The organism is Flavimobilis marinus (genome assembly GCF_900113055.1).
GTDB lineage: Bacteria > Actinomycetota > Actinomycetes > Actinomycetales > Cellulomonadaceae > Flavimobilis > Flavimobilis marinus.
In genome coordinates, this window is record NZ_FONZ01000002.1 from 1 (window position 1) to 226,073 (window position 226,073).

The 226,073-nt window shown below is 72.2% G+C and carries 216 protein-coding genes, 3 tRNA genes, 1 rRNA gene and 1 riboswitch (1 of these 221 running past the window's edge); of the genes, 132 read left to right on the plus strand and 88 right to left on the minus strand.

The genetic code is table 11. From position 1 onward, the window contains the following. Window positions 1-50: 50 nt before the first annotated feature. The 14 genes from rrf (at window position 51) to BMZ30_RS05045 (ending at window position 15,134) form a co-directional block, all read left to right on the plus strand. Window positions 51-167, plus strand: a 5S ribosomal RNA gene (gene rrf, locus BMZ30_RS04985). 1,200 nt (window positions 168-1,367) lie between these two features. Beyond that, window positions 1,368-2,156, plus strand: coding sequence for a tetratricopeptide repeat protein (locus BMZ30_RS04990; protein WP_093375817.1), 789 nt, complete (start codon window positions 1,368-1,370; stop codon window positions 2,154-2,156). After that, window positions 2,153-3,178, plus strand: a complete 1,026-nt coding sequence (locus BMZ30_RS04995) for an HAD-IIA family hydrolase (protein WP_093375820.1) — start codon at window positions 2,153-2,155, stop codon at window positions 3,176-3,178. Before BMZ30_RS04990 ends, BMZ30_RS04995 begins: the two co-directional genes overlap by 4 nt. Window positions 3,179-3,211: 33 nt before the next feature. Beyond that, entirely contained in the window at window positions 3,212-3,358 is a 147-nt protein-coding gene (locus tag BMZ30_RS13675) for a hypothetical protein (RefSeq protein WP_177191286.1), read from the plus strand. Between the two features lie 45 nt (window positions 3,359-3,403). Further along, window positions 3,404-4,243: a TlyA family RNA methyltransferase gene (locus tag BMZ30_RS05000; RefSeq protein ID WP_229828624.1), complete on the plus strand. Its 840-nt coding sequence runs from the start codon at window positions 3,404-3,406 to the stop codon at window positions 4,241-4,243. Then, entirely contained in the window at window positions 4,240-5,175 is a 936-nt protein-coding gene (locus tag BMZ30_RS05005; RefSeq protein ID WP_093375824.1) for an NAD kinase, read from the plus strand. The genes BMZ30_RS05000 and BMZ30_RS05005 overlap by 4 nt, the downstream gene beginning before the upstream one ends. Next, window positions 5,175-6,908, plus strand: a complete 1,734-nt coding sequence (gene recN, locus BMZ30_RS05010) for a DNA repair protein RecN (RefSeq protein WP_093375826.1) — start codon at window positions 5,175-5,177, stop codon at window positions 6,906-6,908. Before BMZ30_RS05005 ends, recN begins: the two co-directional genes overlap by 1 nt. Window positions 6,909-6,974: 66 nt before the next feature. Continuing rightward, window positions 6,975-8,168, plus strand: coding sequence for a putative cytokinetic ring protein SteA (gene steA, locus BMZ30_RS05015; protein ID WP_093375828.1), 1,194 nt, complete (start codon window positions 6,975-6,977; stop codon window positions 8,166-8,168). A gap of 42 nt (window positions 8,169-8,210) precedes the next feature. Beyond that, the gene (locus BMZ30_RS05020) at window positions 8,211-9,293 is read left to right on the plus strand and encodes a copper transporter (RefSeq protein ID WP_093375830.1); all 1,083 of its coding nucleotides are present in this window, start codon (window positions 8,211-8,213) and stop codon (window positions 9,291-9,293) included. Beyond that, a complete protein-coding gene (locus BMZ30_RS05025) occupies window positions 9,290-10,099 on the plus strand; it encodes a hypothetical protein (protein ID WP_093375832.1) in 810 nt (269 codons plus the stop codon). The genes BMZ30_RS05020 and BMZ30_RS05025 overlap by 4 nt, the downstream gene beginning before the upstream one ends. Window positions 10,100-10,140: 41 nt before the next feature. Continuing rightward, window positions 10,141-11,763, plus strand: coding sequence for a murein biosynthesis integral membrane protein MurJ (gene murJ, locus BMZ30_RS05030; protein ID WP_093377257.1), 1,623 nt, complete (start codon window positions 10,141-10,143; stop codon window positions 11,761-11,763). Continuing rightward, window positions 11,760-12,821 (plus strand): glycosyltransferase family 4 protein, encoded by a 1,062-nt coding sequence (locus BMZ30_RS05035; RefSeq protein WP_093377259.1) that lies wholly within the window; start codon window positions 11,760-11,762, stop codon window positions 12,819-12,821. Before murJ ends, BMZ30_RS05035 begins: the two co-directional genes overlap by 4 nt. A gap of 35 nt (window positions 12,822-12,856) precedes the next feature. Then, window positions 12,857-14,515 carry a CTP synthase gene (locus BMZ30_RS05040; RefSeq protein WP_093375834.1) on the plus strand — a complete coding sequence of 553 codons (1,659 nt, stop codon included), beginning with the start codon at window positions 12,857-12,859 and terminating at the stop codon, window positions 14,513-14,515. Next, window positions 14,502-15,134 carry an NUDIX domain-containing protein gene (locus BMZ30_RS05045; RefSeq protein ID WP_093377262.1) on the plus strand — a complete coding sequence of 211 codons (633 nt, stop codon included), beginning with the start codon at window positions 14,502-14,504 and terminating at the stop codon, window positions 15,132-15,134. The genes BMZ30_RS05040 and BMZ30_RS05045 overlap by 14 nt, the downstream gene beginning before the upstream one ends. 7 nt (window positions 15,135-15,141) lie before the next feature. On the opposite strand, the gene BMZ30_RS05050 is transcribed toward BMZ30_RS05045, so the two are convergent. From BMZ30_RS05050 to BMZ30_RS05060, 3 genes are all read right to left on the minus strand, one after another. Further along, entirely contained in the window at window positions 15,142-16,122 is a 981-nt protein-coding gene (locus BMZ30_RS05050; protein WP_093375836.1) for a COX15/CtaA family protein, read from the minus strand. Between the two features lie 63 nt (window positions 16,123-16,185). Further along, window positions 16,186-16,944, minus strand: coding sequence for an ABC transporter permease (locus BMZ30_RS05055; protein ID WP_093375838.1), 759 nt, complete (start codon window positions 16,942-16,944; stop codon window positions 16,186-16,188). Then, the gene (locus tag BMZ30_RS05060; RefSeq protein ID WP_093375840.1) at window positions 16,941-17,876 is read right to left on the minus strand and encodes an ABC transporter ATP-binding protein; all 936 of its coding nucleotides are present in this window, start codon (window positions 17,874-17,876) and stop codon (window positions 16,941-16,943) included. The genes BMZ30_RS05055 and BMZ30_RS05060 overlap by 4 nt, the downstream gene beginning before the upstream one ends. 183 nt (window positions 17,877-18,059) lie before the next feature. On the opposite strand from BMZ30_RS05060, the gene BMZ30_RS05065 reads away from it, so the two are divergent. The 8 genes from BMZ30_RS05065 to BMZ30_RS05100 all read left to right on the plus strand — a co-directional run bounded on the left by BMZ30_RS05065 (window position 18,060) and on the right by BMZ30_RS05100 (window position 24,749). After that, entirely contained in the window at window positions 18,060-18,779 is a 720-nt protein-coding gene (locus tag BMZ30_RS05065; RefSeq protein ID WP_093375842.1) for a helix-turn-helix transcriptional regulator, read from the plus strand. Continuing rightward, the gene (gene sufB, locus BMZ30_RS05070) at window positions 18,776-20,221 is read left to right on the plus strand and encodes a Fe-S cluster assembly protein SufB (protein WP_093375844.1); all 1,446 of its coding nucleotides are present in this window, start codon (window positions 18,776-18,778) and stop codon (window positions 20,219-20,221) included. Before BMZ30_RS05065 ends, sufB begins: the two co-directional genes overlap by 4 nt. Next, window positions 20,221-21,435 (plus strand): Fe-S cluster assembly protein SufD, encoded by a 1,215-nt coding sequence (sufD, locus tag BMZ30_RS05075; RefSeq protein ID WP_093375846.1) that lies wholly within the window; start codon window positions 20,221-20,223, stop codon window positions 21,433-21,435. Before sufB ends, sufD begins: the two co-directional genes overlap by 1 nt. Then, window positions 21,432-21,767, plus strand: coding sequence for a non-heme iron oxygenase ferredoxin subunit (locus BMZ30_RS05080; RefSeq protein WP_093375848.1), 336 nt, complete (start codon window positions 21,432-21,434; stop codon window positions 21,765-21,767). Before sufD ends, BMZ30_RS05080 begins: the two co-directional genes overlap by 4 nt. A 17-nt stretch (window positions 21,768-21,784) precedes the next feature. Next, complete coding sequence (sufC, locus tag BMZ30_RS05085) at window positions 21,785-22,543, plus strand: Fe-S cluster assembly ATPase SufC (RefSeq protein ID WP_093375850.1); 759 nt, start codon at window positions 21,785-21,787, stop codon at window positions 22,541-22,543. A gap of 105 nt (window positions 22,544-22,648) precedes the next feature. Beyond that, entirely contained in the window at window positions 22,649-23,914 is a 1,266-nt protein-coding gene (locus BMZ30_RS05090; protein WP_093375852.1) for a SufS family cysteine desulfurase, read from the plus strand. Window positions 23,915-23,925: 11 nt separating this feature from the next. Further along, the gene (sufU, locus tag BMZ30_RS05095) at window positions 23,926-24,426 is read left to right on the plus strand and encodes a Fe-S cluster assembly sulfur transfer protein SufU (RefSeq protein WP_093375854.1); all 501 of its coding nucleotides are present in this window, start codon (window positions 23,926-23,928) and stop codon (window positions 24,424-24,426) included. After that, complete coding sequence (locus BMZ30_RS05100; RefSeq protein ID WP_093375856.1) at window positions 24,423-24,749, plus strand: metal-sulfur cluster assembly factor; 327 nt, start codon at window positions 24,423-24,425, stop codon at window positions 24,747-24,749. Before sufU ends, BMZ30_RS05100 begins: the two co-directional genes overlap by 4 nt. A 96-nt stretch (window positions 24,750-24,845) precedes the next feature. Here the strand turns inward: BMZ30_RS05100 and ypfJ are convergent, their stop codons facing one another. The 4 genes from ypfJ to BMZ30_RS05120 all read right to left on the minus strand — a co-directional run bounded on the left by ypfJ (window position 24,846) and on the right by BMZ30_RS05120 (window position 27,687). Beyond that, window positions 24,846-25,733, minus strand: coding sequence for a KPN_02809 family neutral zinc metallopeptidase (gene ypfJ, locus BMZ30_RS05105; RefSeq protein WP_093375858.1), 888 nt, complete (start codon window positions 25,731-25,733; stop codon window positions 24,846-24,848). 34 nt (window positions 25,734-25,767) lie between these two features. Further along, window positions 25,768-26,349, minus strand: coding sequence for a CbiQ family ECF transporter T component (locus BMZ30_RS05110; protein ID WP_093375860.1), 582 nt, complete (start codon window positions 26,347-26,349; stop codon window positions 25,768-25,770). A gap of 67 nt (window positions 26,350-26,416) precedes the next feature. Further along, window positions 26,417-27,106 (minus strand): energy-coupling factor ABC transporter ATP-binding protein, encoded by a 690-nt coding sequence (locus BMZ30_RS05115; protein WP_093375862.1) that lies wholly within the window; start codon window positions 27,104-27,106, stop codon window positions 26,417-26,419. Next, entirely contained in the window at window positions 27,103-27,687 is a 585-nt protein-coding gene (locus tag BMZ30_RS05120) for a biotin transporter BioY (protein WP_093375864.1), read from the minus strand. Before BMZ30_RS05120 ends, BMZ30_RS05115 begins: the two co-directional genes overlap by 4 nt. A 113-nt stretch (window positions 27,688-27,800) precedes the next feature. On the opposite strand from BMZ30_RS05120, the gene BMZ30_RS05125 reads away from it, so the two are divergent. Beyond that, window positions 27,801-29,399: an ABC-F family ATP-binding cassette domain-containing protein gene (locus BMZ30_RS05125; RefSeq protein ID WP_093375866.1), complete on the plus strand. Its 1,599-nt coding sequence runs from the start codon at window positions 27,801-27,803 to the stop codon at window positions 29,397-29,399. A 51-nt stretch (window positions 29,400-29,450) separates the two neighbouring features. Here the strand turns inward: BMZ30_RS05125 and BMZ30_RS05130 are convergent, their stop codons facing one another. The 3 genes from BMZ30_RS05130 to BMZ30_RS05140 are packed head-to-tail and all read right to left on the minus strand — an operon-like array spanning window position 29,451 to window position 30,963. Beyond that, complete coding sequence (locus BMZ30_RS05130; RefSeq protein WP_229828619.1) at window positions 29,451-30,413, minus strand: SURF1 family cytochrome oxidase biogenesis protein; 963 nt, start codon at window positions 30,411-30,413, stop codon at window positions 29,451-29,453. Beyond that, window positions 30,410-30,616, minus strand: coding sequence for a hypothetical protein (locus BMZ30_RS05135; protein WP_093377267.1), 207 nt, complete (start codon window positions 30,614-30,616; stop codon window positions 30,410-30,412). The genes BMZ30_RS05130 and BMZ30_RS05135 overlap by 4 nt, the downstream gene beginning before the upstream one ends. A 41-nt stretch (window positions 30,617-30,657) precedes the next feature. After that, entirely contained in the window at window positions 30,658-30,963 is a 306-nt protein-coding gene (locus BMZ30_RS05140) for a DUF3099 domain-containing protein (RefSeq protein WP_229828615.1), read from the minus strand. A gap of 176 nt (window positions 30,964-31,139) precedes the next feature. Between BMZ30_RS05140 and fabG the strand changes: the two genes are divergently transcribed. The 4 genes from fabG to BMZ30_RS05160 are packed head-to-tail and all read left to right on the plus strand — an operon-like array spanning window position 31,140 to window position 33,621. Further along, the gene (fabG, locus tag BMZ30_RS05145) at window positions 31,140-31,847 is read left to right on the plus strand and encodes a 3-oxoacyl-ACP reductase FabG (RefSeq protein WP_093375870.1); all 708 of its coding nucleotides are present in this window, start codon (window positions 31,140-31,142) and stop codon (window positions 31,845-31,847) included. 58 nt (window positions 31,848-31,905) lie between these two features. Then, entirely contained in the window at window positions 31,906-32,673 is a 768-nt protein-coding gene (gene fabI / locus BMZ30_RS05150; RefSeq protein WP_093375872.1) for an enoyl-ACP reductase FabI, read from the plus strand. 3 nt (window positions 32,674-32,676) lie between these two features. After that, window positions 32,677-33,192 (plus strand): SixA phosphatase family protein, encoded by a 516-nt coding sequence (locus tag BMZ30_RS05155; protein ID WP_093375874.1) that lies wholly within the window; start codon window positions 32,677-32,679, stop codon window positions 33,190-33,192. Window positions 33,193-33,219: 27 nt separating this feature from the next. After that, window positions 33,220-33,621 (plus strand): hypothetical protein, encoded by a 402-nt coding sequence (locus tag BMZ30_RS05160; RefSeq protein ID WP_143073131.1) that lies wholly within the window; start codon window positions 33,220-33,222, stop codon window positions 33,619-33,621. Between the two features lie 5 nt (window positions 33,622-33,626). Here BMZ30_RS05160 and BMZ30_RS05165 read toward each other — a convergent pair whose 3' ends face one another. From BMZ30_RS05165 to glgC, 4 genes are all read right to left on the minus strand, one after another. Further along, a complete protein-coding gene (locus BMZ30_RS05165) occupies window positions 33,627-35,291 on the minus strand; it encodes an ABC-F family ATP-binding cassette domain-containing protein (protein WP_093375878.1) in 1,665 nt (554 codons plus the stop codon). Between the two features lie 319 nt (window positions 35,292-35,610). Continuing rightward, window positions 35,611-38,277 (minus strand): AAA family ATPase, encoded by a 2,667-nt coding sequence (locus tag BMZ30_RS05170; RefSeq protein WP_093375880.1) that lies wholly within the window; start codon window positions 38,275-38,277, stop codon window positions 35,611-35,613. 120 nt (window positions 38,278-38,397) lie between these two features. Beyond that, window positions 38,398-39,054, minus strand: a complete 657-nt coding sequence (serB, locus tag BMZ30_RS05175) for a phosphoserine phosphatase SerB (RefSeq protein ID WP_093375882.1) — start codon at window positions 39,052-39,054, stop codon at window positions 38,398-38,400. A gap of 67 nt (window positions 39,055-39,121) precedes the next feature. Next, window positions 39,122-40,369, minus strand: a complete 1,248-nt coding sequence (gene glgC, locus BMZ30_RS05180) for a glucose-1-phosphate adenylyltransferase (RefSeq protein ID WP_093375884.1) — start codon at window positions 40,367-40,369, stop codon at window positions 39,122-39,124. A 60-nt stretch (window positions 40,370-40,429) separates the two neighbouring features. Between glgC and glgA the strand changes: the two genes are divergently transcribed. Then, window positions 40,430-41,653 carry a glycogen synthase gene (gene glgA, locus BMZ30_RS05185; RefSeq protein ID WP_093375886.1) on the plus strand — a complete coding sequence of 408 codons (1,224 nt, stop codon included), beginning with the start codon at window positions 40,430-40,432 and terminating at the stop codon, window positions 41,651-41,653. Here glgA and BMZ30_RS05190 read toward each other — a convergent pair. Then, on the minus strand, window positions 41,632-42,408 hold the full coding sequence (locus BMZ30_RS05190; RefSeq protein ID WP_143073132.1) for a hypothetical protein: 777 nt from the start codon (window positions 42,406-42,408) through the stop codon (window positions 41,632-41,634). The genes glgA and BMZ30_RS05190 overlap by 22 nt on opposite strands. Before the next feature lie 83 nt (window positions 42,409-42,491). On the opposite strand from BMZ30_RS05190, the gene BMZ30_RS05195 reads away from it, so the two are divergent. From BMZ30_RS05195 to BMZ30_RS05240, 10 genes are all read left to right on the plus strand, one after another. Then, window positions 42,492-43,277: an ABC transporter ATP-binding protein gene (locus BMZ30_RS05195; RefSeq protein ID WP_093375890.1), complete on the plus strand. Its 786-nt coding sequence runs from the start codon at window positions 42,492-42,494 to the stop codon at window positions 43,275-43,277. 130 nt (window positions 43,278-43,407) lie between these two features. Beyond that, complete coding sequence (locus tag BMZ30_RS05200) at window positions 43,408-43,854, plus strand: NfeD family protein (protein WP_342341515.1); 447 nt, start codon at window positions 43,408-43,410, stop codon at window positions 43,852-43,854. 55 nt (window positions 43,855-43,909) lie between these two features. Beyond that, a complete protein-coding gene (locus tag BMZ30_RS05205; RefSeq protein WP_093375892.1) occupies window positions 43,910-45,100 on the plus strand; it encodes an SPFH domain-containing protein in 1,191 nt (396 codons plus the stop codon). Between the two features lie 111 nt (window positions 45,101-45,211). Then, the gene (locus BMZ30_RS05210) at window positions 45,212-46,438 is read left to right on the plus strand and encodes an MFS transporter (RefSeq protein ID WP_229828608.1); all 1,227 of its coding nucleotides are present in this window, start codon (window positions 45,212-45,214) and stop codon (window positions 46,436-46,438) included. Further along, window positions 46,435-47,259: a TrmH family RNA methyltransferase gene (locus BMZ30_RS05215; protein WP_093375894.1), complete on the plus strand. Its 825-nt coding sequence runs from the start codon at window positions 46,435-46,437 to the stop codon at window positions 47,257-47,259. Before BMZ30_RS05210 ends, BMZ30_RS05215 begins: the two co-directional genes overlap by 4 nt. Before the next feature lie 13 nt (window positions 47,260-47,272). Continuing rightward, entirely contained in the window at window positions 47,273-47,662 is a 390-nt protein-coding gene (locus BMZ30_RS05220) for a YccF domain-containing protein (protein WP_093377276.1), read from the plus strand. Between the two features lie 90 nt (window positions 47,663-47,752). Continuing rightward, complete coding sequence (locus BMZ30_RS05225) at window positions 47,753-48,172, plus strand: hypothetical protein (protein WP_093375895.1); 420 nt, start codon at window positions 47,753-47,755, stop codon at window positions 48,170-48,172. A gap of 117 nt (window positions 48,173-48,289) precedes the next feature. Continuing rightward, window positions 48,290-50,128 carry a BCCT family transporter gene (locus BMZ30_RS05230; RefSeq protein WP_093375897.1) on the plus strand — a complete coding sequence of 613 codons (1,839 nt, stop codon included), beginning with the start codon at window positions 48,290-48,292 and terminating at the stop codon, window positions 50,126-50,128. A 226-nt stretch (window positions 50,129-50,354) separates the two neighbouring features. Beyond that, a complete protein-coding gene (locus tag BMZ30_RS05235) occupies window positions 50,355-50,840 on the plus strand; it encodes a hypothetical protein (RefSeq protein ID WP_093375899.1) in 486 nt (161 codons plus the stop codon). 59 nt (window positions 50,841-50,899) lie between these two features. Further along, window positions 50,900-51,313, plus strand: a complete 414-nt coding sequence (locus tag BMZ30_RS05240; protein WP_093375901.1) for a VOC family protein — start codon at window positions 50,900-50,902, stop codon at window positions 51,311-51,313. 9 nt (window positions 51,314-51,322) lie between these two features. On the opposite strand, the gene BMZ30_RS05245 is transcribed toward BMZ30_RS05240, so the two are convergent. Further along, the gene (locus BMZ30_RS05245) at window positions 51,323-52,918 is read right to left on the minus strand and encodes an ABC-F family ATP-binding cassette domain-containing protein (protein WP_093375903.1); all 1,596 of its coding nucleotides are present in this window, start codon (window positions 52,916-52,918) and stop codon (window positions 51,323-51,325) included. Between the two features lie 181 nt (window positions 52,919-53,099). On the opposite strand from BMZ30_RS05245, the gene BMZ30_RS05250 reads away from it, so the two are divergent. Genes BMZ30_RS05250 through BMZ30_RS05260 form a run of 3 tightly spaced genes read left to right on the plus strand, consistent with a single transcriptional unit; the run spans window position 53,100 to window position 54,590 of the window. After that, the gene (locus BMZ30_RS05250; protein ID WP_093375905.1) at window positions 53,100-53,777 is read left to right on the plus strand and encodes a hypothetical protein; all 678 of its coding nucleotides are present in this window, start codon (window positions 53,100-53,102) and stop codon (window positions 53,775-53,777) included. Between the two features lie 48 nt (window positions 53,778-53,825). Next, on the plus strand, window positions 53,826-54,245 hold the full coding sequence (locus BMZ30_RS05255; RefSeq protein WP_093375907.1) for a hypothetical protein: 420 nt from the start codon (window positions 53,826-53,828) through the stop codon (window positions 54,243-54,245). A gap of 30 nt (window positions 54,246-54,275) precedes the next feature. Beyond that, the gene (locus BMZ30_RS05260; RefSeq protein WP_093375909.1) at window positions 54,276-54,590 is read left to right on the plus strand and encodes a hypothetical protein; all 315 of its coding nucleotides are present in this window, start codon (window positions 54,276-54,278) and stop codon (window positions 54,588-54,590) included. A gap of 6 nt (window positions 54,591-54,596) precedes the next feature. Here BMZ30_RS05260 and BMZ30_RS05265 read toward each other — a convergent pair whose 3' ends face one another. The 5 genes from BMZ30_RS05265 to BMZ30_RS05285 are packed head-to-tail and all read right to left on the minus strand — an operon-like array spanning window position 54,597 to window position 58,404. Further along, entirely contained in the window at window positions 54,597-55,319 is a 723-nt protein-coding gene (locus BMZ30_RS05265; protein WP_093377279.1) for a class I SAM-dependent methyltransferase, read from the minus strand. Between the two features lie 43 nt (window positions 55,320-55,362). Then, entirely contained in the window at window positions 55,363-55,809 is a 447-nt protein-coding gene (locus BMZ30_RS05270) for an SRPBCC family protein (RefSeq protein WP_093375911.1), read from the minus strand. Further along, entirely contained in the window at window positions 55,806-56,336 is a 531-nt protein-coding gene (locus BMZ30_RS05275) for a YbhB/YbcL family Raf kinase inhibitor-like protein (RefSeq protein ID WP_093375913.1), read from the minus strand. The genes BMZ30_RS05270 and BMZ30_RS05275 overlap by 4 nt, the downstream gene beginning before the upstream one ends. 8 nt (window positions 56,337-56,344) lie before the next feature. Then, window positions 56,345-58,051, minus strand: a complete 1,707-nt coding sequence (locus BMZ30_RS05280) for a SulP family inorganic anion transporter (protein ID WP_093375915.1) — start codon at window positions 58,049-58,051, stop codon at window positions 56,345-56,347. Then, window positions 58,048-58,404, minus strand: coding sequence for an ArsR/SmtB family transcription factor (locus tag BMZ30_RS05285; protein WP_093375917.1), 357 nt, complete (start codon window positions 58,402-58,404; stop codon window positions 58,048-58,050). The genes BMZ30_RS05280 and BMZ30_RS05285 overlap by 4 nt, the downstream gene beginning before the upstream one ends. A gap of 76 nt (window positions 58,405-58,480) precedes the next feature. Here BMZ30_RS05285 and BMZ30_RS05290 point away from each other — a divergent pair, with 76 nt between their 5' ends. Beyond that, window positions 58,481-58,879 carry a DoxX family protein gene (locus tag BMZ30_RS05290; RefSeq protein ID WP_093375919.1) on the plus strand — a complete coding sequence of 133 codons (399 nt, stop codon included), beginning with the start codon at window positions 58,481-58,483 and terminating at the stop codon, window positions 58,877-58,879. 3 nt (window positions 58,880-58,882) lie between these two features. Here BMZ30_RS05290 and BMZ30_RS05295 read toward each other — a convergent pair whose 3' ends face one another. Further along, window positions 58,883-59,299, minus strand: a complete 417-nt coding sequence (locus BMZ30_RS05295; RefSeq protein WP_093375921.1) for an ester cyclase — start codon at window positions 59,297-59,299, stop codon at window positions 58,883-58,885. A gap of 134 nt (window positions 59,300-59,433) precedes the next feature. Here BMZ30_RS05295 and BMZ30_RS05300 point away from each other — a divergent pair, with 134 nt between their 5' ends. The 6 genes from BMZ30_RS05300 (at window position 59,434) to BMZ30_RS05325 (ending at window position 67,505) form a co-directional block, all read left to right on the plus strand. Then, a complete protein-coding gene (locus tag BMZ30_RS05300; protein ID WP_177191287.1) occupies window positions 59,434-60,384 on the plus strand; it encodes a hypothetical protein in 951 nt (316 codons plus the stop codon). A 5-nt stretch (window positions 60,385-60,389) separates the two neighbouring features. Next, complete coding sequence (locus BMZ30_RS05305) at window positions 60,390-61,949, plus strand: DNA polymerase Y family protein (RefSeq protein ID WP_093375923.1); 1,560 nt, start codon at window positions 60,390-60,392, stop codon at window positions 61,947-61,949. Next, window positions 61,942-65,247: an error-prone DNA polymerase gene (locus BMZ30_RS05310; RefSeq protein WP_093375925.1), complete on the plus strand. Its 3,306-nt coding sequence runs from the start codon at window positions 61,942-61,944 to the stop codon at window positions 65,245-65,247. The genes BMZ30_RS05305 and BMZ30_RS05310 overlap by 8 nt, the downstream gene beginning before the upstream one ends. 26 nt (window positions 65,248-65,273) lie before the next feature. Continuing rightward, the gene (locus tag BMZ30_RS05315; RefSeq protein WP_093375927.1) at window positions 65,274-66,200 is read left to right on the plus strand and encodes a dihydrodipicolinate synthase family protein; all 927 of its coding nucleotides are present in this window, start codon (window positions 65,274-65,276) and stop codon (window positions 66,198-66,200) included. Window positions 66,201-66,241: 41 nt separating this feature from the next. Further along, window positions 66,242-67,282 (plus strand): hypothetical protein, encoded by a 1,041-nt coding sequence (locus tag BMZ30_RS05320; protein ID WP_093375929.1) that lies wholly within the window; start codon window positions 66,242-66,244, stop codon window positions 67,280-67,282. 138 nt (window positions 67,283-67,420) lie between these two features. Further along, a tRNA-Leu gene (locus BMZ30_RS05325) sits at window positions 67,421-67,505 on the plus strand. 103 nt (window positions 67,506-67,608) lie between these two features. On the opposite strand, the gene BMZ30_RS05330 is transcribed toward BMZ30_RS05325, so the two are convergent. After that, window positions 67,609-68,247: a hypothetical protein gene (locus BMZ30_RS05330; RefSeq protein ID WP_093375931.1), complete on the minus strand. Its 639-nt coding sequence runs from the start codon at window positions 68,245-68,247 to the stop codon at window positions 67,609-67,611. 502 nt (window positions 68,248-68,749) lie between these two features. Here BMZ30_RS05330 and BMZ30_RS05335 point away from each other — a divergent pair. From BMZ30_RS05335 to BMZ30_RS05345, 3 genes are all read left to right on the plus strand, one after another. Then, window positions 68,750-69,979, plus strand: coding sequence for an RtcB family protein (locus BMZ30_RS05335; protein ID WP_093375934.1), 1,230 nt, complete (start codon window positions 68,750-68,752; stop codon window positions 69,977-69,979). 276 nt (window positions 69,980-70,255) lie between these two features. Then, window positions 70,256-71,113 (plus strand): hypothetical protein, encoded by an 858-nt coding sequence (locus BMZ30_RS05340; protein ID WP_093375936.1) that lies wholly within the window; start codon window positions 70,256-70,258, stop codon window positions 71,111-71,113. 45 nt (window positions 71,114-71,158) lie between these two features. Then, window positions 71,159-72,061: a DUF1963 domain-containing protein gene (locus BMZ30_RS05345; protein WP_093375938.1), complete on the plus strand. Its 903-nt coding sequence runs from the start codon at window positions 71,159-71,161 to the stop codon at window positions 72,059-72,061. Between the two features lie 12 nt (window positions 72,062-72,073). On the opposite strand, the gene BMZ30_RS05350 is transcribed toward BMZ30_RS05345, so the two are convergent. After that, on the minus strand, window positions 72,074-72,832 hold the full coding sequence (locus tag BMZ30_RS05350; protein WP_093375940.1) for a hypothetical protein: 759 nt from the start codon (window positions 72,830-72,832) through the stop codon (window positions 72,074-72,076). Window positions 72,833-72,834: 2 nt separating this feature from the next. Beyond that, a complete protein-coding gene (locus BMZ30_RS05355; RefSeq protein WP_093375942.1) occupies window positions 72,835-73,629 on the minus strand; it encodes a fructosamine kinase family protein in 795 nt (264 codons plus the stop codon). A gap of 121 nt (window positions 73,630-73,750) precedes the next feature. Between BMZ30_RS05355 and ald the strand changes: the two genes are divergently transcribed. From ald to BMZ30_RS05375, 4 genes are all read left to right on the plus strand, one after another. Beyond that, a complete protein-coding gene (gene ald / locus BMZ30_RS05360; RefSeq protein ID WP_093375944.1) occupies window positions 73,751-74,860 on the plus strand; it encodes an alanine dehydrogenase in 1,110 nt (369 codons plus the stop codon). A 96-nt stretch (window positions 74,861-74,956) separates the two neighbouring features. Then, window positions 74,957-76,711: a SpoIIE family protein phosphatase gene (locus BMZ30_RS05365; RefSeq protein ID WP_177191288.1), complete on the plus strand. Its 1,755-nt coding sequence runs from the start codon at window positions 74,957-74,959 to the stop codon at window positions 76,709-76,711. 23 nt (window positions 76,712-76,734) lie between these two features. Further along, entirely contained in the window at window positions 76,735-78,822 is a 2,088-nt protein-coding gene (locus tag BMZ30_RS05370) for a M3 family metallopeptidase (protein ID WP_093377282.1), read from the plus strand. After that, window positions 78,819-80,150 (plus strand): M20/M25/M40 family metallo-hydrolase, encoded by a 1,332-nt coding sequence (locus BMZ30_RS05375; RefSeq protein WP_093375948.1) that lies wholly within the window; start codon window positions 78,819-78,821, stop codon window positions 80,148-80,150. The genes BMZ30_RS05370 and BMZ30_RS05375 overlap by 4 nt, the downstream gene beginning before the upstream one ends. A gap of 145 nt (window positions 80,151-80,295) precedes the next feature. Here the strand turns inward: BMZ30_RS05375 and BMZ30_RS05380 are convergent, their stop codons facing one another. Continuing rightward, window positions 80,296-80,508 (minus strand): DUF5703 family protein, encoded by a 213-nt coding sequence (locus BMZ30_RS05380; protein ID WP_093375950.1) that lies wholly within the window; start codon window positions 80,506-80,508, stop codon window positions 80,296-80,298. A gap of 100 nt (window positions 80,509-80,608) precedes the next feature. Here BMZ30_RS05380 and BMZ30_RS05385 point away from each other — a divergent pair, with 100 nt between their 5' ends. Beyond that, the gene (locus tag BMZ30_RS05385) at window positions 80,609-80,950 is read left to right on the plus strand and encodes a primosomal protein (RefSeq protein WP_093375952.1); all 342 of its coding nucleotides are present in this window, start codon (window positions 80,609-80,611) and stop codon (window positions 80,948-80,950) included. 21 nt (window positions 80,951-80,971) lie between these two features. On the opposite strand, the gene BMZ30_RS05390 is transcribed toward BMZ30_RS05385, so the two are convergent. Further along, window positions 80,972-81,937, minus strand: a complete 966-nt coding sequence (locus BMZ30_RS05390) for an aldo/keto reductase (RefSeq protein WP_093375954.1) — start codon at window positions 81,935-81,937, stop codon at window positions 80,972-80,974. Window positions 81,938-82,007: 70 nt separating this feature from the next. Between BMZ30_RS05390 and BMZ30_RS05395 the strand changes: the two genes are divergently transcribed. After that, on the plus strand, window positions 82,008-82,877 hold the full coding sequence (locus BMZ30_RS05395) for an undecaprenyl-diphosphate phosphatase (protein WP_093375956.1): 870 nt from the start codon (window positions 82,008-82,010) through the stop codon (window positions 82,875-82,877). Window positions 82,878-82,923: 46 nt separating this feature from the next. After that, window positions 82,924-84,198 carry a cysteine--1-D-myo-inosityl 2-amino-2-deoxy-alpha-D-glucopyranoside ligase gene (gene mshC, locus BMZ30_RS05400; protein WP_093375958.1) on the plus strand — a complete coding sequence of 425 codons (1,275 nt, stop codon included), beginning with the start codon at window positions 82,924-82,926 and terminating at the stop codon, window positions 84,196-84,198. Between the two features lie 15 nt (window positions 84,199-84,213). Here the strand turns inward: mshC and BMZ30_RS05405 are convergent, their stop codons facing one another. Both BMZ30_RS05405 and BMZ30_RS05410 read right to left on the minus strand, forming a co-directional pair. Further along, window positions 84,214-85,149: an LLM class F420-dependent oxidoreductase gene (locus BMZ30_RS05405; protein ID WP_093375960.1), complete on the minus strand. Its 936-nt coding sequence runs from the start codon at window positions 85,147-85,149 to the stop codon at window positions 84,214-84,216. A gap of 59 nt (window positions 85,150-85,208) precedes the next feature. After that, window positions 85,209-86,063 carry a PAC2 family protein gene (locus tag BMZ30_RS05410; protein WP_093375962.1) on the minus strand — a complete coding sequence of 285 codons (855 nt, stop codon included), beginning with the start codon at window positions 86,061-86,063 and terminating at the stop codon, window positions 85,209-85,211. A 104-nt stretch (window positions 86,064-86,167) separates the two neighbouring features. On the opposite strand from BMZ30_RS05410, the gene BMZ30_RS05415 reads away from it, so the two are divergent. Further along, window positions 86,168-86,899 carry an HAD family hydrolase gene (locus BMZ30_RS05415; protein ID WP_229828603.1) on the plus strand — a complete coding sequence of 244 codons (732 nt, stop codon included), beginning with the start codon at window positions 86,168-86,170 and terminating at the stop codon, window positions 86,897-86,899. Window positions 86,900-86,930: 31 nt separating this feature from the next. Here BMZ30_RS05415 and BMZ30_RS05420 read toward each other — a convergent pair whose 3' ends face one another. Continuing rightward, window positions 86,931-87,836 carry a RecB family exonuclease gene (locus BMZ30_RS05420; protein WP_093375966.1) on the minus strand — a complete coding sequence of 302 codons (906 nt, stop codon included), beginning with the start codon at window positions 87,834-87,836 and terminating at the stop codon, window positions 86,931-86,933. A gap of 53 nt (window positions 87,837-87,889) precedes the next feature. Between BMZ30_RS05420 and BMZ30_RS05425 the strand changes: the two genes are divergently transcribed. The 10 genes from BMZ30_RS05425 (at window position 87,890) to hisF (ending at window position 98,265) form a co-directional block, all read left to right on the plus strand. Beyond that, complete coding sequence (locus BMZ30_RS05425; RefSeq protein WP_143073133.1) at window positions 87,890-89,035, plus strand: site-2 protease family protein; 1,146 nt, start codon at window positions 87,890-87,892, stop codon at window positions 89,033-89,035. 11 nt (window positions 89,036-89,046) lie between these two features. Further along, window positions 89,047-90,087, plus strand: a complete 1,041-nt coding sequence (locus tag BMZ30_RS05430; protein WP_229828600.1) for a tRNA (adenine-N1)-methyltransferase — start codon at window positions 89,047-89,049, stop codon at window positions 90,085-90,087. 50 nt (window positions 90,088-90,137) lie between these two features. After that, entirely contained in the window at window positions 90,138-91,751 is a 1,614-nt protein-coding gene (gene arc, locus BMZ30_RS05435; protein ID WP_093375969.1) for a proteasome ATPase, read from the plus strand. Then, entirely contained in the window at window positions 91,748-93,337 is a 1,590-nt protein-coding gene (gene dop, locus BMZ30_RS05440; protein WP_268248165.1) for a depupylase/deamidase Dop, read from the plus strand. The genes arc and dop overlap by 4 nt, the downstream gene beginning before the upstream one ends. Before the next feature lie 113 nt (window positions 93,338-93,450). Beyond that, window positions 93,451-93,642 carry a ubiquitin-like protein Pup gene (locus BMZ30_RS05445; protein ID WP_093377289.1) on the plus strand — a complete coding sequence of 64 codons (192 nt, stop codon included), beginning with the start codon at window positions 93,451-93,453 and terminating at the stop codon, window positions 93,640-93,642. Window positions 93,643-93,649: 7 nt separating this feature from the next. Further along, window positions 93,650-94,483, plus strand: coding sequence for a proteasome subunit beta (gene prcB / locus BMZ30_RS05450; protein WP_093375971.1), 834 nt, complete (start codon window positions 93,650-93,652; stop codon window positions 94,481-94,483). After that, the gene (prcA, locus tag BMZ30_RS05455; protein WP_093375973.1) at window positions 94,480-95,163 is read left to right on the plus strand and encodes a proteasome subunit alpha; all 684 of its coding nucleotides are present in this window, start codon (window positions 94,480-94,482) and stop codon (window positions 95,161-95,163) included. Before prcB ends, prcA begins: the two co-directional genes overlap by 4 nt. Further along, the gene (pafA, locus tag BMZ30_RS05460; protein ID WP_093375975.1) at window positions 95,160-96,527 is read left to right on the plus strand and encodes a Pup--protein ligase; all 1,368 of its coding nucleotides are present in this window, start codon (window positions 95,160-95,162) and stop codon (window positions 96,525-96,527) included. Before prcA ends, pafA begins: the two co-directional genes overlap by 4 nt. Window positions 96,528-96,538: 11 nt before the next feature. Next, window positions 96,539-97,498 (plus strand): FKBP-type peptidyl-prolyl cis-trans isomerase, encoded by a 960-nt coding sequence (locus BMZ30_RS05465; protein ID WP_177191289.1) that lies wholly within the window; start codon window positions 96,539-96,541, stop codon window positions 97,496-97,498. After that, entirely contained in the window at window positions 97,495-98,265 is a 771-nt protein-coding gene (gene hisF, locus BMZ30_RS05470) for an imidazole glycerol phosphate synthase subunit HisF (protein WP_093375979.1), read from the plus strand. The genes BMZ30_RS05465 and hisF overlap by 4 nt, the downstream gene beginning before the upstream one ends. Before the next feature lie 17 nt (window positions 98,266-98,282). Here the strand turns inward: hisF and BMZ30_RS05475 are convergent, their stop codons facing one another. Beyond that, a complete protein-coding gene (locus BMZ30_RS05475) occupies window positions 98,283-98,900 on the minus strand; it encodes a TIGR03085 family metal-binding protein (protein WP_093375981.1) in 618 nt (205 codons plus the stop codon). Window positions 98,901-98,933: 33 nt separating this feature from the next. Here BMZ30_RS05475 and BMZ30_RS05480 point away from each other — a divergent pair, with 33 nt between their 5' ends. From BMZ30_RS05480 to pyk, 15 genes are all read left to right on the plus strand, one after another. After that, the gene (locus BMZ30_RS05480) at window positions 98,934-100,781 is read left to right on the plus strand and encodes an ABC transporter ATP-binding protein (RefSeq protein WP_093375983.1); all 1,848 of its coding nucleotides are present in this window, start codon (window positions 98,934-98,936) and stop codon (window positions 100,779-100,781) included. Further along, the gene (locus BMZ30_RS05485) at window positions 100,778-102,610 is read left to right on the plus strand and encodes an ABC transporter ATP-binding protein (RefSeq protein WP_093375985.1); all 1,833 of its coding nucleotides are present in this window, start codon (window positions 100,778-100,780) and stop codon (window positions 102,608-102,610) included. The genes BMZ30_RS05480 and BMZ30_RS05485 overlap by 4 nt, the downstream gene beginning before the upstream one ends. A gap of 44 nt (window positions 102,611-102,654) precedes the next feature. Next, window positions 102,655-103,023 carry a phosphoribosyl-AMP cyclohydrolase gene (gene hisI, locus BMZ30_RS05490; RefSeq protein ID WP_093375987.1) on the plus strand — a complete coding sequence of 123 codons (369 nt, stop codon included), beginning with the start codon at window positions 102,655-102,657 and terminating at the stop codon, window positions 103,021-103,023. Between the two features lie 91 nt (window positions 103,024-103,114). Beyond that, window positions 103,115-104,701, plus strand: a complete 1,587-nt coding sequence (locus BMZ30_RS05495) for an anthranilate synthase component I (RefSeq protein ID WP_093375991.1) — start codon at window positions 103,115-103,117, stop codon at window positions 104,699-104,701. Between the two features lie 8 nt (window positions 104,702-104,709). Next, the gene (locus BMZ30_RS05500; RefSeq protein ID WP_093375993.1) at window positions 104,710-105,279 is read left to right on the plus strand and encodes a Trp biosynthesis-associated membrane protein; all 570 of its coding nucleotides are present in this window, start codon (window positions 104,710-104,712) and stop codon (window positions 105,277-105,279) included. A gap of 93 nt (window positions 105,280-105,372) precedes the next feature. After that, complete coding sequence (locus BMZ30_RS05505) at window positions 105,373-105,642, plus strand: HGxxPAAW family protein (RefSeq protein ID WP_093375995.1); 270 nt, start codon at window positions 105,373-105,375, stop codon at window positions 105,640-105,642. Continuing rightward, window positions 105,639-106,265 (plus strand): DUF4190 domain-containing protein, encoded by a 627-nt coding sequence (locus BMZ30_RS05510; protein WP_093375997.1) that lies wholly within the window; start codon window positions 105,639-105,641, stop codon window positions 106,263-106,265. The genes BMZ30_RS05505 and BMZ30_RS05510 overlap by 4 nt, the downstream gene beginning before the upstream one ends. Then, the gene (locus tag BMZ30_RS05515; RefSeq protein ID WP_229828595.1) at window positions 106,262-106,678 is read left to right on the plus strand and encodes a DUF2752 domain-containing protein; all 417 of its coding nucleotides are present in this window, start codon (window positions 106,262-106,264) and stop codon (window positions 106,676-106,678) included. The genes BMZ30_RS05510 and BMZ30_RS05515 overlap by 4 nt, the downstream gene beginning before the upstream one ends. 102 nt (window positions 106,679-106,780) lie before the next feature. After that, a complete protein-coding gene (gene trpC, locus BMZ30_RS05520) occupies window positions 106,781-107,608 on the plus strand; it encodes an indole-3-glycerol phosphate synthase TrpC (RefSeq protein ID WP_093375999.1) in 828 nt (275 codons plus the stop codon). An 86-nt stretch (window positions 107,609-107,694) separates the two neighbouring features. Beyond that, a complete protein-coding gene (gene trpB / locus BMZ30_RS05525) occupies window positions 107,695-108,939 on the plus strand; it encodes a tryptophan synthase subunit beta (protein ID WP_093376001.1) in 1,245 nt (414 codons plus the stop codon). Then, window positions 108,936-109,754 carry a tryptophan synthase subunit alpha gene (trpA, locus tag BMZ30_RS05530; RefSeq protein ID WP_093376003.1) on the plus strand — a complete coding sequence of 273 codons (819 nt, stop codon included), beginning with the start codon at window positions 108,936-108,938 and terminating at the stop codon, window positions 109,752-109,754. Before trpB ends, trpA begins: the two co-directional genes overlap by 4 nt. After that, on the plus strand, window positions 109,754-110,692 hold the full coding sequence (lgt, locus tag BMZ30_RS05535; RefSeq protein WP_093377293.1) for a prolipoprotein diacylglyceryl transferase: 939 nt from the start codon (window positions 109,754-109,756) through the stop codon (window positions 110,690-110,692). The genes trpA and lgt overlap by 1 nt, the downstream gene beginning before the upstream one ends. 118 nt (window positions 110,693-110,810) lie before the next feature. Continuing rightward, complete coding sequence (gene gltB, locus BMZ30_RS05540) at window positions 110,811-115,385, plus strand: glutamate synthase large subunit (protein ID WP_219810195.1); 4,575 nt, start codon at window positions 110,811-110,813, stop codon at window positions 115,383-115,385. Continuing rightward, window positions 115,378-116,856: a glutamate synthase subunit beta gene (locus BMZ30_RS05545; RefSeq protein WP_093376006.1), complete on the plus strand. Its 1,479-nt coding sequence runs from the start codon at window positions 115,378-115,380 to the stop codon at window positions 116,854-116,856. Before gltB ends, BMZ30_RS05545 begins: the two co-directional genes overlap by 8 nt. 114 nt (window positions 116,857-116,970) lie before the next feature. Continuing rightward, window positions 116,971-118,404 carry a pyruvate kinase gene (gene pyk / locus BMZ30_RS05550; RefSeq protein ID WP_093376008.1) on the plus strand — a complete coding sequence of 478 codons (1,434 nt, stop codon included), beginning with the start codon at window positions 116,971-116,973 and terminating at the stop codon, window positions 118,402-118,404. A 50-nt stretch (window positions 118,405-118,454) separates the two neighbouring features. Here the strand turns inward: pyk and BMZ30_RS05555 are convergent, their stop codons facing one another. Together BMZ30_RS05555 and BMZ30_RS05560 are read right to left on the minus strand one after the other, a co-directional pair. Continuing rightward, window positions 118,455-118,997 (minus strand): DUF6328 family protein, encoded by a 543-nt coding sequence (locus BMZ30_RS05555; RefSeq protein WP_093376010.1) that lies wholly within the window; start codon window positions 118,995-118,997, stop codon window positions 118,455-118,457. After that, window positions 118,994-120,082, minus strand: coding sequence for an FUSC family protein (locus BMZ30_RS05560; protein ID WP_143073135.1), 1,089 nt, complete (start codon window positions 120,080-120,082; stop codon window positions 118,994-118,996). Before BMZ30_RS05560 ends, BMZ30_RS05555 begins: the two co-directional genes overlap by 4 nt. Before the next feature lie 136 nt (window positions 120,083-120,218). Here BMZ30_RS05560 and BMZ30_RS05565 point away from each other — a divergent pair, with 136 nt between their 5' ends. From BMZ30_RS05565 to BMZ30_RS05575, 3 genes are all read left to right on the plus strand, one after another. Further along, a complete protein-coding gene (locus tag BMZ30_RS05565) occupies window positions 120,219-120,923 on the plus strand; it encodes a DUF2975 domain-containing protein (RefSeq protein WP_093376014.1) in 705 nt (234 codons plus the stop codon). Then, window positions 120,920-121,171 carry a helix-turn-helix domain-containing protein gene (locus tag BMZ30_RS05570; protein WP_093376016.1) on the plus strand — a complete coding sequence of 84 codons (252 nt, stop codon included), beginning with the start codon at window positions 120,920-120,922 and terminating at the stop codon, window positions 121,169-121,171. Before BMZ30_RS05565 ends, BMZ30_RS05570 begins: the two co-directional genes overlap by 4 nt. Window positions 121,172-121,317: 146 nt before the next feature. Beyond that, a complete protein-coding gene (locus BMZ30_RS05575) occupies window positions 121,318-121,581 on the plus strand; it encodes a PucR family transcriptional regulator (protein ID WP_093376018.1) in 264 nt (87 codons plus the stop codon). A gap of 56 nt (window positions 121,582-121,637) precedes the next feature. On the opposite strand, the gene BMZ30_RS05580 is transcribed toward BMZ30_RS05575, so the two are convergent. Continuing rightward, window positions 121,638-121,711: transfer RNA gene (locus BMZ30_RS05580), tRNA-Leu, on the minus strand. 110 nt (window positions 121,712-121,821) lie between these two features. On the opposite strand from BMZ30_RS05580, the gene BMZ30_RS05585 reads away from it, so the two are divergent. Together BMZ30_RS05585 and BMZ30_RS05590 are read left to right on the plus strand one after the other, a co-directional pair. After that, a complete protein-coding gene (locus tag BMZ30_RS05585) occupies window positions 121,822-122,508 on the plus strand; it encodes an ANTAR domain-containing response regulator (protein ID WP_093376020.1) in 687 nt (228 codons plus the stop codon). 169 nt (window positions 122,509-122,677) lie between these two features. Further along, entirely contained in the window at window positions 122,678-123,355 is a 678-nt protein-coding gene (locus tag BMZ30_RS05590) for a GNAT family N-acetyltransferase (RefSeq protein WP_093376022.1), read from the plus strand. Window positions 123,356-123,368: 13 nt separating this feature from the next. Here the strand turns inward: BMZ30_RS05590 and BMZ30_RS05595 are convergent, their stop codons facing one another. Beyond that, window positions 123,369-123,815: a hotdog fold thioesterase gene (locus BMZ30_RS05595; protein ID WP_093376025.1), complete on the minus strand. Its 447-nt coding sequence runs from the start codon at window positions 123,813-123,815 to the stop codon at window positions 123,369-123,371. Here BMZ30_RS05595 and polA point away from each other — a divergent pair. After that, window positions 123,814-126,522, plus strand: coding sequence for a DNA polymerase I (gene polA, locus BMZ30_RS05600; protein ID WP_093376027.1), 2,709 nt, complete (start codon window positions 123,814-123,816; stop codon window positions 126,520-126,522). The genes BMZ30_RS05595 and polA overlap by 2 nt on opposite strands. 10 nt (window positions 126,523-126,532) lie before the next feature. On the opposite strand, the gene BMZ30_RS05605 is transcribed toward polA, so the two are convergent. Further along, window positions 126,533-127,318, minus strand: a complete 786-nt coding sequence (locus BMZ30_RS05605) for a class I SAM-dependent methyltransferase (protein ID WP_093376029.1) — start codon at window positions 127,316-127,318, stop codon at window positions 126,533-126,535. Window positions 127,319-127,482: 164 nt separating this feature from the next. Between BMZ30_RS05605 and BMZ30_RS05610 the strand changes: the two genes are divergently transcribed. Together BMZ30_RS05610 and rpsA are read left to right on the plus strand one after the other, a co-directional pair. Further along, window positions 127,483-128,508, plus strand: a complete 1,026-nt coding sequence (locus BMZ30_RS05610; RefSeq protein WP_093376031.1) for a 6-phosphofructokinase — start codon at window positions 127,483-127,485, stop codon at window positions 128,506-128,508. 152 nt (window positions 128,509-128,660) lie between these two features. Next, window positions 128,661-130,157 (plus strand): 30S ribosomal protein S1, encoded by a 1,497-nt coding sequence (gene rpsA, locus BMZ30_RS05615; RefSeq protein ID WP_093376033.1) that lies wholly within the window; start codon window positions 128,661-128,663, stop codon window positions 130,155-130,157. Window positions 130,158-130,457: 300 nt separating this feature from the next. Here the strand turns inward: rpsA and BMZ30_RS05620 are convergent, their stop codons facing one another. Then, complete coding sequence (locus tag BMZ30_RS05620) at window positions 130,458-132,344, minus strand: ABC transporter ATP-binding protein (RefSeq protein ID WP_373296858.1); 1,887 nt, start codon at window positions 132,342-132,344, stop codon at window positions 130,458-130,460. A gap of 113 nt (window positions 132,345-132,457) precedes the next feature. Here BMZ30_RS05620 and coaE point away from each other — a divergent pair, with 113 nt between their 5' ends. The 4 genes from coaE to BMZ30_RS05640 all read left to right on the plus strand — a co-directional run bounded on the left by coaE (window position 132,458) and on the right by BMZ30_RS05640 (window position 137,183). Then, a complete protein-coding gene (coaE, locus tag BMZ30_RS05625) occupies window positions 132,458-133,075 on the plus strand; it encodes a dephospho-CoA kinase (protein ID WP_093376037.1) in 618 nt (205 codons plus the stop codon). Continuing rightward, a complete protein-coding gene (gene pcp, locus BMZ30_RS05630; RefSeq protein ID WP_093376039.1) occupies window positions 133,072-133,692 on the plus strand; it encodes a pyroglutamyl-peptidase I in 621 nt (206 codons plus the stop codon). Before coaE ends, pcp begins: the two co-directional genes overlap by 4 nt. Window positions 133,693-133,738: 46 nt before the next feature. Beyond that, the gene (gene uvrB / locus BMZ30_RS05635; protein WP_093376041.1) at window positions 133,739-135,820 is read left to right on the plus strand and encodes an excinuclease ABC subunit UvrB; all 2,082 of its coding nucleotides are present in this window, start codon (window positions 133,739-133,741) and stop codon (window positions 135,818-135,820) included. Between the two features lie 319 nt (window positions 135,821-136,139). After that, window positions 136,140-137,183 (plus strand): TerC family protein, encoded by a 1,044-nt coding sequence (locus BMZ30_RS05640; protein WP_093376043.1) that lies wholly within the window; start codon window positions 136,140-136,142, stop codon window positions 137,181-137,183. A gap of 10 nt (window positions 137,184-137,193) precedes the next feature. On the opposite strand, the gene BMZ30_RS05645 is transcribed toward BMZ30_RS05640, so the two are convergent. The 4 genes from BMZ30_RS05645 to BMZ30_RS05660 are packed head-to-tail and all read right to left on the minus strand — an operon-like array spanning window position 137,194 to window position 140,990. Then, a complete protein-coding gene (locus tag BMZ30_RS05645; protein WP_219810196.1) occupies window positions 137,194-138,171 on the minus strand; it encodes a bile acid:sodium symporter family protein in 978 nt (325 codons plus the stop codon). A gap of 16 nt (window positions 138,172-138,187) precedes the next feature. Then, on the minus strand, window positions 138,188-138,478 hold the full coding sequence (locus tag BMZ30_RS05650; RefSeq protein WP_308430767.1) for a YciI family protein: 291 nt from the start codon (window positions 138,476-138,478) through the stop codon (window positions 138,188-138,190). Window positions 138,479-138,495: 17 nt separating this feature from the next. Beyond that, entirely contained in the window at window positions 138,496-139,182 is a 687-nt protein-coding gene (locus tag BMZ30_RS05655) for an MBL fold metallo-hydrolase (protein WP_229828593.1), read from the minus strand. Continuing rightward, a complete protein-coding gene (locus tag BMZ30_RS05660) occupies window positions 139,179-140,990 on the minus strand; it encodes a glycoside hydrolase family 15 protein (protein ID WP_093376047.1) in 1,812 nt (603 codons plus the stop codon). The genes BMZ30_RS05655 and BMZ30_RS05660 overlap by 4 nt, the downstream gene beginning before the upstream one ends. Window positions 140,991-141,131: 141 nt before the next feature. Here BMZ30_RS05660 and uvrA point away from each other — a divergent pair, with 141 nt between their 5' ends. After that, window positions 141,132-144,071, plus strand: a complete 2,940-nt coding sequence (gene uvrA / locus BMZ30_RS05665; RefSeq protein WP_093376049.1) for an excinuclease ABC subunit UvrA — start codon at window positions 141,132-141,134, stop codon at window positions 144,069-144,071. A gap of 52 nt (window positions 144,072-144,123) precedes the next feature. On the opposite strand, the gene BMZ30_RS05670 is transcribed toward uvrA, so the two are convergent. After that, entirely contained in the window at window positions 144,124-144,627 is a 504-nt protein-coding gene (locus BMZ30_RS05670; RefSeq protein WP_093376051.1) for an OsmC family protein, read from the minus strand. Between the two features lie 73 nt (window positions 144,628-144,700). On the opposite strand from BMZ30_RS05670, the gene uvrC reads away from it, so the two are divergent. From uvrC to BMZ30_RS05715, 9 genes are all read left to right on the plus strand, one after another. Beyond that, window positions 144,701-146,737, plus strand: coding sequence for an excinuclease ABC subunit UvrC (gene uvrC, locus BMZ30_RS05675; protein WP_093376053.1), 2,037 nt, complete (start codon window positions 144,701-144,703; stop codon window positions 146,735-146,737). Then, window positions 146,734-147,714: an RNase adapter RapZ gene (rapZ, locus tag BMZ30_RS05680; protein WP_093376055.1), complete on the plus strand. Its 981-nt coding sequence runs from the start codon at window positions 146,734-146,736 to the stop codon at window positions 147,712-147,714. The genes uvrC and rapZ overlap by 4 nt, the downstream gene beginning before the upstream one ends. Next, window positions 147,695-148,684 (plus strand): gluconeogenesis factor YvcK family protein, encoded by a 990-nt coding sequence (locus BMZ30_RS05685; protein WP_093376057.1) that lies wholly within the window; start codon window positions 147,695-147,697, stop codon window positions 148,682-148,684. The genes rapZ and BMZ30_RS05685 overlap by 20 nt, the downstream gene beginning before the upstream one ends. Before the next feature lie 16 nt (window positions 148,685-148,700). Continuing rightward, entirely contained in the window at window positions 148,701-149,681 is a 981-nt protein-coding gene (gene whiA / locus BMZ30_RS05690) for a DNA-binding protein WhiA (RefSeq protein WP_093376059.1), read from the plus strand. Window positions 149,682-149,912: 231 nt separating this feature from the next. Beyond that, the gene (gap, locus tag BMZ30_RS05695) at window positions 149,913-150,917 is read left to right on the plus strand and encodes a type I glyceraldehyde-3-phosphate dehydrogenase (RefSeq protein ID WP_093376061.1); all 1,005 of its coding nucleotides are present in this window, start codon (window positions 149,913-149,915) and stop codon (window positions 150,915-150,917) included. Window positions 150,918-151,058: 141 nt separating this feature from the next. Further along, on the plus strand, window positions 151,059-152,255 hold the full coding sequence (locus tag BMZ30_RS05700; RefSeq protein WP_093376063.1) for a phosphoglycerate kinase: 1,197 nt from the start codon (window positions 151,059-151,061) through the stop codon (window positions 152,253-152,255). 43 nt (window positions 152,256-152,298) lie between these two features. Continuing rightward, window positions 152,299-153,093, plus strand: coding sequence for a triose-phosphate isomerase (gene tpiA / locus BMZ30_RS05705; protein ID WP_093376065.1), 795 nt, complete (start codon window positions 152,299-152,301; stop codon window positions 153,091-153,093). A gap of 145 nt (window positions 153,094-153,238) precedes the next feature. Then, complete coding sequence (gene secG / locus BMZ30_RS05710; protein ID WP_093376067.1) at window positions 153,239-153,481, plus strand: preprotein translocase subunit SecG; 243 nt, start codon at window positions 153,239-153,241, stop codon at window positions 153,479-153,481. A 35-nt stretch (window positions 153,482-153,516) separates the two neighbouring features. Continuing rightward, window positions 153,517-153,867 carry an RNA polymerase-binding protein RbpA gene (locus BMZ30_RS05715; RefSeq protein WP_093376069.1) on the plus strand — a complete coding sequence of 117 codons (351 nt, stop codon included), beginning with the start codon at window positions 153,517-153,519 and terminating at the stop codon, window positions 153,865-153,867. Between the two features lie 31 nt (window positions 153,868-153,898). Here the strand turns inward: BMZ30_RS05715 and pgl are convergent, their stop codons facing one another. The 4 genes from pgl to tkt form a co-directional block, all read right to left on the minus strand. After that, entirely contained in the window at window positions 153,899-154,633 is a 735-nt protein-coding gene (gene pgl, locus BMZ30_RS05720; RefSeq protein ID WP_093376071.1) for a 6-phosphogluconolactonase, read from the minus strand. Continuing rightward, complete coding sequence (locus tag BMZ30_RS05725; protein ID WP_093376073.1) at window positions 154,630-155,550, minus strand: glucose-6-phosphate dehydrogenase assembly protein OpcA; 921 nt, start codon at window positions 155,548-155,550, stop codon at window positions 154,630-154,632. Before BMZ30_RS05725 ends, pgl begins: the two co-directional genes overlap by 4 nt. 16 nt (window positions 155,551-155,566) lie before the next feature. After that, window positions 155,567-157,045 (minus strand): glucose-6-phosphate dehydrogenase, encoded by a 1,479-nt coding sequence (gene zwf, locus BMZ30_RS05730; protein ID WP_373296857.1) that lies wholly within the window; start codon window positions 157,043-157,045, stop codon window positions 155,567-155,569. 133 nt (window positions 157,046-157,178) lie between these two features. Further along, complete coding sequence (gene tkt / locus BMZ30_RS05735) at window positions 157,179-159,341, minus strand: transketolase (protein ID WP_229828584.1); 2,163 nt, start codon at window positions 159,339-159,341, stop codon at window positions 157,179-157,181. A 424-nt stretch (window positions 159,342-159,765) separates the two neighbouring features. On the opposite strand from tkt, the gene BMZ30_RS05740 reads away from it, so the two are divergent. From BMZ30_RS05740 to der, 9 genes are all read left to right on the plus strand, one after another. Next, entirely contained in the window at window positions 159,766-160,698 is a 933-nt protein-coding gene (locus BMZ30_RS05740) for a heme o synthase (RefSeq protein ID WP_229828583.1), read from the plus strand. Window positions 160,699-160,723: 25 nt separating this feature from the next. Next, window positions 160,724-161,662, plus strand: a complete 939-nt coding sequence (locus BMZ30_RS05745; RefSeq protein WP_308430766.1) for a site-specific tyrosine recombinase XerD — start codon at window positions 160,724-160,726, stop codon at window positions 161,660-161,662. 25 nt (window positions 161,663-161,687) lie between these two features. Continuing rightward, window positions 161,688-162,560 (plus strand): ParA family protein, encoded by an 873-nt coding sequence (locus tag BMZ30_RS05750; protein WP_093376079.1) that lies wholly within the window; start codon window positions 161,688-161,690, stop codon window positions 162,558-162,560. Continuing rightward, window positions 162,544-163,389, plus strand: coding sequence for a segregation and condensation protein A (locus BMZ30_RS05755; protein ID WP_229828580.1), 846 nt, complete (start codon window positions 162,544-162,546; stop codon window positions 163,387-163,389). The genes BMZ30_RS05750 and BMZ30_RS05755 overlap by 17 nt, the downstream gene beginning before the upstream one ends. Next, window positions 163,386-164,045, plus strand: a complete 660-nt coding sequence (gene scpB, locus BMZ30_RS05760) for an SMC-Scp complex subunit ScpB (protein WP_093376083.1) — start codon at window positions 163,386-163,388, stop codon at window positions 164,043-164,045. The genes BMZ30_RS05755 and scpB overlap by 4 nt, the downstream gene beginning before the upstream one ends. Beyond that, window positions 164,042-165,001: a pseudouridine synthase gene (locus tag BMZ30_RS05765; protein WP_093376084.1), complete on the plus strand. Its 960-nt coding sequence runs from the start codon at window positions 164,042-164,044 to the stop codon at window positions 164,999-165,001. The genes scpB and BMZ30_RS05765 overlap by 4 nt, the downstream gene beginning before the upstream one ends. 72 nt (window positions 165,002-165,073) lie before the next feature. Further along, a complete protein-coding gene (gene cmk / locus BMZ30_RS05770) occupies window positions 165,074-165,808 on the plus strand; it encodes a (d)CMP kinase (protein ID WP_093376086.1) in 735 nt (244 codons plus the stop codon). Continuing rightward, on the plus strand, window positions 165,795-166,472 hold the full coding sequence (locus BMZ30_RS05775) for a lysophospholipid acyltransferase family protein (protein WP_093376087.1): 678 nt from the start codon (window positions 165,795-165,797) through the stop codon (window positions 166,470-166,472). Before cmk ends, BMZ30_RS05775 begins: the two co-directional genes overlap by 14 nt. Window positions 166,473-166,502: 30 nt before the next feature. Beyond that, window positions 166,503-168,023 (plus strand): ribosome biogenesis GTPase Der, encoded by a 1,521-nt coding sequence (gene der, locus BMZ30_RS05780; RefSeq protein WP_093376089.1) that lies wholly within the window; start codon window positions 166,503-166,505, stop codon window positions 168,021-168,023. Between the two features lie 72 nt (window positions 168,024-168,095). Here der and BMZ30_RS05785 read toward each other — a convergent pair whose 3' ends face one another. The 4 genes from BMZ30_RS05785 to BMZ30_RS05800 form a co-directional block, all read right to left on the minus strand. After that, the gene (locus BMZ30_RS05785) at window positions 168,096-168,713 is read right to left on the minus strand and encodes a DUF3618 domain-containing protein (protein ID WP_093376091.1); all 618 of its coding nucleotides are present in this window, start codon (window positions 168,711-168,713) and stop codon (window positions 168,096-168,098) included. Window positions 168,714-168,716: 3 nt separating this feature from the next. Further along, a complete protein-coding gene (locus tag BMZ30_RS05790) occupies window positions 168,717-169,136 on the minus strand; it encodes a phage holin family protein (protein ID WP_093376093.1) in 420 nt (139 codons plus the stop codon). Continuing rightward, a complete protein-coding gene (locus BMZ30_RS05795; protein WP_093376095.1) occupies window positions 169,133-170,050 on the minus strand; it encodes a hypothetical protein in 918 nt (305 codons plus the stop codon). Before BMZ30_RS05795 ends, BMZ30_RS05790 begins: the two co-directional genes overlap by 4 nt. 149 nt (window positions 170,051-170,199) lie before the next feature. Then, window positions 170,200-170,952, minus strand: coding sequence for a MerR family transcriptional regulator (locus BMZ30_RS05800; protein WP_093376097.1), 753 nt, complete (start codon window positions 170,950-170,952; stop codon window positions 170,200-170,202). Window positions 170,953-171,154: 202 nt separating this feature from the next. On the opposite strand from BMZ30_RS05800, the gene BMZ30_RS05805 reads away from it, so the two are divergent. Beyond that, a tRNA-Pro gene (locus BMZ30_RS05805) sits at window positions 171,155-171,228 on the plus strand. 4 nt (window positions 171,229-171,232) lie between these two features. On the opposite strand, the gene BMZ30_RS13485 is transcribed toward BMZ30_RS05805, so the two are convergent. The 12 genes from BMZ30_RS13485 to BMZ30_RS05865 form a co-directional block, all read right to left on the minus strand. Continuing rightward, on the minus strand, window positions 171,233-172,045 hold the full coding sequence (locus tag BMZ30_RS13485; RefSeq protein ID WP_143073136.1) for a hypothetical protein: 813 nt from the start codon (window positions 172,043-172,045) through the stop codon (window positions 171,233-171,235). Window positions 172,046-172,296: 251 nt separating this feature from the next. Continuing rightward, the gene (locus tag BMZ30_RS05815; RefSeq protein ID WP_093376101.1) at window positions 172,297-174,117 is read right to left on the minus strand and encodes an FtsX-like permease family protein; all 1,821 of its coding nucleotides are present in this window, start codon (window positions 174,115-174,117) and stop codon (window positions 172,297-172,299) included. Continuing rightward, window positions 174,117-174,863 carry an ABC transporter ATP-binding protein gene (locus tag BMZ30_RS05820; RefSeq protein ID WP_093376103.1) on the minus strand — a complete coding sequence of 249 codons (747 nt, stop codon included), beginning with the start codon at window positions 174,861-174,863 and terminating at the stop codon, window positions 174,117-174,119. Before BMZ30_RS05820 ends, BMZ30_RS05815 begins: the two co-directional genes overlap by 1 nt. Window positions 174,864-174,928: 65 nt before the next feature. Next, window positions 174,929-175,669 carry an ABC transporter ATP-binding protein gene (locus BMZ30_RS05825; protein WP_229828576.1) on the minus strand — a complete coding sequence of 247 codons (741 nt, stop codon included), beginning with the start codon at window positions 175,667-175,669 and terminating at the stop codon, window positions 174,929-174,931. Continuing rightward, a complete protein-coding gene (locus BMZ30_RS05830; RefSeq protein ID WP_143073137.1) occupies window positions 175,666-176,637 on the minus strand; it encodes an NrtA/SsuA/CpmA family ABC transporter substrate-binding protein in 972 nt (323 codons plus the stop codon). The genes BMZ30_RS05825 and BMZ30_RS05830 overlap by 4 nt, the downstream gene beginning before the upstream one ends. 2 nt (window positions 176,638-176,639) lie before the next feature. Beyond that, entirely contained in the window at window positions 176,640-177,422 is a 783-nt protein-coding gene (locus BMZ30_RS05835) for an ABC transporter permease (RefSeq protein WP_093376107.1), read from the minus strand. Then, entirely contained in the window at window positions 177,410-178,126 is a 717-nt protein-coding gene (gene tenA / locus BMZ30_RS05840; RefSeq protein WP_093376109.1) for a thiaminase II, read from the minus strand. Before tenA ends, BMZ30_RS05835 begins: the two co-directional genes overlap by 13 nt. Window positions 178,127-178,191: 65 nt before the next feature. Beyond that, the gene (gene thiD, locus BMZ30_RS05845) at window positions 178,192-179,016 is read right to left on the minus strand and encodes a bifunctional hydroxymethylpyrimidine kinase/phosphomethylpyrimidine kinase (RefSeq protein ID WP_093377310.1); all 825 of its coding nucleotides are present in this window, start codon (window positions 179,014-179,016) and stop codon (window positions 178,192-178,194) included. Continuing rightward, window positions 179,013-179,624: a thiamine phosphate synthase gene (gene thiE, locus BMZ30_RS05850; RefSeq protein ID WP_229828574.1), complete on the minus strand. Its 612-nt coding sequence runs from the start codon at window positions 179,622-179,624 to the stop codon at window positions 179,013-179,015. Before thiE ends, thiD begins: the two co-directional genes overlap by 4 nt. 53 nt (window positions 179,625-179,677) lie before the next feature. Further along, a complete protein-coding gene (gene thiM, locus BMZ30_RS05855; protein WP_093376113.1) occupies window positions 179,678-180,553 on the minus strand; it encodes a hydroxyethylthiazole kinase in 876 nt (291 codons plus the stop codon). Next, window positions 180,546-180,644: riboswitch (TPP riboswitch) on the minus strand. It overlaps the preceding gene by 8 nt. Before the next feature lie 68 nt (window positions 180,645-180,712). After that, entirely contained in the window at window positions 180,713-181,006 is a 294-nt protein-coding gene (locus tag BMZ30_RS05860) for a DUF4287 domain-containing protein (protein ID WP_093376115.1), read from the minus strand. Window positions 181,007-181,101: 95 nt separating this feature from the next. Beyond that, window positions 181,102-182,286 (minus strand): AI-2E family transporter, encoded by a 1,185-nt coding sequence (locus tag BMZ30_RS05865; RefSeq protein ID WP_229828572.1) that lies wholly within the window; start codon window positions 182,284-182,286, stop codon window positions 181,102-181,104. 83 nt (window positions 182,287-182,369) lie between these two features. Between BMZ30_RS05865 and hrpB the strand changes: the two genes are divergently transcribed. Further along, the gene (gene hrpB, locus BMZ30_RS05870) at window positions 182,370-184,874 is read left to right on the plus strand and encodes an ATP-dependent helicase HrpB (RefSeq protein ID WP_093376119.1); all 2,505 of its coding nucleotides are present in this window, start codon (window positions 182,370-182,372) and stop codon (window positions 184,872-184,874) included. A 38-nt stretch (window positions 184,875-184,912) separates the two neighbouring features. Then, window positions 184,913-185,290, plus strand: a complete 378-nt coding sequence (locus tag BMZ30_RS05875; protein ID WP_093376121.1) for a YchJ family protein — start codon at window positions 184,913-184,915, stop codon at window positions 185,288-185,290. Between the two features lie 60 nt (window positions 185,291-185,350). Here BMZ30_RS05875 and BMZ30_RS05880 read toward each other — a convergent pair whose 3' ends face one another. After that, window positions 185,351-186,709: an urease accessory protein UreH domain-containing protein gene (locus tag BMZ30_RS05880; RefSeq protein ID WP_093376123.1), complete on the minus strand. Its 1,359-nt coding sequence runs from the start codon at window positions 186,707-186,709 to the stop codon at window positions 185,351-185,353. Between the two features lie 133 nt (window positions 186,710-186,842). Here BMZ30_RS05880 and BMZ30_RS05885 point away from each other — a divergent pair, with 133 nt between their 5' ends. Together BMZ30_RS05885 and BMZ30_RS05890 are read left to right on the plus strand one after the other, a co-directional pair. After that, the gene (locus BMZ30_RS05885) at window positions 186,843-187,487 is read left to right on the plus strand and encodes a uridine kinase family protein (protein WP_093376125.1); all 645 of its coding nucleotides are present in this window, start codon (window positions 186,843-186,845) and stop codon (window positions 187,485-187,487) included. Between the two features lie 134 nt (window positions 187,488-187,621). Next, window positions 187,622-188,611, plus strand: coding sequence for an LLM class flavin-dependent oxidoreductase (locus BMZ30_RS05890; protein ID WP_093376127.1), 990 nt, complete (start codon window positions 187,622-187,624; stop codon window positions 188,609-188,611). Here BMZ30_RS05890 and nhaA read toward each other — a convergent pair. The 3 genes from nhaA to BMZ30_RS05905 form a co-directional block, all read right to left on the minus strand. Continuing rightward, window positions 188,601-189,968, minus strand: a complete 1,368-nt coding sequence (gene nhaA / locus BMZ30_RS05895) for a Na+/H+ antiporter NhaA (RefSeq protein WP_229828568.1) — start codon at window positions 189,966-189,968, stop codon at window positions 188,601-188,603. The two genes, BMZ30_RS05890 and nhaA, sit on opposite strands and share 11 nt — an antisense overlap. 284 nt (window positions 189,969-190,252) lie before the next feature. Further along, window positions 190,253-190,516 (minus strand): metal-sensitive transcriptional regulator, encoded by a 264-nt coding sequence (locus BMZ30_RS05900; protein ID WP_093376129.1) that lies wholly within the window; start codon window positions 190,514-190,516, stop codon window positions 190,253-190,255. Between the two features lie 43 nt (window positions 190,517-190,559). Further along, complete coding sequence (locus tag BMZ30_RS05905; RefSeq protein ID WP_093376131.1) at window positions 190,560-192,221, minus strand: FAD-dependent oxidoreductase; 1,662 nt, start codon at window positions 192,219-192,221, stop codon at window positions 190,560-190,562. 172 nt (window positions 192,222-192,393) lie between these two features. Between BMZ30_RS05905 and BMZ30_RS05910 the strand changes: the two genes are divergently transcribed. Then, the gene (locus tag BMZ30_RS05910; RefSeq protein ID WP_177191292.1) at window positions 192,394-193,974 is read left to right on the plus strand and encodes a serine/threonine-protein kinase; all 1,581 of its coding nucleotides are present in this window, start codon (window positions 192,394-192,396) and stop codon (window positions 193,972-193,974) included. Window positions 193,975-193,977: 3 nt separating this feature from the next. Here BMZ30_RS05910 and BMZ30_RS05915 read toward each other — a convergent pair whose 3' ends face one another. Continuing rightward, complete coding sequence (locus BMZ30_RS05915) at window positions 193,978-194,190, minus strand: CDGSH iron-sulfur domain-containing protein (RefSeq protein WP_093376136.1); 213 nt, start codon at window positions 194,188-194,190, stop codon at window positions 193,978-193,980. Beyond that, window positions 194,187-195,251, minus strand: coding sequence for an iron-containing redox enzyme family protein (locus BMZ30_RS05920; RefSeq protein WP_373296852.1), 1,065 nt, complete (start codon window positions 195,249-195,251; stop codon window positions 194,187-194,189). The genes BMZ30_RS05915 and BMZ30_RS05920 overlap by 4 nt, the downstream gene beginning before the upstream one ends. A gap of 137 nt (window positions 195,252-195,388) precedes the next feature. Here BMZ30_RS05920 and BMZ30_RS05925 point away from each other — a divergent pair, with 137 nt between their 5' ends. Then, the gene (locus BMZ30_RS05925) at window positions 195,389-196,900 is read left to right on the plus strand and encodes an SDR family oxidoreductase (protein ID WP_093376138.1); all 1,512 of its coding nucleotides are present in this window, start codon (window positions 195,389-195,391) and stop codon (window positions 196,898-196,900) included. On the opposite strand, the gene BMZ30_RS05930 is transcribed toward BMZ30_RS05925, so the two are convergent. Genes BMZ30_RS05930 through BMZ30_RS05960 form a run of 8 tightly spaced genes read right to left on the minus strand, consistent with a single transcriptional unit; the run spans window position 196,875 to window position 204,654 of the window. Then, entirely contained in the window at window positions 196,875-197,756 is an 882-nt protein-coding gene (locus BMZ30_RS05930; RefSeq protein WP_093376140.1) for a prenyltransferase, read from the minus strand. The genes BMZ30_RS05925 and BMZ30_RS05930 overlap by 26 nt on opposite strands. Next, on the minus strand, window positions 197,753-198,088 hold the full coding sequence (locus BMZ30_RS05935) for a lycopene cyclase domain-containing protein (protein ID WP_093376142.1): 336 nt from the start codon (window positions 198,086-198,088) through the stop codon (window positions 197,753-197,755). Before BMZ30_RS05935 ends, BMZ30_RS05930 begins: the two co-directional genes overlap by 4 nt. Continuing rightward, a complete protein-coding gene (locus tag BMZ30_RS05940) occupies window positions 198,085-198,414 on the minus strand; it encodes a lycopene cyclase domain-containing protein (protein ID WP_093376144.1) in 330 nt (109 codons plus the stop codon). The genes BMZ30_RS05935 and BMZ30_RS05940 overlap by 4 nt, the downstream gene beginning before the upstream one ends. Further along, window positions 198,411-200,012 carry a phytoene desaturase family protein gene (gene crtI, locus BMZ30_RS13680; protein ID WP_177191293.1) on the minus strand — a complete coding sequence of 534 codons (1,602 nt, stop codon included), beginning with the start codon at window positions 200,010-200,012 and terminating at the stop codon, window positions 198,411-198,413. Before crtI ends, BMZ30_RS05940 begins: the two co-directional genes overlap by 4 nt. Next, the gene (locus BMZ30_RS13685; protein WP_177191294.1) at window positions 200,009-200,884 is read right to left on the minus strand and encodes a phytoene/squalene synthase family protein; all 876 of its coding nucleotides are present in this window, start codon (window positions 200,882-200,884) and stop codon (window positions 200,009-200,011) included. The genes crtI and BMZ30_RS13685 overlap by 4 nt, the downstream gene beginning before the upstream one ends. Continuing rightward, window positions 200,881-201,894, minus strand: a complete 1,014-nt coding sequence (locus BMZ30_RS05950) for a polyprenyl synthetase family protein (RefSeq protein WP_093376146.1) — start codon at window positions 201,892-201,894, stop codon at window positions 200,881-200,883. The genes BMZ30_RS13685 and BMZ30_RS05950 overlap by 4 nt, the downstream gene beginning before the upstream one ends. Then, window positions 201,894-202,478, minus strand: coding sequence for an isopentenyl-diphosphate Delta-isomerase (gene idi / locus BMZ30_RS05955; protein WP_093376148.1), 585 nt, complete (start codon window positions 202,476-202,478; stop codon window positions 201,894-201,896). The genes BMZ30_RS05950 and idi overlap by 1 nt, the downstream gene beginning before the upstream one ends. 22 nt (window positions 202,479-202,500) lie before the next feature. Next, window positions 202,501-204,654: an MMPL family transporter gene (locus tag BMZ30_RS05960; protein WP_093376152.1), complete on the minus strand. Its 2,154-nt coding sequence runs from the start codon at window positions 204,652-204,654 to the stop codon at window positions 202,501-202,503. A 62-nt stretch (window positions 204,655-204,716) separates the two neighbouring features. On the opposite strand from BMZ30_RS05960, the gene BMZ30_RS05965 reads away from it, so the two are divergent. Then, entirely contained in the window at window positions 204,717-205,241 is a 525-nt protein-coding gene (locus BMZ30_RS05965; RefSeq protein WP_229828565.1) for a MarR family winged helix-turn-helix transcriptional regulator, read from the plus strand. Between the two features lie 46 nt (window positions 205,242-205,287). On the opposite strand, the gene BMZ30_RS05970 is transcribed toward BMZ30_RS05965, so the two are convergent. The 12 genes from BMZ30_RS05970 to BMZ30_RS06025 all read right to left on the minus strand — a co-directional run bounded on the left by BMZ30_RS05970 (window position 205,288) and on the right by BMZ30_RS06025 (window position 217,126). Beyond that, on the minus strand, window positions 205,288-206,148 hold the full coding sequence (locus BMZ30_RS05970) for a glucose 1-dehydrogenase (protein ID WP_093376155.1): 861 nt from the start codon (window positions 206,146-206,148) through the stop codon (window positions 205,288-205,290). A gap of 128 nt (window positions 206,149-206,276) precedes the next feature. After that, a complete protein-coding gene (locus BMZ30_RS05975) occupies window positions 206,277-206,483 on the minus strand; it encodes a hypothetical protein (protein ID WP_093376157.1) in 207 nt (68 codons plus the stop codon). 21 nt (window positions 206,484-206,504) lie between these two features. Beyond that, complete coding sequence (locus tag BMZ30_RS05980) at window positions 206,505-207,110, minus strand: FMN reductase (RefSeq protein ID WP_093376160.1); 606 nt, start codon at window positions 207,108-207,110, stop codon at window positions 206,505-206,507. After that, the gene (locus BMZ30_RS05985) at window positions 207,107-208,252 is read right to left on the minus strand and encodes an LLM class flavin-dependent oxidoreductase (protein WP_093377320.1); all 1,146 of its coding nucleotides are present in this window, start codon (window positions 208,250-208,252) and stop codon (window positions 207,107-207,109) included. The genes BMZ30_RS05980 and BMZ30_RS05985 overlap by 4 nt, the downstream gene beginning before the upstream one ends. Before the next feature lie 154 nt (window positions 208,253-208,406). Further along, entirely contained in the window at window positions 208,407-210,878 is a 2,472-nt protein-coding gene (locus BMZ30_RS05990; RefSeq protein ID WP_229828563.1) for a glycogen/starch/alpha-glucan phosphorylase, read from the minus strand. 279 nt (window positions 210,879-211,157) lie between these two features. Continuing rightward, on the minus strand, window positions 211,158-211,667 hold the full coding sequence (locus tag BMZ30_RS05995) for a hypothetical protein (RefSeq protein ID WP_093376164.1): 510 nt from the start codon (window positions 211,665-211,667) through the stop codon (window positions 211,158-211,160). Then, entirely contained in the window at window positions 211,664-212,983 is a 1,320-nt protein-coding gene (locus BMZ30_RS06000; protein WP_093376166.1) for a DUF58 domain-containing protein, read from the minus strand. Before BMZ30_RS06000 ends, BMZ30_RS05995 begins: the two co-directional genes overlap by 4 nt. Next, the gene (locus BMZ30_RS06005) at window positions 212,980-213,963 is read right to left on the minus strand and encodes an AAA family ATPase (RefSeq protein WP_229828561.1); all 984 of its coding nucleotides are present in this window, start codon (window positions 213,961-213,963) and stop codon (window positions 212,980-212,982) included. The genes BMZ30_RS06000 and BMZ30_RS06005 overlap by 4 nt, the downstream gene beginning before the upstream one ends. Further along, the gene (locus tag BMZ30_RS06010) at window positions 213,960-214,544 is read right to left on the minus strand and encodes a hypothetical protein (protein WP_093376168.1); all 585 of its coding nucleotides are present in this window, start codon (window positions 214,542-214,544) and stop codon (window positions 213,960-213,962) included. Before BMZ30_RS06010 ends, BMZ30_RS06005 begins: the two co-directional genes overlap by 4 nt. Beyond that, window positions 214,541-215,314: a DUF4129 domain-containing protein gene (locus BMZ30_RS06015; protein ID WP_093376170.1), complete on the minus strand. Its 774-nt coding sequence runs from the start codon at window positions 215,312-215,314 to the stop codon at window positions 214,541-214,543. Before BMZ30_RS06015 ends, BMZ30_RS06010 begins: the two co-directional genes overlap by 4 nt. A 72-nt stretch (window positions 215,315-215,386) precedes the next feature. After that, entirely contained in the window at window positions 215,387-215,956 is a 570-nt protein-coding gene (locus BMZ30_RS06020) for a Dps family protein (RefSeq protein WP_093376172.1), read from the minus strand. Between the two features lie 78 nt (window positions 215,957-216,034). Continuing rightward, window positions 216,035-217,126: a DUF3866 family protein gene (locus BMZ30_RS06025; RefSeq protein ID WP_093376174.1), complete on the minus strand. Its 1,092-nt coding sequence runs from the start codon at window positions 217,124-217,126 to the stop codon at window positions 216,035-216,037. 35 nt (window positions 217,127-217,161) lie between these two features. On the opposite strand from BMZ30_RS06025, the gene BMZ30_RS06030 reads away from it, so the two are divergent. The 9 genes from BMZ30_RS06030 to lnt form a co-directional block, all read left to right on the plus strand. Continuing rightward, window positions 217,162-218,154 carry a helix-turn-helix transcriptional regulator gene (locus tag BMZ30_RS06030; protein WP_093376176.1) on the plus strand — a complete coding sequence of 331 codons (993 nt, stop codon included), beginning with the start codon at window positions 217,162-217,164 and terminating at the stop codon, window positions 218,152-218,154. Further along, entirely contained in the window at window positions 218,147-219,094 is a 948-nt protein-coding gene (locus tag BMZ30_RS06035) for a helix-turn-helix transcriptional regulator (protein WP_093376178.1), read from the plus strand. The genes BMZ30_RS06030 and BMZ30_RS06035 overlap by 8 nt, the downstream gene beginning before the upstream one ends. 9 nt (window positions 219,095-219,103) lie before the next feature. After that, window positions 219,104-219,424, plus strand: coding sequence for a hypothetical protein (locus tag BMZ30_RS06040; RefSeq protein WP_093376180.1), 321 nt, complete (start codon window positions 219,104-219,106; stop codon window positions 219,422-219,424). 36 nt (window positions 219,425-219,460) lie between these two features. Beyond that, a complete protein-coding gene (locus tag BMZ30_RS06045) occupies window positions 219,461-219,754 on the plus strand; it encodes a twin-arginine translocase TatA/TatE family subunit (protein ID WP_093376183.1) in 294 nt (97 codons plus the stop codon). Between the two features lie 32 nt (window positions 219,755-219,786). Further along, complete coding sequence (gene tatC, locus BMZ30_RS06050) at window positions 219,787-220,545, plus strand: twin-arginine translocase subunit TatC (protein ID WP_093376185.1); 759 nt, start codon at window positions 219,787-219,789, stop codon at window positions 220,543-220,545. After that, window positions 220,542-221,477, plus strand: a complete 936-nt coding sequence (locus BMZ30_RS06055) for a diacylglycerol/lipid kinase family protein (protein WP_093376187.1) — start codon at window positions 220,542-220,544, stop codon at window positions 221,475-221,477. Before tatC ends, BMZ30_RS06055 begins: the two co-directional genes overlap by 4 nt. An 89-nt stretch (window positions 221,478-221,566) precedes the next feature. After that, a complete protein-coding gene (locus BMZ30_RS06060) occupies window positions 221,567-224,392 on the plus strand; it encodes a DEAD/DEAH box helicase (RefSeq protein ID WP_093376190.1) in 2,826 nt (941 codons plus the stop codon). A 50-nt stretch (window positions 224,393-224,442) separates the two neighbouring features. Then, on the plus strand, window positions 224,443-225,435 hold the full coding sequence (locus BMZ30_RS06065) for an amidohydrolase family protein (protein ID WP_229828559.1): 993 nt from the start codon (window positions 224,443-224,445) through the stop codon (window positions 225,433-225,435). A gap of 319 nt (window positions 225,436-225,754) precedes the next feature. After that, window positions 225,755-226,073: the 5' end (the start) of an apolipoprotein N-acyltransferase gene (gene lnt / locus BMZ30_RS06070; RefSeq protein ID WP_093376193.1), read on the plus strand. Its footprint extends 1,214 nt past the window's final position; the window shows 319 of its 1,533 coding nt (coding positions 1-319); the start codon lies at window positions 225,755-225,757; its stop codon lies off the right edge, out of view.

Consider the following 226,073-nt stretch of genomic DNA (forward strand, 5'->3'; position numbering starts at 1 on the left):
AGCCACACCTTGACCGGTGGCACCCTCGGGCCCAGACATCTCCATAGAGTTACGGCGGTCATAGCGAGAGGGAAACGCCCGGCTCCATTCCGAACCCGGAAGCTAAGCCTCTCAGCGCCGATGGTACTGCCCTGGAGACGGGGTGGGAGAGTAGGACGCCGCCGAACACCCATTCACGAAGGCCCACCCCGACACCGGGGTGGGCCTTCGTCGTACCCACACACCCCACGCCGGCCGGTGCTGGGCGCCGGAACGCCTCGGGCCGCTCCACAGGCGCGCCTCGAGGCGCCGGAGTGCTCGACGGGGTGTGACAATAGAGGCTGCAACTCAATCGTGGAGGTTTCGACATCGTGAACGCCGAGGATCAGCCGAGGAACAGCTCCGGCGACGATCGCAAGGGCGGCCCAGGCCGCGGCCGTCCGGATAAGGGCGGGGACCGCGATCGTCGAGACCGTCCGCGCAGCGGTGGTGATCGGCCGTCGTACGGCGACCGTTCCCGCAGCGGAGGTGACCGACCTTCGTACGGTGACCGTTCCGGTTCGGGTGATCGTCCGCGCAGCGGTGGCGACCGTCCCTCCTACGGTGACCGACCGCGTCGTGACGACCGGCCCAGCTCGGGTGACCGTCCGCGCACCGGTGGCGACCGTCCCTCCTACGGTGACCGTTCCGGTTCGGGTGATCGTCCGCGCAGCGGCGCGGACCGGCCGTCCTACGGCGACCGGTCACGTAGCGGTGGTGACCGTCCCTCGTATGGCGACCGCCCGCGTCGTGACGACCGGCCCAGCTCCTCCGACCGTCCGCGCAGTGGTGGTGACCGTCCCTCATTTGGCGACCGACCGCGCAGTGGTGGTGACCGTCCTTCGTATGGTGACCGTTCGCGCAGTGGTGGTGACCGTCCTTCGTATGGCGACCGCCCGCGTCGTGACGACCGGCCCAGTTCGGGTGACCGTCCGCGCAGCGGCGGGGACCGTCCCTCCTACGGTGACCGTTCCGGTTCGGCTGACCGTCCGCGCAGCGGCGGGGACCGTCCTTCGTATGGTGACCGTTCGCGCAGTGGTGGTGACCGTCCTTCGTATGGCGACCGCCCGCGTCGTGACGACCGGCCCAGTTCGGGTGACCGTCCCCGTAGCGGTGGTGACCGTCCTTCGTACGGTGACCGTCCCCGTAGCGGTGGTGACCGTCCCTCCTACGGTGACCGTCCCCGTAGCGGTGGTGACCGTCCCTCCTACGGTGACCGTCCCCGTAGCGGTGGTGACCGTCCCTCCTACGGTGACCGTCCCCGCAGTGGTGGCGACCGCCCGTCCTACGGCGACCGCCCGTCGTTCGAGCGTCCTGCACGCGAAGAGCGACGCCCTGTCGGTCCCGAGGTGCCCGAGGACGTGGAGTTCTCGGAGCTTCCGCGCGACGTCCGGGGCGCGCTGCGCGGCCTCAGCAAGGACAACGCGCACGACGTCGGCCGGCACCTGATCATGGTTGCGCGTCTGCTGGACGTGGACCCTGAGCTCGCGTACGAGCACGCCCAGGAGGCAGTCCGTCGCGCTGGACGCATCGACGTCGTCCGAGAAGCCGCCGGCATCGCCGCCTACCGGACGGGCCGCTATGCGGAGGCCCTGCGCGAGCTCCGCACCGTACGGCGCCTGAACGGGTCCTCCGAGCACCTCCCGCTGATGGCCGACTGCGAGCGCGGGCTCGGGCGTTCTGCCCGCGCGCTCGACCTCGCTGCGTCCGACGAGGCCAGCACCCTCGACCCTGACGGCCGCGCCGAGCTGGCCATGGTGGCGTCCGGAGCCCGTCTCGACCTCGACGAGGTCGAGGCAGCCGGTGCCACGTTGGACATGCTGGACCTCACCGGCGTCTCACCCGAGGTGCAGGCACGCGTCAAGCAGGCGCGAGCCGACATCTACATCGCCTCCGGCCGCAGCGATCTCGCTGCCGAGCTGCTCGCTACGGTCGACCGTCGGCTCCTGGCCGCGACCAACGGCAACGACGACGATGACGACGAGGACGTGGTGGTCTACGACCTCGCGGACGAGGTCATCGACGGCGAGCCCATCGACGACGACTCCGCGGCGGAGCGCTCAGACGACGAGGGAGACGTGGCCGACGCTGTCATCGAGTCCGACGAGGCCGAGACGAACGACGGGAAGGACGCGTGACGCGGGCGACGCTGCTCGGCAGCGCTCGACCCCTGGCTGAGGCGTACGACCTCGCCCTCGTCGACCTCGACGGAGTTGCGTACCGCGGGCACGACCCGATCGACCACGCTGCCACGGGACTGGCCGAGGCGCGCGCACGTGGCATGCGGTTGGTGTTCGTGACCAACAACGCGTCGCGCGAGCCGTCCTCGGTGTCGGACCAGCTCACCGAGCTCGACATCCCCGCGACGCCGCAGGACGTCATGACGGCGGCCCAGGCTGCCGCGATCGTCCTACGGGAGCGCCTGGACGAAGGCGCGAAGGTGATGGTCGTCGGGGGAGCGGGCCTGCGCACCGCGGTGCGTGAGGCGGGCCTCGTGGTCTGCGACTCCGCGGACGACGCTCCCGACGCCGTCGTGCAGGGCTTCGCCCCGGAGCTCGGGTGGAAGGACCTCGCCGAGGCCGCCTACGCCGTCGGGAACGGCGCGTGGTACGTGGCGTCGAACCTCGACCTGTCGCTGCCCACCGCGCGTGGCTATGCCCCGGGCAACGGCTCGCTGGTCGGCGCCGTGGTGAACGCGACGGGCGTGCGACCCGACAGCGCCGGCAAGCCGTCGCCGCGAATGTACGAGATCGCCGTCGCTCGCTCGGGGGCGCTCGCGCCCCTCGTCGTCGGCGACCGGCTCGACACCGACCTGGCCGGCGCACGCGCCGGACAGATCCCCGGGCTGCACGTGCTGACCGGAGTGAGCACGGCGCGCGACGACGTCCTCGCGGCGCCCGGGATGCGGCCCGACTTCATCGCCGAGGACCTGCGCGGCCTGCTCGCCGCGCACCCCGCGCCCGCCCGGGCCGAGGGTGACTGGTGGGTGTGCGAGGGAGCCGCCGCCCGTGTGGTCGGCGGCGCCCTCGAGCTCGACGAACGGGCGGGCTCGACGCTCGACCTCGTGCGCAGCGCCTGCGCGGCGGCGTGGGACGCCGTCGACGCCGGCCACGAGCTCGACCCCACCACGGTCCCCGAGTTCGCGATCGGCTCGCACTGACACGTTCCGCATCACGGAGAGCAAGGTGACGCCATGTCCACGGATCCCGCAGAGCCCGCCGACCTCGAGCGCGCGCTCGAGGCGCTCGACGACGTCGAGTCGCTCCCGCTACCCGAGCAGGTACCCGTGTACGACGCCGTCTACCAGGCACTGGGTGCCCACCTCGCCGAGGAGGACTGACCGCTGACCGCACGACTCGATTCTGAGCTCGTCGCCCGCGGTCTCGTGCCCTCGCGCACCCGGGCCGCGGCGCTCGTGCGGGCTGGCGCGGTGCGGGTCGACGGGACGGTGGCGACCCGGCCGGCGCTGCCGGTGTCCTCGGCGACCGAGGTGACGCTCGACGCACCGGACCGCAGCTACGTGTCGCGCGCCGCCTACAAGCTTGCCGGCGCGCTCGACGCGCTCGAGGTCGGCGCGAGCCACGGACGTCCGGCTCCGCCCGTGGTCGCCGGCGCGCGGTGCCTCGACGTCGGCGCGTCCACGGGCGGGTTCACCCAGGTCCTGCTCGAGCGCGGCGCGGCGGGCGTTATCGCGCTCGACGTCGGCCACGGCCAGCTCGACTCGACGCTGCGCGGCGATCCGCGCGTCCACGTCATCGAGGGCTGCAATGCACGCGAGCTGCAGCCCGAGGCGCTGCCGTACGCGCCGACCGTCGTCGTCGCCGACCTCTCGTTCATCTCGCTGCGCCTTGTGCTGCCCGCGCTGGTGCGCGCAGCGCCGCGAGCGGACCTGCTGCTCATGGTGAAGCCTCAGTTCGAGGTCGGGCGCGAACGCCTGGGACGTGACGGCGTCGTGCGCACCGCAGCGGCGCACGAGAGCGCGGTGCTCGACGTCGTCACCACCGCTGTCGAGTGCGGGCTGCGGCTCGTCGCGGTGGCGGCGAGCTCGCTGCCGGGTCCCAGCGGAAACCGCGAGTTCTTCTGCTGGTTCCAGCGGTCGGCTGCCCGAGGCACGGCTAGTGTGCAGGAAGCAGTCCGGGCTGCGGTCGCCGACGCGGCCGGCCGGACCGCCTACTACCCAGCGGATGCCGACGCGCACCCCGAGGCCCACGGAGGAAACGAGTGACGCGCACAGCGGTGATCGTCGCGCACGGAGGACGTCCGGAAGCGTTGACCGCCCTCGCGGAGGCCGAGGAGGCCTTCCGCGCCGAGGGGTTCGAGGTCATCGTGCACCCGGACGAGCCCGCGGACCTGCCGTCGCCCACCGAGCACTCGCTCGAGGGTCGCCGTCTCCCTGACCTCGCGCACGCGGACATCGTCGTCGTGCTCGGAGGCGACGGGACGATCCTGCGCGCTGCGGAGCTCACCCGAGGCAGCGAGGCACCGATCCTCGGCGTGAACCTCGGCCACGTGGGGTTCCTCGCCGAGTCCGAGCGTGACGACCTGCGCGACGCCGTCAGGCGCTTGGCCAGCGGTGACTTCCAGGTCGAGGAGCGACCCGTCGTCGACGTCACAGTGCTGATCCCCGGTGAGCCCGAGCCCGTGCAGGGCTGGGCTCTGAACGAGGCGACCGTCGAGAAGAGCGACCGCAGCCGCATGATCGAGGTCGCGATCGAGGTCGACGGCCGCCCGCTGTCCTCCTTCGGCTGCGACGGCGTCGTCATGGCCACGGCCACCGGCTCGACTGCCCACGCCTTCTCTGCCGGCGGACCCGTGATCTGGCCGGACGTCGACGCGATGCTGCTGGTACCCGTGGCTGCGCACGCGCTGTTCGCCCGACCGCTCGTGGTCGGCCCCGGGTCGATGTTCGCTGTCGAGCTGCTCGCCCGATCGCGGGTTTCGGGCGTGCTCACACTCGACGGCCGCCGCCGGCTCGAGCTCCCGCAGGGTTCCCGCGTCGAGGTGCGTCGGAGCAGCGAGCCCGTCCGCCTGGCGCGGCTCAGCCAGGCGCCGTTCACCGACCGGCTGGTCAACAAGTTCTCCCTGCCCGTGGTCGGGTGGCGCGGGACCGCTGCCGCCGACGCCGCAGGCGCGAACGCCGGAGAGGGCCGCGCCTGATGCTCGAGGAGATCACGATCGAGAACCTCGGGGTGATCGGTCGCGCCCAGATCCCCTTCGGGCGCGGGCTGACCGTGGTCACGGGAGAGACCGGCGCGGGCAAGACCATGCTGCTGACCGGCCTCTCGCTCCTGATGGGCGGCAAGGCCGACCAGGGGCGGGTGCGCGCCGGCGCCGAGCGCGCGACCGTCGAGGGGCGCGTCCTCGTCGACGCCGGGTCGGCCGTGGCGGAACGCGTCACCGAGGCCGGAGGAGAGCTCGACGACGACGGCTCGCTCGTGATCGTCCGCACCGTCGCCAGCCAGGGACGCTCGCGCTCGCACCTCGGTGGGCGCAGCGTGCCCGTCGGGGTGCTCGCGGAGCTCGCCGACGATCTCGTCACCGTGCACGGCCAGAGCGACCAGCTGCGCCTGCGCGCACCCTCCCAGCAGCGCGCGACCGTCGACGCCGTCGCCGGACCCGACCACCTCGCGCTGCTCGGGCGGTACCGGGAAGCCTGGCAGCGCCACGTGGAGCTCGACGCGCAGATCGCCGAGCTCGTGGAACGGCGCGCCGAGCGTGAGCGGGAGGCGGCCGCGCTGCGCACCGCCCTCGCCGAGGTCGAGCGCGTCGCCCCGCAACCGGGGGAGGACCAGGAGCTCGACGCCGTCATCGCGCGCCTCGGGCACGTCGAGGAGCTGCGCGGGCACACGGCGCTCGCGCACGCCGCCCTCACCGGTGACGAGCTCGGCGTCGACGACGCACCCACCGCCGCCGCGCTGGTCGAGGAGGCCCGGCGCGAGCTCGAGGCCGCCGCCCGGGTGGATCCCGGGCTCGAACCGTTCGTGGTGCGGGCCGCGGAGATCGGCTACCTCGTGGCCGAGGTCGGTGCTGACGTCTCCGGCTACGCCCACGGCCTGGCCGCGGACCCCGCCAGCCTCGAGTCCGCGCACGCGCGCCGGGCGGAGCTGGGGACGCTCGCCCGTGCGCACGGCACCGACGTCGACGGCGTGCTCGCCTGGGCGTCGGAGGCCGGGCTCCGGCTGCTCGACCTCGACTCGGGCGACGAGCGGGTCGCCGGCCTCCAGGCGGAGTCGGAACGCCTGGGCGCTCTCCTGGACGACCTCGCCGCACAGATCACGCGCAACCGCAGCGACGCCGGTGCCGCGATGGCCCAGGCGGTCACCGCCGAGCTGGCTGGCCTTGCGATGGCCGGCGCGGAGCTCGAGGTGACGGTGGAGCCTGCCGAGCCGGCGGTCCACGGTCGCGACGCCGTCACGATCCTCCTGCGCCCCCACCCGGGCGCACCGCCGACGCCGCTCGGCAAGGGTGCGTCCGGAGGAGAGCTGTCGCGGGTCATGCTGGCCGTCGAGGTCGTGCTCGCCCAGGCTGCTCAGCGTGCGGGTGCCGCGCCGGCCACCTTCGTCTTCGACGAGGTGGACGCAGGCGTCGGTGGCCGCGCGGCGCTCGAGGTCGGCGCGCGCCTCGCCGCCCTGGCGCGCACCGCCCAGGTCGTCGTGGTCACGCACCTGGCGCAGGTCGCCGCGTACGCGGACCACCACCTCGTGGTGACCAAGTCGTCGGACGCCGCCGGTGACGTCGTCACCCAGTCGGACGTCCGGGTGGTGGTGGACGAGGAGCGGGTGGCCGAGCTGGCGCGCATGCTCAGCGGCCAGGACGGATCCGACGCCGCCCTGACCCATGCGGCCGAGCTGCTCGAGCTCGGGGCGCAGGCACGGATCTCGGCGGCCTGACCCGGCGGTGCTCCGCAGGCGTGCCGTGACGACGTCGGACCCGGACACCGTGGGATGATTCTGGCGATGAAACTGTCTCTGCGCCGTCAGCGCGCCCTCGAACAGTCCGGGCCGGGCCTTCACGGACCGGTCCGGGTCGACCCTCGGACCAAGGCGCTGACGAAGCGGCTGCGCCCCGGCGACATCGCGGTGATCGACCACCTCGACATCGACCGCGTCGCCGCAGACTCCCTCGTCGCAGCCCGGCCCGCCGCCGTCCTCAACGCCGCCCGGTCCATCTCGGGGCGCTACCCCAACCTTGGCCCGGAGATCCTCGTCGAGGCGGGCATCCCGCTGATCGACGACCTGGGCCCGGACATCATGACGCTCCCCGAGGGCCGTCGGGTCCGGGTCGAGGACGGCGCCGTGTACGACGGGGACCGCCTCGTCGCCGAGGGCGTCACGCAGACGGCGAGCACGGTCGCCGACGCCCTGGCGGACGCCCGCGAGGGACTGTCCGCCCAGCTCGAGTCGTTCGCCGCCAACACGATGGACTACCTCCGGCGCGAACGTGACCTGCTGCTCGACGGCGTCGGCGTCCCGGACATCACGACCAGCCTCGAGGGCCGACAGGTCCTCGTGGTCGTGCGCGGCTACCACTATCGCGAGGACCTCGCGATGCTCCGCCCGTACATCAAGGAGTACCGCCCGGTGATGATCGGCGTCGACGGCGGCGCCGACGCGATCATGGACGCGGGCTGGAAGCCCGACCTCATCGTCGGGGACATGGACTCGGTCTCGGACCGCGCGCTCACCAGCGGCGCCGAGATCGTCGTGCACGCCTACCGTGACGGCAAGGCGCCCGGGCTGGCCCGGGTCGAACGCCTCGGCGTGCCGCACGTCGTCTTCCCGGCGACGGGCACGAGCGAGGACATCGCGATGCTCCTCGCCGACGACAAGGGTGCCGAGGTGATCGTCGCGATCGGCACCCACGCGACGCTCGTCGAGTTCCTGGACAAGGGGCGGGCCGGGATGGCCTCGACGTTCCTGACGCGCCTGCGCATCGGCGGCAAGTTCGTGGACGCCAAGGGCGTCTCCCGGCTGTATCGCCGCCGGATCTCCAACCTCCAGGTCGCGCTCCTCGTCGCGGCCGGGCTCGTCGCGCTGCTCGTGGCGCTGCTGTCCACCACCGCGGGACAGACAGTGTTCGGGCTCGTCGGCGCCGAGCTGGACGACTTCTGGAGCTGGCTGACTGGCCTGTTCTCCTCGCCACCCGAGTGACCAGCAGCCCGGCGCCCCTCGACTGAAAGAAGCACAGCCACAGTGATCGACTTCCGCTACCACCTCGTCTCCCTGATCTCGGTGTTCCTCGCGCTCTCCATCGGGATCGTGCTCGGCGCCGGGCCGCTCAAGGAGGCGATCGGCGACCAGCTCACCGGGCAGGTGGAGTCGCTGCGCGCCGACAAGGAAGACCTGCGCGCCCAGCTGGACGACGCCACCCAGGCGGCGGCCGCGCAGGACGCCTTCGTGGCGGAGACCGCCGACGACCTGCTCGTCGGGGTGCTGCCGGGCCGCCAGGTCGCCATCATCGAGATCGGTGACGTCGCGGACGAGGAGCTCGAGGCGATCACCACGCAGCTCCAGGCGGCCGGCGCCGGTGTCGGCGCACTCGTCACGCTCCAGGACAACTGGACGAGCGAGGGCCAGGCGAGCTTCCGGCAGTCGCTGGCGGGGAGCCTCGGGCAGTACCTCACCGAGGCACCCGACGGCGCGACCACCGACCAGCAGCTGGCCGCCGCGCTCGCGCAGTCGCTCACCCAGGTGGACCGCAGTGACACGACTGTCTACTCGGAGGCAGCCACGGTGCTGCAGGAGCTGCTCGTCGCGGGCGAGCTCGTGGAGATCAGCCCGGACGCGCGCCCCGCGGACCTCATCCTCCTCGTCGGCGAGTGGCCGGCTGCCGAGGGCGACACGACGCCGGAGGAGACCCAGGCGGAGGACAACGAGATCACCATCCTGACGACGCTGGCGCGCACCGCGCAGCAGTACGCCGAGGCCGTGGTCGTCGTCGACGTCGGGGAGGAGCCCGGTGCCCTGCTGGCCGCTGTGCGCGACGACGCCGACCTGCGCGCAACGGTCTCGACCGTCGCGCAGGGGGACCATCTCGCGGGCGTCGTGAGCGTTCCCCTGGTCCTGTCCGCGCGGGCGTCCGGGACGGTCGGGCAGTACGGCGTGCAGCCGGACGCCACGGGGATCGTGCCCGCGGTCATCCGGCTCGCCGCCGTGGACCGCACGCCGCGCATGGCCCCCGAGCCGGAGGACAACGTCGCCGGGGAGCTCGCGGAAGAGACCGCGCAGGACGACGAGTCCGCGGCCGACGCCGACCAGGAGGGATCCGAGGGATGAGCCGGGCGCCGCTCGCCGCGCTCCTCGCGGGCGCGACGACGCGCACCCTCCGGGGCGCCCTCGGCAACCTCGACGCCAGCCGGTGGGAGCGCGTGAACCACCGCGGGGAGGCCATCAGCCTCCTCGAGGGCCCCGCGGTTCTGGGCGGCCTGGCGGCCGGCGCGCTCGCTGTCGGCGACGTGCGTGCTGTGGCGGGTGTGGTGGTGGCCGGTGCCGGGGCAGGTGCCTTCGGCCTGCACGACGACCTGCACGAGGACACCAAGGTCAAGGGGCTGCGCGGTCACCTCGGAGCGCTGCGCGAGGGCACCGTGACGACCGGCGCGCTCAAGGTCGCAGGCATCGGCGCATCAGCGTTCGTCGCGGCCGTCCTCCTGACCCGGGGACGCGGCCCCGCGCGCGCCGCCGACGTCGTCGTGAACACCGGGCTGATCGCGGGCACCGCGAACCTGCTCAACCTGCTCGACCTGCGCCCGGGGCGCGCTCTCAAGGCAGGGTCGGCCGTCGCGGCCGCCCTGGTGCTCGGCGGTCCTGGCGTCGCGCGCGGCGCAGGGTGCGCCGTCCTCGGTGCCGCAGCTGCCGCAGCGCCGGCCGACCTCGCCGAGCGCGACATGCTCGGCGACAGCGGCGCCAACGCCCTCGGTGCCGTGCTCGGCGCGGGCCTGTCGACAGCCCCGCGTCCGGTCCGGCTCCTGGCGCTCACCGGCGTCGTCGGCCTCACCCTGGCGAGCGAGCGCGTGAGCTTCTCGCGCGTGATCGAGCAGACCCCGGCGCTGCGCCGGATCGACTCCTGGGGCCGGCGCGCGTGACGCGGCGCTCGTGGGGGGCGAGCCTGCTGGGGGCAGCGGCGATGATCACGGCGATCACCGTCCTGTCCCGGGTGCTCGGGTTCGTGCGCTGGATGGTCCAGGCGCAGACCGTCGGCTACGGCGCCGTCGGCACCGCCTACACCTCGGCCAACACGCTGCCGAACGTCCTCTTCGAGGTCACCGCCGGGGGAGCGCTCGCGGGCGCGCTGATCCCGCTCCTGGCCATCCCGCTCGCGCGCGACGTCAAGGGTGACGTCGACCGGATCGCGTCGGCCATGCTCACCTGGGCGCTCATCGTGCTCGTGCCCGTCGCGGTGGTCTGCGTGCTCGTGGCCGAGCCGCTCGCCCGGTTCTTCCTGCGTGGACCTGAGCCTGCTGCCCCCGACCAGGTCGCGCTCGCGGCCCTCTTCCTGCGCGTGTTCGCGCTCCAGGTGCCGCTGTACGGCGTCGGTGTCGTGCTGATCGGTGTGCTGCAGGCTCATCGCCGCTTCTTCTGGCCCGCCTTCGCCCCGATCATGTCGACCGCCGTCGTGCTCGCCGCGTACGTCGTGTTCGCTGCGGCCTCGGGCGGGGTTCCCGAGCGCGCGGGCGACGTGCCCGACGACGCGGTGGCGTGGCTCGCGTGGGGGACCACGGCGGGTGTCGCGGCCCTGAGCCTGCCGCTCGTCGTCCCGGTGCTCCGCCTCGGGGTGCGCCTGCGGCCACGGCTCGGCTTCCCGCCCGGCGTGGCTCGACGCGCGACCCGCCTGGCAGCGGCCGGGACCGGCGCGCTGCTCGCCCAGCAGGTCGCCGTCCTGGTCACGATGTGGCTGTCCAACCGCCGGGGCGGCGTCGGCGCGTGGCCGGTATTCCAGTACACCCAGGCCGTCTACCTGCTGCCGTACGCGGTGCTCGCCGTGCCCCTCGCCACGAGCGCATTCCCGCGCCTGGCGGAGCGCGTCGCGCAGGGCGACGACCGCGGCTTCGCTCGGCTGGCGTCGGGATCGTTGCGTGCGGTCGTGCTGCTGGGCGGCCTGGGTGCTGCGGCGCTCGCCGCGTGCGCTCCGGCGGTCAGCACGATGTTCCGGGACATCGGCGTCGGTGACGGCGCGGTGATGGACGCGATGGCCCCCGCCCTGACGTTCATGGCGCCGGGCCTCGTCGGGTTCGGAGCGCTGTTCCTGCTCTCCCGCTCGCTCTACGCGCTCGAGCGCTCCCGCGTCGCGGTCCTCGCGAACGCGACCGCGTGGGTGACCGTCGTGGTCGCCTCCGTGGTCGCGACGCTCGTGCTCGTCCCCGCGGACGGCGACGCTGGCCGGACCGTCGTGGCCCTCGGGCTCGGGAGCTCGCTCGGCATGCTGGTCGGTGCGCTCGTGGCCGCGGTCGCGATGACGCGGGTCGCCGGGCGCGACGCGCTCGCCGGCGCCGGGCGGACGGTGCTCGTGACCGTCGCCGGGGGGGCGGTGGCGGCGACCGCCGGCCGCGTCGTCGGCGAGGGCTTCATGCGCTGGTGGACCCACTGGCTCGGCACCGCCGCGGAGCCGGGCCTCGGCACCGCCGTGATGGGCATCGGCGCCGCCGCGATCGTGGCGCTCGGCGTCTACGGCCTCGTGGTGTGGCTGACCGACCGGCCGACCGTGCGCGCGCTGGCCGCGGTCGCCGCAAGCCCGGGAGGGGCGCGATGAACGTGCTGCAGGTGCTCGGCTCGAGCGCGGGCGGTGTCGTCCGGCACGTCGCGGAGGTGAGCAGCGACCTTGCGGGCGCGGGGATGCACGTGGTCGTCGCCGGTCCGGACGACCTGTCGCCGCGCTTCGTCGGCCGTACCTTCGTGTCGCTGCCAATCACCGACCGCCCGCACCCGCGGGACGCGTCGACCGTGCTCGCCCTGCGACGCCTGGCCGCGCGGTCGGACGTCGTGCACGCGCACGGACTGCGCGCCGGTGGTCTCGCGGTCCTGGCCACGCGCGGCATGCGCGGCAGGCCACGGGTCGTGGTCACGCTGCACAACCTGCCCGTCGGGGGGCGGTCGGTGCGGCTGGTCTCGGGGGTGCTCGAACGCGTCGTGGCTCGGGCCGACGTCGTCCTGGGCGTGAGTGGCGATCTTGTGGACCGAGCCCGGGCGCGCGGCGCTGCCCAGGTCGCTCGTGCGCTCGTCCCGGCGCCGGTCACCGGGGCCCAGTCGTCCGTGAGCGTCCGCGCCGACCTCGGTGTGCCGTCGAGCGCCCCGCTGATCGTCACGGTCGCGCGCCTCGCCCCGCAGAAGGGACTGGACACGTTGGCCGCTGCGGCGCGCCTCGTCCGCGGCGCTGCTCCCGACGCGGTGTGGCTCGTCGCCGGCGGGGGCCCACTGCGCGGCGAGCTCGAGCGGACCACGGCCGGGACGGGTGTGCGTGTCCTCGGCCCGCGGGACGACGTCCCTGCGCTGCTCGGGGCGGCCGACGTCGTCGTGAGCACCGCGGTGTGGGAGGGGCAACCGATCGCCCTCCAGGAGGCGCTGCGCGCCGGCGCGGCCGTCGTCGCCACCGACGCGGGCGGCACCCGCGAGGTCACCGGCGGCGCCGCCGTCCTCGTCCCCGTCGGGGACCCGGACGCGGTCGCCGCGGCGATCGTGCGGGTGCTCACGGACGACGCCGAGCGCGCCGACCTGCGGCGCCGCGCGCACGACCGCGCGGCCGCGCTGCCCACCCGCGCCGACGTCGTCGCACAGCTGCGCGCCACCTACACCGACCCTCGACGCACCTGACCCGCCGGAAGCAACCCCTGATAGAGTGGAATCCCGTGGCAGAGACTGGTAATCGACTCTCCGGGCGGTCGGACACGACCCGGCACATCTTCGTGACCGGAGGCGTCGCCTCCTCACTCGGCAAGGGACTGACGGCCTCGAGCCTCGGTCGCCTTCTTCGGTCCCGCGGCCTGCGCGTGACCATGCAGAAGCTCGACCCCTACCTCAACGTCGATCCCGGGACGATGAACCCGTTCCAGCACGGCGAGGTGTTCGTCACGGAGGACGGCGCCGAGACCGACCTGGACATCGGTCACTACGAGCGCTTCCTCGACGTCAACCTCTCGGCGTCGGCCAACGTCACCACCGGCCAGGTGTACTCGACGGTGATCGCCAAGGAGCGCCGCGGCGAGTATCTGGGCGACACCGTCCAGGTGATCCCGCACATCACCGACGAGATCAAGACCCGCATGCGGGCACAGGCGGGCCCCGACGTCGACGTGATCATCACGGAGATCGGTGGCACGGTCGGGGACATCGAGTCGCAGCCGTTCCTCGAGTCCGCGCGCCAGGTGCGCCACGAGCTCGGGCGCGACAACGTCTTCTTCCTGCACGTCTCGCTGGTGCCGTACATCGGACCGAGCGGCGAGCTCAAGACCAAGCCGACGCAGCACTCGGTCGCCGCCCTGCGCAGCATCGGCATCCAGCCGGATGCGATCGTGCTCCGCGCGGACCGGGACATGCCCGAGTCGATCAAGCGCAAGATCGCGCTCATGTGCGACGTCGACAACGAGGCCGTCGTCACCTGCAAGGACGCGCCGAGCATCTACGACATCCCCAAGGTGCTGCACTCCGAGGGGCTCGACGTCTACGTCGTGCGCCGCCTCGGCCTGCCGTTCCGCGACGTGGACTGGGCCGGCTGGAACCAGCTGCTCGACCGCGTGCACCAGCCCTCCCACCACGTCGAGGTCGCGCTCGTCGGCAAGTACATCGACCTGCCCGACGCCTACCTGTCCGTGACCGAGGCGCTGCGCGCCGGCGGCTTCGCGAACGACGCCAAGGTGTCTATCCGCTGGGTGCCGTCAGACGAGTGCGCGACACCCGAGGGCGCTGAGGCAGCACTCGGCGGCGCGGACGCGATCCTCGTGCCCGGCGGCTTCGGCGTGCGCGGGATCGAGGGAAAGATCGGCGCCCTGCGCTGGGCCCGCGAGAAGCGGATCCCGACGCTGGGGATCTGCCTCGGCCTCCAGGCCATGGTCATGGAGTACGCGCGCAACATCCTCGGTCTGGCCGACGCCTCGTCGTCGGAGTTCTCCGAGAGCACCGAGCACCCCGTGGTCGCGACCATGGAGGAGCAGCGGGCGATCGTCGGCGGCGAGGGCGACCTCGGCGGCACGATGCGCCTGGGCTCGTACGAGGCCGCGCTCGCGCCCGGCTCCGTGATCGCCGGCGCGTACGGGACCACGCAGGTCACCGAGCGCCACCGGCACCGCTACGAGGTCAACAACCTCTACCGCCCGCAGCTCGAGGAGGCCGGCCTGGTGTTCTCGGGGACGTCGCCCGACGGTGCGCTGGTCGAGTTCGTGGAGCTGCCCGCGGACGTGCACCCGTACTACGTCTCGACGCAGGCGCACCCCGAGTTCAAGTCCCGGCCCACCGACGCGCACCCGCTGTTCGCGGGCCTCGTGGCCGCGGCGATCGCTGCTCGTGACTGACCCGCTGTTCGACGTCGCCCGTCCGCGTCCGGTCCTCGCGTCGCGACTGCTGCACGAGGGACGCATCTGGGACTTGCGGTCCGACGACGTGGACCTGGGCGAGGCCGGCGTGGTGACCCGCGAGTGGATCGACCACCCCGGTGCGGTCGCGACGATCGCCGTGGACGACGAGGGCCGGGTCCTGCTGCTCCGGCAGTTCCGCCACCCGGTGGGCCGGGAGCTCTGGGAGCCGCCCGCGGGTCTGCTCGACGTCGCGGGCGAGGAGGCGCTCCTCGCAGCCCAGCGTGAGCTCGCGGAGGAGGCCGACCTGCGCGCCGCGACCTGGCACGTGCTCGCGGACTACTTCACGACGCCGGGCGGCAACAACGAGGCCCTTCGCGTCTTCCTCGCCCGCGACCTGAGCCCGGTCCCCGAGGACGAGCGTCACGTGCGCGAGGACGAGGAGATGTCCATGGTCCCGGCGTGGGTCTCGCTCGAGGAGGCGGTCGACGGCGTGCTCCAGGGCCGTCTGCACAACCCGTCGACCGTGGTCGGCGTGCTCGCGCTCGCGGCGGCACGGGCCCACGGGTACGAGCACCTGCGCCCGGGCGATGCCCCGTGGCCGGAGCGACGCGCGTAGCCAGCGACTAAGCGGTGGCGTCCTCGTCGTCGGCGATGGCCTCGGCCTCGGCCTCGACCAGGACGCCACGCTCGCGCGTGGTAAGCACGAACCAGACGGCGGCGGCCGTCACGACGCCCGCCCCGAGCATGTGGATCGCGACGAGCGCGATCGGCAGCCCCGCGAAGTACTGCACGTACCCGACGACGCCCTGGGCGACGGTCAGCGCGAGCAGGGTGAGCGACGCCCGACGTGCTCCGGCCGGTGCCGGGTGGCGCCACAGGTACCAGCAGGTCGCCACGAGCGCGAGGACGAACAGCCAGACCGACAACGCGTGGAAGCGCGCCATGAGCGCGGGGTCGACGGCGAAGCGGTAGCCGACCTCCTCGTCGCCCGAGTGCGGACCGGCGCCGGTGACGATGACGCCGAGCACCAGCATGGGGACCGCGACGACCGCCGTCACGCGCGCCCCGATCCACGCGGCCGGGTGCACCACGCGCAACGGCGGGCCGTCGCCCTCGCCCGCGCGGTGCAGGAGCAGCATCGACACGGCGATGAGCGCGAGCGAGATCAGCATGTGCCCGCCGACGACGGCCGGGTGCAGGTCGACGAGGACCGTGATCCCGCCGATCACCGCCTGCAGGAGGACGCCGGCCAGCGGGGCCAGAGCGAGCAGCCGGAAGGACTTCGCACGGGTGCGGTCGGGCCAGACCGTCAGCACGACGAGCGCGGCGACGACGACGAGGACGCCGGTGAGCGTGCGGTTGCCGAACTCGATGTACGGGTGGATCGACGTGGCGGCGTGCAGCTCGGGAGCGAACTGGCCCGGTTCGCACTGCGGCCATGTGGAGCAGCCCAGGCCGGAGCCGGTGAGCCGGACGAGGCCACCGGTGACGACGATGCCGATCTGCGCCACGAGGTTCGCCACCAGCGCGGGCCGTGCCCAGCGGGCCAGGCGTCCGGTGGGCGGCGTGGCGAGGGGCGCGTCGAGTTCCGTGGGCGTGCTCACGCTCCTACGGTAGTCGCGGCGGGCGTCCCGGCGGTCCGGCAGGTGCGTGACCCGCCTCACGCGTCAGCTCCAGCGGAAGACGCGGGTGGCGAGCGCCCAGAGGGCCGCGGCCCAGCCAGTGAGCAGGGTGAGCTCCCCGACGGGGAAGGCGCCGTGCGTCAATGCCGCGCGCAGTGCGTCCCCCAGGGCGGCCGAGGGCAGGAGCTGGGCGAGGTCGGCGGCGACGCCTGGGAGCTGGTCGGCCGGGACGATCACGCCGCCGGCGACCACCAGCACGACCAGGAGGATGTTGGCGAGCGCCAGCACTCCCTCGGGGCGCAGGGTGCCGGCGACCACGAGCGCGAGGGCGGTGAACGCGGCCGTGCCGAGGACGAGCGCCAGGACGGCGGTGGCGATCCCGGCCGGGTCGGGCGACCAGCCCAACCACAGCGCGACGGCACCCAGGACGACGACCTGGACAAGCTCGACCCCGAGCACGCCCAGCACCTTGCCCGCGAGCAGCCCGCGGCGCCCCAGCGGAGTGGTGGCGAGCATCCGGAGCACGCCGTTGCGCCGGTCGAACGCGGTCGCGATCGCCTGCGACGTGAACGACGCGCCGAGGACGGCGAGAGCAAGGACGCCCGGTGTGACGAAGTCCACCGTGGTCGCTCCGTCGGTGGTCAGGCTCACGACGTCGGTGCGCACGAGCCCGACGAGGAGCAGAGCCGGCAGCAGGAGCGTCACCATGAGCTGCTCGCCGTTGCGCAGCACGGCGCGCACCTCGAACCCGGCCTGGGCGCGCAGCCGCGCGGTACGCGGGGCCGCTCCGGTGGTGGCGGTCATCGCAGGCTCCGTCCGGTGAGGTCGAGGAACACGTCCTCGAGCGTGCGGCGCCCGAGCGAGATCGAGGTGAGCAGGACGCCGTGCTCGGCGGCCCAGGTCCCGATCGCCGCGAGCGACCGGGGGTTCACGGCGCCGGTGACGGTGTAGCGGTGGCCCTCGACGTGGTGCACGGCCCAGTCGCCGGGCGCGAGTCGGTGCAGGTAGCCGCGCAGCGACGTCGGGTCCAGCGGGCCGCGGGCCTCGATGCTGACGACCGAGTCGCCCTCGACCGAGGTCAGCTCGTCGGGGGTACCGGCGGCGATGACCTTGCCGTGGTCCATGACGACGACGTGGTCGGCGAGGTCCGCGGCCTCGTCCATGAGGTGCGTGGTCAGCAGCAGCGTGGCGCCGTCGGCGCGCAGCTCGCGCACGAGGTCCCACACGGCGCGCCGCGACTGCGGGTCCATGCCCGCGCTCGGCTCGTCGAGGATCACCAGGTCCGGGCGCCCGACGACGGCGCACGCGAGCGCGAGGCGCTGGCGCTGTCCGCCGGACAGCCGTCGCACCTGGGTCCGGGCGAACGTGTCGATGCCCAGCCGCTCTGCGAGACCCGCGACGTCGCGCGGGCGGGCGTACATCTTGGAGACGTGGGCCAGGACGTCGTGGGCGCGTGCCGAGCCGGGCAGGCCGCCGTCCTGGAGCATCACGCCGACGCGGGGTCGCAGCTCACGGGCGTCGCGCACCGGGTCGAGCCCGAGGATGCGCACCGAGCCGCCGTCGGGGGACCGCAGCCCCTCGCAGCACTCGATCGTGGTCGTCTTGCCGGCACCGTTGGGCCCCAGCAGCGCGGTGACCGCGCCGGGCGCGACGTCGAGGTCCAGGTGGTCGACGACGGTCGCCTCGCCGTAGGTCTTGACGAGGCCGCGGATCTCGAGAGCCGGAGGCGGGGGCACGAGACGGAAGTCTAGGGCTTGGCGGCCTCCCGGCCCTGGTGAGGCTCGCCTTCCTTGCACGGAATCAATTAGGCAACAAGACTGTTGGCTAATTCAGTGGGCCGATGTTGTCTGCCCGCCTGCGTCCTCATCACCCCTCGTCATCCCTCGTCACCCCTCACCCCGCCGGAAGGAGCCCGCGCCATGACCGTGTCCGCAGCCTCCTCCCCGCGCGAGACCGAGGCCGGCACCCGCCAGCGTGTGCTCGCGCTCGTCACCCGTGAGGGACCGATCAGCGCGGCCGAGCTCGCCGCCCGGCTGCGGCTCACGTCGGCCGGCATCCGCCGGCACGTCGCGGGCCTCGAGGCCGAGAACCTCGTCGCTGTGCACGAGGGCGCACCGGCCGGCGGCCGCGGCCGCCCGGCGCGCCGGTACGTCGCGACCGACCTCGCCCAGGAGTCGATGTCCGGCGCCTACACCGCGGTCGCCGTGCAGGCGCTCGAGTACCTGGCCGAGGTCGGGGGAGACGCCGCGATCGACGGCTTCGTCGAGCGCCACGTCGCCCAGCTCGAGGACCGCTACGCCCCGCAGATCACGGGCGAGAGCATCGAGGAGCGCGCGGGCCAGCTCGCGGACGCCCTCGCCGCCGACGGCTACGCCGCGAGCGTCCGCCCCGTGCCCGGCACGCTGATGATGCAGCTGTGCCAGGGGCACTGCCCCGTGCAGCACGTCGCCGCGCGCTTCCCCCAGATCTGCGACGCCGAGGCGCGGACGTTCTCGCGTCTGCTCGGCTCGCACGTCCAGCGGCTCGTCACCCTCGCGGGCGGCGCGCACGTCTGCACCACGAACATCCCTGTCACCCGACCAAGCAGCGAGAACCCAACCCCAGCCGGCGTGTCCGGCTCAGTGGAAGGAACGAGATGAGCGCACCTACCGAAGACGCCGTCACCGGCGCCCCGAGCACCGACGAGGAGATCATCGCCTCGATCGGCTCCTACGGGTACGGCTGGCACGACAACGACGACGCAGGCTCGCTCGCGCGCCGCGGCGTGGACGAGGACGTCGTCCGCAACATCTCGGCTCTCAAGAACGAGCCCGAGTGGATGCTGAACCAGCGCCTCAAGGCCCTGCGGATGTTCGGCAAGAAGCCCATGCCCAACTGGGGCTCGGACCTGTCCGGGATCGACTTCGACAACATCAAGTACTTCGTGCGGTCCACGGAGAAGCAGGCCACCAGCTGGGAGGACCTGCCCGAGGACATCAAGAACACCTACGACCGCCTGGGCATCCCCGAGGCGGAGAAGCAGCGCCTCGTCGCCGGCGTCGCCGCGCAGTACGAGTCCGAGGTCGTCTACCACCAGATCCGTGAGGACCTGGAGGAGCAGGGCGTCATCTTCGTCGACACCGACACCGGCCTGCGTGACTACCCGGAGATCTTCGAGCAGTACTTCGGCTCGGTCATCCCGGCGGGCGACAACAAGTTCGCCGCGCTCAACTCCGCCGTGTGGTCGGGCGGGTCGTTCGTCTACGTGCCGCCGGGCGTGCACGTCGAGATCCCGCTGCAGGCCTACTTCCGCATCAACACGGAGAACATGGGCCAGTTCGAGCGCACGCTGATCATCGCCGACGAGGGCTCGTACGTGCACTACGTCGAGGGCTGCACGGCGCCGATCTACAAGAGCGACTCGCTGCACTCCGCGGTCGTCGAGATCATCGTCAAGAAGAACGCCCGCGTGCGCTACACGACCATCCAGAACTGGTCGAACAACGTGTACAACCTGGTGACCAAGCGCGCCACGGCCGCCGAGGGCGCCACCATGGAGTGGGTCGACGGCAACATCGGCTCCAAGGTCACCATGAAGTACCCGGCGATCTACCTCATGGGCGAGCACGCCAAGGGCGAGACGCTGTCGATCGCGTTCGCCGGCGAGGGCCAGCACCAGGACGCGGGCGCCAAGATGGTGCACGCCGCCCCGCACACGTCGTCGTCGATCATCTCGAAGTCGGTCGCGCGCGGCGGTGGGCGGACGTCCTACCGCGGCCTCGTGCAGGTGCTCGAGGGCGCCTCGCACTCCGCCTCGACCGTGCTGTGCGACGCGCTGCTGGTGGACCAGATCTCCCGCTCGGACACCTACCCCTACGTCGACGTCCGCGAGGACGACGTCTCGATGGGGCACGAGGCCACGGTCTCCCGGGTGAGCGAGGAGCAGCTGTTCTACCTCATGTCCCGAGGCATGCCCGAGACCGAGGCGATGGCGATGATCGTGCGCGGGTTCGTCGAGCCCATCGCGCGTGAGCTGCCCATGGAGTACGCGCTCGAGCTCAACCGCCTCATCGAACTTCAGATGGAAGGGTCAGTCGGCTGATGACCACTGCTGCACCGAACACCGTCACCACCACCGACCACTCCCGGGCGGTCGCGGACGGCGCCCACTCGCACGGCGTCGGGGGCACCCCCCAGGGCTCGCGCGCCGAGCGCATCACCTCGTTCGACCTCGCCACCATCCCGGTGCCGACGGGACGCGAGGAGGAGTGGCGCTTCACCCCCGTGTCCCGCCTGCAGCCGCTGTTCGCCGAGGCGATCGACGGCCACGGCATCCGCACCACCGTGGTCGCCCCGAACGAGGTCCAGGTGGAGCTCGTCGGTCGCGACGACGCCCGCCTGGGCACCGCCGGGACCCCCGGGGACCGCACGGCCGTGACCGCGTGGAACTCGTTCGCCGAGGCCACCGTCGTCACGATCCCGACCGAGGTCGTCGCGAGCGAGCACGTGTCCATCCGCGTCGAGGGCATCGACACCGTCGCCACGGCGTCGCACATCCTCGTGCACGCGCAGCGGCACTCGCAGGCCGTGGTCGTCCTCGACCACCTCGGGTCAGCCACGCTGACCGAGACGGTCGAGATCGTCGTCGACGACGGCGCGCACCTCACGCTCGTGTCGGTCCAGGACTGGGCCACCGGCGCTGTGCACGCGGCCTCGCACCGCATCCGCCTGGGCCGCGACGCACGCGTCAAGCACGTCGTGGTGACCTTCGGCGGCGACGTCGTGCGCGTCACGCCCGACGCCGAGTTCACCGCTCCGGGCGGCGACGTCGAGATGGTCGGCCTGTACTTCGCCGACGCCGACCAGCACCAGGAGCACCGCCTGTTCGTGGACCACGCGGTCCCGACCTGCAAGTCCCGCGTCACGTACAAGGGCGCGTTGCAGGGCGCCGGCGCCCACACGGTCTGGGTGGGCGACGTGCTCATCCGCGCCGCGGCGGAGGGCACCGACACCTACGAGCTCAACCGCAACCTCGTGCTCTCCGAGGGCGCGCGGGCGGACTCGGTCCCGAACCTCGAGATCGAGACCGGCGAGATCGAGGGTGCCGGCCACGCGAGCGCGACGGGCCGGTTCGACGACGAGCAGCTGTTCTACCTGATGGCTCGCGGCATCCCCGAGATCGACGCCCGTCGTCTCGTGGTGCGTGGCTTCTTCACCGAGCTCATCAGCGAGATCGGCGTCCCCGAGGTCGAGGAGCGTCTGATCGCCTCGATCGAGGCCGAGCTCGAGAAGTCGATGAGCGTCCTGGGCGCATGACGGCCCAGTACGCCTGCGCCGCCGCGGACGTCCCCGTCGAGGGGACGCTCCGCGTCGAGCTCGACGACGACGCCGGCCGCGTGGTCGAGGTCGCGGTCGTGCGGGACTCCGACGGAGCCCTGCACGCCGTGTCCGACATCTGCTCCCACGGCGCCGTCTCGCTGTCCGACGGCGAGGTCGACGGGTGCTTCGTCGAGTGCTGGCTGCACGGGTCGCGGTTCGACCTGCGCACCGGCCAGCCCGACGCACCGCCGGCCGTCCGTCCCATCCCCGTCTACCCCCTGACCGTCGACGGCGAGAACGTTCTCGTCGACGTCGACGCCCCGCTCTGAGCTTCGAGGAGAAATACATGTCCACTCTCGAGATCCGCGACCTGCACGTCAGCGTCGAGACCAAGGAAGGCCCCAAGCAGATCCTGCGCGGCGTCGACCTCACCATCCGCCAGGGCGAGACCCACGCGATCATGGGCCCGAACGGCTCCGGCAAGTCCACGCTGGCGTACTCGATCGCCGGCCACCCCAAGTACACGATCACCTCGGGCACCGTCACGCTCGACGGTGAGGACGTCCTCGCGATGAGCGTCGACGAGCGCGCCCGCGCCGGCATGTTCCTGGCCATGCAGTACCCGGTCGAGGTCCCCGGCGTCTCGGTCGCAAACTTCCTGCGCACCGCGAAGACCGCGATCGACGGCAAGGCACCCGCGCTGCGTACCTGGGTCAAGGACGTCAAGGTCGCCATGGAGCAGCTCCGCATGGACTCGGCGTTCGCCGAGCGCTCGGTCAACGAGGGCTTCTCCGGTGGCGAGAAGAAGCGCCACGAGATCCTGCAGATGGAGCTCCTGAACCCGAAGATCGCGATCCTCGACGAGACCGACTCGGGCCTCGACGTCGACGCGCTGCGGATCGTCTCCGAGGGCGTCAACCGGGTGAAGTCGACTGGTGAGGTCGGCGTCCTGCTGATCACGCACTACACGCGCATCCTGCGCTACATCAAGCCGGACTTCGTGCACGTGTTCGTGGACGGCCGGATCGCCGAGGAGGGCGGCCCCGAGCTCGCCGAGCGCCTCGAGGCCGAGGGCTACGACCGCTTCCTGGCCCCGCAGGCCTGAGCACGTCCCCCTGAGGACACCGCTGCAGGGGCGGGCGACCGCCCCTGCAGCATCCCGCGCGGCGCAGCCGCCGGGCACCGACACTCCCGAAGGACGGGTGAGACCATGCTGAGCCCCGCCGAGCTGGCAGCCGTGCGCGCCGACTTCCCGCTGCTCGCGCGCACGCTGCGCGACGACCGCCCGCTGGTCTACCTGGACTCCGGCGCGACGTCGCAGAAGCCGGACCCCGTCCTCGACGCCGAGCAGGACTTCTACCTGCAGCGCAACGCCGCCGTGCACCGCGGCGCGCACCAGCTGGCGGAGGAGGCGACCGAGGCGTTCGAGGGCGCCCGGCGCCTCGTGGCCGGGCTCGTCGGCGTCGACACCGACGAGATCGTGTGGACCTCCGGCGCGACCGCGGCCATCAACCTGGTCGCCTACGCGATGTCCAACGCGACCCTGGGACGCGGGGGAGAAGCGGCCCGCCGCTTCGCGCTCCAGCCCGGTGACGAGATCGTCGTGACCGAGGCCGAGCACCACGCGAACCTCGTCCCATGGCAGGAGCTCGCCGCCCGCACCGGCGCCGTGCTGCGGTGGTTCGGCGTCGACAACGACGGTCGCCTGCGGATCGAGGACGGCGTCATCACGCCGCGCACCAAGGTCGTGGCCTTCACGCACGCCTCGAACGTCACGGGCGCGATCTCCCCGGTCGCGGAGATCGTCCGCCGCGCCCGCGAGGTCGGAGCGCTCACGGTCCTCGACGCGTGCCAGTCGGTGCCGAACATGCCCGTGGACCTGCACGCGTTCGACGTCGACTTCGCGGCGTTCTCTGCGCACAAGATGCTCGGCCCCACCGGCGCCGGCGCACTCTACGGCCGCCGTGAGCTGCTGGCCGCGATGCCCCCCGTCACGACGGGCGGCTCGATGGTCGAGGTCGTCACGATGAGCGAGACCACCTACGCGCCGCCGCCCCAGCGCTTCGAGGCGGGCACGCAGCCGGTCGCGCAGATCATCGCGATGGGTGCTGCGGCGCAGTACCTCGGCGAGCTCGGCATGGAGGGCGTGTGGGCGCACGAGCAGCAGCTCGCCGGCGAGCTCCTCCAGATCACCGACATCCCCGGCATCCGGGTGATCGGCCCGACCGACACTACCGACCGCCTTGCCGTCGTCTCGTTCGTCGTCGACGGCGTGCACGCCCACGACGTCGGCCAGGTGCTCGACGACGCGGGCATCGCCGTCCGGGTGGGCCACCACTGCGCGCAGCCGCTGCACCGCCGGTTCGGTATCGCCGCGACGGCCCGCGCCTCGGCGTCGGTCTACACCACTGCTGACGAGATCGCGACGTTCCGGGAATCCCTCGCGGGTGTCCGGGCGTTCTTCGGTCAGGCCTGAGGAGGAACGTCATGTCCAACGCGATGCAAGAGCTCTACCAGCAGGTCATCCTCGACCACTACAAGGCGCCGCACGGCAAGGGGCTGCAAGACGCAGCCGCCGGCAGCGCCTGCGGCGAGTCGCACCAGGTGAACCCCACCTGCGGTGACGAGGTCACGCTCCGGGTCGAGGTCGACGGCCAGCAGATCACCGGGCTGTCCTGGGACGGCCAGGGCTGCTCGATCTCCCAGGCGTCCCTCTCGGTGATGACCGAGCTGACCCAGGGCGCCTCGGTCGCCGACGCCGAGCGCCTGGGCGAGGTCTTCCGCGACCTGATGAACACCCGCGGCAAGGGCCTCGACGACGACGACGCCGAGGACCTCCTCGGCGACGCCGTGGCCTTCACCGGCGTGTCGCAGTTCCCCGCCCGTATCAAGTGCGCGCTGCTCGGCTGGTCCGCGCTGCGCGACGCGCTCGTCCGCGGCACGTCGGTCACGGCGTCCGCACCTCACACCACCCAGGAGATCTCATGACGGAGCAGCCCACCGCGACCACCGCGGCCGACGTCGAGGAGGCCATGCGCGACGTCATCGACCCGGAGCTCGGTATCAACGTCGTTGACCTCGGCCTCGTCTACGGCGTGACGGTCGATCAGAACAACCACGCGGTCATCGACATGACCCTGACGTCCGCGGCGTGCCCGCTGACCGACGTCATCGAGGAGCAGACCGGCGCCGCGCTCGAGGGCGTCACCGCCGGCTTCCGGATGAACTGGGTGTGGATGCCGCCGTGGGGCCCGGAGAAGATCACCCCCGACGGCCGCGAGCAGCTGCGGGCCCTGGGCTTCAACGTCTGAGCGGACTGCAGCGCAGCACCGAAGAATGGGCACTTTTTGTCGTGATTCACGACAAAAAGTGCCCATTCTTCGTTCGGGAGGGCCTCGGGGTGAGGGTCAGAGGTCCGTTCCCGCGACCTCGAAGGTCGTGCACGCCGCCGGGCCGCCCTCGTAGCCGGCCGTGAACCAGCGCTGGCGCTGTTCCGCGGAGCCGTGGGTCCAGGACTCGGGGGAGACCTGGCCGGTGGCGGCCTCCTGGATGCGGTCGTCGCCGACCGCGGCCGCGGCGTCGAGGGCGTCGGCGATCTGTGCGTCCGTGGGCGGCTCGATGAGGGTCACGCCCTGGTCGTCCGTCGTGGTCGCGGCCGCCGCGGCCCACGCCCCGGCGTAGCAGTCGGCCTGGAGCTCCAAGCGCACGGCGTCCGACGTCGGGCCGGTCCCGGAGCGGTCGGCGGCGGCCATCGCGCCGGTCAGGTGGGAGACGTGGTGGCCCCACTCGTGGGCGACGACGTACATCTGGGCGAACGCGCCGCCGTCGGCGCCCAGGCGCGTGCGCAGGTCCTCGAAGAACGCGACGTCGAGGTAGATCTCCTCGTCGCCCGGGCAGTAGAACGGGCCGACGGCGCTGGTCGCGTTGCCGCACGCCGTCCCCACCGCGTCCTCGAAGAGCGTCACGTGGCTCGGGCGGTACTCGGCCTGCGTCAGCGCCGGGTAGGTCTGCGACCAGAAGTCGTCGAGGGAGTCCGCGGTGCCGACCATCCGGCACTCGGTGTCCGTGTTGGCGAGCGACGCGTCCGCGCAGCGGTCGAGGCTCTCGGTGGTCGCGCCGTCGCCTGCGGAGCCGCCCCCGCCGGTGAGCCCGCTCAGGTCGACCCCGAGCAGCTGGCCGAGCAGCACGAGCGCGACGGCGCCGAGCCCGCCCCCGATCGCGATCCCACCCTTGCGGCCGCCGGATCGCTTGCTGGCCCGGCTGGTGTCGATCCGCGCGTCGTCGTTGAAGGTCATGGACGGACGCTACGACGGCGCCCGCGGCGCCGCATCAGGAAGGCTGGTCGGCCAGCCCACGGGCGGCGAGCGCCTCGCCCGTGCGCTGGGCATGGCCGACGGCGCGGACCGTGGCGGAGCCGGCGATCGCGCCGAGCCGCCGCTCGGCCCCGCGGGCGCGTGCGGCCTCCCGTGCCGAGGCCGCCACGCCCCCCAGCACGGGGATCGCGCGGAGCATGAGGCTCACGGCCAGCGAGATCGTCCACGCACGCCCGGGGGAGAGCCCTAGTCGCAGCGCCCCGCGCTCGAGCGCGTCGAGCATCGCGGTCGCCGAGGTGGTCAGGGTGACGGCGTGCGCGACGACGGCCACGGCCACGAGGTCGAGCGCGACCTCCACGCCCCGCAGCGGCGTCCCGGCGACGACGTGCACGACCGCCAGGACGAGGGCGAGCAGCGCGAGGGGCACCGCGCGCCGGACGACGACGGCCAGCGGCGCCCGCCACGCGAGGGCAAGAGACACCGCGCACCCGAGCGGCAGCGCGAGGCCGAGCCACACCGGCACGGGCAGCGCGTGCGCGGGCAGCCCGGCGAGCACACCGACGCCGAGCAGGGCCAGCAGCCGCGCCCCGGCGCTCATCGCGTCCCCGCGCTCGTCGGGTGCCCCGCGCCCAGCGCGCTGCCCGAGCCCACCCTGCCGCCCACGCTCATCGCAGCTTGCCCGCCGTCATGCGCGCGACGTACAGATCGACGCCTGCGTCCGGGTCGCCGTCGTGCACCACGTGGCCGTCGTCGACGACCAGCACGCGGTCCGCGCGTCGCGCGGCGTCGAGGTCGTGCGTGGCCGTGACGACCTGGGCGTCGAGGTCGGCGAGCAACCGGTCGACGTGCGTGCGCCAGCGCAGGTCGAGCAACGTCGTCGGCTCGTCGCACACGAGCACACGCGGACCGGTCGCCAGGACGCTCGCGAGGGCGAGGAGCTGCTTCTGGCCCGCCGACAGCCCGTGGGCGCTGCGGTCCGCGTGCGCCGCCAGGCCGAAGCGCTCGAGGACGGCGAGCGCGGCGTCGTCGTCCGCCTTGCGGCGCACCCGGCCGCGCAGGGACAGGGCGACGTCCTCGCGCGGGGTGGGCATGAGGATCTGCGCCTCGGGGTCGGTGAACACGAAGCCGACGTCGCGGCGCACCGCGGGCCCGTCGGTCGCGGTGTCGCGACCGTGCACCCGCACCGAGCCGCTCGTGGGGAGCAGCAGGCCGTTGAGCAGGCGCAGGAGGGTCGACTTGCCGCTGCCGTTCGCCCCGACGACGGCCACCCGTCGCTCGGTCAGCGTTGCGGTGACGGGGTGCACGAGGACCGCGCCGTCGGGCGCGTGCACGGTCGCCTCCCACAGCTCGATCACGAGGTCGCGAGCCTCCGGCGCGCCGCGAGCACGGGGAACGCGCGCTGCACAGCAAAGGCCCCGGCGACGGCGAGGATCACCTTCGCGAGCTCGGGCAGGATGAACACGACGTTGCTCGCCGCCGCGGTGCCGATCGCGAGGTCCGCGCGCCACGCGAGGACAGGGATGCCGAACGCGTAGACGAGGACGATCCCGAGGAGGGCACCGGCCACCGTGCCGACGGCGGACCAGCGCATCCGCGCGAGCGACTGCCGCACGGCACCCGCGGCGAACGCGGCGAGCGGGAAGGAGAGCAGGTACCCCGCTGTGGGGCCGGTGATCACGCCGAGCCCGCCGCTGCCGAGCGCGAAGACCGGGAAGCCCACGGCCCCCACCAGCAGGTACAGCCCGAGGGCCGCGGCGCCGCGCACCGGGCCGAGCGCCAGCCCGACGAGCAGCACGGCGAAGGTCTGTAACGTCACCGGGACGCCGACGCTCCCGACAGGCACGGCGAGCTGGGAGCAGACCGCGACGAGCGCGGCGCCCGTCGCGACCAGTGCGAGGGTCGTCGCGGCGGGGACTGGCGTGCTCGTGCGGTCCATCGGTGCCTCCGGTGTGTCGGAAAAGACGTTCTGCGTCACGGTAGCCACGGGTAGAGTTGGTGGCGTTTGTGCCACCTGCCAAGGCTGGCGTCGTCCGTTCGGAGGAAACCTCATTGATCACTGCCCAAGCTGTCGAGCTGCGCGTGGGTGCCCGCGTGCTGCTGCACGAGGCGACCTTTCGTATCGCCCCGGGAGACAGGATCGGGCTGGTCGGGCGTAACGGTGCCGGCAAGACGACGCTGACCAAGACGCTCGCGGGGGAGACCCTGCCGGCGGGCGGCAAGATCGTGCGCGGCACCGAGATCGGCTACCTCCCGCAGGACCCCCGCACCGGCGACCTCGAGGTGCTCGCGATGGACCGGGTGCTCTCGGCGCGCGGCCTGGACACGATCGTGCGGCAGATGCGCGAGACCGAGGGCGCGATGGCGAGCGCCGACGTCGAGACGCACGAGGCGGCGATGGCCCGCTACCCCAAGCTCGAGGAGCGCTTCACCGCGGCCGGGGGCTACGCCGCGGAGAGCGAGGCGGAGCGCATCACCTCGAACCTCGGCCTCGACGCGCGGATCCTCGCGCAGCCGATCGGCACGCTCTCCGGTGGTCAGCGCCGCCGGATCGAGCTCGCGCGCATCCTGTTCTCCGGGGTCGACACGCTGCTGCTCGACGAGCCGACCAACCACCTCGACGCGGACTCGATCATCTGGCTGCGCGAGTACCTGCGCAGCTACTCGGGCGGGCTCGTGGTGATCAGCCACGACGTGGACCTGCTCAAGGCGACCGTGAACAAGGTCTTCCACCTGGACGCGACCCGCGGCGAGCTCGACCAGTACAACCTCGACTACGAGACGTACCTGGTGCAGCGCGAGACCGACGAGCGTCGCCGCCGCCGGGAGCGCCAGAACACGGAGAAGAAGGCCGCGGTCCTGGTCTCCCAGGCGGAGAAGATGCGCGCGAAGGCCACCAAGGCCGTCGCGGCGCAGAACATGCTCAAGCGCGCCGAGCGCATGCTGGGCTCCCTCGAGGGCGAGCGCGTGAGCGACAAGGTCGCCAAGCTGCGCTTCCCCAAGCCTGCGGCCTGCGGCAAGACTCCGCTCACGGCGTCGGGCCTGTCGAAGTCCTACGGCTCGCTCGAGATCTTCACGGGCGTGGACCTCGCGATCGACCGCGGCAGCCGCGTGGTGATCCTCGGCCTCAACGGTGCGGGCAAGACGACGCTGCTCAAGCTCCTCGCGGGCGTCGAGCAGGCGGACAGCGGGACGGTCGACGCCGGGCACGGGCTCAAGCTCGGGTACTACGCCCAGGAGCACGACACGCTCGACATGGACGCGACCGTCGTGCAGAACCTGCGCCACTCCGCCCCGGACCTGACCGACACGGAGGTGCGCTCGGTGCTGGGCTCGTTCTTGTTCTCCGGGGACGACGCCGACAAGCCGACGCACGTGCTGTCCGGCGGGGAGAAGACGCGTCTCGCGCTCGCGACCCTCGTGGTGTCGCAGGCCAACGTGCTGCTCCTCGACGAGCCCACCAACAACCTCGACCCCGCCAGCCGCGCGGAGATCCTCGGGGCGCTGCGCAGCTACGAGGGCGCGGTCGTCATGGTGACCCACGACGAGGGGGCCGTGGACGCGCTCACGCCCGAGCGGGTGCTGCTGCTGCCCGACGGCGACGAGGACCTGTGGAACGACAGCTACGCGGAGCTCGTCGCCCTCGCCTGAGCGCGGCGCTCGAGCGCGCGGCGCCGGCCGGCACCGTGCTGGGCCGAGCCCTCAGCGGGTGGACGCCTCGATCTCGGCGTCTTCGAGCTCCTCGTCGGTCGGGCGGCCCTTGCGACGCCGGGACGGCTCGGTGACCTGCCCGCCCTCGACCCAGGCGCGGACGTCGTCGGGCACGTCGGGGCGCAGGGTGACCGGCTGGTTGGTGCCGTCCTGCTCGGCGACCTCGCGGCGCTCGCGCCGCAGCAGGATGACGTAGCCGCCGATCGCCCCGGCGGCGAACACGATCCACTGCATCGTGTAGGACAGGTGGGAGCCCAGGTCGAGCGCGGGGGGCGGCAGGGCGCCGGGCGCCTCGGCCGGCGCGGGGTCCTCGGCGACGAGGGCCGCGTACCCGCCGACCATGCTGGCCGGGTCGACGTCGCTGCCGGTGGCGGCGAGCACCTGGGCGGTGTTGATCATCTGCACCTGGCCGGCGGGGGCGCCGCGGTCGGTCGCAGGCTCGTCGGCCCGCAGCCGCGCGACGACCTCGACCGTGCCCTCGGGGGCTTCGGGGACGGACGACGGCGCCGACGCGTCCTGGCCCAGCGGCACGAACCCGCGGTTGACGACGATCACGACGTCGGAGTCCGCGATCTCGAACGGCACGAGCACGTGGTACCCGCCCGTGCTGCTCACGGGACGGTTGCGCAGCAGCGCCGTGTCCTGCGCGCGGTAGGTGCCGGTCATGGTGACGGGGCGCCACACGTCGGCGGGGTCGAGCGCGGCGCCGGGACCGGGCAGCAGCTCCTCGACGGGCACGGGGTCCGCGTAGTAGTTGTCCTGGATGATCTCGACCGCCGCGGCCTTCGTCTGATAGCGGTTCCACTGCCACCAGCCGGCCGCGAGACACAGCGCGGCGACCGCGATCGCACCGACGAGCAGCCAGGCCCACTCGCGGCGGCTGCGGCGCCGGGCGTGGGCCTCGGGCACGGGGCGCCCGGCCGGCGCCGGGGCGGCCGGGGCGGGCGCGGTCACGGACGGGCGCCGGCGTCCGGCGGGATCTCGGCGACAGGGACGGTCTGCTTGAGGAAGTCGCGCAAGGTCAGGAACAGCTCGAGGTGCTCGCGGTGGTCGTCGCACGCGAGCCACACCTTGCGGCGCTCGGGGGTGTGGATCTTGGGGTTGTTCCACAGCAGGCCCCACGTCGCTTCGGCGCGGCAGCCCTTGCCCGAGCACATCAGGGTCTCGTCGAGGTCGTCGGTGGGCTCGGTCGTCAGGCTCACGGGTCCTCCCGGACGTGGCTGGGGGCGGCGGGGAGCGCGCGGTGCTCCATCATGACGGGTGTGGTCTCGCGGCGGTCGCGGCCCGCGTTGGCCATCAGCACCGCGGTGTACGGCAGCAGGACGGCGCCGACGACGAAGAGCCAGCGCGCTGGCCCTGGAACGAGGACCGCGAGGAAGATGCAGACCAGGCGGATCCCCATCTGCAGCAGGTAGTTACGCATGCGCCGCGCCTGGTCGACCGCGAGGGGCTCGGGCGCGCTCGTGATGCGGTGCACCCCGTCGTCCTGCTCGCGCTTTCTCACCGCACGAGTCTACGCGTCGGACCTGGACGGCGGCTGAGCGTCGACGGGGGCTTTGTCGGGTTCCCACAACCGTCCGGCGCCAGCGGTGCCCGTGGCGGGCACGGGTACCGGCGACGTGGCCCGGTAGCGTCACGGGGGACGGCAGGCCGTGCCGTCCGCGTACCTCAGGAGGACATGTGGAGCCACGCACCGTCGTCGTCACCGGAGCCGCTCGCGGTATCGGCCGGGCCATCGCCGAGCGGTTCGTCGCCGCGGGCGACCGGGTCGCCACGATCTACCGCGGGGGAGACCTGCCCGACGGCGTCCTGGGCGTCACGGGGGACATCACCGACACCGCGGCCGTCGACGCCGCGTTCGCCGAGATCGAGGCGCAGCTCGGCCCGGTGGAGGTGCTCGTCGCCAACGCGGGCGTCACGCGCGACCAGCTCCTCATGCGCATGTCCGACGAGGACTTCTCCCAGGTGATCGACGTCAACCTCACCGGGACCTTCCGGTGCGTGCGCCGGGCCTCGAAGTCCATGATCCGCGCGCGGCGCGGGCGCATCGTGCTGATCTCGTCCGTCGTCGGCCTCTACGGCGGCCAGGGCCAGGTCAACTACGCCGCGTCCAAGGCCGGCCTGGTCGGCATGGCGCGCTCGATCACCCGCGAGCTCGGCGGGCGCGGGATCACCGCGAACGTCGTCGCCCCGGGGTTCATCGAGACCGCGATGACCGCCGAGCTCCCGGAGGAGCGTCAGGCGTCTTACCGGGCGGCGATCCCCGCGGCACGGTTCGGCAGCAGCGACGAGGTCGCCGCCGTCGTGGAGTTCCTCGCGTCGCCCGGCGCCGCCTACGTCAACGGCGCGGTCGTCCCGGTGGACGGCGGACTCGGCATGGGCCACTGACACTCGCTACCCTCTCACCAGGACCGCCGCTCTCGGCAGCGGCACAGGAAGGACACTGATGGGCCTGCTCGACGGCAAGAAGCTCCTGATCACCGGGGTGCTCACCGACCACTCGATCGCGTTCCACGTCGCGCGTCTCGCGCAGCAGGAAGGCGCGGAGGTCGTGCTGACCTCGTTCGGGCGGCAGTTCCGCCTCACGCAGGCGATCGCCAAGCGCCTCCCGGCGCCCGCGCCCGTGATCGAGCTCGACGTCACGAACGACGAGGACCTCGCGGCGCTCGCGGACCGCGTGCGCGAGCACGTCGACCACCTCGACGGCGTGGTGCACTCGATCGGCTTCGCGCCGCAGTCCGTCATGGGCGGCAACTTCCTGGCCGGCCAGTGGGCCGATGTCGCGACCGCCCTCGAGGTGTCCGCGTTCTCCCTGAAGTCGCTCGCCGTCGCGGCCAAGCCGCTGATGACGAGCGGCGGGTCGATCGTGGGCCTGACGTTCGACGCGAGCTTCGCGTGGCCGGTGTACGACTGGATGGGCGTGGCCAAGGCCGCGTTCGAGTCCACGTCCCGCTACCTGGCGCGCGACCTGGGCCCGGACGGCATCCGCGTGAACCTCGTCTCGGCCGGCCCCATCCGCACCACGGCGGCCAAGTCGATCCCCGGCTTCGAGAAGATGGAGGGTGGTTGGCCCGAGCGCGCCCCCCTCGGCTGGGACCAGACCAACCCGGAGCCGACGGCGCGCGCCGTGGCCGCGTTGCTGTCCGACTGGTTCCCGGCGACCACCGGTGAGATCGTGCACGTCGATGGCGGCGTGCACGCCATGGGCCTGTAACGCATGTCCGACGCCTTCACCCTCGTCGTGCTCCGCCACGCCAAGGCGGAGCGCGCCGACGGCGGGGACGACCACCTGCGTCCCCTCGCCCTTCAGGGGCGCAAGCAGGCCAGCCGCCTGGGTGCGCACCTGAGCGAGGCTGGGCTGCGGCCCGACGTCGTGCTGTGCTCGTCCGCGCTGCGCACCCGCCAGACGTGGGAGCTCGCCCGGACGGGCCTCGGGGCCGACCCCACCGTGCAGGTGCGGGACGACCTGTACGCGGCGTCGCCGACCGACCTGCTCGCCGCCGTGCGTGAGGTCGACCCGGAGGCGTCGGTGGTGCTCGTCGTCGGGCACGAGCCGTCGGTGTCCGCGCTCGCCGCGCACCTGGCGGGGGAGGGCTCCGACAGCGCGGCGCTCGCCCAGGTCCGCGCCGGCGTCCCGACCGCGACGTACTCGGTGCTGCGCAGCCCCGAGCCGTGGACGACGTGGGTGCGCGACAGCGCGGTGCTCAACGGGGTCTACCGGCCCGAGGTCTGAGGGCAGGGGATGGCTAGGGTGGCCGCCGTGCATCGCACTCCGACGCAGGCGATCGCGCGCATGCTGTTGGCCGGGACGCTTCTCGGTGCTCTGGCCGGCCTCGTCATCGGATCGCTCGACGGGGGCGCATTCGTCGCGTGGATGGTGTTTCTGGGCGCGTGTGGCGGAGCAGCCTCCGGCGCCGGAGGGGCCGCGATCGGCGCCGTCGCGATGTATCTCCTGCGGAGCGCCGACCCGCGATCTCGCGTCCTCGGCGCAGCCGCGGGCGTGGGAGTCGGTGCGGGCGCTACGTTCCTCCTGCTTGCCACGCGGGTCCCCCTGGTGGCGCCCTGGCCCACTGTGGGCGCGGCGACGGTGCTCCTCATCGCCGGCCTGTCGGCCTGTGCGGAGCTCTCGGAGCAGGCCGCCGGGGTTGAGCCGCTCAGCTAGGTGTCCTACTCCTCGGTAATGCGTCCGCCCGACACCGTCCAGCGGCGGTTGACCTGCACGGCGTCGAGCATGCGTCGGTCGTGGGTGACGAGCAGCAGCGTGCCCGTGTAGGACTCGAGGGCCTCCTCGAGCTGCTCGATCGCGGGCAGGTCGAGGTGGTTGGTCGGCTCGTCGAGGACCAGGAGGTTCACGCCGCGGGCCTGCAGGAGAGCGAGCCCGGCGCGCGTGCGCTCGCCCGGCGACAGGGAGCGCACGGGCCGCAGGACGTGCGCGGCCTTCAGTCCGAACTTCGCGAGCAGGGTGCGGACCTCGGACTCCGGCCAGTCGGGCACGAGGCGCGCGAACGCGTCGAACAGCGGGGCTGGTGTGTCGGTCTCGGCACCCTCGCCGAGCTGGCTGCGGGCCTGGTCGATCTCGCCGATCGCGACGCTCGTGCCGAGCGATGCGGCGCCGGACGTGAGCGGGACCCGCCCGAGCAGGGCGCGCAGCAGCGTGGTCTTCCCGGCTCCGTTGGCTCCGGTGATCGCGATGCGGTCGCCGGCGTCGACCTGGAGGGTGACCGGACCGAGGGTGAACGCGTCGGCCCCCTCGCCATGGCTGACCACGGCCTCGCGGAGCGTCGCGACGACGGCGGATCCGCGGGGCGCGGCCGCGATCTCGTAGCGCAGCTCCCACTCCTTGCGCGGCTCGACGACCTCGTCGAGGCGCTCGATCATGCGCTGGGTCTGGCGGGCCTTGGCGGCCTGCTTCTCCGAACCCTCGCGGTGCGCCGCGCGGATGTGCTTGTCGGGGTCGCCCTTGCGCACCGCGTTGCGGGCGCCCTTCGCCATCCAGTTCCGCTGCATGTTCGCGCGTCCCTCGAGGCCGGCCTTCTTGTCGGCGTACTCCTCGTAGTTCTCCCGGGCGTGACGCCGCGCGGTCGCGCGCTCCTCAAGGTAGGCCTCGTAGCCGCCCGAGTACACCGCAACCTGCTGCTGGGCGAGGTCGAGCTCGACGACGCGCGTGACGCACCGCGCGAGGAACTCGCGGTCGTGGCTCACGACGACGACGCCGGTGCGCTGCGAGGTCACGAAAGCCTCGAGCCGGGCGAGCCCGTCGAGGTCGAGGTCGTTGGTCGGCTCGTCGAGCAGCAGGACGTCGAACCGCGAGAGCAGCAGCGCGGCGAGCCCGACGCGCGCGGCCTGGCCCCCGGAGAGTGCGGTCATGAGGTGGTCGGGCTCGAGGTCCAGCCCGAGGTCGGCGAGGACGGCCGCGGTGCGCTCCCCGAGGTCCGCGGCGCCGATGGCGAGCCAGCGGTCGAACGCGGCCGCGTAGGCGTCGTCGGCCCCGGGAAGGCCTTCGCCGAGGGCCGCGGCCGTCTCGTCGAACTCAATCTGTGCGGCGGCGACGCCGGTGCGGCGAGCGAGGTGGGCAGCGATCGTCTCGCCGGGGACGCGCTCGACCTTCTGCGGCAACCAGCCGACGAGCGCGTCGCCGGGGGAGAGCGAGACAGTGCCAGCCTCAGGCGACTGGGCGCTAGCGAGCAGCGACAGGAGGGTCGACTTCCCGGCGCCGTTCGCCCCGACGAGCCCGACGACGTCGCCCGGCGCGACCACGAGGTTCAGGCCAGAGAAGAGGGTGCGGTCGGCGTGCGCCGCGGCGAGGTCGCGAGCGACGAGGGTGGCGGTCATGGGTCCATGATCCCTGAGACGCGGTGCGTATAGGACATGCGAACCGGGATGAGCTCACTGACCTCGGAACCGGCACCCGGGCCCCGGCGACAGAATCGTCCTCTCATTGGTGAGGACGTCATGTACGGCTTCGACGGAGCTCCCGGTCTGCTCGACTCGGGCGGCGAGTTTGCAAAGGCGGCAACTCCTCGAAGGTGCCAACGACCCGCGGCGTAGCGACTGACTTGCCCGATCGCTCCCTCAGGCACGTTCCCCAGCAACCTGATCGTCATCCCAGCCTCTACGGCGCCCATCGAGGTTCCCGTGAGTGGCAAAGCAACTACTCGATCACTTGAGTCCGAACTTGCACACTCGAAGCCCGCACGCGCTCGCTATCGGAAGCTAAGGAGAACTCGACGAGCATCCCAGGAACAATCGGCGGAGCATCTCCGACAAGGTCGGATTGATGAAAAAAGACGTTGCCGGGATGATCCTTGTGTCGTATGAATCCAAAGGTCGACAGCCAGGAGTGAATCGAACCAATGAGTGGCAGGCTATCGCCTGAACTATTGCCTGGGCGGGTTTCGAACTCGGTGTCGACCAGGTCGAGCAGGTGCGACCGAAGGTCGGCATCAATATCCGGGACCCTCGTGAGATGGCCGATGGCGCGCGTTAATCTTTCCCAGGAATCCGTCATCTCGAGCGTTCGCCGCTGCGATGCTGCCGCTTCGAGCATTGCCACCGCCGAGGAGGAATGGCGCGGCAAATCCGCGCCGCGAGCCGCAAGATAGCGTACGGCTGCCACGAGCGCGTCCACTACCGCGCGCGCCAAGCGGCGGTCGCTGAGACCCGATAACTCTCTAACGCCGACACTAAACCCGGTCCGCGCGTGCTCATATGCGTCGCTGTACCGGTGTTCATTGAAGAGTTGCTCCGACCAACGACGCCAGCTTTCAACGAGTGCTGTAACCGCTATGAGTCTCCCCATGCCATCCGCATCTTCGATTGCAGACTCGATTAGTATCTGCCCTTCGGAGAACTGCCTATCCCAGACTAGTAGATTCCCAAGGGCGACGGCGGTTTCCTTCGTTTTGAAATGCTGGTGTGACATTGACTCGTAGGTAATGGCGAGTGGAACGTCATGCATTGCTCGGGCGAGATGGCCTGCGAAGTAGTGAGAGACGACGGCCCGCGACTCGTCGGTGTCGCACTTTTCGAGCGCTCCACGGTATAGATCAACCGCGCGAGTGGCCTCGCCTGCAGCGGAGGCAACAAAGGCCTCAACTCTATCATTCTCGTAAAACTCAGGGTTCAGTTCCCGCGCTTTCGACGTGAGCGCAAACGCCTCTTCGTATTTCTTGCGTTTTGAGGCGACGAGAGCTTTGTGTAACAGGTAGGCCGCAGGCTCGTCTTCGTCGCCACGAGTAAACACGTTCCAGGGTGCAAGGGAGCGCCGAGAGTCGTTTTCGCGTCGGCGCTCTGCGCTCTTTCGATAGTCGGTCTCGCGCTTCAGTAGTCCAGCCAGTCGCTCCGATTCCATCGACTCTCGCGGAAGGAAGGCGCGCAATGCGAGGCTAGGACCGATTCTCGATGCGAGACCTCCGGACGCGTCGCTACCGTAAGTTATGAGTGATCCTCGGCTTAGTTCCTGGGCGGCCCGCCGTAGTTGATCAATCTCCAGGTCGGCCAAGAGTGCAAGTTCGTCAAGTGGGGCTGATCGGTCGAGCACCCGAATGATAGTTATGAGGTCTTTTGCTTCGGGAGACAACTGCTCGAAGACGTTGGCTACACAGAATGTGAGGAGCTCCTTCTGGTCTCGAATCGTCGTCAGTGGATCGACCCCTGCCTCAACGGACAGCGTGAACCATCGAATGGCAAGGGGGCTGAATCGCAAACGCTCAACGACACTCTCGGCTGTCTCTGAACTTAGTCGCGCTAGGCTGCTGACGCCTCGCGCCATGGCGAACTTCCTGAGAAGTAGCGTTGCGGAACTTGCTGCGAGCGGTCCGAGCCGGTAGCGACGTTCAAGTTCGCCGATACCAATTCTGCTCGTAAATAAGAAGCTGACGCACGGCGGCATGGCGTCGTAAAGGCGGAGCACTTCATCGCCGTTGACCGACTCGAGGTTGTCTATGACGATTAGCGCATCCAGTCCTTCGAGGGATTCTGCCAGTTCGTGGACAGATCCATCGAATGATGCGTCTAGTGCCCTGCCCAGTTGCCTGGTCGCTCCGGCGATCCCTTCGATTGCATCGGATATGGCAATTACGCCGGCAGTGGTTAGGCGCTCAGATTTTAGCGACGACCATAGAACGCAGTCGTAAGGACTCTCAGGATCATCGACCATGGCGTACGCGAGTTCGAGGGCGAGGGCTGTTTTGCCTACTCCGCCCTCGCCGGTGATTGTGATGACATGGTCCCGGCGGCGCTTCAGCATCGCCACGAGTTGTTTCGTGTCTTGCTCGCGTCCGATTAGTCCCGTCTCATCGTAGTCCGCATACGGAAGGTTGTGGAGCACGGTTTCGGACGGAAGCGGGAGCGGCTTTTCTATCGGCTCCCAAAGCTCATCGTCGCGTAGCCTGCGGAGGGTGGCATCGGTGGTACGCCAAAACCGTGATTGGTATGCGCTTAGTGCAGAGAGTGCGATGGCCGGATCATCGGTCTTGAGCGGGCGCCCGTGCATCACACGGTTGCGAATCGGGGCGACTCTGTCGATCATCGACGTGTTCTCGCGGATCTCTATTGCAAGTTCGTGCGGTAGGCCTGCTCGATGCCGATTGAGAACGTCGTAGCAGGGCCTCAGGTCGAGATAGGTCGCGATGGAGAGGGCGACCTCCGGTGCATCGCGCTGACGACGCTCATCTGCATTGTCGTACTGGTCCGCGAGCGCCTCCTGCTCAGATAAGTGGTCTAGAACGTACCTGTCTACGAGAGCGCGCATGTCCTGTTCGAAAGACTCGATTAGCGCGAATAGTCGCGCACGGCTCATGCGGGTGGTCTCGGACACGTCTGCTCCCTCGCGATGTTTATGAAGACAGTAGCGCAGCCGGGTACGGCGCCGACAGGTTCCAGGGCGTCGCCATTCGCGAGAACGGAACCTGAGTGGAGGGGCGCGTGAGCTGAAGTATCAGACGCGAGCGTCGAGCGCGTCCAGCAGCTCTAGGGCGGCGTCGAGCCGCGTCCCGGGCAGGACGTGCGGCGCCTGCTCCTGGACGATCGGCTTCGCGTTGAAGGCGATGCCGATGCCCGCCGCGGCGATCATGCCGAGGTCGTTGGCGCCGTCGCCGATCGCGATCGTGTCGGCCATGTCGATACCCTCGGCCTCGGCGAACTCGCGCAGCGCGGCGGCCTTGGCGTCACGGTCGATCACCGGACCGGCGGTGCGGCCGGTGAGCTTGCTGTCCTCAGTCTCGAGGCGGTTCGCGCGGTAGCGGGTGATGCCGACCTGCGCGGCGAGCGGCCCGACGACCTCGACGAAGCCCCCGGACACGAGCCCGACGACCCAGCCGCGACGCTGCGCCTCGGCCACGAGCTCCGGAGCGCCGTCGGTGAACCGCGCCTCGGCCACGACGTCGTCGAACACGTCGTCGGGAAGGCCCTTGAGGCAGGCGACGCGCTGCGTGAGCGACGCCGCGAAGTCCAGCTCGCCCCGCATGGCCGCCTCCGTCACGGCGGCGACCTCCTCGAGGGCGCCCGCGCGTGCGGCGAGCATCTCGATCACCTCGCCGGTGATCAGGGTCGAGTCGACGTCCATCACGAGCAGTCGTCGCCGGTGCGCAGCCATGGGCGTCACGATAGGGCGCGCAGGGGCGTGGGTACCGAGGGTGCCCGGCTGCCGGACGCCCGCGCCGTCAGGCAGGAGCGATCACCGTGCCCTTGGGGATCACCGTGATGCCGCTCTCGGTGACCGTCAGACCGCGGGACTCGTCGAGCTCGCGATCGAACCCGACCCGGGCGTTCTCCAGGATCGTGACGTTCTTGTCCACGATGCACCGGTGCACCTGCGCGTGCCGGTGCACGATCACGTCGTCCATCAGCACCGAGTCGTCCACCGTGGACCACGAGTGCAGATACGTGCCAGGAGACAGGATCGATCCCGCCGCGGTGCCGCCCGAGACGATCACCCCCGGCGACACGATCGAGTCCGCCGCGTGCCCCAGGCGTCCCCGCCCGGCGTGCACGAACTTCGCGGGCGGCAGCCCGGTGTAGCCCGTGAAGACCGGCCACTGGTTGTTGTACAGGTTGAACACCGGCGAGATCGAGATCAGGTCGCGGTTCGCGTCGTAGTACGCGTCGATCGTCCCGACGTCGCGCCAGTAGTCGCGGTCGCGGTCCGTGGACCCCGGCACGTCGTTGCGGATGAAGTCGTACAGCCCGGCGGTCCCGCGCTCGACGAAGTACGGGACGATGTCGCCGCCCATGTCGTGCTTGGAGTTCGGGTTCGCGGAGTCCTTGGTGACGGCCTCGACGAGAGCGTCGGCGTTCGCGATGTAGTTGCCCATCGACGCGAGGATCTCGTTCGGGGAGTCGACCAGACCCACCGGGTCGGTCGGCTTCTCCAGGAACGCCCGGATGCGCGTGGGGTCGTTCGGGTCCGCGTCGACGACGCCGAACTGGTCGGCTTGGTCGATCGGCTGGCGGATGCCCGCCACGGTGAGCTCGGCCCCGGACTCGATGTGCGCGTCGAGCATCTGGGAGAAGTCCATCCGGTACACGTGGTCGGCACCGACGACGACGACGTAGTCGGGACGCTCCTCGCGGATGATGTTCAGGCACTGGTAGATCGCGTCGGCGCTGCCCAGGTACCAGTGCTTGCCCACGCGCTGCTGCGCGGGCACGGGAGCGACGAAGTTCCCCAGCAGGGCCGACATCCGCCACGTCTTCGTGATGTGCCGGTCGAGGCTGTGGGACTTGTACTGGGTGAGCACGACGATGTGCAAGTAGTGCGAGTTGACGAGGTTCGAGAGGGCGAAGTCCACCAGGCGGTAGATGCCTCCGAACGGCACCGCGGGCTTGGCCCGGTCTGCCGTCAAGGGCATGAGTCGCTTGCCCTCTCCACCTGCGAGGACGATTGCTAGGACACGCGGCGCTGCTGCCATGAACGCACTCTATTCCCAGTTGCGTTACATCCGCATGACTTTGGGCTTACCGTCTGTGGTGTGAGAGTCGACCTGCTGACGCGCGAGTACCCACCCTTCGTCTACGGGGGCGCCGGCGTGCACGTCGCCGAGCTCGCCGCGGTCCTGACGCGGCACGTGGACGTGTACGTCCGCTGCTTCGACGGACCACGCGAACCCGACCCCACGTCGTCGGGCGCTGGCGGCCCGAAGGTGACGGGGTACGCCCCACTCGACGCGCTCGCGGGCGCCAACGCCGCGCTCGGCACGTTCGGCGTCGACCTCGCCATGGCGGCCGACGTTGCAGGCGCCGACCTCGTGCACTCCCACACCTGGTACGCGAACCTCGCCGGGCACGTCGCCGGCCTGCTGCACGGCATCCCGCACGTGCTCACCGCGCACTCGCTCGAGCCCATGCGGCCGTGGAAGGCCGAGCAGCTCGGCGGCGGGTACGCCCTGTCGTCGTGGGCCGAGGCCACCGCCTACGCCGGCGCCGCCGCCGTCATCGCCGTCAGCGAGGGCATGCGCGGGGACATCCTGCGCGCCCACCCCGACCTCGACCCGGCGCGCGTGCGGGTAGTGCACAACGGCATCGACCTCGAGCGCTGGCGCCGGCCCGAGCGCGAGCAGGCCGCCGCGATCGCTCGCGGCCTCGGGATCGACCCGGACCGCCCCGCGGTCGTCTTCGTCGGGCGCATCACCCGCCAGAAGGGCCTGCCGCACCTGCTCGCCGCCGCGCGCGAGCTCTCGCCCGAGACTCAGCTCGTGCTGTGCGCCAGCTCGCCCGACACCCCGGAGATCGCTGCGGAGGTGACCACCGCCCTCGAGGAGCTGCGGCGCCACCGCGACGGCGTGATCTGGATCGACCGGATGCTGCCGCGCGAGGAGCTCATCGCCGTCATCGCGTCCTCGACCGTCTTCGCCTGCCCGTCCGTCTACGAGCCGCTCGGCATCGTCAACCTCGAGGCCATGGCCCTGGGTGTGCCCGTGGTCGCCTCAGCGGTGGGCGGCATCCCCGAGGTCGTCGACGACGGCGTCACGGGGCTCCTCGTCAACGTGGAGTCCGCCCCCGGCGACCCCACGGGAGAGCCCGTCGACCCCGCGCGCTTCGCGAGCGACCTCGCGACCGCGCTGCGCGCCGTCGTCGACGACCCCGAGCGCGCCGCCCAGATGGGCGCCCGTGCCCGGACCCGCGTCGAGGACCACTTCTCGTGGGACGCCGTCGCCGAGCGGACCGTGGAGGTCTACCGCTCGATCCTGGCGTAGGTCGCCGCCGCGATCGCGCGACGAGCCACGCGCAGCACCTCGAGGAGCGCGGCGCGGCTCTGGTCCGCCTGCCACACGTTGACCGCGCCACCGCCGCTCGTGTCCTCGAGGGCGAGCTCGGCGATCGCCTTGAGCCGCACTGCCAACGAGAGCGCGGCCAGCCGGCGCGGCGTGATCGAGGGCAGGTCCTCGTCGGTCAGGCGGGCGTCGCGCAGCTGGGCGATGCCGTCCTTGACCTCCGGGCGCCACATCCCCAGCTCGAGGTCCATGATCGTCGACGTCGCGTGCGTCAGCCCCGTGCGCAGCTGGCTCTCGGCCTCGGCCAGCGAGCCGATCGCGCCGTGGAATGCCGTCTCCCACTCGTCGACCTGCGCCACGTGCCACGTCACCACGTGCCCGAAGTCCCACTCGCTGCCGAACTGCTGGACGTCAGGCACCGCGATGAGGTGGCGCTCGCGGCCGCCGAGCAGGAGGCACTCGCCCGCTGTGACGGGGTCCGGCGTGCCCGCGTGGTACTGGTCCTGCGCGCGCGGCACGGCGGCGACGTCGCCGGGGACGGGCAGGAGTGCCGCGACCGTCAGTACCGAGCTCTGGACCTCCGCGATGAGGCTCGCGAGGTCCCACGTGCCGTCCCGGGTGAGGAGGCGATGGGGTTCGTCGCTGCCCTGGACGGCCGTGGCGATGCGCTCTGCGGGGGCGTCGGTGCTCAGCCAGAGCGCCAGACGCACGCTGCGGGGGAGGAGGACGTTGGACACGGGGCTCACGATACCGCCGAGGTCCGCACGGCTCATCGTGCTCGGCGCACCGACCGCGGGCTCACCCGATAGGCTCAGGCACCATGACAGCAGCACTCGACCTGCACGACGTCACGGTCCGCCGCGGCGGCACGGCGATCCTCGACAACGTGAGCTGGACGGTCGGCGATCAGGACCGCTGGGTGGTGCTGGGGGCCAACGGGGCGGGCAAGACGTCGCTCCTGCAGATCGCCTCCGCACGCCTGCACCCGACCACCGGCACCGCGGACATCCTCGGTGAGCGCCTGGGTCGCGTCGACGTGTTCGAGCTGCGCCCGCGCATCGGACTCGCGTCCGCCGCGCTCGCCGAGCGGATCCCGCCGCGCGAGCTCGTGCGCGACGTCGTGCTCACCGCCGCCTACGGCGTCACCGGACGCTGGCGCGAGACCTACGAGAGCCACGACACGGACCGCGCCCACGACCTGCTGCGGCTCTTCGCCGTCGACCGCCTCGCGGACCGCACCTACGGCACGCTGTCCGAGGGCGAGCGCAAGCGCGTCCAGATCGCCCGCGCCCTCATGACCGACCCCGAGCTCCTGCTGCTGGACGAGCCCGCCGCCGGCCTCGACCTCGGCGGCCGCGAGGAGCTCGTTGCCGCGCTCGCGGAGCTCGCCGGCGACCGCCGCTCGCCGGTGCTCGTGCTGGTCACCCATCACGTCGAGGAGATCCCGCCGAACTTCACGCACGGGATGATCCTGCGCGCCGGGGGAGTCCACGTCGCGGGCGCGCTCGCCGACGTCGTCACCGACGAGCACCTGTCGAGCGGCTTCGGCGTGCCCTTGACCGTGTCGCAGACCGATGGGCGCTATGCCGCCCGCGGTGCCCGCTGACCTGGGGACAAGCAACCCCGGGCCACCTCCGCCCCTGGTAATGTTCAGGTAAATCGTCGCGTTTGACGACGGTTGCTCACCGAGGGCCGTTCCAAGCCCCGGTCGAGCGCCGACGATGCCCACGGGGGTCATGATGGAGTGGTACTGGTGGCTGGCGATCATGCTGGTCCTCATCGCCGTCGAGGCGATCACGCTCGACCTCGTCCTCTTCATGTTCGCGGGCGGCGCTCTCGCCGCCGCGCTGACATCACTGGCCGGCGGTGACATCACGCTGCAGATCGTCGCGTTCGCGGTGGTCTCCGGCGTCCTGCTCGGCGCGCTGCGCCCGATCCTGCTGGTCAGTCTGCGAAAACGCGGGGAACCGCTCGTGGAGACCAACGTGCACGCGCTCGCGGGTCGCCCCGCGGTCGTCGTGCAGCCTGTGAGCGAGGACGCCGGCATGGTCAAGCTCGCGGGCGAGGTCTGGAGCGCACGCGTCGTCGGCGACGGCGTGCTCGAGGTCGGCACCGACGTCGTCGTCGAACGGATCGACGGGGCGACGGCGATCGTCGCGCCCAAGCAGGCTCACGCCGGCTGACCCAGCCGGCCGCACACCTACGCACAACCAGGCATCTCACAGGGGAGTGGAACGTATGAACGAACCCATCAGCGTCGGCTGGATCATGGCCGCGGTGATCGCGCTCGTCGTGATCATCGTGATCGGCAAGTCGGTACGCATCGTGCCGCAGGCCCAGTCATGGCTCGTCGAGCGGCTCGGTCGCTACTCGCACACCTTCGAGGCCGGGCTGCACCTGCTGATCCCGTTCGTCGACCGCGTGCGCGCCCAGGTCGACCTGCGCGAGCAGGTCGTGTCCTTCCCGCCGCAGCCGGTGATCACCTCGGACAACCTCGTGGTGAGCATCGACACGGTCATCTACTTCCAGGTCACGGACCCCAAGTCCGCGGTCTACGAGATCGCCAACTACATCATCGGTATCGAGCAGCTCACCGTCACCACGCTGCGTAACGTCATCGGCTCGATGGACCTCGAGCAGACCCTCACCAGCCGCGACCAGATCAACGGTCAGCTGCGCGGGGTGCTCGACGAGGCCACCGGCCGCTGGGGCATCCGCGTGAACCGCGTGGAGCTCAAGTCGATCGACCCGCCCCAGAGCATCCAGGGCGCGATGGAGCAGCAGATGCGCGCCGAGCGTGACCGCCGCGCCGCGATCCTCCAGGCCGAGGGTGTCAAGCAGTCGCAGATCCTCACGGCCGAGGGCGAGAAGCAGTCCGCGATCCTGCGGGCCGAGGGCTCGGCCCAGGCCCGGATCCTCGAGGCCGAGGGTGAGTCCCGCGCGATCCTCCAGGTGTTCGACGCCATCCACGAGGGCGACGCCGACCCCAAGCTGCTCGCGTACCAGTACCTGCAGACGCTCCCGCAGATCGCTCAGGGTCCGGCCAGCAAGATGTGGCTCGTCCCGACGGAGTTCACCTCGGCGCTCGGTGCCGTGGTGCAGGGTCTGGGTGGCGGCGCCGGCGGCCCCGAGGCTCCGGCCGACTCCGCCGCCCGCGAGGACCGGCAGCGCAACCGCCAGTCGTTCACGTCCGGCGCGCTGGCCGACCCGGCCGAGGCGCTGGCCGAGGCACGTCGTCAGGCGCAGGCAGCCACGGCCGACGCGACCAGCGCTGGCCAGCGGTCCGGTCGCCCCCGTGACCGCAAGGTCGAGGCCGGGCAGCAGCCGGGCACGCCGTCGTCGCACCCGTCGACGCCCGCCGTGCCGCCGACGCCCCCGGCTCCGCAGCCGCCGGCACCCCAGCCGCCGGTCGCTGACCCCGAGCAGTAGCAGGCACCACCCAGGCCCCCGTCGAGCACCGCTCGGCGGGGTCCTGCGCGTCCACGGCGAAGGTCCGGGAGTCCTGCGCGAACACGGGCGCGGACCTGCGACGATGGACCGGTGCCACCGACACCCCCGAGCTCAGTCCGCACGACGGACGAGACATTCACCCGCGACACCCTCACGCTGAGCCTGTACGGCACCTTCATGACCTGGGGGTGGTTCCTGTACTCGTTCAACCCCTCGGTCACGCTCGTGGCCGCCGAGCTGGGCATCTCCCGGGCCGTCGCGGGCCTGCACGGCACGTCCGTGGCGGTCGGGTCTGTGCTCGCCGGGCTGATCGTCGCTCGGCTGGTCGTGCGGTTCGGCCGCCGCAACGCACTCGTGGGCGCGCTCGCGCTCGTCGTCGTGGGCGTCGCGGTCCTCACCCTTGGGCCAGGGATCGCGTCGACGCTCAGCGGAGTGTTCGTCATCGCCGTCGGCTGCAACATCGCCGTCGCGTCCTCCCAGGTGGCGCTGTCGCTGCACCACGGGCGCGCGAGCTCCGCCGCGATCACCGAGGCGAACGGCGTCGGGTCCGGCGTCGGGCTCGTCGGACCGCTCGCCGTCGGCCTGACCGTCGGCATCGGGTGGGGCTGGCGACCGGCCGTCGCCGTCGTCGCGCTGCTCGCGGTCTTCACGGCCTGGCGCGTGTCCCGGCGTCAGGACCTCGACGTCACCGCCCCGGCGCTTCCCGCCCGGACCGACGGCGAGCCCGCGACCATCCCCACGGCCTCGCCCGGCGCCAAGCGCGCCATGTGGTGGTTCCTCGCGGCGGTCATCGCGGCGCTGTCACTCGAGAACGCGACGACGTACTGGGCGACCGACCTGATCATCAGCCGCACCGGAGCCGACGACGGCATCGCCGCCGCCGCGACGGCCGGCCTGGTCGCGGGCATGACGCTCATCCGGTTCGTCGTCGGCCCGCTGACCGCCCGCATCGCGCCCGTGCACCTGCTCGCGGGCTCGTTCCTGTTCGCGATCATCGGCTGGTTCGTCCTCTGGACGACGACGTCGACCACCGTCGCGCTCGTCGGCCTCTTCCTGGCCGGGGTCGGGTACGGCGCCCAGTACCCGTTGTCGATCGCCCTGCTGCTGCGCGTCGCCGGGGGCGCCGTCGACCGGGCCCAGTCCCGGGCGACGTACGCGGGTGGCATCGCCATGGGCGTCGCCCCGTTCGCGCTCGGTGCGCTGGCCGACGCCTCGGGTGCGCACACAGCGTTCCTGGTCGTCCCCGTCCTGGCCTTGGTCGGCGCGGCTGCGGCGTTCGCTGGCGGTCGCTCGGCGGCACGAGGGGCGGCCGCGTGAGCGCCGTCGTCCACCTCACCGATCCCCGCGACGAGCGCGTCGCTGACTACACGAACCTCACGGACGTCGCGCTGCGCTCCAAGCACGAGCCCGCCAAGGGCCTGTTCATCGCGGAGAGCTCCAACGTGATCCGCCGCGCGATCGCCGCCGGCTACCGGCCCCGGTCGTTCTTCATGTCCGAGCGGTGGCTCGAGTCCATGGCCGAGGTCACCGCGCAGTTCCCCGACGTGCCGGTGTTCGTCGGGGCGCCCGACGTGCTCGAGGCCATCACCGGCTTCCACCTGCACCGCGGGGCGCTGGCCGCGATGCACCGCCCGCCGCTGCCCGCCGTGCGCGACCTGCTCGCGTCGGCTCGTGGGGGCCTGGGCGCGCGGCGCGTCGCCGTGCTCGAGGACATCGTCGACCACACCAACGTCGGGGCGATCTTCCGCGGCGCCGCGGCGCTCGGGGTCGACGCCGTGCTGGTCTCCCCGCGCTGCGCCGACCCGTTCTACCGGCGCTCGGTGCGCGTGTCGATGGGGACGGTGTTCCAGGTGCCGTGGACGCGGCTCGAGAGCTGGCCCGCGGGGGTCGAGGAGCTGCGGGCGGAGGGGTTCACGGTCGCGGCGCTGGCGTTGAGCGACGACTCGATCACGCTGGACGAGTTCGTCTCCCGCGGGCACGAGAAGGCGGCGTTCGTGTTCGGGACCGAGGGCCACGGGCTCGCGGCAGACACGCTGGCGGCGGTGGACGCGGTGGTGCGGATCCCGATGGCCGGGGGAGTGGACTCGCTGAACGTCGCGGCGTCGGCGGCCGTGGTGTTCTATGCGACGCGCCCGTGACAGGCTGGTCCGCGTGAACACACTGCTGAACGTGATCTGGCTGATCTTCGCCGGCTTCTGGTTGGCCCTCGGGTACGTCGTGGCTGGCGTGATCTGCTGCGTGCTGATCGTGACCATCCCGTTCGGCATCGCGTCCTTCCGGATCGCCGGCTACGCGCTGTGGCCGTTCGGGCGCACGGTCGTCGACAAGCCGACGGCGGGCGCGTTCTCGACGATCGGCAACGTCATCTGGTTCCTCGTCGCCGGGATCTGGTTGGCGATCAGTCACGTCCTCACCTCGATCCCGCTGTTCCTCTCGATCATCGGGATCCCGCTCGGGATCGCGAACCTCAAGATGATCCCGGTGTCGCTGCTGCCGCTCGGCAAGGACATCGTCCCGACCTCCCGCGGGTATGCCCGCTAGCCGGATGCGTGCCCGCTCCTAGCGGCGCGAGAGCGCCACCTGGTTAGATGAGCGCACTCGACACGGGGGTGGAGCATGCGCAGACGAACAGTGCTGGCCGCGGCCGGCCTCGCGCTGCTGCTGGCAGGGTGCGCCGGTCCGGACGAAGCCGGACAGGCGGGTGCCGCCGGCGAGACGATCGATGCTGCGGGCGTCACCGTGTTGATCGGGCCACCGTCTGAGGCCGCCATGACCGCGCTGCTCAGCGGAGAGCTCACGGACCTCGACGGCTGCCTCGGCGTCGGCGAGACCGTGGTGATCTGGCCGCACGGAACAGTGGTGGAGGCCACCGACCCGCTGACCATCGCCATACCTGGCGACGGCCGCGCGCGCCTGGGCCACTCCATCGAGGTGGGCGGGGGCGAGATCAGCGGGCCGGGGCAGTCGGCACCGACTGACATCGCCGGACTGACGATTCCCGCGAGCTGCGCGGAGCGTGCCGTCTGGCTGGCGGGACCCGGAAGCGCCTAGTCCTCGCCGGACTGCCAGAGCGTCAGGACAGGCGGGGCGGCGATGCGTCGTCTAGCGTGATCGAGCATCCATTCGTACCGGGGCGCTGGCCCCGGCGGCGCTCGGGAGTCACGGCAGATGGCGGATCAGGACAAGCACGCGCTGGGTGACCCCAGTCGGCCGGTCGGAGGCAAGAAGACGCTGCATCCGCCGACGGGTCGGTCGCGGGCCGAGCGGGTAGACCACTCGGGTCACCGTCTGCTCAAGGCGCGACGCGCCAAGTCGATCAAGCTCTACGAGCCGGAGAACCCCGGCGTGGACCGGTGGGTCTTCGGTGTCACCGGGGCGCTCGCCGTGGCCTTCGTCGCGTGGGGATTCGTCAGCACGGAGAACCTGGGGTCCGTCTCCAGCACGGCCGAGACGTGGGTCATCGACAAGGCGGGCTGGCTGTTCGTCCTGGCCGCGAGCTTCTTCGTCGTCTTCGTCCTCTGGCTGGCGGTGAGCAAGTACGGCCAGATCCGGTTGGGCGCCGACGACGAGGTTCCCCAGTTCCGCACGATCTCCTGGATCTCGATGATGTTCAGCGCGGGCATGGGCATCGGGCTGATGTTCTTCGGGGTCGCGGAGCCCCTGAGCTTCTTCGTCGAGCCGCCGCCCGGAACGTCGCCGGCCGAGTCGGAGGCGGCCATCCGGACCGCGCTCGCGACCTCGATGTTCCACTGGGGCTTGCACCCCTGGGGGATCTACGCCGTCGTCGGCCTCGCCATCGGGTACGGCACCTTCCGCATGGGCCGCAAGCAGCTGTTCTCCTCTGTCCTGTGGCCGCTGATCGGGCGCAAGAGCGAAGGCTGGCTGGGCAGGGTCATCGACATGCTCGCGATCTTCGCGACCCTGTTCGGGTCGGCGGCGTCGCTCGGCATCGGCGCGACGCAGATCGGCGCCGGGATCGAGTACAACGGGTGGGCCGACGACCTCGGCACGCCGCTGCTCGTCGGGGTGATCGCCGTGCTCACGGTTGCCTTCGTGGCTTCTGCGGTCTCGGGCATCGCGCGCGGCATCCAGTGGCTGTCGAACATCAACATGGTGCTCGCCCTCGTGCTCGCGGTGTTCGTCTTCGTCGTCGGTCCGACGCTCGTCATCCTGAACCTCATCCCGACGACGATCGGGACGTACCTGGGCGACATGACCGAGATGGCCTCGCGGACCACGGCGACGGGCGGCGACGAGATGGCCGCGTGGCTGTCCAGCTGGACGATCTTCTACTGGGCGTGGTGGATCTCCTGGACCCCGTTCGTCGGGATGTTCGTCGCGCGGATCAGCCGTGGACGCACGATCCGGGAGTTCGTCACCGGCGTGCTCCTCGCGCCGACCCTCGTCGCGCTCGCCTGGTTCTCGATCCTTGGTGGATCGGGGATCCACGAGCAGCAGATGGGTGGCGACATGACGGTCGACGGAGAGGTGAACTCTAACGCGGCCCTGTTCCAGCTGCTGTCCAACTACCCGCTCGAGAGCGCCAGCACCATCCTGGTGATGCTGCTCGTCGGCATCTTCTTCGTCACCGGCGCCGACTCGGCCTCGATCGTCATGGGCACCCTGTCGCAGCGTGGCGCCATCGAACCGAGCAGGGGTGTCGTGGTCAGCTGGGGTGTGCTGATCGGCGCGGTGGCGGCGATCATGCTCGCCATCGGAGGTGGAGGCGCCGACGCTCTGAGAGGTCTGCAAGACATCACGGTCGTGGCTTCGCTGCCGTTCGTCGTCGTCATGCTGCTCATCGCCCTCGCGCTCTGGAAGGACCTACGAGCCGATCCGCTGATCGTGCGCCGCGAGCTGGCCATCGATCTGGTTCGTGACGCCGTCGTGCACGGCGTGTCGCAGCACGGTGACAACTTCCGGCTGTCGGTCGACCACGCGCCCGAGGAGCCGGCGAAGGACATCGAGCCGCGCGACAAATCCGAACCGCGCGACAAGGCCGACTGACCTCCGGCAGTGCGTGTCGCCCCTTCGAGCCATCACCCGCCCCTGGTTGGATCGAGTCATGTGCATACAGGGGAGCGCTCAGACGGATGTCGGTTCGGTTGCACGCGGAGGAGGGTGGCGCATCGCGGCGGGAGCCCGAGCTTCCGTCGCCGCGTTGGCGATCGGCGCAGTCACCGTGGCATGCACACCGACGCCCGAGCCTGGGGCCTCGCGTGATCCCATCGCCATGGTTCCGCTGCTTGCGCAAGCACAGGCTCCGGCGGACGTCCTTCCCGACGGCGTGGAGGACATGAATCTTACGGATTCCGCGATCGCGACGCAGACCTCGCGACTCCTGTACGGCGGGGACCAGGAGCGCTTCTGGGTCGCACTGGATGAGGCGGGCAACATCTGTCTGCTGACCTTGCTTGCCGAGGCGGATGGACCCGACCCCGCGACGGACGGGCTCTGGGCGACGTCGTGCCCGGCTCCGGACGCGTTCTACCGCTCGGGTGCCACCCTGCGCGCCGCAGGTAGCGGTCTCTCCGGGAGCCTTGGCCAGCTCATCCCGGCAGATGTGCAGATGGACCACCCGGACCTCGTGGCAGCCAACGGCGCAGAGACACGTTCGGCCCACTTCCTCGTCCGTGCTCCGGCCGAATCTCGAGCCGCCGGCAACCTCTCCCTCAAGCGCGCGACCGACGAGATGTTCATGCTGCTCGAGTCGCCCTGACCGCCGTGGTTCGCGACGTGAGGCTTCCGCGCCCTGGGGACGCGCGCTAGCGTCCATCCATGACCGACTTTCCCCGTTTGCTCCACACCGTGCTGGACACCCGGGACGTCCGGGCGCTCGCCGAGTTCTACCGCGCGCTCCTCGGGTACCAGTACCGGCAGGGTGACGAGCCGCCGCCCGAAGGGACGCCCGACGGCGCCGACTGGCTGACGTTGAACGACGCCCACGGCACGCCGCGGCTGGCGTTCCAGCTGGAGCCGGAGCTGACGCCGACGACATGGCCGCGGCACGACGTACCGATGCAACTGCACCTCGACCTGACGGTCCCCGACCGCGCGTCGCTCGGGGAGCAGCACCGCCGCGCCCTCGAACTGGGAGCGGAGCTCCTGCTCGATCGGACGGATGACCCAAACGAGCCCCTGTACGTCTACGCGGACCCCGCCGGGCACCCGTTCTGCATCTTCGTCGGCTGACCGAGAGCTCTAAGCCACCCGCACCTCGACCTGACCGGCCACCGCGCCGGGGGCGCCGAAGACGACCCGGCCCGTCGCGATCTTGTCGGTGAAGAACCGGTCGTGGCTGACGACGACGACGGCGCCCGGGAAGTGCACGAGCGCGCGCTCCATCACCTGGGTGCTGGACAGGTCGAGGTGGTTCGTCGGCTCGTCGAGCAGCAGGACCGAGGCCCCCGACAGCAGGCACTGCGCCATGGCGACGCGGGCGCGCTGACCGCCGGAGAGGTTGCCGATCTTCCGCTTGAGATCGGCCTCGGAGAACTGGAACATCGCGAGGAACCGGTTGACGGACTTGCGCGTCGCGGTGAGGGCCAGGCTGTCGGGCATGGCGTTGACGGCGTGGCTGACCGTGTCGGCCGGGTCGAGCTCCGCGAGCACGGTGTTGTACGAGACCACCTTGGCGCCGCGAGCCCACACGGCCTCGCCGGCGTCGGGCCGCTCCTCGCCGTTGAGCACGCGCAGGAGCGTCGACTTGCCGCTGCCGTTGGACCCGAGGACGACGATCCGGTTGCCGCGCCGGATCTCGAGGCTCACGTCGTCGAACAGCAGCTCGTCGCCGTAGGACTTGCTCAGCCCGTCGATGCGGCACAGGACGTCCTTGACGTGCAGGCCGCCGTAGATCTCGGTGATGATCTGGTCGACGGGGCGCGGGGCGCGGGACTTCTTGATCTTGGCAAGCTGGTTGCCCAGACCCTTGCTCGCGGCCTTGGCGGCCTCGCGGCGGTCGGCGATGCCCTCCGCCTCGAACGCGAGCAGCTCGGACTCGTGGACGAACTGCGCCTCGAGGGTCTTGAGCCGGAACTGCTTCTGCACCACGTACTCCGCGAAGCTGCCGGTGTACTCGTGCAGGTGGAAGTTCTCGACCTCGACCGTGCGGGTGGTGACGGCGTCGAGGAACGAACGGTCGTGGGAGACGATGATGGCGGCGCCGTGGAAGTCCCGGAACCACGCCTCGAGCCACTCGACACCGGCGACGTCGAGGAAGTTCGTGGGTTCGTCGAGCAGCAGCACGTCGGGGCGCTCGAGCATGATCTTCGCCAGGGCTGCGCGGTTGCGCCAGCCGCCGGAGAGTTCGTCGATCGCGCAGGTGCGGTGGGCCTCGTCGAAGCCGAGGGTCGTCAGCGCGGTGTCGATGCGGCGGTGGTAGTCCCACCCGTCGAGGCGCTCCATCTCCTCGAACAGCACGGACTGGCGGTTGATGAGCGCGTCGAGCGCCTTCGCGTTGGAGGAGTCCGCGGCCATGGCTGTGTCGATGGCGGCGAGCTCGGCCTCGACGGCCTTGATCTCGGTGAACAGGCCGTCGAGCACCTCGGTGATCGACATGTCGCCGTCGAGCGACGAGAACTGGGAGAAGTACCCGACCTTGACGCCCTGGTCGACCGTGACCGTGCCCGTGTCCGGCTCCACCTGGCCGAGGACGAGCTTGAGCAGCGTCGTCTTGCCCGAGCCGTTGCGGCCGATCAGGCCGACGCGGTCACCGGGCTCCAGCCGGAAGAACGCCTCGCGCAGGATCGGCGTGTTCTCGTACCGGACGTGGACGTCGTGCAGCCGGATCAGGCTCATGCGGTGGTGACCTCTCGGGTGGGTTCGCGTCGCAGCGCGGAGAAGGTCCGGCCGGTGCCAGCCTCGATCGTAGAGGGTGATCGTGGGCGGTCCCTTGCCCTGGCTGTCGACTATCGATAGGTTCTCACCCAGTCGGCCAATCGAAAGTCGATAGGTCGCCGCGTCCGACGAGGAGGATGGCATGGGCGAGGTGCTGACGGTCCGGCGCGACGATCGCTTCGGGCTCCACCGGTGGGAGCGCGGCGCCGTCGCGGTGCTCTCCTTGACGCTGATCGCCCTCGCACTCCCGCGCCTCGGCGCCGCGCTGTGGTCCGCCACGCATACCTGGCTCGCCCGAGGCGAGACCCACGTCGAGCTGCCGACCCGGTACGAGGTTCCGGCTGGCTCGGCGTCGTCGAGCGCCGCGGAACTAGGGCTCACCATCTTCTCCGGCGGGTTTGGCACCGGCGAGTTCGTCCTGTCGTCGGTCGATGCGACTGCGCACCTGCAGCTCACGCTGGCGCGGGTGATCGTCGCCATCAGCCTGCTCGCACTGCTCGCCCTAGTGGCAACGGTGGGCGCACGCGTCGCACTCGGCCGTTCGGTCGTCCCGATGGTCGCGCGCGGGAGCGCGGTCTGCGGGCTCTTGCTTCTGACGGGCAGTCTCGCGGCCGGCGGCTTCGAGGCAGCCGCCCTGCGCGCCATCGCCGCCGACCTGCGCGAGGTCGCCGGCGTCGGCTCGGTGTTCCCCGAGGACGTCCGGTTCACGGTGGAGTGGCTCGCCGTGTGCGGGGGGCTGGCGCTGCTCATCGTCGCGCTCGTGATGCGCTCCCGAGATTGTCGGGGGGGCGAGCAGGTCGACACCGTCCCGTCGCCCTAGTCAGGGAAGGGCTCGCACTGGTTGGATGCAGGCACACACTCACAGGGGGTGCAGGGCATGGCGGACAGGCGAATCGGTGCGCTGATCGGCGCGGTCGTGGCGGGGGTGCTCCTCGCGGGTTGCGGTGGCGGCGAACCCAAGGAGCTGCAGGCGGGGGAGATCCGCGTGCTCGTCGGCGAGCGGACGAACTCAGGCAACGATGCGCTGCTCTCTGGGGCGTTGAGCGATGTGTCGGGGTGCCTCGGAGTCGACAACTTTGCGGTGATCTGGCCGCACGGTACCGAAGTGGCGAGCGAGGATCCGCTCGCGGTGTCCGTGCCCGGGTGGGGTCGCGTCGGGCTCGGTGATCCCGTCGAGCTCGGGGGCGGAATGATCACGGAAGGGCCGCAGTCCGACCCGGTGCACGTCGGAGAGTTGACCGTGCCGGACGAGTGTGCCGAGCACGGGGTCTGGGGCGCGTGGAACTGAGCGCCCCCGCGCGGACTCAAGGCCACCGCGATGTCGCGTCTCACCTCGGAGGTCGTCGCGCTGCTCGCGTTCCCGAGCATGGGGGACGGCGTCACCCCCGGTCCGTTGGGCGTGACGTGCGTGGGCTTCCGCGCCGTCGGCGTCCTACGGCGGGAGGTGTACCTCGTGGCTACGGCGCTCGCGGCCTTCCTCGCGACCGGTCCGGCTGACCTGGCAGGTCCGCTGCGTGCGGACGACCTGGCGAGCCTGGCGCAGGTCGCGCCCCTCGTCGTCGCGGCTATGGCGGTCGCTGGCCACGCGGTGTGGCGGTCCAGGACTGGTGCTCCGAGGGCACCGCGAGCGTAGGTGAAGTCAGCGCGCGCGGGCGACAAAAACCATGACGGGCGCGTCGTCGGACATCGGTGTCCGGCTCCAGTCGCCGTAGACGGACTCGACCGCGAGCCCGGCAGCCTGCAGGTCGGCCTCGATCTCGGCGCGCGAGCGGAACACGAGCTGCAGCCTCTCGGTGACCGTGTCGCCCGAGTCGAGGAAGATGTTGTGCGCCGCATACTCGACCGTGCGGTCGTCGAGCCGAGTGACGTCGGACCATTCGATGAGAGTCCCGTGGGCCGTCTTGCGGCTGGTCCGCTCCTCTGTCGCCCAGGTCTCCCAGGCGCGCGCAGCGGGGTTTCTGCTCTCGAACGCGAGCGTGCCACCGCCGGCGAGCCGGCCCCGAAACGCTCGGAGCGTCTCTCTCCAGTCGGGGTCGAGGAGGTGCTGGGCGACGTTCCCGGTCATCAGGCCGAGGTCGAACTGGCAGCCCGGGGCCTGCTGGTAGTCACCGAGCACCCACGTGACCGCGTCGGCGCCTGGCTGGTGGCGCGCGTAGTCGAGCATCGCTGCCGAGGGGTCGACACCGACGACCGTGCGGCCCCGCCCGGTGAGCGCGGTGGTGAGGCTGCCCGTGCCGCAGCCCAGGTCGAGGATGGTGCGGGCGTCGCGTTCTTCCGCGAGCGCGCGGTAGAAGTCGTGGTCGTCGCGGCCGGGGTTGTCTGCGTCGTACAGCGCGACGAGTCTCGGGTCGGCATAGGTCACCAGCGGACCGTACCCGGTCCGCACCCGGGGTCCGAGGGCTTTTCTATAGCCCGCCGAGCCCCGTCTCGCGACGCTCGGCGTGCTGCGCGAGCTGCGACAGCAGCATCGTCCAGCCCTCGACGTGGGCGGCGCGGATGCCGGTGCCGTCCTCAAGCGCGGTGAAGCCCTCCTCGGTGAGCTCGAGGCGGGTATCGGGGCCGTCGTCGTGCAGGGTGATCCGGACCTGCAGGGACGTGGGCCAGCCCGGCTCAGTCCACTCGAATGAGAGCGCACGTTCTGGCTCGACGCTCAGCACGGTGCCGGTCGCTACGTGCTCGGAGTCGCCCTCGGACCAGCGCTCGACGACCTCGGCTCCGGGCTCGGCGTCGAACGACATCTCGCTCCACCAGGCCGCGCGCTCGGTCGTCAGGCTCGTCCACACCACCGACGCCGGCGCGGCGACGGCCTGCTCGACGCGCAGGACGTCCGCGCCGTCGTCGGGCGCGGTCACTTGGCGAACGTGGGGACGAGGACGGCGCGTGCGAGGGTGTGGAACAGCGCCGTGAACGCGACCTTGGTGGGGCTCGCGTCGGCGTCGAGGCCGAGGGTGTCGACGTCGAGGGCGTGCACCGCGAAGTAGTACCGGTGGGCGCGGTCGCCCTCGGGCGGTGCGGCGCCCTCGTAGCCGAACGTGCCGCCGTCGGACCGCACGTGGAACGCAGCGCCGTCGAGCATGAGGTCGCTCTCGCCGATGCCCTGGTCGAGGCTCGTCTGGTCGGCCGGGACGTCCACGAGCGTCCAGTGCCAGTAGCCCGCGGGCGTCGGTGCGTCGGGGTCGAAGCACGTCACGAGGAACGACTCGGTGCCCTCGGGGAAGCCCGACCAGGACAGCTGCGGAGAGACGCTGCCGCCGTCGGCGGTGAACTCCGCCTCGAGGGTGGCGCCGTGGGCGACGTCCTCGGACGTCAGCGTGAAGGACGGGACGGCCGGCAGCAACGAATAGGGGTCCGGGGCGACGGGGCGCGAGTTGAGGTCCATGGGTCCCATCATGGTGCGTCGCTGAGCGCCGCGCGATCCCGGCGCACGTGCGTGCGGGCGTGCGCGACGGCGGCGTCGAGGTCGTCGAACAGGTGGTTGCGCCGCTGCAGCTCGGCGAGTACGCCGACAGACGCGAGCAGCTGGTGGTGACGGGTCTGCAGGCCCTTGACCAGCACGGCGACGCCGCGGCGGTCCAGATCGGCAACGAGCTGGGCGAGGGCATTCGCACCGCTCGCGTCGAGCACGCGCACCCCGGCCAGGCGCAGGATCACGACGCGGACGTCCGCGACCTGCACGAGCTCGTCGAGGAACCGGCGGGAGTCCGCGAAGAACAGCGCGCCGTCGATGCGGAAGACCGCGATGTGCTCGTGGAGGAGGTCTTCCTCGGTGTCGTGGTCGACCTCGCGGGCGATCTCCTCGCGCGTGACCCCGCTGGCCCGCGCGACGTGCCGCAGGGCCAGCACGGCCGCGACGGCGACGCCGATCTCGACTGCGACGACGAGGTCGAGGACGATCGTGGCGAGGGCCGTGAGCACGAACACGAGCCCGTCCGAGCGGGTGGACCGCAGGATCGAGCGGGCCGTGGCGAGGTCGATCATGCGGGCGGCGGTCACCAGCAGCACGCCCGCGAGCGCGCTGAGCGGGATCGCGCCCACCAGGGGAGCAGCCACGAGCACGACGACGGCGAGCACCAGCGCGTGCACGGTCGCGGCGACGCGGGTGCGGGCCCCGGAGCGGACGTTCACGGCGGTGCGGGCGATCGCCCCGGTGGCGGGCAGACCGCCGAACATTCCGCTCGCGACGTTCGCCAGGCCCTGCCCGACGAGCTCGCGGTTGGGGTTGGTGCGCGGGACGTCGTCGGCCATGCCGTCCGCCACCTGCGCGGACAGCAGGCTCTCGAGGGCCGCGAGTGCCGCGACGGCGAACGCGGCGGACAGCAGGGCGTTGAGCTCGCTGAGGTCGGGCAGGCTCGGGGCGGGCAGGGACGAGGGCAGTGCGCCGATGCGCCGCACGTCGAGGTTGAGCGCCTCGACGGCGAGGGTCGCGACGACGACGGCGATCAGCGAGGCGGGCAGGGTGCGGCGGACCCGGTGCAGCACGAGCATGAGGGCCACGACGCCGACGACGATGCCCGCGGCGGGCGCTGCGGCCGACCAGTCGACGCGGGGGAGCGTCTGGGCGGCGATGAGGGCGGCGTTCTCGCCCTCGGCGGGGGTGGTGTCGAGGGCGAGCGGGATCTGCTGGAACGCGATGATCACGCCGATGCCGAGGGTGAAACCCTCGACGACGGGCCAGGGGATGTAGGCCACGAGCGAGCCCACGCCCGCGAGGCCGGCCACGACGATGATGATCCCGGCGAGCACGGCGACGGCTGCGACGGCGGAGACGCCGAGCTGGTGCACGATCGGGACGAGCACCACGACCATGGCGCCGGTCGGGCCGGAGACCTGCAGGGCCGAGCCGCCGAACACCGCGGCGACGATGCCTGCGACGACGGCGGTGACGAGCCCCGCCGCGGCCCCCACGCCGGAGGTGACCCCGAACCCGAGGGCGAGGGGGAGCGCGACGATCGCGACCGTCACGCCGGCGATCAGGTCACCGCGCCACGAACCACGCAGGCCGGCGTAGTCGGAGCGACGGGGCAGCGCGCGGCGGCGGACCGTGGCCCAGACGTCGCGGGCGGAGACGGTGCCGGCGGGGGACGAGGTGCTCATCGGGAGGCCGAGTCGTCGACAGCGTCCAGTGCCTGGCGGGTGGTGGCGTGCGCCTCGAGGAGGACCGTGCGTGCGTCGCGCAGCAGCCCGGTGACGGCTGGCCCGGCGACGCGATACAGGACGGTCTTGCCCTCCCGGCGGGAGGTGACGACGCCGACGCGGCGCAGCACGGCGAGGTGCTGGGACAGGTGCGAGGCTTCCATGCCGGTCTCGGCGAGGAGTTCCGCGACCGGGCGTTCGCCGTCGGCCAGGAGCTCGAGCGTGCGCACCCGCGCAGGGTGAGCGAGGGCCTTGAACAGGTCGGCCTTGATCTCGTGGAGCGGAGCGTGGATCCCGTACTGGCGCAGCGGCATGACATCGCAATCTGTGATCACTTGATGAATCCATCAAGTGTAGCGCTGTGACGAGGGATGGCCGCATGATCGCTGGATGAGCCCCACCGCTGCAGCACCCCGCCGCCACGTCCCCTGGGCGGTCGTGGTCCCGTTCGCGATCTCCGGGGTGGTTCACCTGGCCCGGCCACAGACGTTCACGGGCATCATCCCGACGCCGCTGCGACGGTGGGACAGGTCGCTCGTGCTGGTCTCCGGCGTCGCCGAGCTCGCGTGCGCTGCCGGGCTGCTCGTTCCCGGTGCGCGCCGCGCGGCCGGACTCGCGAGCAGCGGACTGCTGCTGGCGGTCTGGCCGGCCAACGTCCAGATGAGTGTGGCGCTGGGGCGTCGGGCGTGGCGGAGGCGAGACGCCCGATCGGCGCTGACCTTCGGGATCTCCGTGCTGCGGCTCCCGGTCCAGGTGCCGTTGGTGCGATCAGCGCTGCGGGCGCGGTAGTGCTCAGTCCGTGAGCTGAGCCTGCAGTCCCCAGCGATCGATCTGGATCCAGTACTCCGCGATCCGGCTCTCGGCGACGCGGTACACGCAGCTGGCCACCTCGACGATCGGCTTGCCCGTGGGCGCGGCTCCATCGACGTCCCCGAGGTGTCTGCCGTGCTGGGTCCAGCGGGCGTAGACCTTGTCGCCCGAGCCGAACAGCTCGTCGATCCTCAGGTCGAACGCACCGTAGGCCTCCATCATCTGCCTGACGTGCTCGGCATACTCCTCGGGCGTGCGGGCGATCGTCGTCGGATTCTCGGCCTGTACCTGGTGGGCTCGCACGGAGCTCGTCATCAGGTGCGAGGCGTGCGCGGGATCGACGCCCGAGCGGACGATCTCGAGGAACTCCTGGACCACGGCGACGGGGCTGCGACTCATGGCGGCACACGGTACGGTCCGCCATCGTGCGAGGCCAGCGGGTCGCCGAGGCGTCTCGCCGACGGTGTCAGCCGCGACGCATACGATCGAACAAACGTTCGATAGAATGGCTGTCCGGTTCACGAGGAGGACGCATGACTGCCACCGCTCACGAGAGCGCCGGCACCCCCGCCGCAGCGGGTCGTGCGACGGATCGCGCCGCGCTCGCCCGGGCGGCGCTGCGGGCCGCCGAGCTCCGCACAGGCGCGCGCCGGGTGGAGATGACGACCGCACCCGCACCCGCGGAGGCCCTGGTCACCCGAGGTGCTGCCCCGGCCGTCGTCGTCCAGGGCGCCCAGGTGGAGTCGGCCGCCCCCGCAGCCGAGATCGCCGCCCGCACCGCCGAGCGCACCGAGCGCGCCCTCCCGCTGGGCGCCCGCACCGTGGAGCGCCCGCCACTCGAGGTCCCCGCACCCCTGCGCCCCCTGCTGCCCGAGGGGCTGCCGCGCGGCGCCGTCGCGCAGGTGACCGGCTCGACCGCCCTCGTCCTCGCCCTGCTCGCCGAGACCAGCACCCAGGGCGCCTGGGCCGCGATCGTGGGGGACCCCGCCGTCGGCGTCCTGGCCGCCGCCGAGATGGGCGTCGACCTCGAGCGCCTCGCCCTCGTCCCGCGCCCCGGGTCCCAGGCGCCCCTCGTCGTCGCCGCGCTCGTGGACGGCATGGACGTCGTGGTCATCGGACCCGACGTCGCCCTGCTCGACTCCGACCGCCGGGCGCTCGCGGCCCGCGCCCGGGACCGCGGCACCGTGATCCTCAGCACCACCGTGTGGTCCGGCGCGCGCCTCGGGCTGAACGTCAGCGGCGTGCGCTGGCGCGGGCTCGGCGTCGGCACCGGCCGACTGCGCAGCCGCGAGCTGCTCGTCGAGCGCGTGGGCCGCGGCGTGGGTGCCCAGCGTGCGCACCTCGAGATCACCCTGCCGTTCTCCGCCGCTCCCGAGGCGCCCGCCGTAGCGCCCGCCGCGACGACGTCGACCGAGCCCGCGCTCGCGGCCGCGCGTCCCACCGCGCCAGCCCAGCCCGTCCTCCCGCTCCGACTGGTCGGGTGAGCCCCATGAGCACCACGCTCGTCGCCCTGTGGGTGCCGGACTGGCCCGTCGTGGCCGCCGCCACCCTCGCCGACGTCCCCGCCCACCAACCCGTCGCCGTGCAGGCCGGGCAGCGCCTCACCGCTGTGTCCACCGCCGCCCGCGCCGTCGGCGTGCGCCGCGGCATGCGCCAGCGCCAGGCCCAGGAAGCCTGCCCAGACCTCGTCCTGCTGCCCGACGACGCCCTGCGTGACGCCCGCCTGTTCGAGCCCGTCGCCGCCGCAGCCGACGAGGTCGTCGCCGGCGTCGAGATCGCCCGCCCCGGGCTGCTGCTCGCCCCCGCCGGCGGCGCCAGCCGGTTCTACGGTTCATCCACCGCGCTCGCAGCCCGCCTCGTGGACGCGGTGGCGCACGAGACCGGGCACGAGAGCCACGTCGGGATCGCGGAGGGGGTGCTCGCCGCCGTGCTCGCCGCCCGCGAGGACCGCGTGCTTCCCGACGCCGCCGCCCGCACCTACCTCGACCCGCGCCCCCTCACCGACCTCACCTACGTCGCGATGAGTCCCGAGCGCATCACCGAGATCCGCGACCTCGTCGACCTCTGGGACCGGCTCGGCATCCGCACCATGGCCGACCTCGCGGGCCTGGCCGAGAAGGACGTGCTCGCCCGGTTCGGGGAGGCCGGCACCTGGGCGCACCAGCTCGTGCGCGGCCTCGACCTGCGCCCGCCCGCCCAGGAACGCCTCGAGGCGGACCTCGACGTGAGCTGCGAGCTCGACCCCCCGGCCGAGCGCATCGACACCGCCGCGTTCGCCGCCCGGCGCCTGGCCGAGCAGCTCTACGCCGCGCTCGTCGAGCGCTCGGCGTCCTGCGGGCGCCTCGAGATCACCGCCCGCACCACCGAGGGCGTGGACCTGGCGCGCACCTGGCGCACCGACGCAGGCACCCTGGGCGGCCTCACCGCCGCCCGCATCACCGATCGCGTGCGCTGGCAGCTCGAGGGCTGGCTGTCCGGTGGCGGGCAGGGGCCGCTCAACCGCATCGGCCTCGCCGCCCAGGACCTCGCGCCCGCCGGCGTGCATCAGGGCGGTCTGTGGGGCGCCGACGCCGGAGGGCAGGTCCGCGCCCGGCGCGCCCTCGAGCGCGTGCAGGGCCTGCTCGGGGTCGAGTCCGTCCTGGGCGTCCAGCTGCAGGGTGGGCGCGAGGTGCGCGACCAGGTGCACCTGGTGCCGTGGGGCAGCGTCGACGTCGCCCAGCGCACCCGGGAGCTGCCGTGGCCCGGCCGCCTGCCCGAGCCCGCCCCCGCGCGCGTCCTGACCGAGCCCCGCCCGGTCCGGCTGCTCACCGGCGATGCCGCCCCCGTGCGCGTGGACCGTCGCCTCGCCCTCAGCGGGGACCCGGCCGTGCTCGAGCACGACGACGCCCAGCAGCACCTGGTCGGGTGGGCCGGCCCGTGGCCCGTGGCCCAGCGGTGGTGGCGCGCCGAGGCCAGCCGCGCCGTCTACCTGCAGGTGCTCGCGCCCAGCGGCGCGCTGCTGGTGTCCTGCCGCCGCGACGAGTGGTTCCTCGAGGCGCACTATGACTGAGCTCTCCGCAGACCCGGCCGCGCCGCGGTACGCCGAGCTGCACGCCCACTCCGCGTTCAGCTTCCTGGACGGCGCCAGCCAGCCCGAGGCCTTGGTCGCCGAGGCGCACCGCCTCGGCCTGTCCGCCCTCGCGCTCACCGACCACGACGGGCTCTACGGCGTCGTCCGCTTCGCCCAGGCCGCCCGGCGCGTGGGACTGCCCACCGTGTTCGGGGCCGAGCTCCACCTCGCCACTGCCCAGGGTGCGCTCGACGACCCCACGGGCGTGCCCGACCCGCGCGCCTCCCACCTGCTCGTCCTCGCCCGCGGCGAGCGCGGCTACCGCTCGCTGTCCAGCGCGATCGCCCAGGGACACCTCGCCGCCGGGGTCAAGGGCAAGGCACGGTACGACCTCGCGAGCCTCGCCGAGCAGGGTGCGGGGGACTGGCTCGTGCTCACCGGCTGCCGCAAGGGCACCGTCCGCCAGGCGCTCGCCACCGCCGGCCCCGCGGCGGCGCGCACCGAGCTCGACCGGCTCGTGCAGCACTTCGGCCGGGACTCCGTGGCCGTGGAGATCACCGACACCGCCGACCCGTACGACGCCGAGCGCAACGCCACGCTCGCAGCCCTCGCGGCCGACGTCGGCGTCCCGCTCGTGGCGACCGGCAACGTGCACTACGCCAGCCCCGCCGACGCCGAGCTCGCCGCGGCGCTCGCCGCGATCCGCGCCCGCCGCTCCCTCGACGACATGGACGGCTGGCTGCCCGGCGCGCCCACCGCGCACCTGCGCTCGGCCCGGGAGATGCTCGCTCGCCACCGCGCGCACCCGGAGGCCGTCGCGACCGCCGCGACGCTGGCCGCCGAGTGCGCGTTCGACCTCGCCCTCGTCGCTCCCGCCCTGCCGCCCTACGACGTCCCCGCCGGTCACACCGAGGCCACCTGGCTGCGTGAGCTCGTGCGCCGCGGCGCGCTCGACCGCTACGGACCGCCCGAGGCCGAGCGCGTGCCGGGCGCCTACGCGCAGATCGAGCACGAGCTGCGCGTGATCGAGGACCTCGGCTTCCCCGGGTACTTCCTGATCGTCTACGACCTCGTCGAGTTCTGCCGCGTCAACCACATCCTGTCCCAAGGGCGCGGCTCGGCGGCGAACTCCGCCGTCTGCTACGCGCTAGGCATCACCGCCGTCGACGCCGTGCACCACGGGCTGCTGTTCGAGCGGTTCCTCGCGCCCGAGCGCGACGGGCCGCCCGACATCGACGTCGACATCGAGTCCGGGCGCCGCGAGGAGGTCATCCAGTACGTCTACCGGCGGTTCGGGCGCTCGCACGCCGCGCAGGTCGCCAACGTCATCTCCTACCGGCCCAAGTCCGCCGTCCGCGACGCCGCCCGGGCGCTCGGCTACGGCGTCGGGCAGCAGGACGCCTGGAGCAAGGGGATCGAACGCTGGGGGAGCCTGCGCACCGGCGGTGTCCCCGGCGCGGCGACGACCACCTCGGCCGCACCCCAGCTCGAGGCAGCGATCGTCCAGCGTGACCGGACCAAGGAGGCGCTGTGGGGCTCGGACCGCGACCTGCCGGCCGTCGACCCCGACGCGGGCAGCGACGTCGCGGGCATCCCCGCGCCCGTGGTCGACCTCGCCGACGACCTGCTGCGCCTGCCCCGGCACCTGGGCATCCACTCGGGCGGGATGGTCATGTGCGACCGCCCCGTGATCGAGGTGTGCCCCGTCGAGTGGGCCCGCATGGAGGGGCGCACCGTGCTGCAGTGGGACAAGGACGACTGCGCCGACGCCGGGCTGGTGAAGTTCGACCTGCTGGGCCTCGGGATGCTCACCGCGCTGCGCATCGGCTTCGACCTCGTCGCCGAGCACGGCGGCCCCACCCTCACGCTGCACGGGCTGCCACCCGACGACCCCGCGGTGTACGACCTGCTGTGCGCCGCGGACACGGTCGGGGTGTTCCAGGTGGAGTCCCGCGCCCAGATGGCCACCCTGCCGCGCCTGCAGCCGCGCCGGTTCTACGACATCGTCATCGAGGTCGCCCTCATTCGCCCCGGCCCCATCCAGGGCAACTCCGTGCATCCGTACATCAACCGCTCCCGCGGGCGGGAGAAGATCACCTACCTGCACCCGCTGCTGGAGAAGTCCCTGTCCAAGACCCTCGGCGTGCCGCTGTTCCAGGAGCAGCTGATGCAGATGGCGATCGACGTCGCCGGGTTCACGCCCGTCGAGGCTGACCAGCTGCGCCGCGCCATGGGATCCAAGCGGTCCACCGAGCGCATGGAGGCCCTGCGCGGCCGTCTCATGGAAGGGATGGCCGCCAACGGCATCACCCCCGACGTCGGCGAGCAGATCTACGACAAGCTCAAGGCGTTCGCGGACTTCGGCTTCCCCGAGTCCCACGCCTACTCGTTCGCCTACCTCGTCTACGCGAGCTCCTGGCTCAAGGTGCACCACCCCGCCGCCTTCTACGCGGGGCTGCTCGCCGCCCAGCCCATGGGGTTCTACTCCCCGCAGTCCCTGGTCGCCGACGCCCGCCGCCACGGCGTCCAGGTGCTGCGCCCCGACGTGCAGCGCTCGGCCGCGCAGGCGATCCTCGAGCGGGCCGACGACGACGCGCTCGCCGTGCGCCTGGGCCTCGCCGGGGTGCGGGGCGTGGGGGAGAAGGTCGCCGAGGCGCTCGTCGCCGCACGGACCGCCGACGGCGAGTTCCGCGACCTGAGGGACCTCGCCCGGCGCGTGAAGCTCAGCGTCGCGCAGCTCGAGGCCCTCGCGACCGCCGGCGCGCTCGACACCCTCGGGGTGAGCCGGCGCCAGGCACTGTGGGCGGCCGCCGCCCTCGCCCAGGAGAGCCCCGACACGCTGCCCGGGGTGTCCGTCGGTGTCGAGGCGCCCGCCCTGCCGGGGATGAGCGAGGTCGAGACGTCCGTGGCGGACGTGTGGGCCACGGGCGTCTCGCCCGAGAGCTTCCCCACGCAGTTCGTGCGTCCCGGCCTCGATCAGGCGGGGGTGCTGCGCGTCAGCGACGCCACGGTGCACGAGGCCGGCCGCCGCGTCGCCGTCGCCGGGGTGGTCACCCACCGCCAGCGTCCCGGCACCGCGCGCGGCGTGACCTTCCTCTCGGTCGAGGACGAGACCGGGCTGCTCAACGTCATCTGTACGCCGGGTCTGTGGTCCCGGTTCCGCAAGGTTGCGCGCACCAGCGCGGCCCTCGTGGTCCGCGGGCGGCTGGAACGCGCCGACGGCGCCACCAACCTCCTGGCCGAGCACCTCGCCCCGCTCTCGCTGCAGGTCGCCAGCAGGTCGCGGGACTTCCGGTGACCGCGCCGCGACCGTAGCGTGTCGGCATGTCGCTCTTCGGTCCGCTCGTCGCCTATGTCCCCACACCGTTGACGCCGGAGGGCGAGGTCGACGAGGCCACGCTCGCCGTGCTCGTGGATCGTGCCTGCGAGGCGGGGGTGGGTGGGGTCGCCGTGCTCGGGAGCACGGGCGGGTACGCCTATCTCGACCGCGCCGCCCGCAGGCGCGTCGCCGAGGTGGCAGCCGAAGCGCTCGCAGGGCAGGTCCCGCTGATGGTGGGTGTCGGGTCGCTCCTGACCCGGGACGTGCTGAGCCTGGCGGCCGACGCCCACGACGCCGGAGCGAGCGCAATCCTGCTACCGCCGATGTCCTATCTCCCCCTGACCGAGGCCGAGGTCGTCGGGCTGGTCGAGACAGTTGCAGGCGCGACCACGACGCCCGTGTGGATCTACCACAACCCGGTCACGACCCGCTTCGACTTCTCGGTCGAACTCCTTGTGCGGCTGTCCGCGATCCCGGGGGTTGGCGGTGTCAAGGACCGCGGGCAGGACACCGACGGCGTGCGTGCCCGAGCCCGGCGGCTGACGGCCGAGACGTCTGTCGAGGTCGGGTACAGCGGCGACGCCTTCGGCTACCACGGCCTGCTCGCCGGGGCGGTGAGCTGGCACTCCGGGCTCGCCGGGGTGCTGCCCCGCCACTACGTCGAGGTAGCCGCCGCCGCAGCCTCCGGAGACGGAGCGCTGGCGCGGGAGCGTATGCGCCCGTTGGTGCGACTGGCCCACCTGGCGGCTACCGCCGGGGGAGCGCGCGTCGTACACGCCGTGGGGGAGCTGCTCGGCCTGTCTGTCGGAGTGCTGCCAGAACCGTTGCGCCCACCCGCACCCGATGTTCTTGCCGAGCTCGCGGCGGAGCTCAAGGGACTTCGAGACGAACCGTCGGCTCGGCTGCCTCAAACTGTGGCAAAACCATGGTAAAAGGTAGAGCCCGCAGATTGCGCACACGGAAAGAAGCACCCATGAAGATCAAGACCCTGCTGGTCGCAGCGATCACCGTCGCGCTCGTTGGACCCGCGGCGACAATCCCAGCGTCGGCCTCGAGCTTTGCCGACGGTTGTGAGATCACGTTGACCGTGCCCGCCCGCCTGGCTGTGGACCGCCCCGCCCAGACCTTCACGATCGACATGGGCGAGCCGCACCCATGCATGGGCTCCCTGACCACCCAGTACGGCTCCTGGGGGATGATGCGCAGCGACCAGGCGTACCAGGCCCGCGCGACGTTCGGCACGTTCGATCGGCACGACCTGTACTCTCCCGTGCCGAAGAAGGTCTCCCTCGCGGCGTCCTACGCCCGCCTGGACGCCCAGTGGGCCCGCGCGAACGGCGTGGCCATCAACCTCAGCATCCCTCGGGTGAACCCGTCAAACACCATGGACGTGCGCTACCGCTCGTGGGTGACGAAACCGTCGGTGAAGCGCACGCTTGGAGAGGTGAAGGTGACTGGAACGGCCACCCGGTACCAGCTGCCTGGCTACACAGACCCCACGGACAGCCCGGGCAAGCGGGTCGGCAACGCCGGCGCCGTCGTGCAGGTGCAGAAGAAGGTCGGGGCTGCCTGGGTAACCAAGAAGCGTGTGAAGACGACCAAGTCGGGAGCGTTCAGCGCGACCGTTAAGGACACCGGCGCGGGAGCATGGCGGGCGGTCGTCAATGACTCGCACGTGGCATTTGGCACCACGTCGAGCGACGCACGCGTTGCAAAGGCGAAGGCCGCAGCGACCAAGATCAGCAAGCTCAAGGCGAAGCGCTCGGGCAAGAAGGTGACGGTGACGGCGAAGGTCACCGCGAAGTCGGGCAAGAGGTACGTCGCTGCCCGCGGCGTGAAGGTCCAGCTGCAGTCCAAGGCAGGCAAGAAGTGGCGCACCGTGCGCACGGCTCGCACGACGAGCTCGGGCAAGGTGACGCTGCGGGTCAACGCCCGCGCGACGACTCAGTACCGGGTCGTCGTCCCGAAGCAGTCCGTGGTGAAGGCAAAGTCCTCGAAGGTCTTCCGCCGCTGACGCGCGGCTGCCGGGCGGGGTCGCGACGACTCCGCCCGGTCGGCACGTCGCGGCCCGGAGGCGATGTGAACTTCCGGTCGGGACCGTGCTATGTTTTCTCCCGGCCGATCGAGCGAAAGCCTGATCGAGTCCCACCCCGTCCGGGTGGCGGAATGGCAGACGCGCTAGCTTGAGGTGCTAGTGCCCTTTATCGGGCGTGGGGGTTCAAGTCCCCCTCCGGACACTCGTTGAGACAGCGACACGACAGGCCCCGACCAGCGGAGACGCAGGTCGGGGCCTGTTGCGTTCGATGACGGATGTCGCACGGCGGTGGGGTCTGGCTCGGGCTACGTGTCGCTGCCGGTGGCGTCGGAGTACCCGAGGTTCGGCGGTGCTTCGATGCATCGTGAGCTCACGCTCAGGCGCAAGGAAGGATCACGACCCTCGACGACCCGTGTGGTCCCGCCGACGGACAAGGAGATGCCGTCCCGGCCCAGGGAGATGTCCCGGCCGGTGTCGTTGGTGCTCTGGTAGCCGATCGTCCAACCGTTGCTGACGAGGGTGTCGACGACCGCGTCGATCAGCGGTGCGGTCGGCCGAGCCGGCGACGGGTAGAACGAGCGACTGCTCATCCACTGGAGGCGTTCGGGCGGCAGGGCGCCGTCACGTTCGACCATGCCGTCCATGCCTGAGCAGTCGTGCCAGCGGTTGTCGCGTTCTGGGGCGTAGTCGAGCTCGAGGCCGGGGTGGTGGCTGGTGACGGCGTCGACGCCCTCGGAGGCCGCGGCGAGTGTGGCCGTGCGTGCCGCTTCGGAGGGGTGCGGGCTTCCGTCGTCGGTTGCCGCGTCCGTGTTGGCGCAGCTCGCCAGCAGCGTGACGGCCAGCAGGGCGCCGAGAGCGCGTCGGCCGGTGGCCACGGGTCCCTGGCGGCCGACCGCCCGCATCCTGGCCCCGGCCTCGGTGCGGGCGACGAGGTCGTTCGTCATCGGCGGCCTCCCTGGTCAAGAACATTCCGAGGCGATACTTCGATCTAGCGGTCAGTGTGCCAGCCCGCCCGGCGACCTTACGCGCTCAGCAGCGGAAAATGACGCGACACCGTGCCGGTCTCGTGGCAGGGTTCACCGCGGTCGGCCCTCAGGGCCACGGTCCGTGCCCGAGGCACGCCGACGACCCCGATCACGAGAGGCGCGACATGACGACCGCATCGCTGAGCGCGACGACGCCCAGTGGCTCGTCGACCTCTTTCGCGCCCGTCGAAGACAGCCAGAAGCCGCGTCGTCGTCGGCGTGCTCTCCCGTACCCAGCTCTGGTGTGTGACTACTCGTAAGCCCCTCGCGGGGCTCCCCGACGAGGGCCGTTCACCAGGTTTCCCACCCGGTGAGCGGCCCTCGTCGTATCTCCCGAACCAGGCTCGACCCCGACCGAGGACCGAGCCCGCGACGTCGCACGCCCTGTGCGACCCGACATCCCCATAGGAAGGGGACGATGATGAATGGCATGGCACTACCCGTACAGCTGAGCGGCGCTCGGGCGGACACGCTGATGTGGGCGCTCGAGGACGAGGTCGAGCCTCAGGCGCGCGAGCAGCTGCGGAACATCTCCGCGCTGCCGTGGGTGCACGGGCTGCGCGTCATGCCGGACGTGCACCTGGGCAAGGGCGCCACGGTCGGCTCGGTGATCGCCATGCGCGACGCCGTCTCTCCGAACGCCGTGGGTGTGGACATCGGCTGCGGGATGGTGGGTGTGCGCACGTCGCTCACGGCCGCAGACCTGCCCGACGACCTCGGGCCCCTGCGCTCCGCGATCGAGGCCGCCGTCCCGGTCGGCTTCCACGCGCACGACGAGCAGGTCGACTTGGCACGGCTGCGCCCGGTGGGAGAGGGGATCGACGTCTCCAGGCTCGCGCGCACCGCAGTCGCGTTCTGGGACAGGTTCGGCGGTCTGCACCACGGAGTGCAGAAGCTCGAGACCCGGGCGCGCAAGCAGATGGGCACCCTCGGCGGGGGCAACCACTTCATCGAGGTGTGCCTCGACACCGAGGACCAGGTGTGGCTGCAGCTGCACTCGGGCTCGAGGAACATCGGCAAGGAGATCGCCGAGCGGCACGTGGCGATCGCCAAGGGCCTCGAGCACAACCTCGGGCTGCCCGACCGCGACCTCGCCGTGTTCCTCGCCGGCACCGCGCAGATGGACGCCTACCTCAACGACCTGCACTGGGCCCAGGAGTTCGCTGCCCGCTCGCGCGCCACGATGATGACGCTCGTCGTCGACGTCGTGCGTCAGCACTTCGCTGGGCGGGAGATCACGTTCAGCGAGGCCGCGAACGTGCACCACAACTACGTGGCGCACGAGACCATCGACGGCCTGGACCTGATCGTCACCCGCAAGGGGGCGATCCGGGCCGGCAAGGGCGACATCGGCCTGATCCCCGGATCCATGGGGACCGGCTCCTACATCGTGCGTGGCCTGGGCAACGACGCGTCGTACCAGTCCGCCTCGCACGGCGCTGGGCGTCGGATGTCGCGGAACGAGGCCAAGCGGAGGTTCACGACGGCCGACCTCGCGGCGCAGACTGCGGGCGTCGAGTGCCGCAAGGACGCCGGGGTCGTCGACGAGATCCCCGGCGCGTACAAGGACCTCGACTCGGTCATCGCCGCACAGCACGACCTGGTCGAGGTGGTCGCGCGACTGCGCACCATCCTGTGCGTGAAGGGCTGAGCTTGACGGCCCCTGTGAGGTGAGGCTGTCCCTTCGCCAGCACGTCGAACGCCCCCGCTCTCGGACGAGGAGCGGGGGCGTTCGTGCATGTGACGTGCGCGGTGCACGACGTCGGGGCGCGCCACCTCTTCCGCGCGTACCAGCACGCTCGACGAGATCGTCGAGTATCGTGCGGTGCGCTATGAGCCCATGTTCATGGAGAAGTAGGTCTACCGCTGGCACCAGCAGCCGGTGGCGCCTGCAGTCGCCGTTCTCGACCGCACAAGGAGTCCCCGTATGCAGCTGTCACGCAAGATCCTCGCCGCGGCCCTGACCCTGACCGTCCTGACCGGATGCTCGCCGTCCGAGCCGGCGCCCGGCGCCCCTCCGGCAAGCTCTGGACCGGCCGCCGAGGTCGGGCCCGGCGGCTCGTGCGTCGACGCCTACGCAACCTCGGACGACCTGTCGGTCACCTTCGGTGAGATCTCCGCCGCCTCGGACGAGTGGTCGGAGTCCCTGGACCGCACGTGGCGCCACTACTACCCGGTCACGATCACGAACACCTCGTCCGCGCCGTGCAGCTTCGACATCGAGCTGGCGGCCGACGTCGCCGGCGGCGAGACGCTGTACGAAGACATCTACGTCGCGCTCGAGCCAGGTCAGACCTACCGCGCCCAGGCGTTCGACCTCGAGTCGGGAGTCGACTTCACCGCAGACGCCGCCGACGCGACCCCCGCCGCGGCCATCACCCCCAGCGTCGGTGAGATCCGCCAGCGTCGGTTCATGGTCGACTACTACGACGCTGAGGTCACGGTCGGGGAGACGATCGGCAAGGGCGCGGACGCCAAGCTCCCCGCGGAGATCACCGTCAACGGGCGCACCCCCGGCCTGCCCGACCGCGTCTCCTCGGCCAAGGATGACGCTGTGCAGCTCAACGGCCTGGATGCCGAGGGGATGATCATCGTCATCGGCGTGGACGCCATCGAGCCGATCGCCGAGGGGGAGACGGCCAGCGTGGAGTTCCTCGTCGCCGGGGGAGATGCCTCCCGCGGCCTGCGTAGGCACACTCCGCTCAGCGCCCTGGACGACGTCGTCTCGTGGGAGATCGGCAAGTTCCAGCCGTTCTTCACCGACGGCGAGAAGGTGTTCCTCTAGTCGTAGCGTGCGCGCGGCGGTCGAGCGAAGTGGAGGAGTGGCCTGATGTGGAAGCGTCGCACCGTGCCGGTAGTCGGGACGTGGCCGTTCGTCGAGGAAGGCCTCGCACGCATGGGGCCGGCTGCGCGGCCGCTCGCTGAGCGCGCGGCGTGGTCTCCCATCCTGTCCGTCCAGGGTTTCCCGCCCGGCGAGGACATCGTTCGGGAGCTGTGGTCCACGGGCGCTGAGCTCGCATGGCTCGGAGGTCCCGCGGTCGCAGGGCTGGAAGAATGGCCCCGCAATGCCGGGGGTGTGCCTCTCGCGCACGTCGCGACGTTCTCGCTGCGAGACCTGGCGGACGCCTCCGTGACCGAGGAGAAGGAGGCCTGGCCCGATCACCGGCAAGGCCTGCCGACCACGGGGGCCCTGGAGATCTTCCATGACTTGACGGTGTATGGCTGGGAGCCAGCCGACGGCGAGCAGCGGGGATGGCTCGTCCGGTGGACCGAGGAGCCGGACCGGTCTCGCTTCCTGAGCGCACCAGCCGACCTCGACACCCCGAGCGCGGTGTGCCAGGCGGCAGGCTTCATGGCCGCGTTCTCCGTGCCGTCGCCGCTTGATGTCGCCTCCCACGGCGCAGCGAAGGTCAAGGCGGCGGAACGCGTCCATGCAGCGATCCAGCAGGCGTGGAGGCCGCACGTCTGGGGTGAGGTCAGCGGCCCGGCCGTCCCCGTGACCCACGCGTACGGCCACTCGCAGAACGGTGCGGGAGCCATCCGCGAGGTGCTCGCCGAGGTCCTGCCGCTGAGCGAGCAGGACGACGAGCATCGCCTCCTGTTCGACATCGAGTCGTGGACACACCTCGAGGGCTGGTTCGGTGACGCTGCGCCGCTCGAGGTCTGGATGCGACAGAGCGACCTGGAGGCGCGAGCCTTCGACCGCGCGTGGTGCCTCACCCGGACCGACTGACCAGCAGACGGCTCACTCGTCCTCGGCGGGAAGCTCGATGTCGATCCCGAGCTCGGTTCGGACGGCCTCGAGGATCGGCCGTGGGTCGTCGTCCATGGCGTTGAGAAGGGCGGAGAGATCCTCTCCGTGCGTCTCCCAGATGCCAAGACGCTGGAGGAACTCCATCGCGGAGTGGACCGAATGCCGCTGCAGCGGCACAGCAGCCATGAGCTCGAGCGGAGCGTTGAAGTTCGTCGCGATCCACTCCCGCACCACGGGATCGGTCACGCGGCGGTGCATCTCGGCCAGGTTCTCCGTGGAGATCGGTGCTCGCGCGAACTCGGCGATCACGTACGGGTCGTCCGCGAGCACGGCTTCGAGCATCTCGTCGCTGAGCGGGCCCGCGGTCTCCGCCCAGTCCGCGCGGTCCCCGATTTCCATGCGCCGGTAGGACTCAGGATCGGTTGGCGCGGCTGGCAGCACCGGGCGCCGGTCCAGGAACGCATAGAGGCCGATGAGCGGGAACGTCGCGAGAAAGACGGGCCAGCCCCACCACGCCGGCTCTTCCGGCAGGCGCACACCGAAGCCGCCCACCAGGAAGAAGCCCATGGCGAGGATGAAGACGTGCTTGGCGCCGGGGCGCGTGTCTCGCCACTCAGCGCGACGGCGCGCGTCGTAGGCCTTGCGTTCCTCACGGTGGTTGCGCTCGTAGACGACGAACCCGACGACGAGCGCGATGACGAAAGCCGCGACGAACAGCAGCACGAGCGTGAGCGCGATCGTCCGGGCCACCGTCAGGCCTCGCCCTCGTCAGTGCGCGCGTACCTCGCAGCCAAGCGCTCGAGCTGGCCCAGGTACCCGCCTCCGAACAGCACCGCGTGCATTCCCACCGGGTAGATCTGGTGCAGCCCGAGCAGGTCGCGCCAGGCGTGCGGCAACGGGTGCGCCTCCTCGTACGCCTCGAAGATCGCGTCCAGGTGCGGCGCACCGAAGAGCTCGAGCATCGCGAGGTCGGTCAGCCGGTGCCCGCCGTGCGCGGCCGGATCGATCAGCACCGCCTGCACGCCACTCGCGGCGCCGGTAGTCCACAGGAGGTTCCCCGACCACAGGTCCCCGTGCAGACGGGCGGGAGCGTCGTCGTCGTCCCAGGTCCCGGCTCGTAGGCGCTCGCGGACGTGCGCGAGGTCGGTGCGCGCGCCGCGGGGGAGCGCCGCGCCCAGCAGGTCGAGGACGTGTGCCACGCGGTCGTCGGAGTAGTGGGCGCCCCAGGTGCCGTGCTCGCCGGCGACCAGCGGGTAGGGATCGTCGAGGGGGCCGAAGAAGCCGTCGCCCTCCCAGCCTGGGGGAGGCGAACCGAACGCGGGTGCGCCGGCGTCGTGCAGGCGGGCCAGGTCGCGGCCGAACGTCCGCGCAGCCTCGATGGTCGGCGACGTGGGCTCGAGGCGCTCGAGGTCCAACCCGTGGTCGTCGACGGCCAGCACCTGGACGACGCGGACGGCCTCGGCGTCGGCCAACCAGCGCAGACCAGCGGCCTCGCACGCGAAGAACCCGCGCGGCGCTGCGGCCCGCTGCTTGCGAAACGACCCCATGTCACCATCCCACCACGCGCGCGCCGACGACGTCACGGAGAGCTCGCCGAGCGCGCCGGGGTGTTGCCGAGCCCGGGGACGTGGCATCCTCGCCGCAGCCATCCGTTGTGAGGAGCGTCACATGCGCGTCGGAGTACCCCGCGAGCTCAAGAACCACGAATACCGCGTCGCCCTGACACCGGCCGGCGTGCACGCCCTGGTCGCCGACGGACACGAGGTCCTCGTCGAGACCGGGGCTGGTACCGGCTCCGGCATCACCGACGACGAGTACCGCGCCGCCGGCGGCCAGATCGTCCCGGCCGCCGACGACGCCTGGGCGGCCGAGCTCGTGTGCAAGGTCAAGGAGCCGGTACCCGAGGAGTACCACCGGCTGCGCGAGGATCAGACCCTCTTCACGTTCCTGCACCTCGCCGCCAGCCGAGAGTGCACCGAGGCGCTCCTGGCGGCCGGCACCACCGCGATCGCCTACGAGACCGTCGAGCTCGAGGACGGCTCGCTGCCGCTGCTCGCCCCTATGAGCGAGGTCGCCGGCCGCCTGGCGACCCAGGTGGGCGCCCACTACCTCCTCGCCGACGCTGGCGGGCGCGGCGTCCTGCCCGGCGGGGTGCCCGGGGTTGCGCCCGCGTCGGTCGTCGTGCTCGGCGGTGGCAACGCGGGCAAGCATGCCGCCGACATCGCCGTCGGGCTGCGCGCCGACGTGAGCGTCATCGACCTCAGCCTGCCGCGCCTGCGCGAGCTCGACGCCGGCTACGGCGGGCGCGTGCGCACGCTCGCCTCGAGCGCCTACGCCGTCGAGCAGGCCGTGCTCGGTGCCGACCTCGTCGTCGGCGCTGTGCTCGTGCCCGGCCGCCGCGCACCGACCCTCGTGACCGACGACCTGGTCGCGCGCATGCGACCCGGGTCCGTCCTCGTCGACATCGCCGTCGATCAGGGCGGGTGCTTCGAGTCCACGCGCCCCACGACGCACGCCGAGCCGACCTTCGCGGTCCACGGGTCCACCTTCTACTGCGTCGCGAACATGCCGGGCATCGTGCCCGTGACCTCGACGCATGCGCTGACCGCCGTGACGATGCCCTACGTCCGCGCGCTCGCCACCCGCGGCTGGCGCGCGGCCGCGTCGTCCGACCCCGCCCTGGCGTGCGGCGTGAGCACGCACGCGGGGATGCTCATGCAGGAAGGCGTGGCACAGGCGCACGACCTTCCCTGGACGCGGCTCGCTGACCTGCAGTGACAACCGTTTGGGCGGGTTCCTCCTGGACCGTGCGCGACGCGCCGGGACGCGAGCGCGTGGCCCGGAACGTCGGCGCCATCGTGGAGAATGACTGACGTGACTGAGACGGCGACCTGGCGCGACGAGCGGAGCGGTGGCTCCGACGCCACGATCCCGGCTGGCCCCGACGACGAGTTCGACCGGTTCGCCTCGATCGCCTGCCGCGTCGCGGACGCGCCCGTGGCCCTCGTCATGCTGCACGACCCCGACGGTCCGATCCTCCCGGGCGCCTCCGGAGTCGCCGAGCCGTACGCCACGCGACGCCGGATGTCGCTCGTGGACACGTTCAGCACCGACTTCGTCCGGACCAGCCGGTCGGTGGTCCACGAGGACGTGCTCGCCGACCCGCACGCCGCCGGCTCCGCCCTGGTCAGCGAGCTCGGTGCCCTCGCCTACGCGGGCGTCCCGCTCACCGACGCCGACGGCACGGTCGCCGGCGTGCTGTGCGTCATCGACACCCACGCCCGGGACTTCACCGCGCGCCAGCTGGCCGACCTCACCGACCTCGCCGCGATCTGCTCCTCGTCCGTGGCTGCCCGCTCGGTCGAGCGGCGCGTGCGCAGCACCCAGCACCGCGCCACCCGGATCAGCCGGCTCAACCGCCTCCTGCTGATGTTCAGCGAGGCGCTTGGTGAGACCTCGACGGTCGAGGAGATCGCCGCGACCGTCACGACGCTCGCCCACAGCGCCCTCGGGGTGATCGCGTCCGCGCTCGTGCTGGAGCGCGACGGCGAGTTCGTCGCGATCGACGACGCCGATCTTCCCGCCGACCGGCCGGGCGACTACACGGGCATCGCGCGAGCCAGCGACCACCCGGGCCCGCACTGCGTGATCGACCGCAAGGCGCGCTTCTTCGCGACCAAGGCGCGCATGCTCGACGAGTACGCCACGCTCGAGGGGACGACGTCGGCGCTCGTCGAGGCCGAGAGCTACCTCCCCGTGGTACTTGACGGCCAGGCCCGGGGCTGGATCTGGCTGGGCTGGGAGCTGCCGCGCGAACCCATCGCGGAGTCGCGCGAGCTCAAGGTCGCCCTGGCCCGGTACGCAGGCCAGGCCCTGGACCGCGCCCAGCTGCTGCGCGAGCGGCACGAGGTCGCGCAGACGCTCCAGGAGGCCATGCTCACCCGCCTGCCCAAGACCGACGCCATGACCCTCGCGGCGCGGTACGTCCCGGCGAGCGCGCACGAGCAGGTCGGCGGTGACTGGTACGACGCGATCTCCGCGCACGGCGTGGTCACGCTGATCATCGGCGACGTCGTCGGGCACAACATCGAGGCCGCCGCCCAGATGGGCCACCTGCGCTCGATCCTGCGTGGGTTCGTCGCCGACCGGCACGAGGACCCGGCGATGCTCCTCACGCGCCTCGACCGCGCCAACCTCCTGCTCGACGCCGCCACGATGGCCACGGCCGTGGTGCTGCAGGTGGAACCGTCGGCCGAGCCCGGCGTGCCCGCGCGCATCACGTGGTCCAGCGCCGGGCACCCCTCGCCCGTGGTCGTCGACGCGGACGGGAACGCCCGCGAGGTCACCGGCACGTCGGACCTCCTGCTCGGCGTCAGCGCGGAGGCGCCGCGCCGCAACCACACGGAGTTCATCGGGCCGGGAACCTCGATCCTCATGTTCACCGACGGCCTGGTCGAGCGGCGCTGGTCGTCGTTCAACGACATGGTGTCCGAGCTGTGCACGGTCGCGTCCCGGCACGCACGCAAGGACCTCCCGACCATGCTGGACCTCATCGTCTCCGAGATGGGCGACGCCCGGGAGAAGGACGACGTCGCGGTGCTCGCCGCACGCCTCCACCCCCCGACCTGAGGAAATGGGTGATGATGGGGCGCATGACTGTCGCGCCCCACCTGGACCCTGCCAACCCCTTCGCTGCCGCGTCCGAGCTTCCCTACGGCCTGCCCGACTTCTCGGCGATCACCGTCGCCCACTACGCCCCGGCCATTCGCGCGGGCATCGCCGCCGAGCGCGCCGAGGTCGAAGCGATCGCTGCGAACCCCGAGCCGGCGACGATCGAGAACACGATCGAGGCGCTCGAGCGGTCCGGCGCGCTGCTGCACCGCGCGCTCACCGTGTTCTACAACGTCTCCTCCGCGGACTCGAGCGACGAGCTCGACGCGATCGAGGAGGAGCTCACCCCCGAGCTCTCCGCCCACCAGGACTACGTCGCGATGGAGCCGCGCCTGTTCGCGAAGGTCTCCGCGATCGCCGAGCAGATCGACGCCGGTGACCTCGAGGTCGACCCCGCGACCGAGTACCTGGTCCGCGAGATGCTCCGTGACTTCCGCCGGTCCGGCGTCGCCCTGCCCGCGGCCGAGCAGGAGGAGCTGCGCAGCATCAACGCGCGCCTGGCCGAGCTGGGCGCGAAGTTCGGTCGCATCCTGCTGGCCGCCACCAACGAGGCCGCCGTGCTGGTCGACGACGTCGCGGACCTCGAGGGCCTGCCCGAGGACGCCGTCGCAGCCGCGGCCCAGGCGGCAGCCGACGCCGGCCACGCGGGCGGCTACCTGATCGAGCTGCAGCTACCCACGCAGCAGGGCGTCCTCGCCCAGCTCGCCCGCCGCGACGTGCGTGCCCGGGTGCACGAGGCCTCGGTGACCCGTGGCCTGACCCCCGGCGAGCACGACACCCGGCCGGTCCTGCTCGAGATCGTGACGCTGCGCGCCAAGCGCGCCCGCCTGCTCGGCTACGACCACCACGCGGCGTACATCGCGGAGGACGGCACCGCCCGGACCACGGACGCGATCATGGGAATGTTCGAGCCGCTCGCACCCAAGGCCGTCGCCAACGCCAAGCGTGAGGCCGCAGACCTGCAGCGTGCCGTCGACGCCGACACCCCGGGCGAGCAGCTGCGCGCCTGCGACTGGGCCTACTACTCCGAGCAGGTGCGCCGGGAGCGTTACAGTCTGGACGACTCGCTGCTGCGCCCGTACCTCGAGCTGAACACCGTGCTGGAGAAGGGCGTCTTCGCCGCGGCCACCGCGCTGTTCGGCATCACTTTCGAGCGCCGCGCGGACCTGCTGGGCTACCACCCCGACGTCCGCGTCTGGGAGGTCTTCGACGCCGACGGGCGGGGCATGGGCCTGTTCCTCGGCGACTACTACACGCGCCCGTCGAAGCGTGGCGGGGCATGGATGAACAACCTCGTCGACCAGTCGACGCTCCTGGGCGAGCTACCCGTCGTCGTGAACAACCTGAACATCCCCAAGCCGCCGCCCGGCGAGCCCACGCTGCTCGCCTGGGACGAGGTCATCACGATGTTCCACGAGTTCGGCCACGCGCTGCACGGGCTGTTCTCCGCGGTGCGGCTGCCCTCGCAGTCCGGCACCGAGGTGCCGCGGGACTTCGTCGAGTACCCCTCGCAGGTTAACGAGATGTGGGCGTGGGAGCCGTCGCTCCTCGCCGAGTACGCGGTGCACCACAAGACGGGCGAGCCGATGCCGACCGAGTGGATCGAGACGCTGATCGCGTCCCGGCTGTTCAACGAGGGCTTCGGCACCACCGAGTACCTCGCGGCGGCGCTGCTCGACCAGGCGTGGCACCAGCTGGCGCCCGAGGATGTCCCCACGTCGCCGGCCGACGTCGAGGCGTTCGAGCGCGAGGCCCTCGAGCGGCTCGGGCTCGACTTCGCGCCGGTGCCGCCCCGGTACCGGACGTCGTACTTCAACCACATTTTCGCCGGCGGCTACTCGGCCGGGTACTACTCGTACCTGTGGTCCGAGGTGCTCGACGCGGACACCGTGCAGTGGTTCGAGGAGAACGGCGGCCTGCGCCGCGAGAACGGCGACGCCTTCCGCGCGCACGTGCTCTCCATCGGCGGCTCCCAGGACCCGGTCGCGGCGTTCTCCGCGATGCGGGGCCGTGCGCCGTCCATCGACCCGCTGCTCGCGCGTCGCGGCCTCGCAGGGGAGACCGCGTGACGGCCCCCGCCCCGGGCACCTTCCCGACGGCGGAGGACGAGGTCGCTGGCCTCTGCCAGGACCTGCTGCGCATCGACACGAGCAACTATGGCGACGGGACCGGTCCCGGCGAGCGCGTGGCCGCGGAGTACGTCATGCGGTCGCTCGAGGAGGTCGGGCTCGCGCCCACCTACTTCGAGACGACGCCGGGACGCGCCAACGTCGTCGTGCGGCTCGAGGGCCGGGATCGGACCCGGCCCGCCCTCGTGCTGCACGGCCACCTCGACGTCGTCCCGGCCGAGGCCTCGGACTGGACGGTCGACCCGTTCGCCGGTGAGGAGGTCGACGGCCAGCTCTGGGGCCGCGGCGCGGTCGACATGAAGGACATGGACGCGATGATGCTCGCGGTCGTGCGCCAGATGGTCCGCGAGGGGCGGTCGCCGGCGCGTGACGTCGTCGTCGCCTTCTTCGCCGACGAGGAGGCCGGCGGCGTGCACGGCGCCCAGTGGGCGGTCAAGCACAAGCCCGAGCTGTTCGAGGGCGCGACGGAGGCCGTGAGCGAGGTGGGCGGGTTCTCCGTCGAGCTCGGTGGCCGCCGCGCGTACCTGCTGCAGACGGCGGAGAAGGGCATCGGCTGGCTGCGGCTCGTCGCGGACGGCCGGGCGGGTCACGGCTCGCAGGTCAACGTCGACAACGCGGTCACCAACCTGGCCGCGGCGATGGCCCGGATCGGGGCGCATCCCTGGCCCACGGTGCTCACGCCGACCGTCCGGCAGCTCCTCGAGGGCGTCGCCGACCTCTCGGGTCTGCCGTTCGATCCCGAGGACGACGGCGCGATCGATGCGCTGGTCGACGCGCTCGGGCCCACCGCCAAGTTCGTGGGGGCGACCCTGAAGAACACGTCGGCGCCGACGCAGCTCGAGGCCGGCTACAAGGCGAACGTCATTCCCGGGACGGCGACGGGCGTCATCGACACTCGCTTCCTGCCCGGGCAGGGCGACGAGATCACGCGCGTCCTGACCGAGCTCGCGGGGGAGCACGTGCGCATCGAGCCGATCCACCAGGACCGCGCGCTCGAGGTGCCGTTCGAGGGCACGCTCGTCGACACGATGGTCGCGGCGCTCGGCGCCGAGGACCCGGGCGCTCTCGCGCTGCCGTACATGCTCTCGGGCGGGACGGACAACAAGTCGCTCGCGCGCCTGGGCATCACGGGCTACGGGTTCGTGCCGCTTCAGCTGCCGGCGGACGCGGACTTCGCGGGCATGTTCCACGGCGTCGACGAGCGCGTCCCGGTCTCGGCCCTGAAGTTCGGCGTCCGCGTCCTCGACCGCCTCCTCATGACGGCCTAACCCTCGACACCCCCCGCCCCCCGACCCCTACCCCCCCTCCGGGCGCTGAGTGCGTGATCTTGGCGGTGTTTTCCGACGAAGGCACCGCCAAAATCACGCACTCAACGGGTGGGGGTGGGGGGTGGGGTGGGAGAGGGGCGGTGCGTCAGAGGGTGCTGCGGGCGCGGATGATGCGGCGGCGCAGCCAGACCTTGCGGGCGCCGCCCTGGTACAGCAGGCTGCGGGCTAGCTCCCACCGGCCGTACTCGGCCTCGTCGGTGAGCATGCGGCGAGCGTCGGAGCGGCTGGTCGCCGGGGGGATCGAGACGACCCGGAACTCGTACTCGCCGTAGCGGGGGGCCTGGGGGCGCTGCGTCATGGGTCTCACCTCGTCCACGTAGGGGCGGTCCCTGGCCTCGGGCAGCCAGGGCGCGGAATCTCAGATGCCATTGTGCCCCGTCCGGGGCTACCGTCGTGCTATGACCGTAGACCCGCGCGCAGCACTGGACCGGCTCATCGCCGCTCTCGACGCCCATCTCGACGCTGTCGCCGCGCGCCGTGGCGAGGACGACCCGGCCGTCGACCAGGCCTACGACGTCCTCGCGGACGCCTTCGAGGTCTACGACGAGGCCCTCGCCGTCACCTATGCCGAGGCCACGCCGTTCTACCTCGGTGAGGACGACGAGGACGACGACTACGACGACGAGGACGAGGACGAACGGGACGACGACGAGTCGGACCGCGCGGACGAGTCGGACGACGACCTCGACGGCCTCAGCGACCAGGACCTCGAGACGCTCGTCGACCCGGAGAAGGGCTGAGTCAGCCCGCTCGTCGTCGCGTCAGCGGCGCTCGGGGTACCCGAGCTGCAGGGCGCTGATGTCGTCGAGCGCGCCGGCCAGCGCTGGTGGGAGGTCGAGCTCGGCCGCCGGCAGGCACGACCGCAGCTGGGCCGGGGTACGCGGCCCGATCAGGGCGCTCGACACCCCGGGACGCCCCAGCAGCCACGCGAGAGCGACCTCGAGCGTCGGGCGCTCCAGGCCCTCGGCCGCGGTGGCGACGGCTTCGACGATCGACGTGCAGTCCGAGTCGAGGTAGGGCTGGACGAACCCCGCGAGGTGCGTCGATGCTGCGCGGGAGTCGGCGGGGATGGTGCGGCGGTACTTGCCGGTCAGCACCCCGCGGCCGAGCGGCGACCAGGCGAGGACGCCGACGCCGAGGTCGGTCGCCGCGGGCACGACCTCGCGCTCGACCCCGCGCTCGAGCAGCGAGTACTCGACCTGTGCGGCTGCGAGCTCGAGCCCGTGGGCCTCGAGCAGCGCCGACGCGCGGCCGACCTGCCAGCCCGGGTGGTTGGCGAGCGCGACGTAGCGTGCACGACCCGAGTCCACGGCACGGCGCAGCGCGTCGAGCGTCTCGGTGAGCGGGGTGCGTGGGTCGGGGGACTGCACGCAGAACACGTCCACGTGGTCCACGCCCAGGCGGGCCAGAGAAGCGTCGAGGGAGTCGAGCAGCGAGCCGCGCGACGCGTCGATCGACGCCCCGTGAGCCGTGGCGCGGATGCCCGCCTTGGTGCACAGCAGCACGTCGTCGCGGGAGATCGTCGATCCGAGCAGCCGTCCGATGATCTCCTCGCTCGCGCCACCGCCGTAGGACGCGGCGGTGTCGACGAGGTTGCCGCCCGCGTCCACGAAGTCGCGCAGCTGCTCGCCGGCGTCGCCCTCGTCGGTGTCGCGGCCCCACGTCATCGTCCCCAGGCCGAGGGACGAGACGCGTAGCCCGGTACGGCCCAGCTGACGAAGCTCCATGTGGGCAGGGTAGTGCGGCTCGGCGCGTGGATGCGGGACCCGGCGTGGGCGCTGCGTAGAGTGTCCGCTTGTGAATGCATGGGAAGCGATCGTCCTCGGCCTGGTGCAGGGCCTCACGGAGTTCTTGCCGATCTCGTCGTCGGCGCACCTGCGGATCGTCGGGGAGCTGATCGGGTCGAGCGACCCGGGTGCAGCCTTCACCGCGATCACGCAGATCGGCACCGAGACCGCCGTGATCATCTACTTCCGCAAGGACATCGCGCGGATCTGCCGCGCGTGGTGGCAGGCCATGCGCTCGGCGTCGTCGTGGGGCGAACGCTTCAGGCCGGCGGACCCGGACGCCAGGATGGGCTGGTGGATCGCGCTCGGCTCCGTCCCGATCGTGGTCCTGGGCCTGCTGTTCGAGGACGCGATCGACTCGACGTTCCGCAACCTGTACCTAACGGTCGCGACCCTGGCGATCTTCGCGATCTTCCTCGGCTGGGCCGACCGGGTGGGGGCTCGCCGGCGCCCGCTCGAGGACACGACGGCGAAGCGGGCTCTCGCGCTCGGCTTCGCCCAGGCGATGGCGCTCGTCCCGGGCGTGTCGCGCTCGGGTGGCACCATCACGATCGCGCTCCTGCTGGGCTACACCCGTGAGGCGGCCGCCCGGTACTCGTTCCTGCTCGCCATCCCCGCGGTCATGGGGTCCGGCTTGTACAAGCTCGCTGGGTCGCTCGGCGAGTTCGGCGAGGCCGGGACACCCAGCCTCGGTGCCACGATGCTCGCGACGCTCATCGCGTTCGGTGTGGGCTACGTGGTGATCATCGCGTTCCTGCGGATCGTGTCGACCTTCAGCTACCGCCCGTTCGTCGTGTACCGCCTCGGCCTGGCCGCCGTCGTCCTGATCCTGCTCACCACCGGCGTGCTGCAGGCCACGGGCGGGACGCCAGCGGGCTGACCGGCCGCGGGGTCGGACGACGCCCGGGCGCGGCTAGGCTGTAGCGGTGCACGCCTGGCCCACCCCACAGATCCCTGTCCTCCCCGGCTCCGGGAGCCCCGTCGGGCTCTTCGACAGCAGCACGGGGTCGCTCACGCAGCCGGTCGCGGGCGGTGAGGCCGGCCTGTACGTGTGCGGCGTCACGCCCTACGACGCGACGCACATCGGTCACGCGACCACGTACCTCGCGTTCGACGTCCTGATCCGCGCCTGGCGCGACGCCGGCATCCACGTCACATACACGTCCAACGTCACGGACGTCGACGACCCGCTGCTCGAGCGCGCCACCGCCACCGGCGTCGACTGGCGCGACCTCGCCCGCGAGCAGACGGCGCTGTTCGCCGCGGACATGACGGCGCTCGGTGTCATCCCGCCCGACCACTTCTACGGTGCGGTCGAGACGATTCCCGACGTCGTCGCGGCGGTCCAGCAGCTGCTCGCCTCGGGCGCGGCGTACCGGGTGCCGCTCGAGGACGGCGCCGGGGGCGACCACCCCGAGCTCGGGGACGTGTACGCGGACCTGAGCGTGGACCCTGCGATGGGCTCGGTCAGCAACCTCGATGCCGCGACGGCGGCGGCGTTCTTCGCCGAGCGCGGGGGAGACCCGGGCCGCGCGGGCAAGCGCGACCCGCAGGACCCGCTGCTGTGGCGCCGTGAGCGCAAGGGCGAGCCGGCGTGGGACGGCGGCACGCTGGGCGCGGGACGACCGGGCTGGCACATCGAGTGCGCCGTGATCGCGCACCTGGGCCTCGGCCAGCAGTTCGACGTCCAGGGTGGGGGCGCCGACCTGCTCTACCCGCACCACGAGATGAGCTCCTCGCACGCCCGGTTGCTGCACGGTCGGTCCGCGACCGCGCACGCGCACGTGGCCCTGGTGTCCTACCAGGGCGAGAAGATGAGCAAGTCCCGCGGCAACCTCGTGCTGGTCTCGCGCCTGCTCGCCGACGGTGTGGACGCCATGGCGATCCGCCTGGCGGTCCTCGCCCACCACTACCGCACGGAGTGGGAGTGGTTCGACGCCGACCTCGACGCGGCGCGCGAGCGGCTGGAACTGTGGCGGTCGTCGGTCTCCGGCAACGGGGGCCCGGACGCCGGGCCGATGCTCGCCGAGGTGCGCGCGGCCCTGGCCGACGACCTCGACACCCCGCGGGCGCTGGCTGCGGTGGACGCGTGGGCCCACCGCAGCCTTGCCGAGTCGCGTCGCGACGACGTCGAGGCGCACGAGGGTGCTCCCGGCGTCGTCGCGCGCACGGTCAACGCGCTGCTCGGTGTCCGCCTGTAGCTCGGCGAGGTCGGCTCAGCCGAGCTGGGGGACGACCTCGCGGGCGACGAACTCGAGGTGGTCGAGGTCGTCCATGTCGAGCGCCTGCAGGTAGACCCGCTCGACGCCCATCTCGTTGAGCTCCCCGAGACGGTCCACGGCCTCCTGCACGGTGCCAGCGACGCCGTGCTCCCGCAGTTCGGCGACGTCCCGGCCGATGGCCTCGGCGCGGCGGGCCAGCTCAGCCTCGTCCTTGCCGACGCACATCACGAGGGCGACCGAGTAGACGAGCGACTCGGGCGCGCGGCCGATGTCCTCGCAGGCCGCCCGAACGCGCGCGAATCGCTCGGGGATCTCCTCGATGGGCGGGAAGGAAGCGTTGAACTCGGCCGCGAACGACGCGGCGAGCGCCGGGGTGCGCTTGGGTCCGCTGCCGCCGACGATCACGGGGACGCCGGGGCGGTCACCGCCCTGGACGGGCTTGGGCAGCGCGGGGGAGTCCACGAGCGTGTACTCCTTGCCGGCGTGCGAGAACGTCTCGCCCACGGGCGTGCCCCACAGGCCGGTGACGATCTCGAGCTGCTCGGTGAGGATGCCGAAGCGCTTGTCCGGGAACGGGATGCCGTAGGCCTCGTGCTCGCGCGCGAACCAGCCGGCGCCGAGCCCGAGCTCGACGCGACCGCCGGACATCTGGTCGACCTGCGCGACCTGGATCGCGAGGACACCGGGGTGCCGGAACGTCGCGGACGACACGAGCGTGCCGAGCCGGATGCGCGAGGTCTCGCGGGCCAGCCCCGCGAGCGTGGTCCACGCGTCCGTCGGGCCGGGGCCCGGGTCGCCGTCACCCATGCGCAGGTAGTGGTCGGAGCGGAAGAAGGCGTCGTAGCCCAGCTCCTCGGTGGCGCGCGCGATCGCGAGCACGTCGTCGTAGGTGGCGCCCTGCTGGGGTTCGGTGAAGATGCGGAAGTCCATGCGCCCAGCCTGCCACGCGCCTCCCACACCGGCCGTACGGGCCAGGCGGGCCGGGCGGTTCAGCCCCCGATGCCCTTGTCGCGGCGCCGCAGGAACCGCTCGAACTCACGCGCGATCGCCTCGCCCGACGCCTCGGGGAGCTCCGCGGTGTCCTTGGCTTCCTCGAGCTGGGAGACGTACTCGGCGATCTCCTCGTCCTCCCGGGCGAGCTCGTCGACGCCGGCCTGCCACGCGGCGGCGTCGTCCACGAGGTCGAGCAGCGGAACCGGGATGGACAGGACCTCCTCGAGCCGTGTGAGGATCGCAAGCGTCGCCTTGGGCGACGGCGGGTGCGCCACGTAGTGCGGGACGGCGGCCCAGATCGACATGGCGTGCAGGCCGGCTTCCTGCGCCTCGTGCTGGAGCACGCCGACGATCCCGGAGGGGCCCTCGTACGTGCTGCGCTCGATGTCGAGCAGCGCCTGGATGCCCAGGTCCTCCGACGTGATCGTGACCGGGATCGGGCGCGTGTGGGGGACGTCGGCCAGGAGGGCGCCGATCGTGGTCATCGAGGCGGCGCCGAGCGAGCGGGCACTCTCGATCAGCTCGGCACAGTAGGAGCGCCAGCGCATCGACGGTTCCGTGCCGTGCACCAGGACGACGCGCCGGCCCGGCAGCGGCTCCGCGACGTACACGGCCGTGGTCGGCCAGGTGAGGACGCGGCGGCCGTCGTCGTCGAACTCGCTCACGGGCCGGTTGACCTGGAAGTCGTGATAGTCCTCGGGGTCGAGCTCGTGCACGCGCTGCGCGCCCCACACCTCGATCAGGTGCAGCACCGCCGACGTCGCCGCGCCGCCCGCGTCGTTCCAGCCCTCGAACGCGGCCAGCACCACGGTGTCGCTCGTCGTGTCAGGCCCTGCCTGCTCCTCAGTCATCCGTCCAGCCTAGCCGTGGGCTCGATTCGATGAGGCGGGTACGGTCCACTCCATGCGCGCGATCACGTCGACGGTCGCCCCGCTCGCCTGCCTACCATGGACCAGTGAGCCACCACCTCGAACCCCGGACCGTGACCGCACCGACCCAGGGGACAGGTGTCCTGCCGCGGGCGCTGCTGTGGGACATGGACGGCACGCTCATCGACACCGAGCCGTACTGGATCGGGGCGGAGCGCGCGCTCATGGCGCGGTTCGGTGTGGAGTGGACTGAGGCCGACGGCGCGCAGCTCGTCGGCATGGCGCTCACGGACGCCGCCGTCATCCTGCAGGCCGCCGGGGCCGATCTCCCGACGACCGAGATCACCGCGGAGCTCACCGGCGCTGTCGGTGAGGGCCTCGCACGGCGCATCCCGTGGCAGCCGGGCGCCCGCGAGCTGCTCGACGCCGTCCGCGCCGCCGGCATCCCGTGCGCTCTCGTCACCATGTCCTACGCGGCCCTCGCCGCCCGCATGGTCGAGGCCGTCGGCCCGGGTGTGTTCGACGTGGTCGTGACGGGGGAGGACGTGGTCAACGGCAAGCCGCACCCGGAGCCCTACCTGCGCGCCGCTGAGCTCATGGGCGTCCCGATCGAGGACTGCGTGGCCTTCGAGGACTCGCCCCCCGGCATCAGCTCGGCCCTGGCCTCCGGCGCGCGGACGGTCGCCGTCCGCGCCCTCCTGCCGATCCCGGCCCGGGACAGCCTCAGCCGCGTGCCGTCGCTCGAGGGCGTCGACCTCGACGTGATCACCCGCGTCGTCGGTGGAGAGGTCGTCGACCTCATGGAGGGCCGCGACTGAGCGCTCGCCCGAGGCGAGCGGCGGCCCGGCCTCAGGCGATCCCGAGATTGAGCTTGATCGCGCCCTCGGGGATGGGCGGCGCCACACCGCCGAACGCGGGGCAGATCGCCTGGTGGTTGCACCAGTCGCACAGCCGGGACTTGCGCGGGGCGAAGGACTCGGCCTCGGCGTCGGCGACGATCGACGCCCACAGCGCGCGGATGCGGTCCTCGGTCTGCTCGAGCGATGCCTGCGTGGGCTCGTTGCGCAGGATCTGGCCGTCACCCAGGTAGATCAGCTGGAGCATCGCGGGCACCACCTCCCGCTCGCGCCAGACCACGAGCCCGTAGAAGCGCATCTGGAACGCCGCCGACTCCCCGTACGCGGGGCGCGGCGCCTTGCCGGTCTTGTAGTCGACCACCCGCACCGCGCCGTTCGGGGCGACGTCGATCCGGTCCACGACCCCGCGCAGCCGCGGACCGCCCGGCAGCTCGGTCTCGACGAACAGCTCGCGGGCCTCGGGCTCCAGGCGCGTGGGGTCCTCGAGGGTGAAGTACCGCTCGACGAGCGCGCGAGCCGACGTCATCCACGCCTCCTGCGCCCCGGCCTCGGGGAACATCTCGCCGTACCCCGGGCTGGCCTCGAGCATGCGCTCCCACTCGCCCGGCAGCGCGGCCACGGCGAGCTCCGGCGTGCGCTCGCCGGCCGGGGCGTCGTAGAGCCGCTCGAGCGCGGCGTGCACGAGCGTCCCACGTGCGGCCGCGGTGCTCGGCGGCTCCGGCAGCCGGTCGATCGTCCGGAACCGGAACAGCAGCGGGCACTGAACGTAGTCGTTGGCGCGCGACGGCGACAGGGCGGGCGCGCGTCGCGCGCGCTCCGGGGCGGGCCGCTCGCCCTCGCCGGGCGCCGCGGGCGCTGCGGGAGGCAGGAGGGTGGGTGCCGCCGTCGTGTCGCTCATGACGTCCAGGGTAGGTGCGGCGTCCGACAGACCCGGAACGTAGGCTGCCCCCTGTGAACAGCAGGCAGAGCCGGCGCCACCCGAGCGGCGTGATCATCGGACGCACGGCCGGTGCGCCCGTCGTCGTCTCCGGGAGCTGGTTCTTCGGTGCCGTCATCATCGCGGTCCTGTTCGCGCCGACGGCCGCCAACGTCGTCGGCGGCAGCACGGGCGCGCTCGTCGGTGTCACCGCGGCGTTCGCGCTCATCCTGTTCGGCTCCGTGCTCGCCCACGAGATCGCGCACGCCGCCGTCGCGCGCCGGCACGGCCACCGGGTCTCCGCCGTCGTCCTGTCCGCCTGGGGCGGGCACACGTCCTACGAGTCGCACGGCGCGACGCCGCGCAGCCACTTCCTCATCGCCGGTGCCGGGCCGCTCACCAACGTCGTGCTCGCGGCCGTGTTCGGCGGCGCCTACTGGGCGCTGTCCGACGGCGGTCTCACCGAGGCCACCCTGATCCCCGCCCTGCTGCTGTACGCGGGCGCGTTCGCGAACGGGTTCGTCGCCGCGTTCAACCTGCTGCCGAGCATCCCGCTCGACGGCGGCATGATGCTCGAGGCCGGCATCTGGGCCGCGACCGGCCGCCGCCGCACGGGCACCCGCGTCGCCGCGTGGTCCGGCCGCGTCCTGGCGGTCCTGGTCGTGCTGTGGCTCGTCGTCCGCCCGGCGCTGACGGGGGAGGGCGTCGACCCCGTCGGCGCCCTGTGGGCCCTGGTGATCGCCGCGCTGCTGTGGAGCGGCGCGTCCGCCGCGCTCCGGAACGCCGACCGCAACGAGCGCCTCGAGCGCTACGACGTCTGGTCCTTCGCGCGCCCGGCGACCGAGATCGGTCAGGACGTCACCGTGGGCGAGGTCCTGGGCGTGGCAGCGCAGCTCGGCGTCGGGCACGTGGTCCTGCGGGACTTCGCCCACCGGCCCGCGCTCCTGGTCGACGTGGCCGAGGCGCGCGCGGCCGGCGCAACCGCCGCCGACCCGGCCTCGGCCGTCGCTACCCGTCTCGCCCCCGCGCCCACGGTCCCCGTCGCCGCGCGAGGCGTGGAGCTTCTCGGGCACATCGGCGTCGGCGCACGCTCGGCGCCCACCCTCGTCGTCGTCGACGGGGACCGCGTCGTGGGCGTGGTGCACGTCGCCGATGTCGTCGCGGCGGTCAACAGAACCTAGACTCGCTCCTCGTGACCGAGCCCCAGAACGACCTCACCGCACTCCCGCCGCTCCCGCGCCGGCACCTGCCGACGGGCGCCGCCCTGCGCCGAGGACCGTTCCGCGCTGGCGAGCGCGTCCAGCTCACCGACCCCAAGGGCAAGCTCGCGACCATCGCCCTCGTGGAGGGTGGCGCGTTCCACACGCACCGCGGCTACTTCTCCCACGACGACCTCATCGGCGCGCCCGAGGGCACGGTGGTGCGCACCACCTCCGGCATCGAGTACCTCGCGCTGCGCCCGCTGCTCAGCGACTACACGCTGTCCATGCCGCGCGGCGCCGCCGTCGTCTACCCCAAGGACGCCGGCCAGATCGTCGCGATGGCCGACATCTTCCCCGGCGCCCGGGTCATCGAGGCCGGCGTCGGCTCCGGTGCGCTCACGCTGTCGCTGCTGCGCGCCGTCGGCGACCAGGGCTACCTGCACTCGATCGAGCGCCGCGAGGACTTCGCCGCGATCGCCCGCGGCAACGTCGAGGCCTTCTTCGGTGAGACCCACCCCGCGTGGGAGCTGTCGATCGGCGACCTCAGCGACGTCCTGCCCGAGGTCGAGCAGCCCGGCAGCATCGACCGCGTGGTGCTCGACATGCTCGCGCCGTGGGAGAACCTCGACGCCGTCGCCGAGGCCCTCATCCCCGGCGGCGTGCTCATCTGCTACGTCGCGACCACCACCCAGCTCTCCCGGCTCGCGGAGGACCTGCGCGACCACGGGGCGTTCGGCGAGCCCGAGGCGTGGGAGACCATGATCCGCGGCTGGCACCTCGAGGGCCTGGCCGTGCGCCCGCAGCACCGCATGATCGGCCACACCGGCTTCCTGCTGAGCGTGCGCCGGATGGCCGACGGCGTCGACGCGCCCGTGCGTCGTCGTCGCCCCTCGAAGGGCAACTACCCGGCCGCCACGGAGCAGGAGTGGACGCCGGAGGAGCTCGGCGAGCGCGCGGTGTCCGACAAGAAGATCCGGCGCGTGCGCCGCGATGTGGGACAGGCGCCCCAGGAGCCCCAGCCCGGCGCGTAGGGTCGACTCTCGAGCAGGGTCTGTGCGCGCGGGCCCGGGAAGGTGGGGGCATGCCCGATGTCACGGGTGAGCAGGTCCAGCTGCTCGCCGCCCGCAACGAGCGCCTCGTCGAGGCGCTGACGGCGGCACGCGAGCAGATCGTCACCCTCAAGGAACAGCTCGACGAGCTCGCACGACCCCCGGGCGGCTACGGCGTCTTCCTCGCCAAGGTGGACGCGTCGACCGCCGACGTCGTGAGCGCGGGCCGCAAGATGCACCTCGCGGTCGCGCCCGACGTCGACCTCGACGCCCTGCTGCCCGGCCAGGAGGTGCGCCTCAACGAGGCCCTCGTCGTCGTCGCCGCTGGCGGGTACGAGGCCGTCGGCGAGCTCGGCGTCGTGCGCGAGCAGCTGCCCGACGGCCGGCTGCTGGTCGTGCTCCGCTCCGACACCGAGCACGTGGTGCGCGCCGCGGGGCGCCTTGCCGGGGTGCGCGTCGGCGACACCGTCACGGTCGACGCCCGCGCCGGGTTCGCGTTCGAGGAGATCGAGCAGAGCGAGGTCACCGACCTCGTCCTCGAGGAGGTCCCCGACGTCGACTACGCGGACATCGGTGGCCTGGGCGCGCAGATCGAGCAGATCCGTGACGCGATCGAGCTGCCCATCGCGCACGCCGACCTCTTCCGCGAGCACGGCCTCAAGGCACCCAAGGGTGTGCTGCTCTACGGCCCGCCCGGATGCGGCAAGACGCTGATCGCCAAAGCGGTCGCGAGCTCGCTGTCCCAGATGCTCGCCGCCCGCGCCGGCGGCGAGACCGACGGCGCCCGCCAGCGCAGCTACTTCCTCAACATCAAGGGCCCCGAGCTGCTGAACAAGTACGTGGGGGAGACCGAGCGGCACATTCGCACGATCTTCGCCCGGGCGCGCGAGAAGGCCGCCGAGGGCGCGCCCGTCGTGGTGTTCTTCGACGAGATGGAGTCGCTGTTCCGCACCCGCGGCACGGGGGTTTCCTCGGACGTCGAGACGACGATCGTGCCGCAACTGCTCGCCGAGATCGACGGCGTCGAGCGCCTCGACAACGTGATCGTGATCGGCGCCTCCAACCGTGAGGACATGATCGACCCCGCGATCCTGCGCCCCGGTCGCCTCGACGTGAAGATCAAGATCGAGCGGCCCGACGCCGAGGGCGCCCGCGACATCTTCGCCAAGTACGTGCTGCCCGATCTCCCGCTGCACGCGGACGACCTCGCCGAGCACGGCGGCGACCGCGCCGCGACCGTGGCCGCGATGATCGACCGCACGGTGGAGCGGATGTACGCCACGGACGAGGCCAACGCGTTCCTCGAGGTCACCTACGCGTCCGGGGACAAGGAGGTCCTCTACTTCAAGGACTTCGCGTCCGGAGCCATGATCCAGAACGTCGTGGACCGCGCCAAGAAGCACGCCGTGAAGGACCTGCTGGCGACCGGCCAGCGCGGGCTGCGGGTGGACCACCTGCTGACCGCGTGCGCGGCGGAGTTCAAGGAGAACGAGGACCTGCCCAACACGACCAACCCCGACGACTGGGCGCGCGTGTCCGGCAAGAAGGGCGAGCGCATCGTGTTCATCCGCACGATCGTCCAGGACGCGAAGCAGTCCTCGACCGCTCGCGGCATCGAGCCGACGGCCACCGGCCAGTACCTGTGACGGCCGTTCCCGCGCACCCGGCCCAGCCGGGCGTGCGCCGCGTCGTCGGGATCGAGACCGAGTACGGGGTGACCGGCGGACCCAACCCGATGCTCATGTCCTCGCAGGTCGTGGCCGCGTACCGCGCCACGCTCGGCCAGACCGCACGGTGGGACTACGCGCACGAGGACCCGCTGTGCGACGCCCGCGGGCACCGCCTGCCGCGTGCGTCCGCGCACCCGTCGCTGCTCACGGACGACCCCGAGCGTCCCGCACCGAGCGGGGACGCGCCGACGACGCTCGCACGCCCGGCGTCGAACCCGTACGACGATCCCGGAGCCCTCAACGCGATCCTGCCCAACGGCGGCCGGCTCTACGTCGACCACGCACACCCCGAGTACTCCTCGCCGGAGGTGGCCACGCCGTACGACGTCGTGCGCTACGACGTCGCGGGGGAGCGCGTGATGGCGCGCGCGTCCGCCGAGCTCGCCCGCGCCGGGATCGATGTCATGCTCTACAAGAACAACCAGGACGGCAAGGGCGCGAGCTACGGCACCCACGAGAACTACCTCGTCGACCGGGCGGTCCCGTTCGCGACGCTCGTCGAGGTGCTCACCCCGTTCCTCGTCACCCGCCAGGTCTTCACCGGTTCCGGCCGGGTCGGCCTCGGGCAGACGGGCCTGGAGCCCGGGTTCCAGCTCTCGCAGCGCGCGGACTTCATCGAGGCCGAGGTCGGCCTCGAGACCACCATGCGGCGCCCGATCATCAACACCCGCGACGAGCCGCACGCCGACGCCGCGCGCTGGCGCCGCCTGCACGTGATCCTGGGCGACGCGAACCTCCTCGAGCCCGCCACCCTGCTCAAGGCGGGCACGACGTCGCTCGTCCTCGGTGTGCTCGAGCACGCAGCACCGCACCACCTCGCCCGGCTGACCGCGCTCGCCCTCGCCGACCCCGTCGAGTGCGTCGCAACCGTCAGCCGCGACCTCGACCTCGCCGTCCCGCTGCCGCTGCGCGACGGTCGACGCCTCACGGCGCTCGAGGTGCAGCGGGAGTACCTGGCCGTCTGCCAGGAGGCCGTCGGCGCGGGCGCCGACGCCGCGACCACCGACGTCCTCGAGCGCTGGGAGGACGTGCTCGCGCGGCTGGGCACGTCGACCGCGCAGTGCGCCCGAGACGTGGAGTGGGTGGCCAAGCTGCGTCTCTTGGAGGGGATGCGCCGGCGCGGCGGGCTCTCCTGGGACGACCCGCGCCTGGCTGCGTTCGACCTCCAGTGGGCCGACGTCCGCCCCGACCGCGGGCTCTACCAGCGCCTGCTCGCCTCGGGCGCCGTGGAGCGCGTGGTCACCGAGGCCGACGTCGCGGCCGCGGTCGTGCAGCCCCCCGCGGATACGCGCGCGTACTTCCGGGGGACCGTCGTGCGGACGTTCGGGCCGCACGTGGTCGCGGCGGGCTGGGACTCCGTCGTCCTCGACGTCCCGGGAGCACCGCACCTGCACCGCGTCCCGATGCCGGACCCGTGGCGCGGCACAGCGGACCTCACCTCGGAACTGTTCACCGCGCACGCCGACGACGTCGCGACGTTCGTCGCAGCCCTCACCCGCTGACCCCAGCACCCCGCTGAGTGCACAGCAGTGGCGGTGCATCCGGCCGCTGAGACCGCCATCGTCGTGCACTCAGCGGATGTGGTGAGATGGTCGGGTCGACGAAGGAGGAGCTCATGGCAGGTCAGGAGCACATCAGGCGCTCGGGTGGACCCGAGACCGGCCCCGAGGACGACGCGCCGCAGGTGCGCGCGACACCGCAGGGTCGCGACGACGAGGTCGACGCCCTGCTCGATGAGATCGACTCCGTCCTGGAGACCAACGCGGAGGCCTTCGTCCGCGGGTTCGTGCAGAAGGGCGGGCAGTGAGACGCCCATGACCCAGGACGACGCAGCAGCAGGCGGCCGGTTCCCCGCCGCGTTCCTGCGCCCGGGCAGCGCCTCGTTCGTCGAGCTGCTCGCCGCGACCTCACCGGACCTGCTGCCGCGCGCGCACGGAGCGGGCGCCCTCCCGGGGGCGGTGCACGGCACCACCATCGTCGCGGCCCGGTTCGCTGACGGCGCCGTCATGGCCGGGGACCGCCGCGCCACCGCCGGCACCCACATCGCGAGCCGCGACATCGAGAAGGTCTTCCCCGCGGACCGCAGCTCCGCGATCGGTATCGCCGGCACCGCTGGCATCGCGCTCGAGCTCGTGCGCCTCTTCCAGCTCGAGCTGGAGCACTACGAGAAGATCGAGGGCTCGCCGCTGTCGCTCGACGGCCGGGCCAACCGCCTCGCCGCGATGATCCGCGCCAACCTCCCGCTGGCCATGCAGGGCCTCGCCGTCGCCGCGCTGTTCGCCGGGTACGACGACGCCGCGGGCGCCGGGCGGATCTTCTCCTACGACGTCACCGGCGGACGCTACGAGGAGCACGAGTTCCACGCCGTCGGCTCCGGGGCCGTGTACGCCAAGAGCGCGCTCAAGAAGCTCTGGTCGTCCGGGCTGGACCGCAGCACCGCCGTCCGGGTGGCCGTCGAGGCCCTGGTCGACGCCGCCGACGACGACTCGGCGACCGGCGGCCCTGACCTCGTCCGGCGGATCTGGCCCGTCGTGGCCACGGTGACCGCCGCGGGGTACCAGCGGGTGCCGGACGCCGAGCTCGAGGCCGTCGCCGCGCAGATCGTCGCCGACCGCCGCGCCGCGCACGACGGGAGCGACCGCTCATGACGATGCCGTACTACGTCTCGCCCGAGCAGCTCATGAAGGATCGTGCGGACTTCGCGCGCAAGGGCATCGCCCGCGGCAGGTCCGTCGTCGTCGTCACGTGCCGCGACGGCATCGTGCTCGCGACCGCCAACCCCTCCCGCGTGCTGCACAAGGTCTCCGAGATCTACGACCGCATCGCCTTCGCCGGCGTGGGCAAGTACAACGAGTTCGAGAACCTGCGGGTCGCGGGCGTCCGGTACGCCGACCTGCGCGGCTACTCCTACGACCGTGCGGACGTCCGGGCGCGCGGGCTCGCCAACGCCTACGCGCAGACCCTCGGTTCCGTGTTCACCAACGAGGCCAAGCCGCTCGAGGTTGAGATCGTCGTTGCGGAGGTCGGCGCGACGCCGCACGACGACCAGCTCTACCGGGTGTCCTTCGACGGTTCGGTCACGGACGAGACCGGCGTCGTCGTGGTGGGCGGCGACGCTGACCGGGCGGCGACCGGGCTGCAGGAGGCCTGGGATCCCGCCGCACCGTTCGGGGCAGCCCTGCGGTCCGCCGTCGACGTCCTCTCCGGGGACGAGCGCCTCACGGCCACGGACCTTGAGGTCGGCCTGCTCGAGCGCGCCCAGCCCGGACGGGCCTTCCGCCGGGTCGGCGAGGCTGAGCTCGCGTCGCTCCTGACGGACGCCTCGTGACGCGACGGATCTTCGGCCTCGAGACCGAGTTCGGCATCACGTTCGTGCCGCAGGTGCCGGGCGGTCCGACGCTCGGCGCCGACGAGGTCGCGCGTCACCTGTTCCGCAAGGTCGTCGCGTGGGGGAGGTCCTCCAACGTCTTCCTGCGCAACGGCTCGCGCCTGTACCTCGACGTCGGGTCGCACCCCGAGTACGCCACGGCCGAGTGCGACGACCTCGCTCAGCTCGTGGCGTACGACCGCGGCGGGGAGCGGATCGTGGCCAACCTGGTGGAGGACGCCCACGAGCGCATCGCCGAGGACGGCGGGCCGGCCGGCACGATCCACCTGTTCAAGAACAACACCGACTCGGCCGGCAACTCCTTCGGCTGCCACGAGAACTACCTCATCCGGCGGCGCGGCGACTTCGCCCGCACGGCCGACGCCCTCGTGCCGTTCCTCGTCACCCGTCAGGTGCTCACGGGCGCCGGGAAGATCCTGGCGACGCCGGACGGGCCGCGCTACTGCTTCTCCCAGCGCGCGGAGCACATGTGGGAGGCCGTCTCGAGCGCGACCACGCGCTCGCGCCCCCTCATCAACACGCGCGACGAGCCCCACGCCGACGCCGAGCTCTACCGTCGCCTGCACGTGATCGTCGGGGACTCGTCGATGTCGGAGACGACGACGCTGCTCAAGGTCGGGGCGACCGACCTGCTCCTGCGCATGCTCGAGGCCGGAGAGCCCGTGGCGGACCTCGCGCTCGCGCACCCCATGCGCGCCATCCGGGAGATCAGCCTGGACATCTCCGGGCGGGCTCCCGTCGAGCTCACGGACGGCCGCACGATGACCGCCGTGGAGATCCAGGGGGAGTACCTCGCCCGGGCCCGCGCCTTCGTGGACCGCACGGGCACCTACGGGCACGACGAGCGTGTGCTCGACCTGTGGACCCGCGGCCTGCAGGCGCTCACGGGCGGAGACCTCACGATCGTCGAGCGCGAGCTCGACTGGGTGATCAAGCTGCGCCTGCTCGACCGCTACCGCGCCAAGCACGACCTCGCCCTCGACGACCCCCGCGTCGCGCGCCTCGACCTCGCGTACCACGACGTGTCGCCCGCGCATGGCCTGTTCACGAAGCTCGAGGAGCGCGGCCTGGCCTCGCGCGTCACCACCGACGACGACGTCGTCCGTGCCCTCACCCACCCCCCGGCCACCACGCGGGCGCGGCTGCGCGGAGAGTTCGTGAGCGCCGCCCAGGACGCCCGCCGCGACTACACGGTCGACTGGGTGCACCTCAAGCTCAACGACCCGGGTCAGCGCACCGTGCTGTGCAAGGACCCGTTCGTCGCCGTCGACGAGCGTGTCGAACGGCTCATCGAGCTCATGTGACCATGGTGGCGATGAACTCACGACCGTCGCGCACCCGTTCCGCCCTGACGGCGACCGCTGCGCTCTGTGCCCTGCTCCTGGCTTCCTGCACCTCCGAGGCGCCGCCCCCCGCCGTCGACGACGTCACCGTCTCAGGCCCGTACGGCAGCGCGCCCACGCTGGCCTACAGCCAACCGCTGACGATCCCGAAGCCGCGCACCGAGGTCGTCTGGGAGGGTGAGGGACCCATCGCGGCCGAGGGCGACGTCGTCCTGCTCCACCTCTACGGCCAGAACGGCGAGGACGGCTCGCAGGTCGTCAACACCTACGGAGACCTGCCGCAGACCTTCCGGGTCACCACGGACGAGCTCAGCGCGTCGATGTACGAAGCCGTCGCCGGCCGCCCGGCAGGCTCGCGCGTGCTGGTCGTCGAGGAGGACGCCGGCACGCCCGTCGCTCTCGTCATCGACACGCTCGCGGGCCGCGCCAGCGGCACCCCGGTCGAGGTGCCCGAGGGGTTGCCGGTGGTCACGGACGGCCCCGACGGCGCACCCGAGATCGCCGTCCCCGAGGGGGACGCGCCCACCAGCATCTCCGTGCAGCCCATCGTGCGCGGCGAGGGCACGCAGGTCCGTGAGGGACAGACCGTGATCGTGCAGTACACCGCCATCACGTGGTCCGACGGCGCGGTGTTCGACTCCACCTGGGCGCCGGACCGGGCCCCGTTCACCACGATCGTCGGCGACTCCAAGCCGATCCTCGCCTGGGACGCCGCGCTGATCGAGCAGACCGTCGGCAGCCGCGTGCTGCTCGTCGCCCCGCCGGACACGGCGTACGGGGGCTCGGACACCGCGTGGGCGGAGGAGACGGTCGTGTTCGTCATCGACATCCTCTATGCCGGTACGCTCGCTGAGCCCGACGACGACGGCGAGCGGGCGAGCGACGAGGGCGAGTCGAGCCCCGGCTCCGACCAGGAAGAGGATCAGGGATGAGCGTGGCAGTCAGGGTGATCCCGTGCCTCGACGTGGACGCGGGACGCGTGGTGAAGGGCGTGAACTTCGCTGACCTGCGCGACGCCGGCGACCCCGTCGAGCTCGCCCGCCGCTACGACGCCGAGGGCGCGGACGAGATCACCTTCCTCGACGTGTCGGCGTCCTCGGGCAACCGGGAGACCACCTACGACGTGGTGCGCCGCACGGCGAGCGAGGTGTTCGTCCCGCTGACCGTGGGCGGCGGTGTGCGCAGCGTCGAGGACGTGGACCGGCTGCTGCGCGCCGGCGCCGACAAGGTGGGCGTGAACACCGCGGCGATCGCGCGCCCGGAGCTGATCAGCGAGATTGCGACGCGGTTCGGCTCGCAGGTGCTGACGATCTCCGTCGACGCCCGCCGCACGGCCGAGCCGGGCGTGACGCCGTCGGGCTACGAGGTCACGACGCACGGGGGACGCCGCGGCACGGGCATCGACGCCGTGGCGTGGGCCCACCGCGCTGCCGAGCTCGGCGCCGGCGAGGTGCTGCTGAACTCCATGGACGCCGACGGGACGACGGCCGGCTTCGACCTCGAGATGTTCGCCGAGGTCCGCGCCCAGGTGGACGTGCCCCTCATCGCGAGCGGCGGCGCGGGTACGCCCGAGCACTTCAGCGCTGCGGGTCACGCCGGTGCGGACGCCGTCCTCGCCGCGAGCGTCTTCCACTTCGGCACCCTGACGATCGGGCAGGTCAAGGACCAGATGCGCCGCGACGGGCTGCAGGTGCGCTGAACCGGCGCTGACCCGGCTCAGCCCGGCAGCGGGAGGACCCGGTCGAGCGCGGCGACGTCCTCGGGCAGCCCTTCCGCGGTGAGCTCGGCCTTCGCCCCGCGCCCGAACGCGTGCAGGGCGAGCTCGGGGGCGGCCCCGCGCAGCACGACCGTGCGTGCACCGTGGCCCAGCGCGGCGCGCCGCCCGTCGGGCAGCACGTGCACCACGCGCACGGGGGAGCGCATCAGCAGCAGCGGGACCATCTGGCGCGTGCGGCGCCACACCGCGTTGACGTAGGCGGGGGAGAGCTCGCGGGGCGCTTCCCCGAGTGCCCGGCGCACGTCCTCGTGGTGCACGAAGAACTCCAGGAGGTTCATCGCGTCGCCTGCGACGTGCCGCGGGCTGAACCGGCGCGGGGGACGGGCGAACATGGCGACCGACTCCTCGAACAGCTCCGCCTGCGCGGCCGTCCGGCGTTCGCTCCACGCACGCAGCGGCGCCAGCGCCTCGCCGGCGATCACCCTCGGGGCGTGCTCGCGGAGCGCGAGGTGCGCCGCCAGGTGGCGCGTCTGCCATCCCTCGCAGAGAGTGGGTGCCTCAGGGCCGACCTCGAGGAGCGTCTGCGCGAGGGCCTGTCGTTCCGCTTCGTGCCACATGCGCCCAATCCTGGCACGTCAGCCCTGCGTGAGATGATTGCCGCCATTCCCCCCGTCTCGTCAGAGAGCAGCGCTGTGCCGTCCAGACCCCATGCCCTCACCGGTTCCCCCACCCGCCGCTCGCTCGCTCTGGTGGGTCAGGGGCTGCGCGCCGAGTGGCGCATCTACATCCTCGCGATCGGGGCCTCGGGCGCCTTCGGCGCCCTGACCGTGCTCGTCAGCTCCGTGCTGGGGAACGTCACGGACGGCGTCGTGGTGCCCGCGCTCGAGGGTGGGGACGTGACGAGCAAGGACATCTGGATGGGCGGCGCCACGCTGGCCGCGGTCGCGCTCAGCCTGGCGATCTCGGTCGCCGGACGCCGGGTCTTCGCGGGCATCGGCGTCTCGCGGCTGCAGGAGCGCCACCGCGTGGGCGTCACGAAGCAGTACCTGCGGCTGCCGATGTCCTGGCACCGCGCGCACCCCACGGGGCAGCTGCTCTCGAACGCCAACTCGGACGTCGAGGCCGCGACGGGCGTGTTTAACCCGCTCCCGTTCGCGCTCGGCGTCGTCGTGATGATGGGCGTGGCGGCGGTCGCGCTGGTCGGGATCGACGTGTGGCTCGCCCTCGCCGCGTTCACGGTGCTGCCCATCGCCGTGGGCGTGAACGTCGTCTTCCAGCGGTACATGTCGCCCGCGATCACGACCGCCCAGCAGCTGCGGGCCGAGGTCTCCGACGTCGCGCACGAGAGCTTCGAGGCGGCCCTGCTGGTCAAGTCGCTCGGGACCGAGGACCGCGAGGAGGCCCGTTTCGCCAAGACCGCGCGCGACCTGCGGGACGCGAACGTGCGCGTGGGCGTGGTCCGCGCGTACTTCGACCCGGTGATCGAGCTCCTGCCGTCGTTCGGCACGCTGATCGTGCTCGCCGTCGGGACCTTCCGCGCGGCCTCGGGCGACGTGGGGACGGGCGACGTCGTCCAGGCCGCGTACCTGCTCACCATGATGGCCGTCCCCGTGCGCGCGTTCGGCTGGGTGCTGGGCGAACTGCCCCGCGCGCTCGTCGGGCACGACCGCATCAGCCGGGTCCTCGACGCCACCGGTGCGCTCGTCCCTGGCACGCGGGACCTGCCCGGCGTCGGACCGCTCGAGGTCGCGGTCACCGACGTCGAGGTCACCCTCCCCGGCGGCGCCCGCCTGCTGCGTGACGTGAGCTTCACCGTGCCCGCCGGGACCACCGTCGCCGTCGTCGGCCCCACGGGCGCCGGCAAGACGACGCTGGTGTCCCTGCTCGCCCGCCTCGCCGACCCGAGCGCGGGCGTGGTCCGCCTCGACGGCACGGACGTCCGCGACCTCAGCCCGGAGGTCCTGACCGGAGGCGTCGCCCTGGTCAGCCAGTCAACGTTCATCTTCGAGGATTCCGTCCGCGCGAACGTCACGCTCGCCGACGACGGACAGGGCCCGGACGACGACGCCGTCTGGGCGGCGCTCGAGGCCGCCCGTGTCGCGGACGTCGTCCGTGGGCTGCCCGGCCAGCTCGACTCCCCGCTGGGCGAGCGCGGCGCGAACCTCTCCGGTGGTCAGCGACAGCGGCTCGCGATCGCCCGCGCGCTCGTGCGGCGCCCGCGCCTGCTCGTGCTCGACGACGCCACGTCCGCCGTGGACCCCGGCGTCGAGCAGGACATCCTCGCCGGCCTGCGCGGCGGCGGCGAGGACGGCACGACCGTCGTGATGGTCGCGTACCGCATGTCGAGCGTCGCGATGGCGGACACCGTCGTACACCTCGAGGGCGGGCGCGTCGTCGCGGTCGGCACCCACGAGGAGCTGATGGCGCACGACCCCGGCTACGTCGACCTGGCGATGGCCTACGAGCGCGAGACCACGCGCCGCAAGGAGGAGCGATGAGACGCCGCAAGCCTGCCCCCGAGCAGACCACCGACGCCCTCGGCTCGATCGCCGCGGCGAGCGGCCTGGGCGTGTGGGCGACCCTGCGTGAGGGCCTGCGCGTGTCGCCTGAGATCCTCCAGGGCGTGAAGGTGACGCTCGCTCTCGCGGTGGTCGCCGCCATCGGACGCATCGTCGTGCCCATCGCCGTCCAGCAGACCGTCGACACGGGAATCCTGGCGCCCGGGGGAGTGGACACCACCCGCGTCGTCGCGCTCGTCCTCGTCGCGGCCCTGGTCCTGATCGTCGCGGGCCTGTCCTCCGCGTTCGTCAACGTCCGGCTGTTCCGCAGCACCGAGACCGGCCTGGCGAGCCTGCGCGTCAAGGCGTTCCGGCACGTGCACGACCTCTCGGTGCTCTCGCAGAACACCGAGAGGCGAGGTTCGCTCGTCTCGCGCGTCACCAGCGACGTCGACACGATCTCGCTGTTCGTGCAGTGGGGCGGCATCATGCTGCTCGTCTCGACCCTGCAGATCGGCGCCGCGACGATCCTGATGGCGTTCTACTCGTGGCAGCTCACGCTCGTGGTCTGGCTGTGCTTCATCCCGCTGTTCCTCTTCCTGCGTCCCGCGCAGCGCAAGGTGAACGCGGCGTACACGGACCAGCGCGCGAAGGTCGGCGCGATGCTGGGGGCGATCTCCGAGGCCGTCGTCGGCGCGGAGACCATCCGGGCCTACGGCGCGGGCGCGCGCTCGGGCCGTCGGCTCGACCAGGCGATCGCCGCCACCCGCCGCGCGATGATCCGCGCGCAGGCCCTGGTCGCGACGGTGTTCTCGAGCGGCGTGCTGGTGGCCAACCTCGTGCTGTCCGCCGTCGTGGTCGCCGGGACGTTCCTCGGGCTGGACGGCGGGATCACCGTCGGCCGCCTCCTGGCGTTCCTGTTCCTGGTCCAGCTGTTCACCGGCCCCGTCCAGATGGCCACCGAGATCCTCAACGAGCTGCAGAACGCCGTCGCCGGCTGGCGTCGCGTCCTCGCCGTGCTCGAGACCCCGATGCTCGTGGGCGAGCCCGAGGACGGCGTCGACAGCCCCCGCGGGCCCGCGCGCGTCGAGCTGCGCGACGTCGCGTTCGCCTATCCCGGCGGACCACGCGTGCTGCGCGACGTCAACCTCGTCATCCCGCCACGCACCAAGGTGGCGGTCGTCGGAGCGACAGGCTCCGGCAAGACCACGCTGGCCAAGCTTGTCACGCGGCTCGTCGACCCCGCCGAGGGCGCGGTGCTGCTCGACGGCGTCGACCTGCGGGAGATCACCTCGGCGTCGCTCCGGCAGCGCGTCGTCATGGTCCCGCAGGAGGGCTTCCTGTTCGACGGCACCCTCGCGCAGAACATCTCGTACGGGATCCGGGACGACGACCTAGACCCCGAGCCCGCAGCGGACCGCGTCGCCGCGGCCGTCGAGGCTCTCGGGCTCGAGCCCTGGGTGCGGGACCTGCCCAAGGGCCTGGACACCTCGGTCGGGCAGCGCGGCGAGAGCCTGTCCGCCGGTGAGCGCCAGCTCGTCGCGATCGCCCGCGCGTACCTCGCCGGCGCGGACCTCCTCGTCCTGGACGAGGCGACCTCGGCGGTCGACCCCGCCAACGAGGTCCGGATCGCCCGTGCCCTCGACTCCCTCACGCAGGGGCGTGCCTCGCTGACAATCGCCCACCGGCTGTCGACCGCGGAGGCCGCCGACCTCGTCGTCGTCGTCGACCACGGACTGATCGTGGAGGTCGGCCACCACGACGAGCTCGTGGCCCGCGACGGGCGCTACGCGCAGATGTACGCCTCGTGGGTCGCCCAGACCCGCTGACCGCGCAGGATCGCCGTCCGGCGGCCCGATGAGAGGATCCGAGCATGTCCGAGCAGACCCCGCCCGCCCTGGACCCGGCGATCGCCGCGCGCCTCAAGCGTGACCCCGCCGGCCTCGTCGCGGCCATCGTCCAGCAGCACGACACCCGCGAGGTGCTGATGCTGGGCTGGATGGACGACGAGGCGCTGCGTCGCACGCTGACGGAGGGGCGCGTCACGTTCTGGAGCCGCTCGCGCGAGGAGTACTGGCGCAAGGGCGACACCTCGGGACACACGCAGCACGTGCGGGCCGTGTCCCTCGACTGCGACGGTGACGCCCTGCTGGTCGAGGTCGACCAGGTCGGCGCCGCGTGCCACACCGGCACCCGCACGTGCTTCGAGGCCGGCGGGGCGCTCCCCGTGACGGGAGCCTGAGCCCGCACGCCTCGTCCGACCGCGCGTCGGGCACAATGACTCGCACGACGGCCCGCCGCCCGCGGACCGACCACAACCTCGAGGAGAGCTCGTGAGCGACGCGTCCCGCACCCCCGGTCCCGGCCCGGACCTTGCGTGGGGCACGACGTGGCCGAGCCGCGCGGAGTTCACCGAGCTCGCCCCGGACCGCCGCGTCATCCCCGTCGTGCGGCGGCTGCTCGTCGACGACGTGACGCCCGTCGGGCTCTACCGCACCCTGGCCCAGGAACGCCCGGGCACCTTCGTGCTCGAGTCCGCGCAGTCCGACGGGACCTGGTCCCGGTACTCGTTCATCGGGGTTCGCTCCCGAGCGACCCTCACCGTCGCCGACGGCGTCGCCACCTGGCTCGGTGACGTCCCGGCCGGCGTGCCCACCAGCGGCGACCCGCTGGCGGTGCTCGAGGAGACCCTCGAGGTGCTCCGCACCCCGGCGGTGCCCGGCCTGCCGCCGTTCACCGGTGGGCTCGTCGGCGCGCTCGGCTGGGACGTGGTGCGCCGCTGGGAGCCGACGCTCCCGGCGACGGCCCCGGACGAGCTCGGCGTGCCGGAGCTCACGCTCTGCCTGGCGAGCGACGTCGCCGTGATCGACCACGCGACGTCGAGCGTGTGGCTCGTGGCCAACGCGATCAACTATGACGGCAGCCCGGACCGTGCCGAGGAGGCGCACGCCGACGCCGTGGCGCGGCTGGACGCCATGCAGCACCAGCTCGTGGCGGGGCGCGGCGCAGGCGCGAGCGACGTCACCGTCATGCTGGGCGACGTCGCCGAGCCCGAGCTCGAGTTCCGCACGACGCGCGCGGGCTACGAGGCCGCGGTCGAGGCCGGCAAGGAGGCGATCCGCGACGGCGAGGTCTTCCAGGTGGTCCTGTCCCAGCGCCTGGATTTGGACTGCCCTGCCTCGCCGCTGGACGTGTACCGGGCCCTGCGGACCATCAACCCCAGCCCGTACATGTACTGCTTCCAGCTCGTCGACGCCGCCGGCCGCGAGTTCGCCGTCGTCGGGTCCAGCCCCGAGACGCTGGTGAAGGTCGACGACGGCCGCGTGCTGACGTTCCCCATCGCCGGCTCGCGGCCGCGCGGCGCCGACCCCGCTGCCGACGCTGCGCTCGCCGAGGAGCTGCTCGCGGACCCGAAGGAGCGCGCCGAGCACATCATGCTCGTCGACCTCTCCCGCAACGACCTGGTCAAGGTCTGCGCACCCGGGTCCGTCGAGGTCACGGACTTCATGGCGGTGTCGCGCTTCAGCCACATCATGCACCTGTGCTCGACGGTCACGGGACGCCTGCGGGAGGGCTCGACCGCGGTCGGCACGCTGCGCGCGACCTTCCCGGCCGGGACGCTCTCCGGCGCGCCGAAGCCGCGGGCGATCGCGCTGATCGACGAGCTCGAGCCCGCGTCGCGCGGGATCTACGGCGGCTGCGTCGGGTACTTCGACCTGTCGGGGAACATGGACATGGCGATCGCGATCCGCACCGCACTGATCCGCGACGGCCGCGCCTCGGTCCAGGCGGGTGCGGGGATCGTCGCGGACTCCGTGCCTGCCACCGAGTACGTCGAGTCGCGCGACAAGGCGGCCGCGGCTGTCCGGGCCGTCCAGCTCGCGGCGCGGCTCGCACCGTCCCCCCGGGTCGAGCCGTGAAGGAGCGGATGACCCGGCGACGCACCGTCGTCACGGCGCTCGTCCTGGGCGGCCTCGTGCTCGCGGTCGCTGCCGGCACCTGGGTGGAGGCCACGGCGCAGGCGGGGCTGGGCGGGCCGCAGGAGCTCGCGGTGTCCGGCAACGACGCCGCACCTGGCGTCGCCGCGGCCGCGCTCGCGCTGCTCGCCGCGGCCGTGGCTGCAGGGCTCGTCGGGCGTGTCGGGCGCTGGGTGGTCGTCGCGGTGCTCGCGATCGCTTCGGGGGTCGTCGCGGCTGCGTCCGTCGGCGTGCTGCTCGACCCGGCGGCGCCGGCGGGCAGCGCGGCTGCGGCGGCCACCGGTGTTGCCACCCTCGGGGGCACGCCGCAGACGAGCGAGCTCGTCGTCGTGGCGCTCGTGCTCGGCGCAGCCGGGATCGCGCTCGCCGGCCTCGTGGCGCTCGCCGGTGGCGGTTGGGCGGGCGACCGCCGGCACGAACGGTCCGCAGCGGTGCCAGCTGCCGGGGCCGACGCGGCCGGGGCGGACGACGACCCGGCCGCGCTGTGGGACAGCCTGACGCGCGGCGACGACGCCACGTGACGAGCGTCCACGCGAGATAGTGTGGGCACCGGGCAGCCGCGCTGCCCGCGAAGCGATCCGGTCCCGGCGGGGCCGCAGAGGAAGGGCAACCCCATGGCTGACACGACCGACCAGGGCTCGCAGGAGACGGCGTACCTGCCGCCTCACGCGCCGCCGACCAACCACGGCCACACCACCGCCGCCTGGACGACGACGCTCGTCGTGTTCCTCGGTGTGCTCGTGGTCGCGGGAGCCATGATGGCCTCCGAGGTGTGGATCGCCTGGATCGGCGCTGCGATCATCGCCGTCGGCGTCATCGCCGGCAAGGTGCTCCAGATGCTCGGCTTCGGCCAGCAGAAGGTTCCCGCGGAGGGTACGCGATGAGCGACGACAACGGGACCCCGGACCCCTATCGCACGCCCGACGGCACGACTCCCGACCCGTACCGCGGCGCGGGTAACGGTGGCGACCAGCCGCAGGGGCCGCAGACCGGCCAGGGTGGATCACTGCCTCGCTACGGCGAGATGGCACCCGGCGGCCAGCCGGCTCCGCCCCTGTACGGCGCGGACGGCCAGCAGAGCTACGGCGGTGGCCAGCAGCAGGGCTACTCCGGGCAGCAGGGCTATCAGGGCCAGCAGGGTTATCAGGGCGCCCAGCCGTACTACAACCAGGGCTACCCGGGTGGCGGCAGCACCGCCGACAACCAGCTCGGCAACTGGTCGATCGGTCTCGCGATCGCAGGCGTGGTGTGCACGCTCGGGTTCCTCACGGGCATCCCCGCGATCATCCTCGGCATGAAGGGCCGGCGCGCCGCAGCCGAGGGCCGTGCCAACAACGGTGGGACCGCGACGGCCGGGCTCGTCATCGGGTGGGCCGTGACCGTGCTGAGCATCCTGGGACTGATCTTCTTCTTCTGGGTGATCTCGCAGATTGACGGCGGCAGCAACTTCTTCTCACTCGAGTTCTGGGAGCAGCTCGAGCGAGAGCTGGAGAACAGCTCGCAGTGAGCGAGCCCGCACCACAGCGCGACCTCCGAGCACCCCTGCTGACCGCAGGGGTGCTCGGTGGTCTCATGCTCGTGCTCGCGGTCCGCGACCCGCACGTGCCGGGCAGCTACGGCGTGTGCCCCGTGTATGCCGTTACCGGTCTCCTGTGTGCCGGGTGCGGCGCGCTGCGCGCCACGCACGAGCTCGCGACGCTCGACGTCGCGGCCGCGTGGGCGCTCAACCCGCTGTGGGTGCTCGTCGTCCCGGTCCTGCTGGGGTTGTGGGTCGCCTGGCTGGGGGCGCGCGCGGGTTGGTGGCGGATCCCCCCGCTGGCACCGGCCCTCGTGGCGTCGGCCTGGGGTGCGCTCGGAGTCCTCGTCATCGGCTACTCGGTCCTGCGCAACGTCGTCGGCGACGGCTCGCTCGTCGTGTGACCACCTTGCGGGGCCGGGCGACCGCAGGGCGGACGTGACCCGGAGCACCTGCGGGCCGGGCCTACGATGGCCGCAGTGACCGCGAGGGGAAGGGGCACGATCATGTCGCAGTCGGAGCAGTCAGTCCTGGAGGGAATCGTCGCCGGGGTGCGGCTCGACCTCGCCGAACGCCAGGCCACCACGTCGTTGGACGACCTCAAGGAGCGGGCGGCCCGGCTGCCCGGGGCGATCGACTGCCTGCAGCGTCTGCACGACGCTGACGCAGTCTCGATCATCGCCGAGGTCAAGCGTTCGAGCCCGAGCAAGGGTGCGCTCGCGCAGATCGACGACCCCGCCACCCACGCAGCCGAGTACGAGGCCGGGGGAGCGTGCGCGATCAGCGTGCTCACCGAGCAGCGTCGCTTCGGCGGCAGCCTCGCGGACCTCGACGCCGTCCGCGCCCGCGTCGACGTCCCGGTCCTGCGCAAGGACTTCATCGTCACGCCGTACCAGGTGTGGGAGGCGCGCGCCCACGGCGCCGACCTCGTCCTGCTGATCGTCGCGGCGCTCGAGCAGACCGTCCTGGAGTCGCTCGTGGAGCGCGTCCACTCCCTCGGCATGACGGCGCTCGTCGAGGTGCACACGCTCGACGAGGTCACCCGCGCCGTCGACGCCGGCGCCCGCGTCATCGGCGTCAACGCCCGCAACCTCAAGACGCTCGAGATCGACCGGACGACGTTCGCGCGGCTCGCGCCGGCGATCCCGACCGGCATCGTCCGGATCGCCGAGTCCGGCGTGCGCGGCCCGCACGACGTGATGGACTACGCCCGCTCCGGCGCGGACGCGGTGCTCGTCGGGGAGGCGCTCGTGACCGACACCGACCCGCGCTCCTCGGTGGCCGCTCTCGTGGCCGCTGGTGCGCATCCCTCGCTGCGCGCCGTGCGCTCCTGACCCAGCACCTCCCGCCCTCGCCCGAGCCACGGGCCGGGCATCGACGAACGACGGCGGCCCCACCGCCACGAGAGAAGAGGCAGCACGTGCCCGAGTCCTTGCAGAACCTGGCCGGTCCCTACTTCGGCGAGTTCGGCGGCCGCTGGGTGCCCGAGGCTCTCGTGGCCGCGCTCGACGACCTCTCGGCGGCCTACGAGGCCGCGAAGCAGGACCCGGCCTTCGCGGCGGAGCTCGCGCACCTGCACGCGACCTACTCGGGACGCCCGAGCATCCTCACCGAGGTCCCCCGGTTCGCCGAGCACGCCGGCGGCGTCCGCGTGCTGCTCAAGCGGGAGGACCTCAACCACACCGGCTCGCACAAGATCAACAACGTCCTCGGTCAGGCGCTCGTCACCAAGCGGATCGGCAAGAAGCGCGTCATCGCGGAGACGGGTGCCGGCCAGCACGGCGTCGCCACCGCCACGGCGGCCGCGCTGTTCGACCTCGAGTGCGTCGTGTACATGGGTGAGGAGGACACCGAGCGGCAGGCGCTGAACGTGGCGCGCATGCGCCTACTCGGTGCCGAGGTCGTCCCCGTCACGGCGGGCTCGCGCACGCTCAAGGACGCGATCAACGAGGCCATGCGGGACTGGGTGACCAACGTCGAGTCCACCAACTACATCTTCGGCACGGCCGCCGGACCCCACCCGTTCCCGGCGATGGTGCGCGACTTCCAGCGGATCATCGGCGTCGAGGCGCGTCAGCAGGTCCTCGACCTCACCGGTCGCCTGCCCGACGTCGTCGCGGCGTGCGTCGGCGGCGGGTCCAACGCGATCGGCATCTTCGACGCCTTCCTGGACGACGAGTCCGTGCGTCTGGTCGGCCTCGAGGCCGGCGGCGACGGCGTCGAGACCGGCCGCCACGCGTCGAGCATCACCGGTGGTGCGCCCGGCGTGCTGCACGGTGCGCGGTCGTTCCTGCTGCAGGACGCGGACGGCCAGACCAAGGAGAGCCACTCGATCTCTGCGGGCCTGGACTATCCCGGCGTCGGCCCGCAGCACGCGTTCCTGGCGTCGATCGGGCGCGCGGAGTACGAGCCCGTCACCGACGCCGAGGCGATGGAGGCGCTGCGGCTCCTCGCGCGCACGGAGGGCATCATCCCGGCGATCGAGTCCGCGCACGCGCTGGCCGGGGCCATGCGCCTCGGCCGTGCCGCGGCCGCAGCGGGCCGGACCGACGAGATCATCCTCGTGAACCTCTCAGGTCGCGGGGACAAGGACGTGGGCACCGCGGCACGGTGGTTCGACCTGGTCGACGCCGAGGCCCTGGGCACCGAGGGAGGAGACGCATGAGCATCACCGCTGCGAGGCTGGACGCTGTGCGAGCCGAGGGGCGCGCCGCGCTGGTGGGGTACCTGCCGGTCGGCTTCCCGACCGTCTCCGGGTCGATCGACGCCGTGCGCGCGATGATCGAGGCGGGCGCCGACGTCGTCGAGCTGGGGGTGCCGTACTCGGACCCCGTGATGGACGGCTCGACCATCCAACAGGCCGTCGACGTCGCGCTCGGTAACGGCGTGCGGGTCAAGGACGTGTTCACGGTGATCGAGGCCGTCGCCGACCTGGGCGCGCCCGTGCTGGTCATGTCCTACTACAACCCGGTGCTGCGCTACGGCGTGGACGCGTTCGCACGCGACCTCGCCGCTGCGGGCGGCGCGGGGATCATCACGCCCGACCTCATCCCTGACGAGGCTGCCGAGTGGACCGCGGCCGCTGACGCTCGGGACCTGGACAAGGTCTTCCTCGTGGCGCCGTCGTCGACGCCAGAGCGCCTCCGGTCGACGGCCGCCGCCTCGCGCGGCTTCGTGTACGCGGCCTCGACGATGGGGGTCACGGGGGAGCGCGCCACGGTGGGCGGGGACGCCCAGGCGCTCGTCGCCCGCACCAGGGCCGCCGGCGCCGAGCGCGTGTGCGTCGGCCTGGGGGTGTCTCGTGCCGAGCAGGCTGCGGAGGTCGGCAGCTACGCCGACGGCGTCATCGTGGGATCGGCGTTCGTGCGCCCGCTCCTCGGTGACGGTCCGTTCTCCGAGCGCGTCGAGGCCATGTCTCGCGTCGTCTCCTCGCTCGCCGGCGGTGTCGCCTCTGCGCGTACCTCAGGAGCGCCCGCGTGATCGCCGCCCTCGCTGCGTCGATCCCCAGCCCGTCGGAGGGCGTCTGGCACCTCGGTCCGGTGCCGCTGCGCGCCTACGCCCTCGCGATCATCGCGGGCATCGTCGCCGCAGCCTGGCTGACCAGCAAGCGGTGGGCCGCTCGGGGAGGCGACCCCGAGGAAGTCATCACGATCACCTACTGGGCCGTGCCGTTCGGGATCGTCGGTGGGCGGATCTACCACGTGTTCTCCTCGCCCGACGCCTACTGGGGCGAGGGCGGTGAACCCATCCGCGCGCTCTACATCTGGCAGGGCGGGCTCGGGATCTGGGGTGCGGTCGCGCTCGGCGCCGTGGGCGCGTACATCGGCTGCCGACGCGAGGGCGTGCGGTTCTCGTCGTTCGCCGACGCCGTCGCGCCCGGGCTGCTCGTCGCCCAGGCCATCGGCCGCCTCGGCAACTGGTTCAACCAGGAGCTCTTCGGCGGGCCGACGACGCTGCCGTGGGGCCTCGAGGTCGACCCGGCGGCGGCGATCAGCGCTGGACAGGAGGTCGGGGTGCTGTTCCACCCGACGTTCCTGTACGAGCTCGTCTGGAACCTTGCCGCGGCCGCCTTGATCATCTGGCTCGACCGTCGGTACCGCCTGGGTGGCGGACGGGTGTTCTTCCTCTACGTCGCGCTGTACACCGCGGGCCGGGTCTGGATCGAGATGCTCCGGGTCGACCCCGCCGAGCTGGTGCTCGGCCTCCGGCTCAACGTCTGGACGTCGATCCTGCTGGGCGTCGGTGCCATCATCGCGTTCGTGGTCGCCACGCGACGAGGCGCACCACGCGAGGCGACCGTCTACCTGGATCCGGAGCGCGCAGCGGCCTCGTCGGGCGACGCCGCGACGGCCGAGTCCGACCACGAGCCCGAGCGCACGGAGGCCGACCCTGTTCAGGGACCTTCGTCTCAGATGTAGAGCGGTGAATGTCCACCGTTGACGGGCGCGTAGGATGACCACGCCAGGGTCAACGGCGTCCCGAAGCTCATTGTCGAAATAGTCCGGCACCCGCCGGGCGTCCGTAAGGACGGTGTGCATGACCATGTCGCTGAACCACGCCACGACCCCTGGCCGCGCCGTGCCCCCCGCAGCGACAGGTCTCTATGACCCCTCGGCTGAGCACGACGCCTGTGGTGTCGCGTTCGTCGCGACGCTGCGCGGCACACCGGGGCGCGACATCGTCGACGCCGCGCTCACGGCGTTGCTCAACCTCGACCACCGCGGCGCGGTCGGAGCCGAGGAGAGCAGCGGCGACGGCGCCGGGATCCTCACCCAGATCCCCGACGCCTTCCTGCGCGACGTCGTCCCCGCCGAGCTTCCCCCCGCCGGCTTCTACGCGATCGGGACCGCGTTCCTCCCGCAGGACTCCGACGACGCCGCGAAGGCGATGCACGGCGTCAACGAGATCGCGGTCTCCGAGCGCCTCGAGGTGCTCGCGTGGCGCGACGTCCCCGTCACGGCCGACCTCGTCGGCCCCACGGCGCGCGCGTCGATGCCGACCTTCCGCCAGCTCGTCCTCGCGGACCCGGAGCGCCAGCTGAGCGGCCTGGAGCTCGACCGGCGGACGTACCGCGTGCGCAAGCGCGCCGAGCACGAGCTCGGGGTGTTCTTCGCGTCGCTCTCCGCGCGGACCCTCACGTACAAGGGGATGCTCACCACGGCGCAGCTCGAGCCGTTCTTCCCGGACCTCTCCGACCCGCGGTACGCCTCCGAGCTCGCCCTCGTGCACTCACGCTTCTCCACGAACACCTTCCCCTCCTGGCCGCTCGCGCAGCCGTTCCGGATGATCGCCCACAACGGCGAGATCAACACGGTGCGCGGCAACCGCAACTGGATGGCCGCGCGCGAGGGCATGCTCGCCAGCGACCGGCTGGGCGACCTCGCGCCGCTGCTGCCGGTGAACACGGCGGGCTCGAGCGACTCGGCGAGCTTCGACGAGGTCCTCGAGCTGCTGCACCTCGGCGGACGCTCGTTGCCGCACGCGGTGATGATGATGATCCCCGAGGCCTGGGAGAACGCGGAGTCCATGGACCCCGCGCGTCGGGCGTTCTACGACTATCACGCGAACCTCATCGAGCCGTGGGACGGCCCGGCGAACCTGAACTTCACCGACGGCACCCTGATCGGCGCGGTGCTCGACCGCAACGGGCTGCGCCCCGGTCGGTTCTGGGTCACCGAGGACGGCCTCGTCGTCCTCGCCAGCGAAGCCGGCGTCCTGGACCTCGACCCCGCGACGATCGTCCGCAAGGGCAGGCTCGAGCCGGGCCGCATGTTCCTCGTGGACACCGGCCAGGGCCGGATCATCGAGGACGACGAGGTCAAGGCGCAGATCGCCGCCCAGCGTCCGTACGCGCAGTGGGTGCAGGAGAACGAGGTCTACCTCGACCAGCTTCCCGAGCGTGAGCACATCGCGCACAGCCCGGCGTCCGTGCACCGCCGTCAGCGTGCCTTCGGCTTCACCAGCGAGGAGGTCAGCCTCCTGCTCACGCCCATGGGTGCCACCGGAGCCGAGCCGCTCGGTGCGATGGGTTCGGACACCCCGATCGCCGTCCTGTCCAAGCGACCGCGACTGCTGTTCGACTACTTCGCGCAGATGTTCGCCCAGGTGACCAACCCGCCGCTGGACGCCATCCGCGAGGAGCTGGTCACCTCGATCGGCGGGGCGATCGGCCCTGAGCCGAACCTGCTCGCGGAGGTGCCGGAGCATGCGCGCAAGCTGATCCTGCCCTTCCCGGTCATCGACAACGACCAGCTGGCCAAGATCGTGCACATCGCCCGCGACCCGGGGCTCGCCGGGATCTTCCGCGCCGAGCGCGTGCGCGGTCTCTACCGCGTCGAGGGCGGGGGAGCCGCGCTCGAGGCGCGCCTCGAGGAGATCTTCGACCAGGTGGACGACGCGATCGCGAGCGGCGCGAACTTCATCGTGCTGTCGGACCGTGACGCGAACGCCCACATGGCGGCGATCCCGTCGCTGCTGCTGTCGAGCGCCGTGCACCATCACCTGCTGCGCCGGCGCACCCGGACCCAGGTCTCGCTCGTCGTCGAGGCGGGGGACGTGCGCGAGGTCCACCACGTCGCGCTGCTGATCGGCTACGGCGCCGCAGCCGTGAACCCGTACCTCGCCATGGAGACGGTCGAGCAGCTCGCCCACCAGGGCTTCATCGAGGCCGCACCCGAGGCCGCCGTCGCCAACGTCATCAAGGCGCTCGGCAAGGGCGTGCTCAAGGTGATGAGCAAGATGGGCATCTCGACGATCGCGTCGTACCGCGGCGCACAGACGTTCGAGGCCCTCGGGCTCTCGCACCAGGTGGTCGAGAAGTACTTCTCGGGGACCACGACCCGGCTCGGGGGCGTCGGCATCGACGTCATCGCGGCCGAGGTCGCTGCCCGCCACGCCGAGGCCTACCCGGCCTCCGGCAACAAGCTGCCTCACGAGGGTCTCGCCGTGGGCGGCGAGTACCAGTGGCGGCGTATGGGCGAGGAGCACCTGTTCGACCCCGAGACGGTGTTCCGTCTCCAGCACTCGACGCGCACGCGGCAGCTGGACATCTTCCGGCAGTACACGCGACGCGTGGACGACCAGTCCGAGCGCCTCATGACGCTCCGCGGGCTGCTGACCTTCGCCCCCGACCGGGAGCCCGTGCCGCTCGACGAGGTCGAGTCCGTCGCTGACATCGTCAAGCGGTTCAACACCGGAGCCATGTCGTACGGGTCGATCTCGGCCGAGGCCCACGAGACGCTCGCGATCGCCATGAACACCCTGGGCGGGCGTTCGAACACCGGCGAGGGCGGGGAGGACTCGGACCGTCTGCACGACCCGCTGCGGCGCTCCAAGGTCAAGCAGGTCGCCTCCGGCCGGTTCGGGGTGACCTCCGAGTACCTGACCTTCGCGGACGACATCCAGATCAAGCTGGCCCAGGGCGCCAAGCCCGGCGAGGGCGGTCAGCTGCCCGGACCCAAGGTCTACCCGTGGGTCGCCAAGACGCGGCACTCCACTCCCGGCGTCGGGCTCATCTCCCCGCCGCCGCACCACGACATCTACTCGATCGAGGACCTCGCGCAGCTCGTCCACGACTGCAAGAACGCGAACCCGTCGGCACGGGTGCACGTCAAGCTGGTGTCGGAGTTCGGCGTCGGCACCGTGGCGACCGGTGTGTCCAAGGCGCACGCGGACGTCGTCCTCATCTCGGGGCACGACGGCGGCACGGGCGCGAGCCCGCTGACGTCGCTCAAGCACGCCGGGACGCCGTGGGAGCTCGGTCTGGCCGAGACCCAGCAGACCCTCGTGCTGAACAACCTGCGCGACCGGATCGTCGTGCAGGTCGACGGCCAGCTGAAGACGGGTCGCGACGTCGTCGTGGCGGCGCTGCTCGGGGCCGAGGAGTTCGGCTTCGCCACGGCTCCGATGGTCGTCTCCGGCTGCATCATGATGCGCGTCTGTCATCTCGACACGTGCCCGGTGGGCGTCGCGACCCAGAACCCCGAGCTGCGTGCGCGGTTCTCCGGCAAGCCCGAGTTCGTGATCACGTTCTTCGAGTTCATCGCCCAGGAGGTGCGTGAGTACCTGGCGTCGCTCGGGTTCCGCACCCTCGACGAGGCGATCGGCCAGGTGCAGGCGCTCGATGCCCGCCGTGCCGTCGACCACTGGAAGGCCTCCGGGCTCGACCTGCGCCCCGTGCTCGTCCGCCCGCAGCCGCTGCCCGGATCGTCGCTGCGGTGCACCGAGCGTCAGGACCACGGCCTCGACCGGGCCCTGGACAACCAGCTCATCGCCCAGGCCGAGCCGGCGCTGGAGCGCGGGGAGCCCGTGCAGCTGTCGTTCTCGGTGCGGAACGTCAACCGGACTATCGGCACGATGCTCGGTCACGAGGTCACGCGCCGGTACGCGGCCGCGGGCCTCCCGGACGACACGATCGACGTGACGCTGACGGGGTCGGCCGGACAGTCGCTCGGCGCATTCCTGCCGCGCGGCGTGACGCTCCGCTTGTTCGGCGACGCGAACGACTACGTCGGCAAGGGGCTGTCGGGCGGTCGGATCGTCGTGCGCCCCGACCGCGCCTCGGTCCTGTCCGGACCCGCGAACGTCATCGCGGGCAACGTCATCGGCTACGGCGCGACCTCGGGCGAGGTGTTCCTGCGCGGGGCTGTGGGCGAGCGCTTCGCGGTCCGCAACTCGGGTGCCACGCTCGTCGTCGAGGGTGTGGGCGACCACGCCTGCGAGTACATGACGGGCGGCACGGTGCTGGTGCTCGGCCGCACGGGCCGGAACTTCGGCGCCGGGATGTCCGGCGGCAGCGCGTACGTCCTCGACCTCGACAGGTCGCGCCTGAACTCGGCCGCGATCGCGGCGGGAGAGCTTGACGTGGCACCGGTCGACGACGAGGACCTCGCCCTCGTGCGCACGCTCCTCGAGCGTCATGTGGCCGAGACCCAGTCGGCACTCGCAGCCGAGCTCCTGAGCGACCTCGAAGGCGCTCGGGACCGGCTGTCCCGCATCGTCCCCACGGGCTACTCACGCATGCGTGCCGTGCTCGCACAGGCGCAGGCGGACGGCGTCGACGCCAGCGCACCCGGTGGCTGGGACCAGATCTTGGAGGCGGCTCGTGGCTGACCCACGCGGATTCCTGAAGGCTCGTGACCGCGAGCTCCCTACCGACCGTCCGGTGCCGATCCGGCTCATGGACTGGCGCGAGGTGCACGAGTACCGCGCGCAGCACCCGGACGACCAGCAGATGCTGCGCCGACAGGCCGGACGCTGCATGGACTGCGGCATCCCGTTCTGCCACAACGGCTGCCCGCTGGGGAACCTGATCCCCGAGTGGAACGACCTGGTGTGGCGGGGGCAGTACGCCGAGGCGATCGAGCGGCTGCACGCGACCAACAACTTCCCCGAGTTCACGGGCAGGATCTGCCCCGCGCCGTGCGAGTCGTCGTGCGTCCTGGGCATCAACCAGCCCGCGGTGACCATCAAGAGCGTCGAGGTCTCGATCATCGACGAGGCGTTCGACCGTGGTCTGGTCACGCCGATCGTGCCGCAGCGCCTCACCGGGCAGACGGTCGCCGTCGTCGGCTCCGGTCCTGCCGGCCTGGCCGCCGCCCAGCAGCTGACGCGCGCCGGGCACACGGTGGTCGTGTTCGAGCGCGACGACGAGCCCGGCGGCCTGCTGCGGTACGGCGTGCCGGACTTCAAGCTGGAGAAGCACCACATCGACCGGCGCCTGGACCAGATGCGTGCCGAGGGCACCCGCTTCCGCACCGGCGTCGAGGTCGGCGCGCCCGACCTCACGTGGACGGACCTGCGGGCACGCTACGACGCGGTCGTGATCGCGACGGGCGCCACGGTGCCACGCGATCTCCCGATCCCCGGGCGCGACCTCACCGGCATCCACTACGCGATGGAGTACCTGCACCAGGGCAACCGTGCGGTGGCCGGCAAGCCGGTGGAGGACCCGATCTCCGCCACGGGCAAGCACGTCGTGATCATCGGCGGCGGCGACACCGGTTCGGACTGCCTCGGCACCGCGCTCCGTCAGGGTGCCGCCTCGGTCACGACCCTGGCGATCGGCCTGACGCCGCCCCTCGAGCGGCCGGAGAACGCGCCGTGGCCCACCGAGCCGCACCTGTTCGAGGTCTCGACCTCGCACGCCGAGGGCGGTGAGCGTGAGTTCCTCGCCTCGACGGTCGAGTTCCGGGCCGACGCCGACGGCAACGTCCGGAGCCTGGTCGTGGCGACGACCGAGTACCAGCCGGACGGGCGCCGCGTGCCGGCGCCCGGAACCGAGCGGGAGATCCCGGCCGACCTCGTCCTGATCGCGATGGGCTTCACCGGAGCGGAGGTCGAGCACCTGTCCGGGCAGATGGGCGCGGACGTCACCGGGCGTGGGCTCGTGGCGCGGGCCGACGACTTCGCGAGCTCGGTCGACGGGGTCTTCGTCGCCGGTGACGCTGGGCGGGGGCAGTCGCTGATCGTGTGGGCCATCGCGGAGGGTCGGTCCGCGGCCGCCGCCGTGGACGCGTACCTGCAGGGCACCTCCGAGCTGCCCGTCGCCGTCGCGGCGAGCACCATCGCACTGCGACCCTGAGAACGGCGCGGCCGTGCCCCGCGCGAGCACGGACGGCCATAGCCGTCGCGAGGGACGGACCACTCCGACCATCGTCCTAATGAGCCACTGCACGTCGTGAACTAGGCTGGAGATATGCGCAGAGCAAAGATCGTATGCACCATCGGACCGGCGACGGCGTCGCCCGAGCAGCTTCAGAACCTGGTGGACGCCGGGATGGACGTTGCTCGTATCAACCGGAGCCACGGAGCTCCCGACGAGCACGAGGCGGTTTACCACAACGTCCGCGCCGCCGCGAAGGCCGCCGGCCGTCCGGTCGCCGTGCTGGTGGACCTGCAGGGCCCCAAGATCCGCCTCGGGCGGTTCGAGCGGGACGAGAAGTACTGGCTGAACGAGGGTGACGTCTTCACGATCACCACCGAGGACGTCGTGGGCACCAAGGAGCTGTGCTCCACCACCCACAAGGGCCTCCCCAACGACGCGCGCGTCGGCGACCCGATCCTCATCGACGACGGACGCGTCCTCGTGCGCATCACCGCCGTCGACGGTCCCCGCGTCGTCACCCGTGTCGAGGTCGGCGGTCCGGTGTCGAACAACAAGGGCCTCAACCTCCCGGGCGTCGCGGTCTCCGTGCCAGCGATGTCCGACAAGGACGAGACCGACCTGCGCTGGGCGATCCAGCTGGGCGCGGACATCATCGCCCTGTCGTTCGTGCGGAGCGCGGCCGACTACGCCGACGTCCGTCGCATCATGGAGGAGGAGGGCCGGATCCTTCCGGTCATCGCCAAGGTCGAGAAGCCGCAGGCGGTCGACAACCTCGTCGAGATCGTCGACGCGTTCGACGGCATCATGGTCGCTCGTGGCGACCTCGGCGTCGAGCTCCCGCTCGAGCAGGTGCCGCTGGTCCAGAAGCGCGCCGTCGAGCTCGCTCGCCGCGCCGCCAAGCCCGTCATCGTGGCGACGCAGGTGCTCGAGTCGATGATCTCCGCGCCGCGTCCGACGCGCGCTGAGGCCTCTGACTGCGCCAACGCCGTCCTCGACGGTGCGGACGCTGTCATGCTCTCGGGCGAGACCAGCGTCGGCGAGTATCCGATCGAGGCCGTGCGGACCATGGCGCGGATCATCGAGGTCACCGAGGAGCTCGGTCGGGAGCGCATCGCGCCCCTCGGCTCCACGCCGCACACCCGCGGTGGTGCCATCACGCGCGCCGCTGCGGAGATCGGCGAGACGCTCGGGGTCAAGTACCTCGCGACCTTCACGCAGTCGGGCGACTCCGCGCGGCGCATGTCGCGTCTTCGCTCGGGCATCCCGCTCATCGCCTTCACGCCGGACGAGTCGGTCCGCAACGTGCTCGCGCTGAGCTGGGGCGTCCAGGCCGAGCTCGTGGCCCCGGTGAAGGACACGGACGCCATGGTGCACCTCGTGGACAAGACGCTGCGCGAGAAGGGCCTGGGGGAGAACGGCGACTACGTCGTCGTCGTCGCCGGCGCCCCGGTCGGCGTCGTCGGCTCGACGAACTCGATCACCGTGCACAAGATCGGTGACGAGGCCGGCGGCCGCATCGCCTGATCTCGTACCGTCCCCCTGAGGGCGCCACCGACCACACGTCGGTGGCGCCCTCAGCGCCGTTCTGGCCCCTGAGCCTGGGCCCCCGAGCTCGACGGGTGAGGCTCGCCGGCCCGCCGACGCAGCGCGAGCGGCACGACGAGCCAGAGGACGACCAGCGCGCCGGCACCCACCAGGCCGGCGGTGATCGCGGCCGAGCGTGTCCCGACGACGTCGAAGAGCAGGAAGAGCGTCCCGACGAGGGCGAGGCCCAGGGTGGCGATCCCGGCCCGCGCGAGATGGTCGGCCTGCGACACCAGCTCGGCCTTCACGCGGCGCCCGAACACGGCGCGGTGCAGGCTGACCGGGGCGATCAGGAATCCGGTGGCCAGGACGCTCAGGCAGACGAGCACGAGGTACGCGGTCACCTGGACGTCGTCGAGCTCGGTGAAGCGCGACTGGAACGGCACGGTCAGCAGGAAGCCGGTGAGGATCTGCGCGCCCGTCTGGGTCACGCGCAGCTCTTGCAGCAGCTCACCCCAGTTGCGGTCCGAGCGCTCGTCCTTGGTCTCGTGCCTGCCGCGGACCGTGCCCGCGGCAGGATCCGATGGGGTCATGGCTCCTCCGTGCGGGCTGGCCCCGGGGCCACGTCGCGCGCGAGCGCGATGCGGTCAGTGGGCGTGAGCGCGGCGAGGGTGCGCCGCAACGTCGTCAGGACGGTGGCGACGACGAGCCCCTCGGGATCGGGTCCTGCGGCCTGCTCGTGCTCCTCGAGCGCGGCGGCGAGCGCGTGCATCGCGGCTTCGACGTCGGCCCTGGGTCCGGGCTTGTCGTCGAGCGGCCCGACGACGAGCACCGCCTGCCCGAGCTGCGCGAGCGCGTCGGCGAGGGGCCCGCGCATCTGTGGAGCGACCGCGCCGGCACGCGCGCCCCATGGCTGGTCGTCGGCGAGGGCGTAGAGGTCGTCGACCAGGAGCACGGTGCGCTCGAGCGCGCGAAAGGTCGCTCGCCGCGTGGGCGCGGCGTCGGGCCGCAGGCGCGCCCGCGGATTCGCCTGAGCCGCCTCGGTGAGGTCGTCGATCGCCCGCCGAGCGCGATCGGTCGCGCGGGCGAGCGTCTCGCCCCCCGGGGCGTGAGCGTCGGCGGTGTCGAGGTCGCGCCCGTCGCGGATCTGCTCCGCCGCGTCCGCAAGATGATCGGCGACGACCTCACGCAGGCGATCCAAGGCGTGGTCCGCCCGCTGCACCGGAAAGGCGGGGACGGCCGCGTTGACGAGGACGCCGACGACGGCGCCGAGGAGGAACAGGCCGGCGTAGGCACCCGCGTACCCGACCTCGTCCCCCTGGCCCAGCAGGACGACGAAGAGCGCGACGATCGGCACGTAGCTGCGGTTCTCGCCCAGCCACGGCAGCCCGGCGAGGAGCATCCCCACCCCGACGACGAGCCCGAGTGCCAGCACCCCGTTGCCGAGCAGCAGCTCCACGCCGAGTCCGGTCGCGGCACCCAGACTGATCGCGACCACGGCGCGCACCGACTGCGACGCCGAGCGTGCCACCGCGGGGTACATCGTCGCGATCGCGCCGAACGGCGCGTAGAACGCGTACTGGTCGGTGGCGGTGGGTAGCCGGAGCGCGATCAGCCAGGCGGCCATCGCCGCGACCGACGCCTTGAGGGCCATCACGACGCGAGGGCGTTCGAGCACCGTCAGGGGGTGACGGAGGCGACCGCGATCACGAACAGTCATCCCCTCAGTGCACTGGTGCCGCGGGCATCTAGCAACTGGAGGCTGTCATGGTTATTGTTCTTCGATAACATCGTATTTCGATAAGGAGAGCATCATGACGAGACTCCGCCTCCGCAATCAACGACGGGTATTCGCACTGCGTTGCGCGGAGGTCCTCATCGGAGCCGGGATCGTGGCGAGTGCGGCGACCGGTCTCGCGCATGTCGTCGGACCGAACGGTCTGGGGGTAGCTCAGTTCGAGCCGAGCTGGCCGTTCGTCGGTTCGAGCGCCTACCCGATGGCGGTCGAGGCGACCTTCGACGACGACGCCGGAGTGGATGTCACTCACGCCCCTGTCACCGTGAACACGAGCGACGGGACCCGCGATGCCGCGACGGGCGGGGGTGGACTGGAGATCTTCGGCCCGTTCACCGGCCGTGTGAGCTACATGAACCCGTCGTTGCCCGAGCGCTGGGCATGGGTCGCGTGGCAGGCCGCCCTGCCGATCCTGACAGCAGTGTCCTTGATCGTGGTCCTGAGGCTCGTGCGCTCGGTGCGCGTCGGGAGCCCGTTCACCGCGAGCAACGCCGTGCGGCTGCGGGCTCTCGCGCTGCTCGTCGGCGGCGGGGGGAGTCTCGTGTCGCTCGTGGGCGCGTTGGTGCCGAACTGGCTCCTCGGGACGTCGGGCGCGGCCGAGATCGTGCACCTCCGGGGCTATGTCTCGTTGGTCCCGCTCGTCGCCGGTGTGCTGATCGCCATCCTTGCGGAGGTCTGGCAGACCGGGATCGAGATGAATCGTGACCTGGACGGCACGGTGTGAGTGCCGACGACAGCGCGGGCATCAGGTGCCATCTCGATGCGCTGCTCGACGCGAGGGGAATGACCCTCACGGAGCTGGCGCGACGCGTCGACCTGACTCTCGCGAACCTGTCGATCTTGAAGAACGACCGCGCACGGGCGGTGCGCTTCTCTACGCTCGCGGCGATCTGCCGCGAGCTGGAGTGCGAACCAGGTGATCTGTTCTCCTACGACCCCGTGCGGGGTGGACGGCGCGGAACGACCAGGTGACGGACGGCTGCCTCCCTGGACACCGAGCCCGGGGAGGCAGTCGTGACGAGCCCGCAACGCGGGGTTCGCGCCCGCGGCGGCGCGGTACTCGCGCCACCCGCCGAACGCGGTGATCTCCGGGTGAACGCCTGCTCCTTGCCGTCCCGATGGCGGACCTCCGCACGTTTGCGGACGAGGCGATCGGTGCGCTCCGGGCCCACGACGAGATCCACGCCGGTGACATGTGCGAGACGCTCGAGGCGTTCCTCGCCCTCGGCAACGGCGCCGAGGCGGCGCGACGCCTGTACATCCACGACAACACCATGAAGCACCGGATGGCCCGGATGTCCGAGCTGCTCGGGGTAGACCTCCGCGAGCCGCGCACCCGGCTGACGCTGGCGCTGGCGCTCGAGGTGCGGAAGTTCGTCTGAGGCGAAGCGGTGAGCGGACGGCACCGGACGATGGGTCTCCTGTCCGTGCCGCACGGTGCCCCGGGTGGGATTCGAACCCACACTGGATCGGGTTTGAGCCGAACGCCTCTGCCGGTTGGGCTACCGGGGCCTGTGCAGGTCCTATCGAACCACACGGGCGCGGTGCGACGCTCCAGCCGGACCGGGTGGCGGACCTCGTGCACGCGCACGGTTCCCTGCGTGCGTGCGCAGGGAAGTAGGATGCATGGTGTGACTGAGAATGCCGAGGACGCCCGCGCCAAGATCGAGCTCGACCTGCCGCCGATGACGGTGCCGGAGGAGGAGCCGACTCCCACCGACAACGCCGCACCGCGCCAGCGGACGGCGATCGTCGTCGAGGACGAGGCGCTGATCCGCATGGACGTCGTCGAGACGTTGCGCGAGGCCGGGTTCGACGTCGTCGGCGAGGCGGGCGACGGGGAGACCGCGGTCGCGCTCGCGCTCGAGCACCGACCCGACGTCGTCGTTATGGACGTGAAGATGCCCGAGCTCGACGGCATCTCGGCGGCCGAGCGGATCGCCAAGGCGCACGCAGCGCCGGTCGTCCTGCTCACGGCGTTCTCCCAGACCGAGCTGGTCGAGCGCGCCCGCGACGCGGGAGCGATGGCCTACGTCATCAAGCCGTTCAGCCCAGCGGACCTGCTGCCGGCCGTCGAGATCGCCATCTCGCGGTACTCGGAGATCTCCGCGCTGTCGGCGGAGGTCGCTGACCTCACCGAGCGCTTCGAGACCCGCAAGCGGGTGGACCGGGCGAAGGGCCTGCTCATGACCAAGATGGGCCTGAGCGAGCCGGAGTCCTTCCGCTGGATCCAGAAGACGTCGATGGACCGCCGCCTCACCATGCGCGAGGTCGCGGACGCCGTCATCGACCAGGTCGGCAAGGGCTGACGTCATCTCTCGGCCAGGGGTGGTGGCACCTTGTGGTCACGGATCGGCATCGGTATGTTGAGTGCGCCTGTTCAGCACCTCGATGACGTGGTATCGGGCAGTGTTCTTATCCGCAGGGGGCGGTGTTCTGCGGCGACCGCTGAGCACGACGAGTGTGGGAGGTCCTTGAGTGCGCGCGTCAGTTGAGGTTCGCCACGCGTCGGCTGCCGACCTCCCCGAGGTCGCCCGGCTGTGTCTCGTCGCCCGCGACGAGACCGCGACGCCGTCACAGATCTGCCAGTCGGACACGAGCAAGCTGCAGCGGCAGCTCGGCGTGCTGCTCTCGGTCCCGGGCGGTCGCATCTACGTCGCTTCCGACGACTCGACCGTGGTCGGCTTCATGCTCGCCCGGATCGTCGAGTCCAACGTCTACAACGACGAGCCCGTGCTGTACATCGAGGGCATCTACGTCGACGAGACCTCGCGTCGCCGCGGCGTCGGGCACGCGTTGCTCACCGCGGCAGCGCAGACGGCGGTCGAGGCTGGCGCCGACGAGGTCTACTCCGTGCCCATCCCGGGCTCGCGTGCCGTCCAGCGCTTCCTCGCGCGGATGGGCTTCGCGCCCGCCGCGGCCCACCGGGTGGTGTCCACGACGCAGCTCCTGCGCAAGCTCGGCGCCGAGTCGACCGTCGGTCGGCGCGGCCCCCGCGGCCTGGAGGACCTGATCGCGCGACGCCGCAAGGCGCGCATCGAGACGCAGTCCGGCCCGGTGGATCTCCGGGAGCTGCGGGGACGGCTCGCCGCGCGCGGCGTCGCGTCGCTGGAAGAGGCGCCGTCCGACGCCGCCCCGCTCAAGCGCCTGGTCTGAGCGGTCCCTGGCGTCAGGCGCGCTTGTCGTCGAGGATCATGCACGTCAGCCGGGCCGTGCACACGCGCCGGCCGGCCTCGTCCGTGATCTCGATGTCGTAGGACGCCAACGTGCGGCCGAGGTGGATTGCGCGCGCCTCTGCGGTGACCACGCCCTCGCGGACGGCACGGTGGTGCGTGGCGTTCAGGTCGAGCCCGACGACGCCGCGGTCCGTCCCCGCGTGCGCGATCGCTGCGTAGGAGGCGGCGGTCTCGGCGAGCGCCGCGGAGGCCCCCCCGTGCAGCAGTCCGGCGGGTTGCGTGTTGCCCAGCACCGGCATCGTCGCGACGGTGCGCTCCGCGGACCAGTGCGTGATCTCGATGCCGAGCCGCTCGACGAGCGTGCCGCGAGCGATCGCGGCGAGAGCGGACAGGTCGGCGGTCGGCGTGCCCGCGGGCGACGGAGAGTGCGTGTCGGTCATGGGCGCTAGGTTGTCAGGTGTGAGTGACAACGCGCGACCTCGGCTCCTTCTGATCGACGGCCACTCGATGGCGTTCCGGGCGTACTTCGCCCTGCCTGTCGACAAGTTCACGACCTCGAGCGGCCAGAGCACCAACGCGGTGCACGGCTTCGTCTCGATGCTCGCGAACCTCATCAAGACCGAGCAACCGACGCACCTGGCGGTCGCGTTCGACGCCGGCAGCACCACGTTCCGCACCGAACGCTTCCCCAGCTACAAGGGCACCCGCGACGCCACGCCGGAGCCCTTCAAGGGTCAGGTGCCTCTGATCATGGAGGTGCTCGAGGCGATGAACGTGCCCTTCCTGGAGAAGGACAACTTCGAGGCGGACGACATCCTCGCGACGCTCTCGTCCCAGGCCGACGCGGCGGGCATGCAGGTGCTCGTCTGCTCGGGGGACCGTGACTCCCTGCAGTTCGTCAACGAGAACGTCACCGTGCTGTACCCGGTCAAGGGCGTGTCCGAGCTCGCGCGCATGACACCCGAGGCCGTCCAGACCAAGTACGGGGTAGCGCCGCACCAGTACCCGGACCTCGCCGCCCTGGTGGGAGAGACGAGTGACAACATCCCGGGTGTCCCCGGGGTCGGTCCCAAGACGGCCGCCAAGTGGATCAACCAGTACGGGTCGTTGTCGGGTGTGCTCGAACACGCGGAGGAGATCAAGGGCAAGGCCGGGGAGTCGCTGCGGGCGCACCTCGAGCAGGTCCGGCTCAACCGGGAGCTCAACCACCTGCTCACCGACGTGGAGCTGCCCATCGCGCCGGGGGACCTCGCGGCGCAGCCGTGGGACCGGGAGGCGATGCACCGGGTCTTCGACGCCCTGCAGTTCCGCACGCTGCGCGAGCGGCTGTTCGCCATGGTGCCAAGCGAGGACGAGGCGGGGGCGGTCGACGCCGACGCCGCCGAGGTCACGCTCGTGGACCTCGAGGAGGGTGCGCTCGGAGCGTGGTTGGAGGCACGCGGAGGTCAGGCGGTCGGGCTGCAGGTCGCAGGAGTCACGACGCCCGCGGGTGCCGACGCCTGGCAGGTCGCCCTCGCCGCAGACGGCGCAGCGGTCGTGGTCGATCTCGCGGACGTGGCTGACGTGGACGAGCGCGCCCTCGCTGCGTGGCTCACCGACGCGACCGCCCCGAAGGTGGTGCACGGGTCCAAGGGTGCGTGGCACGCGCTGCGCTCGCGCGGGCTCGACCTGAGCGGCGTGACCTTCGACACCGAGCTCGCCGCCTACCTGTGCCACCCGGACCAGCGCAGCTACGACCTGGCCGACCTCAGCATCCGGCACCTCCACCGCGAGCTGCGCCTCGAGGCCGACGACGCCGCGGGCCAGGGCGCGCTCGACCTGGAGCTCGGCGGCGACTCCGCCGCCCGCCGGCTCGCCGTGCACGCCACGGTCCTGGTCGACCTGGCCGAGGCGCTCGGAGCGGACCTCACCGACCGGGGCGCCGACCGTCTGCTGAGCGACCTCGAGCTGCCCCTCACCCGGGTGCTGGCCGAGATGGAGCACCGCGGCATCGCGATCGACGTGGACTCGCTGCGCGAGCTGGAGCGTCACTTCGCCGACCTCGTCGCCCAGGCGGCGGCAGCGGCGTACGAGGTGATCGGCCGCGAGGTGAACCTGGGCTCTCCCAAGCAGCTGCAGGAGGTCCTCTTCGACCAGCTGGAGATGCCCAAGACGAAGAAGATCAAGACGGGCTACACCACCGACGCGGCGTCTCTGTCAGACCTCTTCACGCGCACGGAACACCCGTTCCTCGCTCACCTCCTCGCGCACCGTGACGCGACCCGGCTGCGGCAGACGGTCGAGGGGCTGCTCAAGGCGGTCGGGGCCGACGGACGGATCCGGACCACGTTCCAGCAGACCATCGCGGCGACCGGCCGGCTGAGCTCAGCGGACCCGAACCTCCAGAACATCCCCATCCGCACCGAGGCCGGGCGCCAGATCCGCCGGGTGTTCACGGTCGGAGACGGCTACGAGACGCTCCTGACCGCGGACTACAGCCAGATCGAGATGCGCATCATGGCGCACCTGTCCGGCGACGCCGGGCTGATCGAGGCCTTCCGGTCGGGCGAGGACCTGCACCGCTACGTCGGGTCCCGGGTGTTCGGCGTGCCCACGACCGAGGTCACCGCGGCGATGCGGTCCAAGATCAAGGCGATGAGCTACGGCCTGGCCTACGGGCTGTCGGCCTTCGGACTGTCGAAGCAGCTGAACATCGAGGTCGGCGAGGCCTCCGGGCTCATGGAGGACTACTTCCGCCGCTTCGGCGGGGTGCGCGACTACCTCACCGGCGTGGTGGAGGAGGCGCGGGCGACCGGCTACACGGCGACCATCCTGGGCCGACGCCGCTACCTGCCGGACCTCACGAGCGACAACCGGCAGCGTCGCGAGATGGCCGAGCGGATGGCCCTCAACGCGCCCATCCAGGGCTCGGCCGCCGACCTCATCAAGGTCGCGATGCTCGGGGTCGACCGGGAGCTGCGGGACCAGGGGCTCGCGTCACGGTTGCTGCTGCAGGTCCATGACGAGCTCGTGCTCGAGGTCGCGCCGGGGGAGCGGGACGCCGTCGAGGCGCTCGTCCGCACGCAGATGGGCGCGGCAGCCGCGCTGTCGGTGCCGCTCGACGTCTCGGTCGGGGTCGGCACGACCTGGCACGAGGCCGGGCACTGATCAGGACGGCTCAGACGGGGCGGCTGGCGACGAAGATCGCCGTCCCGGGGATCCGGGCGCCGCGCAGCGCGGACCAGCCGCCCCACGTGCGGTCGTGCCCCGCCGGCCACTCCGGCTCGACGAGGTCCTCGAGGACGAGGCCGGCGGAGCGCAGCTCGCGCACGTGGTCGCCGAGCGTCCGGTGGTACTCGACGTAGCTGACCTGGCCGTCCTCGGAGCGCTCGGCGTACGGAGTTCGGTCGAAGTACGACCGGCTGACCGTCAGGCCGCCCGCCCCGGGGTCGTCGGGGAAGGCCCAGCGCACCGGGTGCGTGACTGAGAACACCCATCGCCCCCCGGGGCGCAGGACGCGCGCGACCTCCTCGTGCACGGCGGCGGCGTCGGGCACGAAGGGCAGGGCCCCGTACGAGGTGAACACCACGTCGAAGGAGGCGTCCGCGAACGGGAGCTGCCGCGCGTCCGCCTGCACGAGCGTGGGCCTGGTGCCGGTGCTGGCCGCCGCGCGCAGCATGCCGCCGGAGAGGTCGGTCGCCACAGCCTGCGCCCCGCGCGCTGCCAGCCAGGCCGAGCACTGGGCCGCGCCCGCGCCGATCTCGAGCACCTGCCTGCCGCGCACGTCACCGAGGATCCTCGCGTCACCCTCGCGCAGGCCCTCGGGGCACCAGCAGAAGTCCGCCTCGCCCAGGAAGTCGCCGTGCTCGGCGAGGTACTCGCTCGCGTTGGTGTCCCACCACGACCGGCTCGCCGGTCCTGCGGCGTCGTCGGGAACGTCCTGGTAGCCGGCTCGCGTCGTCATGGTCCCATCCTCGCAGCGGGTGTCGCCGTAGATCGCCGGGGCGAGGGGTGTCCACGCGGGACCTTGGGCTGACCTGGGTCACAGTGGTGTCGGTAGTCTGGCCGAGGACGACGCCTCCGGGCGTGAATGCACACGCGCCGTCGGGCGCCGAGGGAGATCACAGCATGCGCATCGGACTGCTGACCGGCGGCGGAGACTGCCCGGGCCTGAACGCCGCGATCCGCGCGGTCGTGAAGCAGGGCCTGGGGGAGTACGGCCACTCGATCATCGGTTTCCGCAACGGCTGGAAGGGCGTGGTCGACGGCGACGTCATGCCGCTCGAGCGTCAGCACATCCGCAACGTGCTCCCCGTCGGCGGCACGCTGCTCGGTACGGCTCGCTTCCACCCGAACGCGAACGACGGATCGATGGACGCCGTCCTCGCGACGCTGGAGGCGGAGCGCATCGAGGCGCTGATCTGCATCGGTGGTGACGGGACGCTGCACGCGGCTAGCAAGGTCGCGGAGTCCGGCGTGAAGATCGTGGCGATCCCCAAGACGATCGACAATGACGTGTTCGGCACAGACCTCTCGATCGGCTTCCACACGGCCGTCAACATCGCCACCGAGGCGATCGACCGCATCCACACCACGGCGGAGAGCCACAACCGCGTCATGGTCGTCGAGGTCATGGGGCGGCACGCTGGCTGGATCGCCGTCAACGCCGGGATCGCCGGTGGTGCCGAGATCGTGCTTGCTCCCGAGGAGCCGTTCGACATGGACAAGATCACCAAGTTCCTCAAGCACCGTCACCGTGCGCACGCGAACTTCTCGATCGTCGTCGTCGCCGAGGGCGCGCACGCGATCCCGGGCAGCTCCATGGAGTACGAGGTCCAGCTGGGCAAGTACGGCGAGATCGTGGCCGGCGCGATCGGCGAGCGCGTGGCCGCGGAGATCGCTGCGCGCACAGGCTTCGACACCCGCCTGACGGTCCTGGGGCACACCCAGCGCGGCGGCATCCCCACGCCGACCGACCGCATCCTCGGCTCTCGGTTCGGGGTGGCTGCCGTCGACGCGATCACGCGGGGCGAGACGAACGTCATGACCGCGCTCCGGGACGACAGCGTCGTGCTGGTCCCGCTCTCCGAGGTCGCCGGGAAGGTCAAGCACGTGCCCCGCGAGCTGCTCAACGTGGCGCACGCGCTTTCCTGAGCAGCGCTTTGCGGCCGGGGCCCCGGGACGGGTAGGGTGGTCGGCGGCGTGGAGTGTCTTCTCTGTGCCTGTCGCGCGTCGCACGAGCCCCAGTGCTCCGAGGCCCGCACCCTGTCCGCACTACACCTGTCCGCATCGGAGCATCAGACTCAATGACCACCCCTACTCCTTCGAAGTCCACGCCGCAGGTCGCTGTCAACGACATCGGCTCTGCTGAGGACTTCCTCGCCGCCATCGACGCCACCATCAAGTACTTCAATGACGGTGACATCGTCGAGGGCACCATCGTCAAGGTTGACCGTGACGAGGTCCTCCTCGACATCGGTTACAAGACCGAAGGCGTCATCCCCTCCCGCGAGCTCTCCATCAAGCACGACGTCGACCCCGGTGAGGTCGTCAAGGTCGGCGACGCGGTCGAGGCCCTGGTGCTCCAGAAGGAGGACAAGGAAGGCCGTCTGATCCTCTCCAAGAAGCGCGCACAGTACGAGCGCGCCTGGGGCACGATCGAGAAGGTCAAGGAGGAGGACGGCGTCGTCACTGGCACCGTCATCGAGGTCGTCAAGGGTGGCCTCATCCTCGACATCGGCCTGCGCGGCTTCCTGCCCGCGTCGCTCGTCGAGATGCGTCGCGTCCGCGACCTCCAGCCGTACGTCGGCAAGGAGATCGAGGCGAAGATCATCGAGCTCGACAAGAACCGCAACAACGTCGTGCTCTCGCGTCGTGCGTGGCTCGAGCAGACGCAGTCCGAGGTCCGTTCCACCTTCCTGCAGACGCTGCAGAAGGGCCAGGTCCGCCCCGGTGTCGTCTCGTCGATCGTCAACTTCGGTGCGTTCGTGGACCTCGGCGGCGTCGACGGTCTCGTGCACGTCTCCGAGCTGTCCTGGAAGCACATCGACCACCCGGGCGAGGTCGTCGAGGTCGGCCAGGAGGTCACCGTCGAGGTGCTCGACGTCGACTTCGACCGCGAGCGTGTCTCCCTGTCGCTCAAGGCGACGCAGGAGGACCCGTGGCAGGCCTTCGCCCGTACGCACGCCATCGGTCAGGTCGTGCCGGGTAAGGTCACCAAGCTGGTTCCGTTCGGCGCGTTCGTGCGCGTCGAGGACGGCATCGAGGGCCTCGTGCACATCTCCGAGCTCGCGGTCCGCCACGTCGACCTGCCCGAGCAGGTCGTCACGGTGGGCGACGACGCGTTCGTCAAGGTCATCGACATCGACCTCGAGCGTCGCCGCATCTCGCTGTCGCTGAAGCAGGCGAACGAGGGCGTCGACCCCGAGTCCGAGGACTTCGACCCCGCGCTGTACGGCATGGCCGCCGAGTACGACGAGGCCGGGAACTACAAGTACCCGGAGGGCTTCGACCCGGAGACCAACGAGTGGCTCGAGGGCTACGAGACCCAGCGCGAGGCCTGGGAGGCGCAGTACGCCAAGGCTCACTCCCGCTGGGAGGCGCACCGCAAGCAGGTTGCCGAGGCCATCAAGGCCGACGCCGACGCCGCTTCCGCGCCCGAGGCGAACAGCAGCTCCAGCTCGAGCAGCAGCTCCGCGGCTCCCTCGACCTACTCCTCGGCTCCGGCCCAGGAGGAGACCGGTGGGACCCTCGCCTCCGACGAGGCGCTCGCCGCTCTGCGCGAGAAGCTCACGGGCGCGTGATCGCCCCCGGCACTCAGTGCCGGTGATCTGACGCGAAGGCCGGTCCCTGCCAGGGGGCCGGCCTTCGTGCTGCCCGGAGGACGCAGCCGCCGGCCCAGCGGCCGCTCGCAACCCGTGCGGCCGCGCTTCGCCCGCGGCCCGGCCCTCCGTCCGCGGCCCGGCCCTCCGCTGCGCAGTGTCTGCTGCCCACCTGCGCGACTTCGCGAGCTTGTGCGCGACTTCGTCAGCTTGAAGTAGCGATCTCGCGGGCAAAGTCACGAGCTCGGCGGCTGTGCTCACCGCGAGTGCCGGCCGCCCGGGTCAGGCTTCCGTGGTCGCGAACTGCTGGCGGTACAGGTCCGCGTAGAGCCCGCCCGTGGCGAGGAGCTCGGTGTGCGTCCCGGTCGCGACCACGTGCCCGTCCTCGAGCACGACGATCCGTGCGGCGTCCCGGATGGTCGAGAGGCGGTGCGCGATCACGATCGACGTGCGCCCGGCCAGAGCGGCAGCCAGCGCCTTCTGCACGGCCGCCTCGGACTCCGAGTCCAGGTGCGCGGTCGCCTCGTCGAGCACGACGACGTCGGGCGCCTTGAGCAGCAGCCGGGCGATCGCGAGTCGCTGGCGCTCGCCCCCGGACAGGCGGTAGCCGCGATCGCCCACGACGGTGTCGATGCCCGCCGGCAGGGTGTGCACGAGCGTGTCGATGTGTGCGGCACGCAGCGCGTCCCAGATCTCCGCGTCCGAGGCGCCGGGTCGGGCGTAGCGAAGGTTGTTCGCGATCGTGTCGTGGAACATGTGCGAGTCCTGCGGCACGGTGCCGACGACGGCACGCAGCGACTCTCCTGTGACCTGGCGCAGGTCGAGCCCCGCGATCGTGATCGCGCCGGCCGTGGGGTCGTACATGCGCGTCACGAGGTGGCTGAGCGTGGTCTTGCCGGCTCCCGAAGGCCCGACGAGCGCGACCATCTCGCCCGGTGCGACGCGGAAGGACACGTCGTGCAGGGTCGGGGCGACCGGGTCGCTCGACAGCTGTGCCACCGACTCCAACGAGGCCAGCGAGACGTCCTGAGCGCTGGGGTACGTGAAGCCCACGTGCCGCAGCTCGACGGTCGCACCCGCCTCGGCCACGGCGCCGCGCAGATCCTGAGCATCGGGGGCGTCGGTCACGCTCGGCTTCAGGTCGAGCACCTCGAAGACCCGCTCGAAGCTCACCAGCGCTGTCATGACGTCCACCTGGACGTTCGACAGGGCGGTCAGCGGCCCATACAGCCGGCCGAGATAGGCCGTGAGCGCGATGACGACGCCGACCGTCACGGACCCCGTGATCGCCATGACCCCGCCGAAGCCGTAGACCACCGCGACCGCGACGGCAGCGACGGTCGTCAGGGCGATGCGGAAGATCGTGCCGTACATCGCCTGCTTCACCCCGATGTCGCGCACCCGTCGCGCGGCGGACGCGTAACCCTCGGCCTCGTCCGCAGGGCGCCCGTACGTCTTGGCCAGCTGGGCGCCCGCGACGTTGAAGCGCTCGTTCATGATCTGCGCCGTCTCCGCGTTGATCGCGTAGCTCTCCCGCGTGATCGTGGCGAGCCGAGGGCCGATCCACTGCGCCGGGAAGACGAACGCCGGGACCAGCACCAGGGACAGGAGCGTGAGCTGCCAGGACATGGTGAGCATCGCGGCCAGCACGAACACGACGGTCAAGACGTTGCTGAACACGTTGGACAGGGTCGACGTGAAGGCCTGCTGGGCTCCGAGGACGTCGCCGTTGAGCCGCTGCACGAGCGCGCCGGTCTTCGTCCGCGCGAAGAATGCGAGCGGCATCCGCTGCACGTGGTCGAACACGGCGGTCCGCAGGTCGAAGATGAGCCCCTCACCGATGCGCGCGGAGATCCAGCGCTGCCACAGGCCGAGCGCGCCGGACACGAGAGCGATGGCCGCGACGCCGGCCGAGAGCCCGATCACCACGTCCCGGCGTCCGGGGGTGATCCCGTCGTCGATGATCGCCTTGAAGAGCAGGGGAGTGAGGGCTCCGAGCGCGGCATCGATGCAGATCAGCACCAGGAACAGCGCGAGCTGCCGGCGGTACGGCCGGGCGAACCCGAGCACGCGTCGCAGCGTGCCCTCGGCGAGGTGATGGTCGGCCACCGACTTGTCCTGGCGGAATGTCCGCATCCCGCCCGGCCCGCCGAACCCGCTGTGACCCATCGCCATGTGCTGCTCCTTGTTCGCTGCTCCGCACCCGACCCTACGCCGCACGGCAGGGCCGGGCCCGCGCTCCGAGGTGGCCGACGATGCCCGGGCGCGGCAGGATGGCGCACATGATGCGCATCGGGCTGACAGGAGGCATCGCCGCGGGGAAGTCGGTCGCGGCGCACACGTTCGCGGAGCTCGGCGCGGTCCTGATCGACCACGACGTGCTCGCCCGGCGCGTGGTCGCGCCCGGCACGGTGGTCCTCGACCGGCTGGTCGAGCGGTTCGGCGAGGAGGTCCTCGACGCCGACGGCGCGCTGGACCGAGCAGCGCTGGGCCACCTGGTGTTCAACGACCCCGCCGCGCGGGCGGACCTCGACGCGATCGTGCATCCCGACATCCATCGCCTCGCCGCGCAGGAGGAGGCGGGCGCGGTGGCGGCCGACGCTGACGCGATCGTCGTGCACGACATCCCGCTCCTGGTCGAGACGGGCCAGGAGGAGACCTTCCACCTGGTGGCGGTCGTCGACGCGCCAGCCGACCTGCGGATCCGGCGGCTGGTCGAGCAGCGCGGGCTCGGCCTCCCCGACGCCCGCCGTCGCGTGGCAGCCCAGGCCGACGACGCCGTCCGGCTCGCCGCCGCCGACGTGGTGCTGCCCGGTACAGGGACGGAGGACGAGCTGCGCGCGGCGGTCCGAGCCCTCTGGCGCCGCCTGCAGACCGAGGTCGAGGAGGAGCACGAGTGAGGGTCCTCCTGACGGGGTTCGAGCCCTTCGCGGGCGCAGCGACCAACCCGTCGTGGGACGTGGCGCGCGCGGTGGCGGCCGCGTGGTCGAGGCCCGAGGAGGTGCACGCGGTGCAGCTGCCGTGCGTGTTTGCCTCCGCCCCCGAGGCGCTCGCCGACGCGCTCGCGACGCACGACCCGGACGTGGTGGTGGCTCTCGGACTGGCGCCCGGGCGCGTGGGCGTGACCCCCGAGCGCGTTGCCGTGAACCTCGCGGACGCGCGCATCGCCGACAACGCCGGAGCCCAGCCGCGCGACGCCGAGGTCGTGCCTGGCGGCCCGGCCGCCTACTTCACCACGCTCCCGGTGAAGGCGGCCGTCGCGGCGGTGCACGAGGCCGGGCTGGCGGCATCGGTGTCGCTGACGGCCGGCAGCTACGTGTGCAACGCGACGTTCTATGCGCTCCAGCACGCGACCGCGGGGACCGGAACACGGTCCGGGTTCGTGCACGTGCCGGACGTGGGCGACGGGCCCGGGCAGATGAGCGCGCGTGACCTCGAGCGCGCGGTGACCGCCGTCGTCCGCGCGTGCCTCGACCACGCGACCGACCTCGCCGTCGTCGGGGGCGAGGTCTCCTGAGCCGTCCGCGGTGCGCCGTGTCAGAGGGCCGACGTACGGTGGGGCTATGCGCCCCGTGACCGATCTGCAACGCACCGTGGCCCCGTTCGAGGTCATCTCGGACTACACCCCGGCCGGCGACCAGCCGACGGCGATCGCCGACCTCACCGCCCGTCTCAACGCGGGCGAGAAGGACATCGTGCTGCTCGGCGCGACCGGCACGGGAAAGTCCGCGACCACCGCCTGGCTGATCGAGCAGGTGCAGCGCCCCACGCTGGTCATGGCGCCCAACAAGACGCTCGCCGCCCAGCTCGCCACGGAGTTCCGCGAGCTGCTGCCGAACAACGCCGTCGAGTACTTCGTCTCGTACTACGACTACTACCAGCCCGAGGCGTACATCGCGCAGACGGACACCTACATCGAGAAGGACTCCTCGATCAACGACGAGGTCGAACGGCTCCGGCACTCGGCCACGAGCAGTCTGCTCACGCGCCGGGACGTCGTCGTGGTCGCGTCCGTGTCCTGCATCTACGGCCTGGGAACGCCGCAGGAGTACGTCGACCGGATGGTGCGCCTCGACGTCGGCCAGCAGATCAACCGCGACGACCTGCTCCGCCAGTTCGTCGGCATGCAGTACGCGCGCAACGACATGGCGTTCACCCGCGGCACCTTCCGGGTGCGCGGCGACACGGTCGAGATCATCCCGGTGTACGAGGAGCTGGCGATCCGCATCGAGTTCTTCGGTGACGAGATCGAGGCCATCGCGCTCCTGCACCCCGTGACGGGAGACGTGGTGCGCGCCGAGGACAGCACGTTCATCTTCCCCGCGACGCACTACGTGGCCGGGCCCGAGCGCATGGAGCGCGCGATCGGCTCGATCGAGGCCGAGCTCGCGGCGCGGCTCGAGGAGCTCGAGTCGCAGAACAAGCTGCTCGAGGCCCAGCGGCTGCGCATGCGCACCACGTACGACATCGAGATGATGCGCCAGATCGGCAGCTGCTCCGGGATCGAGAACTACTCCCGGCACATCGACGGGCGCGCGCCCGGGACCGCGCCCCACACCCTGCTCGACTACTTCCCGGACGACTTCCTCCTGGTGATCGACGAGTCGCACGTGACCGTGCCGCAGATCGGCGCGATGTACGAGGGCGACATGTCGCGCAAGCGGAACCTCGTCGACTTCGGGTTCCGCCTGCCGAGCGCGATGGACAACAGGCCGCTGCGGTGGGAGGAGTTCGTCGAGCGCATCGGGCAGACCGTCTACCTGTCGGCCACCCCGGGCAACTACGAGCTCGGGCTGTCCGACGGCGTCGTCGAGCAGATCATCCGTCCTACCGGTCTGATCGACCCCGAGGTCATCGTCAAGCCCACCAAGGGCCAGATCGACGACCTGCTCGAGGAGATCACCCTGCGCGTGGAGCGCGAGGAGCGGGTGCTGGTGACGACCCTGACCAAGAAGATGTCGGAGGACCTGACGGACTACCTGCTGGGCAAGGGCGTGCGGGTGCGGTACCTGCACTCGGAGGTCGACACGCTGCGCCGGGTGGAGCTGCTCCGGGAGCTGCGCATGGGCGTGTTCGACGTCCTCGTCGGGATCAACCTGCTGCGCGAGGGGCTCGACCTGCCGGAGGTTTCTCTCGTCGCGATCCTCGACGCGGACAAGGAGGGCTTCCTGCGCTCGGGCACGTCCCTGATCCAGACGATCGGTCGAGCCGCGCGTAACGTCTCCGGGCAGGTGCACATGTACGCGGACAAGATCACGGCCGCGATGGCGACCGCGATCGAGGAGACCAACCGGCGCCGCGAGAAGCAGATCGCCTACAACACCGCGAACGGCGTGGACCCGCAGCCGCTGCGCAAGAAGATCGCCGACGTCACGGACATGCTCGCGCGCGAGGACGTCGACACCCAGGAGCTGCTCGCCGGGGGCTACCGCAAGTCGCCGCAGGGCCGGTCGAAGGCGGGGGAGACCCCGGCGCCGCGGCTCGCGACCGCCGCTGCGAGCGACCTCGCCGGGCTCATCCAGGAGCTCACCGACCAGATGCACGGCGCGGCAGCCGAGCTGCAGTTCGAGCTCGCCGGGCGGCTGCGCGACGAGATCTCGGGCCTCAAGAAGGAGCTGCGGCAGATGCAGGCGGCCACCGCCTAGCGTCTGCGCCCGGCGGCGGCGGCCGCCTTCCCCTCGACCGGCCCCTGCGGCACGTCACGCGGACGCAGCGCGACGCCTGGGGGAGCGTGACCTAGGATGGTCGCTTGTTGGAGGGGAGTATCCCTGCCTCGGTGGTGTCGTCATCACGGTCGGACTCGTGTCCGGCCCGGTGCCACCGGTCCGCGTGCGAGCCGCCGTCGGCGGCGAGGACCACGCGGGCGGGAGAGACCTCCGGTACCTACTCGACGCGTACCGGAGGTATGCCTTGCTCGACATCCCCCTATGGGTCTGGCTCGCCACGTCTGCGTGGATCGTGGGCATGATCGTGTTCGACTTCTTCGCCCACGTGAAGACCCCGCACGCCCCGACGTTCCGCGAGTCTGCGATCTGGTCCTCGGTCTACATCGCGATCGCCGTCCTCTTCGGCGTCGGCTTTCTGCTCGTCGTCGGACCTGAGCACGGAGGGGAGTACTTCGCGGGCTACCTGACGGAGAAGAGCCTCTCGGTCGACAACCTCTTCGTCTTCCTCCTGATCATGACGTCCTTCAAGGTCCCGCGCGAGGACCAGCAGAAGGTGCTGCTGTGGGGCGTCGCGATCGCCATCGTGCTGCGGACGGTCTTCATCCTGCTGGGCGCTGCGGCGCTCGAGCAGTGGTCGTGGATCTTCTACATCTTCGGTGCCTTCCTGCTGTGGACCGCCTGGAAGCAGGCCCAGCCGCAGGACCACTCCGACGACACCGTCCCCGGGGGCAAGTTCCTGGAGCGGATCAAGCGGGTGATCCCGACGGTCGACGAGTACCACGGCGACCGCCTCACGGTGAAGATCGACGGCAAGCGCTTCATGACGCCGATGCTCATCGTCATGTTTGCGATCGGCATGACCGACGTCGTGTTCGCGTTCGACTCGATCCCCGCGATCTACGGGCTCACGCAGGAGCCTTACATCGTCTTCACGGCGAACGCGTTCGCGCTGCTCGGCCTGCGCCAGCTCTACTTCCTCATTGGTGGCCTGCTCGAGCGACTCATCTACCTGCACATCGGCCTGGCCGTGATCCTCGCGTTCATCGGCGTGAAGCTCGTCCTGCACGCCATGCATGTCAACGAGCTCAGCTTCATCAACGGCGGCGAGCACATCGACTGGGCTCCCGAGATCCCGATCTCCGTCTCGCTCCTGGTCATCCTCGGGACGCTCGTGGTCGTCACGGTCGCGAGCCTCTGGAGGACCCGCCGCGACAGCGCACTGGCGACGCCTGTCCCCGAGGGCGCCTCCGACGAGGTCGGGCCAGCCGAGCCGCAGGACGCCACGGACCCGCTCGCTCCGGTCGATCGCGCGGACCGACCGCAGGGCCCCGTCGCCCCCTGACGGCGGAGGGTCACTGGCCGAGCGGTGCTCGCCCGAGCCGTCGGGCGAGCACCGCTGCGACCATCAGCTGGAGCTGGTGGAAGACGATCAGCGGGAGCGCCAGCGTCGCGGCCGTCGTCGCCCCGAAGATCACCGTCGCCATGGGCAGCCCGGTCGCCAGGCTCTTCTTGGAGCCGCACATCAGCAGCGCGACCCGGTCCGGCCGGTCGAGGCCGACGAGCCGACCCCCCGTCCACGTCAGGACGAGCATGACGACCAGGAGCACGGCGCTCACCGCCAGGATGCCCGCGAACCGCCACGGCGTGAGCGCGTCCCAGGAGCCGTCGGCGGTCGCGCCGACGACCGCGGTGAAGAGGACGAGCACCACGGTGCCCCGGTCCGTGATGGTCGTGACGCGCGGGTGCGCCCGGACGGGTGCACCGAGCCGACGTTCGAGCAGCTGACCGACGACGAACGGCAGCACGAGGCGCAGGGCGATGTCCCCGACGGCCGTCGCGTCCGGCGCCACGCCGTCGGAGCGCAGCAGCGCCAGCACCAGCAAGGGCGTCAGGACGACGCCGAGTGTGTTCGAGACCGTCGCGGCGCAGACAGCGCCCGCGACGTTTCCCCGCCCCGTGGCGGTGAACACCACCGAGGACTGCACGGTCGACGGCAGCAGGCTCACGTAGAGGAAGCCTGTCGCGAGGGTGTCACCGAGCAGAGGCCGGGTCACCAGCGCCAAGAGCAGCCCAACGGCGGGAAACAGCAGGTAGGTTGCGGCGAGCACGCTGCCCTGCAGGCGCACGTTCCGCAGCCCCGCCAGCACCTCAGAGGTGGGCAGGCGCATCCCGTAGAGCAGGAAGAGCAGCGTCACGGCGACGTCGCTGGCGACGCCGAGGCCCGCGCGCACGCCGTCGCCCACAGGCACCAGCAGTCCCGCAGCGAGCGCGAGCAGCAGCGCCGCGAGGAACGGGTCGACCCACCCGACGAGACGCCGGGCACCGATCACGAGGCCCAGGAACCGATCACGAGGCCCAGGGGCCGATCACGGGATCCCAGCGGCGGACGTCCGTCGCGCTGATCAGCCCGTGGACCGCGAAGGGGTCCGCGAGGAGCAGCTGCTCGAGACCGGCGAGATCGCGTGCGGACAGGAGCAGCAGGGCACCGCCGTCGTCGGGCAGCGGGCCGGACGCGAGGACGGCGCCGTCGGCGTGCAGCCCGCGCAAGTAGGCGCGGTGCTCAGCGCGCACGCTGGCCAGCCGCTCGGGCTCGGCGACGTAGGTGTAGGTCACGGCGTAGACGGGCATACGGGCCATTCAAGCACCTGGGAGGCTCACCAGCCGCGGGCTCGCCACGCAGCGAGGTGCGGTCGCTCGGCGCCGAGCGTCGTGTCGTCGCCGTGTCCGGGGTACACCCAGGTCTCGTCGTCGAACCGGTCGAACAGCCGCTCGGTCACGTCCGCGATCAGGCTCGCGAACTCTGGCGGCCCGGCGGTCTTCCCGACGCCGCCCGGGAAGAGGCTGTCACCGGTGAACAGGTGGACGCGGCCGTCGTCGCGGAAGAACAACGCGACGGATCCCGGGGTGTGGCCGCGCAGGCCGACGACGCCGACGCGGACGTGGCCCACGTCGAACGCGTCGCCGTCGTGCAGGCGGATCGCGACGGGCAGGCGCACCGCGGCCGCGATCGCATCGGCGTCGGGCGCTCCCGCCGCGATCGGCGCGCCCGTGACCGCGACGAGGTCGGCCAGCGCGCCCAGGTGGTCGGCGTGGCGGTGGGTCACGACCACCCGGCCGAGAGCCCCCGCGCCGGACCCCGCGCGGACGAGCCGGAGCAGCGCGTCCGGCTCGGCTGCCGGGTCGATCAGGAGCTGGGCGTGGGTCGTCCGGCACGTGAGCAGGTAGGCGTTGTTGGCCATCGGTCCGACGGCGAGCTTGCGCACCACGGCGTGGGGGAGCTCGCGCACCGCCGGGGGGCCACCGACGGCGACCCGACCGTCGTATCCGCCGGAGCCGCTCACGGGGCGGTCCCGCCCGAGTGCGCCGCGATCGAGTGCGCGGCCTGGATGAGGCCCAGGTGGGAGAAGGCCTGGGGGAAGTTGCCCGCCATGACCCCGGAGTGAGGGTCGAACTCCTCCGCCATGAGCCCGACGTCGTTGCGTGTGGCGACCAGGCGGTCGAACAGCGCGACGGCCTCGTCCACCTCGCCGATCCTGGCCAGGGCGTCAGCGAGCCAGAAGCAGCACACCAGGAACGGGTGCTCCTCCCCGCGCAGGCCGTCGGCGGTCGCCTCAGTCGAGTACCGCAGGATCAGGCCGTCCTCGACGCCGAGGTCGCGCTGGATCCGGCGGACGGTCGCGGCCAGGCGGTCGTCGTCGGGCGGGAGGAACCCGACCTGGAGCATCTGCAGGAGCGCGGCGTCGACGTGCTGCGCGCCGTAGTACTGCACGAACGAACCGAGCTCGGCGTCCCAGCCGCGCTCGAGCACCTCGGCGTGGATCTCGTCGCGGGTGCGTCGCCACACGTCGACCGGGCCGTCGTTGCCGTGCACCTCGACCGCGCGCACGCCGCGGTCCAGGGCCGCCCAGCTCATCACGCGGGAGTGCACGAACTCACGCTCCGGCCCGCGCACCTCCCAGATCCCGCGGTCCGGACGGCGCCAGTGCTCCACGAGGTCGTCGAGCAGGTGCCGCTGCACCGCCCAGCTGTTGGGAGTCTCGGGAAGCCCGGCGTCACGGGCGACGTCGAGCGCGCACATGACCTCGCCGAGCACGTCGTTCTGGACCTGGCTCACCGCCGCGTTGCCGATCCGGACCGGCCGCGAGCCGGCATAGCCCGGCAGGTGGTCGAGCTCGCTCTCCGGCAGGTCGCGGCGACCGTCGATCCCGTACATGATCTGCAGGTCGGCGGGGTCGCCCGCGATCGCGCGCAGCAGCCAGTCGCGCCACGCGGCGATCTCGTCACGGAAGCCCGAGGCGAGGAGCGCCTCGACGGTCATGGCCGCGTCGCGCAGCCACGAGAACCGGTAGTCCCAGTTGCGCTCGCCCCCGAAGTCCTCAGGCAGGGAGGTGGTCGCAGCGGCGACGATGCCCCCGGTCGCGGAGTGCGTGAGCAGGCGCAGCACCAGGAGCGAGCGGGTGACCGCGTCGCGGTGCGGGCCGTCGTAGCGCGCGCCCTCGGCCCAGCCAGCCCACTGGTGGGCCGTGCGCTCGAACCGGTCGCCGACCTCGAGCGGCGTCGGGACGGGGAGCCAGGATCGCGACCATGTGAGGGCGAGGTCGACGACGTCACCAGCGGCGGCGGTGAACACGTCGCGGTGGCGACGGGCGCGAGCGTCCGAGGACGGCAGGCGGGTGCCGCGGAGCACCAGGGAGTCCGGTCCCGCGACCGCCCGCAATGCCTGTGGTCCGTAGGGCGAGCCCGGGTCGGGGATCCGGCTCACCCAGGGCTGCACCTTGCCGTACCCGAACCTGACCACCCACTCGTGCTCGACGACGACCTCGCCCTCGAGCACCTCGAGCCGGCGGACCAGGTCCGCCCTGCCGTCCGCGGTCGGCATCGCGTCGCTCACCCGGGCGAGACCGGTCGGGGTCCGGTACGTGGTGCGAAGGACGAACGAGTCGCCGTCGTACGTCCGGTCGATCTCGGTGGCGTCCTGCACGGTCAGCAGCCATCGACCGTGCTCGGGCGCGCCCAGCAGCGCGGCGAAGCAGGCGGGGGAGTCGAAGTCCGGCAGGCACAACCAGTCCACCGACCCGGATCGGCTCACGAGCGCGGCGGAACGGCCGTCGCCCAGGACGGCGTAGTCAGAGATCGGTGTGGACGTCATGCCTCGATCCTGTCTGCCTGTGTCCGACGGCGCACCTCCGGACGTGGAACGTCGTCGTCCGGGGGACTCGGATGCGCGAACCGACGGGGTGTGGTGTCGAACACGTGTGCGAGAACGGGGATCCGCCCCTAGGATCGGGGGGTGAGTGATCGCCTCGTCGTCCAAGGTGCCCGTGAGCACAACCTCCGTAACGTCGACCTCGACCTGCCGCGGGACAAGCTGATCGTGTTCACCGGCCTGTCCGGTTCAGGCAAGTCCTCCCTTGCGTTCGACACGATCTTCGCCGAGGGCCAGCGCCGGTACGTCGAGTCGCTGTCCGCCTACGCGCGCCAGTTCCTCGGCCAGATGGACAAGCCCGACGTCGACTTCATCGAAGGGCTGTCGCCCGCGGTGTCGATCGACCAGAAGTCGACCAACCGCAACCCGCGCTCCACCGTGGGCACGATCACCGAGGTGTACGACTACCTGCGTCTGCTGTTCGCGCGGGCGGGTACCCAGTTCTGCCCGGTCTGCGGCGAGCAGGTCAGCAGGCAGACGCCGCAGCAGATCGTGGACCGGCTGCTCGAGCTGCCCGAGGGCACGCGCTACCAGGTGCTCGCGCCGGTCGTCCGCGGGCGCAAGGGCGAGTACGGCGAGCTGTTCAAGGAGCTCCAGGCCAAGGGGTTCTCCCGGGCGCGGGTCGACGGCGAGGTCGTCCAGCTCTCCAGCCCGCCCACGCTCGAGAAGAAGCTCAAGCACGACATCGAGGTCGTCGTCGACCGCCTCGTGTCCCGCGGGGACGTGCAGCGCCGCCTGACCGACTCGGTCGAGACCGCGCTGTCGCTCGCCGGCGGGCTGCTCGTCGTCGAGCTCGTGGACCGCGAGGTCGACGACCCCGAGCGCGAGCGCCGGTTCTCCGAGCACCGCGCGTGCCCCAACGACCACGTCCTGACGCTCGAGGAGATCGAGCCACGGACGTTCTCGTTCAACGCCCCGTACGGTGCGTGCCCCGAGTGCACCGGCATCGGCGTCCGGCGCGAGGTCGACCCCGACCTCGTCGTGCCCGACGACGAGAAGTCGCTGCGCGACGGCGCGGTCCAGCCCTGGGCGGTGACCTCGTCCGAGTACTACGAACGCGTGCTCAGCGCGCTGGCTGACGACCTCGGGTTCTCCATGGACACGCCGTGGCGCGCGCTGCCCGAGCGGGCGCGCAAGGCCGTGCTCCACGGCCAGAACCACGAGGTCCACGTCCGCTACCGCAACCGATGGGGTCGGGAGCGTCAGTACTCCACCGGTTTCGAGGGCGTGATCGCATTCCTCGAGCGGCGGCACGCGGAGACCGAGTCGGAGTGGTCGAAGGAGAAGTACGAGGCGTACATGCGGGAGGTGCCCTGCCCCGTCTGCGAGGGCACCCGCCTCAAGCCCGAGGTGCTCGCCGTGAAGGTGGGCGGACGCTCGATCGCCGAGATCTGCGAGATGCCGTTGCGCGCTGCGCGCGCCTTCCTGGACGCGCTCGAGCTCGGCGTCCGCGAGCGAGCGATCGCGACCGAGGTCCTCAAGGAGATCCAGGACCGGCTGGGCTTCCTGCTCGACGTCGGGCTGGACTACCTCTCGCTGTCGCGCGCCGCCGCCGCGCTCTCGGGCGGCGAGGCCCAGCGCATCCGGCTCGCGACCCAGATCGGGTCCGGGCTCGTCGGTGTGCTGTACGTGCTCGACGAGCCGAGCATCGGCCTGCACCAGCGGGACAACCGACGCCTGATCGACACCCTCACGCGGTTGCGCGACCTGGGCAACACGCTCATCGTCGTCGAGCACGACGAGGACACGATCCGCATGGCGGACTGGATCGTCGACATCGGCCCCGGAGCGGGCGAGCACGGCGGACGGGTGATCCACTCGGGCGACTACGCGGGTCTGCTCGAGGCGCCGGAGTCCGTGACCGGCGCGTACCTGTCCGGCCGGCGTTCGATCCCCATGCCGACGCAACGGCGCCGGACCGACCCGTCGCGGGCCGTCAAGGTCGTCGGAGCGCGCGAGAACAACCTGCAGGGGATCGACGTCTCGTTCCCGCTCGGGGTGCTCACCGCCGTCACCGGAGTCTCCGGCTCGGGCAAGTCGACGCTCGTGAACTCGATCCTCTACACGGTGCTCGCCAACGAGCTCAACGGGGCGCGGCGCGTCGCGGGACGGCACCGCCGTGTCACGGGCCTGGACCAGCTCGACAAGGTGGTCCACGTCGACCAGGCTCCCATCGGCCGCACGCCCCGCTCGAACCCGGCGACGTACACGGGAGTGTGGGACCACGTCCGCGCGCTGTTCGCCGAGACCACCGAGGCGAAGGTGCGCGGCTACACCAGCGGCCGGTTCTCGTTCAACGTCAAGGGTGGTCGCTGCGAGGCGTGCTCGGGCGACGGGACGCTGAAGATCGAGATGAACTTCCTGCCCGACGTCTACGTGCCCTGCGAGGTGTGCAAGGGCGCGCGGTACAACCGCGAGACGCTCGAGGTGCACTTCAAGGACAAGACCGTGGCCGAGGTGCTCGACATGCCGATCGAGGAGGCCGCGGAGTTCTTCGCCGCGGTGCCCAAGATCTCGCGGCACCTCAAGACGCTCGTCGACGTGGGGCTCGGGTACGTGCGTCTCGGGCAGCCGGCACCGACCCTGTCGGGAGGCGAGGCGCAGCGCGTGAAGCTGGCGAGCGAGCTGCAGAAGCGCTCGAACGGGCGCACCGTCTACGTGCTCGACGAGCCGACCACCGGCCTGCACTTCGAGGACATCCGCAAGCTGCTCGCGATGCTCCAGTCGCTCGTCGACAAGGGCAACACGGTCCTCGTGATCGAGCACAACCTCGACGTCATCAAGAACGCCGACTGGGTGATCGACATGGGCCCGGAGGGCGGGAGCGGCGGTGGCGTGGTGGTCGCCGAGGGCACCCCGGAGCACGTCGCGGCCGTCGAGGCCAGCCACACGGGGCGGTTCCTCGCGGAGGTGCTCGGCGAGGGCGTGCCGCTCGCGCCCAAGGAGAAGGCGGAGAAGAAGGCGCCCGCCGCGGTGAAGAAGAAGCCCAGCGCGCGGGCGGCGAAGGCGCGCGCGACGACGTGAGCCGGGCGCGGCGTGGCCCGCTGGCCGTGCCGGCGGGCTGACGCTCGAAGGGTCAGTCGGCGGCGCGCTGCTCCCCGGCGGTCTCCACGACGAGCGGGCTGGTCGGCCTCACGTGCACGGGAAAATTGACGGATCGGGAGAGGAAGCAGTGCTGATGGGCGAGGTGGTGGACGGGCTCCAGGGCCGAGGGGTCGGTGTCGCCGTCGATCTCCACCCGGGGATGCAGCGTCACCTCCGTGAACTGTCCGGCGCCCGCCGACTCGACCCGCATGGTGCCCGTGGCCTCGTCGCTGTAGCCGCGCACCGTCAGGCCCGCCGCTGCAGCGAGGTGCAGGAACCACAGCATGTGGCACTGGGCGATCGACGCGACGAACAGCTCCTCAGGGTTGTGGCGTGCGGGGTCGCCGCGGAACGCGGGATCCGCCGAACCCAGGATGGGCGGCTTGTCCGCGATCTCGACGACGTGGTCGCGGCTGTAGGCGGTGTAGCTCGACGTGCCGGTCTCGCCGGCCCCCGTCCAGCGGATGGCGGTCGTGTAGCTGTGCAGTGCTCCCATGGACCGACGGTACCGAAGATTGGTCCAAAGTGTGAGGCCGGTCACACAGGCTGCGCTGTCTTAGGCTCGACGCATGGCTGACCCCATGACGTATCGGCCACGCCCCGGGGAGATCCCCACGGAGCCGGGCGTGTACCGCTTCCGCGACCAGCACCGTCGGGTCATCTACGTCGGCAAGGCGAAGAACCTGCGCGCGCGCCTCGCGAACTACTTCCAGGACGTGGCCGCGCTGCACCCGCGCACGGCGACCATGGTCACGACGGCCGCGTCCGTGGAGTGGACGGTCGTCGGCACCGAGGTCGAGGCGCTCGCGCTCGAGTATTCCTGGATCAAGGAGTACGACCCGCGGTTCAACGTGAAGTACCGCGACGACAAGTCCTACCCCTACCTGGCGGTGACCATGGGGGAGACCATCCCGCGGGCCCAGGTGATGCGCGGCGCCAAGCGGGCCGGAACCCGGTACTTCGGGCCCTTCGCGCACGCCTGGGCGATCCGCGAGACGCTCGACCTTCTGCTCCGCGTGTTCCCGGTCCGCACGTGCTCGGCCGGGGTGTACCGGCGGGCCGAGCAGTCCGGGCGGCCGTGCCTGCTCGGCTACATCGACAAGTGCGCGGCGCCGTGCGTCGGGCGGATCAGCCCCGAGGACCACCGTGCCCTCGCGGAGGACTTCTGCTCGTTCATGGCCGGGGACACCGCGAAGCACGTGCGGCGCCTGACCAAGGAGATGTCGGCGGCGGCCGAGGCCATGGAGTACGAGCGCGCGGCGGCGCTCCGGGACGACATCGCCGCCCTGGAGCGCGCCACGGAGAAGAACGCCGTCGTGCTCCAGGACGGGACGGACGCCGACGTCTTCGCCCTGGCCGGCGACGACCTCGAGGCCGCGGTGCAGGTCTTCCACGTGCGTGGTGGACGGATCCGCGGGCAGCGGGGCTGGGTCGTCGAGAAGGTCGAGGACGTCACCGACGCCGGGCTCGTCGAGCACCTGCTGCAGCAGGTCTACGGCGTCGTCGACGACGAGGCCGGCGAGGCGCTGGTGCCTCGCGAGGTGCTCGTGCCGGTGCTGCCCGACAACGTCGACCAGGTCCGCGCCTGGCTCAGCGGGCTGCGCGGCGCGGCGGTCGACGTGCGCGTGCCGCAGCGCGGCGACAAGAAGGCGCTCGCCCAGACGGTCCTGCGCAACGCGGAGCACGCGCTCGCGCTGCACCGCACCCGCCGCGCGGGCGACCTCACCACCCGCTCGCTGGCGCTGCGCGAGATCCAGGAGGCGCTCGGCTTGGACGAGGCACCCCTGCGGATCGAGTGCTATGACGTCTCGACCACGCAGGGCACCCACCAGGTCGCCTCGATGGTCGTGTTCGAGGACGGCCTCGCCCGCAAGAGCGAGTACCGGCACTTCACGATCCGCGGCCCCGAGGGGGAGGGGGCTGCGGACGACACCGCGGCCATGCACGAGGTCATCCGGCGCCGGTTCAGCCGGTACGTCGCTGAGCGCACGGCGGACCCAGAGGTGCTCCAGCAGGTCGGGATCGACGTCGCGGAGCTCGCGGCCGAGGCGGAGGTCGCGCCCGAGCCGGACAAGAAGCGGTTCGCGTACCCGCCCAACCTCGTCGTGGTCGACGGCGGGCCGCCGCAGGTGGCCGCAGCGGCACGCGCGCTCGCCGAGCTGGGCATCGACGACGTCGCGCTGTGCGGCCTCGCCAAGCGGCTCGAGGAGGTGTGGTTGCCGGGGGAGCCTTACCCGGTCATCCTCGAACGTTCCTCGGAGGGGCTCTACCTGCTGCAGCGCGTTCGCGACGAGGCGCACCGCTTCGCGATCAGCCACCATCGCAAGCGGCGCGGCAAGGCGATGACCGTGTCGGTGCTCGACGGCGTCCCCGGTCTCGGCCCCACGCGTCAGGCCCGGTTGCTCAAGCACTTCGGATCGGTCAAGCGCCTGCGTGCGGCGTCGGCCGAGGAGATCGCGGCGGTGCCTGGGATGGGCGCGCGCACCGCAGCCCAGGTCGTCGCGGCGCTCGCCCCGGCGGCACCCGCCGAACGCGGCGCGGCGGAGGCCGACGGCGCTGCGAGCGGCGGCGGTCCCGCGTCCTCGCCTGGCATGCTGGGGGCATGACGCCGGACGAGAGACCCCCCGCACCGACGGCCCCCACGCCCCCGGACCCGCGCTCGCCGCGCACGGCGCCGCACGGCGTGCCCGCGCTCGAGGCAGCCGCACACCTGCCAGCCCCGGAGGCGACCCAGGTCGTGATCATCACGGGCATGTCCGGAGCCGGCCGGACGCGCGCAGCGGCGGAGCTCGAGGACCTCGGCTGGTACGTGATCGACAACCTGCCGCCAACGATGCTCGCCCCGCTGGTCGACATGTCGAAGCACGGCGGCGGCGCGCTCCGGCAGTTCGCCGCGGTGGTCGACGTGCGCGGCCGCGAGTTCTTCGACGACCTCGTGCACGTGGTCGCACAGCTGCGCGACCAGCAGGTCGACTACCGGATGATGTTCCTCGACGCCTCGGACGAGGTGCTCGTGCGCCGCTACGAGCAGGTGCGCCGCCCGCACCCGCTCCAGGGCGACGGCAGGCTGCTGGACGGGATCACCGAGGAGCGCGCCCTGCTCGCGGACATCCGTAAGCGCGCCGACGTCGTCATCGACACCAGCACCCTGAACGTCCACGACCTGGGGCGCGAGGTGCGGGCCGCGATCACGGACGGCGCGGAGCACGCGCTGCGGGTCAACGTGCTCTCGTTCGGCTTCAAGTACGGGATCCCGCTCGACGCCGACCACGTCGCGGACGTGCGGTTCCTCCCGAACCCCTACTGGGTGAGCGAGCTGCGGCACCTGTCGGGACGCGACGAGCCCGTGCGGGACTACGTCCTGGGCCTCGACGCCGCGGGAACGTTCATCGAGCGCTACGTCCACGCGCTGGAGCCCGTGTTCGCGGGCTACCTCGGGGAGGAGAAGCGCTACGTGACCCTCGCGGTCGGCTGCACGGGCGGAAAGCACCGGTCGGTCGCGATCTCCGAGGAGATCGGCCGTCTGCTGCGCTCGCAGGGGCACCGGGTGGTGGTGACCGCGCGTGACCTCGGCAAGGAGTAGGAGCGGGCGCCTCACCGAGCGCTCCGGCCCTGCGGTGGTCGCGCTCGGCGGGGGCCACGGGCTGGCAGCCAGCCTGGGGGCGCTGCGGCGCATGACCGACCGGCTCACGGCGGTCGTGACTGTGGCCGACGACGGCGGTTCCTCCGGCCGCCTCCGTGCCGAGCTCGACGTGCTGCCGCCGGGGGACCTGCGGATGGCGCTCGCTGCGCTGTGCGACGAGTCCGAGTGGGGCTTGACCTGGCGTGACCTCCTGCAGCACCGGTTCACCTCGCCCGGAAGCCTGGACCAGCACGCGGTGGGCAACCTGCTGATCGTCGCGCTCTGGGAGATCCTCGACGACCCCGTCCAGGGGCTCGACTGGGTGGGCCGGCTCCTCGGGGCCCGTGGCCGCGTCCTGCCGATGGCGTCGGTCCCGCTCGCGATCTCCGCCCGCGTGCGGGGCTCCGACCGCGTCGTCGTCGGGCAGAGCCACGTCGCGACGTGCGACGAGGAGATCGAGGAGGTCGTGCTCGACCCGGCGGACCCGCCCGCGTGCCCGGAGTCCGTGGAGGCCGTCCGTGCCGCCGACTGGGTGATCCTGGGCCCGGGTTCCTGGTACACCTCGGTGATGCCCCACGTGCTCGTGCCCGAGCTCGCGCGGGCATTGCACGAGACGACGGCGCGCACGTGCCTCACGCTGAACCTGAGCAGCGAGGACGGCGAGGCGCGCGGGTTGACCCCGGCCGGGCACCTGGACGCCCTCGCCAAGCACGACCCGGAGCTTCGGGTGGACGTCGTGCTCGCGGACCCCACGGTCGTCGACGACGTGGAGGACCTCGAGGCCGCGGCGCGCCGGCTGGGGGCGCGGTTGCTGATGCGCCAGGTGCGCCGGGGCGACGGCACCCCCCACCACGACCCGCTCCGCCTCGCCGCCGCCTACCAGGACGTGTTCGACGACTTCCTGGGCGACGTGGGGACGCCCGCCCGGTGATGGCAAGATGACCCCCATGGCGCTGACGGCACAGGTGAAGGACGAGCTCGCTCGTCTCAAGGTGGACAAGACGAGCTGTCGGAAGGCTGAGGTCTCGACGCTGCTGCGATTCGCGGGAGGCCTCCACATCATCTCGGGGCGCATCGTCATCGAGGCGGAGCTGGACACGGGCGTCGTCGCCCGGCGGCTCAAGGCGGTCCTGAGCGAGGTCTACGGCGCCGCGAGCGACGTCGTCGTCGTGTCGCCCGGAGGCCTGCGGCGCAGCAGCCGGTACGTGGTGCGCGTCGTGAAGGACGGGGAGTCGCTGGCGCGCCAGACGGGGCTGCTCGACGCGCGGGGACGCCCGGTGCGGGGCCTGCCTCCGCAGATCGTCTCGAGCGGGCTCGACGAGGCAGAGGCCGCGTGGCGTGGCGCCTTCCTCGCGCACGGTTCGCTCACCGAGCCCGGACGGTCGTCCGCCCTCGAGATCACCTGCCCCGGCCCGGAGGCCGCCCTCGCCCTGGTGGGCGCGGCACGCCGCCTGCAGATCTCGGCAAAGGCGCGCGAGGTGCGCGGGGTGGACCGGGTGGTCGTCCGCGACGGGGACGCGATCTCCGTGCTGCTGCGCCGGCTCGGCGCGGACGAGACCGCGAAGGTCTGGGACGAGCGGCGCGCCCGGCGCGAGGTCCGCGGCACCGCCAACCGGCTGGCCAACTTCGACGACGCGAACCTGCGACGCTCGGCCCGTGCGGCCGTGGCCGCCGGAGCCCGCGTGGAGCGCGCGTTCGAGATCCTCGGCGCCGAGCTGCCGGAGCACCTGCGGGAGGCCGGCGAGCTCCGGCTGGCCCACAAGCAGGCTTCGCTCGAGGAACTCGGACAGCTCGCCGTGCCGCCGCTGACCAAGGACGCGGTGGCCGGCCGGATCCGCCGATTGCTGGCGACCGCAGACAAGCGCGCGCACGATCTCGGCATCCCGGACACCGAGGCGGGGCTCGGCCCGGAGTACCTCGATCTCTGAGCCCGTCGGGCGCGCACGCACCACGTGTCCAGGGCGGCGAGGCCTGGACGTTCGTCCCAACGCCCAGCCACGAATCGGTATAGGCTGAGGTCGTTCGGTGATGCGGGACACAAGCGAAGCCCTCGTGGCGACACAGGTGTCCTCGTGTCTCATCCGCGTACATCGACGTACGTCCAGTTCGTCAACAACCGTGTGCGTCGGTAGCAACCGGCGCGCCCCGAGGAGGGCATAGTGACCATCCGCGTCGGAATCAACGGCTTCGGCCGTATCGGACGTAACTTCTTCCGCGCCATTCTTGAGTCCGGTGCAGACATCGAGATCGTCGGTGTCAACGACCTCACGGACAACAAGACCCTGGCTCACCTGCTCAAGTACGACTCCGTGCTGGGTCGCCTGAAGCAGGACGTCTCGTACGACGACGACTCCATCACGGTCGCCGGCCAGAAGATCAAGGCGCTCGCCGAGCGCGACCCCGCCAGCCTCCCCTGGGGCGAGCTGGGCGCCGACATCGTGATCGAGTCGACCGGCTTCTTCACGGACGCCACCAAGGCGAAGGCGCACATCGACGCCGGTGCCAAGAAGGTCATCATCTCCGCCCCGGCGAGCAACGAGGACGGCACCTTCGTCATCGGTGTGAACGAGGGCGACTACGACCCCGCGACGATGCACATCATCTCGAACGCGTCGTGCACCACGAACTGCCTGGCCCCGATGGCGAAGGTCCTCGACGAGGCGTTCGGCATCGAGCGTGGTCTCATGACCACCATCCACGCGTACACGGGTGACCAGAACCTCCAGGACGGCCCGCACAAGGACCTGCGTCGCGCTCGCGCCGCGGCCCTGAACATCGTGCCGACCTCGACCGGTGCCGCCAAGGCTGTCGCGCTCGTGCTCCCGCAGCTCAAGGGCAAGCTCGACGGCTACGCGCTCCGCGTGCCCGTGCCCACGGGCTCGGCGACGGACCTGACCTTCACGGCGTCCAAGGATGTCACGGTGGAGTCGGTCAACGCGGCGATTAAGGCTGCCGCCGAGGGCCCGCTCAAGGGCATCCTGGTCTACACGGAGGACCCGATCGTCTCCTCCGACATCGTGACGGACCCGGCCTCGAGCATCTTCGACGCCAAGCTCACGAAGGTCATCGGCGACCAGGTCAAGGTCGTCTCGTGGTACGACAACGAGTGGGGCTACTCCAACCGTCTCGTGGACCTCACGGTCCTCGTCGGCGAGAAGCTCTGACTCGCGTCACCGCGAATCACTGACTGACATGCGTCCGCGTGTGCTCGGGGGCCTTGCTCTCGAGCACACGCGGACGTCGTCTTTCCCCCTGAACGTCGCTCATCCATGCTCATGCATGCCCACCCGTAACCGGAGTGCCCTGTGAAGACCATCGCTGACCTCGGCGAGCTGCGCGGCAAGCGCGTGCTCGTCCGTTCCGACTTCAACGTCCCCCTCGACGGCTCGACGATCACCGACGACGGCCGCATCCGTGCCGCGCTGCCGACCCTCAAGCTGCTCACGGACGCCGGTGCGAAGGTCGTCGTCACCGCGCACCTCGGCCGGCCCAAGGGCGCCCCCGAGGCCAAGTACTCGCTCGCGCCCGTCGCCGCCCGCCTGGGCGAGCTGCTCGGCACCACCGTCACCCTCGCGCAGGACACCGTCGGCGAGAGCGCCAAGGCCACCGTCGCCGCGCTCAGCGAGGGTGAGGTAGCGCTGCTCGAGAACATCCGCTTCGACGCGCGCGAGACGTCGAAGGACGAGAGCGAGCGCGCTGCGCTCGCCGCAGACCTCGCCGAGCTCGCCGACGCCTACGTGTCGGACGGCTTCGGCGTCGTGCACCGCAAGCAGGCCTCGGTCTACGACATCGCGCAGGTGCTGCCCGCCGCGGTCGGCGAGCTCGTCCTCAAGGAGGTCGACTCGCTGAAGCGCGCGACGGAGGACCCCCAGCGGCCGTACGCGGTCGTCCTCGGTGGCTCCAAGGTCTCCGACAAGCTCGGCGTGATCGCGAACCTGCTCGAGAAGGCCGACCGCCTGCTCATCGGCGGGGGCATGGTCTTCACGTTCCTCGCGGCGCAGGGCCACTCGGTGGGCAAGTCCCTCCTCGAGGAGGACCAGGTCGAGACGGTGAAGGGCTACCTCGCCAAGGCCGCTGAGCGTGGCGTCGAGATCGTGCTCCCCACCGACATCGTCGCAGCGGACTCGTTCGCCGCCGACGCCCCGCACGACGTCGTGCCCGCGGACGCTATCCCCGACGCGCGGATGGGCCTGGACATCGGCCCCGAGTCGGCGAAGCTCTTCGCGAGCAAGCTCGCGGACGCCAAGACGATCGTGTGGAACGGCCCGATGGGCGTGTTCGAGTTCGACGCGTTCGCAGGCGGCACGCGCGCCGTGGCCCAGGCGATGATCGATGCGACGGCCGCTGGAGCGTTCTCGATCGTCGGCGGCGGCGACTCGGCCGCAGCCGTGCGCATCCTCGGGTTCGACGAGGCCAGCTTCAGCCACATCTCCACCGGTGGCGGCGCGAGCCTCGAATTCCTCGAGGGCAAGTCGCTCCCGGGCATCGCCGTCCTCTCCTGACCCACCGCGCCCCAGCGGCGCACCCCTGACGAAAGGCACCATCGTGGCCAGCAGCCGTACCCCGCTCATCGCGGGCAACTGGAAGATGAACAAGGACCACAACGAGGCCATCCACCTCGTGCAGAAGCTCGCGTGGTCCCTCAAGGACGCCAAGCACGACTTCGGCGCCGTCGAGGTCACCGTGCTGGTGCCCTTCACGGACCTGCGCAGCGTGCAGACGCTCGTCGACGCCGACAAGCTGGAGCTCACCTACGGGGCACAGGACGTCTCGGCGCACGCCTCGGGCGCCTACACGGGTGAGATCTCGCCCGTGTTCCTGTCGAAGCTCGGCGTCACCTACGTGGCGGTCGGGCACTCCGAGCGTCGCCAGTACCACGGTGAGGACGACGCGCTCGTCGCGGCCAAGTCCAAGGCGGCCCTGGCCGAGGGCCTCGTGCCGATCATCTGCGTGGGCGAGGGCCTCGACGTCCGCAAGGCGGGCGAGCAGGTTCCGTACACGCTCGCCCAGGTCGACGGCGCGCTCGAGGGCCTGAGCGCGGAGGAAGCCGCGAAGGTCGTCATCGCGTACGAGCCCGTCTGGGCGATCGGCACGGGCGAGGTCGCCACGCCGGCCGACGCTCAGGAGGTCGCTGGTGCGATCCGCGCCCGCCTCGCGGAGCTTTACTCGGCGGAGCTCGCCGCGGGCGTCCGGGTGCTGTACGGCGGCTCGGTGAAGTCCAGCAGCATCGCCGAGCTCATGGCTGAGGCAGACGTCGACGGCGCCCTCGTGGGTGGCGCAAGCCTTGACCCCGAGGAGTTCGCGAAGATCGCGCGCTTCGGGGAGCACACCGGCGCCTGAGGCGCCGTGACCGGCTCCGGACCGCGGTCCGACCAACGCTCCTCGGCGGGGCTGGTGGTCGGATCGCGGTCCGGTGGCCTAATCTTGACCGACGGAACCGCCGTCGTGCCTCGCCGGGGCACCGTAGAAGGAGAATCCCGCACTCGTGGACACCCTGAACGTCATCCTCCAGGTCATCCTGGTCATCACCAGCCTGCTCATGATCCTGCTCGTGCTGATGCACAAGGGCAAGGGCGGGGGCCTGTCGGACATGTTCGGGGGAGGGGTGTCGACCGGAGTGGGCAGCTCGGGAGTCGCCGAGCGGAATCTGAACCGGCTGACGATCTCGTTCGCACTCGTGTGGGTGCTCACGGTCGTCCTGCTGGGGCTCGTGCAGAAGGTCAGCTAGCGCCTTCGGGCGCGTCGAGGTAACAGGGGATAGACGTGGCTGGTGGGGGAAGCGCGATCAAGGGGTCGCGAGTCGGAGCGGGACCGATGGGCGAGACGGAGCGGGGCGACAGCGCCGCACGCGTCGGCGTCTCGTACTGGTGCGGGAGCGGGCACGAGGTGCGCCCGACCTTCGCCGCGGAGACGGTCATCGAGATTCCTGAGGTCTGGGACTGCCCGCGCTGCGGCCAGCCCGCAGGCCGCGACCGGCTGCACCCGCCCAGCGCCGGGCGGAACGAGCCGTACAAGACGCACCTCGCGTACGTGAAGGAGCGTCGCACCGAGAAGGACGGGGACGCGATCCTCGACGAGGCGCTCGCCGCGCTGCGCGCACGCCGCAGAGGCTAGTCACGCCCGCCTGAGCATGGTGCTGCCCGCGTCACGGGGTCGCTGAGGCTGCCGCAGCGTCCAGGAGCCACAGGGTGCGCTCGGTGCCGTGGACGGCGGACACGGGAGCCTGAGCGCGATCCTGGGACGCGAGCCCGGCCGCGACGGCCCCGGCCTTCTCCGCGCCCGCCGCGACGATCCACACCTCACGCGCCTGGTTGATGGCGGCGAAGGTCAGCGACACGCGCAGGGGCGGCGGCTTGGGGGAGTCGTGCACGCCCGTGGTGGAGCCCGGTGCGTCGAGGGCGACGTGGCCCGGGAACAGCGACGCGACGTGGGCGTCCGGGCCCATGCCCAGCAGCAGGAGGTCGAACGCTGGCACGTCGGCGCCGTCGGGCGCGTGGGCGCGCAGCGCCTGCGCGTAGCGACTGGCGGCGTCCTCCGGCGTCCCGGGCCCGGCCGGCATCGGGTGGACGTGGTCGGCGGGGACGGGCAGAGCGTCCAGGAGCGCGTCGCGGGCCTGGGTCTCGTTGCGCTCGGGGTCGCCCGACGCCACGAAGCGCTCGTCGCCCCACCAGACGTGCACGTCCGACCAGTCCACGGCGTCGCGCGCCGGATGGTCCGCGACGGCAGCGAGCAGCTTGATCCCGACGGTGCCGCCCGTGAGGACGACGTGCGCGGGGGAGCGCACCGCCTGGACGTCGCTGAGCCGGGTGAGGAACCGGGCGGCGGCGGCGGCGACCAGGACGTCCTGGTCGGGGTGGACGACGACGAGGCGCTCGGTCATGCCGACGCCACCTTGGCGAGGCCGCGGGTGAGGACGTCCCCGTACATCTCGTCCGGGTCGAGGCGACGCAGCTCCTCGGCGATGCACTCGTGCAGCTCGCGGATGGGGAGCGCCACTCGGTGGTCCGGCTGGTCCGGCTGGCTGAGGATCGCCACCTTGCCCGTCGGGCGGGACAGCGAGATGTCCCCCGAGCGCCGGGAGAGCACCACGCGCGTGAGCGCGGGGGCGTCGTCGGTCCGCACGATCTCGACCGGGCAGCGCAGGACGTGCGCGAGCCACGCGCCGATGAGGTCGAGCGACGGGTGGCCGGTGACCCCCTCGACGCGTGCGCTGCGCACCGGCTCGAACGGCGGCTGGTCGAGCGTGGCCGCGATGAGGCCCCGCCAGACGGTCGTCCGCGTCCACGCGAGGTCGGTGTCGCCGGGGGAGTAGGACCCCGCGAGCTGCACGAGCGCGGCGTGGGGGTCCGCGGCGCCGTACGCGTCGGTGATCCGCCGGTGGGCCATCGCGCCGACGATGTCGTGCGCGGGGTCGGCGGGCGGTTCGCCCGGCCACCAGGCGACGATCGGGGCGTCGGGCAGCAGGAGCGGGGTCACGAGGGTGTCGGCGTGGTCCATGGCGCGCTCGCCCGCGTGCAGCACGACGACCTCGCTCGCGCCGGCGTCACCGCCGACGCGGATCTCGGCGTCGAGGGCGTGCGGGTCGGCGTGCGTCGTGCGTGACAGGACGATGATGCGGCACGGGTGCTCCCCGCTGGCGACGTTCGCCGCGTCGATCGCCTCGTCCGCGCGGTTCGCGTCGGCGACCACGAGCAGCGTCAGGACGCGCCCGAGCGCGACGGCACCGCCCTCCTCGCGCAGCTTGATGAGACGTTTCGCGACCGCCGTGGTGGTCGTCGTGGGCATGGTGATGATCATCGGAGCTCCTCGTCGCTCAGGGCCGGCGCCACGTGCGGCCGTCGCGGGCCAGCATCTCGTCGGCGGAGTCGGGTCCCCAGGTGCCCGAGCGGTACGGCTCGGGAGCGCCCTTGGCGGCCCACATCTCGGTGATGGGGTCGAGCAGCTTCCACGAGAGCTCGACCTCCTCGTGGCGCGGGAAGAGCGGCGGGTCGCCCAGCAGCACGTCGAGGATGAGGCGCTCGTACGCCTCGGGCGAGGACTGCGTGAACGCGTGGCCGTAGCCGAAGTCCATGGTCACGTCGCGGATCTCCATCGCGGTTCCCGGCACCTTCGCGCCGAACCGGATGGTCACTCCCTCGTCGGGCTGGACGCGGATGACGATCGCGTTCCGGCCGAGCTCCGACGTGGAGCTCGAGTCGAATGGCAGGTGCGGGGCTGTCTTGAAGACGACGGCGATCTCCGTGACGCGGCGCCCGAGGCGCTTCCCGGCGCGCAGGTAGAACGGGACGCCCGCCCAGCGGCGGTTGTCGATGTCCACGCGGATCGCGGCATACGTCTCTGTGGTCGAGGCTGGGTCGGTCCCGTCCTCGTCGAGGTAGCCCACGACCTCCTGGCCGGCCTGCCACCCCGCGGCGTACTGCCCACGTGCCGTGTGCTTGGCCAGGTCCTTGGGCAGGCGCATCGCCGACAGCACCTTGATCTTCTCCGCGATCAGGTCTGCCGCGCCGAACGACGTCGGCTCCTCCATGGTCGTGAGGGCGAGGAGCTGGAGGAGGTGGTTCTGGATGACGTCGCGCGCAGCGCCGATGCCGTCGTAGTACCCGGCGCGGCCACCGATGCCGATGTCCTCGGCCATCGTGATCTGGACGTGGTCGACGTAGTTGGCGTTCCAGATCGGCTCGTACATCTGGTTGGCGAACCGCAGGGCGAGCAGGTTGAGGACCGTCTCCTTGCCGAGGTAGTGGTCGATCCGGAAGATCGAGTCCGGCGGGAAGACCTCGGAGACGACGTCGTTCAGCTCCCGCGCGCTGGCGAGGTCGTGCCCGAACGGCTTCTCGATCACGACGCGGCGCCAGGCGTCGTCACCCTCGGACAGCCCGGACTTGGCGAGCTGGCGGCACACGACCGGGAAGGCGCTGGGTGGGACGGACAGGTAGAAGGCGTGGTTGCCGCGGGTGCCGCGCTCGGCGTCGAGCTCCTTGACGGTCTCGGCGAGACGCTCGAAGGCGTCGTCGTCGTCGAAGGATCCCTGGACGAACCTGATGCCCTCGCTCAGCTGCGCCCAGGCCTCCTCGCGGAACGGGGTGCGTGCGTGCTCCTTGACGGCGTCGTGCACGACCTTCGCGAAGTCCTGGTCGTCCCAGTCGCGCCGGGCGAAGCCCGTGAGTGCGAAGCCGGGGGGCAGCAGGCCGCGGTTGGAGAGGTCGTACACGGCGGGCATGAGCTTCTTGCGTGCCAGGTCGCCGGTCACCCCGAAGATCACGAGGCTGCAGGGACCGGCGATGCGGGGCATGCGCTGGTCGCGAGGGTCGCGCAACGGGTTGGACTCGGCACTGACCTTGACAGGGCTCACGCGGGGGACCTCCGGTATCTCGGGACGGGCATGCGGAGCAGGGCGGGAGCCGAGGCCCCCGCCCTGCCTCCGGTCACTTCTGGTCGCCGGCGAATCCCTCGGAGGGGACTGCGGGACGGTCGGGCGACGTGCCGCGACGAGCGAGCTCGAGCGACTCACGGGCGGCCGCAGCGACGCGCTCGGGCGTGAAGCCGAACTCCGCGAAGAGCTTCTCCGCCGACGCCGAGGCGCCGTAGTGCTCGAGGCTGACCGCACGGCCGGCCTCGCCCAGGTAGCGGTACCAGCTCAGCGCGATGCCGGCCTCGACCGAGACGCGGGCGCGCACCGACGACGGGAGCACCGACTCGCGGTATGCCTCGTCCTGCTCCTCGAACCACTCGAGGCAGGGCATCGACACGACGCGGGTCGGCACGCCCTCGGCCTCGAGCGTCTCGCGCGCGGCGACGGCCAGCTGGACCTCGGAGCCGGTGGCGAGCAGCAGGACCTCGGGGGCGCCGTTCGACGCGTCCAGGAGCGTGTACGCGCCGCGGGCCAGGCCCTCGGTGGTCGCGTAGCCCTGCTCGCCGCGCGGGAACGTCGGGACGTTCTGCCGGGTGAGGATCAGGCCCGTGGGCTCCTTGTCGCGCTCGAGGATCGCCTGCCAGGCGGCAGCGGTCTCGTTGGCGTCCGCGGGACGGACGATCGACAGGCCCGGGATCGCGCGGGTCGCGGCCAGGTGCTCGACCGGCTGGTGGGTCGGTCCGTCCTCGCCGAGGCCCACCGAGTCGTGCGTCCACACGAACACCGGCGGGATCTCCATCAGCGCGGCGAGGCGGACGGCCCCGCGCATGTAGTCGCTGAACTGGAAGAAGGTGCCGCCGTATGGGCGCGTGAGGCCGTGCAGGGCGATGCCCGAGAGGATCGCACCCATCGCGTGCTCGCGGATGCCGAAGTGCAGCGTGCGACCGTACTCGTCACCGGCGAACTCGTGGCTCGAGCGGTGGGCCGGGAGGAACGACGGCTCGCCCGTCATGGTCGTGTTGTTGGACCCGGCGAGGTCGGCGGAGCCGCCCCAGAGCTCGGGCAGCGCGGGGGCGAGGGCGGTGAGCACCTTGCCCGACGCCGAGCGGGTCGCGACCGACGTGCCGGCCTCGAACGTCGGCAGGGACTCGTGCCAGCCCGCCGGGAGCTCGCGCGCCCGCAGGCGGTCGAGCAGTGCCGCGCGGTCCGGGTTGGCTGCGCGCCAGGTGGCGAGCCGCTCGTCCCACTCGGCCTGCAGGCGGGCCCCGCGGTCCTGGAGCTCGCGGGTGTGCGCGATGACCTCGGGCGTGACCTCGAAGGACTTCTCCGGGTCGAAGCCGAGGAGCTCCTTGAGTGCCGTGATCTCGGCGCCGCCGAGCTTGGAGCCGTGCGACGAGTGGTCGCCCTGCTTGGTGGGCGACGGCCACGCGATGATCGTGCGCAGCTGGATGAACGACGGGCGGCCGGTCTCAGCGACCGCGGCGTCGATGGCCGCGTCGAGTGCGTCCATGTCCTCCGCGTACCCGTCCGCGCCAGCGGTCCAGTCCACGGTCTGGACGTGCCAGCCGTACGCCTCGTAGCGCTTGGCGACGTCCTCCGTGAACGCGATCTGCGTGTCGCCCTCGATCGAGATGCGGTTGTCGTCCCAGATCACCACGAGGTTGCCGAGTTCCTGGGTGCCCGCGAGCGAGCTCGCCTCGCTGGTCACGCCCTCCTGCAGGTCGCCGTCCGAGGCCAGCACGAACACGTGGTGGTCGAACGGGCTCTCGCCGGGCGCAGCGTCAGGGTCGAGCAGGCCGCGCTCGCGCCGCTGCGCCATCGCCATGCCGACCGCGGTCGCCAGCCCCTGGCCGAGCGGACCGGTGGTGGTCTCGACGCCCGGGGTGTGGTGCACCTCGGGGTGGCCCGGGGTCAGGGAGTCCCAGGTGCGCAGCGCCTCGATGTCGGAGAGCTCGAGGCCGAAGCCGCCCAGGTAGAGCTGGATGTACTGCGTGAGGCTCGAGTGACCGCACGAGAGCACGAAGCGGTCGCGGCCCAGCCACAGCGGGTCGTTCGGGTTGTGCTTGAGGCGGTTCTGGTACAGCAGGTACGCCACCGGCGCGAGGGAGATGGCCGTGCCGGGGTGGCCGTTGCCGACCTTCTCGACGGCGTCGGCCGCGAGGACGCGGGCGGTGTCCACCGCGCGCGCGTCCAGGTCGCTCCAGCTGCGGGGGTGTGCGGGGGTGGACGCGTTCACCGAACCTCTTTCCTGCCCCGGAGGCCCCGGGGGCTCGTCGTGATCGGCGCAGTCGCGCCGCGTGCTGACAGTCCCGGCGAACCGCCGCGGCGGGGGCGGTGCGGCACCCGGCTCTGCGCCGGTGCCGTGACGCCCGCCGTCCCGCAAGGCAGGACCCGCGGTCGGGTTCGACGTGGTCAGACTATCGGCCCCGCCTGCTCGACGAGCGGTCGATACCAGCAGGTGAACTGACGACGTGGACTCTGTGGTCATCTCGATGGGGTGCGCCGCGGTGTGGCGCACCTCTCCGCCGGGCGCCGGGCCCCGTGGCCCGCCCGGGCAGGCGCAAGGCTTAGCATGGAGGTGAACCCGGTCCCACGGGCGCTGCGCTGCGCACCTGCGCGACCGCGCCCGGGCCCCGATCACGAACGGACACCCGAACCGCGTGCACACCTCGACCACGGCCCCCACGGCAGCGAGCCCGGCGGAGCGGGCTCCGTGGAAGTCGACGGTCCGCGCCTACGTGGCGCTGACGAAGCCGCGGATCATCGAGCTGCTGCTCGTGACCACGATCCCGACGATGTTCCTCGCGCAGGACGGCATGCCCGGCCTCGCCCTGCTGCTGCACACCCTGCTCGGTGGGGCGTTGGCGGCGGCGTCGGCGAACGTCTTTAACTGCTACCTGGACCGCGACATCGACGCGATCATGAACCGGACCAAGCGCCGCCCGCTGGCGACCGGCGAGATCTCCACGGGCGGTGCGCTCGTGTTCGGCACCGTCCTCGGCGTCCTGTCGCTCGTGTGGCTCGGCGTGTTCGTCAACGCGATCTCCGCGTGGCTCGCGTTCGTGGCGATCGCGCTGTACGTCGTCTTCTACACGATGGTGCTCAAGCGCCGGACCTCGCAGAACATCGTGTGGGGTGGCGCCGCAGGTTGCATGCCGGTGCTGATCGGCTGGTCCGCCGTGACCGGGACCGTGGGATGGGGCGCGGTGCTGCTGTTCGGCGTCGTGTTCTTCTGGACGCCCCCGCACTACTGGCCCCTGTCGATCAAGTTCCGCAAGGACTACGCGGACGCTGGCGTGCCCATGCTCCCGGTCGTCGCGAGCGAGCGACGCGTGACCACCGAGATGATCGGCTACACGCTCGCGATGGTGGCCTGCTCGCTCCTCCTGCTCCCCGTGACGCCGCTCGGCTGGGTCTATGGCGTGTCGGCCGTCGTGCTCGGGGCCTGGTTCACGCTCGAGTGCGTGAACCTGCTGCGTCGCTCCCGCGACGGTGCTCGCAAGCTCGGTGCGATGCGGGTCTTCCACGCCTCGATCACCTACCTGACGCTGCTGTCCGTCGCGATCGTCGTCGACGTCCTGCTGCCCTGGTGATCCGGTGGCGGGCGTGGGGGCGTCGGTGCCACGGGCTCTCCAGGGCTCGCTGAGCGAGTACCTCTCGCACCTGAGCGTCGAGCGCGGGCTGTCGCCCCACACGCTCGGCGCCTACCGGCGTGACCTCGAGCGGTTCGTCGCCCACCTCGGTGCCGCAGGGCGCACGCACCCGGGCGAGATCACGCCGGCGGACGTCGAGGCCTACGTGACGCTCGTGCGGACCGGCGCGGACGGTCGGGCCCCGTTGTCGGCGTCGTCGGCCGCCCGCGTGCTGGCGTCGGTACGCGGCTGGCTGCGGTTCTGCGAGGTCGAGGGGCAGCTCACGTCGAGCCCGGCGGCGGCGGTCCGGCCGCCCGTGCAGCCCCGTCGGCTGCCCAAGGCGATCAGCACGGACGACGTCGCGCGGATCCTCGACGCGGCCGGCTCCGGGGACGGGCCGCGCCCGTTGCGCGACCGAGCGCTCCTGGAGCTCGTCTACTCGACCGGCGCGCGGATCTCCGAGGCGGTCGGTCTCGATGTCGACGACGTGGACCTGACCGACGGCGCCGCGGCGGTCCGACTGCTCGGCAAGGGCCGCAAGGAGCGGGTCGTGCCGATGGGCTCGTTCGCGCGCGAGGCGCTCGACGCCTACCTGGTCCGCGCTCGCCCGGAGCTCGCCTCGCACGGTCGCGGGACGCCCGCCGTGTTCCTCAACACCCGCGGCGCCCGCCTCAGCCGGCAGAGCGCCTGGACAGTCCTGCGGGCCGCCGCGGAGCGCGCTGGCGTCACGGGCGCCGAACGCATCTCCCCGCACACGCTGCGGCACTCGTTCGCCACCCATCTCCTCCAGGGGGGTGCGGACGTCCGCATCGTCCAGGAGCTGCTCGGTCACGCGTCGGTGACGACCACGCAGATCTACACGATGGTCACGCCCGACGCGCTGCGGGAGATGTACGTGTCGGCGCACCCGAGAGCCCTCGGCTGAGCGTCGCCTGCGATAACGTAGGCGGGTGACCAGCCAGGACCCGACCGCGCCCGCCGCCTCCCTCGACGCCGTCGGACGCCCCTTGCCGGAGTTCGCCGTCCCCGCACCGCTCACCGGTCACGGCCCCGCGCGGATCATCGCCATGTGCAACCAGAAGGGCGGGGTCGGCAAGACGACCACGACCATCAACCTGGCCGCCGCCCTGGCGGAGTACGGGCGTCGCGTCCTGATCGTGGACTTCGACCCCCAGGGCGCCGCGTCCGTCGGCCTCGGGATCAGCGCTCACGAGCTCGACCAGACGATCTACAACCTGATGATGGAGCGGTCGGCCGACATCCACCAGGTGATCCGGCAGACCGCGGTCGAGAATCTCGACGTCCTGCCGGCGAACATCGATCTCTCGGCCGCGGAGGTCCAGCTGGTCGGCGAGGTCGCCCGCGAGTCGGTCCTGGCGCGCGTGCTGCGCCCCGTGGTGGACGACTACGACGTGATCCTGGTCGACTGCCAGCCGTCGCTCGGCCTGCTGACCGTCAACGCCCTCACCGCCGCGCACGGCGTGCTGATCCCGCTCGAGTGCGAGTTCTTCGCGCTGCGTGGGGTCGCGCTCCTGATCGAGACTATCGAGAAGGTGCGTGATCGCCTCAACCCGCGCCTCGAGGTCGACGGCATCGTCGCGACGATGTTCGACCCCCGCACCCTGCACGCCCGCGAGGTCGTGGCGCGCGTGCACGAGGCGTTCGGGGACACGCTCATGCACACGATGATCGGGCGGACGGTGAAGTTCCCGGACGCCTCCGTCGCTGCGGAGCCCATCACCACGTACGCGCCGACGCACTCGGGAGCGACGGCGTACCGCCAGCTTGCCCGGGAGCTGGTCGCCCGTGGCGACGCCGCCTGACGCGGCACCGGAGGCGCCGCCCCAGCGGGACGGCGGCCAGTTCGAGGTCCACCTCGCCAACTTCACGGGACCGTTCGACGTCCTGCTGTCGCTGATCTCGAAGCACAAGCTGGACATCACAGAGGTTGCGCTGGCCTCGGTGACGGACGAGTTCATCGGCTACATCAAGGCGGTGAGCGCCGCGGGGGACCGGGCCGAGGCGTGGGAGCTCGGGACGGTGAGCGAGTTCCTCGTCGTCGCGGCCACCCTGCTGGACCTCAAGGCCGCGCGGCTGCTGCCGAGCGGCGAGGTCGAGGACGCGGAGGACCTGGAGCTCCTCGAGGCCCGGGACCTGCTGTTCGCGCGGCTGCTGCAGTACCGCGCGTACAAGCAGGTGGCCGGGCTCGTCGGCGCCCGGCTCGCGGACGAGGGGCGTCGCTTCCCGCGGGTCGTCCAGCTGGAGCCGGCGCTGGCGTCGCTGCTGCCGGAGCTCGTGTGGCGCCTCACGGGCGAGGACCTCGCGCGGCTCGCCGCCCAGGCGCTCCAGCCCCGCACGGCGCCGACCGTGGACGTGGGGCACCTGCACGACCCCGCGGTGAGCGTCCGCGAGCAGGCCGCCGTCATCGCGGATCGCCTGCACCGCGCGGGCTCGCAGACCTTCCGGGCCCTGGTGGCCGACGCCGGGCCGACGATGGTCGTGGTGGCCCGGTTCCTCGCCCTGCTCGAGCTGTTCCGCGAGGGTGTGGTGGCGTTCGACCAGGCGGTTCCCCTCGGGGACCTGACGGTGCGCTGGACCGGCGCGGACGACTGGGCAGGCGACGTGACCGACGAGTTCGAGGGAGCATCATGAGCAGCGCCGAGAGCACCGCCCCCAGCGAGACCGAGGCCCCGGAGCGCACCCACGCGTGGGTCCGGGGCGCGACCGAGGCCGTGCTCATGGTGACGGACGAGCCGGTCACCCCGGTGGTGCTCGCGACCGCGCTCGGCGTGCCCGAGGACCGCGTGCGACGCACGCTGACCGACCTGCGCTCCGAGTACGCTTCGAGCAGCCGCGGGTTCGAGCTGCGGGAGGTCGCCGGCGGGTGGCGCCTCTACTCCGCTCCAGAGTTCGCCGACGTCGTCAGCCAGTTCGTCCTGGAGGGGCAGACGGCGCGGCTGACCCAGGCGGCGCTCGAGACCCTCGCGGTGATCGCCTACCGCCAGCCGGTCTCTCGCGGGCAGGTCTCCGCGGTGCGCGGTGTGAATGTGGACTCGGTGGTGCGTACCCTTACTGTGCGCGGACTGATCGCGGAGGTGGGCACGGAACCCTCCAGCGGTGCGGTGCTGTACGGCACCACACCCTCGTTCCTGGAGCGCATGGGCTTCACCTCGCTCGAGGAGCTGCCCCCGTTGGCTCCGTTCCTGCCCGATCTCGACGTGCTGGACGCCGTGGACCCCACGGTGCACCGCATCGTCCGCGCCGACGCCGGCACACCGGCGGTCGGAACCGAAGAGGAGACACAGTGAGTGCAGCAGGCCAGGGACGACGACCGGGCGGATCCGGCGGGTCAGGACGCCCCGAGCGGGGCGGACGCCCTGCGGGCGGGAAGCCAGGGCGCCCCACCGGCGGCAAGCCCGAGCGCGGCGACGGCAGCACGTCCGCTGGCCGCACCTACGGCGCGCCCTCCCGTGGCCCTGCGCGCCCGAAGCGCGCGACGCCGCGGCCCGACGCCGGCCCGACGCACGACGTGCACGTGGCCGACGGTGTGCGCCTGCAGAAGGTCCTCGCGACGGCCGGCTTCGGCTCGCGCCGCGCCTGCGAGGTCATGATCGAGCAGGGGCGCGTCGAGGTCGACGGCCAGATCGTCACCGAGCTCGGCGTCCGGGTGGACCCCGTGCACGCGGTCATCCACGTGGACGGGCTCCGGCTCCAGCTGGACGCCTCGAAGATCACGATCGCCTTCAACAAGCCCGTCGGCGTCGTCTCCACGATGGAGGACACCGACGGTCGGCCCGACCTCAGCCAGTTCTTCGGCGACCGCAAGGAGCGGCTGTTCCACGTCGGCCGGCTCGACACCGATTCCGAGGGTCTGCTCCTGCTGACCAACGACGGCGAGCTGGCCAACCGCCTGACCCACCCCAAGTACGGCGTGCAGAAGACGTACCTGGTGGAGGTCAAGGGCCGGCTCGCCAACGGTGTCGGCAAGCAGCTCCTGGACGGCATCGGCCTCGACGACGGCACGGCGAAGCTCGACGCCTTCAAGCTGATCGCCGCCGTGCCGGACGCCAGCCAGGTCGAGGTCGTGCTGCACGAGGGCCGCAACCGGATCGTGCGGCGCATGTTCGCCAAGGTCGGCTACCCCGTGACGCGCCTGGTGCGTACGCGCATGGGACCGATCCGTCTGGGGGACCTGCCTCCGGGCCGCCACCGGGTGCTCGGGCAGACCGAGCTCGGCACGCTCATGTCTGCCGTCGACCTCTGACGTCTGCCGCCGTGGACGGTCGCTGACCGCTGCCCGTCCCAGGATCGTCCTCCCTCTCGAACTGGAGCCCCTGTGAGCCACAGCCCCCTCGTCATCGCCATCGACGGCCCGTCCGGGTCGGGGAAGTCGAGCGTCTCGCGCGCGGTGGCCGCGCGCCTCGGCCTCGCCTACCTCGACACCGGTGCGACCTACCGGGCGGCGACGTGGTGGTGCCTGCACGAGGGCATCGACCTGAGCGACGCAGCCGCGGTCGTCGCGGCCGTGCGTGCGATGCCGCTCGCGATGGGCGTCGACCCCGGCCGTGAGGTGCTCGAGGTCGGCGGGGCGGACGTGCGCGGCGACATCCGCCAGACGTGGATCTCCGAGGCCGTGTCGGCCGTGGCGACGAATCTCGAGGTGCGGGCGGAGCTGCGCCGTCGCCAGCGCGAGACGATCGACGCTGAGCGGGCGGACGGCTTCTCGGCCGGTCGCGGGATCGTCGCCGAGGGGCGTGACATCACGACCGTCGTCGCGCCGGACGCGGACGTGCGCATCCTGCTGACGGCCTCCGAGGAGGCGCGGCTCGCCCGGCGGGCGCGTGAACTGCACGGTGAGGACGGCGCGGAGGCCGTCGCGGCGACGCGCGACCAGGTGGTGCGGCGCGACCGTGACGACGCCACGGTCTCGCAGTTCGAGGTTGCCGCGGACGGCGTCGTCACCGTCGACTCGTCCATGCTCGACCTCGAGGGCACGATCGGCGCGGTGCTCGACGTCGTCACGCGTCGGACCGCGGGGCGTCGCGCCGTCGACGGCGATGGCGACCGCTGACCGCGGGGTCCGCTGGGGCCACCGGATCGGCCGGTTCCTTGCCCACGGTCTCTGGAGCACCCGCGTCGTGGGCGCGCAGCACGTGCCGACCGACGGGCCCGTGGTGCTCGCCGCCAACCACACGGGCGTGATCGACGGGCCGCTGGTCGTCGGCGTGAGCCCGCGCCCGGTCAGGATGCTCGTGAAGGAGGCGGCGTTCCGCGGCGTCGTCGGCGCGATCCTGCGGCGCACCGGGCAGATCCCGGTCGACGCCACGGGCCGCTCCGCCCTGGCTGCGGCGCTCGAGGTGCTGCGCGGTGGGGGAGTCGTCGGGATCTTCCCCGAGGGCAGCCGCGGGCGCGGGGACCTCTCGTCCGCGCGGGCCGGCGCTGCCTGGCTCGCGCTGGGCAGCGGGGCGACCATCGTGCCCGTCGCCGTGCTGGGCACCCGACGGACCGGGGAGGGCGTGAACCACGTCCCAGGCCCGCGCCGCCGCCTGCACGTCGAGTTCGGCCCCGGGTTGACGGTCGAGCGGAGGCCCGGCACCTCGGGCCGGGTCGCGCTCGAAGAGGCGAACGAGGCCGTGCGGGTGGCGCTGGCCGAGGTCGTCACGCGAGCGACGCGGCGGACCGGCGTGCCGCTGCCCGAGGACGGCCCCGCCACCCCGGGCGCTGCCGGTTCGTGAGATGGGCCCCGAGCCTGGGATGATGGGCTCATGAGCTCTGACCAGACCGACGCGACACCCGCCGAGACCGACCCCGGCACGCCCGATCTCGGTGCGACCACCGACGAGACCACGGCCGACGACGCGCAGCGCGAGTACGCGCTGCGCGCGGGACTCGCGGAGTACGACCTCGAGGACGAGGACCTGGCGATCCTCGACGGCGCGGGCGACCCCGGTGACCTTGAGCGCGGTCCGCGCGTGCTGCCGGTGCTCGCCGTCGTCGGTCGCCCGAACGTCGGCAAGTCGACCCTCGTCAACCGGATCATCGGCCGCCGCGAGGCCGTGGTCGAGGACAAGCCCGGCGTCACCCGCGACCGGGTGAGCTACCAGGCCGAGTGGGCCGGGCGTCAGTTCACCCTGGTCGACACGGGCGGCTGGGAGACGGACGTCGCCGGCATCGACGCGTCCGTCGCGAAGCAGGCCGAGATCGCGATCGACCTGGCCGACGCCGTGCTGTTCGTGGTCGACGCGACCGTCGGTCCGACCGCGACCGACGAGCACGTCGTGAAGCTGCTGCGTCGCTCCAAGAAGCCCATCGTCCTGTGCGCCAACAAGGTGGACGGGCCCCGCGCCGAGGCGGACGCGGCGACGCTGTGGAGCCTCGGGCTGGGGGAGCCGCACGCGGTCTCCGCTCTGCACGGCCGCGGCACCGGTGACCTGCTCGACGCCGCGATGGCCAAGCTGCCCACCGTCTCGGCGCACGGCGTCGCCAGGCCGGACGGCCCTCGCCGAGTCGCGCTCGTGGGGCGTCCGAACGTCGGCAAGTCCTCCCTGTTGAACAAGGTCGCGGGAGCCAACCGCGTCGTCGTCGACGAGACCGCTGGTACCACCCGCGACCCGGTCGACGAGCTCATCGAGCTGCGCGGCAAGCCGTGGTGGTTCGTCGACACCGCCGGCATCCGGCGCCGCGTGCACCAGACGCAGGGCGCCGACTTCTATGCGTCGCTGCGCACGCAGGCCGCGATCGAGAAGGCGGAGGTCGCCGTGGTGCTCGTGGACGCCTCGGTGCCCATGACCGAGCAGGACACCCGCGTGATCTCTCAGGTCGTCGAGGCGGGCCGCGCGCTCGTCATCGCGTACAACAAGTGGGACCTCATGGACGAGGACCGCCGTCCCTACCTCGAGCGCGAGATCGAGAAGGACCTCGTGCAGATCCAGTGGGCGCCGCGGGTGAACCTGTCGGCGAAGACCGGCTGGCACGCGGACCGTCTGGTGCCTGCGCTCGAGCGCGCGCTCGGGTCGTGGGACACCCGCATCCCGACCGGACGGCTCAATGCGTTCCTGGGCGAGCTCGTCGCCGCGCACCCGCACCCGTTGCGGGGCGGCAAGCAGCCCCGCATCCTGTTCGCCACCCAGCCGTCCACCCGTCCGCCGCGCTTCGTCATCTTCGCCTCCGGCTTCCTCGAGGCGGGGTACCGCCGGTTCATCGAGCGTCGTCTGCGCGAGGAGTTCGGCTTCGAGGGGTCCCCCATCGAGATCTCGGTGCGGGTGCGCGAGAAGCGCAAGCGCTGAGCGTCGGTCGAGGTGTGGCACAGACGAGAGCCCCCGTCGTGGCGACGGGGGCTCTCGTCTGTCCTGGGAGGCTCAGCTGCCGCTGGCGGTGTCCTTCACGTCGGACGACGCCTGCTGCGCCTCGGACTTCACGTCCTGCGCGCCGCTAGTCGCGGTGTCCTTCACCTGGGCCGCGCCGTCCGTGGCGGTCGCCTTGACCTGGTCGGCCGCCTGCATGGCAGGCTCCTTGAGGTTCTGGCCGAGGTCCTTGGCGCCCTGCTTCACCTCGTCGGTGACGTGGTGCAGCGCGTCGGAGTCCTTGACGGCCCGCACGGCTTCCCGCTCCTTCTGGGAGGACGGGATGAGTGAGGACACCAGCAGCCCGGCACCGAAGGCGATGAGCCCAGCGGCGATCGGGTTGCCCTGGGCCTTCTCCTTGGCCAGGTGCGGCGCGTCCTTGGCGGAGTCCGCGAGGCCGTGGGCGCTGTCACTGACGGAGCCGCGGGCGTCGTGGACGGACGACGACGCGTGGTCCGCAGCGCCGAAGACCTTGTCCTTGACCGAGCTGACCTTGCTGCGGACCTTCTCCTTCTGGCGGTCCGCGACGCGGCCCGGGCTCACCTTGTCGGTCAGCGCGTCCACGTCGTCGCTGAGCGTGCTGCGGGTCGCGGCGATGTCCGCGCGGATCTGGTCGGGGTCGTTCGTGGTCATGGCTTACTCCTGTCCCTTGAGTGCGTCCGGGATCTTCTTCATGGTGGCGGCCGTCTGTGGGAGCCCCTCGGCGCTTTCGATCTCCTTCTTGCCCTTGAGCGCCAGGACCGCGGCGATGATGGCCCAGATCACGGTGACGATGAGCGCGGACCAGCCGAGGGCAGGCTGGGCGTCGCCGTCGCCGATCATCGTGCCGATCCACCACCACAGGGCGATCGAGGCGAAGAGCAGCACGAAGTTCGCGGCCCACGCGGCGCCGCCGAGCATGCCCGCGCCCGTGCCCGCCTTCTTGGCGGTCTGGCTAGCCTCAGCCTTGGCCAGTGCGAACTCCTGGCGCATCAGGGTGCTGATGTCCTCGGAGATGCGTCCGAAGAGGTCGCCGACCGAGGCGCTGTCGTGCTGCGTCGGGTCGGGTGTGGTCACAGGGAGCCACCTCCCGGACGCTGGTAGCCGGGCTCGCCGTAGCCGGGGGAGCGGTAGGCCGTGCTCTGCGTGCCGTCCGGGGTCGACGTCGTTCCGGTGGTCCCCGTCGTCCCGTAGCCCGCCGTGCTCGCGTTGGTGGTCCCGTAGCCCGCGGTGCTGGCTCCCGTGGTCCCGGCCGGAGCGGGGTCGTACGCGCTGGACCGCGCCGTCGAGGTCGTGGGCGCGCCGTGCGTCGTCGAGTCGTCTCCGTGCTCGTCCTTGGCGCCGCGCGCGACTCGGCCGGCGACGAGGCCGAGCCCCGCCGCGACCGCCATGAACGTGCCTGGGTGGCGGCTTGCGTAGCGCTTGACGTCGGTCAGCAGTTCGCCGGGCTCACGGCCCTCGACCCATTGCGTGGCTCTGTCGAGGTAGGAGGAAGCCTGCTCGACGAGCGAGGCCGCGAGGCCGCCCTCCTCCGACGACGACGCCATCTTGCCGAACTCCGAGGAGAGGCTGCTCGTCGTCCCGGACAGCCGCTGCAGCTGCTCGCCAGCGGTACGAGAGATCTCGTCCCGCGTCTGGGAGAAGAGGTCCTTCGCCTGTGTGCGGGCCTCGGCCACGGTGTCCTTCGCGACGTTCTTCGCCTCGTGGGCGGTGTCGTGCGCCATCTGCTTCTCGGCGTCCATCACCCGGCCAGCGCCTTCCTTGGCGGTGGCCCCTGCGGCTGACGCCTTGTCCTTCATGCCCCCGCCGGACGGGTCGCCCGTGGTCGTCGCCTGCGAGGAGACGGGCGTGCCTGCCGCGGCGGTGTCGCCCCAGGCGGACTGGCGCGCCGGGGTGTCTGCTGCGTGCGCGGGGGAGCCGGTCCCCTGCGAGTCGGTCGGGAGCGGAGCGTAGGGCTCCGTCGGACCGGTGCTGCCGTATGACTCAGTCATGGTGACCTTCCTTCCAGGCGGTACCTGTCGGTGCACCGCGTACGTGACGCGGCGTGTCACTCCATGGTGAGTCGGTATGTCCGTTTCCGCTCGTCGGGCAGCAGGCGGGAGCGCGTGGTAAATGTCCACGCGCCCGCCCGTCGTTGCGGTCAGGCGTCGAGGTGCGCGCGCAGCGCGGCCCGGACGAACTGGGCTCCCTCGGGCCCCCCGTAGTTGGCGGCGAAGCGTGGGTCCGCCACGTACATGTCTGCCAGGCCGAGGACGTAGGCCCGTGCGTGTTCCGGGAGGGCCGCGGGGGTTCCCGGGACCGAACGTAGCCAGGCGACGTGGCGGGCGGCGAGGTCCTGTGCGCGCGTGCTGGCTGGGTCCTCGTCGTCGCGCCACGCGGACACCCACGCTTCGTTGAGCGTCGCCACGCGGTCCCGGAAGTCGCTGCGCTCGTCGGCGGTGAGGCCGCGCCACCAGGAGTCGGAGGCCGCGTAGGCGTCGGAGCCCCATCGCTCGACCACCTCGTCGGCGTGCTGGGTGTGGTCGAATCCGTCGAACATCGAGTCGGTCATGAGATCTGCTCCTTGCTCCAGTGCGGTCAGCGTGCGCTGCACCGCCGCGATCTGTCGGTCGACCCGTGCGCGGGCCGTCTCGAGCTGGGCGACGTGCTGCCGCAGGGCCGCTGTCGTCGAGGGGTGGTCGAGATCGAGCGCCTGCCGGATGGCGTCGAGCCCGAGCCCGAGATCGCGCAGCACGAGAATCCGCTGCAGGCGCACGAGTGCGTCGTCGTCGTACGAACGCATCCCGCTCGGGCTCGTGCTCGACGGCGGCAGCAGCCCGATCGCGTCGTAGTGGCGCAGCGTGCGACTCGTCAGCCCGGTCATGCGGCTGACCTCGTGGATCGTCCGTCCCATACGCTCCTGTCCTCTCGTGGTCACGCGCTGGTCAGCCGCGACACGGTCGACCCTAGGTCTTGACGCTGCGTCAACTGCAAGGCCCAGAAGCCGCGGATCCGTCGGACGTGACACGCGACAGGAGCCGGACAGGCTCGCCGGCAAAGTGGGGTAGTATTTTCGACGGCCCTCCGGGGTCGGTTCGGACCCGCTCGCGGGTCCACGGGATGTGGCGCAGCTTGGTAGCGCACTTGACTGGGGGTCAAGGGGTCGCAGGTTCAAATCCTGTCATCCCGACGGATCAGCCCTGGTGAGAGATGGTTCTCACCAGGGCTTCGTCGTGTCTGGGGTGAGTCCGCACGGTGCGCCCGCTGTCTGCCCGCCCCGGAGGTCGGGTCAGGCGAGCCGGACGGCTGCGCGTCGAGACCGCGGGCTGGGGGCTGGCTGGCGCCTGACCTGCCCCAGCCCCGGGGGAGTCATCGACATCGCCAGCCGGGTGGACGGGCTCGCCATCTTCCCGGGGGCGAACGCGGCGGAGATCCTCGCGCAGGTCTCGCAGCGCATCCCGGTCGTCGCCTTCGCGATGACCGAGGAGCCGGGCGCGGTGCACCACGTCCGGGTGGACAACGCCCAGGGTGTGCGCGAGCTCGTCGAGCACCTGCACGCCGTGCACGGCATCGAGCAGATGGAGTTCGTCAGCGCGACGGAGACGGCAGACTACGCCGAACGGTTCGCCGGCATGCAAGCCGCCCTGGGCGAGCGCGGGCTGAGCGTCCCGTCGGTGGTGCTGGACCCCACGCCCATCGGCGCACAGCAGCCGTTCCCGGTCGTCCACCGGCTCATGGCGGCCCGAGCGTTGCCCCGCGCCCTCGTGTGCGCGAGCGACCACGTCGACGCCCAGGTACTCGTGCCACTCACCCACCGGCTTCTGCTCGGGCCAGCTCCAGTCGCACGTGTCGGGGAAGGTCCGGAACATGCGGAAGTAGTGCTCGGGCGGGATCTGCCCCCAGGCGATCCCGAGGTAGCTGGCGATGCGGGGCTCGGTGTTGAGGGTTCCGTAGTGGTGGCCGGTGAACCAGACGTCCGGCCCACGGTCGCGGTAGTTGTCGAGCACCGCGGCGGGGTCGGCGGGAGGTTCGTCCCAGAAGCCACCGCGGATCTGCCCGACGACGGGCTCGTAGTAGAACCCGAAGTCCATCGTCGCGCTGATCTCCCGGGCCTGGTCCCGCAGCCGTAGCCCGTGGCGCCGTGCAGAAGGCCATCCGGCCGCTGCTCGGCATCGAGGAGTTCACGACCAGCCCCGGCTCGTGAAGGTGAGGTGGCCGCTGCGCGGGGGAGCAGCGGCCACCTCGTGCCTCGACGCCGCTACTCGCGTGCTCCGACCGCAGCGATCGGCGGGCGCCGGGTCGCCGCCAGAGCGGCGCAGGCACTGGCCGTGGCCACCAGCAGGAAGGTTGCGGGCACGGTCAGCCCGACGATCTGCCACGGGATCACCAGTGCTCCGGCGACGCGGCTGATGCCGATCAGGTTGGCCAGGGCTGCCAGCCAGCCCAGCATGATGCCGGTCGCGGAGACGATGAGTGCCTCGAGCACGGCGCTGACGACCACCTGGCCGCGGCTGAGTCCGGTCACGCGAGCGACGGCGAGCTCGCGGCGGCGCTCGCCGGTGGCGATGGCAATCGCACTGACCGCGCCGATCGCGGCGTAGAGGGCGGCCATGCCGAGGACCGCCTGCAGCACACCGGCGTCCAGGGTGTCCTGTGCGCTGTCGTGGTGCGCGAGCCAGTCGCCGAGGGGCAGCACCGGTGGGGGCAAGGTGGCAGCCACGGCGGCCGGGTCCGCTCCGGGCTCGAGTCGGACGACGGACCGCGCCGCGCCGAGCGCGGCGCTCGGGACGAGGTCGTGCGGCAACAGGTACTGCGGCCCGCCGTCGAGGGGCGGCGGGAGGACGGCCACCACGCGGGTGACGAGGTCGTGGCCCGCGACGCGCAGCTGCACGGTCTCGCCGAGGTCTCCGCCTGCCGCGACGACCGTGCGCCCACGGAGGTCGTCGTACGAGCCAGCCAGCAGGGGCGTCCGGTGGGCGTACGGATAGGCGTCCGGGTCGATGGCGAGCGCCGGCACCTCATCGGTGGTCGTGCCCGCGTCGCCGCCATAGTGCGTCGCTGTGGTGGCGCTGATCGTCAGGGTGTACTCCGTCGACGCGAGGGCGACGCCCGGCGTGCTCGCGGAGACGGGCCCGGCTGCGACCAGATCCGCGCGCAGGTCGTCGACGAGCCGGTTCCGCGCGCCGGCAGACAGACTGGCGAAGGTCCCCGCGAGCCCGGTCGCGAGGGCGACCAACACCACGACGGGCGCAGCGATCGACGCGCTGCGTCGGCGGGCCTCCCGCAAGTTCGCCCGGGTGAGACGGCCGACGACGGATCGGCTCGCGGCGATGCTCACGAGCAGGGCCAGCGGGGCCACGAGTGCCGGGCCCAGCGCGGCCAGACCCAGCGTGAGCGCGACCGTGGCGGAGATGGACAGGGGGATCGCTGCTTCGGGGTGCTCCACGGCGGTCGCGACCGTCGTCAGGACGATCGCGACCGCGCTCAGCAGGAGGCCGGCCAGCCAGCGACCGACCGTCATGCCGCGCGCCGCGGCGCCGGTCTCTCGCAGCGCCTCCAGCGGGCGAACCCGAGCAGCCCGCCTCGAGGCGGCCAGGACGCCGGCCGTGGCGACGCCGAGGCCGAGGCCGATCGATGCCCAGAGCACCCAGCCGCGCCAGGGTGCGGAGAACGTGATGGGGAGGAGGCCGAGGTCGGCGAGCAGAGCCGTCTGTGTCAGCTGCGCAACCCGGCCGGCCGGGACCCCGAGCACGGTGCCGAGGGCGCCGAGCACCCACGCCTCGGCGAGCAGCAGGCGCCGCAGCTGAACAGGGCTGCCGCCGATCAGGCGCAGGAGCGCCAGGTCACGGTGACGCTGCGCGATCGTGAAGGCGAAGGTCTCGCTGACGACGAAGACGGCCAGGAATGCCGACACCCCCAACGTCAGGCCCAGCACCGCGATCGCCTCGCCGTAGCGGCCGGCCGCGGCGACGATCAGCAGCGACGACTGGACGATCGCGACGCCGAGCACGACCGCGAGGATGGCTCCGGTGAACAGCGGCCAGCGTTCCCGGTAGGTGGCGAGCGCGAGCGTGAGCATCAGGCTTCCAGGGCGGCGAGCCGGTCCGCGACCAGGTGGACGGTGGGCCGGGTCAGCCTGTCCACGACGCGCCCGTCGCTGAGGAAGACGACGGAGTCGGCGCTGGCGGCGACGGCGGGGTCGTGGGTCACCATGATGAGGGTCTGCCGGGTGGAGTCGACCATCGACCGCAGGAGTGCGAGCACGCCGCGCGCAGCGCGAGAGTCGAGCGCACCCGTGGGCTCGTCGGCGAAGAGCACCGCGGGCCTCGTCACCATGGCTCGGGCGATGGCGACGCGCTGCTGCTGCCCGCCGGACAGCTCCCGCGGCCGGTGCCGGAGGCGATCACCGAGCCCGAGCGCGACGAGGGCCCGCCGGACGTCGGACATGGATACCTTGTGGCCGGCGAGGCGCAGCGGCAGCGCCACGTTCTGCTCCGCGGTCAGCGCGCCGAGGAGGTTGAAGTTCTGGAACACGAAGCCGATGTCCTGGCGCCGCATCAGGGTGAGCTCACGCTCGGTGGCGCCCGTCAGGTCGCGGTCGCCGTGCAGCACGCGACCGCTCGTAGGGCGCTCGAGACCGGCGGCCGTGTGCAGCAGGGTCGACTTGCCGGAACCCGACGGCCCCATGACGGCGGTCCAGCTGCCGCGGTCGAAGCGCAGGTTGACCCCGTCCAGCGCACGGACACGCGCCTGCCTGCTCCCGTACTCCCGCACGAGATCGTGTAACTCGACGGCTGTGCTCGTCAGCGTCTGTCCTTGGCTCATGCTGGAGAACCTACGGAGGTGCGGGGTGCGCGCACGTCACCCCAGGGTGGGCATTCTCGCGTGGCTCAGGTGGGGGAGGGCGTGCCGGATCCGCCGGCCGGGCCGACGCCGAGCGCGGCCAGCAGCTCGTCCCGGAGCGTCGGGCGCGCCGGCCGCACGGGGTGCGCGGCGACGATGCGGCCGCCGTCGAGGACGACGATCGTGTCCGCCAGGGCGATCGCCTCGTCGACGTCGTGGGTGACCAGCAGGATCGTGCGCCGATGGTGCGTCTGGAGGCGGCGGACGAGCGCGTGCATCGTCAGCCGGGTCAGCGCGTCCAGGCCGGCGAAGGGCTCGTCGAGGAGGAGGAGGTCGGGCTGGCGCACGAGGGCCCGCGCGAGGGCGACCCGCTGGGCCTGGCCTCCCGAGAGCGTGAGCGGCCAGTCGTCGGCACGCGCAGCGAGGTCGACCTCGCGCAGCAGGTCGACGGCGGCGGACCTCCGCTCGCCAGGCGTGGCTGCCGTGCCCTCGAGCGCGAGGGCCACGTTGCGCCAGACCGACAACCACGGCATCAGTCGCGGCTCCTGGAAGGCCACGGCGACGGACCCCCGCTCGAGCTGCTCGCTCGCCTCCGGCCTCACCAGCCCGGCGAGCACCCGCACGAGGGTCGACTTGCCGGTTCCGCTCCGGCCGAGCATCGCCACGACCTCGCCCGGGGCCAGGTCGAGATCGAGACGGTCGAGGACGACACGTTCCCCATAGCGCTTCGTGACACCGCGGACGCGGACGTGACCACCCGTGTGCGTCGGGCGCGGCGGGACAGTCAAGGCAGGTCCCGGACGTCCACCACTGCCTGGCTGACGTCCGTCGTCGTGGTGGTCATGCCGTGGGCCTGGTAGAACTGCGCGACGGCGGCGAGCTCCTCGGCGAAGGCGTCGTCCGCGGGCACGATCCGGGGTGGTCTCTTGGCGGCGATCGCCGCGGCCACCTCGGGCGCGGCTCCGGCGTCGCGGTAGGCCGCCTCGAGCTCCGTGGGTGACGCCACGACGGCCTCGGCCTGTGCCTCGAGCGCCCGGTAGAGCGCGCGCACCAGATCGGGGTGCGCGGTGACGAGGCTTCGGCTGACGACGTGCACCGTCGGGTTGGTCGCTCCGATGTCCCGTGCGAGCGCGACGAGCGTGGCTCCGGGGAGGCGCTCGGCGGAGACCAGGTACTGGTCCCAGGTCGCCCAGGCGTCCACCTGTCCGCCGACGAACGCGGTCGCAGCGTCGGGTGGACTTAGGTAGACCGGCTCGACGTCGTCGATGTCCATCCCGGCCTGGGCCAGTGCGACCCGCAGCAGGTAGTCACCGGTGCCCCCCTCGTTGACGGCCACAGTGTGTCCCGCGAGGTCCGAGACGGACGCGATGCCGGTGCGGGCGCCAGCCACGATGCCCTGCGTGTCGTTGTCGTTGGCCTCGACGGCGAAGACGACCAGGTCGGGGTTGCCCTGCAGGGCCGGGATCAACGCCGTCGCGCTTCCGGTCGTCACGTCGATCTGCCCCGCCGCCATCGCCTGCGCCGCTGGGGCGAACGCGGGGAAGGTCGCCGGCAGCTGGAGGCTCCCCCCGCTCCGCGCCACCTCGTTCGCCAGCGCACCGCCGCGGGTGGCGAGCGTGAGCGTGTTCTGGGTGGTGAGCGGACCCACACGCAGCTCGGCGGCAGAGTTGCCAGGAGCGGGCGTGGGCTCGGAGCACGCTGCCAGGACGGCAAGGGCGGCGGCGAGGAGCGCCAGGGGGCGGACGGTGGTGCGCATGGTCAGAGCCTCTCGGTGGTGAGCGGGGACGGGGCGGCACGCCATCGCAGCAGCCGGCGCTCCGCGACGCGCACGACGGCGTCGGTCACCAGGCCGAGGACGGCGTAGACGGCGACGCAGACGAGCATGATGTCGGTGCGCACGTACGTGCGCGCCGTGGTGAGCAGGTGTCCGATCCCCGAGGAGGCGTTGGCGGTCTCCGCGACGATCACGGCGATCCACGCGAGCCCGAGCGCGTAGCGCAGACCGACGAGGATCGGAGCGACCGCGCCGGGAAGCAGGATGCGCGCCGCGCGCTGCCGTGCGCTCAGCCCGTAGACCGCGCCGACCTCGAGGAGCCGGGGGTCGACGGCGCGCACCCCGCCGAACGTGTTGAGGTACATCGGGACCACGGTGGCGATCACGACCAGCGCGACCTTCGGGGCTTCCCCGAGGCCCAGCCAGAGGACGAGCACCGGGGTCAGCGCCGTGAAGGGCACGGTGCGGAGCATCTGCACGGGGGCGTCGACCAGGTCCTCACCGAGCCGCCAGAGTCCGGCGCACAGCCCGAGGAGCACGCCGAGCACGAGGCCGATCGCTGACCCCACGAGCACGCGGCCCAGGCTCACGGCCAGCGCCTGCGGGAGCGTGCCGTCGGCGACCATCCCCGCGGCCGTGCCGACCAGGCTCACAGGTCCGGGGAGCACGGTGGCTTCGACGGCCCCCACGGAGCTCGCGACCTGCCACGCCGCGACGAGCCCGACCGTGCTCGCCCAACGGCGCGCGCGGACGCTCACACCGGCCATGTCTCGTGACGGTAGGCAGCGTCCCAGAACATCCACTCGTAGCGGCTCGCCTGCGCGAAGGCCGCGTGCATGCGCTCGACCGTCCCGGCGTCCGCGCAGTGCGCCACCCGGTCCGCGACCCGCCGGGCCGTTCGCGTGGCAGCGGTGAACGCGGGGTCGCCGTAGGTCGAGATCCAGTCGCCATAGGGGTGGTTCGCGAGGTCGTCGACGCTCGCCCGCAGCCGCCGGCCGACGTCGTCGTAGATCCAGAAGCACGGCAGCACGGCGGCGACAAGCTCGGCGTACGAGCCGCGAGCGCTCACGGCGAGCAGGTAGGAGGTGTAGGCGGTGGTGGTCGGCGACCTCGACGCCACGGCAAGCCCGTCGATGTGCGTGGCGTGCAACGAGCGTTCCTCGCGCACCGCTCCCTCGGCGCTGCCCGACCAGAAGATCACGTCCTCGGCGTCCACGGCGCGCTGGGCGCAGCTGGCCAGGGCCCGACCGTAGTCGACGAGGTAGAGCGCGTCTTGGCGCATGTACTCCACGAACGTCTCGCGAGCGAGCGAGCCGTCAGCGAGGCCCGTCAAGAACGGGTGCACGTCGATCGCGCGGCGGATCTCGGCGGTCCGGCGCCACGCCGTCTGCGAGAACGTCGGGGTGGACGGGTCGTCGTTCGGGGCGTCGACTGCGGAGGCGGGGGAGAGGACTGGCGTGGGGGAGGGCATGGCGAGGAGTCCGTTCGTCGGTGCTGCTGCTGGCGAAGGTCAGGTGCGGGGCGCTGGGCCGGTGCCTAGCGGGTGGCGACGGGCTGGTCCCACCAGCGATGGAAGTGGTGCACGGGCCCGGGGCCGTGGCCGATCTCGAGGGTGTCGGCGCCCTCCAGAGCGGCGGAGAGCCAGGTCTTGGCCTCGCGCGCAGCGCTCAGCGGCGATCCCGAGCGGGGGAGGAGGGCGGCGATCGCGGACGACAACGAGCATCCGGTGCCGTGGGTGTTGGCCGTCGGGACGCGACGTGCTCCGAGCAGGTGCTCGCCGTCGTCGTCGATCCAGACGTCGGTGGCGTCGTGCCCGGTCAGGTGGCCGCCCTTGGCCAGCACCGCCTGCGCGCCTCGGGCCCGCAGCGCGCGGGCCTGGCGGAGCAGGTCCTCGGTGCTCGTCGCCGCACCCTCACCGAGCAGCACCGCGGCCTCGGGGATGTTGGGGGTCACGACGCGCGCGTGGGGGAGGAGGTCGCCGATGGCCTGCTCGGCCTCCTCCGCCAGGAGGCGGGCCCCGCTCGTGGAGACCATCACGGGGTCGAGCACCACGGGCGCGAGGCCGGGGTGGTCCCCGAGGAAGCCGGCCACCGCACGCACCGTCGCCGCGTCCCCGAGCATGCCGATCTTGATGGCGTCCACGCGCACGTCGGCCACCAGGGTGTCGAGCTGCTGCCGGACGAACGCCGGCGGGACGGCGTGGATGCCGGTGACCCCCAGGGTCGACTGCGCGGTCAGGGCGGTGATCACGGTCGTGCCATAGGCGCCCAGCGCAGAGAACGTCTTGAGGTCGGCCTGGATCCCGGCGCCGCCCGAGGGGTCGGAGCCCGCGATGCTGAGCACGACCGGCGGCCGGCTCATGACGCGCGGGCCCACGAGGTGCGCAGGGCTGAGGTCGCTGCCGCGACGTCGCTCTGGCCGCAGATCGCGCTGACGACCGCGATCCCCGCCACCCCGGTCGGCCGCACGAGTGCCGCACGTCCCGCCGAGATGCCACCGATCGCGACGCACGGAAGCGCGCTGAGCGCACTGAGCTCGCGCAGCAGCGGCAGTCCCCCGGGTGCGCGGTGGTCGGGCTTGGTGGGCGTCGCCCAGACGGGGCCGACGCCCAGGTAGTCCACGGTCCCCACCGGCAGCGCCATGGCGTGCCTGACCTCGGCGGCATCGTGCACCGTCAGCCCGAGGTAGGCGTCGTCGCCCAGCAGAGCGCGGGCCTGCGGGGCTGGCATGTCGCCCTGGCCGATGTGCGCGCCGTGGGCGCTGATCTCCTGGACGAGGTGGACGCGGTCGTTGATGAGCAGCGGGACGCCGGTGCCGTCGAGGGCGGCACGCACCTGCACCCCGAGCCGGACGAGCTCCGCGTCGCTCGCGCTGGGGTCGCGCAGCTGCACCGCCGTGACGCCGGCCCGGACAGCGGCGCCGACGGTTGCGGCGAGTCCCGCTCGAGCGCAGAGGGCGGTGTCGGTCACGAGGTAGAGCGTGAGGTCGAGCGGATGGCGCGACGGTCGGCAGCCCGCGCCGGTCACCGCTGCGCCTCGAGGCGCACCTGGTCGGACGCCGACGTGGGCGTCAGGGCCGCGAGGTCGTCGAGCAGCGCGACGGCGAAGCTCCCGGGGCCCGTGCTGCGTGCGGCAGCGTGCTCTGCGGCGACCGTGAGCGTCGCGGTCGCCGCCGTGGCGGCGAGCAGCGGGTCGGGCGTCACCGCGCTGAACGCGGCCATGAGCGCGCCCAGCGCGCAACCACCGCCCGTGATGCGGGTGAGCAGCGGGGTGCCGTTCGCGAGGCGGAGCGCGCGGGCGCCGTCGGTCAGGAAGTCCGTCGCGCCGCTGACCGCGACGACGGCCGCGTGCTCGCGGGCGAGCGCGTCGGCCGCGGGTATCGCGGTCGCGACGTCGTCGACGCTCTCGGGCCCTCGGCCACCTGCGCCGCCCCGCAGCGCGAGGACCTCGGACGCGTTCCCGCGCACGATCGTCGGCCGGTGGCGCGCGAGCAGGTCTAGCGCGGTGCGCGTGCGCCACACCAGGCCGCCGACGCCGACGGGGTCCAAGACCCACGGCGTGCCCGCCCGCTCGGCCGCCGCGACGGCGTGAGCCGTGGCTGCTGTCGTCGACTCCTGCGGCGTGCCGAGGTTGATGAGGAGCGCGTCGGCCCGACGAGCCGAGGGGCCGGCCTCCTCGACGTTGTCGACCATGGTGGGCTGGGCGCCGACGGCGAGCAGGACGTTCGCGGTCCAGTGCGCCACGACATGGTTCGTCAGGCAGTGGACGAGCGGCGCGTGCGCGCGGAGGTCCGCGAGCGCGCGCCCGACGGCGGCGGGCGAGACCGGCGGAGCGGTTGCCCGCGTGGCAGGCGCGCCGGCGCAGGCAGGGGAGACAGGGGTGGCGGACGGCGTGGGCATGCCTCGACGTTCCCTTCGCTAGTACGAACTAGATCAGGTTCAACGGGTGTGATCTCAGCCATGTCGATCCACGGCACCCCGCGTCAGAGCGCCACCCTACGCCAGGCGCAGGGCGGTCGTGCAAGCTGGGCGCGTCGGGCCCGGCGTGCGCTGGGCGAGCTACCCGGACGGTCGCGTGGCCCGGCCGTCGAGCCAGAGCGTGTCGGAGGCGTCGCAGTGCGCTCCGTCGGTGCCGACGTGCTTCGCGTCGATCTGCGGTCCGTTCTTGATGACGTGGACGATCGCCATCCCGTGCCCGCGGCCGAGGTCGTAGTCAGCCTTGAGCCACGCGAGGATGGTCCCTGCCTTCACGTCGGGCTGGTCGAAGCCCTGGGCGCGTGCGCGCTCGACGAGCTCGCGGGGCGTCAGACCGGTCTTGTTCTCGACGGCGTCGAGGTAAGCCTGGAACGACATGGTTCTCCTTCCGCCGGGTGGTGCAGCCCAGGGTGCGGCGTCCCGCGTGCGGTGTCGAGACCCGACGAGACCTCGTCCGTCATCGCGCCCCCTCGTCAGCCGCCGGAGGCGGTCAGCTCGCCGGGATCGAGGTCCGAGGTCGCGCTCCACTCCTTGATCGCGGCCCACGAGACGGCGGCGATCGGGACGGCGAGGAGCGCACCGATGATCCCCGAGAGGATGGTGCCGGCCGTCAGGGCCATGAGGATCGCCAGCGGGTGCAGCGACAGCGCCTTGCCGAGGACGACGGGAGCCAGCAGGTCGCCCTCGATCTGGTTGACCGCGATCACGACCGCGACCACGATGAGCGCGACCCCGGGCCCGTTCGCCACGAGGGCGACGAGGGCGGCGAAGACACCGGACAGGGTCGCGCCGATCAGCGGGATGAAGGCGCCGAGGAAGACGAGTGTCGCGAGCGGGAGTGCGAGGGGCACGCCCAGGAAGGCGAGGGCCGCCCCGATCAGGACCGCGTCCACGAGGGCCACGATCGCGGTGCCCCGCAGGTAGCCGCCGAGCACCTCGACGGACCGGTCGCCGATCCGCTCCGCGCGCATCCGGGACTGGGGGTCGAGCGGGTTGATGAGGAACCCGTAGATCTTCTTGCCGTCCTTGATGAGGAAGAAGAGCACCACGATGCCGAGGATGATCCCGGTCACGGCCTCGATCGCTGCGGTCGCCCCCGCGATCGCGCCGCTCTGGACCTGCTCGCTGGCCAGCAGGTCCGTCAGGGACTCGCGAGCCGCGGTGATCTGCGCGTCGTCGAGCCCGAGCGGGCCCTCGGCGAGGTAGGTCTGCAGCTCGTCCAGACCCCGCCCGGCCTCCTCGACCAGGGACGACCACTCGTTCCGGATGCCCCGGCCGACGAGCCACAGGACGGCGCTGATCGTGCCGATCCCGGTGAGCATGGCGGCCCATGTCGCGAGCGCAGCCGGCCACCCCTTGCGCCGCAGGAATGCGACCAGCGGGCTGACGGCCGCGGCGATGACCGTGGCGATGAGGATCGGGATCACCAGGAGCTTGAGCTGGATCAGCACGTAGACGACCGCGACCGCGACGACGACGACGAGGATCACCTGGGCGCTGCGGATGGCTGCGCGGCCGAGCCCGTCGTCCCAGATGCTCGGACGTCGGGGCGGCTGCGGTGCCCGGGCGAGCACGGGGGCGGCGCTCGTGGACGCGGGGGTCGCTGCGGCAGCGCCGGACCGGCCGGACGATCGCTTCTTCTTCTTCCAGGGAGGCACGGTGTCAGCCTGCCACGCGCGCTACGGCTCCGCCTGCCCTGTGCCGGCGGTGCGCGTGCGGGGGAAGCGTCTAGGGTCGACGCATGGTCACCGGCAGCGCGCGCGGAACGGCGGGCGCCCTCGCCTCGCTGCTGGCGGCACCGCCCGACCTCCCGGTGGCTGCCGCGGTCGAGCAGATCGTGGCCCGGCTGAGCGCCGCCGGAGCGGTCGTGGTCCAGGCGCCGCCGGGGACGGGCAAGACGACGCTCGTGCCGCCCGCCGTGGCCGCCGCCGTCAAGGGACGTGTCCTCGTCACCCAGCCACGGCGCATCGCGGCGCGCGCGGCCGCCCGTCGGCTCGCCGGCCTGCTCGGGGAGAGTGTCGGCGCCACCGTGGGCTACACGGTGCGCGGTGAGCGCCACGTCTCGGACGCGACGCGCGTCGAGGTCGTCACCACGGGCGTCCTGCTCCGCCGCCTGCAGCGGGATCCCGAGCTTCCCGGCGTGTCCGTCGTCATCCTCGACGAGGTCCACGAGCGCCATCTCGACGCGGACCTCGCGCTCGCGCTGCTCGTCGACGTGCGGACGCACCTGCGTCCCGAGCTCGGGCTGGTGGCGATGTCCGCCACGGTCGAGGCCGAGCGCACCGCCGCGCTGCTCGCGACGCCGTCGGCCCCCGTGGTCACCGTGGCCGCGGCGACGTACCCGGTCGACGTCGTGTGGTGCCCGCCGCGCGCGGGGCGGGCCGATGCGCGCGGGATCACCCCGGCGTTCCTCGATCACGTCGCGGGCGTCGTCCGGCGGGCGTGCGACGAGCGCCTGGGCGACGTGCTGGTGTTCGTCCCCGGCGCGCGGGAGATCGACGGGGTCGCCCGGCGGCTGGCGGGGCTCGACGTCGACGTGCTGCCCCTGCACGGGCGGCTCGCCGCGCGCGAGCAAGACCGGGCGCTCCGACCGGGTCCCCGCCGTCGCGTCGTGGTCTCGACCGCGGTCGCGGAGTCGTCCCTCACGGTGCCCGGGGTGCGGGTGGTGGTCGACGCGGGTCTCGCCCGCGAACCTCGCACGGACCTGCGGCGGGGCATGGGCGGGCTCGTGACCGTGAGCGTCAGCCGTGCCGGTGCCGAGCAGCGTGCCGGCCGCGCGGGCCGCGAAGCACCGGGCGCCGTGTACCGCTGCTGGGCGGCCGAGGAGCACCCGCGGCTGGTGCCGCACCCCGTCCCCGAGATCCTGACCGCGGACCTCACAGGCTTCGCCCTCGAGCTCGCGGCGTGGGGGAGCCCGGACGGCACGGGCCTCGCGCTGCTCGACCCGTCGCCGCCTGCGGCCATGGCTGCCGCCCGGACGGTCCTGGTGGGGCTCGGGGCTCTCGACGACGCCGGACGCGTCACCGCACGCGGCCGGGCGATCGCGCGACTGCCGGTCGACCCTCGGCTCGGGCGGGCGCTGCTCGACGCCGCGCCGGTGCTCGGCACCACCCGGGCTGCCGAGATCGTCGCTGTGCTCGCCGACGACGTCCGCGCGGACGGGGCGGATCTGGTCGCAGCCTGGCGGCAGGTGCGGCACGGCCGGGGCGACGTCCGAGCGCAGGCCCGCCGGCTCGCGGGGATGGTCGACGAGGTTGCCGGGAACCAGCGGCTGACCGACGACCTCGCCGTCGGGCTCGTCGTCGCGCTCGCCCACCCTGAGCGCATCGCGCGCCGCCGGAGCGAGGGCACCTCCTACCTGATGGTCGGCGGCACGGGCGCCGCGCTCCCGCCGGGTTCGGCGCTGCAGGGGTACGACTGGCTGGCGGTCGCGGACGTCGACCGCGCACCGGGGCGTCGGGACGGGATCATCCGCGCGGCGGCGCCCGTGGACGAGGACCTCGCGAGCACCGCGGCAGCGGCATTCCTCCGGTACGACGCGTCGGTCACCTGGCAGGAGGGCCGAGTGGTCGCCCGCCGTCGGACCAAGCTCGGGGCGATCACGCTGACGTCCGCGCCGCTGACCGACCCGGCCCCGGCCGACGTCGTCGCCGCGGTGCACGCAGGCCTCGCCGCAGACGGCCTCGAGGCGCTGCCCTGGCGGGACGGCGCCCGCGCCCTGCGCGCGCGCCTGGCCTTCCTGCACCGGGCGCTCGGCGCGCCGTGGCCCGATGTGTCCGACGACGCGCTCCTGGCCGACCTGGACGCTTGGCTCGGGCCGGACATGGCGCGGGTGCGGACGGCGGCCGCGCTCCAGCGCGTCGACGTGCTCGGCGCGCTGCGGCGCCTCCTGCCCTGGCCCGAGGCCGCCAGGCTCGACGCGCTCGCACCCGAGCGCATCGAGGTGCCGAGCGGCTCGCGCGTGGCCGTCGACTACACGTCCGAGCAGCCGGTGCTCGCGGTCCGCGTGCAGGAGGCCTTCGGGTGGCGGGCCGCGCCGCTCCTGGCCGACGGGCGGGTGCCGGTGCTGCTCCACCTGCTGTCCCCGGCCGGCCGGCCGGCCGCGGTCACCGCGGACCTCGCGTCCTTCTGGGCGACCGGCTACCCGCAGGTCCGCGCGGACCTGCGCGGGCGGTATCCCAAGCACGCGTGGCCCGAGGACCCGACGACGGCCACGCCGACCCGGTCGGTGCGACGGCCTCGTTGACTGGGCGCGGCGGGGAGCCCAGCGCCGATACTGGAGCGATGAGCGCCACGCGATGCCCCTGCTTGAGCGGCCTGCCGTACGACGAGTGCTGCGGGCTCTTGCACGCTGGACGGGCGCACGCGGCGACACCCGAGCAGCTGATGCGGTCGCGGTTCAGCGCCTACGCCGTCGGGGACGCCGCCTACGTCCTGCGGACCTGGCACCCACGGACGCGGCCGGCTGAGCTCGACCTCGACGACGATGTGCGCTGGTACCGGCTCGACGTGCTCGCCGCCGCCGGCACCTCGCGCGACGTGCGCGGTCAGGTGGAGTTCGTGGCCTACTACCGCTCGCCCGACGGGCCGGGGCACCAGCGCGAGCGCAGCCGGTTCGTCCGCGAGGGTGACCGGTGGTTCTACCTCGACGCCGTCGGATAGGAGGACTGCCACCGCGCAGCGGCTCACGGTCGGCGAGGTACGGCAGACTGATGCGCGGGGTCAGGCGTCGGCGGCGATGACGGTCAACGAACCCCAGTACATCCCCATCGCGCACGAGAACCGGTACTGGCCGGGCTCGGGCGGGGTGAACGCGACGGCGTTGACGCCCGGGTCGAGCACGAAGGTCGGCAGCCCGAGGTCCCGGGCCGAGATCGAGGCCGCACAGCTCGCTGCCTGCGAGTCGATCTCCCAGCGCACCGGCGTACCGGCCCGGACGACGGCGTGGGCGGGCTCGTACCCGCTGGCCACCTGCACCGTCCGCAGCACCTGCGTGCCGTCCTCGAGGGTCACGTTGGCGGACACCGACGTCGCGGGCGAGGAGACCAGAGCGGGGGCTCCGAGCCCCGGCGCGAGGACGCCGACGGCGCCCGTGACCGTGAGCCCCGCGAAGGCCAGCACCGCGACCCCCGCGACCCGGAAGACCCGCTCACCGCCGCGCCCGCGCGCGAGCGCCGTCAGCGTGCCGACGCCGATGAGCCCCGGCGCCGTGCCGAGCGCGAACAGCGCCATGACGGCTGCGGCCCGTCCCGGGGACCCGGTGGACAGCGCGTACACCTGGACCGCCTGGGTGAACCCGCACGGCAGCAGGAAGGTGCCCGCGCCCAGCAGGGCCGTGCGTGTGTCGCTGTAGCGTCCACCCCTGGGGCGCAGCACCGCCGCGGCCCGGGGCGGGAGCGCGAGCGTGAGGGACTGCGCCAGGCGTGGTGCGACGCCGGTGAGCCGGAGCCCGACGACGGCCATGACGGCGCCGGCGGTGAGCGTCAGCCAGCCGACCGCGGTTCCGGACAGCCCGACGACGGAACCGGCGGCACCCAGCACGGCGCCGAGCACCGCGAACCCGGCGACGCGGCCGAGGTTGAACGCCACGTGCGGGCGCAGGAGCTCGCGCGGTCTGAGCTCTGGCCTGGCCTCCGCATGGGAGGCGGACACGGCGAGCACGAGGCCGCCCACCAGGGCCATGCAGGTGGAGAACCCCGCGGCGACTCCCAGGAGGACCACCAGGACGAGGCTCCCGGAGGACCCGAGGGTGGCCAGCCGGTCGATCGTCGTGCCCGCTCCCGTCACGCTCACCAGGGCGGCGAGCGCCACCAGCACCCCGACGGTGATCGCGACGTCGCGCCACACGGCCACGTCCCGCGTGACCCACGGGCTGCGCGGCCCCCGCCGGTACCCGGCGGCCTCGAGCGCACGCGCGACGTCGGCGGGTGACGGCGCCCGCGTTCCGTGCAGGACCGCGCGGCCGCGGCGCGCAGAGACCTGCGCGCGGTCGACGCCGTCGAGCTTCTCGAGCGCGCGCGCGACCCTGACCTCGCAGGCGCGGCAGGTCATGCCCTCGACAGGGATCGTGGTCGTCGTCATGGCGCGCTCCTCGGGGGCGTCGTCTCCGTGCCGTCTCCACGCTAGGCGCGCCGCACGGCGGCTCGCGCGGGACCTGGGGCCTACGACGATCCGCTATCCTCACTGGTGGTCGCTGCCGTTGGGAAGGGTGTTCATGGAGCAGGTCGAGCCCAGCGAGGAGACCCTCTTCGAGCTCCCCCAGGGAAGTCGCAGGCCGGCGGCACGCGTGGTGCTCCTCACCGGACCCTCCGGGGCCGGCAAGACCTCGCTGACGCGTCGGGTCGGGCTCCCGGTCGTGTCCCTCGACGACTTCTACCTCGACGGGGACCACCCGGACCTGCCGCGTCGCTACGGCATCGTCGACTGGGACGACCCCGCCAGCTGGGACGCTCGCGGGGCCATGGACGCGCTGCTCGAGCTGGCACGGACCGGCGAGGCCGAGGTCCCGGTCTACGACATCCCCACCAACCGGCGCACGACCACGCAGCGGATCGCTGTGGACGGCAGCCCGATCATCCTCGCCGAGGGCCTCTTCGCGGCCGAGATCATCGACGCGTGCCGGCGCGAGGGCATCCTCGCCGACGCCATGTGCATCTGGCGTCCCCGGCTCCAGACGTTCTGGTTCCGTCTCCTGCGGGACCTGGGGGAGTCGCGCAAGCCGCCCCTGACCCTCCTGCGCCGGGGCCTGCACCTGATGCGCGCCGAGCCTGCCGTGGTGAGAGACCTCACGTCCAAGGGCGCGCGCAAGGTGCGCGTCGAGCGGGCCGAGCGCGACATCGCCGCGCTCGTCGCGTCCTGAGCAGGGCGGCCCGGAGCTCCGTCGAGGCTCGAGCGCGCCGGGCGCCGAAATAACCGCGGCCGTCGGCGACGTTGGGTAGGCGACCCGTGCGGCTGCGCCGGGTCGTTCACCGTCCACGATTCTGAGGTGCCTCCATGCCCGCTCCTGTCTCGATCCTCGACCTCGCCACCATCTCTCCCGGCGCGACCGCACGTGAGAGCCTCGAGGGCAGCGTGCGCCTCGCACAGCTCGCGGAACGCAGCGGGTACACGCGAGTCTGGTACGCGGAGCACCACAACAACCCGGGGATCGCGTCGTCGGCCAACGCCGTCCTGATCGCGCACGTCGCCGCCCACACCACGCACGTCCGCCTCGGTGCCGGCGGCGTCATGCTGCCCAACCACGCCCCGCTCACGATCGCCGAGCAGTTCGGCACGCTCGCCACCCTGCACCCAGGGCGGATCGACCTCGGCCTCGGCCGCGCGCCCGGCACGGACCAGAACACCATGCGAGCCCTGCGGCGCGAACCGAGCGCCGCGGACACGTTCCCCGACGACGTCCAGGAGCTGCGCGGCTACCTCAGCGGACCGACCCTGATCCCCGGCGTCGAGGCGACGCCGGGCAAGGGCACCGACGTGCCGCTGTTCATCCTGGGCTCGTCCCTGTTCGGGGCGCACCTCGCCGCGGCCCTCGGCCTGCCGTACTCGTTCGCCTCGCACTTCGCCCCGGCCGCGCTGACGGAGGCGGTCGCCGTGTACCGCCGCGAGTTCCGTCCGTCCGCGCAGCTCGACGCCCCCTACGTCATCGCCGGGGTGAACGCCGTCGCCGCGGACACCCGGGAGGAGGCGCTGCACGAGCTGCAGCTGGCCCGGCGTGCTCGCGTGGCGCTGCTGTTCGGCCAGAAGGGCCGGACGTTCACCGCGGCTGAGGCCGACGAGATCCTGGACTCCCCGGCGGGCCAGCACGTCAACCAGATGGTGACCTACTCCGCGGTGGGCACCGTGCCCGAGGTCGGCGAGTACCTCGAGTCCTTCCGCACGCACGCGGACGCCGACGAGCTGATCGTCGCGCACCTACCGGTCGGGCTCGACGCACGCCTCCGTTCGGTCGAGCTGGTCGCGCAGGCTGCGGGGATCAGCTCGTGAGCCCTCGGCCGTCGTGCCGGTCGGCGTCGGCCTCGAACGTTTCCTCCTCGGCCTCGTAGACGTCGGGGACGCCGTCCGCGTCCGCGTCGGCCTCCTCCACCGCGACCAGGGCGCGGTAGGCGCGGTTGCGCGCTCGCAGGAGCGTGGTGGCGAGGACAGAGGCGAGCAGCGAGCCGACGAGCACGCCGACCTTGACATGATCGACCCGGAGGTCAGAGTCGTAGGCGAGGTCGCCGATCAGCAGCGAGACGGTGAAGCCGATGCCCGCGAGCATCGCGAGGCCCAGGACGTCGAGCCAGCGCAGGCCGGCATCGAGCTGTGCACGGGTGAACCGCGCCACCAGGTACGTCGTGCCGAAGATCCCGATGGTCTTGCCGACCACCAGGCCCGCCACGATCCCCAGTGCCACGCGGTCCTGCAGCGAGTCGACGAACCCGGAGAGCCCGCCGACGGTGACGCCGGCCGCGAAGAACGCGAAGATCGGGACCGCGACGCCGGCCGAGATCGGTCGCATCCGGTGCTCGAAGTGCTCGGCGAGCCCGGGGCCGGCCTCCGGACCGCCGGCAGCCTGCGACCGGATGACGGGGACCGCGAAGCCGAGCAGCACGCCGGCCACGGTCGCGTGCACGCCCGAGGCGTGGACGAGGGCCCAGGCGGCCACGGCGAGCGGCACGAGGATCCACCACGAGCGGATGCGCTTCTGCACCGCGACGGTGAACAGCCCCAGCGGGACGAGCGCGAGCAGCAGGGGCGTCACGGCGAGGTCCGCGGTGTAGAAGACCGCGATGATCGTGACCGCCAGCAGGTCGTCGACCACCGCAAGGGTGAGCAGGAAGGTGCGCAGGGCGACGGGCAGGTGGGTGCCGACGACGGCGAGCACCGCGAGGGCGAAGGCGATGTCGGTCGCGGTCGGGATGGCCCAGCCGTTGAGGGCGCCGTCGCCCGTGGTCGCGTTGACAGCGACGAACACGAGCGCGGGGACCACCATGCCGCCCACGGCGGCGAGGATCGGCAGCGCGGCCCGGCGCGGGTCGCGCAGGTCGCCGGCGACGAACTCACGCTTGAGCTCGAGGCCGACGACGAAGAAGAAGATCGCGAGCAGGCCGTCCGCCGCCCACGTGCCCAGCGACAGGTTCAGGTGCAGCGCCTCGGGGCCGACCTTGAAGTCACGCAGCGCGTCGTAGGACTCCGCCCACGGGGAGTTCGCCCAGACCAGCGCGAGCACCGTGGCGATCAGCAGGAGGATGCCGCCGACCGTCTCCTTGCGAAGGATCCCGGCGATGCGGGCGGCTTCGGGCCAGGTGCCGCGCCCGAGCAGGGGCAGCGGACGGCGGGACGGTGCGGGGGGTGTGGACACAGAGAATCCTCCCGGTGGGGTCGACGACGATGACGCCGACCAGACTTCCCGGCACACCAGTGGCCATCTTATGCGTCGCCCCCGCCCCCCGGCGCGCGGAGCGTCGAGGAGCGGGGGACGTCACAGGGAGGTCAGCGGCAGGTGCAGCGGTCCTTCGGCGCGACGTCGGCCATGACGCTGTCGACGTGCATGCCGCAGCCGTCCCAGGTGGTCTTGCCGCAGCGGGGGCAGGTGACGGGGAAGCACATGAGGGATCTCCTTCGGTGGGGTGAGGTGGATCAGGTTCAGGCGAGGGACAGGAAGAGCTTCTCGAGCTTGGCGACGTCGAGCGGAGTCTGGTCCGTGGGGTCGGTCATGCACTGGCGCAGGCCGGTCGCGATGATCGCGAAGCCCGCCTTGTCGAGAGCGCGGCTCACGGCCGACAGCTGGGTCACGACGTCGCTGCACTCGCGGCCCTCCTCGAGCATGCGCAGCACGCCGGCGAGCTGGCCCTGGGCGCGCTTGAGGCGGTTGATCGTGGCCGTCATCTCGGCCGGGTCGAGCTCCATGGTGATCTCCTTGAGGCGGTGGGTGCGCCGCGGCGCGCTGCTGCTACGGGGTGGACGTCGCGGTACGCCCTGCGAGCCAGGTGCGGTACCCGCCGTCGAGGTTACGCACCTCGGCGTCGGTGATCTCCGCGAGGAGCCGCGCGGCAGTGTGCCCGCGCTGCCCGACCTGGCAGTGCACGACGACGTCGGTCGCGGTGATCTCGTGCGCGCGGGCCCGGAGCTCGTCGAGGGGGATGTTCACCGCGCCGGGGATCGCGCCGGCGGCGAACTCGCCCGGGGTGCGCACGTCGACGAGCTGGCCACCGCCCGCGAGGACGGCGTCGAGCTCGTGCCACTGGACGCTGCGCGTGCGTCCGCTGCGCAGGTTGTCGGCGACGTAGCCGAGCATGTTCACCGGGTCCTTGGCCGACCCGAACTGCGGCGCGTAGGCGAGCTCGAGGTCGGCCAGGGCCGAGGCCCTGACGCCCGCAGAGATCGCCGTCGCGAGCACGTCGATGCGCTTGTCGACCCCGGCCCCGCCCACGGCCTGGGCGCCGAGGATCTCGTCGGTGTCCGGGTCGACGAGGAGCTTGATCGACATGCCCTCGGCGCCGGGGTAGTAGCCGGCGTGGTTGCTGGGGTGCGTGTGGATGACTCGGCAGGGGCGTCCCGCAGCGCGCAGCCGCTTCTCGTTCGCCCCGGTGGCTGCGACGGTGAGGTCGAAGACGCCGACCGCGGCGGTGCCCAGAGCGCCCCGTCGGACCGTGCGCGCGATGCCTCCCTCGCCGAGGATCACGTCGGCGACGTGCCGTCCGTGCCGGTTGGCGAGGTTGGCGAGGGGCACGAGCGTCTGGTCGCCGGTGAGGCCGTCCCGCTTTTCGGCCGCGTCTCCGACTGCGTAGATGCCGGGGACGTCGGTGCGGAGGTCGTCGTCGACGAGGATCCCGCCACGCGGGCCGATCGTCACGCCGGCGGAGGCGGCGAGCGCCGTCTCGGGTCGCACGCCGATCGCCATGATCACGACGTCGGCCGGGATCTCCCGGCCGTCGTCCAGCACCGCGGTGGTCGGGGTCAGGCGGGAGACCTGCCTGCCCGTCTCGACCTGGACGCCGTGCGCGCGGAGCTCGTCGACGACCGGTGCGGCCATCTCCGGGTCGAGCGGTGGAAGCACCTGCGGTGCGAGCTCGACGATCGTGACGCTCACGCCGCGCCGGACGAGGTTCTCGGCGAGCTCCAGACCGATGAAGCCTCCGCCGACGACGACAGCGGTGCTGGCCTGCGTCGTCGCCGCAGCGAGGCGGTCGACGTCGGTGACGTCGCGCAGCGTCAGCGCGCGCTCGGCGCCGGGGAGCGGAGGCACGAACGGGCGCGCCCCCGGGCTCAGCACCAGGTGGTCGTACGCCTGGTGGTATTCGGTGCCGTCAGCCGAGCGGACCGTGACGGTCCGCTGCGCGGCGTCGACGCCGACGACCTCGGCCCGGGTGCGGACGTCGAGGTCGAACCGCGCCGCGAGCGACTCCGGCGTCTGCAGGAGGAGCGCCTCGCGGTCGGCGATGAGACCGCCGACGTAGTACGGCAGGCCGCAGTTGGCAAAGGAGACGTGCTCCCCGCGCTCGAGGACGATGATCTTCGCTGCGGCGGAGAGGCGGCGGAGGCGGGTGGCGGCAGACATGCCGCCTGCGACGCCGCCGACGACGACGATGGTGGGTGCGGTGGTCTCAGGCATGGCTCCACCATACCCCCCGGGGTATACCCGAGCCTACCCGTCTGAGGGTGATCTGCGCCGCAGACGTCGGTGTCGGGTTGCCGCGGCGTCTTCGGTGACCGATGGTGGTCAGTGGTGCCGTGTCCTACGGGGCCTGCGTACCACAACGCCCGTCCGAGACTGTGGAGGGACGATGGCTGCTGGCAGCGGCATCCGGGTCGGAGACGTCATCGGCGACCGCTATCGCATCCTCGCCGTGGTCGGTCACGGCGGAATGGCCACGGTCTATCGGGCCCGCGACGAGGCGCTGGGGCGCGACGTCGCGCTGAAGGTCGTCCGCGCCGGCGCCGAGCAGGCGACCGGCATCACGATCCAGGGCGAGATCGACGTGCTCGCGACCCTCAACCACCACTCCCTGGTCACCCTCTTCGACGCCGGCGTCACGCAGGACGACGACGGCGACGTCCCGTACTTCGTGATGGAGCTCGTGCTGGGGGAGACCCTCGCCGACCGTGTGGCGGCAGGACCGGTGAACGAGGTGGACGCCGCGCGGATGGCTGGCGACCTGGCCGAGGGGCTGCACGTCGCCCACGCGAACGGGATCGTGCACCGCGACGTCAAGCCGGCCAACGTCCTGCTCTCGCCGTCGATGCTCCCCGAGCGCGAGTTCTCCGCGAAGCTCGCCGACTTCGGGATCGCCCACCTGGCGTCGGCCCCGCGCGAGACGCGACCCGGGACGTTCGTGGGCACCGTCGCCTACATCAGTCCGGAGCAGGCGCAGGGCGCGGACCCGGCGCCGCCGGCGGACGTGTACTCGCTCGGTCTGGTCCTGCTCGAGGCGATGACCGGGCGCCGAGCCTTCCCTGGTACCACCGGCGAGTCGCTCGTCGCCCGCGTGGCTGCCGATCCCAAGATCCCCGGCTCCTTGAGCCCCGAGTGGCGTGCGATGGTCCGCGCGATGACCTCGCGACGCCCGGACGACCGGCCGACCGCAGCGGAGGTCGCAGGCCTCGCTCGGCGGCTCGAGCTCCTCGCGGCCCAGGCACGCGACCGCGGGATGCCTGCGGCGGGCCGTGCTGCACCCGCCCCGGTGGTCGCTGCGGAGACGGGCGCAGGAGCCATCCCGACGGGCGCGGGCGCCGTCCCGACCGGTGCCGGCGAGCTGCCGACCGGCGCGGGGGACGTGCCCACCGGCGTCGGCCAGGCACCGACCGGAGTGCACGAGGCACCCGTGGGTGCCGACGCCGGCCAGACCGGTGCGGTCCCGCTGCCGACCGGTGCCCACGGGTCGCCGACAGCGGTGCTTCCCGTGGTGGACCCCCGGCACGGTGCGGTCGTGGCCTCCCGTCCCGCTGCTCGGCGGCGCGCCCGAGCCGTCCTCGCCGTGGCGGCGTCGAGCGCGCTCGTCGTGGGCCTCGTGGGCGCTGTGGTCTCCAGCCTCGACGACGGCACCGGGGAGGCGGGCAGCGGTGTCGCTGTCGAGCTCGACGGGGCTCCCGGGGACGCGCCCGTCGTGGGTTCCCTTGTCCCCGCGGGCGACCTGGAGCTGACGGAGGCGGAAGGCACAGTGACCGCGCCCGCAGAGGACCCCGGCTCGGCCGAGCCGACGACGGAACCGACCTCCGAACCGACCACAGCCGCGCCGGCCCCCACGAAGCCGGTGAAGAACCCGAACGCGGGGCCCAGCGAGCGGGGGAAGGCCAAGGGTCAGGGCGTCGGGAAGGACAAGCCCGGCAAGGGGGCCGACAAGCCCGGCAAGGGCAAGGGTCGCTGACGCTCATCCTTCGTCGGTCGTGAACCCGTTCACCTTGTGCGTCCCGTCGCAGAACGGCTTGATCGCTGACGCCCCGCACCGGCACAGCGCGACCGTGGGGCGCGTCCGAGTGACCTCCGAGCCGTCGGCCGCGAGGATCGTGGCGGGCCCGCGCACCAGCAAGGGGCCGTCGGGGCACGCGGTGATGACGACCTCGGGCTCCCGGCGCGCCGTCATGCGGCAAGCTCCCGAAGCGACGAGCGGTCCGCTCTCCAGGCATCGAGGATGCGTTGCCCCATCCAGCCGTCGACCGCGTGGCAGGCCGCAGCCCCGAAGAGGATGTCGTCGAGGAGCGCCGGCTCCTGCTCGGCCAGCGCCCCCGCGAGGTCCCGTCCGGCGATCTGCTCGTGCACCGCGTCGGCCTCGACGTGCTCGTCGAAGTACCAGGTCGTGTCCGCGTCGAAGCCGTGCCGCCGGAAGCCGTTGCCGAACAGCTGGTTGGGGATCGAGGACGTCATCTCGAACGCAGCCAGGTGCCCGACGATCGCACCGCGCAGGCGACGCTGCAGGCCGAACATGCTCATCATGTTGACCGACGCCAGCGTGTGGGCGGGGACGAGGTCGACGTAGGCGCCGTACGCGTCGTCGAGCCCGAGGCCGCGCATGGTGCGCGCGAACAGCGCCGCGTGCATGTGCTCGAGGCGTCCGCCGCCGTACTCGTCGGACTGGATCTCGACGAGCGCGGCCTTGGGGGTGCCGCCGAGCCGGGGGATCGCCCACGTGTGGGGGTCCGCTTCCTTGAGCTGGTAGACCGAGCGGTGCACGAGGAGCTCGTCCAGCTGCCCGCGCGTGGCAGTGCGAGCGACGTACGCGGACAGGCCGGGCCCCCGGGACGCGTCGGCGGCCATCGCGAACAGGGTGCGCGCGACGGCCGACGCGTCCGCGCCACCCTCGTGCTGCGGTACCTCGACGGTCGCGCGGAGCTGCGCCTCGAACGCGGTCTCGAGGCGACGACGCAGACCGATCAGCGCGGGGTCCCACTCGAAGTCGTCGGGGACGCCGTCGAGGCCTTGGTAGGACAGCTCGTAGAGCATCGTCAGAGTGATCTGCAGGTCCTCGTCCCCGACGAGGTCGCGGCCCTCGAGCACCGTGGCGACGGTCGCGAGGTCGTCGGTCGAGCGTCCGCGGGACAGGACGTCCACGAGGACGGCGCTGACCGGGCCGCGGGGCGCCGGCACGGGCATGCGCCGAGGCGACGCGGCCTGGGTCGGACGGACGGCGTGCTCCTGGACGGTCATGCGCGTGCTCCTTGGTTCGCTGGCCAGCACCGATGCGGCTGCCACCGCCATCATCAGGTGCACCGGCGGTCCGCGCGACCGGAAGGAGCACGGGTGCTCGAGTGGCGTGCGGAGCCTGGCGGCCCCATGCTCGCGACATGCACACCGACGCGCCCGACGCCGCTCCGCCCCCTCAGCCCACGTCCGGGGAACGCGTCCTGGTCACCGGCGCGACCGGGTACATCGGGGGGCGTCTGGTCCCGCTCCTGCTCGACGCCGGGTACCGGGTCCGGGTGCTGGTACGCACTCCCGCCAAGCTGGCGTCGGCCCCGTGGCGCGACGCTGTGGAGGTCGTCCAGGGCGATCTCGGGTCCGACGCCGACGTCGAGCAGGCGTGCCGGGACGTCGGAGTCATGTACTACCTGGTGCACTCTATGGGCGGCAAGGGTGACTTCGAGCGGACCGAGCGCGAGACCGCCGAGCGGGTCGCGAGGGCGACGACCGCGGCCGGGGTACGCCGGGTCGTGTACCTGGGTGGTCTGCACGCCGACGACGTGGAGCTCAGCACGCACATGCGCTCGCGCGCCGCCGTCGGCGACACGCTCCTCGCGGGGGACGTTCCCGCGGTCGTGCTCCAGGCTGGGGTCGTGATCGGCTCGGGCTCAGCCTCGTTCGAGATGATCCGGCACCTCACCGAGAACCTACCGGTCATGCCCGCACCGTCGTGGGTGCACAACAAGATCGAACCGATCGCGATCCGTGACGTGCTGCACTACCTCCTGCACGCCGCGAGCCTGCCCGGCGACGTGAACCGTGCGTTCGACATCGGCTGCCGCGAGCAGCTGACGTATGCCGCGCTGATGTACGGGTACGCCCGTGAGGCCGGCCTTCCCTCCCGGCGTATCTACTCCTCGCCCTTCCCGGCGCCGACCCTGGCGGGGTGGTGGGTCGCGCTCGTGACACCGATCCCGCACGCCATGGCCGTGCCGCTGGTGCAGTCGCTGCAGCAGGACGCGATCACGCGGGAGCGTGACATCGACGCCCTCATCCCGCCGCCCGAGCGGGGGCTGCTGGGTTACCGGGAGGCCGTGCGCCTCGCCCTCGCGCGCATGAACGACGGCGAGGTCGAGACCACCTGGACCTCCGCCGGATCGTCGTCGGACCCGCTGCCCAGCGACCCCGACTGGTCCGGGCGCACCGTTTATGTCGACGCGCGCGAGCGGCGCACGTCCGTGGCGCCTGAGCACGTCTGGGAGGTCATCGAGGGCATCGGGGGCGCGAACGGCTGGTACTCCCTCCCCGCGGCGTGGGTCATCCGTGGCCTGTTCGACAAGATCGCCGGTGGCGCAGGCCACAACCGCGGTCGGCGCCACCCGCAGCGGCTCGTCGTGGGCGACGCCGTGGACTGGTGGCGGGTCGAGGCGATCGAGCGTGGTCGCCTCCTTCGGCTGCGCGCAGAGATGCGGGTCCCGGGAGGTGCCTGGCTCGAGCTGGTGGCCGAGCCCGACGGCACGGGGACCCGGTACCGGCAGCGCGCGATCTACTTCCCTCGCGGGCTCGCGGGCAAGCTCTACTGGTGGGCCATCTGGCCGTTCCACGGGCTGATCTTCCCGTCGATGGCCCGGAACATCCTGGCGCGCGCCGCTACGCGAGCGCAGCGAGGATCATGACCTGCGTGACGACGAAGCCCGCCACCATGTTGAGCCAGAGGAACCGCCGCCACCCCGCGTTCGCGCGCTCGCACTCCGTGTCCGTCAGGTTCCGGTAGGGCCAGACGTTCGCGACGTACAGCAGGGGGAGCGCCGCGCACACCCACCCGGGCCAGCCGAGGGGCAGCAGGAGGACCGACGCGAGCAGGTACCCGACCAGCGCGAGGCGGACCGTGCGCCGGGCACCGAACACCGTCGCGATCGAGCCGAGGCCACCCGCGCGGTCCGCCGTGATGTCCTGCACGGCGCCGAACGCCTGGGAGGCGGCTCCCCACGCGAAGAACGCCGCGAGGGCGAGGACGACGGAGGAGGTCACCGCGCCGTCGGCGAGGGCGATGCCGTACACGGCGGGGCTGACGAAGTGCGTCGCGGAGGTGAGGGAGTCGAGGCCGGGACGTTCCTTGAACCGCAGCCGAGGCGCGGAGTAGGCGACGACGGCGAACACGCTGACCGTGAGCACGGCGGCGGCGGCCAGGTCCCCGACCAGGGCCAGGAAGATGAGGAACGGCACGTTCGAGCCCACGGCCGCCCACAGCGTCGTGCGGTGCCAGCGGTTGGACAGGACCGCGCCCTCGATGCCGCCCTTGCGGGGATTGCGCAGGTCGGACTCGTAGTCGAACACGTCGTTGATCCCGTACATCAGCAGGTTGTACGGGATGAGGAAGTACAGGACGCCGACGAGCCAGGCGACATCGATGCCCCCGCCCGCCAGCAGGTAGGCGGCGCCGAACGGGAACGCCGTGTTGATCCACGAGACGGGCCGGGAGGACCACAGGACCTGCGCCGCGCCGGTCCGCCACCCCTGTGGGGTGCTCAACGGACGTCCTTGGGCCGCGCGGCTCCGGGGCGCAGCCCGATCGCCTCAGCCACGGCAGGCAGGCCGAGCCCGACGGCGACGGGCCACGCGAGGTCCTCCACGGGCGTGAGCCACATCACGACGCCGGACAGCGCCTCCTCGTCGTACCGGAAGAGGTCGGCCGCGATCATCAGCGAGTCGAAGACGACCGTCATGGCGCTCAGTGCCACCACGGTCACGGCCATCGCGGTGAGCACCCGGCCGCGTCGCTCTCGGGGCACCCGCACGAGCGCGAGAGCAGCGACGACGGCCACGGCGACGACGAACAGCAGGTTGAAGACGCCGTAGCTCATCGTGGGGCCCGCTCTCGCTCCGCCAGGCGCAGCGCGACCAGCCCGTAGACGTTCATGGTCAGGTAGCACAGGAAGGTCACGAAGAAGATCTCCTCGATCGGCAGGTGGGGAGCGAGCTCGATCCCCGTCAGGGCGCTGCCCTGGCCACGCTCGAAGAGGCCCCGGCTGATGGCCGCCACGTCCCACGCGAGGAAGAAGACGATGCCCGCGCCGTGCACGACCACGGCGCGCCGCGGGTCCGCCCACCAGAACAGGTGCCAGCGACGGTCGATCACGACCATGGAGGCGAGGCTGACGAGGATGGCGAGGAGGTACCAGCCGGTCACGCGGCGGCCGCCCCGTCCCCTGCCGGGGCGGCCGGCTCGGGCGACGGCCCCGGTGAGGAGTCGCCGCGGGACCGCTTCAGGATGAGCTCGGCGCTGATCAGGCACATCGGCAGCCCGATGCCCGGGATGGTCGACCCTCCGGCGTAGAGCAGGCCGGAGACCTTGCGCGAGGAGTTCCGGGCCCGGAGGAAGGCGCTCTGACGCAGCGTGTGCGCGGGACCGAGGGCCCCGCCGCTCCACGAGGAGAAGTCGGTCGCGAAGTCCGCCGGTCCGACCGTCCGGCGCACGCGCACCCGCGCGGCGAGGTCGTCGATACCTGCCCAGCGGGACACTTGGGCGATCGCCGCGTCGGCGGCCGCCTCGACCGCCGCGCTGCCCGCGCCGCCGATGCCGCCACCTCCGATGCTGACGTCGGCCGGGACCGGCACGAGGATGAAGAGGTTCTCGGCGCCCTCGGGGGCGACGGACGCGTCGGTCTGCGACGGTTTGCACACATAGATCGACGCGGGGTCCGGGATGTGCTGGTCCGACCCGAAGATCGCGGAGAAGTTGGCGTCCCAGTCCCGCGTGAAGAACAGCGAGTGGTGCGGCAGCTCGGGCAAGTCTCCGTCGACGCCGAGGTAGACCAGGACCGCGCCGGGACCCGACGTGCGGCGGTCCCACCACTCCTGCGGATAGGTCTGCAGGTGTCGGGGGAGCAGCTCTGTCTCGAGGTGGTGCAGGTCACCCGCGCCGACGACGACGTCGGCCGGCACGTGCTCGGTCGCCCCGGACCCGGTGCGCACCTCGACACCCGTGACGCGCGTCCCGCCACCGGTGCGGATGGTCGTCACCGCGGTCACGCGGGCACCGGTGCGGATGCGCGCGCCGCTCGCCTGCGTGAGCCGCGTGATCGCCTCGATCACGCGGGTGAAGCCGCCCTGCGGGTAGTAGACGCCGTCTGCCAGGTCCATGTGACTCATCAAGTGGTACATGCTCGGGGCCCGGTCCGGGCTGGTGCCGAGGAATACCGCGGGGTAGCCGAGCACCTGGCGCAGGCGAGGGTCGGCGAAGTAGCGCGCGACGAACTTCTCCAGCGGGGTGGTCAGCAGGCTCACCAGGCGACCCGAGCGACGCACGACCTCACGGCTGCGGAATGCCGACGTCGTGCGGAAGTCGGTGTACAAGAACCGGCGTGTGGCGATCTCGTAGGCCTCCTTGGCGGAGGCGAGGTAGTCGCGCAGCCGGGCGCCCGCGCCGGGCTCGACCCGCTCGAACGTGGCGACGTTGGTCTCGAGGTCCGCCCGGATGTCGATCGGCTCGTCGCGGCCCTCGAAGAAGACCCGGTACGCGGGGTCCAGCACCTCGAGGTCGAGCTCGCGTGCAGCGCTCGTCCCGAGCAGGCGGAAGAAGTGGTCGAACACCTCGGGCATCAGGTACCAGGACGGACCCGTGTCGAAGCGGAACCCTCCGGACTCCCAAGACCCGGCGCGGCCGCCGACCTCGTCGCGCTGCTCGAGCACCGTCACGTGGTGACCGTCTCGAGCCAGGAGGGCGGCCGTCGCGAGCCCTGAGATCCCCGCACCGATCACCACCACGCGCTTTCCCATGCTGGTCATCGTGCCCCATCTCGTGCTCCGGTCGCGAGCAGGCCGCTCGCGAGGACCCTGATCTTGCGGGGGCCGCTGACGCGGACCCGCCGGTTGCCCAGCTCCTGCGCGGGTGTCTCGCGCAGCACCCGGGAGAGCTCGGCGAACAGGTCGTGTGCCGCCCGCACCGCGCGCCGGCTCGAGCGAGGCAGCGCCGGGATCACCACGGCCGCGGCGTGCAGGTCCGCGTCGATGTCGTCCAGCAGCGTGTCGCGGTGGGCATCGGTGAGGTCCTCGACGGCGACACCAGGGAAGTAGCTCCGGCCGAGGTCGTCGTAGTCGGCCGCAAGGTCCCGCAGGAAGTTCACCTTCTGGAACGCCGCGCCGAGGCGGCGGGCGCCGGGGGAGAGGTGCTCCCAGGCGCGCTCGCGCCGCCCCGGGGCGACGTCGAGGAGGAACACCCGCAGGCACATCAGACCGACGACCTCGGCCGAGCCGTAGACGTAGGTCTCGAAGGACTGGGCGGTGTGCACAGCGGTGTCGAGGTCGGCGCGCATCGACGCGAAGAACGGGTCCACGAGCGTGCGGTCGATGCCGGACTGCCGGGCGGTGAGGGCGAACGCGTGCACCACCAGGTTCGTCGAGCAGCCGTCGGCCAGCGCTGCGTGGACCTCGCGCTCGAGCGCGTCGAGCGCCCCGGCGCGGTGCTCGGCGGGGAACGGTCCGTCGACGACCTCGTCGGCGACCCGCACGAGCGCGTAGATGTTGCGCACGTGCCGCCGGACGGGAGGTGCGAGCAGGCGCGCCGCCCACCCGAACGACGTGGAGTAGCGGCGGATGACGACGGCAGCGCTGTCCTGGGCGGCCCGGTCGTACAGCCTCCGGCCGCGGTCCGCGCTCACGCGGCCCTCTGGACGGCGGTCGCCGTCATGTCGGCGATCCAGGCCCGGAACCGCTCGGGCACGGGGAGGTTCGCCGTCACGGACAGCGCGGTGCTCACGTAGTCCGTCGCGAGGTCCTCGATCGCGGACCGTGCGCCGCACGACTCGAGCACGTCGCGCACGTGCCGGGCGCGCTCGGCGGTCAGGTGCGGGTCGCCGACGTCGTGCGCGATCGTCGCCCAGCAGGCGGTCGTGCGTGCGTAGGCGATCAGCGGCGTGACCTTGCCCTCGCGGAGATCGGTGACGGTGCTCTTTCCGGTGACCTCCTCGTCCCCGAAGACACCGAGCAGGTCGTCGACCAGCTGGAACGCGATGCCGACCATCCGGCCCACCTCGCTCAGCCGCCCCGAGATCTCCTGAGGGGCCCCGGCGAGCACCGCGGCGGCCTGGAGCGGCAGCTCGAACGAGTACACAGCCGTCTTGTGCTCGGCCATCGTCAGCACCTCGCCGAGGGTGGGGTCGCCGAGGTCGAGCGAGAACCGTACGTCCGCGAGCTCGCCCGCGGCGGTGACCTGGACGGCACGCTCGAGCAGGTCGAGGAGGCGGCGCACCGTCTCCGGCCCGGTCGGGGCGAGAGCCATCATCCGGGTCGCGCCGACCAGGGCGAGGTCGCCGGCGAGGATGCCCGCCGTCTGCCCGAGCAGCTCGGCCTTGTCCGCCCGCGCCCCGGAGGCGAGCGCACGGTGGGCGAACGTGCCGGACACGTTGAGCTCGCCCCGGCGGATCTCGTCGCGGTCGATCACGTCGTCGTGCATGACGAAGCCGGTGTGCAACAGCTCGATCGCGTCGCCGACGTGCTGGGCGAGCGCGAGGTCATGCCCGCCGAGCGCCTGGTAGGCGCCGGTGACGAGCGCCGGGCGGAACCGCTTGCCGCCCCGGCTGGCCCGTCCCATGCTCCGCCACAGCTGCGCGTAGTCCGGGTCGAGATCGGCCGCGAGGGCCCCACCGTCGTGCAGGAATGTCTCGAGCATCACCGCTCACCGCCGCTCGGCGGGGCGTCCTCGAGCTCGGCGAGCGCGTGGATCTGCTTGACCATCCACGGGCTGAAGACCCAGGGGGTCGCGGCGATCGCGCGGCCGACGTCCGCCGGTGCGCCCCACGCGAGCTCCATCACCTCGTCGGGGTTCGGCACCGGTTCGCTCCCGACGGTCGCCAGGTACACGGGGCACATCTCGTTCTCGACGACGCCGTTCGCGTCCACCGCGCGGTAGCGGAAGTCCGGCAGCGCGAGCTGGATGCCGGTGACCGTCATACCGAGCTCGTGCTCGGCGTGCCGCTCGATGGCCTCGAGCATCGTCTCGTCGGTGCGCGGGTGGCCGCAGAACGAGTTGGTCCACACGCCCGGCCAGGTTCGCTTGGTCAGCGCGCGTCGGGTGAGGAGCAGCGCGCCGTCCGGGCCGAAGACGTAGCAGGAGAACGCGAGGTGGAGCGGGGTGTCGGTGCCGTGCACGAGCGCGCGCGGCATCTGGCCGATGTGCCGGCCGTCCTCGTCGAGGAGCAGCACGTGGTCCTCGGTAGCGGGAGGGTGCGCGGCCTGGTCAGCGGTCGTGGTCATCGTCAGATCTCCTTGTCCGTGGTCAGCTGGCCGAGCGGCTGAGGCGCGACGGCCACCAGACCGCACGCCCGAGGTCGTAGGTCGCCGCGGGGACGAGGAGCGACCGGACGAGGAACGTGTCCAGCAGCACGCCGAAGGCGACGATGAAGGCGAGCTGAGCGAGGAACAGGATCGGGATCACGGCCAGCGCCGCGAAGGTCGCCGCGAGGACGATCCCGGCCGAGGTGATCACGCTGCCGGTGATCGACAGCCCGCGCACCACGCCCTCGCGGGTGCCGTGCAACTGCGACTCCTCCCGGACCCGCGTCATGAGGAAGATGTTGTAGTCGACCCCGAGCGCCACGAGGAACACGAACCCGTACAGCGGTACGGCAGGGTCGGCACCGGGGAAGCCGAGGATCTCGTTGAACACGAGCGCCGAGACGCCCATCGTCGCGAGGTAGGACAGCACCACGGTGCCCATCAGGATCACCGGGGCCACGATCGACCGGAGCAGGATCATGAGGATCAGGAGGATCACGACCAGAGCGACAGGGATGATCAGGTTGCGGTCGTGGGTCGAGGCCACGTTCGTGTCGAGGGCTGTGGCTGACACCCCACCGACGAGGGCGTCGGCGCCCAGCTCCGCGCGCAGCTCACGCACGGTGTCTTCGGCGGCCGTGGAGTCGGCTGCGTCGCTCAGGGTCGCGGAGAGCAGGATGTCGCCGTCGACGACGGTGGGCTCTCCGGCAGGTGCGCCCTCGCCGAGCGGCTGGATGCCCTCGGGCGTCACGGGCAGCGTGCCGCTGGGGGAGTCCTTCGACTGCACCGCGAGCGAGTCGACGCCGTCGAGCGCGAGGATCGTCGCGGCGGCGTCCGCGAGGCGCTCCTCGGCGACGAGGACCTGCGCGGGGCTACCGGACCCGTCCGGGAAGTGCTCACCGAGCACCTCGAGGCCGTCGCGGGCGTCGGAGGCGCCGAGGACGAGCTCGGACTGCGGGACGCCGCTGGCCTTGAGACCGGTGACGCCGACGCTGGCAGCGACCAGGAGCACGACGCAGCCGACCCAGATCGCTCGGGGCGAGCGGGCGACCCACCGCGCGACGCCGCCCCACACGCCCGCGCGGTGCGTGCCGGCGTCGTCGCCCACCGGGGGCCTCGGGCGGCGCGGCCAGAAGGCCGCCGCGCCGGTCGCGTAGAGCAGCGCCGGGAGGAACGTGAGCGCGGCGAGCATCGCGAAGCCGATGCCGACGGCGGCGACGGGTCCGAGCGCCTGGTTCGACGCGAGGTCGCTGAGCAGGAGGCACAGCAGGCCGGCGATCACGGTTCCGCCTGAGGCGAGGATCGGCTCGAGGGAACCGCGCAGCGCACGCCAGGTGGCGGGCCACCGTCGCTCGGTCGCGATGGCCTCGCGGTAGCGGGAGACGTAGAGCAACGAGTAGTCGGTCGCTGCACCGATCACAAGGATGAACAGGATGCCCTGCACCTGGCCGTTGAGCGTGACGAGCTCGGCCTTGGCCAACCACCACACGGTGAGGATGGACGCGCAGAGCGCGAAGAGCGACGTCGCCAGCACGAGGAACGGCAGCAGCGGAGAGCGGTAGACGACGACGAGGATGACCAGGACCGCGCCGAGGGCGACGAGGAGGAGCAGGCCGTCGATCCCCTCGAAGGCGGCGCCCAGGTCCGCGGCCTGCCCGGCAGGGCCGGTCACGTAGGCCTCCAGCCCGTCGGGCAGACCCTCGAGCGACGTGCGCAGCTCCTCGACCACGGTGGCGAGCTCGGCGCCCGTGTCGAGCGGGAGGAACACCTGCGCAGCGAGCCCGTCCTCGGACGGGATCGCGGGGGACACCTGTCCGACGACGGGGCCGTCCTGGGCGAAGTCGCCCACCACCGCGTTGATCGCCGCGAGGGCGTCCTCGGTGAGGGGCTCGTCGCTGTCGACCACGACGATCGCGGGGATCGCGTCGCCACCCGTGAACTCCGTCGTGCGCTTGGCGACCTGCGTGGACTGGGCGCTCTCGGGCAGGTAGGCGGTCTGGTCGTTGCTCGAGACCTCACCGATCTTGCCGAAGTACGGGCCACCGACGCCAGCCAGGGCTAGCCACACGAGGATCAGTACGGCGGGGATCAGCGCGCGCAGCCAGCGTGGGGCGCGGCTCGGGGCGGTGGCCTCACCGCGGGTGTGCGTGTTCACAGCAGAACCGTACCGCAGTTTTTGCTAGACGGCCTAGTTAGTTGGTGGGCTAGTATGACGGCGTGAAGGATGAGGCGGCAGGTCCCCCCGGCTACTGGAACCACGGACCAGACATACGCGTGGTGCTCGAGGCGCTGCGCCGCTTCCTGCGCGCCGACCAGACGATGCGTCGGCGCGTGAGCGCGGCCATGGACATGAACGTCTCCGACCTCCAGGCGCTGCAGCTCGTCGTCGCGGGAGAGGGCGCCGGCAAGACGGTCAGCCCGCGCGACCTCAGCGCGCACCTGGGGATATCGACCGCCTCCACGACCGCGCTGCTGGACCGGCTGACGGCGTCCGGGCACCTGGTGCGAGCCCCCCACCCGACAGATCGCCGGAGCGTGGTGGTGCGCGCCACCAGCCACGCGCACCAGGAGATCCGCGAGCGGCTCGACCACATGCACCGGAGGATGGCTGCGATCGCCGCCGAGGTCCCGCACGAGGCGCGGGCGCCCCTCGTGCGGTTCCTCGAGGCGATCTCCGACGAGCTCGAGTCCGCGGACATCATCCCCCTGACCCCGGCGCCGGACTCCGCGGGCGAGGGCTGACCCGGCCGGCGCACGGCCCGCCGCGGCCGGTGCCCCTGGCCGGCGGTCAGAACACGGGCTTGCCCCCGGTCACTCCGAGCACGGTGCCGGAGACGTAGCTCGCGTCGGCGTCGGACGCCAGGAACACGAAGGCGGGCGCCACCTCCCGGGGCTGCCCGGCGCGGCCCAGCGGGGCGTCGGAGCCAAAGACCTCCAGCTTGGACTCCGGCTGGGTGGCGGGCTGCAGGGGCGTCCAGATCGGTCCCGGCGCCACCGCGTTGACGCGGATGCCGCGCTCGCCCACCTCGGCCGCCAGGTTCACGGTGAAGTTGTTGATCGCCGCCTTGGTCGATGCGTAGTCGAGCAACGACGTCGAGGGCTCGAACGCCTGGATGGACGAGTTGTTGATGATCGCCCCGCCCGACCCCATGTGCTCGAGCGCCGTCTGCGTGACCCAGAACAGCGCGTAGAGGTTGGTCTTGAACACGCGGTCGAGGTCGGTCGTGGTGATGTCGGCGATCGAGTCCCGCCGGGCCATCTGGTAGCCCGCGTTGTTGACGAGCACGTCGAGGCCGCCGAGCTCGGCGACGGTGCGGCGGACGACTTCGCGGCAGTCTTCCTCCTGCGTGAGGTCGCACGGCAGCTGGACGCAGCGCTTACCCTCGGCCTCGACCAGCTTGGCGGTCTCGTCAGCGTCGGGCTGCTCCTCGGCGAGGTACGCGATCGCCACGTCGGCTCCCTCTCGCGCGTAGGCAAGAGCGACCGCACGGCCGATCCCGGAGTCGCCTCCGGTGATGAGGGCGTGCTTGCCGGCCAGCTTGCCGGTGCCGCGGTACGTCGACTCGCCGTGGTCGGGCCTCGGTTCCATGGGCGCCGTGAGGCCGGGCGGCTGCTGCTGCTGGGCGGGGAAGCCCTGTCCTTCGGTCATGGCGCGCTCCTTGGGTCGGATGGCAGGTGCTCATCCAACGTAGGACGTGACGCCGGTGGTGCAACCGGAACGCAGAGACGCTCGCCCCCGGCCGGGGGCGAGCGTCTGTGGTGGGGCGACGGCCCGCGTCAGTCCTGGCGTGCGTGCATCGGCAGGAGGAACGCGAGCCCGGTGGCGAGGAGACCCGCCGTGAAGAACCACGGGCTCTCCTGGCTCACCCCTTCGCCGAAGGCCCAGACGCCCGCGACGAAGACGGCGAAGCAGACGATGAAGAGGAGGCCTTTGACGGCGGCGGGCGCCTCGGCGCCGCTCGACACGGGTTCGTGGTTGCTCATGTCCTCGATCCTACTGGCCGCTCACGGCTGTAGCTGGTCGAACGGGACGAAGTCGTCGAACGGGTCGGCGGGCGCGCGTCGAGGCACCGCCCGGAGGAGGTTCGCGAGCTCACCGGCAGCCCGCTCGATCCGCGCACCGAGGGAGTCGGACGACGCGGTGCCCCAGTCGGACGACGCCGCGAACACGGCGGTCGGCACCACGAGCGCGCCGAGGTACGCGAACAGGGGGCGCAGCGCGTGGTCGAGCACGAGCGAGTGCCGCTCCGTCCCGGCGGTCGCACCGAGAAGCACGGGCGTCCCGGCGAGCGCCTTCGCCTCGAGGACGTCGAAGAACGACTTGAACAGTCCCGAGTAGGAGGCCGAGAAGACCGGCGTCACGGCCACGAGCGCGTCGGCGCCGGCGACGGCGTCCAGGGCCTCGCGCAGCTCGGCCGGAGCGAAGCCCGTGAGCATCGTGTCCGTGATCTGGTGTGCGAGGTCGCGCAGCTCCACCACCCGGACGGTGACGGAGTCGCCGCCGAGCTGGAGGTCGTCGATCGCGGCCGCCACCAGCCGATCGGACAGGAGGCGGGTCGACGAGGGCTGGCTGAGGCCGGCGGACACGGCGACGACGGAGCGCGCGGTCATCGTGCGACCTCCGGCGAGGCGCCCGTGACGTCGTCGGCGGGTGCGTAGACGGTGGAGTCGCTCGGCCCGCCGGCGGCGGCGACCCGGGCGGCGTGCGTCGGAGCCTCGGGAACGTGAGCCGGGCGACCGACGGCGAGCTCCTTGCGCAGGACCGGCACGACCTCCTCACCGAGCAGGTCGAGCTGCTCGAGGACCGTCTTGAGCGGCAGACCCGCGTGGTCCATGAGGAAGAGCTGACGCTGGTAGTCGCCGACGTGCTCCCGCATGGTCGCGTAGCGGTCGATCACCTCCTGCGGGCTGCCGACGGTCAACGGCGTCTGCTCGGTGAAGTCCTCCATGGAAGGGCCGTGCCCGTACACGGGCGCGTTGTCGAAGTAAGGGCGGAACTCGCGCTTGGCCTCCTGCGAGCTCTTGCGCATGAACACCTGCCCGCCGAGGCCCACGATCGCCTGGTCCGCCGCACCGTGCCCGTAGTGCTCGAACCGGCGACGGTAGAGCGCGACCATCTGCTTGGTGTGGGTGATCGGCCAGAAGATGTTGTTGTGGAAGAAGCCGTCGCCGTAGTACGCCGCCTGCTCGGCGATCTGGGGCGAGCGGATCGACCCGTGCCACACGAAGGGTGCGACGCCGTCGAGCGGGCGAGGGGTCGATGTGAAGCCCTGGAGCGGCGTGCGGTGCTTGCCCTCCCAGCTCACGACGTCCTCGCGCCACAGGCGGTGCAGCAGCGCGTAGTTCTCGATCGCGAGGTCCAGGCCCTCGCGGATGTCCTTGCCGAACCACGGGTACACAGGACCCGTGTTGCCGCGCCCCATCATCAGGTCGACGCGACCGTCCGCGAGATGCTGGAGGTAGGCGTAGTCCTCGGCGATCCGGACGGGGTCGTTCGTCGTGATGAGCGTCGTCGCGGTGGAGAGCACGAGGCGCTCGGTCTGCGCCGCGATGTGCGCCAGCAGGACCGTCGGGTTGGCGGGCGCGGCGAACGGCGGGTTGTGGTGCTCGCCGGTCGCGAAGACGTCGAGGCCGACCTCCTCGGCCTTCCGGGCGATGGCGACGGTCGCCTTGATGCGCTCGTGCTCGGTGGGCGCGCGTCCGGTGGTGGGGTCGGGCGTGACGTCTCCGACGGTGAAGATCCCGAACTGCATCATGGCTCCTAGCGGTCGACGAGAAGTGTTAGTTGACCTTTCAACCAACACTCCGTGCTGCTTGTTCCCATCCGACCACGGATGCAGGTGACCCCGCCGCCCAGAGGGCGACGGGGTCACGAGCGTGGACCGCCAGGCGGCCCGGACGGAGCGGTCAGCGCACCGGCTGCGGCTTCGCGTGCCAGATCCGGTCCAGGTAGTCCTGGATGGAGCGGTCCGAGCTGAAGAAGCCGGTGCGTGCGACGTTGAGGATCGCCGACCGGGACCAGGCCTCCTGGTCTGCGTAGGCAACCTCGACCTTGTCCTGCGCGTCGACGTACGCCTGGTAGTCGGCGAGCACGAGGAAGCGGTCCTTGCCCAGGAGGTCCGACAGCACGAACTCGAACGCGTTGCGGTCGCCGTTCGAGAACGCCCCGGACGCGATGAGGTCGATCGCGCCCTTGAGGGAGCGGTTGCCCTCGTAGTACGCGCCGGGCTTGTAGCCGGCGTCTACGACGTCGGCGACCTGAGGCTCGGTGAGCCCGAACAGGAAGAAGTGCTCGTCGCCGACCAGGTCGTAGATCTCGACGTTCGCGCCGTCGAGCGTCCCGATCGTCAGGGCGCCGTTGAGCGCGAACTTCATGTTGCCGGTGCCCGAGGCCTCCTTGCCGGCGAGCGAGATCTGCTCGGAGAGGTCGGCGGCCGGGATGAGCTTCTCGGCGAGGGTGACGTTGTAGTTCGCGGGGAATGCGATCTGCAGGCGGCCCTGGAGCTCGGGAGCGTGGTTGACGACCTTCGCCACCGCGTTGATGAGCGCGATGATCTCCTTGGCCATCTTGTAGCCCGGAGCTGCCTTCGCGCCGAACGTCACCACGCGCGGCGTGATGTCGCTGGCCCGGAGCTCGCCCCGCAGCACGCGGTCGTAGAGCGTGACGACGTGCAGCAGCTTGAGCATCTGGCGCTTGTACTCGTGCAGGCGCTTGACCATGACGTCGTACATGGCGTCGGCAGGCAGCTCGATGCCGTCACGCTGGGCGATCAGCTCGACGAAGCGCTCCTTGTTGGCTGCCTTGACGGCCCGGAACTCGCTCCGGAACGACGCGTCCTCGGCGAAGGGCTCGAGCTCGCGGAGCCGCTCGAGGTCCTTGACCCAGCCTTCACCGATCGCCTCGGTGATGAGGTTCGCAAGGCCGGGGTTGGACAGCGCCAGGAAGCGGCGTGGCGTCACGCCGTTCGTGACGTTCGTGAACTTGCTCGGCCACAGTTCGGAGAAGTCGTTCAGCACCTTGTCGCGCAGGAGCTGCGAGTGGAGCTCAGCGACGCCGTTGATCTTGGACGAGCCGATCGACGCGAGGAAGGCCATGCGGACCGCGCGCTCAGGCTGCTCCTGGATGATCGACATGCGGCGGGCGCGCAGCTCGTCGCCCGGGTAGGCCTTGCGGACCTCCGCCAGGAACTCCTCGTTGATCTGGAAGATGATCTCCAGGTGGCGGGGGAGCAGTCGACCGAGCAGCTCGACCGACCAGACCTCGAGGGCCTCCGGCAGCAGCGTGTGGCACGTGTAGTTGAACGTCTTGCGCGTGACATCCCAGGCCGTGGCCCAGTCGATGCCACGTTCGTCGACGAGGATGCGCATGAGCTCGGGGATCGCGATGACGGGGTGCGTGTCGTTGAGCTGGAAGGTGACGCGCTCGTGGATCTTCGTGAGGTCGAAACCCTGGGGCAGCGTCTGGTTGATGAAGTCTGCGAGCGAGGCGGCGACGAAGAAGTACTGCTGCTTGAGACGCAGCTCCTTGCCCTGGGGCGTGGAGTCCTCGGGGTAGATGACCTTGGAGATGTTCTCCGCGACGGTCTGGGCGCGCACCGCAGCCTCGTAGTCACCCGCGTTGAAGATCTGCAGGTCGAACGCGTTGGTCGCCTTCGCGCTCCAGAGGCGCAGGGTGTTGACGTTCTTCGTGCCGTAGCCCGGGACCATGTAGTTGTACGGCACGGCCAGCACGCAGTCGCCCCGGACCCAGCGCGTGCGCTCGACGCCGGCGGCGTCCGTGTAGCGCTCGGTGTGGCCGTGGAAGCCGACCTCGACGGCCATGTCGGGGTGCGCGAACTCCCAGGGGGACCCCTTGCTCAGCCAGGGGTCGGGCTGCTCGGCCTGGCGCCCGTCCACGAAGGTCTGGCGGAAGATGCCGTACTCGTACCGGATGCCGTAGCCGACGGCCGGGATGTCCATGGTGGCGAGCGAGTCGATGAAGCAGGCGGCCAGACGACCGAGGCCGCCGTTGCCGAGGCCAGGCTCGACCTCGGTGGCGCCGATCTCGTCGAGGTCGAGGCCGAGCGCGGCGAGCGAGTCGCGGGCGACCTCGGCGAGACCGGTGGCGAGGAGCGCGTTGGGCAGCTGCGGGCCCATGAGGTACTCGGCGGACAGGTAGGCGACGGCCTTCGCGCCCTTCGCGGTCTGCGTGGACAGTGTGTCGAGCCAGTTGTCGATCATGTAGCGGCGGACGGTGCGGGCGAGCGCCTGGTACAGGTCGTCGCTGCTGGCGAAGCCAAGATCGACGCCCTGCTCGTAGCGCAACTGGCGCACGAACTCGCTTGTGAACGACTCGACGGTTGCGGGAGAGGAGCTGAACCTCTGGGTGTTCTCAGTCACGGTGTGCACGCTACCCGCCACCCCCGGCGTGCGCCATGACCTTTGGACCATCTTCTTGCAAGCGCGCCAGACGTGATTCAGTGGTCGCCATCGCTCTGGACGCGTGCTGCACGCCTCTGACCTGCGAAAACGCGCGACCACGGCCTCGGCCGCGGCCCTCCGACGCCTTGCAAGCACCATTGCAACATTTCGGTTACGTTGCGAGATCGTTGCAGCGGCGGGGACTCGCAACGTTGCAACGTGGGCCGCACGGTGGGACTTCGCCCGGCTGCCGCCACCTCAGCGGCGTGTCGGCCACCACGCGCGGGGGACGACCACGATCACGAGACCGACGAGCGCGAGCGGCGCCGCCAGGCCCCACCAGCCCCGGTCGGCCACGGGGACGAGCAGCGCCGCGCCGACGAGCGCCGACCCAGCACCGGCGAGGACGAGCAGGGGTCTGGCCGTCGAGGCCAGCACGGCCAGCTCGACACGGGCGCGCCCGGCCGTCCGACCGAGCCAGGTCGCGTACAGGAAGACGGGCAGACCGACGCTCACACCGAGCATGGCCGGACCGGGCGGCGCCGCGACCGCGCAGGCGAGGACCAGTGCCGCGACGACGGGTGCGACGCCGACCCCTCGCCCGGTCGCCGCCAGAGCCACGAGCGGCGCGAGGACCCACCACATCGCGGGAGCGGGGCTCGTGCACGCTGCCGCGACGACGGCGGCGAGCGCGGCCGCGCCACCCAGCGCCCAGCGCGGGACGGTCCGCCCTGTCGCGACGTGCACCCGCGCTTCGGGACGCTTCATGCTCCCGCCCCCACGGTGCGGGTCCGGCCGCCGCGGCGGCCGGCGCGTGCGAGCAGCCGCAGGTGCACGGCCGGGTCCCCGCCGTCGGTCCACGCGAAGAGCTCCACGCCTTCCGCACGCATCTGCTGGAGCCGGTCGGCGCGCTCTCGCGCGACGATGCGCCACGCGAGCCGCTGGTCCGCGCTGAGCCCGCCCGTGCGCACCGGGGGGAGCACGTCGACAGCCACCACGCGGTGGCCCGCGCCGCGCCAGCTGCGCGCGACACGCGCCGCGTCGTCGTCGAGGAACGTGGACAGGATCACGACGAGCGCACCGGCGGGCAGGCGCGGCGCACGCACGCGGGCGATCCGGTGGGGGTCGGGCCGCGCGACCGCGAGGGTCTGGACGATCCGCCGCAACGCACGTCCGCCACCGACCGGGGAGATCGGCGCTCGTTCCCGCCCGAGGTCCGTGAGGCCGACCCGGTCACCGCCGTCCAGGTAGGCCTTCGCGAGGCTCGCCGCAGCGTTGCGGGCCACGTCGAGAGACGTCGGGTCGTCGGCGCGCGGCGGTTCGCCTCCCAGCCAGGTGGCCGGATCGGGGCCGACGTCGTCGCGTGAGTCGAGCACGAGCATGACGAGCGCGTCCGCCGTCGCGTGCGTGCGACGGACGTAGATCTCGTCCAGGTCGGGCGAACGGCGCGCCGTCGTGCGCCAGTCGATCCCGCGGAGCCGGTCGCCAGGTCCGAACACGTGCACGTCGCGGAGGTCGCCGCCCTGGCCAGGCCGGCGGGAGGAGTGCGCACCGGTGAGGCCGTGCAGAGAGGTCGGCAGGGGCACCTCGCCGAGGGGCCACGCGCGCGGACGCACCAGGACAGTCGGTGCTGGGACGTGACTGGTCCCGGAGATCGCCTCGAGCGCCGGTGCGACCGACTGCAGGTCGAGGGTGAACAGTCGGCGGGGCCCGGTCCGGACGCCCGGGCCGCTGACGGAGACCCGGCGCGAGCCGGTCGCCCCGAGGTCGACGAGCACGGTGTCCGTGCGTGCACCGCTCGCGCCGGCACCGAGCTTCACCGCACCGTGTGGCGTCCCGCGCAGCTCGATGTCGACCGACACGAGCCCGGTGTCCACGACCATCGTCGCCGGGTCCTCCGCGGCGGTGGCGGGAGGCCCGTCGGGCACCCGCGCGAGTGCTGCCCAGCCGAGCAGCGGTGCGGCGAGCGCCACGACGTCCGGACGGCGCGCGACGACGCCGAGCACGATCGCCACGAGCCCCGTGAGCAGGAGCCAGCCGACGAGCTCGCTGGGATGCCAGCCGGCAGCGGAGCGTGAGGTCATCCGCGAGCCACGGGTGCGGACGCCGGGCCGGGCACCGACGCCAGGATCTGCTCGACCACGGTCTCGGCGGCGAGATCGGCGGCCCAGGCCTGGGTGGTGAGCGTGAGCCGGTGCGCGAGGACCGGCACGGCGATCTCCTTGACGTCCTCGGGCGTGACGTAGTCGCGGCTGTCGATCACCGCCATGGCACGGGACAGGAGCAGGAGCGTCTGGGAGCCGCGCGGGGACGCACCGACCTCGACCGCGGGGTGTTCCCGGGACGCGGCCGCCAGTGCGACGCAGTAGCTCACGATGTCCGGGTCCACGGGGACCGCCTCGACGCCTGCCTGCATCGCCAGCAACGTCGCGGGGTCGACGACGGCGCGCACGCTGGTGGCGTCCTCGCGGCGCGCGAGCCGGCGCGCGAGCACGGCCTCCTCGTCCTCGGTCGTCGGGTAGCCGACGGCGAGGCGCACCATGAAGCGGTCGAGCTGAGCCTCGGGCAGCGGGTACGTGCCCTCGTACTCGACAGGGTTGGACGTCGCCATCACGTGGAAGGGCCGCTCGAGCGGGTGGCTGGTGCCTTCGACGCTGACCTGCCGCTCGGCCATCGCCTCGAGCAGCGCCGACTGGGTCTTGGGGGAGGTCCGGTTGATCTCGTCGGCGAGGAAGAGGCCCGTGAAGACGGGACCCGGCCGGAACTCGAAGGCGCGACGTTCGGGATCGAACACGTACGACCCGGTGATGTCGGAAGGCAGGAGGTCCGGCGTGCACTGGAGCCGCGCGAACCGGAGGCCGAGCGACTCGGCCAGGCTGCGGGCGGCGAGGGTCTTGCCGAGCCCGGGGACGTCCTCGAACAGCACGTGCCCGCCGGCCAGCACGGTGGCGAGGGCCGTGCGCAGGGGGCGGGACATGCCGACGACGACGGTGCCCACCTCGTCCAGGATCTCGGAGCTGAGCCGGGCGACCTCGGCGACGGGGAGTACGGGGGGCTGGCTCACTGCGAGTCCTTCCGGTGGGGGTGCGGTGCAAGAGGTTCCGAGACCGGGGCGCCGTCACGGCTCCCGGCGGCGCCCGACGCGTCCGGGGAGTCCAGGGCGTCGAGGGCGTCGAGGACGCGCCCCAGGGCGGTGGCGTCCGGCAGCTCGCGGGGGCCGCCGCACAGCGCGCGAGCCGCGCGCGCGCCGAGCGCCTGCGTCAGCGTCGCGAGGACGTCGGCGCGCTGCGGGACCATGTCGGCGGGGTCGACCACGGTGCCGTCGCGAGCGAGGCGCACGGTCACCAGCTGCTGGACCCGGAGGAGCACGCGGGGATGCACCCGCCCGTCGCGGGTGCGGACCTGCCAGGACAGGTGAGAGACCTCGTCCCGGGCGCCCCCGGCCACCTCCAGCCGTGAGGCCTCCCACGGGCGGTCGAGCAGCCCGAACTGCAGCGCGATGCCGACCACGACGGTCGCGGCGAGCACGGCGCCTGCGACGACGTGCACCGGCGGCAGGCCGAGCAGCCCGAGCGCGGTGGCGACGCCGACGGCGGCCACCCCCGCGGCGGCCACCTGGCTGATCCGCCCGCGCCACCGTGTCATGCGGCGCCTCCGGGTGAGGTGCTCAGGTCGCTGGTCAGTCGCCGCAGAGCGTCCCGCGCCGCCGTGACGTCCTTCGCGGTGGTGGGCGCTGTTCCGAACCGCACCCGCAGGTACAGACGCAGGAGGGCGTCGGCGGACGGGGCATGGGCGTCCGTCGCCGCGAGCACGGAGCGGGCGAACTCCGACGGGCTCTGGGCGGGGTGCCGGGGTACGCCCGTCCGCTCGGCCGCCCGTTCGAGCACGAGCCACGCAGCGATCACCGCGTCGTGGGAGTCGCGCGCGGCGTCGATCGCCTCGAGCGCCTGCGCGACTGCGTCCTGGAGCTCGTCGACGGCGAGCGCCGGTGCTGCGTCGGCCATGTCGGGGAGCAGGTCGGGCAGGTGCTCCGGCTCGGAGCCACGCGGCGACTCGCGCCACGAGCGCGCTGCGCGGGCCAACCAGCGGCCCAGGCCGACGAGCGCCAGGGCTCCGAGCAGAACCAGCACCGCGACGAGCCAGGCGTTCGAGTCGAGCGGCCCGAGGTCGACCTCGGGAGTCTGGGTGTCGGTCGGCTCGGGCGGGCGCGTGACGGGCTCGGCCGTGCTGATCTCGGGTCCCGGCGGAGCCACGGGCGCGACGTCCGTCGCCCAGGGGCCGAAGGAGGCGGCGCCGAGGGCCGCGACGCTCACGAGGGCGAGCACGAGCAGCACCCGGACGAGGGGGACGGACACGCCGAGCCCGGACGGACGGACGGGACGGCTGCCTGCTGGCCGCCGTCCCGTCGTGGTCATTCGCCGAACGTTAGCGGCTTCGCGCCGCTGCCGGAAGGCGCCGCGCGGAGGTTGCCCGCGCGACGTCGGCTGCTAGTCGTCCTTGGCCTTCGCCTTGGCGGCCGAACCTCGCTCGGTGGTCTCGTCACCGGTGCTGAGGGCGCCGCCCGCCGACTCGAGGTGGGCACGGACGAACCAGTGGAACAGCTCGAGCTCAGCCAGCTGGCCGATCAGCATGTCGTTGGTGACGTCGTCGAGCTCCTCGGTGTCCGCCGCCGCCTGGCGGTGGTCGGTGATGACGCCCTGGTAGACGACGTCGAGCGCCCCGAGGTGGGCGTTCGTGGTGTCGCGGCCCAGCCCGTAGTCGTCCCAGCTGCGCTCCCGCACGATCGCTCCCGGGGTCCCCACGGGCGCGCCACCGAGGGTCGCGATGCGCTCGGCGATCACGTCGACCATCGCGCGGACCGCGTCGACCTGGGGGTCGATCATCTCGTGCACGGCGATGAAGTGCGGGCCGACCACGTTCCAGTGGATGTGCTTGAGGGTGAGCGCGAGGTCGTTGAGCGCGTGCAGGCGCACCTGCAGGATCTCGGCGAGCCGGGCGCCGTCCTCGCGCGACAGCGACGGCACGGTGTACTTGGGCAGAGCCTTCTTGGTGGCCACGATGTTGCCTCCTAGGAGTGTGGGACGTGGTGTGGCCCCAGCATGTCCCGAGTCGCGGGGCCTCGCACCCGGAACGCGTCAGTCCCGGGAGCCGAGCGCGAGCAGGCCCGCGTGCTCCCCGGCGGCGGCCGCGGCGACGAACGGCGACGGGTCGACGTCGAGCCCACGGCCCATCGTCGAGAGCGCGACGGGGGAGGCGGCGAGCTGGTCCTGCGCCGCCTCGCTGAGCCGGTGCTCGACCAGCCGGTGCCGCGTCAGCGTGGCGGCCTGGGAGCGCACGAGCGTGCCGAGGGGGCCGTCGAGGGCAGGCACGACGACGTCGGCCGGGACGAGCGCCACGCGGCCGTACGCGGTCAAGGAGTGGTGCGAGATGCCCCGGTGGCGCTCGCGCGGGTCCGCGGCCGACACCCGCAGGCTCGCGACCGGCCGCCCGCCCAGCACGCCCGCGGCGTTCACGGCCTCACCGGCGGCGACACCGGAGAACCCCCAGCGGGTGCCCGTGCCCAGGTTGCCCGGACCCTGAGCGACGACGACGACGTCGGCGTCCAGCACCGCGCGCGCCGCCAGCAGCCCCGAGTGCACGGTGACCGCCTCGAGGTCGCCGCCGAAAGCCTGACCGACCGTCACGGTGCCGACCAGCCAGCCCGTCTCCCGGAGCGCGCTGGTGGTGCGGGAGAACGCGGCGGGCAGCGCACCGCCGTCGGTCATCACGTAGACGACCCGCAGCGGGGTGGCCGCCCCCGCGGCGCCGCGGACCCCGGCGACGATCGCGGGCAGGGCGGAGTGCAGGTCGGCCACGACGACCGGGAGGCCAGCAAGGTCGTCCGCCTCGCGCAACGTCTCGTGGTGCACGGACTCCTGCTCGTCCACGCCGAGCACCATCGTCTGCAGCGGTGAGTACCGGGACTTGACCAGATGGCCCGGGCCCCGGGCGCCGTCGTCGGGGAGCCTGTCCGGGAGGGCCACGACGAGCGCGTAGCCCCCGGTGCCCAGCCCGCGCTCGAGGGCCGTCGTGTTCAGCAGCACCCGGTCGCCCACCTCGGGGGAGCCCACCAGGCCGGGGTAGGCCAGGGCGCGGACGTCGCCGTCGGGCGTCCGGACCGCCATCTCGGCCGCGCCCGACCACTGTCGCCCGAGCGACACCACCGTCCCTGCCCGCCACGTGATCACGGCTCCACGCTAGCGCGGCGGTAGCGTGTGCCGTGATGAGCACCACCGACGCCGCCGAGCGACTCCTCAACCTTGTCATCGCCCTCATGAACACTCCCGGGCGCATGACCAAGGACCAGATCCGCGCGGGCGTCGTCGGGTACGACGACGCGTCGGATGAGTCGTTCGAGCGGAAGTTCGAGCGGGACAAGGACACCCTTCGCGAGCTCGGCGTCCCGGTCGTGACAGTCGACGACTCCGGGCACGCGGCCGAGATCGGCTACCGCATCGACACGGACGCCTATGCGCTCGCGCCGCTGCACCTGACAGCGGCGGAGCTTGCCGTGCTCGGGCTCGCCGCCCAGCTGTGGCAGGACCGCGTGCTCCGCACCGACACGGGCCGGGCGCTGACGAAGCTGACCGCCGCGAGCGGCACCGGCGTGCACACCGACGCCCTCGCCGCGCTCGCTCCGCGGGTGCGCGAGGCCGGCGGCGCCTACGGTCCGCTGCTCGAGGCCATCCTCGCGCGCCGAGCCGTGCGGTTCGCCTACCGCGCCGCGACGACCGGCCAGCGCGCTCAGCGGCACGTCGAGCCTTGGCGGCTCGCTGTCCGCGGCGGTGGCTGGTACCTGATCGGCCACGACCTGGACCGTGCGGCGGTCCGCGCCTTCCGGCTGAGCAGGATCGACGGGGCCCCGCGTCCCGTCGGACCACCGGGCGCCGTGACGATCCCGGTGGAGGTCGACGTCGACTCCGCTCTCGGCCGACCGCACGCCGACGCCCGCCGCGCGGTCCTCGCCGTCGTACCCGAGCGCGCCCAAGCGCTCCGTGCGCGCGGGGTGGAGCCGGACCCGTGCCCTCCCCTCCCGTCGGCCCTGGCCGGACGCGAAGTCATCGCCGTCGAGTTCGAGGACCTGGCACGGGCGGTCGACGAGATCGCGGCCTACGGGGACGTCGTCGCCGTCCTCGAGCCCGCGGACCTGCGGGCCGCCGTCATCGCCGTGCTGCAGGCTGCCGCGGCTCTCGGGGAGGAGCGTCACGATGGCTGAGCGGGCGAGCGAGCGGCTGGTCCGGCTCCTGGGACTCGTGACCTACCTCGACTCGGTCGGAGGAGCGGTCCCCGTCGAGCAAATCGCGCGGGACTTCGGGGTGCCCGCCGAGCAGGTGCTGCGCGACATCGACCTGCTGTGGGTCTCCGGCACGCCCGGCTACTGGCCGGACAACCTGCTCGACTTCGCGATCGACGACGAGGCGGGCACGGTCTCGGTCGTCCAGACCCAGCGGATCGAGCGTCCGCTGCGCCTCGGCACCCGGGAGGCCGTGTCGCTGATCGCGGCGCTGCGCGCCATGGGCGAGGCGATCGACGTGGCCGCGCCGGAGCTTGCCGACGTCGTCCGCGCGGTCCTGGAGAAGCTCACCGACGCCGCGGGGGAGGCCTCCGGCGCGCTCGACGTGCGGCTGGCGGTCGACACGCGCCCCGAGGTCGCGCACGCCGTCGGCGAGGCCCTCGCCACCCGGCGTCGGCTGCGGCTGCGGTACGTGACCGCGTCCGACGTCGTGTCCGAGCGCACCGTCGACCCCATGCGCCTGCGCACGGAGGACGAGCGCTCGTACCTCGTGGCGTGGTGCCTGCGCGCCGACGACGAGCGCACCTTCCGGCTCGACCGCATCCTCGAGGCCGTCGTGCTCGAGGACGCGAGCGCCGAGCACGCGGCGTCGGCGAGGCCGTACCGGCCTGCGGCCACCGCCGAGCCCGTGCGGGTCACCTTCGCGAGCCCGGCGCGGTGGATCGCGGAGCAGGTGCCGCACGACGGTGTCCAGGAGCACGACGACGGCGCGTTCACGCTCACGCTGCGTGTCGAGAACCACGCGTGGTTGCGCCAGCTGTTGCTCGCCAACGCCGTGCACGTCCGGTCCGTGTCACCCGCGGCGCTCCGGGCCGACCTCGTCGAGGCGGCCGCGTCAGCCCTGCGCCAGTACGAGGACTAGCCTGGCGCCATGTGGTTCTGGATCTGGACGTTCCTCGTGCTCGCCGCGCTCGGGGTCCTGGCATGGTTCGTCGTCGAGCTGGTGCGGCGCGGGTTCCGCCTCGGGCGCGCGCTCAGCGCCGCTGCGGACGAGCTCGGGGCGGCGTTCGACGTCGTGGACGACCGCACCGTGGCGCTCGTCGCTGCCCAGCCCGCACCGCGGACCACGGTCTTCGACGACCCGCGGCGCCTGCGCTACGTCCAGCAGGGGGCCAAGGCCGAGCGCCGGCGACGTCGCTGGGAGCGGCACGCGCCCACGCGCGCGGCCTGGCTCGCCACGTTCCGCGACTAGCATGGACCGCACCTGCCCCGACCTTGGAGCGCCCTGATGTCTAGAAACCCCACGATCTGGCTCGTCGTCATCCTGCTGATCGTCCTGCTCTTCGGCTCGAGCAAGCTGCCCGACCTTGCGCGCAGCGTCGGTCAGTCGCTGAAGATCCTCAAGAAGGAGGTCGGCGACCTGCGCGACGAGGACAAGCCGGCTGCGAGCACGGCGGCACCGACGGCCGCTGCGCCGAGCCCCGCGCCGGTCGTCGTCACCCCGCCCAGCGCAGAGACGGGACCCACGGCCGGGACGGGTGACGTCCCGCCCGCCGAGGGCGGCACGCCCCCCCGGGCCTGACGACCATGGCACGAGGGCCGCGCGACGGCCGGATGCCGCTGCGCGAGCATCTCGTCGAGCTGCGCCGCCGTCTGGTGCTCGCTGCGGTCGGTGTCGCCGCCGGCGCGGTGGTCGGCTGGTTCATCTACCAGCCCATCTTCGAGGTGCTGCAGGAACCGCTGCTCGACGTCGCAGCCGAGCGGGGCACGACCGTCGCACTGAACTTCGCGGGCGCCATGACGGCGCTCGACATGCAGCTGAAGATGAGCGTGTTCCTCGGCGTGCTCGTGTCGAGCCCGTGGTGGCTCTACCAGCTGTGGGCGTACATCACCCCGGGCCTGACGCGCCGGGAGCGGCTGTACTCCGTGGGGTTCGTCGCGGCGGCCGTCCCGCTGTTCCTCGCCGGCGCCGCCGTCGCGTGGTGGGTCCTGCCGCGCGCGGTCGTGCTGCTCGTCGAGTTCGTCCCGCAGGGTGCGCTGAACATCCAGGACGCCCAGGGCTACCTGGGCTTCGTCATGCGGATCGTGCTGGCGTTCGGGATCGCATTCCTGCTGCCCGTGGTCATGGTCGCGCTGAACCTGGTGGGCCTGGTGCGCGCACGGACCTACCTGCGGGCATGGCGCTGGGCCGTGGTGGCGGCGTTCACGTTCTCCGCGATGATGACGCCGACCGCCGACGTGCTGACGATGTTCGCGCTCGCGATGCCGATCTGCGGCCTCTACGCGATCGCGGTCGGTGTGGGCTTCCTGCACGACCGGCGGGCGGACAGGCGCGCGGCCCGGCTGCTCGCCGAGAACGAGATCCCGGCGTGACGCGTGGCGGGACCGCGGGCCGCGGGCTCGTCGGCGTCGTCGTTAACCCCACCGCCGCGCAGGGTCGCGGTGCGCGCACCGGTGCCCGCGTGGCGGACCTCCTGCGCGGGCACGGGCACGACGTCCTCGACCTCTCGGGTGCCGACGCCGCGCAGGCGCTGGGCAACGCCCGACAGGCCGTGATCGACGGCCTCGTGGCGCTCGTCGTCGTCGGCGGTGACGGGATGGTGCACCTGGGGGTGAACGCGGTCGCTGCGACCGGCACGCCCCTGGGCATCGTCGCCGCCGGCTCCGGCAACGACCTCGCTCGGACGGTCGAGCTGCCCCTGCACGACGCCGCGGACGCCTGCCGCGTGATCGCCGACGCCCTCCGGGAGGGGCGTACCCGGCCGCTCGACGCCGTCCGCGTCACGGGCTCGGACCCGATGGCGGGCGTCTGGTACGCCGGCGTGTTCTCGGCGGGCCTCGACGCAGCCGTGAACGCCCGCGCAAACCGGCTCACGTGGCCGCACGGGCACCTCAAGTACCTGCGCGCGGTGATCGGCGAGCTGGGGGTCTTCCGGCCGTACTCCTACCGCGTCACGACGGACGACGAGGTGTGGGAGTCCGACGGCACCCTGGTAGCCGTGGCCAACGGACCGATGTTCGGCGGCGGGATCCGGATCGTGCCCGAGGCCCGGCTCGACGACGGCATGCTCGACGTCGTGCTCGCGGGCCCGCTCACCCGCCCGCAGGTGCTGCGCCTGTTCCCGCAGCTCTACAGCGGCCGGCACGTGCGCTCGCCCGCCGTGCGGATGCTGCGGAGCCGGCAGGTGACGATCGAGGCCGGGCCGGGCAACCCGCCGCCTCCGGCGTTCGCGGACGGTGAGGAGATCGGCGCGCTGCCCTGGCACCTGCGCGTGCACGCGGGGGCGGTCCGGCTGCTCGTCTGATCGCCCCACACCGCGCTGGCGGGCCTCATGGAGCCCTCTGAGTGCGTTCGTGCTGCCGAGGGCCGGTGCTCCGCCCTAGGGTGAGAGACATGACTGAGCTCTCCCCGGCAGAGCGGTACGCGGCGGCCCGGGCCCGGGCCGCACGCGAACGTTCCCAGCTCGGCGCCTTCGTGGCGACGATGGACTTCGACCTCGACCCGTTCCAGATCGAGGCGTGCGAGGCCCTCGAGACCGGTCGCGGCGTCCTCGTCGCGGCGCCCACGGGAGCAGGCAAGACCGTGGTCGGGGAGTTCGCCGTGCACCTGGCCCTGGCCCAGGGGCGCAAGGCGTTCTACACCACGCCGATCAAGGCGCTCAGCAACCAGAAGTACGGCGACCTGGCGCGTCGGTACGGCGCCGAGCGCGTCGGGCTGCTGACGGGGGACACGTCGATCAACGGGGACGCTCAGGTGGTCGTCATGACCACCGAGGTGCTGCGCAACATGCTGTACGCGGGGTCGCAGGCGCTCGACGGGCTCGGCTTCGTGGTCATGGACGAGGTCCACTACCTCGCGGACCGCTTCCGGGGACCGGTCTGGGAAGAGGTGATCATCCACCTGTCCGACGACGTCCAGCTGGTCTCGCTGTCGGCGACGGTCTCGAACGCCGAGGAGTTCGGCGACTGGCTCGAGATGGTCCGTGGCGACACGGCCGTCGTCGTGAGCGAGCACCGTCCGGTGCCCCTGTGGCAGCACGTCATGACCGGGGCGAGCGACGGCGTCGACATGCACGACCTCTACGCGGGGCACGTCGACCCCACCGCTCCCGGCACCAACCCGCCGATCAACCCTGATCTGGCGCTCGCGCTGCGGCGCGCGGCGCCGACGTTCGGCCGGGGCGGCGGGCGCGGCGGAGGCCGGGGGAGCAGGGACCAGGACCGAACGCGGGGCGGGCGGCCCCAGCGCGCCGTGCACCGGGCCTCGCGGCTCGCGGTCGTCGACGCCCTGGACGGCGACGGGCTGCTCCCGGCGATCTACTTCATCTTCTCGCGCAGCGGCTGCGAGGGTGCCCTGTCGGCCTGTCTCGCCTCCGGCCTCCGCCTCACCAGCCCTGCGCAGGCGGACGAGATCCGCGCGTTCGTCGAGGAGCGGTGCTCGACGATCCCGCCGTCGGACCTCGGCGTGCTCGGGTACGTCACGTGGTTGGAGGGGCTCACGCGGGGCTTCGCGGCGCACCACGCGGGCATGCTGCCGCTGTTCAAGGAGACGGTCGAGCAGCTCTTCGCCCGTGGCCTGATCAAGGTGGTTTTCGCGACCGAGACCCTGGCGCTCGGCATCAACATGCCGGCCCGGACCGTCGTGCTCGAGAAGCTGGTCAAGTGGGACGGGCGCACCCACGCGGACATGACGCCGGGGGAGTACACCCAGCTCACCGGCCGCGCGGGGCGGCGCGGCATCGACATCGAGGGCCACGCCGTCGTCGTCGAGCACCCGGGCCTCGACCCGGTGGCGCTCGCCGGGCTCGCGTCGCGACGCCTGTACCCGCTGCGCTCGAGCTTCCGGCCGACGTACAACATGGCGGTCAACCTGGTGGGCCAGGTGGGGCGCGTGCGTTCCCGCGAGGTCCTCGAGACGAGCTTTGCGCAGTTCCAGGCGGACCGCGGCGTGGTCGGCCTGGCGAAGCAGGCCCAGACGCACGCCGAGGCCCTCGCCGGGTACGCGGAGGCGATGACCTGCGACCGCGGCGACTTCTCCGAGTACGCGGCGCTGCGCCGCAAGATCAGCGCGCGCGAGCAGGACCTGTCCCGCAAGGACGCCGGACGCCGCCGTGCTCAGGTGGCGGAGTCGCTCGCGAGCCTGCGGCGTGGGGACGTCCTGCTCATCCCCGCTGGACGCCGTCCGGGCCATGCCGTGGTGATCGACCAGGGGGCCATCCAGGAGTTCGACGGCCCCCGGCCCACGGTGCTCATGGTCGACCGCCAGGTCCGGCGGCTCAGCGCGACCGAGCTCACCGCGCCGGTCGAGGTCGTGGCCCGGATGCGGATCCCCAAGGGCTTCAACGCCCGCCAGCCCGCGTCCCGGCGTGACCTCGCCGCCTCGATGCGGGCCGAGCTCGGTGCCTTCGTGGACGACGGCGTCGGCCGCCGCGGCAAGGGGCGGGCCAGCGGCGCCGACGACCCGGAGCTCGAGCAGCTGCGCCGCCAGCTCAAGGCTCACCCGTGCCACGCGTGCCCGGACCGCGAGGCGCACGCCCGCTGGGGGGAGCGGTGGTCGAAGCTCGACCAGGAGCACCGCGCCCTGCTGCGTCGGATCTCGGGCCGCACCGGAACCATCGCGCGCTCGTTCGACCACATTTGCGACGTGCTCACCACTCTCGGGTACCTCGCTCCCTACCCGGACGGGGACTCCACGGACGACCTCGACGTCACGACGCACGGGCAGACGCTCCAGCGGCTCTACGCCGAGAACGACCTGCTGCTCGCCGAGTGCCTGCGGCGCGGCGCCTGGAAAGGGCTGGACCCTGCGGGTCTGGCCGCCGTCGTCTCCACCGTCGTGTACTCCGCCCGCCGGGAGTCGCACGAGGCCGAGCCGCACCTGCCCGGCGGGCCGCACGGTCCGCTGTCGCGTGCGCTGGACGAGACTGTCCGCATCTGGTCCGAGCTCGACGATCTCGAGTCGTCGCACCGCCTCGACGCGACCAGCGAGCTGGACCTGGGGCTCGTCGAGCCCATCCACCGCTGGGCCTCGGGCCGTGCGCTCGACTCGGTGCTGCGGTCGAGCGAGCTCGCCGCCGGCGACTTCGTGCGCTGGTGCAAGCAGGTCATCGACGTCCTGGACCAGATCTCCGGTGCCGCTCCGGACGCCGCGATGCGTCAGACGGCCGAGCGGGGCGTGCGCGCGCTGCGCCGCGGCGTGGTGGCGTACTCGAGCGTGTGACGTCCTCGGGCGGCGCCGCGGGCGTCCCCGGCCCTCGTTAGGGTGGACGCGTGACCAGGACTCTCTACCGCAACGGCGTCGTGCACTCCGCCTCTCACCCCTTCGCGCAGGCGCTCATGGTCGAGGACGGGGTGATCACGTGGCTCGGTGACGAGGACACCGCGGACCAGATGGCCGCCCCGGAGACGATCGACCTCGACGGTGCCCTCGTCGCCCCGGCCTTCGTCGACGCGGCAGCCGACCTCGACGGTGCTCCGGACCTGGCCGACGCCGCTGCGCACGGCATCGTGGCCGTCCACACGCTCAGGCCTGCGGGCTCGTGGCCGAACGGCGGGCCGGGCGCCGGAGGGCACGACGACCAGGTCGAGGTCGTGGCGTACGCGGCGGGGCGTGGGGTCGTCGACCTCGAGCAGGTGTCGGACGAGGAGGCGCTGCTGACCGTAGAGTCGGCCACCCGTGCCCAGGCGCCGGTGGTGCTGAGGGTGGGCTCGTCGTCCGAGCATCGTGCGCTCGATGTCGTCGAGGCGGTGACGGACCGCACGAGCGCAGCGGCTGTGGCGCGCGCGGGGCACCGGATCGTCGACGTGCGCGACGTCAGCGAGGCGACGAGCGCACGCATCGTCCGGCTCGGCCTGCGCGTGACGCTGGTGCCGCCGCACCTCCCGCTCGCGTCGGCCGCTTCTGCAGGACTCGCGGTGTCCCTGGGGGGCCTGTCCCGTGACCCCTGGGGCGTGCTCCTGGAGGCGATGACCCAGGAGCCTGCGGGGGAGCGGGTCTCGGCGCGGGCTGCGTTCCGTGCGGCGACGCGCGGCGGCTGGCGAGCCGTCGGGCAGGACGACGTCGGAGAGCTGCGCCCCGGCGCGGTTGCGCACCTCGCGCTCTGGCGCGCGAACCACCTCGGCGTCCAGGGCCCGAGGTCGGCCTGGAGCTCGGATGCCCGCGCCGGCACGCCCTTGCTGCCGTTCCTCGAGCCGGACGAGGCCCGTCCGGCATGCCTGCGGACCGTGCGTGCAGGCGTGGTGATCCACGACACGCTCGGCTGACGGACCGACACGCCGCCGCGACACTCCGAAGACCGGGTGAAACAGGATGAAACAGGCACGGCGCTGCCTGCGAATACGTCGCTGACCTGCGCCGTTACTTCCCTTGCATGCGGCACGCCGAGGGGAGTAGGTTGCTTTTTGGTCACGGTCACCCCGCAAGGGGGAGGGCCTCACGGGCGGTCCGGAACCGGACGGCTCGCGGAGCGCCGACGCCACCCGGCAGGCCCGCACGTTCAGTAGACAACGCACCAGTCGGCGACGGCTCGTGCGGTACGAAGGACGTGCGGGCCTGACGGGGATCATGACGTAGCCTGCTCGGGTGTCGACCAGCCCCGCCCGCCGCCTCGTCGCGTTGCTGCTCGCCGTCGCGGGCGGGTTCGCGACCACCGGCGCGTTCCCGGACTACGGCGTGTGGCCGCTCAGCCTCGTCGGGATAGGCCTGCTGTTCCTCGCGCTGCGCGGGCAGGGCGCTGTTTTCTCGTGGTTCCTCGGTACGGCGTTCGGGGCAGCCTTCTTTCTCCCGCTGATCTCGTGGACCGACTACGTCGTCGGCCCGGTGCCCTGGGTGGCGCTCAGCGTCGTGGAGGCCGCGCTCGTCGGCGTGGCGTGCGTCGCGTGGTCGTTCGCCCAACGCTCCC

What these genes read in the sequence shown, in the direction of transcription:
- BMZ30_RS05235 (WP_093375899.1), top strand. Translation starts at nt 50,355, where the DNA reads ATGGTTCCGCTGCTTGCGCAAGCACAGGCTCCGGCGGACGTCCTTCCC.
- ypfJ (WP_093375858.1), bottom strand. Translation starts at nt 25,733, where the DNA reads ATGACCTTCAACGACGACGCGCGGATCGACACCAGCCGGGCCAGCAAG.
- BMZ30_RS05775 (WP_093376087.1), top strand. Translation starts at nt 165,795, where the DNA reads ATGGCGACCGCTGACCGCGGGGTCCGCTGGGGCCACCGGATCGGCCGG.
- ald (WP_093375944.1), top strand. Translation starts at nt 73,751, where the DNA reads ATGCGCGTCGGAGTACCCCGCGAGCTCAAGAACCACGAATACCGCGTC.
- BMZ30_RS05620 (WP_373296858.1), bottom strand. Translation starts at nt 132,344, where the DNA reads ATGGGTCACAGCGGGTTCGGCGGGCCGGGCGGGATGCGGACATTCCGC.
- uvrB (WP_093376041.1), top strand. Translation starts at nt 133,739, where the DNA reads ATGCGCCCCGTGACCGATCTGCAACGCACCGTGGCCCCGTTCGAGGTC.
- BMZ30_RS05035 (WP_093377259.1), top strand. Translation starts at nt 11,760, where the DNA reads ATGAACGTGCTGCAGGTGCTCGGCTCGAGCGCGGGCGGTGTCGTCCGG.
- rpsA (WP_093376033.1), top strand. Translation starts at nt 128,661, where the DNA reads ATGACCACCCCTACTCCTTCGAAGTCCACGCCGCAGGTCGCTGTCAAC.
- BMZ30_RS05920 (WP_373296852.1), bottom strand. Translation starts at nt 195,251, where the DNA reads ATGACCGTCCAGGAGCACGCCGTCCGTCCGACCCAGGCCGCGTCGCCT.
- BMZ30_RS13675 (WP_177191286.1), top strand. Translation starts at nt 3,212, where the DNA reads ATGTCCACGGATCCCGCAGAGCCCGCCGACCTCGAGCGCGCGCTCGAG.
- BMZ30_RS05260 (WP_093375909.1), top strand. Translation starts at nt 54,276, where the DNA reads ATGTCGCGTCTCACCTCGGAGGTCGTCGCGCTGCTCGCGTTCCCGAGC.
- BMZ30_RS05025 (WP_093375832.1), top strand. Translation starts at nt 9,290, where the DNA reads ATGAGCCGGGCGCCGCTCGCCGCGCTCCTCGCGGGCGCGACGACGCGC.
- BMZ30_RS05935 (WP_093376142.1), bottom strand. Translation starts at nt 198,088, where the DNA reads ATGAGCTACGGCGTCTTCAACCTGCTGTTCGTCGTCGCCGTGGCCGTC.
- zwf (WP_373296857.1), bottom strand. Translation starts at nt 157,045, where the DNA reads ATGCCCCGCATCGCCGGTCCCTGCAGCCTCGTGATCTTCGGGGTGACC.
- BMZ30_RS06060 (WP_093376190.1), top strand. Translation starts at nt 221,567, where the DNA reads ATGACTGAGCTCTCCCCGGCAGAGCGGTACGCGGCGGCCCGGGCCCGG.
- tatC (WP_093376185.1), top strand. Translation starts at nt 219,787, where the DNA reads ATGCCGCTGCGCGAGCATCTCGTCGAGCTGCGCCGCCGTCTGGTGCTC.
- BMZ30_RS05885 (WP_093376125.1), top strand. Translation starts at nt 186,843, where the DNA reads ATGGAGCAGGTCGAGCCCAGCGAGGAGACCCTCTTCGAGCTCCCCCAG.
- BMZ30_RS05660 (WP_093376047.1), bottom strand. Translation starts at nt 140,990, where the DNA reads ATGACGTCCACACCGATCTCTGACTACGCCGTCCTGGGCGACGGCCGT.
- BMZ30_RS05905 (WP_093376131.1), bottom strand. Translation starts at nt 192,221, where the DNA reads ATGCCTGAGACCACCGCACCCACCATCGTCGTCGTCGGCGGCGTCGCA.
- pgl (WP_093376071.1), bottom strand. Translation starts at nt 154,633, where the DNA reads ATGACCGAGCGCCTCGTCGTCGTCCACCCCGACCAGGACGTCCTGGTC.
- BMZ30_RS05055 (WP_093375838.1), bottom strand. Translation starts at nt 16,944, where the DNA reads ATGACCGCCACCACCGGAGCGGCCCCGCGTACCGCGCGGCTGCGCGCC.
- BMZ30_RS05500 (WP_093375993.1), top strand. Translation starts at nt 104,710, where the DNA reads ATGACCCGGCGACGCACCGTCGTCACGGCGCTCGTCCTGGGCGGCCTC.
- BMZ30_RS05285 (WP_093375917.1), bottom strand. Translation starts at nt 58,404, where the DNA reads ATGCCGCTGCGCCAGTACGGGATCCACGCTCCGCTCCACGAGATCAAG.
- BMZ30_RS05405 (WP_093375960.1), bottom strand. Translation starts at nt 85,149, where the DNA reads ATGGACTTCCGCATCTTCACCGAACCCCAGCAGGGCGCCACCTACGAC.
- BMZ30_RS05110 (WP_093375860.1), bottom strand. Translation starts at nt 26,349, where the DNA reads ATGAGCGCCGGGGCGCGGCTGCTGGCCCTGCTCGGCGTCGGTGTGCTC.
- BMZ30_RS05165 (WP_093375878.1), bottom strand. Translation starts at nt 35,291, where the DNA reads ATGACCGCCACCCTCGTCGCTCGCGACCTCGCCGCGGCGCACGCCGAC.
- BMZ30_RS06040 (WP_093376180.1), top strand. Translation starts at nt 219,104, where the DNA reads ATGTGGTTCTGGATCTGGACGTTCCTCGTGCTCGCCGCGCTCGGGGTC.
- BMZ30_RS05320 (WP_093375929.1), top strand. Translation starts at nt 66,242, where the DNA reads ATGAAGATCAAGACCCTGCTGGTCGCAGCGATCACCGTCGCGCTCGTT.
- BMZ30_RS05250 (WP_093375905.1), top strand. Translation starts at nt 53,100, where the DNA reads ATGGGCGAGGTGCTGACGGTCCGGCGCGACGATCGCTTCGGGCTCCAC.
- BMZ30_RS05290 (WP_093375919.1), top strand. Translation starts at nt 58,481, where the DNA reads ATGAGCCCCACCGCTGCAGCACCCCGCCGCCACGTCCCCTGGGCGGTC.
- BMZ30_RS05420 (WP_093375966.1), bottom strand. Translation starts at nt 87,836, where the DNA reads ATGAGCGACACGACGGCGGCACCCACCCTCCTGCCTCCCGCAGCGCCC.
- BMZ30_RS05555 (WP_093376010.1), bottom strand. Translation starts at nt 118,997, where the DNA reads ATGACCCCATCGGATCCTGCCGCGGGCACGGTCCGCGGCAGGCACGAG.
- BMZ30_RS05925 (WP_093376138.1), top strand. Translation starts at nt 195,389, where the DNA reads ATGCACACCGACGCGCCCGACGCCGCTCCGCCCCCTCAGCCCACGTCC.
- BMZ30_RS05080 (WP_093375848.1), top strand. Translation starts at nt 21,432, where the DNA reads ATGACGGCCCAGTACGCCTGCGCCGCCGCGGACGTCCCCGTCGAGGGG.
- arc (WP_093375969.1), top strand. Translation starts at nt 90,138, where the DNA reads ATGCCCGATGTCACGGGTGAGCAGGTCCAGCTGCTCGCCGCCCGCAAC.
- BMZ30_RS05795 (WP_093376095.1), bottom strand. Translation starts at nt 170,050, where the DNA reads ATGACTGAGTCATACGGCAGCACCGGTCCGACGGAGCCCTACGCTCCG.
- idi (WP_093376148.1), bottom strand. Translation starts at nt 202,478, where the DNA reads ATGACCACGACCGCTGACCAGGCCGCGCACCCTCCCGCTACCGAGGAC.
- BMZ30_RS05475 (WP_093375981.1), bottom strand. Translation starts at nt 98,900, where the DNA reads ATGTGGCACGAAGCGGAACGACAGGCCCTCGCGCAGACGCTCCTCGAG.
- BMZ30_RS05900 (WP_093376129.1), bottom strand. Translation starts at nt 190,516, where the DNA reads ATGGAGCTCGACCCGGCCGAGATGACGGCCACGATCAACCGCCTCAAG.
- BMZ30_RS05650 (WP_308430767.1), bottom strand. Translation starts at nt 138,478, where the DNA reads ATGGCCCGTATGCCCGTCTACGCCGTGACCTACACCTACGTCGCCGAG.
- BMZ30_RS05380 (WP_093375950.1), bottom strand. Translation starts at nt 80,508, where the DNA reads ATGACGCAGCGCCCCCAGGCCCCCCGCTACGGCGAGTACGAGTTCCGG.
- BMZ30_RS06030 (WP_093376176.1), top strand. Translation starts at nt 217,162, where the DNA reads ATGAGCACCACCGACGCCGCCGAGCGACTCCTCAACCTTGTCATCGCC.
- BMZ30_RS05090 (WP_093375852.1), top strand. Translation starts at nt 22,649, where the DNA reads ATGCTGAGCCCCGCCGAGCTGGCAGCCGTGCGCGCCGACTTCCCGCTG.
- BMZ30_RS05815 (WP_093376101.1), bottom strand. Translation starts at nt 174,117, where the DNA reads ATGCTCACGCTCGCGCTCGCCACCTACCGGGAACGCTGGCCGCTGTTC.
- BMZ30_RS05280 (WP_093375915.1), bottom strand. Translation starts at nt 58,051, where the DNA reads ATGAGCACCTCGTCCCCCGCCGGCACCGTCTCCGCCCGCGACGTCTGG.
- thiM (WP_093376113.1), bottom strand. Translation starts at nt 180,553, where the DNA reads ATGCCCACGCCGTCCGCCACCCCTGTCTCCCCTGCCTGCGCCGGCGCG.
- fabI (WP_093375872.1), top strand. Translation starts at nt 31,906, where the DNA reads ATGGGCCTGCTCGACGGCAAGAAGCTCCTGATCACCGGGGTGCTCACC.
- BMZ30_RS05240 (WP_093375901.1), top strand. Translation starts at nt 50,900, where the DNA reads ATGACCGACTTTCCCCGTTTGCTCCACACCGTGCTGGACACCCGGGAC.
- BMZ30_RS05565 (WP_093376014.1), top strand. Translation starts at nt 120,219, where the DNA reads ATGACGAGACTCCGCCTCCGCAATCAACGACGGGTATTCGCACTGCGT.
- BMZ30_RS05370 (WP_093377282.1), top strand. Translation starts at nt 76,735, where the DNA reads ATGACTGTCGCGCCCCACCTGGACCCTGCCAACCCCTTCGCTGCCGCG.
- BMZ30_RS06045 (WP_093376183.1), top strand. Translation starts at nt 219,461, where the DNA reads ATGTCTAGAAACCCCACGATCTGGCTCGTCGTCATCCTGCTGATCGTC.
- hrpB (WP_093376119.1), top strand. Translation starts at nt 182,370, where the DNA reads ATGGTCACCGGCAGCGCGCGCGGAACGGCGGGCGCCCTCGCCTCGCTG.
- BMZ30_RS05575 (WP_093376018.1), top strand. Translation starts at nt 121,318, where the DNA reads ATGGCGGACCTCCGCACGTTTGCGGACGAGGCGATCGGTGCGCTCCGG.
- uvrC (WP_093376053.1), top strand. Translation starts at nt 144,701, where the DNA reads ATGGCTGACCCCATGACGTATCGGCCACGCCCCGGGGAGATCCCCACG.
- rapZ (WP_093376055.1), top strand. Translation starts at nt 146,734, where the DNA reads ATGACGCCGGACGAGAGACCCCCCGCACCGACGGCCCCCACGCCCCCG.
- BMZ30_RS05295 (WP_093375921.1), bottom strand. Translation starts at nt 59,299, where the DNA reads ATGAGTCGCAGCCCCGTCGCCGTGGTCCAGGAGTTCCTCGAGATCGTC.
- BMZ30_RS05390 (WP_093375954.1), bottom strand. Translation starts at nt 81,937, where the DNA reads ATGGAGCTTCGTCAGCTGGGCCGTACCGGGCTACGCGTCTCGTCCCTC.
- steA (WP_093375828.1), top strand. Translation starts at nt 6,975, where the DNA reads ATGAAACTGTCTCTGCGCCGTCAGCGCGCCCTCGAACAGTCCGGGCCG.
- sufD (WP_093375846.1), top strand. Translation starts at nt 20,221, where the DNA reads ATGACCACTGCTGCACCGAACACCGTCACCACCACCGACCACTCCCGG.
- BMZ30_RS05275 (WP_093375913.1), bottom strand. Translation starts at nt 56,336, where the DNA reads ATGGACCTCAACTCGCGCCCCGTCGCCCCGGACCCCTATTCGTTGCTG.
- tenA (WP_093376109.1), bottom strand. Translation starts at nt 178,126, where the DNA reads ATGCCCTCCCCCACGCCAGTCCTCTCCCCCGCCTCCGCAGTCGACGCC.
- BMZ30_RS06015 (WP_093376170.1), bottom strand. Translation starts at nt 215,314, where the DNA reads ATGACCACGACGGGACGGCGGCCAGCAGGCAGCCGTCCCGTCCGTCCG.
- hisF (WP_093375979.1), top strand. Translation starts at nt 97,495, where the DNA reads ATGAGCGTGGCAGTCAGGGTGATCCCGTGCCTCGACGTGGACGCGGGA.
- BMZ30_RS05485 (WP_093375985.1), top strand. Translation starts at nt 100,778, where the DNA reads ATGAGACGCCGCAAGCCTGCCCCCGAGCAGACCACCGACGCCCTCGGC.
- BMZ30_RS05120 (WP_093375864.1), bottom strand. Translation starts at nt 27,687, where the DNA reads ATGGACCGCACGAGCACGCCAGTCCCCGCCGCGACGACCCTCGCACTG.
- pyk (WP_093376008.1), top strand. Translation starts at nt 116,971, where the DNA reads ATGCGCAGAGCAAAGATCGTATGCACCATCGGACCGGCGACGGCGTCG.
- BMZ30_RS05065 (WP_093375842.1), top strand. Translation starts at nt 18,060, where the DNA reads ATGACCGTGTCCGCAGCCTCCTCCCCGCGCGAGACCGAGGCCGGCACC.
- BMZ30_RS05505 (WP_093375995.1), top strand. Translation starts at nt 105,373, where the DNA reads ATGGCTGACACGACCGACCAGGGCTCGCAGGAGACGGCGTACCTGCCG.
- gltB (WP_219810195.1), top strand. Translation starts at nt 110,811, where the DNA reads ATGACCATGTCGCTGAACCACGCCACGACCCCTGGCCGCGCCGTGCCC.
- BMZ30_RS05155 (WP_093375874.1), top strand. Translation starts at nt 32,677, where the DNA reads ATGTCCGACGCCTTCACCCTCGTCGTGCTCCGCCACGCCAAGGCGGAG.
- scpB (WP_093376083.1), top strand. Translation starts at nt 163,386, where the DNA reads ATGAGCAGCGCCGAGAGCACCGCCCCCAGCGAGACCGAGGCCCCGGAG.
- BMZ30_RS05135 (WP_093377267.1), bottom strand. Translation starts at nt 30,616, where the DNA reads ATGTGCTCGGGCAAGGGCTGCCGCGCCGAAGCGACGTGGGGCCTGCTG.
- murJ (WP_093377257.1), top strand. Translation starts at nt 10,141, where the DNA reads ATGATCACGGCGATCACCGTCCTGTCCCGGGTGCTCGGGTTCGTGCGC.
- BMZ30_RS05980 (WP_093376160.1), bottom strand. Translation starts at nt 207,110, where the DNA reads ATGACCGCGCGCTCCGTCGTCGCCGTGTCCGCCGGCCTCAGCCAGCCC.
- BMZ30_RS05910 (WP_177191292.1), top strand. Translation starts at nt 192,394, where the DNA reads ATGGCTGCTGGCAGCGGCATCCGGGTCGGAGACGTCATCGGCGACCGC.
- BMZ30_RS05610 (WP_093376031.1), top strand. Translation starts at nt 127,483, where the DNA reads ATGCGCATCGGACTGCTGACCGGCGGCGGAGACTGCCCGGGCCTGAAC.
- BMZ30_RS05800 (WP_093376097.1), bottom strand. Translation starts at nt 170,952, where the DNA reads ATGGGACGGACGATCCACGAGGTCAGCCGCATGACCGGGCTGACGAGT.
- BMZ30_RS05725 (WP_093376073.1), bottom strand. Translation starts at nt 155,550, where the DNA reads ATGATCATCACCATGCCCACGACGACCACCACGGCGGTCGCGAAACGT.
- prcA (WP_093375973.1), top strand. Translation starts at nt 94,480, where the DNA reads ATGACGATGCCGTACTACGTCTCGCCCGAGCAGCTCATGAAGGATCGT.
- BMZ30_RS05595 (WP_093376025.1), bottom strand. Translation starts at nt 123,815, where the DNA reads ATGACCGACACGCACTCTCCGTCGCCCGCGGGCACGCCGACCGCCGAC.
- BMZ30_RS05670 (WP_093376051.1), bottom strand. Translation starts at nt 144,627, where the DNA reads ATGGGAGCACTGCACAGCTACACGACCGCCATCCGCTGGACGGGGGCC.
- glgC (WP_093375884.1), bottom strand. Translation starts at nt 40,369, where the DNA reads ATGGCAGCAGCGCCGCGTGTCCTAGCAATCGTCCTCGCAGGTGGAGAG.
- BMZ30_RS05445 (WP_093377289.1), top strand. Translation starts at nt 93,451, where the DNA reads ATGGCAGGTCAGGAGCACATCAGGCGCTCGGGTGGACCCGAGACCGGC.
- BMZ30_RS05510 (WP_093375997.1), top strand. Translation starts at nt 105,639, where the DNA reads ATGAGCGACGACAACGGGACCCCGGACCCCTATCGCACGCCCGACGGC.
- BMZ30_RS05915 (WP_093376136.1), bottom strand. Translation starts at nt 194,190, where the DNA reads ATGACGGCGCGCCGGGAGCCCGAGGTCGTCATCACCGCGTGCCCCGAC.
- BMZ30_RS05245 (WP_093375903.1), bottom strand. Translation starts at nt 52,918, where the DNA reads ATGAGCCTGATCCGGCTGCACGACGTCCACGTCCGGTACGAGAACACG.
- BMZ30_RS05640 (WP_093376043.1), top strand. Translation starts at nt 136,140, where the DNA reads ATGATCGTGTTCGACTTCTTCGCCCACGTGAAGACCCCGCACGCCCCG.
- BMZ30_RS05995 (WP_093376164.1), bottom strand. Translation starts at nt 211,667, where the DNA reads ATGAAGCGTCCCGAAGCGCGGGTGCACGTCGCGACAGGGCGGACCGTC.
- BMZ30_RS05465 (WP_177191289.1), top strand. Translation starts at nt 96,539, where the DNA reads ATGAACTCACGACCGTCGCGCACCCGTTCCGCCCTGACGGCGACCGCT.
- BMZ30_RS05330 (WP_093375931.1), bottom strand. Translation starts at nt 68,247, where the DNA reads ATGACGAACGACCTCGTCGCCCGCACCGAGGCCGGGGCCAGGATGCGG.
- BMZ30_RS05950 (WP_093376146.1), bottom strand. Translation starts at nt 201,894, where the DNA reads ATGCTCGAGACATTCCTGCACGACGGTGGGGCCCTCGCGGCCGATCTC.
- BMZ30_RS05305 (WP_093375923.1), top strand. Translation starts at nt 60,390, where the DNA reads ATGAGCACCACGCTCGTCGCCCTGTGGGTGCCGGACTGGCCCGTCGTG.
- BMZ30_RS05785 (WP_093376091.1), bottom strand. Translation starts at nt 168,713, where the DNA reads ATGACCACGAACGACCCCGACCAGATCCGCGCGGACATCGCCGCGACC.
- BMZ30_RS05860 (WP_093376115.1), bottom strand. Translation starts at nt 181,006, where the DNA reads ATGTCGTTCCAGGCTTACCTCGACGCCGTCGAGAACAAGACCGGTCTG.
- BMZ30_RS05835 (WP_093376107.1), bottom strand. Translation starts at nt 177,422, where the DNA reads ATGGCCGGTGTGAGCGTCCGCGCGCGCCGTTGGGCGAGCACGGTCGGG.
- BMZ30_RS05100 (WP_093375856.1), top strand. Translation starts at nt 24,423, where the DNA reads ATGACGGAGCAGCCCACCGCGACCACCGCGGCCGACGTCGAGGAGGCC.
- BMZ30_RS06010 (WP_093376168.1), bottom strand. Translation starts at nt 214,544, where the DNA reads ATGACACGGTGGCGCGGGCGGATCAGCCAGGTGGCCGCCGCGGGGGTG.
- BMZ30_RS06035 (WP_093376178.1), top strand. Translation starts at nt 218,147, where the DNA reads ATGGCTGAGCGGGCGAGCGAGCGGCTGGTCCGGCTCCTGGGACTCGTG.
- BMZ30_RS05230 (WP_093375897.1), top strand. Translation starts at nt 48,290, where the DNA reads ATGGCGGATCAGGACAAGCACGCGCTGGGTGACCCCAGTCGGCCGGTC.
- BMZ30_RS05385 (WP_093375952.1), top strand. Translation starts at nt 80,609, where the DNA reads ATGACCGTAGACCCGCGCGCAGCACTGGACCGGCTCATCGCCGCTCTC.
- BMZ30_RS05880 (WP_093376123.1), bottom strand. Translation starts at nt 186,709, where the DNA reads ATGACGACGACCACGATCCCTGTCGAGGGCATGACCTGCCGCGCCTGC.
- BMZ30_RS05975 (WP_093376157.1), bottom strand. Translation starts at nt 206,483, where the DNA reads ATGAGCAACCACGAACCCGTGTCGAGCGGCGCCGAGGCGCCCGCCGCC.
- BMZ30_RS05345 (WP_093375938.1), top strand. Translation starts at nt 71,159, where the DNA reads ATGTGGAAGCGTCGCACCGTGCCGGTAGTCGGGACGTGGCCGTTCGTC.
- BMZ30_RS05195 (WP_093375890.1), top strand. Translation starts at nt 42,492, where the DNA reads ATGACAGCAGCACTCGACCTGCACGACGTCACGGTCCGCCGCGGCGGC.
- BMZ30_RS05890 (WP_093376127.1), top strand. Translation starts at nt 187,622, where the DNA reads ATGCCCGCTCCTGTCTCGATCCTCGACCTCGCCACCATCTCTCCCGGC.
- BMZ30_RS05205 (WP_093375892.1), top strand. Translation starts at nt 43,910, where the DNA reads ATGAACGAACCCATCAGCGTCGGCTGGATCATGGCCGCGGTGATCGCG.
- BMZ30_RS06000 (WP_093376166.1), bottom strand. Translation starts at nt 212,983, where the DNA reads ATGACCTCACGCTCCGCTGCCGGCTGGCATCCCAGCGAGCTCGTCGGC.
- BMZ30_RS05300 (WP_177191287.1), top strand. Translation starts at nt 59,434, where the DNA reads ATGACTGCCACCGCTCACGAGAGCGCCGGCACCCCCGCCGCAGCGGGT.
- BMZ30_RS05585 (WP_093376020.1), top strand. Translation starts at nt 121,822, where the DNA reads ATGCATGGTGTGACTGAGAATGCCGAGGACGCCCGCGCCAAGATCGAG.
- BMZ30_RS05985 (WP_093377320.1), bottom strand. Translation starts at nt 208,252, where the DNA reads ATGCAGTTCGGGATCTTCACCGTCGGAGACGTCACGCCCGACCCCACC.
- hisI (WP_093375987.1), top strand. Translation starts at nt 102,655, where the DNA reads ATGTCCGAGCAGACCCCGCCCGCCCTGGACCCGGCGATCGCCGCGCGC.
- der (WP_093376089.1), top strand. Translation starts at nt 166,503, where the DNA reads ATGAGCTCTGACCAGACCGACGCGACACCCGCCGAGACCGACCCCGGC.
- BMZ30_RS05410 (WP_093375962.1), bottom strand. Translation starts at nt 86,063, where the DNA reads ATGACTGAGGAGCAGGCAGGGCCTGACACGACGAGCGACACCGTGGTG.
- sufB (WP_093375844.1), top strand. Translation starts at nt 18,776, where the DNA reads ATGAGCGCACCTACCGAAGACGCCGTCACCGGCGCCCCGAGCACCGAC.
- BMZ30_RS05820 (WP_093376103.1), bottom strand. Translation starts at nt 174,863, where the DNA reads ATGAGCCAAGGACAGACGCTGACGAGCACAGCCGTCGAGTTACACGAT.
- BMZ30_RS05340 (WP_093375936.1), top strand. Translation starts at nt 70,256, where the DNA reads ATGCAGCTGTCACGCAAGATCCTCGCCGCGGCCCTGACCCTGACCGTC.
- BMZ30_RS05335 (WP_093375934.1), top strand. Translation starts at nt 68,750, where the DNA reads ATGAATGGCATGGCACTACCCGTACAGCTGAGCGGCGCTCGGGCGGAC.
- coaE (WP_093376037.1), top strand. Translation starts at nt 132,458, where the DNA reads ATGATGCGCATCGGGCTGACAGGAGGCATCGCCGCGGGGAAGTCGGTC.
- thiD (WP_093377310.1), bottom strand. Translation starts at nt 179,016, where the DNA reads ATGAGCCGGCCGCCGGTCGTGCTCAGCATCGCGGGCTCCGACCCCTCG.
- polA (WP_093376027.1), top strand. Translation starts at nt 123,814, where the DNA reads ATGGGCGCTAGGTTGTCAGGTGTGAGTGACAACGCGCGACCTCGGCTC.
- BMZ30_RS05875 (WP_093376121.1), top strand. Translation starts at nt 184,913, where the DNA reads ATGAGCGCCACGCGATGCCCCTGCTTGAGCGGCCTGCCGTACGACGAG.
- prcB (WP_093375971.1), top strand. Translation starts at nt 93,650, where the DNA reads ATGACCCAGGACGACGCAGCAGCAGGCGGCCGGTTCCCCGCCGCGTTC.
- BMZ30_RS05605 (WP_093376029.1), bottom strand. Translation starts at nt 127,318, where the DNA reads ATGACGACGCGAGCCGGCTACCAGGACGTTCCCGACGACGCCGCAGGA.
- serB (WP_093375882.1), bottom strand. Translation starts at nt 39,054, where the DNA reads ATGGCTGCGCACCGGCGACGACTGCTCGTGATGGACGTCGACTCGACC.
- whiA (WP_093376059.1), top strand. Translation starts at nt 148,701, where the DNA reads ATGGCGCTGACGGCACAGGTGAAGGACGAGCTCGCTCGTCTCAAGGTG.
- BMZ30_RS05315 (WP_093375927.1), top strand. Translation starts at nt 65,274, where the DNA reads ATGTCGCTCTTCGGTCCGCTCGTCGCCTATGTCCCCACACCGTTGACG.
- BMZ30_RS05355 (WP_093375942.1), bottom strand. Translation starts at nt 73,629, where the DNA reads ATGGGGTCGTTTCGCAAGCAGCGGGCCGCAGCGCCGCGCGGGTTCTTC.
- recN (WP_093375826.1), top strand. Translation starts at nt 5,175, where the DNA reads ATGCTCGAGGAGATCACGATCGAGAACCTCGGGGTGATCGGTCGCGCC.
- sufU (WP_093375854.1), top strand. Translation starts at nt 23,926, where the DNA reads ATGTCCAACGCGATGCAAGAGCTCTACCAGCAGGTCATCCTCGACCAC.
- BMZ30_RS05310 (WP_093375925.1), top strand. Translation starts at nt 61,942, where the DNA reads ATGACTGAGCTCTCCGCAGACCCGGCCGCGCCGCGGTACGCCGAGCTG.
- BMZ30_RS05200 (WP_342341515.1), top strand. Translation starts at nt 43,408, where the DNA reads ATGATGGAGTGGTACTGGTGGCTGGCGATCATGCTGGTCCTCATCGCC.
- crtI (WP_177191293.1), bottom strand. Translation starts at nt 200,012, where the DNA reads ATGACCAGCATGGGAAAGCGCGTGGTGGTGATCGGTGCGGGGATCTCA.
- BMZ30_RS05480 (WP_093375983.1), top strand. Translation starts at nt 98,934, where the DNA reads ATGATTGCCGCCATTCCCCCCGTCTCGTCAGAGAGCAGCGCTGTGCCG.
- trpA (WP_093376003.1), top strand. Translation starts at nt 108,936, where the DNA reads ATGAGCATCACCGCTGCGAGGCTGGACGCTGTGCGAGCCGAGGGGCGC.
- BMZ30_RS05830 (WP_143073137.1), bottom strand. Translation starts at nt 176,637, where the DNA reads ATGCGCACCACCGTCCGCCCCCTGGCGCTCCTCGCCGCCGCCCTTGCC.
- BMZ30_RS05970 (WP_093376155.1), bottom strand. Translation starts at nt 206,148, where the DNA reads ATGACCGAAGGACAGGGCTTCCCCGCCCAGCAGCAGCAGCCGCCCGGC.
- trpC (WP_093375999.1), top strand. Translation starts at nt 106,781, where the DNA reads ATGTCGCAGTCGGAGCAGTCAGTCCTGGAGGGAATCGTCGCCGGGGTG.
- sufC (WP_093375850.1), top strand. Translation starts at nt 21,785, where the DNA reads ATGTCCACTCTCGAGATCCGCGACCTGCACGTCAGCGTCGAGACCAAG.